Source organism: Proteiniclasticum ruminis (genome assembly GCF_900115135.1).
Taxonomy (GTDB): Bacteria; Bacillota; Clostridia; order Clostridiales; family Clostridiaceae; genus Proteiniclasticum; species Proteiniclasticum ruminis_A.
Map to the genome: position 1 here is coordinate 346,030 of NZ_FOVK01000001.1, position 230,686 is coordinate 576,715.

General features: G+C 42.5%; 220 protein-coding genes, 1 tRNA gene, 1 pseudogene, 2 riboswitches and 2 other annotated features (2 of these 226 running past the window's edge). Of the genes and pseudogenes, 55 read left to right on the forward strand and 167 right to left on the reverse strand.

The window, feature by feature from the left end:
* Both BM243_RS01570 and BM243_RS01575 read left to right on the forward strand, forming a co-directional pair.
* A protein-coding gene (locus tag BM243_RS01570; RefSeq protein ID WP_074909472.1) for an acyl-[acyl-carrier-protein] thioesterase crosses the window boundary here: on the forward strand, positions 1-719 show its 3' portion. 61 nt of this gene lie to the left of the window's left edge; the window shows 719 of its 780 coding nt (coding positions 62-780); its start codon lies off the left edge, out of view; it ends in the stop codon at positions 717-719.
* A complete protein-coding gene (locus BM243_RS01575; protein ID WP_207646155.1) occupies positions 701-1,339 on the forward strand; it encodes a YdcF family protein in 639 nt (212 codons plus the stop codon). Before BM243_RS01570 ends, BM243_RS01575 begins: the two co-directional genes overlap by 19 nt.
* A 62-nt stretch (positions 1,340-1,401) precedes the next feature.
* On the opposite strand, the gene BM243_RS01580 is transcribed toward BM243_RS01575, so the two are convergent.
* A complete protein-coding gene (locus tag BM243_RS01580; RefSeq protein ID WP_074909475.1) occupies positions 1,402-2,862 on the reverse strand; it encodes an aminotransferase class I/II-fold pyridoxal phosphate-dependent enzyme in 1,461 nt (486 codons plus the stop codon).
* A 278-nt stretch (positions 2,863-3,140) separates the two neighbouring features.
* On the opposite strand from BM243_RS01580, the gene BM243_RS01585 reads away from it, so the two are divergent.
* From BM243_RS01585 to BM243_RS01695, 22 genes are all read left to right on the forward strand, one after another.
* Positions 3,141-4,868: a phospho-sugar mutase gene (locus BM243_RS01585; protein ID WP_074909479.1), complete on the forward strand. Its 1,728-nt coding sequence runs from the start codon at positions 3,141-3,143 to the stop codon at positions 4,866-4,868.
* A gap of 50 nt (positions 4,869-4,918) precedes the next feature.
* Positions 4,919-6,004: a tetratricopeptide repeat protein gene (locus BM243_RS01590; protein ID WP_074909481.1), complete on the forward strand. Its 1,086-nt coding sequence runs from the start codon at positions 4,919-4,921 to the stop codon at positions 6,002-6,004.
* Positions 6,005-6,148: 144 nt separating this feature from the next.
* Positions 6,149-7,249 (forward strand): recombinase RecA, encoded by a 1,101-nt coding sequence (gene recA, locus BM243_RS01595; protein WP_074909484.1) that lies wholly within the window; start codon positions 6,149-6,151, stop codon positions 7,247-7,249.
* 306 nt (positions 7,250-7,555) lie between these two features.
* Complete coding sequence (gene rny / locus BM243_RS01600) at positions 7,556-9,112, forward strand: ribonuclease Y (protein ID WP_074909485.1); 1,557 nt, start codon at positions 7,556-7,558, stop codon at positions 9,110-9,112.
* A gap of 152 nt (positions 9,113-9,264) precedes the next feature.
* Positions 9,265-10,458 (forward strand): MFS transporter, encoded by a 1,194-nt coding sequence (locus BM243_RS01605; RefSeq protein ID WP_074910881.1) that lies wholly within the window; start codon positions 9,265-9,267, stop codon positions 10,456-10,458.
* A 233-nt stretch (positions 10,459-10,691) separates the two neighbouring features.
* Positions 10,692-11,522, forward strand: a complete 831-nt coding sequence (locus BM243_RS01610) for a PHP domain-containing protein (protein ID WP_074909488.1) — start codon at positions 10,692-10,694, stop codon at positions 11,520-11,522.
* 33 nt (positions 11,523-11,555) lie between these two features.
* Positions 11,556-12,749, forward strand: a complete 1,194-nt coding sequence (locus BM243_RS01615; RefSeq protein ID WP_074909491.1) for a pyridoxal phosphate-dependent aminotransferase — start codon at positions 11,556-11,558, stop codon at positions 12,747-12,749.
* 11 nt (positions 12,750-12,760) lie between these two features.
* Positions 12,761-13,219 (forward strand): PTS sugar transporter subunit IIA, encoded by a 459-nt coding sequence (locus BM243_RS01620; protein WP_074909493.1) that lies wholly within the window; start codon positions 12,761-12,763, stop codon positions 13,217-13,219.
* A gap of 71 nt (positions 13,220-13,290) precedes the next feature.
* Positions 13,291-13,551, forward strand: coding sequence for an HPr family phosphocarrier protein (locus BM243_RS01625; protein ID WP_031576178.1), 261 nt, complete (start codon positions 13,291-13,293; stop codon positions 13,549-13,551).
* A 153-nt stretch (positions 13,552-13,704) separates the two neighbouring features.
* On the forward strand, positions 13,705-14,610 hold the full coding sequence (locus tag BM243_RS01630) for an MBL fold metallo-hydrolase (protein WP_074909496.1): 906 nt from the start codon (positions 13,705-13,707) through the stop codon (positions 14,608-14,610).
* A 32-nt stretch (positions 14,611-14,642) separates the two neighbouring features.
* On the forward strand, positions 14,643-16,070 hold the full coding sequence (gene purB, locus BM243_RS01635; protein ID WP_074909498.1) for an adenylosuccinate lyase: 1,428 nt from the start codon (positions 14,643-14,645) through the stop codon (positions 16,068-16,070).
* 146 nt (positions 16,071-16,216) lie between these two features.
* Positions 16,217-16,978, forward strand: a complete 762-nt coding sequence (locus tag BM243_RS01640) for a hypothetical protein (RefSeq protein ID WP_074909502.1) — start codon at positions 16,217-16,219, stop codon at positions 16,976-16,978.
* A 178-nt stretch (positions 16,979-17,156) separates the two neighbouring features.
* Positions 17,157-17,753, forward strand: coding sequence for an alpha/beta hydrolase (locus BM243_RS01645; RefSeq protein ID WP_074909504.1), 597 nt, complete (start codon positions 17,157-17,159; stop codon positions 17,751-17,753).
* Positions 17,754-17,990: 237 nt separating this feature from the next.
* Positions 17,991-19,283: an NfeD family protein gene (locus BM243_RS01650; RefSeq protein WP_074909507.1), complete on the forward strand. Its 1,293-nt coding sequence runs from the start codon at positions 17,991-17,993 to the stop codon at positions 19,281-19,283.
* A 6-nt stretch (positions 19,284-19,289) separates the two neighbouring features.
* On the forward strand, positions 19,290-19,550 hold the full coding sequence (locus BM243_RS01655; RefSeq protein ID WP_074909509.1) for an NfeD family protein: 261 nt from the start codon (positions 19,290-19,292) through the stop codon (positions 19,548-19,550).
* A gap of 15 nt (positions 19,551-19,565) precedes the next feature.
* A complete protein-coding gene (gene floA / locus BM243_RS01660) occupies positions 19,566-20,561 on the forward strand; it encodes a flotillin-like protein FloA (protein WP_074909512.1) in 996 nt (331 codons plus the stop codon).
* A gap of 15 nt (positions 20,562-20,576) precedes the next feature.
* Positions 20,577-21,110 carry a hypothetical protein gene (locus BM243_RS01665; protein WP_074909514.1) on the forward strand — a complete coding sequence of 178 codons (534 nt, stop codon included), beginning with the start codon at positions 20,577-20,579 and terminating at the stop codon, positions 21,108-21,110.
* A gap of 132 nt (positions 21,111-21,242) precedes the next feature.
* Complete coding sequence (locus BM243_RS01670) at positions 21,243-21,656, forward strand: protease inhibitor I42 family protein (protein WP_074909517.1); 414 nt, start codon at positions 21,243-21,245, stop codon at positions 21,654-21,656.
* Between the two features lie 136 nt (positions 21,657-21,792).
* A complete protein-coding gene (locus tag BM243_RS01675) occupies positions 21,793-22,698 on the forward strand; it encodes a PstS family phosphate ABC transporter substrate-binding protein (RefSeq protein WP_074909519.1) in 906 nt (301 codons plus the stop codon).
* Positions 22,673-24,175 carry a DUF3298 domain-containing protein gene (locus BM243_RS01680; RefSeq protein ID WP_074909522.1) on the forward strand — a complete coding sequence of 501 codons (1,503 nt, stop codon included), beginning with the start codon at positions 22,673-22,675 and terminating at the stop codon, positions 24,173-24,175. Before BM243_RS01675 ends, BM243_RS01680 begins: the two co-directional genes overlap by 26 nt.
* A 13-nt stretch (positions 24,176-24,188) precedes the next feature.
* On the forward strand, positions 24,189-25,178 hold the full coding sequence (locus BM243_RS15365) for a DUF4829 domain-containing protein (RefSeq protein WP_242943492.1): 990 nt from the start codon (positions 24,189-24,191) through the stop codon (positions 25,176-25,178).
* Between the two features lie 623 nt (positions 25,179-25,801).
* A complete protein-coding gene (locus BM243_RS01695) occupies positions 25,802-26,791 on the forward strand; it encodes a tyrosine recombinase XerC (protein WP_074909527.1) in 990 nt (329 codons plus the stop codon).
* A 550-nt stretch (positions 26,792-27,341) separates the two neighbouring features.
* On the opposite strand, the gene BM243_RS01700 is transcribed toward BM243_RS01695, so the two are convergent.
* From BM243_RS01700 to deoD, 25 genes are all read right to left on the reverse strand, one after another.
* The gene (locus BM243_RS01700; protein WP_242943493.1) at positions 27,342-28,991 is read right to left on the reverse strand and encodes a complex I subunit 5 family protein; all 1,650 of its coding nucleotides are present in this window, start codon (positions 28,989-28,991) and stop codon (positions 27,342-27,344) included.
* A gap of 217 nt (positions 28,992-29,208) precedes the next feature.
* Entirely contained in the window at positions 29,209-30,864 is a 1,656-nt protein-coding gene (locus tag BM243_RS01705) for a complex I subunit 5 family protein (protein WP_242943494.1), read from the reverse strand.
* Between the two features lie 408 nt (positions 30,865-31,272).
* On the reverse strand, positions 31,273-32,769 hold the full coding sequence (locus BM243_RS01710) for a complex I subunit 5 family protein (RefSeq protein ID WP_074909534.1): 1,497 nt from the start codon (positions 32,767-32,769) through the stop codon (positions 31,273-31,275).
* Positions 32,762-33,139, reverse strand: coding sequence for a cation:proton antiporter subunit C (locus tag BM243_RS01715; protein WP_074909537.1), 378 nt, complete (start codon positions 33,137-33,139; stop codon positions 32,762-32,764). Before BM243_RS01715 ends, BM243_RS01710 begins: the two co-directional genes overlap by 8 nt.
* Positions 33,136-33,561 (reverse strand): MnhB domain-containing protein, encoded by a 426-nt coding sequence (locus tag BM243_RS15015; protein ID WP_083422543.1) that lies wholly within the window; start codon positions 33,559-33,561, stop codon positions 33,136-33,138. Before BM243_RS15015 ends, BM243_RS01715 begins: the two co-directional genes overlap by 4 nt.
* Positions 33,554-33,862 carry a hydrogen gas-evolving membrane-bound hydrogenase subunit E gene (gene mbhE, locus BM243_RS15020; protein ID WP_083422544.1) on the reverse strand — a complete coding sequence of 103 codons (309 nt, stop codon included), beginning with the start codon at positions 33,860-33,862 and terminating at the stop codon, positions 33,554-33,556. Before mbhE ends, BM243_RS15015 begins: the two co-directional genes overlap by 8 nt.
* On the reverse strand, positions 33,859-34,098 hold the full coding sequence (locus BM243_RS01725) for a hydrogenase subunit MbhD domain-containing protein (RefSeq protein WP_074909539.1): 240 nt from the start codon (positions 34,096-34,098) through the stop codon (positions 33,859-33,861). Before BM243_RS01725 ends, mbhE begins: the two co-directional genes overlap by 4 nt.
* A complete protein-coding gene (gene mnhG / locus BM243_RS01730) occupies positions 34,085-34,399 on the reverse strand; it encodes a monovalent cation/H(+) antiporter subunit G (protein ID WP_074909541.1) in 315 nt (104 codons plus the stop codon). Before mnhG ends, BM243_RS01725 begins: the two co-directional genes overlap by 14 nt.
* 12 nt (positions 34,400-34,411) lie before the next feature.
* Complete coding sequence (locus BM243_RS01735; RefSeq protein WP_074909543.1) at positions 34,412-34,678, reverse strand: MrpF/PhaF family protein; 267 nt, start codon at positions 34,676-34,678, stop codon at positions 34,412-34,414.
* Positions 34,675-35,184: a Na+/H+ antiporter subunit E gene (locus tag BM243_RS01740; protein ID WP_074909545.1), complete on the reverse strand. Its 510-nt coding sequence runs from the start codon at positions 35,182-35,184 to the stop codon at positions 34,675-34,677. Before BM243_RS01740 ends, BM243_RS01735 begins: the two co-directional genes overlap by 4 nt.
* 248 nt (positions 35,185-35,432) lie before the next feature.
* Positions 35,433-35,963 (reverse strand): cob(I)yrinic acid a,c-diamide adenosyltransferase, encoded by a 531-nt coding sequence (locus BM243_RS01745; protein WP_074909548.1) that lies wholly within the window; start codon positions 35,961-35,963, stop codon positions 35,433-35,435.
* Positions 35,960-36,757, reverse strand: coding sequence for an ABC transporter ATP-binding protein (locus BM243_RS01750; protein WP_074909550.1), 798 nt, complete (start codon positions 36,755-36,757; stop codon positions 35,960-35,962). Before BM243_RS01750 ends, BM243_RS01745 begins: the two co-directional genes overlap by 4 nt.
* Entirely contained in the window at positions 36,754-37,800 is a 1,047-nt protein-coding gene (locus BM243_RS01755; RefSeq protein ID WP_074909553.1) for a FecCD family ABC transporter permease, read from the reverse strand. The genes BM243_RS01750 and BM243_RS01755 overlap by 4 nt, the downstream gene beginning before the upstream one ends.
* Positions 37,801-37,809: 9 nt before the next feature.
* Entirely contained in the window at positions 37,810-38,778 is a 969-nt protein-coding gene (locus BM243_RS01760) for an ABC transporter substrate-binding protein (protein ID WP_074909556.1), read from the reverse strand.
* A gap of 32 nt (positions 38,779-38,810) precedes the next feature.
* Complete coding sequence (locus BM243_RS01765) at positions 38,811-39,863, reverse strand: pyridoxal phosphate-dependent aminotransferase (RefSeq protein ID WP_074909558.1); 1,053 nt, start codon at positions 39,861-39,863, stop codon at positions 38,811-38,813.
* Positions 39,856-40,839: an adenosylcobinamide-phosphate synthase CbiB gene (cbiB, locus tag BM243_RS01770; protein ID WP_083422545.1), complete on the reverse strand. Its 984-nt coding sequence runs from the start codon at positions 40,837-40,839 to the stop codon at positions 39,856-39,858. Before cbiB ends, BM243_RS01765 begins: the two co-directional genes overlap by 8 nt.
* Positions 40,808-42,307 (reverse strand): cobyric acid synthase, encoded by a 1,500-nt coding sequence (locus BM243_RS01775; protein WP_074909560.1) that lies wholly within the window; start codon positions 42,305-42,307, stop codon positions 40,808-40,810. The genes cbiB and BM243_RS01775 overlap by 32 nt, the downstream gene beginning before the upstream one ends.
* Before the next feature lie 47 nt (positions 42,308-42,354).
* Positions 42,355-43,092 (reverse strand): adenosylcobinamide-GDP ribazoletransferase, encoded by a 738-nt coding sequence (gene cobS, locus BM243_RS01780; RefSeq protein ID WP_177213435.1) that lies wholly within the window; start codon positions 43,090-43,092, stop codon positions 42,355-42,357.
* Positions 43,085-43,657, reverse strand: coding sequence for a bifunctional adenosylcobinamide kinase/adenosylcobinamide-phosphate guanylyltransferase (cobU, locus tag BM243_RS01785; protein ID WP_074909563.1), 573 nt, complete (start codon positions 43,655-43,657; stop codon positions 43,085-43,087). Before cobU ends, cobS begins: the two co-directional genes overlap by 8 nt.
* A 15-nt stretch (positions 43,658-43,672) precedes the next feature.
* Positions 43,673-44,410, reverse strand: a complete 738-nt coding sequence (locus BM243_RS01790; protein ID WP_083422547.1) for an AIR synthase related protein — start codon at positions 44,408-44,410, stop codon at positions 43,673-43,675.
* Positions 44,407-44,925 carry an ECF transporter S component gene (locus BM243_RS01795; RefSeq protein ID WP_074909569.1) on the reverse strand — a complete coding sequence of 173 codons (519 nt, stop codon included), beginning with the start codon at positions 44,923-44,925 and terminating at the stop codon, positions 44,407-44,409. Before BM243_RS01795 ends, BM243_RS01790 begins: the two co-directional genes overlap by 4 nt.
* Positions 44,903-46,285 (reverse strand): cobyrinic acid a,c-diamide synthase CobB, encoded by a 1,383-nt coding sequence (locus BM243_RS01800; protein WP_074909572.1) that lies wholly within the window; start codon positions 46,283-46,285, stop codon positions 44,903-44,905. The genes BM243_RS01795 and BM243_RS01800 overlap by 23 nt, the downstream gene beginning before the upstream one ends.
* Before the next feature lie 96 nt (positions 46,286-46,381).
* A riboswitch (cobalamin riboswitch) is annotated at positions 46,382-46,574 on the reverse strand.
* Positions 46,575-46,705: 131 nt separating this feature from the next.
* Positions 46,706-46,906: a helix-turn-helix domain-containing protein gene (locus tag BM243_RS01805; RefSeq protein WP_074909574.1), complete on the reverse strand. Its 201-nt coding sequence runs from the start codon at positions 46,904-46,906 to the stop codon at positions 46,706-46,708.
* A gap of 14 nt (positions 46,907-46,920) precedes the next feature.
* A complete protein-coding gene (locus BM243_RS01810; RefSeq protein ID WP_074909577.1) occupies positions 46,921-47,397 on the reverse strand; it encodes a DUF2975 domain-containing protein in 477 nt (158 codons plus the stop codon).
* A 162-nt stretch (positions 47,398-47,559) separates the two neighbouring features.
* On the reverse strand, positions 47,560-48,267 hold the full coding sequence (gene deoD, locus BM243_RS01815) for a purine-nucleoside phosphorylase (RefSeq protein ID WP_031576290.1): 708 nt from the start codon (positions 48,265-48,267) through the stop codon (positions 47,560-47,562).
* Positions 48,268-48,486: 219 nt separating this feature from the next.
* On the opposite strand from deoD, the gene lexA reads away from it, so the two are divergent.
* Positions 48,487-49,092 (forward strand): transcriptional repressor LexA, encoded by a 606-nt coding sequence (gene lexA, locus BM243_RS01820; protein ID WP_074909580.1) that lies wholly within the window; start codon positions 48,487-48,489, stop codon positions 49,090-49,092.
* Between the two features lie 44 nt (positions 49,093-49,136).
* On the opposite strand, the gene BM243_RS01825 is transcribed toward lexA, so the two are convergent.
* From BM243_RS01825 to miaB, 7 genes are all read right to left on the reverse strand, one after another.
* Positions 49,137-50,462, reverse strand: coding sequence for a hemolysin family protein (locus BM243_RS01825; RefSeq protein WP_074909583.1), 1,326 nt, complete (start codon positions 50,460-50,462; stop codon positions 49,137-49,139).
* A 94-nt stretch (positions 50,463-50,556) separates the two neighbouring features.
* Positions 50,557-51,843 carry a methionine gamma-lyase family protein gene (locus BM243_RS01830; RefSeq protein ID WP_074909585.1) on the reverse strand — a complete coding sequence of 429 codons (1,287 nt, stop codon included), beginning with the start codon at positions 51,841-51,843 and terminating at the stop codon, positions 50,557-50,559.
* A 132-nt stretch (positions 51,844-51,975) separates the two neighbouring features.
* Complete coding sequence (hfq, locus tag BM243_RS01835; RefSeq protein WP_074909588.1) at positions 51,976-52,209, reverse strand: RNA chaperone Hfq; 234 nt, start codon at positions 52,207-52,209, stop codon at positions 51,976-51,978.
* 77 nt (positions 52,210-52,286) lie between these two features.
* Positions 52,287-53,207: a tRNA (adenosine(37)-N6)-dimethylallyltransferase MiaA gene (miaA, locus tag BM243_RS01840; RefSeq protein ID WP_074909590.1), complete on the reverse strand. Its 921-nt coding sequence runs from the start codon at positions 53,205-53,207 to the stop codon at positions 52,287-52,289.
* Positions 53,204-55,045, reverse strand: a complete 1,842-nt coding sequence (gene mutL, locus BM243_RS01845) for a DNA mismatch repair endonuclease MutL (protein ID WP_074909592.1) — start codon at positions 55,043-55,045, stop codon at positions 53,204-53,206. The genes miaA and mutL overlap by 4 nt, the downstream gene beginning before the upstream one ends.
* Entirely contained in the window at positions 55,045-57,615 is a 2,571-nt protein-coding gene (gene mutS, locus BM243_RS01850; RefSeq protein ID WP_074909594.1) for a DNA mismatch repair protein MutS, read from the reverse strand. The genes mutL and mutS overlap by 1 nt, the downstream gene beginning before the upstream one ends.
* Positions 57,616-57,782: 167 nt before the next feature.
* Positions 57,783-59,132, reverse strand: coding sequence for a tRNA (N6-isopentenyl adenosine(37)-C2)-methylthiotransferase MiaB (gene miaB / locus BM243_RS01855; protein ID WP_074909595.1), 1,350 nt, complete (start codon positions 59,130-59,132; stop codon positions 57,783-57,785).
* Positions 59,133-59,391: 259 nt separating this feature from the next.
* On the opposite strand from miaB, the gene BM243_RS01860 reads away from it, so the two are divergent.
* Positions 59,392-60,576: an aminotransferase-like domain-containing protein gene (locus BM243_RS01860; protein ID WP_074909598.1), complete on the forward strand. Its 1,185-nt coding sequence runs from the start codon at positions 59,392-59,394 to the stop codon at positions 60,574-60,576.
* Between the two features lie 39 nt (positions 60,577-60,615).
* The gene (locus BM243_RS01865; RefSeq protein WP_074909601.1) at positions 60,616-61,806 is read left to right on the forward strand and encodes a pyridoxal phosphate-dependent aminotransferase; all 1,191 of its coding nucleotides are present in this window, start codon (positions 60,616-60,618) and stop codon (positions 61,804-61,806) included.
* Positions 61,807-61,834: 28 nt separating this feature from the next.
* On the opposite strand, the gene BM243_RS01870 is transcribed toward BM243_RS01865, so the two are convergent.
* The 8 genes and pseudogenes from BM243_RS01870 to BM243_RS01905 form a co-directional block, all read right to left on the reverse strand.
* Positions 61,835-62,719 (reverse strand): GNAT family N-acetyltransferase, encoded by an 885-nt coding sequence (locus tag BM243_RS01870; protein WP_074909603.1) that lies wholly within the window; start codon positions 62,717-62,719, stop codon positions 61,835-61,837.
* Between the two features lie 180 nt (positions 62,720-62,899).
* Entirely contained in the window at positions 62,900-63,439 is a 540-nt protein-coding gene (locus tag BM243_RS01875) for an ECF transporter S component (RefSeq protein WP_074909607.1), read from the reverse strand.
* A 106-nt stretch (positions 63,440-63,545) separates the two neighbouring features.
* Positions 63,546-65,476 (reverse strand): annotated as a pseudogene (locus tag BM243_RS15175) (bifunctional 4-hydroxy-3-methylbut-2-enyl diphosphate reductase/30S ribosomal protein S1).
* A 220-nt stretch (positions 65,477-65,696) separates the two neighbouring features.
* A complete protein-coding gene (gene aroH, locus BM243_RS01885) occupies positions 65,697-66,059 on the reverse strand; it encodes a chorismate mutase (protein ID WP_074909610.1) in 363 nt (120 codons plus the stop codon).
* Complete coding sequence (locus tag BM243_RS01890) at positions 66,056-67,264, reverse strand: BaiN/RdsA family NAD(P)/FAD-dependent oxidoreductase (RefSeq protein WP_074909613.1); 1,209 nt, start codon at positions 67,262-67,264, stop codon at positions 66,056-66,058. Before BM243_RS01890 ends, aroH begins: the two co-directional genes overlap by 4 nt.
* 97 nt (positions 67,265-67,361) lie before the next feature.
* Positions 67,362-68,729 carry an NADP-specific glutamate dehydrogenase gene (gene gdhA, locus BM243_RS01895; protein WP_083422548.1) on the reverse strand — a complete coding sequence of 456 codons (1,368 nt, stop codon included), beginning with the start codon at positions 68,727-68,729 and terminating at the stop codon, positions 67,362-67,364.
* A gap of 249 nt (positions 68,730-68,978) precedes the next feature.
* Positions 68,979-69,836: a MurR/RpiR family transcriptional regulator gene (locus BM243_RS01900; protein WP_031576322.1), complete on the reverse strand. Its 858-nt coding sequence runs from the start codon at positions 69,834-69,836 to the stop codon at positions 68,979-68,981.
* 346 nt (positions 69,837-70,182) lie between these two features.
* Entirely contained in the window at positions 70,183-71,994 is a 1,812-nt protein-coding gene (locus BM243_RS01905) for a heme NO-binding domain-containing protein (RefSeq protein WP_074909615.1), read from the reverse strand.
* Positions 71,995-72,168: 174 nt separating this feature from the next.
* On the opposite strand from BM243_RS01905, the gene BM243_RS01910 reads away from it, so the two are divergent.
* Positions 72,169-73,410: a hypothetical protein gene (locus BM243_RS01910; RefSeq protein ID WP_074909618.1), complete on the forward strand. Its 1,242-nt coding sequence runs from the start codon at positions 72,169-72,171 to the stop codon at positions 73,408-73,410.
* 54 nt (positions 73,411-73,464) lie between these two features.
* Here BM243_RS01910 and scpB read toward each other — a convergent pair whose 3' ends face one another.
* The 27 genes from scpB to BM243_RS02045 all read right to left on the reverse strand — a co-directional run bounded on the left by scpB (position 73,465) and on the right by BM243_RS02045 (position 95,779).
* Entirely contained in the window at positions 73,465-74,094 is a 630-nt protein-coding gene (gene scpB, locus BM243_RS01915; protein WP_083422550.1) for an SMC-Scp complex subunit ScpB, read from the reverse strand.
* Entirely contained in the window at positions 74,075-74,824 is a 750-nt protein-coding gene (locus tag BM243_RS01920) for a segregation and condensation protein A (RefSeq protein WP_074910893.1), read from the reverse strand. The genes scpB and BM243_RS01920 overlap by 20 nt, the downstream gene beginning before the upstream one ends.
* A gap of 114 nt (positions 74,825-74,938) precedes the next feature.
* The gene (locus BM243_RS01925; RefSeq protein ID WP_074909620.1) at positions 74,939-76,246 is read right to left on the reverse strand and encodes a pyrimidine-nucleoside phosphorylase; all 1,308 of its coding nucleotides are present in this window, start codon (positions 76,244-76,246) and stop codon (positions 74,939-74,941) included.
* 5 nt (positions 76,247-76,251) lie between these two features.
* Positions 76,252-77,067: a purine-nucleoside phosphorylase gene (locus BM243_RS01930; protein WP_074909623.1), complete on the reverse strand. Its 816-nt coding sequence runs from the start codon at positions 77,065-77,067 to the stop codon at positions 76,252-76,254.
* Positions 77,068-77,095: 28 nt separating this feature from the next.
* Positions 77,096-78,265, reverse strand: a complete 1,170-nt coding sequence (locus BM243_RS01935) for a phosphopentomutase (RefSeq protein ID WP_074909625.1) — start codon at positions 78,263-78,265, stop codon at positions 77,096-77,098.
* A gap of 13 nt (positions 78,266-78,278) precedes the next feature.
* Positions 78,279-79,157: a tyrosine-type recombinase/integrase gene (locus BM243_RS01940; RefSeq protein ID WP_074909628.1), complete on the reverse strand. Its 879-nt coding sequence runs from the start codon at positions 79,155-79,157 to the stop codon at positions 78,279-78,281.
* Positions 79,135-79,680 (reverse strand): NUDIX hydrolase, encoded by a 546-nt coding sequence (locus tag BM243_RS01945; RefSeq protein WP_074909630.1) that lies wholly within the window; start codon positions 79,678-79,680, stop codon positions 79,135-79,137. The genes BM243_RS01940 and BM243_RS01945 overlap by 23 nt, the downstream gene beginning before the upstream one ends.
* A 184-nt stretch (positions 79,681-79,864) precedes the next feature.
* Positions 79,865-80,665, reverse strand: a complete 801-nt coding sequence (spo0A, locus tag BM243_RS01950) for a sporulation transcription factor Spo0A (protein WP_074909633.1) — start codon at positions 80,663-80,665, stop codon at positions 79,865-79,867.
* Positions 80,666-80,731: 66 nt separating this feature from the next.
* Complete coding sequence (gene recN, locus BM243_RS01955) at positions 80,732-82,411, reverse strand: DNA repair protein RecN (RefSeq protein ID WP_074909636.1); 1,680 nt, start codon at positions 82,409-82,411, stop codon at positions 80,732-80,734.
* Position 82,412: 1 nt separating this feature from the next.
* Positions 82,413-82,865, reverse strand: a complete 453-nt coding sequence (locus BM243_RS01960; RefSeq protein WP_074909638.1) for an arginine repressor — start codon at positions 82,863-82,865, stop codon at positions 82,413-82,415.
* Complete coding sequence (locus tag BM243_RS01965) at positions 82,855-83,706, reverse strand: NAD(+)/NADH kinase (protein ID WP_074909641.1); 852 nt, start codon at positions 83,704-83,706, stop codon at positions 82,855-82,857. Before BM243_RS01965 ends, BM243_RS01960 begins: the two co-directional genes overlap by 11 nt.
* A gap of 22 nt (positions 83,707-83,728) precedes the next feature.
* Positions 83,729-84,532 carry a TlyA family RNA methyltransferase gene (locus tag BM243_RS01970; protein WP_074909643.1) on the reverse strand — a complete coding sequence of 268 codons (804 nt, stop codon included), beginning with the start codon at positions 84,530-84,532 and terminating at the stop codon, positions 83,729-83,731.
* Entirely contained in the window at positions 84,525-86,399 is a 1,875-nt protein-coding gene (gene dxs, locus BM243_RS01975; RefSeq protein ID WP_074909645.1) for a 1-deoxy-D-xylulose-5-phosphate synthase, read from the reverse strand. The genes BM243_RS01970 and dxs overlap by 8 nt, the downstream gene beginning before the upstream one ends.
* 13 nt (positions 86,400-86,412) lie before the next feature.
* Positions 86,413-87,270, reverse strand: coding sequence for a polyprenyl synthetase family protein (locus BM243_RS01980; RefSeq protein WP_074909648.1), 858 nt, complete (start codon positions 87,268-87,270; stop codon positions 86,413-86,415).
* A gap of 2 nt (positions 87,271-87,272) precedes the next feature.
* On the reverse strand, positions 87,273-87,479 hold the full coding sequence (xseB, locus tag BM243_RS01985; RefSeq protein ID WP_074909651.1) for an exodeoxyribonuclease VII small subunit: 207 nt from the start codon (positions 87,477-87,479) through the stop codon (positions 87,273-87,275).
* Entirely contained in the window at positions 87,454-88,671 is a 1,218-nt protein-coding gene (xseA, locus tag BM243_RS01990; protein ID WP_074909653.1) for an exodeoxyribonuclease VII large subunit, read from the reverse strand. The genes xseB and xseA overlap by 26 nt, the downstream gene beginning before the upstream one ends.
* A 21-nt stretch (positions 88,672-88,692) precedes the next feature.
* Entirely contained in the window at positions 88,693-89,544 is an 852-nt protein-coding gene (locus BM243_RS01995) for a bifunctional 5,10-methylenetetrahydrofolate dehydrogenase/5,10-methenyltetrahydrofolate cyclohydrolase (RefSeq protein WP_074909655.1), read from the reverse strand.
* 48 nt (positions 89,545-89,592) lie between these two features.
* Positions 89,593-90,009, reverse strand: a complete 417-nt coding sequence (gene nusB, locus BM243_RS02000; RefSeq protein WP_074909658.1) for a transcription antitermination factor NusB — start codon at positions 90,007-90,009, stop codon at positions 89,593-89,595.
* 80 nt (positions 90,010-90,089) lie between these two features.
* Positions 90,090-90,476 carry an Asp23/Gls24 family envelope stress response protein gene (locus BM243_RS02005; RefSeq protein ID WP_074909660.1) on the reverse strand — a complete coding sequence of 129 codons (387 nt, stop codon included), beginning with the start codon at positions 90,474-90,476 and terminating at the stop codon, positions 90,090-90,092.
* A 183-nt stretch (positions 90,477-90,659) separates the two neighbouring features.
* The gene (efp, locus tag BM243_RS02010; protein WP_074909664.1) at positions 90,660-91,217 is read right to left on the reverse strand and encodes an elongation factor P; all 558 of its coding nucleotides are present in this window, start codon (positions 91,215-91,217) and stop codon (positions 90,660-90,662) included.
* A 277-nt stretch (positions 91,218-91,494) separates the two neighbouring features.
* Positions 91,495-92,004 carry a shikimate kinase gene (locus tag BM243_RS02015; RefSeq protein WP_074909667.1) on the reverse strand — a complete coding sequence of 170 codons (510 nt, stop codon included), beginning with the start codon at positions 92,002-92,004 and terminating at the stop codon, positions 91,495-91,497.
* A gap of 1 nt (position 92,005) precedes the next feature.
* Positions 92,006-92,395 carry a hypothetical protein gene (locus BM243_RS02020; RefSeq protein ID WP_074909669.1) on the reverse strand — a complete coding sequence of 130 codons (390 nt, stop codon included), beginning with the start codon at positions 92,393-92,395 and terminating at the stop codon, positions 92,006-92,008.
* Positions 92,385-92,825, reverse strand: a complete 441-nt coding sequence (locus tag BM243_RS02025; protein ID WP_143093522.1) for a hypothetical protein — start codon at positions 92,823-92,825, stop codon at positions 92,385-92,387. The genes BM243_RS02020 and BM243_RS02025 overlap by 11 nt, the downstream gene beginning before the upstream one ends.
* Positions 92,788-93,102, reverse strand: coding sequence for a hypothetical protein (locus BM243_RS02030; RefSeq protein WP_143093523.1), 315 nt, complete (start codon positions 93,100-93,102; stop codon positions 92,788-92,790). Before BM243_RS02030 ends, BM243_RS02025 begins: the two co-directional genes overlap by 38 nt.
* Positions 93,103-93,554: 452 nt before the next feature.
* Positions 93,555-94,004, reverse strand: a complete 450-nt coding sequence (locus BM243_RS02035; RefSeq protein ID WP_074909677.1) for a PulJ/GspJ family protein — start codon at positions 94,002-94,004, stop codon at positions 93,555-93,557.
* Positions 93,991-94,965, reverse strand: a complete 975-nt coding sequence (locus tag BM243_RS02040; protein WP_074909680.1) for a type II secretion system F family protein — start codon at positions 94,963-94,965, stop codon at positions 93,991-93,993. The genes BM243_RS02035 and BM243_RS02040 overlap by 14 nt, the downstream gene beginning before the upstream one ends.
* The gene (locus BM243_RS02045) at positions 94,904-95,779 is read right to left on the reverse strand and encodes an ATPase, T2SS/T4P/T4SS family (RefSeq protein WP_074909682.1); all 876 of its coding nucleotides are present in this window, start codon (positions 95,777-95,779) and stop codon (positions 94,904-94,906) included. Before BM243_RS02045 ends, BM243_RS02040 begins: the two co-directional genes overlap by 62 nt.
* A 186-nt stretch (positions 95,780-95,965) precedes the next feature.
* Here BM243_RS02045 and BM243_RS02050 point away from each other — a divergent pair, with 186 nt between their 5' ends.
* Together BM243_RS02050 and BM243_RS02055 are read left to right on the forward strand one after the other, a co-directional pair.
* Complete coding sequence (locus tag BM243_RS02050) at positions 95,966-97,639, forward strand: Rqc2 family fibronectin-binding protein (protein WP_074909685.1); 1,674 nt, start codon at positions 95,966-95,968, stop codon at positions 97,637-97,639.
* 7 nt (positions 97,640-97,646) lie between these two features.
* The gene (locus BM243_RS02055) at positions 97,647-98,690 is read left to right on the forward strand and encodes a PTS sugar transporter subunit IIC (protein WP_431602428.1); all 1,044 of its coding nucleotides are present in this window, start codon (positions 97,647-97,649) and stop codon (positions 98,688-98,690) included.
* Positions 98,691-98,728: 38 nt separating this feature from the next.
* Here BM243_RS02055 and BM243_RS02060 read toward each other — a convergent pair whose 3' ends face one another.
* The 6 genes from BM243_RS02060 to BM243_RS02085 form a co-directional block, all read right to left on the reverse strand.
* Positions 98,729-99,097 carry an SdpI family protein gene (locus BM243_RS02060; protein ID WP_083422554.1) on the reverse strand — a complete coding sequence of 123 codons (369 nt, stop codon included), beginning with the start codon at positions 99,095-99,097 and terminating at the stop codon, positions 98,729-98,731.
* A complete protein-coding gene (locus BM243_RS02065; RefSeq protein ID WP_074909690.1) occupies positions 99,094-100,194 on the reverse strand; it encodes a M42 family metallopeptidase in 1,101 nt (366 codons plus the stop codon). The genes BM243_RS02060 and BM243_RS02065 overlap by 4 nt, the downstream gene beginning before the upstream one ends.
* Before the next feature lie 20 nt (positions 100,195-100,214).
* Positions 100,215-100,952, reverse strand: a complete 738-nt coding sequence (locus BM243_RS02070; RefSeq protein WP_074909693.1) for a DUF3784 domain-containing protein — start codon at positions 100,950-100,952, stop codon at positions 100,215-100,217.
* 250 nt (positions 100,953-101,202) lie between these two features.
* Entirely contained in the window at positions 101,203-101,559 is a 357-nt protein-coding gene (locus BM243_RS02075; protein WP_074909696.1) for a Spx/MgsR family RNA polymerase-binding regulatory protein, read from the reverse strand.
* Positions 101,550-104,591: an AAA family ATPase gene (locus BM243_RS02080; RefSeq protein WP_074909698.1), complete on the reverse strand. Its 3,042-nt coding sequence runs from the start codon at positions 104,589-104,591 to the stop codon at positions 101,550-101,552. The genes BM243_RS02075 and BM243_RS02080 overlap by 10 nt, the downstream gene beginning before the upstream one ends.
* Positions 104,588-105,739: an exonuclease SbcCD subunit D gene (locus BM243_RS02085; protein WP_074909701.1), complete on the reverse strand. Its 1,152-nt coding sequence runs from the start codon at positions 105,737-105,739 to the stop codon at positions 104,588-104,590. Before BM243_RS02085 ends, BM243_RS02080 begins: the two co-directional genes overlap by 4 nt.
* A gap of 263 nt (positions 105,740-106,002) precedes the next feature.
* On the opposite strand from BM243_RS02085, the gene BM243_RS02090 reads away from it, so the two are divergent.
* The 3 genes from BM243_RS02090 to BM243_RS02100 all read left to right on the forward strand — a co-directional run bounded on the left by BM243_RS02090 (position 106,003) and on the right by BM243_RS02100 (position 107,915).
* Complete coding sequence (locus BM243_RS02090; protein WP_074909705.1) at positions 106,003-106,506, forward strand: GNAT family N-acetyltransferase; 504 nt, start codon at positions 106,003-106,005, stop codon at positions 106,504-106,506.
* A gap of 133 nt (positions 106,507-106,639) precedes the next feature.
* A riboswitch (cobalamin riboswitch) is annotated at positions 106,640-106,820 on the forward strand.
* Positions 106,821-106,987: 167 nt separating this feature from the next.
* Entirely contained in the window at positions 106,988-107,380 is a 393-nt protein-coding gene (locus BM243_RS02095) for a DUF4430 domain-containing protein (RefSeq protein ID WP_074909707.1), read from the forward strand.
* Positions 107,340-107,915 carry a hypothetical protein gene (locus BM243_RS02100; protein WP_083422555.1) on the forward strand — a complete coding sequence of 192 codons (576 nt, stop codon included), beginning with the start codon at positions 107,340-107,342 and terminating at the stop codon, positions 107,913-107,915. Before BM243_RS02095 ends, BM243_RS02100 begins: the two co-directional genes overlap by 41 nt.
* A gap of 35 nt (positions 107,916-107,950) precedes the next feature.
* Here BM243_RS02100 and der read toward each other — a convergent pair whose 3' ends face one another.
* Together der and BM243_RS02110 are read right to left on the reverse strand one after the other, a co-directional pair.
* Complete coding sequence (gene der / locus BM243_RS02105; protein ID WP_074909710.1) at positions 107,951-109,270, reverse strand: ribosome biogenesis GTPase Der; 1,320 nt, start codon at positions 109,268-109,270, stop codon at positions 107,951-107,953.
* 139 nt (positions 109,271-109,409) lie between these two features.
* The gene (locus BM243_RS02110) at positions 109,410-113,216 is read right to left on the reverse strand and encodes a PAS domain S-box protein (RefSeq protein WP_074909713.1); all 3,807 of its coding nucleotides are present in this window, start codon (positions 113,214-113,216) and stop codon (positions 109,410-109,412) included.
* A gap of 204 nt (positions 113,217-113,420) precedes the next feature.
* Between BM243_RS02110 and BM243_RS02115 the strand changes: the two genes are divergently transcribed.
* On the forward strand, positions 113,421-114,683 hold the full coding sequence (locus tag BM243_RS02115) for a CapA family protein (protein WP_177213436.1): 1,263 nt from the start codon (positions 113,421-113,423) through the stop codon (positions 114,681-114,683).
* 41 nt (positions 114,684-114,724) lie between these two features.
* On the opposite strand, the gene phoU is transcribed toward BM243_RS02115, so the two are convergent.
* The 10 genes from phoU to BM243_RS02165 form a co-directional block, all read right to left on the reverse strand.
* Positions 114,725-115,378 (reverse strand): phosphate signaling complex protein PhoU, encoded by a 654-nt coding sequence (gene phoU, locus BM243_RS02120; protein WP_074909718.1) that lies wholly within the window; start codon positions 115,376-115,378, stop codon positions 114,725-114,727.
* A 13-nt stretch (positions 115,379-115,391) separates the two neighbouring features.
* Positions 115,392-116,156, reverse strand: coding sequence for a phosphate ABC transporter ATP-binding protein PstB (pstB, locus tag BM243_RS02125; RefSeq protein ID WP_074909721.1), 765 nt, complete (start codon positions 116,154-116,156; stop codon positions 115,392-115,394).
* Positions 116,157-116,173: 17 nt separating this feature from the next.
* Positions 116,174-117,106, reverse strand: a complete 933-nt coding sequence (pstA, locus tag BM243_RS02130; RefSeq protein ID WP_083422558.1) for a phosphate ABC transporter permease PstA — start codon at positions 117,104-117,106, stop codon at positions 116,174-116,176.
* Position 117,107: 1 nt separating this feature from the next.
* Positions 117,108-118,031 carry a phosphate ABC transporter permease subunit PstC gene (pstC, locus tag BM243_RS02135; protein WP_074909723.1) on the reverse strand — a complete coding sequence of 308 codons (924 nt, stop codon included), beginning with the start codon at positions 118,029-118,031 and terminating at the stop codon, positions 117,108-117,110.
* Between the two features lie 90 nt (positions 118,032-118,121).
* Positions 118,122-119,132 (reverse strand): PstS family phosphate ABC transporter substrate-binding protein, encoded by a 1,011-nt coding sequence (locus tag BM243_RS02140; RefSeq protein ID WP_074909725.1) that lies wholly within the window; start codon positions 119,130-119,132, stop codon positions 118,122-118,124.
* Between the two features lie 249 nt (positions 119,133-119,381).
* Positions 119,382-119,457, reverse strand: a tRNA-Met gene (locus BM243_RS02145).
* A gap of 115 nt (positions 119,458-119,572) precedes the next feature.
* Entirely contained in the window at positions 119,573-120,568 is a 996-nt protein-coding gene (locus tag BM243_RS02150; RefSeq protein WP_074909728.1) for an ABC transporter ATP-binding protein, read from the reverse strand.
* A 20-nt stretch (positions 120,569-120,588) separates the two neighbouring features.
* Positions 120,589-121,527 carry an ABC transporter permease subunit gene (locus BM243_RS02155; RefSeq protein WP_074909730.1) on the reverse strand — a complete coding sequence of 313 codons (939 nt, stop codon included), beginning with the start codon at positions 121,525-121,527 and terminating at the stop codon, positions 120,589-120,591.
* Positions 121,527-122,489, reverse strand: coding sequence for an ABC transporter ATP-binding protein (locus BM243_RS02160; protein WP_074909733.1), 963 nt, complete (start codon positions 122,487-122,489; stop codon positions 121,527-121,529). The genes BM243_RS02155 and BM243_RS02160 overlap by 1 nt, the downstream gene beginning before the upstream one ends.
* Complete coding sequence (locus BM243_RS02165; protein ID WP_074909734.1) at positions 122,486-125,005, reverse strand: ABC transporter permease; 2,520 nt, start codon at positions 125,003-125,005, stop codon at positions 122,486-122,488. Before BM243_RS02165 ends, BM243_RS02160 begins: the two co-directional genes overlap by 4 nt.
* Positions 125,006-125,213: 208 nt before the next feature.
* Between BM243_RS02165 and BM243_RS02170 the strand changes: the two genes are divergently transcribed.
* Positions 125,214-126,818, forward strand: a complete 1,605-nt coding sequence (locus tag BM243_RS02170) for an amidohydrolase (protein WP_074909737.1) — start codon at positions 125,214-125,216, stop codon at positions 126,816-126,818.
* Between the two features lie 48 nt (positions 126,819-126,866).
* Here BM243_RS02170 and BM243_RS02175 read toward each other — a convergent pair whose 3' ends face one another.
* The 7 genes from BM243_RS02175 to BM243_RS02205 form a co-directional block, all read right to left on the reverse strand.
* Positions 126,867-127,847, reverse strand: a complete 981-nt coding sequence (locus tag BM243_RS02175; RefSeq protein WP_074909741.1) for a helix-turn-helix transcriptional regulator — start codon at positions 127,845-127,847, stop codon at positions 126,867-126,869.
* A gap of 157 nt (positions 127,848-128,004) precedes the next feature.
* Positions 128,005-128,250, reverse strand: a complete 246-nt coding sequence (locus BM243_RS02180) for a hypothetical protein (RefSeq protein WP_207646156.1) — start codon at positions 128,248-128,250, stop codon at positions 128,005-128,007.
* Between the two features lie 2 nt (positions 128,251-128,252).
* Positions 128,253-129,269: an ATP-binding cassette domain-containing protein gene (locus BM243_RS02185; RefSeq protein ID WP_207646157.1), complete on the reverse strand. Its 1,017-nt coding sequence runs from the start codon at positions 129,267-129,269 to the stop codon at positions 128,253-128,255.
* A gap of 1 nt (position 129,270) precedes the next feature.
* Entirely contained in the window at positions 129,271-129,975 is a 705-nt protein-coding gene (locus BM243_RS02190) for a GTP-binding protein (protein WP_074909749.1), read from the reverse strand.
* Positions 129,972-131,177, reverse strand: a complete 1,206-nt coding sequence (locus tag BM243_RS02195) for an ABC transporter substrate-binding protein (protein WP_074909752.1) — start codon at positions 131,175-131,177, stop codon at positions 129,972-129,974. Before BM243_RS02195 ends, BM243_RS02190 begins: the two co-directional genes overlap by 4 nt.
* A 158-nt stretch (positions 131,178-131,335) precedes the next feature.
* Entirely contained in the window at positions 131,336-132,037 is a 702-nt protein-coding gene (locus BM243_RS02200; RefSeq protein WP_074909754.1) for a Crp/Fnr family transcriptional regulator, read from the reverse strand.
* Positions 132,027-133,220: a coenzyme F420-0:L-glutamate ligase gene (locus tag BM243_RS02205; RefSeq protein WP_074909758.1), complete on the reverse strand. Its 1,194-nt coding sequence runs from the start codon at positions 133,218-133,220 to the stop codon at positions 132,027-132,029. Before BM243_RS02205 ends, BM243_RS02200 begins: the two co-directional genes overlap by 11 nt.
* Before the next feature lie 194 nt (positions 133,221-133,414).
* Here BM243_RS02205 and BM243_RS02210 point away from each other — a divergent pair, with 194 nt between their 5' ends.
* Genes BM243_RS02210 through BM243_RS02220 form a run of 3 tightly spaced genes read left to right on the forward strand, consistent with a single transcriptional unit; the run spans position 133,415 to position 136,301 of the window.
* Complete coding sequence (locus BM243_RS02210) at positions 133,415-134,380, forward strand: alpha/beta hydrolase (protein ID WP_074909761.1); 966 nt, start codon at positions 133,415-133,417, stop codon at positions 134,378-134,380.
* Entirely contained in the window at positions 134,349-135,623 is a 1,275-nt protein-coding gene (locus BM243_RS02215; RefSeq protein WP_074909763.1) for a hypothetical protein, read from the forward strand. The genes BM243_RS02210 and BM243_RS02215 overlap by 32 nt, the downstream gene beginning before the upstream one ends.
* A 12-nt stretch (positions 135,624-135,635) precedes the next feature.
* Complete coding sequence (locus BM243_RS02220; RefSeq protein WP_074909766.1) at positions 135,636-136,301, forward strand: DUF6320 domain-containing protein; 666 nt, start codon at positions 135,636-135,638, stop codon at positions 136,299-136,301.
* 41 nt (positions 136,302-136,342) lie between these two features.
* Here BM243_RS02220 and BM243_RS02225 read toward each other — a convergent pair whose 3' ends face one another.
* From BM243_RS02225 to BM243_RS02230, 3 genes are all read right to left on the reverse strand, one after another.
* Entirely contained in the window at positions 136,343-137,188 is an 846-nt protein-coding gene (locus BM243_RS02225; RefSeq protein WP_074909768.1) for a PhzF family phenazine biosynthesis protein, read from the reverse strand.
* A 1-nt stretch (position 137,189) separates the two neighbouring features.
* On the reverse strand, positions 137,190-137,366 hold the full coding sequence (locus BM243_RS15180; RefSeq protein WP_177213437.1) for a hypothetical protein: 177 nt from the start codon (positions 137,364-137,366) through the stop codon (positions 137,190-137,192).
* Positions 137,367-137,448: 82 nt separating this feature from the next.
* A complete protein-coding gene (locus BM243_RS02230; RefSeq protein ID WP_074909771.1) occupies positions 137,449-137,673 on the reverse strand; it encodes a YdbC family protein in 225 nt (74 codons plus the stop codon).
* Positions 137,674-138,078: 405 nt separating this feature from the next.
* Here BM243_RS02230 and BM243_RS02235 point away from each other — a divergent pair, with 405 nt between their 5' ends.
* Positions 138,079-139,335, forward strand: coding sequence for a C40 family peptidase (locus BM243_RS02235; protein WP_074909773.1), 1,257 nt, complete (start codon positions 138,079-138,081; stop codon positions 139,333-139,335).
* Positions 139,336-139,384: 49 nt separating this feature from the next.
* On the opposite strand, the gene BM243_RS02240 is transcribed toward BM243_RS02235, so the two are convergent.
* On the reverse strand, positions 139,385-140,146 hold the full coding sequence (locus tag BM243_RS02240) for an EFR1 family ferrodoxin (protein ID WP_074909774.1): 762 nt from the start codon (positions 140,144-140,146) through the stop codon (positions 139,385-139,387).
* Positions 140,147-140,332: 186 nt separating this feature from the next.
* Positions 140,333-140,578: a binding site (T-box leader), on the forward strand.
* A gap of 94 nt (positions 140,579-140,672) precedes the next feature.
* Here BM243_RS02240 and BM243_RS02245 point away from each other — a divergent pair.
* Entirely contained in the window at positions 140,673-142,061 is a 1,389-nt protein-coding gene (locus tag BM243_RS02245; protein WP_074909777.1) for an L-cystine transporter, read from the forward strand.
* Between the two features lie 209 nt (positions 142,062-142,270).
* A complete protein-coding gene (gene dinB, locus BM243_RS02250) occupies positions 142,271-143,506 on the forward strand; it encodes a DNA polymerase IV (RefSeq protein ID WP_074909780.1) in 1,236 nt (411 codons plus the stop codon).
* Positions 143,507-143,545: 39 nt separating this feature from the next.
* On the opposite strand, the gene BM243_RS02255 is transcribed toward dinB, so the two are convergent.
* Positions 143,546-144,172 (reverse strand): fasciclin domain-containing protein, encoded by a 627-nt coding sequence (locus tag BM243_RS02255; protein ID WP_074909782.1) that lies wholly within the window; start codon positions 144,170-144,172, stop codon positions 143,546-143,548.
* 147 nt (positions 144,173-144,319) lie between these two features.
* Between BM243_RS02255 and BM243_RS02260 the strand changes: the two genes are divergently transcribed.
* From BM243_RS02260 to BM243_RS02270, 3 genes are all read left to right on the forward strand, one after another.
* Positions 144,320-145,126, forward strand: a complete 807-nt coding sequence (locus BM243_RS02260) for a class B sortase (protein WP_074909786.1) — start codon at positions 144,320-144,322, stop codon at positions 145,124-145,126.
* 155 nt (positions 145,127-145,281) lie between these two features.
* A complete protein-coding gene (locus BM243_RS02265; RefSeq protein WP_074909789.1) occupies positions 145,282-146,511 on the forward strand; it encodes an MFS transporter in 1,230 nt (409 codons plus the stop codon).
* Between the two features lie 277 nt (positions 146,512-146,788).
* Entirely contained in the window at positions 146,789-147,313 is a 525-nt protein-coding gene (locus BM243_RS02270) for a hypothetical protein (protein WP_074909792.1), read from the forward strand.
* A gap of 265 nt (positions 147,314-147,578) precedes the next feature.
* Here the strand turns inward: BM243_RS02270 and pnpS are convergent, their stop codons facing one another.
* The 7 genes from pnpS to BM243_RS02305 form a co-directional block, all read right to left on the reverse strand.
* Entirely contained in the window at positions 147,579-149,285 is a 1,707-nt protein-coding gene (gene pnpS, locus BM243_RS02275) for a two-component system histidine kinase PnpS (protein WP_074909795.1), read from the reverse strand.
* Positions 149,282-149,983, reverse strand: coding sequence for a response regulator transcription factor (locus tag BM243_RS02280; protein ID WP_083422560.1), 702 nt, complete (start codon positions 149,981-149,983; stop codon positions 149,282-149,284). The genes pnpS and BM243_RS02280 overlap by 4 nt, the downstream gene beginning before the upstream one ends.
* 264 nt (positions 149,984-150,247) lie before the next feature.
* A complete protein-coding gene (gene nrdR, locus BM243_RS02285) occupies positions 150,248-150,712 on the reverse strand; it encodes a transcriptional regulator NrdR (protein WP_074909798.1) in 465 nt (154 codons plus the stop codon).
* Between the two features lie 13 nt (positions 150,713-150,725).
* Entirely contained in the window at positions 150,726-151,826 is a 1,101-nt protein-coding gene (ftsZ, locus tag BM243_RS02290) for a cell division protein FtsZ (protein WP_074909800.1), read from the reverse strand.
* A 15-nt stretch (positions 151,827-151,841) separates the two neighbouring features.
* Positions 151,842-153,143 carry a cell division FtsA domain-containing protein gene (locus BM243_RS02295; RefSeq protein ID WP_074909803.1) on the reverse strand — a complete coding sequence of 434 codons (1,302 nt, stop codon included), beginning with the start codon at positions 153,141-153,143 and terminating at the stop codon, positions 151,842-151,844.
* Between the two features lie 110 nt (positions 153,144-153,253).
* Positions 153,254-154,129: a YitT family protein gene (locus BM243_RS02300; RefSeq protein WP_083422561.1), complete on the reverse strand. Its 876-nt coding sequence runs from the start codon at positions 154,127-154,129 to the stop codon at positions 153,254-153,256.
* Between the two features lie 171 nt (positions 154,130-154,300).
* A complete protein-coding gene (locus BM243_RS02305; protein WP_074909806.1) occupies positions 154,301-155,896 on the reverse strand; it encodes an ABC-F family ATP-binding cassette domain-containing protein in 1,596 nt (531 codons plus the stop codon).
* A gap of 258 nt (positions 155,897-156,154) precedes the next feature.
* On the opposite strand from BM243_RS02305, the gene BM243_RS02310 reads away from it, so the two are divergent.
* From BM243_RS02310 to BM243_RS02325, 4 genes are all read left to right on the forward strand, one after another.
* On the forward strand, positions 156,155-156,667 hold the full coding sequence (locus tag BM243_RS02310) for an NADH-quinone oxidoreductase subunit NuoE family protein (protein ID WP_074909810.1): 513 nt from the start codon (positions 156,155-156,157) through the stop codon (positions 156,665-156,667).
* Positions 156,660-158,522 carry an NADH-quinone oxidoreductase subunit NuoF gene (locus BM243_RS02315; protein WP_074909812.1) on the forward strand — a complete coding sequence of 621 codons (1,863 nt, stop codon included), beginning with the start codon at positions 156,660-156,662 and terminating at the stop codon, positions 158,520-158,522. The genes BM243_RS02310 and BM243_RS02315 overlap by 8 nt, the downstream gene beginning before the upstream one ends.
* A gap of 12 nt (positions 158,523-158,534) precedes the next feature.
* Entirely contained in the window at positions 158,535-160,289 is a 1,755-nt protein-coding gene (locus BM243_RS02320) for an NADH-dependent [FeFe] hydrogenase, group A6 (protein ID WP_074909815.1), read from the forward strand.
* A gap of 151 nt (positions 160,290-160,440) precedes the next feature.
* Positions 160,441-161,649 carry an FprA family A-type flavoprotein gene (locus BM243_RS02325; protein WP_074909817.1) on the forward strand — a complete coding sequence of 403 codons (1,209 nt, stop codon included), beginning with the start codon at positions 160,441-160,443 and terminating at the stop codon, positions 161,647-161,649.
* A 23-nt stretch (positions 161,650-161,672) separates the two neighbouring features.
* Here BM243_RS02325 and BM243_RS02330 read toward each other — a convergent pair whose 3' ends face one another.
* From BM243_RS02330 to alaS, 15 genes are all read right to left on the reverse strand, one after another.
* Positions 161,673-162,647, reverse strand: a complete 975-nt coding sequence (locus BM243_RS02330; RefSeq protein WP_074909820.1) for a type IV pilus twitching motility protein PilT — start codon at positions 162,645-162,647, stop codon at positions 161,673-161,675.
* Complete coding sequence (locus BM243_RS02335) at positions 162,620-163,381, reverse strand: shikimate dehydrogenase family protein (protein WP_074909824.1); 762 nt, start codon at positions 163,379-163,381, stop codon at positions 162,620-162,622. The genes BM243_RS02330 and BM243_RS02335 overlap by 28 nt, the downstream gene beginning before the upstream one ends.
* Before the next feature lie 89 nt (positions 163,382-163,470).
* Positions 163,471-164,148, reverse strand: a complete 678-nt coding sequence (gene udk / locus BM243_RS02340; protein ID WP_074909827.1) for a uridine kinase — start codon at positions 164,146-164,148, stop codon at positions 163,471-163,473.
* Positions 164,145-165,371, reverse strand: coding sequence for a peptidase U32 family protein (locus BM243_RS02345; RefSeq protein WP_074909829.1), 1,227 nt, complete (start codon positions 165,369-165,371; stop codon positions 164,145-164,147). The genes udk and BM243_RS02345 overlap by 4 nt, the downstream gene beginning before the upstream one ends.
* A gap of 2 nt (positions 165,372-165,373) precedes the next feature.
* Positions 165,374-166,006 (reverse strand): O-methyltransferase, encoded by a 633-nt coding sequence (locus tag BM243_RS02350; RefSeq protein ID WP_074909832.1) that lies wholly within the window; start codon positions 166,004-166,006, stop codon positions 165,374-165,376.
* A gap of 123 nt (positions 166,007-166,129) precedes the next feature.
* Positions 166,130-166,708 (reverse strand): 5-formyltetrahydrofolate cyclo-ligase, encoded by a 579-nt coding sequence (locus BM243_RS02355; RefSeq protein WP_074909836.1) that lies wholly within the window; start codon positions 166,706-166,708, stop codon positions 166,130-166,132.
* 81 nt (positions 166,709-166,789) lie between these two features.
* The gene (mltG, locus tag BM243_RS02360; protein WP_177213439.1) at positions 166,790-167,812 is read right to left on the reverse strand and encodes an endolytic transglycosylase MltG; all 1,023 of its coding nucleotides are present in this window, start codon (positions 167,810-167,812) and stop codon (positions 166,790-166,792) included.
* A 30-nt stretch (positions 167,813-167,842) separates the two neighbouring features.
* A complete protein-coding gene (gene typA / locus BM243_RS02365; protein ID WP_074909842.1) occupies positions 167,843-169,660 on the reverse strand; it encodes a translational GTPase TypA in 1,818 nt (605 codons plus the stop codon).
* 163 nt (positions 169,661-169,823) lie between these two features.
* Positions 169,824-170,171, reverse strand: coding sequence for a YlbF family regulator (locus tag BM243_RS02370; RefSeq protein ID WP_031572598.1), 348 nt, complete (start codon positions 170,169-170,171; stop codon positions 169,824-169,826).
* Between the two features lie 14 nt (positions 170,172-170,185).
* Positions 170,186-171,853 (reverse strand): ribonuclease J, encoded by a 1,668-nt coding sequence (locus BM243_RS02375; RefSeq protein ID WP_074909845.1) that lies wholly within the window; start codon positions 171,851-171,853, stop codon positions 170,186-170,188.
* Entirely contained in the window at positions 171,834-172,331 is a 498-nt protein-coding gene (locus BM243_RS02380; RefSeq protein WP_074909847.1) for a Fur family transcriptional regulator, read from the reverse strand. Before BM243_RS02380 ends, BM243_RS02375 begins: the two co-directional genes overlap by 20 nt.
* A 1-nt stretch (position 172,332) precedes the next feature.
* On the reverse strand, positions 172,333-172,602 hold the full coding sequence (locus tag BM243_RS02385) for a DUF1292 domain-containing protein (protein ID WP_031572607.1): 270 nt from the start codon (positions 172,600-172,602) through the stop codon (positions 172,333-172,335).
* Positions 172,603-172,619: 17 nt separating this feature from the next.
* Positions 172,620-173,039 (reverse strand): Holliday junction resolvase RuvX, encoded by a 420-nt coding sequence (gene ruvX, locus BM243_RS02390; RefSeq protein ID WP_074909850.1) that lies wholly within the window; start codon positions 173,037-173,039, stop codon positions 172,620-172,622.
* 141 nt (positions 173,040-173,180) lie between these two features.
* A complete protein-coding gene (locus BM243_RS02395) occupies positions 173,181-173,438 on the reverse strand; it encodes an IreB family regulatory phosphoprotein (RefSeq protein WP_031572612.1) in 258 nt (85 codons plus the stop codon).
* 94 nt (positions 173,439-173,532) lie between these two features.
* Complete coding sequence (gene alaS / locus BM243_RS02400; RefSeq protein WP_074909853.1) at positions 173,533-176,157, reverse strand: alanine--tRNA ligase; 2,625 nt, start codon at positions 176,155-176,157, stop codon at positions 173,533-173,535.
* 45 nt (positions 176,158-176,202) lie between these two features.
* Positions 176,203-176,377, reverse strand: a binding site (T-box leader).
* A 364-nt stretch (positions 176,378-176,741) separates the two neighbouring features.
* On the opposite strand from alaS, the gene BM243_RS02405 reads away from it, so the two are divergent.
* The gene (locus BM243_RS02405) at positions 176,742-177,419 is read left to right on the forward strand and encodes a general stress protein (protein WP_074909856.1); all 678 of its coding nucleotides are present in this window, start codon (positions 176,742-176,744) and stop codon (positions 177,417-177,419) included.
* A gap of 41 nt (positions 177,420-177,460) precedes the next feature.
* Here BM243_RS02405 and BM243_RS15185 read toward each other — a convergent pair whose 3' ends face one another.
* The 6 genes from BM243_RS15185 to BM243_RS02435 form a co-directional block, all read right to left on the reverse strand.
* A complete protein-coding gene (locus tag BM243_RS15185; RefSeq protein ID WP_177213440.1) occupies positions 177,461-177,631 on the reverse strand; it encodes a hypothetical protein in 171 nt (56 codons plus the stop codon).
* 1 nt (position 177,632) lies between these two features.
* A complete protein-coding gene (locus BM243_RS02415; RefSeq protein WP_074909861.1) occupies positions 177,633-178,820 on the reverse strand; it encodes a DUF2812 domain-containing protein in 1,188 nt (395 codons plus the stop codon).
* 124 nt (positions 178,821-178,944) lie between these two features.
* On the reverse strand, positions 178,945-180,024 hold the full coding sequence (gene mnmA / locus BM243_RS02420) for a tRNA 2-thiouridine(34) synthase MnmA (protein ID WP_074909864.1): 1,080 nt from the start codon (positions 180,022-180,024) through the stop codon (positions 178,945-178,947).
* A gap of 41 nt (positions 180,025-180,065) precedes the next feature.
* A complete protein-coding gene (locus BM243_RS02425; protein ID WP_074909867.1) occupies positions 180,066-181,223 on the reverse strand; it encodes a cysteine desulfurase family protein in 1,158 nt (385 codons plus the stop codon).
* Positions 181,213-181,665, reverse strand: a complete 453-nt coding sequence (locus BM243_RS02430) for an RrF2 family transcriptional regulator (RefSeq protein WP_074909869.1) — start codon at positions 181,663-181,665, stop codon at positions 181,213-181,215. The genes BM243_RS02425 and BM243_RS02430 overlap by 11 nt, the downstream gene beginning before the upstream one ends.
* Positions 181,666-181,736: 71 nt before the next feature.
* Positions 181,737-183,008 carry a replication-associated recombination protein A gene (locus tag BM243_RS02435; RefSeq protein WP_074909872.1) on the reverse strand — a complete coding sequence of 424 codons (1,272 nt, stop codon included), beginning with the start codon at positions 183,006-183,008 and terminating at the stop codon, positions 181,737-181,739.
* A gap of 192 nt (positions 183,009-183,200) precedes the next feature.
* Between BM243_RS02435 and BM243_RS02440 the strand changes: the two genes are divergently transcribed.
* Entirely contained in the window at positions 183,201-183,437 is a 237-nt protein-coding gene (locus BM243_RS02440) for a hypothetical protein (RefSeq protein ID WP_074909875.1), read from the forward strand.
* A 40-nt stretch (positions 183,438-183,477) separates the two neighbouring features.
* On the opposite strand, the gene BM243_RS02445 is transcribed toward BM243_RS02440, so the two are convergent.
* The 11 genes from BM243_RS02445 to glyA all read right to left on the reverse strand — a co-directional run bounded on the left by BM243_RS02445 (position 183,478) and on the right by glyA (position 195,499).
* Complete coding sequence (locus tag BM243_RS02445) at positions 183,478-185,925, reverse strand: beta-glucosidase family protein (protein WP_074909877.1); 2,448 nt, start codon at positions 185,923-185,925, stop codon at positions 183,478-183,480.
* Between the two features lie 20 nt (positions 185,926-185,945).
* Positions 185,946-186,701 carry a type I 3-dehydroquinate dehydratase gene (gene aroD / locus BM243_RS02450; protein ID WP_074909879.1) on the reverse strand — a complete coding sequence of 252 codons (756 nt, stop codon included), beginning with the start codon at positions 186,699-186,701 and terminating at the stop codon, positions 185,946-185,948.
* A complete protein-coding gene (locus tag BM243_RS15370; RefSeq protein ID WP_347499537.1) occupies positions 186,698-187,582 on the reverse strand; it encodes a histidine phosphatase family protein in 885 nt (294 codons plus the stop codon). The genes aroD and BM243_RS15370 overlap by 4 nt, the downstream gene beginning before the upstream one ends.
* Before the next feature lie 139 nt (positions 187,583-187,721).
* Complete coding sequence (locus BM243_RS02460) at positions 187,722-188,489, reverse strand: PHP domain-containing protein (protein WP_074909884.1); 768 nt, start codon at positions 188,487-188,489, stop codon at positions 187,722-187,724.
* Between the two features lie 18 nt (positions 188,490-188,507).
* A complete protein-coding gene (locus tag BM243_RS02465) occupies positions 188,508-189,017 on the reverse strand; it encodes a flavin reductase family protein (RefSeq protein ID WP_031572655.1) in 510 nt (169 codons plus the stop codon).
* A 171-nt stretch (positions 189,018-189,188) separates the two neighbouring features.
* Positions 189,189-189,623: a Fe-S cluster assembly sulfur transfer protein SufU gene (gene sufU, locus BM243_RS02470; RefSeq protein ID WP_074909887.1), complete on the reverse strand. Its 435-nt coding sequence runs from the start codon at positions 189,621-189,623 to the stop codon at positions 189,189-189,191.
* Entirely contained in the window at positions 189,610-190,833 is a 1,224-nt protein-coding gene (locus BM243_RS02475) for a cysteine desulfurase (RefSeq protein WP_074909890.1), read from the reverse strand. Before BM243_RS02475 ends, sufU begins: the two co-directional genes overlap by 14 nt.
* A gap of 1 nt (position 190,834) precedes the next feature.
* A complete protein-coding gene (gene sufD / locus BM243_RS02480; RefSeq protein WP_074909892.1) occupies positions 190,835-191,905 on the reverse strand; it encodes a Fe-S cluster assembly protein SufD in 1,071 nt (356 codons plus the stop codon).
* Between the two features lie 10 nt (positions 191,906-191,915).
* Positions 191,916-193,325: a Fe-S cluster assembly protein SufB gene (sufB, locus tag BM243_RS02485; protein WP_074909895.1), complete on the reverse strand. Its 1,410-nt coding sequence runs from the start codon at positions 193,323-193,325 to the stop codon at positions 191,916-191,918.
* Positions 193,298-194,077 carry a Fe-S cluster assembly ATPase SufC gene (gene sufC, locus BM243_RS02490; protein WP_074909898.1) on the reverse strand — a complete coding sequence of 260 codons (780 nt, stop codon included), beginning with the start codon at positions 194,075-194,077 and terminating at the stop codon, positions 193,298-193,300. Before sufC ends, sufB begins: the two co-directional genes overlap by 28 nt.
* A 189-nt stretch (positions 194,078-194,266) precedes the next feature.
* Positions 194,267-195,499 carry a serine hydroxymethyltransferase gene (gene glyA, locus BM243_RS02495; protein WP_074909900.1) on the reverse strand — a complete coding sequence of 411 codons (1,233 nt, stop codon included), beginning with the start codon at positions 195,497-195,499 and terminating at the stop codon, positions 194,267-194,269.
* Between the two features lie 287 nt (positions 195,500-195,786).
* Here glyA and BM243_RS02500 point away from each other — a divergent pair, with 287 nt between their 5' ends.
* From BM243_RS02500 to BM243_RS02510, 4 genes are read left to right on the forward strand one after another with little or no spacing between them, the layout of a single operon-like run.
* On the forward strand, positions 195,787-196,545 hold the full coding sequence (locus BM243_RS02500) for a threonine/serine exporter family protein (RefSeq protein ID WP_074909902.1): 759 nt from the start codon (positions 195,787-195,789) through the stop codon (positions 196,543-196,545).
* Position 196,546: 1 nt separating this feature from the next.
* The gene (locus BM243_RS02505) at positions 196,547-196,993 is read left to right on the forward strand and encodes a threonine/serine exporter family protein (RefSeq protein WP_074909905.1); all 447 of its coding nucleotides are present in this window, start codon (positions 196,547-196,549) and stop codon (positions 196,991-196,993) included.
* Positions 196,980-197,141, forward strand: coding sequence for a hypothetical protein (locus BM243_RS15190; protein WP_155953230.1), 162 nt, complete (start codon positions 196,980-196,982; stop codon positions 197,139-197,141). Before BM243_RS02505 ends, BM243_RS15190 begins: the two co-directional genes overlap by 14 nt.
* Positions 197,142-197,152: 11 nt before the next feature.
* Complete coding sequence (locus BM243_RS02510) at positions 197,153-197,872, forward strand: HAD family hydrolase (protein WP_177213441.1); 720 nt, start codon at positions 197,153-197,155, stop codon at positions 197,870-197,872.
* A gap of 53 nt (positions 197,873-197,925) precedes the next feature.
* Here the strand turns inward: BM243_RS02510 and BM243_RS02515 are convergent, their stop codons facing one another.
* The 4 genes from BM243_RS02515 to BM243_RS02530 all read right to left on the reverse strand — a co-directional run bounded on the left by BM243_RS02515 (position 197,926) and on the right by BM243_RS02530 (position 202,038).
* The gene (locus BM243_RS02515) at positions 197,926-198,189 is read right to left on the reverse strand and encodes a GlsB/YeaQ/YmgE family stress response membrane protein (protein ID WP_074909909.1); all 264 of its coding nucleotides are present in this window, start codon (positions 198,187-198,189) and stop codon (positions 197,926-197,928) included.
* An 18-nt stretch (positions 198,190-198,207) separates the two neighbouring features.
* A complete protein-coding gene (locus BM243_RS02520) occupies positions 198,208-198,471 on the reverse strand; it encodes a GlsB/YeaQ/YmgE family stress response membrane protein (protein WP_074909912.1) in 264 nt (87 codons plus the stop codon).
* A 300-nt stretch (positions 198,472-198,771) separates the two neighbouring features.
* Entirely contained in the window at positions 198,772-199,362 is a 591-nt protein-coding gene (pgsA, locus tag BM243_RS02525; protein ID WP_074909914.1) for a CDP-diacylglycerol--glycerol-3-phosphate 3-phosphatidyltransferase, read from the reverse strand.
* Positions 199,363-199,476: 114 nt separating this feature from the next.
* Positions 199,477-202,038, reverse strand: a complete 2,562-nt coding sequence (locus tag BM243_RS02530) for an FtsK/SpoIIIE family DNA translocase (RefSeq protein WP_143093525.1) — start codon at positions 202,036-202,038, stop codon at positions 199,477-199,479.
* Between the two features lie 164 nt (positions 202,039-202,202).
* On the opposite strand from BM243_RS02530, the gene BM243_RS02535 reads away from it, so the two are divergent.
* On the forward strand, positions 202,203-202,391 hold the full coding sequence (locus BM243_RS02535; protein WP_074909917.1) for a DUF6440 family protein: 189 nt from the start codon (positions 202,203-202,205) through the stop codon (positions 202,389-202,391).
* 36 nt (positions 202,392-202,427) lie between these two features.
* Here BM243_RS02535 and BM243_RS02540 read toward each other — a convergent pair whose 3' ends face one another.
* The 26 genes from BM243_RS02540 to BM243_RS02660 form a co-directional block, all read right to left on the reverse strand.
* Positions 202,428-204,548 (reverse strand): polyribonucleotide nucleotidyltransferase, encoded by a 2,121-nt coding sequence (locus BM243_RS02540; protein WP_074909920.1) that lies wholly within the window; start codon positions 204,546-204,548, stop codon positions 202,428-202,430.
* Positions 204,549-204,791: 243 nt separating this feature from the next.
* On the reverse strand, positions 204,792-205,055 hold the full coding sequence (gene rpsO, locus BM243_RS02545; RefSeq protein WP_074909923.1) for a 30S ribosomal protein S15: 264 nt from the start codon (positions 205,053-205,055) through the stop codon (positions 204,792-204,794).
* A 112-nt stretch (positions 205,056-205,167) separates the two neighbouring features.
* Complete coding sequence (locus tag BM243_RS02550; RefSeq protein WP_074909926.1) at positions 205,168-206,097, reverse strand: bifunctional riboflavin kinase/FAD synthetase; 930 nt, start codon at positions 206,095-206,097, stop codon at positions 205,168-205,170.
* An 8-nt stretch (positions 206,098-206,105) separates the two neighbouring features.
* Positions 206,106-206,969, reverse strand: coding sequence for a tRNA pseudouridine(55) synthase TruB (gene truB, locus BM243_RS02555; RefSeq protein ID WP_242943506.1), 864 nt, complete (start codon positions 206,967-206,969; stop codon positions 206,106-206,108).
* A gap of 5 nt (positions 206,970-206,974) precedes the next feature.
* Positions 206,975-207,934 (reverse strand): DHH family phosphoesterase, encoded by a 960-nt coding sequence (locus tag BM243_RS02560; protein ID WP_074909932.1) that lies wholly within the window; start codon positions 207,932-207,934, stop codon positions 206,975-206,977.
* Positions 207,935-207,936: 2 nt separating this feature from the next.
* Positions 207,937-208,293, reverse strand: a complete 357-nt coding sequence (gene rbfA, locus BM243_RS02565) for a 30S ribosome-binding factor RbfA (protein WP_074909934.1) — start codon at positions 208,291-208,293, stop codon at positions 207,937-207,939.
* Between the two features lie 35 nt (positions 208,294-208,328).
* Positions 208,329-210,428: a translation initiation factor IF-2 gene (infB, locus tag BM243_RS02570; RefSeq protein WP_074909938.1), complete on the reverse strand. Its 2,100-nt coding sequence runs from the start codon at positions 210,426-210,428 to the stop codon at positions 208,329-208,331.
* Between the two features lie 17 nt (positions 210,429-210,445).
* A complete protein-coding gene (locus BM243_RS02575) occupies positions 210,446-210,784 on the reverse strand; it encodes a ribosomal L7Ae/L30e/S12e/Gadd45 family protein (protein WP_074909942.1) in 339 nt (112 codons plus the stop codon).
* Complete coding sequence (gene rnpM, locus BM243_RS02580; RefSeq protein WP_074909944.1) at positions 210,753-211,019, reverse strand: RNase P modulator RnpM; 267 nt, start codon at positions 211,017-211,019, stop codon at positions 210,753-210,755. The genes BM243_RS02575 and rnpM overlap by 32 nt, the downstream gene beginning before the upstream one ends.
* Before the next feature lie 26 nt (positions 211,020-211,045).
* Positions 211,046-212,248 (reverse strand): transcription termination factor NusA, encoded by a 1,203-nt coding sequence (gene nusA / locus BM243_RS02585; RefSeq protein ID WP_074909946.1) that lies wholly within the window; start codon positions 212,246-212,248, stop codon positions 211,046-211,048.
* 19 nt (positions 212,249-212,267) lie between these two features.
* On the reverse strand, positions 212,268-212,720 hold the full coding sequence (gene rimP, locus BM243_RS02590; RefSeq protein WP_074909949.1) for a ribosome maturation factor RimP: 453 nt from the start codon (positions 212,718-212,720) through the stop codon (positions 212,268-212,270).
* Between the two features lie 180 nt (positions 212,721-212,900).
* Positions 212,901-217,166 (reverse strand): PolC-type DNA polymerase III, encoded by a 4,266-nt coding sequence (locus BM243_RS02595; protein WP_074909951.1) that lies wholly within the window; start codon positions 217,164-217,166, stop codon positions 212,901-212,903.
* Between the two features lie 26 nt (positions 217,167-217,192).
* Positions 217,193-218,242 carry a flavodoxin-dependent (E)-4-hydroxy-3-methylbut-2-enyl-diphosphate synthase gene (gene ispG, locus BM243_RS02600; protein ID WP_074910906.1) on the reverse strand — a complete coding sequence of 350 codons (1,050 nt, stop codon included), beginning with the start codon at positions 218,240-218,242 and terminating at the stop codon, positions 217,193-217,195.
* Between the two features lie 2 nt (positions 218,243-218,244).
* Positions 218,245-219,249 carry an RIP metalloprotease RseP gene (rseP, locus tag BM243_RS02605; protein WP_074909954.1) on the reverse strand — a complete coding sequence of 335 codons (1,005 nt, stop codon included), beginning with the start codon at positions 219,247-219,249 and terminating at the stop codon, positions 218,245-218,247.
* Between the two features lie 4 nt (positions 219,250-219,253).
* Entirely contained in the window at positions 219,254-220,408 is a 1,155-nt protein-coding gene (locus BM243_RS02610; protein ID WP_074909956.1) for a 1-deoxy-D-xylulose-5-phosphate reductoisomerase, read from the reverse strand.
* Between the two features lie 258 nt (positions 220,409-220,666).
* Positions 220,667-220,804: a hypothetical protein gene (locus BM243_RS15195; RefSeq protein ID WP_169738433.1), complete on the reverse strand. Its 138-nt coding sequence runs from the start codon at positions 220,802-220,804 to the stop codon at positions 220,667-220,669.
* A 205-nt stretch (positions 220,805-221,009) separates the two neighbouring features.
* The gene (locus tag BM243_RS02615) at positions 221,010-221,801 is read right to left on the reverse strand and encodes a phosphatidate cytidylyltransferase (RefSeq protein ID WP_074909959.1); all 792 of its coding nucleotides are present in this window, start codon (positions 221,799-221,801) and stop codon (positions 221,010-221,012) included.
* A complete protein-coding gene (locus tag BM243_RS02620) occupies positions 221,794-222,561 on the reverse strand; it encodes an isoprenyl transferase (protein WP_074909961.1) in 768 nt (255 codons plus the stop codon). The genes BM243_RS02615 and BM243_RS02620 overlap by 8 nt, the downstream gene beginning before the upstream one ends.
* A 24-nt stretch (positions 222,562-222,585) precedes the next feature.
* The gene (gene frr / locus BM243_RS02625; protein ID WP_074909964.1) at positions 222,586-223,137 is read right to left on the reverse strand and encodes a ribosome recycling factor; all 552 of its coding nucleotides are present in this window, start codon (positions 223,135-223,137) and stop codon (positions 222,586-222,588) included.
* 30 nt (positions 223,138-223,167) lie between these two features.
* Positions 223,168-223,884 (reverse strand): UMP kinase, encoded by a 717-nt coding sequence (gene pyrH, locus BM243_RS02630; protein WP_074909967.1) that lies wholly within the window; start codon positions 223,882-223,884, stop codon positions 223,168-223,170.
* A gap of 106 nt (positions 223,885-223,990) precedes the next feature.
* Complete coding sequence (tsf, locus tag BM243_RS02635; protein WP_074909970.1) at positions 223,991-224,902, reverse strand: translation elongation factor Ts; 912 nt, start codon at positions 224,900-224,902, stop codon at positions 223,991-223,993.
* A gap of 82 nt (positions 224,903-224,984) precedes the next feature.
* Positions 224,985-225,686 carry a 30S ribosomal protein S2 gene (rpsB, locus tag BM243_RS02640; protein ID WP_074909972.1) on the reverse strand — a complete coding sequence of 234 codons (702 nt, stop codon included), beginning with the start codon at positions 225,684-225,686 and terminating at the stop codon, positions 224,985-224,987.
* Positions 225,687-225,885: 199 nt separating this feature from the next.
* On the reverse strand, positions 225,886-226,659 hold the full coding sequence (gene codY / locus BM243_RS02645; protein ID WP_074909976.1) for a GTP-sensing pleiotropic transcriptional regulator CodY: 774 nt from the start codon (positions 226,657-226,659) through the stop codon (positions 225,886-225,888).
* 449 nt (positions 226,660-227,108) lie between these two features.
* A complete protein-coding gene (gene topA, locus BM243_RS02650) occupies positions 227,109-229,202 on the reverse strand; it encodes a type I DNA topoisomerase (RefSeq protein WP_074909978.1) in 2,094 nt (697 codons plus the stop codon).
* Between the two features lie 219 nt (positions 229,203-229,421).
* The gene (gene dprA / locus BM243_RS02655; protein ID WP_074909981.1) at positions 229,422-230,213 is read right to left on the reverse strand and encodes a DNA-processing protein DprA; all 792 of its coding nucleotides are present in this window, start codon (positions 230,211-230,213) and stop codon (positions 229,422-229,424) included.
* An 83-nt stretch (positions 230,214-230,296) separates the two neighbouring features.
* Positions 230,297-230,686, reverse strand: partial view of a ribonuclease HII gene (locus BM243_RS02660; protein WP_074909984.1) — the final stretch only. 405 nt of this gene lie beyond the right edge of the window; 390 of the gene's 795 nt are visible here — the last part of the coding sequence; the start codon falls outside the window, past its right edge — the gene reads right to left on this strand; the stop codon is at positions 230,297-230,299.

Genomic DNA, 230,686 nt, shown 5'->3' on the forward strand with positions numbered 1-230,686 from the left:
TGAAACTGGATGCTTTTCTGCAGATGCTCAATACAACCTCCATGTACCATACTGTAAGCCTTGGACTTGCACCGGACTACATGGAGAAAAGAGGAATGGTCTGGGTGCTTTACTCCTGGAACATCAAACTGTTCAAAGGGGACTATTACGCAAGAAAGCTCCAGTTCACGACTTTTGCGCTGTTTCATAAAGACATCTATTCCCACCGGTATTTTCTCGTAAAGGATGAAGAGGGGACCCTCGTGGGTTATGCTGTTTCTGTCTGGATTGTCATTGATTTTGAAAAGCGTAAAATGGTCAAGGTCCCAGAGGATGTGCAGAAGGTTTACTTCTCCCAATTTGATTCAGAACTTACAAAAGAGCAGGCTTATATTGTGGAGAGCCTCTCCACAGCTCCTTTAAAGAAAAGAAAGATACAGGACTACACCTACGAAAAAGAGATTGAACTGCGTTTCCATGATATTGACAGCAACGGTCATGTGAACAACACAGTCTATGTGGAATGGGCCATGGAGTCCCTAACCACCGATGAAGATGAAAGCTTTCTCCAGGATCATGTGGTGGAGGATCTCTCTATTGTGTACAAGAAAGAAAAGATGCCCGGGGGCAAAGTTCTCATCCGATGCCTGCTCGAAGACTCAAAAAGCTATCATGAGATCTATGACAAGGAAGGATGTCTGTTGACATTAGTGGAGTTCACATGGAAAAAGAGAAGCTGAGTAAAAGTACGTCTTCCAAAGCAATGAAAAAGATTCTTTTTCTGCTTCTTGCAGTTTTTATAGGCACCTTTCTTGTCATCGAAGGCTTCATCCTCTACTTTGCCCAGAAAGAGCCCCAGGAAGAACCTGATGTCCTGATTATCCTCGGTGCAAGACTTTACGGTACCATTCCTTCTCCCGCACTTCAGCATCGTCTGGACCGCGGTGCTGCCTATCTGAAAGGTCATCCCAATGCCCTGGTCATTGTGTCTGGAGGTCTGGGACGTGGGGAAGAAATGACAGAAGCATCTGCCATGAAGAAAGACCTCATGGCTCAAGGCATTCAGGAAGAACGCATTTTTGTGGAAGAGAACTCCTATAATACTTATGAGAACTTTCTCTACAGTATTCAGATCATGGAAGATGAAAATCTGGGACTTCAAAAAGAGGATCTTCTTTTCGGCATTGTCACCAATGACTTCCACATCTTCAGAAGCACCTTGACCGCCAAAGACTTCGGCATAAATGCAGTGGGCCTTCCAGCCAAAACGCCTCCCAGTATCATCCTGAAATCATACCTTCGAGAATATCTGAGCGTTCTGAAGTATCTGATTCTGGACCGTCCAAAAATCTTCCGCTGATTTCCTGGACCGCAAAAAAGCCTGCAGCACATCACATATGGATGTCTGCAGGCTTTTTTACTTTAACGCACTACTTTGATGTATTCTACTCGAGGATCCTCAGTACCCTGGACATAAAGTCCTGTTTTCTTCAGGTCCGAGACATAATTTACGATTTCTTCTGTGATGACTTCACCAGGGCACAGCACTGGAATGCCGGGGGGATAAGCCATTAGAAACTCTCCGGAAACTTCACCGACACTGTCTTCCAGGAGCATAGACTCTTTCTCCGCGTAAAAAGCTTCACGAGGAATGAGAACCTGCTTCGGAATGGAAGGAATATCGATGAAATCAGGTTTCACCTGATTCTTGTCCTTATATTCCTCGCTGATTTCCTGCAGCGCATGAATGAGCTTGTCCATGTTTTCCCTGGTATCACCAAAACTGCCCACCGCTAGGGTGTTGTAAAGATCTGAAAGCTCCATCTGGATATGGTATTTGTTCGCCAGGATCATATCCAGGTCGAATCCTGTGATGCCCAGGTCTCTGCAGGTGATACAGATCTTGGTGGGATCCACCGCAAACACACCTGGATTTCCAACCAGTTCCGGTCCGAAACAATAGAATCCCTCGATTTTGTTCACTTCTGCTCTTAAATAGTTGGCATTTTCAATGGCCTTTTCCAGAAGTTCTTCGCCCTCCAAGGCAATCTGCTTTCTGGATGTGTCCAGTGAAGCCAGAAGGATGTAGGAAGGGGAGGTGGTGTGCAGAAGGTTCATAATCTGCTGTACTCTAGCCGCGCTGACATACTTCGTTCTCACATGAAGAATGGACCCTTGGGTCATGGCTCCAATGATTTTATGAGTGCTCTGGGCACAGAGATCCGCGCCTGCTTCCATGGCGGACATGGGTAGCTTTTCTGAAAAAGCCAGATGGGGCCCATGGGCTTCATCCACAATGAGGGGAATATCATACTCATGGACAATTTCAGCAATTTTCTGAAGCTGTGTTGCTACACCATAATAGGTAGGATTGATGATGAGCACTGCTTTCGCATGGGGGTTTTCTTTCAGGGTTTTCTCCACAGTCTCTGGTGTAACACCTTGCGCAATCCCAAGTTTCTTATCCAGCTCAGGCTGCATATAGACAGGGATTGCACCACTGAGAATAATGCCTGCGGTAATGGACTTATGAACATTTCTTGGCACAATGATCGTATCTCCCGCTCCAACCACGGACATGATCATAGCCTGGATGGCGCCTGATGTGCCGTGAATAGAGAAGAAGGAGGCATCGGCACCATAAGCATCTGCAGCCAGTTCCTGCGCTTTTTTGATGGGTCCGGTGGGGTGATGGAGAGAATCCACCAGCTGAAACACCGTTACATCTATTTTAAAGGGATTTTCCCCAATGAACTTTTTAAAGCTCTTTTCAATTCCTTCGCCTTTTTTGTGACCCGGCACATGAAAAGGGACGGTTCCACGGTCTACATATTCCATAAGCGCATCAAAAAGAGGCGTTTCATTTTGGTTCAGCTTATACAACTTTACAGCCACCTTCTTTCACATTTCTCATCAGTTTCCCTGAAGTTCTTTTCCAAAAATAACTATTGAATAATAGCATAATTCTCATGGTATTACAATGAATTTTCACATTCTCCGTTACTTTCATTTTAGACTATTCTCCATGGATTTTCATCTATTGTGGCGAAAGTTCATTTCTTTTTTGAATTTCACCGGGGAATCAGATTAAACGGTGAATATTTCAGTGGTTTATTATATAATGTGAGTAGAATTGAGATGAACAAAGGAGGAATTTTACCATGTCTTATAAAGTAAAACTCAATGAATGGCTTGAAAGCGAATTTGTTTCCGAGGAGTTTAAAACTGAACTCCGGAGCATAGAAGATGAAAAAGAACTGGAGGACCGTTTCTATACAGAGCTTGAATTCGGCACCGCTGGCCTGAGAGGTGTCCTCGGCGCGGGTACCAACCGCATGAACATCCACACCGTTGGAAAAGCAGCAGAAGGTCTTGCACGGCATCTGGTGAAAAACGTAGAGAATCCATCCTGTGCCATTGCCTACGATTCCAGAATCAAATCGGACGAGTTTGCCATGGTTTCAGCCCAGATCCTTGCAGCTCATGGAGTGAAAGTTTATCTCTATGAAGCCCTGGCACCAGTACCGCTTCTGTCCTTTGCGGTAAGGCATTATAAAACCAGTGCGGGCATCGTCATCACAGCTTCCCACAATCCTCAGGCATACAACGGATTCAAAGTGTATGGCTCCTATGGAGGCCAGGTCACGGATGAAGAAGCGGACAAAATCCTGAAAGAAATGCATGCCATCGTGAAGTTTGAGGATGTATCTTCCATTTCTGAGAAGGAAGCCATTGAAAAGAACCTGCTGGTGTACATCGGTGAAGAGGTCATGAAGACGTACATGGAGTCCATCAAAACCTTAACCGTAAAAAAAGACATGGTGAAAGAACATGCAAAAGACTTAAAGATTATCTATACACCCATCCACGGTTCAGGAAACATCCCGGTGAGAAGGGTGCTGAAAGAACTGGGCTATACAGTCCATGTGGTGAAGGAGCAGGAGCTTCCTGACGGCACCTTCCCAACTGCTCCCTATCCGAATCCTGAAAATCCTCAGGTGTTTGAGCTGGCTCTGAAACTAGCAGAAGAAGTCCAGCCGGATATCATCTTTGGAACGGATCCGGACTGTGACCGTGTAGGTGTCATTGTCAAAGATAAGGATGGAACTGATCAGGTGCTTTCAGGCAATCAGATCGGTATGCTCATCACCTATTATCTTCTCAAAGCCATGAAAGAAGAGAATAAAGTACCGGACAACGGCGTTGTCATCAAGACCATTGTTTCCACTGAAAGCGTTCGGGCCATCACCAAAGATTTCGGCGTGGAGCTTCTGGATGTGCTTACAGGATTCAAATACATCGGTGAGAAAATCGAGGAGTATAAAGAAACCAAAGAAAAAACCTTCCTCTTTGGTTTTGAGGAGTCCTTCGGTTATCTGGCTGGCACCTTTGTAAGAGATAAAGATGCGGTAGTGGCTTCCATGATTCTCTGCGAAATTGCTACGTATTATAAGACAAAGGGTATGACCCTGTACGATGCACTGGTGGAAATCTACGAGAAATACGGTTTTTACCTGGAAGGCATCGAATCCTTCACTAGAACCGGAAAAGACGGTCAGGAACAGATCCGCAAATGTGTGGATTACTTCAGAAGCAGCACTATAGAGGAAGTGGGCGGTGTAAAAACCGTGTCCAAAGAAGACTACAAACTGAGGGAGAAAGTAAATCTTCTCACAGGAGAGAAGACAGCCATCACACTGCCATCTTCCAACGTCATCAAGTATACTCTGGAAGACGGTTCCTGGTTCGTGGTTCGTCCATCCGGCACCGAACCAAAGATGAAAGCCTATGTCGCAGTAAAGGGGCATTCCCTGGAAGACGCTAAAGAAAAAATGGAAACATTCAAAAAGAGAGTCGTGGCCATTGTTGAAAAAGGATTTGAAGCATAACATTCCAAAAAGCATTCATGATCCTTTCATCACGAGGAGGAAACCAACACGTGGAATATGTAAATCATCTGAAATCTAAGCTCTCAAAGCTTATATTTCTTGAAATCAACAAAGAAGTTCTTGCTGAGAACTTTAATATTCCGGAGCTGAGGAAGAGCAGGGAAGAACTGTTTCTTCCTCTTTCTCCGGAGTATATTGCAGAAAATATCAATGAAGATCTGACAAAGCATCTACCCTTTGGGGAGTTTGTCAAAGGGATGTATTATGTAGCAGGGGCTGATCCTTCTTTCAATCAGATTCCGGTTTACCGGGAGCTACTTGTTTCATTGCACCGGGAGACGGTGATCAAAGGTCTGGTGGCTAAGCTCATTGTAGAGGACAAACAGGAAGAGGGGCTCATCTATCTCCTGGGGCTTTTTACCATTCACGGTGAGAAAGATGTCCTTAAAAACCTTCTGGTTCTATTAGAAGAACTGTCTGTGAAAGAAAGCATGTATCAGCAGGCGCTTCTCCGGTATGCAGACATCGCTATCGAACAGGAGCTTCTTGAAGGGCATCTGTTTAAAGGTTCTGCTCTGAGATTTGCTGGAAACTTTTCCCAGTCGCTTTTCCACCTGAGAGAATATCTGAGACTTGGGGGAGAAGAGACAAAAGAGATCACAGACGAAATGGAGTTTCTCGATAGAAAAGCCCGCATCACTGAAGGGGAAGCCATCCTCTACGAGAATCCAGAGCGGTTTCTCGAACTTGTGCTGCCTCTTCTCAGCCTTGAAGAGGATAACCCTAAACTCCTTCTCATGATTGCCATCGCCTACAGAATGCTGGAAAACCACGATAAAGCCCTTTACTACCTGAATGATGCTTTGGCTGTGGACCAGACCTATGTGGATGTCCTCAATGAGATGGGCATCAATTATGCCGCCATCGGAAATTATAAGGAAGCCGTAAACTATTTCCATAAACTGTTTTCAGAAGTGAGAACCATTGAGATTCTCACAAACCTGATTATGTGCTATATCAATATGGGAGATCTGGAACAGGCGAAAAAACATATCGAAATTGGCGAACTCATCGACAGCGAAGATGAGATCCTCTTGGAAATAAAAAATTATATGCGAAAATTGGAACAGAATTAGCATAATAAATCTCCTGGACCGTATACTATTCTTATCCATGGATTTGGTTGACACACATTCTATTTTCCCGTATAATCATTTTATGAACGAATGTTCTGTTATGAATAGAACAAGTTAAAAATCAGCACATAAGGAGTGAATAATTTGGCTAATATCAATGCAGATAAAATGAAGGCGCTGGATGCCGCCATGTCCCAAATAGAGAAACAATTCGGAAAAGGTTCCGTAATGAAACTGGGAGCAGATTCCAAACTCAATCTGGACTCCATTCCAACGGGATGTCTTGGTCTGGATATCGCTTTAGGAATTGGTGGTATTCCAAAGGGCAGAATCATCGAAATTTATGGACCTGAGTCTTCAGGTAAAACCACAGTAGCACTCCATTGTATTGCTGAAGCACAGAAACTTGGGGGGATTGCGGCATTTATTGATGCAGAACACGCACTGGATCCTCAGTATGCCAGAAGACTTGGTGTAGATATCGACAATCTTCTTGTATCACAGCCAGATACTGGTGAGCAGGCCATGGAAATCGCAGAAGCTCTTGTCCGTTCCAATGCCGTGGACCTTGTCATCGTTGACTCCGTTGCAGCTCTGGTTCCTAGAGCAGAAATTGAAGGCGACATGGGAGACAGCCATATGGGACTTCAAGCAAGGCTCATGTCTCAAGCGCTCCGTAAACTTGCTGGAACCGTCAGCAAGACCAACTGCAGCATTCTCTTCATCAACCAGCTGAGAGAAAAGATCGGTGTTATGTTTGGTAACCCTGAAACCACACCTGGTGGACGTGCATTGAAATTCTACGCTTCTGTTAGAATGGATATCCGAAGAATCGACTCCATCAAAAACGGTGAAGATGTCATCGGAAACAGAACCCGAGTAAAAGTCATCAAGAACAAAGTGGCTGCACCATTTAAATCTGCTGAATTTGATATCATGTACAACGGCGGTATCTCCAGGGAAGGTAATGTCCTGGATGTGGGCGTGAAAGAGGAAATTGTGGACAAGTCCGGTGCCTGGTTCTCCTATGAGGGAGCAAGACTCGGACAGGGAAGAGAAAACAGCAAGACTTATCTTTCTGAAAATCCTTCACTGCTTCTTGAGATTGAAAACAAGATCCGAGCCAAGTACGAACTTCCACTGGTGAAAATCGAGGAGATCCTCGAAGCTAAAGAAACTGTAGAAGCCATCGATGAAGAAATCGTATTAGAAAAAGAATCCAAGAAAACAAAAAAAGGCGAATAACTTTCTGAAAAGCTCTTCCAAAAAAAGAAGAGCTTTTCTTATTTTTATCCATATCACAGATTTTATCCAGTCTGCAGCAAACCTCCTGGTATGAAAGGATAAACGGATTTAACTTAAAGACTTTAGGTGATTTTTGGTGAGGTGATAAACTCGTATAAAAAGAGCTGAATAGTTTGACACTTTATAAGGGATACGATACAATTAATTTGTATTGGTTTATCAATTATCACAGTGAGAATGATATGCACTTCCAAGCTTTCACATTTAGCTATAAAAAATGACTAAAAAAAGCAAGGGGGTGTAAATATGAGCACAGAGCAAATTGCTATCATTGTAACAGGTGTTGTTACTCTACTAGTAGTCGGTGCCATAATTTTATATTTATCTAATAGCAAACTGAAAACCGCCAAAGAAATTCTTGGCAACGCAGAAACAGACAGCAAGAGAATCCTTGAGGATTCGAAGAGAGATGCTGAAGCCTTAAAGAAAGAAGCTGCTTTGGAAGCAAAAGATGAAGCGTTCAAGCTGAAGTCTGAAGCGGAAAAAGAAGTCCGTGAACGTCGAAGTGAAGTCCAGAGACTTGAAAGAAGGACCATTCAAAAAGAAGAAGCCCTTGACAAGAAAATGGAACAGCTGGAAAAGAAAGAAGAGAATCTTGCCAAAAAAGTGCAGGATTTGACCTCAAAAGAAACGGAAGCGGAAGAACTGCTGTCCAAAAGAAGAGAAGAACTGGAACGAATCGCCAGTCTTTCCCAAGAGGACGCTAAGCAGCTTTTAATGTCTGAAGTCAGAGGCGAAGTTCAACGAGATCTCACCATGATGGTGAAGGAAATGGAGACAAAAGCCAAAGAAGAGGCAGACAAAAAGGCGCGCGAAATCATCACCACATCCATTCAGCGTTGTGCGGCAGATCATGTATCTGAAACTACTGTTCATGTAGTATCCCTGCCAAATGACGAAATGAAGGGTAGAATCATCGGTCGAGAAGGCCGAAACATCAGAACTCTGGAAACCCTTACCGGCGTAGACCTCATCATTGATGACACACCTGAAGCGGTAATCCTTTCAAGTTTTGATCCAATCCGTAGAGAAGTTGCAAAACTCACTCTGGAGAAACTGATTGTAGATGGAAGAATTCATCCTGCTAGAATCGAAGAGATGGTAGACAAATCCAAAAAGGATGTGGAAAACTCCATTAAAGAAGAAGGCGAACAGGCTTCCTTTGAAATTGGAATCCACGGAATCCATCCTGAACTGCTTAAACTGTTAGGCAGACTGAAGTTTAGAACAAGCTATGGTCAGAATGTACTGAAACACTCCATCGAAGTGGCAAACCTTGCAGGTCTGATGGCCTCAGAGCTTGGTTTGGATGTTACATTGGCCAAGAGAGCCGGACTCCTTCATGACATCGGCAAGGCCGTAGACCATGAAGTGGAAGGACCTCATGCACTGATAGGCGCAGACCTGGCGAAGAAGTATCATGAATCTGCACTGGTGGTGAATGCCATTGGCGCTCATCATGGCGATGTGGAGATGATGTCCATGGAAGCCGTGCTGGTACAGGCAGCTGATGCTATTTCCGCAGCAAGACCTGGTGCAAGACGCGAAACACTGGAAAACTACATCAAGAGACTGCAGAAACTGGAAGAAATTGCAAATTCTTACGAAGGCGTTGAGAAGTCATATGCAATTCAAGCTGGACGAGAGATTAGAATCATTGTTAAACCTGATGTGGTTGACGATGCTGGTGCCATGCTGATGGCAAGATCCATTGTGAAGAGAATCGAGGATGAAATGGAATATCCTGGACAGATCAAGATCAATGTCATCCGTGAGACCCGGTCCGTTGATTACGCAAAATAATCCAATATTTTTTGGATTCTAAATTTGAAAGTGAAGAAGAGCAAGACCTTGTGAAGGCTTGCTCTTTCTATTTGCCCGGATTCGGACACCTTGACCGAACTGGACATCCTTCCTATAATAAAAGAAGTTTACTGAAGAAAGTGAGATATTCCATGGCTACATTATTTCTTATCATGATCTATATTGCATTCATCGGGCTCGGACTCCCGGACTCTGTTCTTGGCGCTTCATGGCCCACCATTCATCTGGCCTTGAATGTGCCTCTGGAATATGCGGGCATTCTCTCCATGATGACTACCGCTGGGACCATCTGTTCCAGTTTTATGAGTGGCAGGGTCACCAGAAGATATGGCACAGGAAGAGTCACCACGGTCAGCGTGCTGATGACCGCCATTGCGCTTCTTGGTTTTTCCATGGCGCCCTCTTTCTATATGCTCCTGGTTCTGACTCTGCCACTAGGATTGGGTGCAGGTTCTGTAGACGCAGCGCTGAACGGCTATGTGTCCCTTCACTATGAGGCAAAGCATATGAGCTGGCTTCACAGTTTCTGGGGAGTAGGGGCCACCATAGGTCCTGTCATCATGTCCTTCTTTCTCCTGAAAAGCTCCGGATGGAGAAGCGGGTATCTTGTGATTTCCCTGCTTCAGATGGCCATCGTGGTACTGCTTTTTCTTTCCTTGCCCCTTTGGAAGAGGTTCAACCAGAAAGATGCCTCCAGCACCAGTGAAGTGACCCAAGCCACCGCACAAAGAGAAAAGAATGTATATAAAATCCCTGGAGTAAAACTCGCTATTGCAAGCTTTTTTGCGTACTGCGCAGTGGAGATGACCACAGGTCTATGGGGCGCGAGTTTTCTTGTGCAGATTCATAAACTCCAGAATGACATCGCCGCCAGATACATTTCTCTTTTTTTTGCCGGCATCACACTAGGACGGATGCTCACTGGTTTCATCACCTTGAAATACAGCTTTAAAACCATCATCAGAGCAGGTATATTCTCGATGTTTACGGGTATCCTGCTCATAAGCACTGGAATGCAGTTACTCTTCATTGCCGGCTTTCTTCTCATCGGACTTGGATGTGCTCCGGTCTTCCCCGGCATGATTCATGAGACTCCTGAAAGATTCGGAATAGTTCATGCCCAGACCATCATCGGGATTCAGATGGCCTTTGCCTATATGGGCAGCACCTTTTCTCCAGCGGTTTTCGGATTTTTAGCTGGAAGAGGCTACCTGACCTATTTCCCGCTTTATCTTTTTTGTTTTCTGGCTGTGCTCTTCTATACAACTGAAAAAATGAACGTTCTTACCAAAAGAAAGGTGCTGCATACTGATAAAACTGCTTAAGTCTGTCCCCACAACAAATACACTTTGAGTTCGCTTTCTCAGAGTGTATTTTATTTTTCTTGTAAATCAGAAGTTCTATTCCCAAAAAGAGAACTTCGTCTTGTAATCGGTATCAGATTCCAAAGAAATCCTATGTTTTTCTATGAGGCTATGAATTGCGTTTAATTTTAGGTCAAGGTCATTACAATTTCAAGAGAATATGTTAAATTTAATATAGAGAAAGAGGTGATGTAATGCTGAATGATTTACACATTCATACGACCTATTCTGATGGAGCATTTACACCTGATGAAATAATAAAAATGGCCAAAGAGAAGGGAATCCGCTATATTTCCCTCACAGACCATGACACCATGGGCGCTTACGGGAACTTCAACGATGCCCAGGAGGACCTCACCATCATCTCTGGTGTTGAGGTTTCCACCTACTATAAAGGGATGGAACTGCATATTCTGTCATATTTCCACAACCCGAAGGATGAACCACTGCTCGCGCTGCTGGACCGCTTTAAAAATGATCGGGTAGAACGGTACTACAAGATCTTAAGAAATCTTGAGAATCTTAAAATCCATCTGCCGGATGACGCTCCTCCCATGGACTCCTATGGACGGGCTCACATCGCAAAGCTGCTCATCGAGCATGGCTATGTCAAGAATATCAAAGAAGCTTTTCAGCTGTATCTCGATGTGGATAAAATTGCCTACGAGAAACGATTCAAGATCGATACCCGAGAAGCCCTTCGCGCCCTACGCAGTGCAGGGGGGATTCCTGTTCTTGCACACCCTGGAGAAAAACTTTATAACCTTCACTTTGAAACGCTCCTGAAGGAGCTTAAAGTCCATGGGCTTCTGGGACTAGAAGTTTATCACCCATCCCATAGGCGGGAACTGTCCAATAAGCTCTATGCGGTTGCAAGAAAGAACCATCTGGTCATTACCGGCGGCAGCGACTACCATGGGCAGCACGGTGGAAAATTCACCGGATCCAATGACAAGCTTGGACGTTATGGTCTTAATGACCATCTTCTTCAAAAGCTCCTCACATTTCATCAAAAGCTCAAATAAATCGTAATACAATCAGAAACAAGGGGGAAAGACATGATTTTTTCAAACAAAGCAAAAAGACTTGCACCATCCATCACATTGGCCATAACCGCCAAAGCGAAAGAGCTGAAAGCACAAGGCAAAGACATCGTCGGATTTGGGGCAGGCGAACCGGACTTCAATACACCGCAAAATATCATTGATGCCTGCAACAGGGCGCTGGAGGAAGGAAAAACCAAGTATGTGCCCGCTTCCGGGATCAATGAACTGAAAGACGCTGTCATTGAGAAGTTCAGAAGAGACAACGGACTCACCTACAAAAGGGAGCAAATCATCATCTCCACTGGCGGTAAGCAGTGCCTGGCCAACGCATTGACCGCACTACTAAACCCCATGGATGAAGTGCTCATCGCTAAGCCTTACTGGGTCAGTTATCCGGATCTTGTGCATCTGGCTGATGGGGTTCCTGTGATTGTCGAAACCTCAGAAGAGACAGACTATAAGTTCACAAGAGAGAATCTAACGAAGGCCCTGACTGAAAAGTCCAAGGTCATCATCATCAATTCTCCTAATAACCCCACTGGCACCATCTACTCCAAAGAGGAGCTACTGGATCTTTCAGAGTTCTGCAAAGAACATGATCTTTTCATCATTTCCGATGAAATCTATGAGCCTCTTATTTACGGGGGAGACAGTCATGTTTCCATCGCCACCTTAAGTGAGGATGCCTATGAAAGAACTTTAGTCGTCAATGCGCTTTCCAAAGCCTATGCCATGACAGGATGGAGACTTGGCTATGCAGCTGGACCCAAGGACCTCATTAAAATGATGTCCAATATCCAGAGCCATACCACATCAAACTCCACCTCTTTTGTGCAGTATGCGGCAGTGGAAGCTCTTAATGGAGATCAGAGTTTTATTCCTGAAATGAACGAGGAGTTCAAGAGAAGAAGAGACTATATGGTTTCACGAGCAGATAAAATCGAAGGCCTCCGGTACATCTACCCCAAAGGTGCGTTCTATCTGATGCTGGATATCAGAAGCTATCTCGGAAAAACTTATCGTGGTGAAATCCTCGAAGATTCCCTGCAGTTTGCTGATAAACTTCTGACAGATTATCTGGTGGCTTTGGTGCCTGGATCAGGATTCGGCTTAGAAGGGTTTGTGAGACTCTCCTATGCCATCAACACCGATGCCATCGGCAAGGGATTTGACCGTATTGAAGCATTCCTTTCTGAAATCCAATAGGAGGAGAAACCATGGGAACAAAATGTGAGCTCTATATGCCTGTAGCTGGAGAAATCATTCCGCTGGAGGAAGCCAACAGTTACCTGAAAGATGACATGCTGGGTGGTACTGGGGTCTGCATTATTCCGGATGGTGATTTATTCTGTGCTCCGGTTTCCGGTGAAGTGGTGTTGGTTTCAGAAAATCTCAATGCAGTGGCAATCAGCACCAAGGAACATTTGACAATCCTTATCCACCTGGGGCTTGATACCGCAAAACTGGAGGGTCGGGGATTTGCCACCTATGTGAAAACCGGAGATCAGGTCAGTGTGGGAGACAAGCTTCTCTATATGGACCGGGATTATGTGGAGCTGACGGCAAAGATCACCACACCCATCATCATCACCACACCAGAGAAAGTGAAACATCTTGACATCAACTATAAAGCATCTGGCGCATTTGTGAAGTTCGCAGAAATCTCTCTTTCATAATTGGTTGTTTTAGACTTAAAACATGATATAATAAACTTGTTTATTACAGTATTTGAATATGAGGTGATTAAATGGTTTCAAAAGACGTTGCAGTAAAGAACCCAACTGGATTGCATGCAAGACCAGCTACTTTGCTCGTTAAAAAGGCATCATCCTTTAAATCTGATGTGAGCGTAGAGTACAACGGCAAGAAGGCAAATGTAAAGAGCCTGATTGGTGTCCTTTCTCTAGGTGTAACAAAGGGTGCTACAATTACAGTTATTGCCAGTGGAGAAGATGAAGAAGTTGCTTGTGAAGAAGTAGCAAAGCTCATCGAAACATTGGAAGAGTAATTTGAACATGAGAAGAGCTAGGACTCCTGTAGTCCTAGTTTTCTTTTGCGTTTTTAAAACACAGACATTTTTCATTTTTTTATGAAAATCATTTGTGTTTTGGTGTATAATGAGACTGCTGATCCGATTCTATGAAATGGAAAGAGGGACTTTATGAAAAGCATACACGTGGCAGGCAACACTTACGTACTGGATTTTCCAGCTCTTCATCTGCCGTACTATAAAAAAAGCGAGACAGAGATTATTCTTCTGGATACCGGGCTCAAAAGAGAACATGAAGCTGTACTTCTAGGTTTCCTCGAAGAAGAAAACCTTACGGTTTCTGGCATCCTCTGTACCCACGCACATATTGACCATGTGGGAAATGCCGCCTGGCTGAAAGAAAAATATGGCTGTCCCATCGCCATGCCCAAAGTTGAGGCCGAAATTGTCTCTTCTTTACTGAACCTGAAGATTTTCTATGGAACCTACCCTATGAATAGAATCAGAGACCACTTCGGACATATGGTGATCAAAGCAGACCGATTCATTGAGGAAACGGAGACTGAAATTCTCTTTCAGGGTGTTCCTTTCTCCATCATCCACACACCAGGACACAGCGCAGGTCACATCGCCATCACTACTCCAGATGATGTGACCTACATCGGAGATGCGCTCATCAGTGAAGAAGTGATGAGAAGCTCAAAACTCCCTTATGCGCATATTCTGTCCAAAGATCTCATGAGTAAAATGAAGCTTTATCATTTGAGATCCAGCTGGTATATTCTGGCACACAAAGGGATCTACACCGACATCAAAGATCTCATCACAGACAATATCTACTTCTATAAAAACCGCGCTGAAGAGATCCTGAAAGTCATAGAAAAACCCATGACATTTGAAGACATCCTGAAATCCCTGTCCCGCTCCATGCGCATCAACATCTCCACTCCGTTCAAATACATCGTGGTGGAGAGGATGCTTCGCTGCTATATCGAATACTTGGAGGAAACCGGAAAAATCGCCCTCGTTCTAGAGGAGAATTTTCTGAAATACACCAAAATATCCCATCAACGTTAATGCCTTAAAGTAAGGCAACCCAAGGAGGAACCATGAGAGAAACCTACGAAAGTCCTTTAACCCGACGCTACGCTTCCAAAGAAATGAGCTATATTTTTTCCGATCTGAAAAAATTCAGAACCTGGCGAAAACTATGGATTGCCCTGGCAGAAGCGGAACAGAAGCTTGGTCTGTCTATCACGGATGAGCAGCTGGAAGACCTGAAAAAGCACCAGGAAGACATCAATTTCGAAGAAGCAGAAGCTAGAGAGAAAATCGTCCGTCATGATGTCATGAGCCATGTGCACGCTTATGGTCTGCAAGCGGTTTCCGCAAAAGGCATCATCCACCTCGGGGCCACCAGCTGTTATGTCGGTGATAACACCGATCTCATCCTCATGAAAGAAGGTCTTCTTCTCGTGGAGAAGAAAATTCTCCAGGTGCTTTCAAACTTGAAAACTTTCGCCCTTAGGTACAAAGATCTTCCAACCTTAGGATATACGCACTATCAGCCCGCTCAGATCACCACTGTAGGAAAAAGGGCAACCCTATGGATGCAGGATCTTCTGATGGACCTTCAGAATCTCCGCTTCACCATCGAAACCATGCAGTTTAGAGGCGTGAAGGGCACCACAGGGACCCAGGCAAGCTTCCTGAATCTCTTTGATGGAGATGAGGAGAAGGTGAAGGCGCTGGACCTTATGGTGACAGAAGCCTTCGGTTTCAATAAAAGCTTTATGGTCACAGGGCAGACGTATCCACGGAAACTGGACAGCATCATCCTCAACCGGCTCAGTGAAGTGGCACAAAGTGCCTACAAGTTCAGTAATGACTTGAGACTCCTGCAAAGCATGAAGGAGCTGGAAGAGCCTTTTGAGAAAAATCAAATTGGTTCCTCAGCCATGGCCTATAAGAGAAACCCCATGAGAAGCGAAAGAATCAGCGCCCTCGCCAGATACATCATCGTGGACGCATTAAACCCAGCCATTACTGCTTCCACACAGTGGTTTGAGAGAACACTGGATGATTCCGCCAATAAAAGAATCTCCGTAGCAGAAGCGTTTCTTGCTTTGGATGGTGTTTTGAATCTCTATATGAACATCTCAGAAAATCTGGTGGTGTATGAGAAAATCATTGAAAAGCATCTGTGGCAGGAGCTTCCATTCATGGCAACAGAGAACATCATCATGGAAGGCGTGAAGAAAGGGGGCGACCGTCAGGAGCTTCATGAACTTATCAGAACCCATTCCATGGCTGCATCCAGAAGAGTTAAGGAAGAGGGACTTGACAACGATCTTCTCGACAGAATTGGACAGGACAGCCGCTTCGGTCTTTCTGAGGAAGACCTGAAAAAGACTCTGAATCCATCAGACTATGTGGGAAGAGCTCCACAGCAGGTAGTAGAGTTTATTAGGGAAGAGGTGGACCCCGTCCTTGAAGCCCTTAAAGGCTCCAACATCCAGGCAACCATTGAAGTTTAGATCTGATTTTCCGAAAAATTTCTCTTCTCCTTCGCTTCTGGCTTGTTCTAGAGAAAAGTCATGGGTTTTTACAGGATTCTATGATAAACTTTATATGTAATTTATGATTTTCCAGTAGAATGACTTCATGGGAAGGAGGAAGCACCATGTTCAAAAAAACAATCCTATATGCTCTTATGATCCTGACTGTGGTGTCTTTCAGCGCTTGCAGATCAAGGGAGGAAAATCTTGAAAAACAGATGAGACCCATCCTAAACTTCACCTCCGATGTAGAGGATAACATCAGGTTTGTTAGAACCAAGGAATACGACGGTAGAACCGTGAGAGAGTACACCGACTCCAAATTCTTCTACGAGGTGACTGAAGACGGTCGTCTGATGACCATTTTTTTAAGAACAGCTCCCGCAACTACAGCAGCGACATTGGCCACCAAAGAAGAAATCCTTCTGAAGAGCAACGACAACCTGAGAAGACTGGATTATGATATCACAAAGTTCCAAACGGACATCCGATTCAATGATGGCCTGAAACAATACGAAAGCGTCTCACGGGAAAAGAAAGGGGATGCTTTCACCGGAAACAACATCTACATCCAGTACGCTGGTGATGGAACACTCATCAGTGTGTCCTTCAAGTACGAAAATCCAGATGTGCTGAACACCGTGGATAAAATCACACCAGACGAAGCAAAGGAGATCATCATCAATTACTTCTCCACCAACGCTTCCACTGAAAAATACGCACCTCTCCTGACTAAGGACCTCATCCGGTATGAAGTGGATGTATACAACAACAAAAAAGTATATAACCTCTATTTCAGTCTCCCCATTGAAGACACAGGAATTTTCGATTTCAGCTACGTGGTCAGCACAGAAACTGGGATTATACTCTATAGAAAAGAGCTCTAAGATGATCTTTAAGATCATCTTTTTTTGTTCCATAAACCCCGTTTTATATATTGAGTAAAATTAAATTTCATCATTGACTTATAGGAGAATACACCGTACACTAAGAAAAAAGAATGGAAAACATCACAATACCCATCTTGAATCCTATGTAGAATACCGATATTGGAGGAGAACACTAATGATACATTACTACCGAAAAGGAACTGCCCCACGCACCTTCGTGCTGTTTCACGGCACCGGCGGTACAGAGGAAGACCTTGTATCCATTGGCACCATGCTGGATCCAGAGGCCCATATCCTTTCTCTGCGTGGAGAAGTCAATGAAAACGGGATGAATCGTTTCTTCAAAAGAGTGGCAGAAGGAGTCTTTGATGAGGAAGATTTAAAGATGAGAGCTGAGAGAATCCTCAAAGAGATTGAAGAACTGCTTGCCCGGTACGAACTGAAAGATACGGCTCTTCATAGCGCTGGATACTCCAATGGCGCAAATATGATTGCTGGTATGCTTTATCTTCATGGAGATGTGTTTCAGAAGTCCATCCTCTTTCACCCGATGGTTCCTCTGAAATCTGGACCCGCTCTTTCATTGAACAGCGCTGAAGTATTTATTGGGGCAGGGATCAATGATCCCATCGTCCCCTACGAAAACACCACCCAGCTGATGCAGGAGCTCTCCAGGCAAGGTGCATTTGTGACGATGAAAACCTATGAAATGGGACACCGGCTTACCTTGGAAGAAGTAGAAGATGCGAAAGCGTGGTATTCCGCTCCATAAAACAGTACGCACCTGATGGAAATCAGGTGCGTTTTCTTGTTTTCCACGTTTTTCCCGTATCTTCAGAACCGGATGGAGCGGGCCATACTATAGATTATTGTCCATCGATATGTGTTAAAAAATATGAAAAAGATAGAAAATTCGCTATATTAGTGCTATAATTAAGGTGAAGCATTCATAAACGATACACCATAGCGTTAATAGGGATGCTGACGCTCACTAAAAGGAGGACTCTTCATGAAACAACTGTTCAAAACCATGATGCTGACCGTGCTTTTTGCGAGCTTTTTTCTTACTTCCGTCATGGCTCTCGATGTGTGGGAGATCCAATTCCGAGGAGAGGTATCCCCAAGCCAGTCTGTGTGGCTGGAAAAAGCATATGAGGAGGCTAGAGAAAATGGCGCTGAAGCTGTTTATCTCGTCCTGGATACTCTAGGCGGCCGGGTAGATTCCGCCCTGGAAATGTCCAAAACCATCTCTTCCATGGAAACCCTTGTACTCGTAGACGGCAGCGCTATTTCTGCTGGGGCGCTTCTTGCATTCAGCGGCAGCGAAATGTACATGGTAGGAGGAGCAACCATCGGAGGTGCGGAACCTCAGATAGGAGGAGAACGGGCGGATGAGAAGACGGTCTCTGTGTGGTCTGCTGAACTTGCAGCCCAGGCACAGAAAAACGGAAGAGACCCACAGATTGCAAGGGCTATGGCTGATGAAACCATCGCAATCGAAGGACTCGTGGAAAGCGGGAAACTCCTTACACTCACTGCTGAAGAAGCATTGAATACAGGAATGACGGATGGGGTGTACAAAGGCGAACAGGATTTCAGACAAGAGAAAAACCTGAACATCATTGGCTCCACCGGGAAAACCACCATAAATTATGTCACAGATTTTCTGACATCCGCAGCCATCAGCACACTGCTTCTCACCATCGGTATTGCAGGCCTGCTCATTGAGTTCTTTACACCAGGTTTCGGCATTCCAGGAGCCATAGGACTCGGAGCTCTTTCTCTGTACTTTGGCGGAGGTATCCTCTCAGGAGCTTCCGGGTGGGAAACTGTACTTCTTTTCATCGTTGGACTGGTCCTACTCATTCTGGAGGTATTTGTGATTCCCGGTTTTGGGGTCACTGGAATCCTTGGAATGCTTGCCATGTTCGGCAGCATCTTCCTTGCAACACCAGATCCAGCATCAGCCGTACAGTCTCTTGTGATTGCTCTCATTGGATCCATTGTGCTGGTAGCAGTCGTTCTCAGGTTCACACCCGGTAGAAGAGTATTCAAAAGACTGGTTCTGGAGACTTCAGAAACCAGAGCAAACGGCTATGTGGCAGCAAAACCAGGTCTACATCACCTCATCGGTAAAACCGGTACAGCAAAAACAGTATTAAGACCATCTGGCACTGCGGAGATTGAGGATCAGTTCATTGATGTGGTCACTTCCGGAGAATATATCGAGGAAGGAACCAGGATTCAAGTAATGGATGTTGAAGGTATGCGCGTCATTGTCAGAGAAGTGAAGAAGGAGTGATGGTGCATGCCTTTAAAGAAGTTTTTCAAAAAACTTGTGCTCAACATGGAAGAAACAAAAGACAACGGGTATGTGGCTGCGAAGCCAGGCCTGAATGATCTCACCGGAAAAACTGGAGTGGCAAAAACTACACTCCGGCCTGCAGGAACCGCCATCATTGATGGAGAGCCTGTGGATGTTGTAACCCTAGGAGAGTTCCTGGAAGCTGGAACCGCCATCGTAGTCACCAGTGTAGAAGGAATGCGTGTCATCGTAAAAGAACAATAAAGGAGTTGTGTAGAAATGCCTGAACTATTTGGACCTATCTTCATTTTTATCATCATTTTAGTCGCTTTGATTCTTCTTTTCACCATCATCCCTGTGGGATTATGGATCAGCGCTCTGGCAGCTGGTGTTAAAGTAGGATTCTTCAATCTCATCGGTATGAGACTGCGAAGAGTTGTCCCATCCAGGATTGTGAATCCTTGGATTAAGGGAGACAAAGCAGGACTGAACCTCAACGGAAACAAACTGGAAGCCCATTATCTCGCTGGTGGAAACGTGGACCGCGTGGTCAACGCACTCATCGCAGCTGAAAGAGCTCAGATTCCTCTGCAGTTTGAAAGAGCAGCAGCAATAGATCTTGCTGGTAGAGATGTTCTGGAAGCCGTTAAAATGTCTGTTAACCCTATTGTGATTGAAACTCCTTTTATCTCTGCCGTAGCTAAAAACGGTATAGAAGTAAAAGTTAAGGCTAGAGTTACGGTTCGTGCTAACCTGGACCGTCTTGTAGGTGGAGCTGGTCAGGAAACCATCATCGCAAGAGTTGGTGAAGGTATCGTTACCACAGTAGGTTCTGCAGAAGACCATAAGTCAGTACTTGAAAACCCTGATTCCATTTCATCTACCGTATTGAAAAAAGGTCTGGATTCCGGTACTGCATTTGAAATTCTTTCCATCGATATCGCTGACGTGGATATCGGAAGAAACATTGGTGCAAAACTTCAGGAAGATCAGGCGCAGGCGGACAAGAAAATCGCTCAAGCCAAGGCTGAAGAGAGAAGAGCCATGGCTGTGGCTCAGGAACAGGAAATGAGAGCTGAAGTACAGGCCATGAGAGCTAAAGTAGTAGAAGCTGAGGCTGAAGTACCAAAGGCACTTTCCGAAGCATTCAGACAAGGTCACCTTGGTGCCTTCGATTATTACAACATGAAAAATATCATGGCTGACACCAATATGAGAGACGCCATTTCTCAGACAGGAAAACAGCCACAGAAGGGCACACAGAAGGAAGACTAAGATAGGAGGTCTCCTATGGATTTTATCGTACTGCTGATTATTTTCGGGGTTATTTCCGCCCTGGGAAAAAGCAACAAAAAACAGATTCAGAATAAAAGACCGGGATCTTCCTTTCCACAGAACCTAAGACCTCAAACTCCTTCTCCCGGCTCCAGACCCCGCCAGACAACCTCTTCATCCCCAAAAGGCAGAGAATCGCTTCAGGACAGTCTGACAACGATATTCAATGCTCTTGCAGGGGAGGAGATTCTAAAATCTCCTGAAGAGAAGAAAAGAGACGAGGAGAGAGCCCGAAGAATAATAGAAGCCAAAAGATCCATGGATATGCCAGATTCTGCTGTTTCTAACACAGCCCCTGATATAAACACATCTACGGCTGATTTTATCTCCGAAATGGATCAAGAGGATATTGACGGTCTTCAGATCATCACATTGGATGACGAAGCATCTGCTGACTTCAGTGAGGAGTTTGAGCTGGATCTGTCCGATGCAAAGAAAGGAATCATCTGGAGTGAAATTCTGGAAAAACCATTGTCTCTAAGGAAGTAACTGAAACTTAAGAAAGCACCTCGAAATTTTGGGGTGCTTTTTTTCTAGGATAATTTCATCAATTTGTAGTCATTTAATTGAGTCTATGTGCTACAACTATGTTGTAATAGGAAGGAAAGGAAGTGAATCTCCATGAGATTCAAAAAAACACTTTGTTGTCTCGTGCTGGCAGTACCACTACTCACTTTATTTGGTTGCGCCGAGAATGTTTTGCCTGAAGAAGTCACCAAAGATGGGGCGCATCTGGAGATCATCCTGGAAGAGAACCCCACCACTGGGTACAGCTGGACAATGGATGATTATGATACGAGTTTACTGAAGCTAGAGAAGGACGAATACAGCGCATCCACCACCGAAGGTGCTGTTGGAAGCGGAGGAACGCACCTTTATCGCTTCACAGGACAGAAAGAAGGCAATATCACTTTAATATTCAGATATTATCGGAACTGGGAAGGTAAAGATACCGCCGTTGAAGTAAGAGAATACTCCATTACTGTAGCGGATGATGGTAAGATCCAATCTGTGGATGTGAAGAACAAAGAATAAGAAAATCACCATAAGCTGTCTTGTCATGAGACAGCTTTTTCTTTTCTTTTCCAAAATGTCATCTCCCAGTCCTCCAATAAAGCTACAATAGAATTGAGAATTTTTAGACGATCTTGATGAAGGGAGATGCCAACGGATGAAATTACATGGTAAGAGTCTATTCCTGCTCACTTTTGTCGTTGCTATCGGTATTTTCGCAGGAGGATGCAGCAAGGCTAGCTCACCCGTAAATAAACCCAGCTTCACACCAGAAACCTATCCCATTATTGATGGCTCCACTGTAACAATCCCACTTTCAGAGCACTTGGCAGCTTCCCTTATGAATCTCGATCTAGAAACAGCCCGGCAGTATGTGCTGCATAATAAAACCCATCAGGCCTATGTGAATCTTATTGAGAAAAAAGCTGACCTGATCTTCGTGACAAGTCCTTCCGTCGGAGAAATGGAGCTTGCAGAACAAGGAAATGTAGAACTTGAAGTCATCCCAATCGTCAGTGAAGCCTTTGTTTTTCTCACCGGAGCCGATAACCCTGTGACAAACCTCTCTCTAGAGGACATTCAACGTATTTACAAAGGTGAAATCACCAATTGGAAAGAGGTGGGTGGAGAGGATCTTCCGATTACAGCATACCAGCGACCAGTAGACTCAGGAAGTCAGACCGGATTTCTTGATCTTGTGATGAAAGAACAGCAGCCCATGGAGGCCCCCTCCACACTGGTCATCGCAGGAATGGGGGAGCTCATTGATACCGTAGCAGCCTATACCAACGAGCCCAGCGGGATTGGCTACTCCTATTATTACTATACCAGTGAAATGTGGGGGAACGAGAAAGTAAAACTCCTTTCTGTAGACGGCGTCGCACCAAGCAATACAACCATCAGCTCTCACGAATATCCCATTCACACTGCATACTACGCCGTGATACGAAAAGAGGAAGCAAAAGACTCTGATGTCAGAAAAATCATCTCATACATTCTTTCTGAGGACGGCCAGAACCTGATGGAGGAGGCTGGATATGTTAAAATCACAGAAAAGAAATAAACCCCTGAGTTTAGGATTAAAATATCTCACTGTGTTCACCTTGTGTTTTTCTGTATTTCTCTCCACAGCCTGTCAATCAGATACTGAAGAACCACAAGACTTGCCAGCCACCCCAGAACAAAACAGTATGTCAGAGACGCCCTATGAGTCTCCATTCAAAGAGGTTCATTCTCCAGTATACTTTGTCTACATGATTGAAAACCCACTAGTGACAGATACCGTGACAAAAGACTTGAAAGATGGCTTTGGCGAAACTTACGCACAAGTACGAGGATATAAAGACAAAGATCTCCAAAAAAGCATCAACGAGAAAATAAAGTCCTTTCATAACAGCAGAAAGCAGCTCACAATTCCACCTTATCGTGGCATTAAGAGGGTGATTACCGATGACTTTGAGCTGAAGGAACACTACATCAATACCTATCCAAGTTTCAACTTCAATAACCTTCTGTCTTTAGCCAGTAGCAGCAGTCTCTTATACAGCAATGGAGATCCAAGTAAAGATATCTATATAGACTTCACCGAGACTCTCACGTTAGATCTTGCCACTGGAGAAACACTGCATTTTGAAGATCTCTTTGTAAATGATGCCGACTATGAGACAGTCATTAACGATTATATCAAGAGATTTTTGGATCAAGAGTTCGCCTATGAGGAGTATCAGGAATGGTTCGGAAGCATTGAACTTGTTGCACCGTTTAAAGGAATCCAAGAAAACCCAAAATTTTTCCTTTCATATAATACTCTGGTTCTGCTTTTGGATCATGAGACCCCAGAGTTCAACACCCAATACAACACTCAATATCTGAATATCCCATACCTCGAACTAAAGGACATTTTGGCAATAGACGAACGTTTTTCTGCTGATGTCGACAATCTCTACTTGGACGAGAGCGCTCCAAACATCCTAATGATCAACAGTTACGATAAATACGTCACCGGCAAATCCTATCAGGAAAATAAAAATGGGGTAGGATACTATATAAATTACAGGTATCCTCCATCAATCCCCAAAAACATCGTGGATGATTTCATCACACACCTCGACCCAGATGAGATTCCCCCTGAAAATGTAAGAACTGTCTATAAAGAAGGGAGTATCGCATTCACCGGAGAGTATATTTCAGCTTCCATCGCTATGAACTACTCTGGTCCTGATGAACAATATGTCTTCCAGAACTTTTTCAGAGTCTATTCTCCTGAAGGGGAAATACTGACACTGGAACAGATATTCAAACCTGAATTCAATTACAAACCGATCATCATGAGTCTTCTGGAGGACACATTATCTTACGAACAGAAGAAATTTGATCCTAACGTGGATGAACTCTATGAGAGCCTTACATTCCGAATCTCTGGAGATGGGCTCTACTTTACAACAAAGCCCGTAAAGTCCAGTGAAAAGGAAAAATACCCTGTACAGTTCGGGCTTCCATTTAAAGAAATTGGTTTAGAACACCTCATATTTTTTGATTAGCAGGAGAAAACGCATGAAAAAACTACCAATCTTTGTATTGCTGATGACTGCAGTTCTAATGAGTATTTCCGGTTGCAGTATCACAACCCAAAATAAGTATACAGAAAGTATGCCAGAAACACCGAACACCATGCCGCCCAGCATATATGTAAATGGTTCGGTGTACACATCAACAGGAGAAGATCTTCCTATAGAAGTGGATCCATCCATCATCCAGAAAGTAACTCACGTCATTCCAGGGACCGAACTCCCATCCGAAGAGGGAACGATTAACTTTCCTTTGGATAACGGTTCCTACGCCTTGATAACGGATACAGAAGAGTATGTGGTCGTATCCATGGATCAGGAATGGCAGAAATTCACAAAAAGGGGTGATTACATACCAACTCCAGGGAAATACTTGATGAATGACGCTAGAATTCCAGGGGGCACCTGGATCTATCTGAGACCCGACGGAACTTTTGTCTTCATGAGAGATTTGGCTACATCCTATGTTCCACAAGGAACTTATAGAATCTCAGCCGACGAGCTTATATTAGATGTATCAAAAGAAGAATACTATATTTTTAAAATAGAAGGAGACACTTTGCTGCTCAAAGATGGGACACATATCAAGGAGTTGGTTCCTATCAACAGTCTTTTTCTGAGAAATGAGGTTGAGCATCTAATTGAAGGTGCTCCAATGAACTTCACAGAAAAAGAAATCAGAAATGGTATGAGTCTCATCGAAGAAACCTTCAGTTTTCCGGGTGCCACATTGAAGAAACTTTGGTACGAAGAAGAAAAGTCTACTGCACTCCGCGATTCCTATATGAAGTATGGAAGGGGTAAAATCAATGGTATCCGTCCCGAAAATGTCCTTGTAATTCTTTCTGAGTTCACTACAGATGAAACAGAAGAAAACTCTGTATTGAACCCAAACAGCACCTACACCGACTATCAGTGGATACTTATAAGAAGCAGCAAAGATGAATCTTGGCGCATCGATGATCAGGGGTATTAAATTAGAAACACCGAAAAAGAACTAGGGAGAGCACAACTCTTTCCTAGTTCTTTATCGTATTGCGTGATGGATTGAAGTGATAAGCTCTTTGGGCAAAACTTATCTTGAATACATAGTAGCATAAAAAGTAGAGGAAAAACCCCGAACTTCTTCGGGGTATTGACAATTTTTAACAATCCATCTGCCAATATACCACCACAAGAAAGAGATGAACGGACTATAACACAATAAAATCATATTGATCGAACATAAAACACACATTTAGCTTTGTGCAAAACCAAAACACCGATTGAATCAACAGGAATAATATAGAAAGCACAGATACCACTGCAAGCACATAATCGTATCAAACAAACATAAAGCAGCAAAAGCCCAACAGCACAGAAAACTTAAGCACATTGAAACACTCAAATGAACATCCTGGAGATCAATCAATAGTTCTGAACAATAACAGTGACGAAATATCGCAAAATAATCAGAAGAGGCGGTATATCTCTTTAAATAATTTATTTCGCGAAATGTTGATTTCGCGAATATAATGCGATATAATTAGAGTACGGAGGCGGATTTTATGGTTTTTGACCAAAATCACCCTTCTGAATACACAGTTAAGGATGGTATTTATGGATAACAACGCAGCTTCAAACTACGAAATTTACCCTGAACGAGTTCTGGATTTCCTCAATTACTCCAGCACCATCCGCGGCAAATCCGACAGCACCATTGAAGCCTATCGATACGACCTCGGCTTATTCTTTCGCTTTCTAAAAAAACATAGAAAACTTGTAAGCCCGGATATACCATTCGACGAGATCCTAATCCACGATGTCAATGATGATTTTTTGAAAAAAGTGTCCCTGTCAGAGATTTACGCCTTCTTATCATATATGGATAAACAGCGCCATAACAGCGCATATGCAAGAGCAAGAAAAACGGCCTGTATCAAAACTTTTTTTAAATACTTATCTGTTAAGGCCCGTATCATCGATAAAGATCCAACTTTAGAACTGGAAAGACCGAAAATCAAGAAAAGAAATCCAGTCTATCTTACTCTGGATGAAAGCAGAACATTACTTAGATCTATGGATAAAGAGAATATTAATTATAAAAGAGACTATTGTATCCTCACATTGTTTTTAAACTGTGGAATGCGACTGTCCGAACTGGTCAGCATCAGATTAAGCAAGATAAAAGATGATACACTCACCGTCATCGGTAAAGGAAACAAAGAACGTGTGGTTTATCTTAATCAAGCCAGCGTAAGCAGCATTCAGCAATATCTTTCAATTCGATCCAACATCGAAACAAAAGATGAATATAAAGATTATCTATTTCTGTCCACCCACAAAAGACCCATAAACAAGCGCACAGTAGAAGTATTGGTAAAAAAACATGTGCATACGGCAGGATTATTTGATGAAAAATATTCACCCCATAAACTTCGACATACCGCTGCAACACTAATGTACAAGCATGGTAAGGTCGATATCCGAAGCCTTCAGATGATTTTAGGACACGAAAACGTATCTACAACACAGATCTATACACACGTTGATAATGAGGCTTTGCGTGAAGCTGTAAAATTGAATCCTCTTGCTGAAGAAATTGATTAAAAGTAAGAAAAACTACAGAAAACACAATATGTATGGGTTAAATCTAGAAACTTAACCATACATATTGTGTTGTTTTATTTATTTTTTCTCTTATTTGAGTTTACATAATTATTTTAATGTAAAAATTGTGGATATTTCATCTTAATTCCACCCCCTTCTCCTCTCCTTTTCCTTCCTTCTTCACCAAGGAAATACGTGTTAGTATTATTTTTTTCACAACCCCCTCAATGGCCATGAATCTTTATTCTCACACTATAAAAACACCTTCGATTTTGTATATTAATTTGTATTTATATAAATATTTATTTATTCCAAATTTTCTATTAATCGAAAATAATAAATTTATGCGTCCTCTTCATAAATACACTATTATAATTTTCAGACTATTTTGCATCAAGAAAAACATGAAGGCATTGACAGATTTTAACAACCCTTGGTAACCTCGATTTTTTCCCCATTGGGACCAAGGATTTCCCCCACTGCGGTAATAAAATCAGGAAGACCCAGCCGGTTCAGTTAAAACTGTACCAGCTGGGTCTTCCTTTTTACACTATAGAAAACTAATTAGAAGGATAATCAGTAATAGGAGCATCACTCCATATATAAATACATCTGACGTAGTAATGATCTGTTCCAACTTTTTGAAAACAGAACGTATTTGTTCTCCAGATTTTTTATAAAGAGGTTGATAAAAATCACTCTCAGGATCCAACTGTTTCGGGAGATGAAAATGAAAGAGATTGAATTTTACACCTGCAACATAAATAATAAACCCGGAGGTATAGACAAGGATCATTGAGTTTAAATCCTTAGTATTGAAGAAATTCATAGACGTCAAATACTTATCGATAAAATATGGATCAAATTCCATCGCTCTAGCGCTAGGGATGATCGCATAATTCATTAAAAAATTCGGGAATACGCCAATAAAAACAACAAGAAGCGCTAAAACCAACATCCCTATGGTACCAATATTGTATTTTTCCTTCACATACTTATATTTTTCAGGCATTGGCCCAAGGAAAACATGAGAGTACAGTTTTATAAAAGAAGCAGTAGTACAAGCACTTACAAAGGTGAATAGATATTCCGCCCAACGAAACGCCGGATGCCCATACTCATATGCTTCGATAATAGCATGGTGTAGAATAGATTTGCTTGCAAAACCATTGAACAGCGGCATACCTGTAATTCCCAGTGCAGCAATTAAACCAACAGCTGCTGCAAACGGCATTTTCCTATAAAGCCCTCCCAATTTGTACATGTTCTTTTCTCTTGTTCTAAAGAACACAACACCAGCCACCATGAAAAGCAGCGCCTTAAAAATCCCATGATTGATCATATGGTAGACACTTCCAGCAAACCCCATGGCCCCATCAAATCCCAGGTACGCAGTGACACCAATCCCCATTATCACATATCCCATCTGACTGACACTGTGGTAAGCAAGCATTCTCACCATTTTCTCCTGTTCAAGAGCTGCAATCACACCGAAAATCATCGTTATGATTCCAATCCAGATTACCACTGCACCAATATCTTGAAGCGTCAGGAGAATCGTGGTCACATTCCCCTCTTGCTGTCCTTGTGTGCTGGTAAGTACTGAAACAATAAGTCTTAAAATTCCATAACCACCAATTTTCATCAGTATTCCTGAAGAAAGGGCATTCACCGATAGATGCGATTTAGGATACACCACCGGAACCCAGTGATGCAGAGGAACCATACCTGCTTTAATACCGAAACCGATGATAAAAAATACTGCAGACACATATTTTACTGCGCCAATCTCACCAAATTTTTCTCCTAACGTAATCCACTCATAATTTTGTGTATATGCTGAGAGAACCAGTATACCCGCGAGGATAGACAATCCGCCTGCAATTCCGAAGTAGATATAGATGCTTCCTGCTTCAATGACTTTTTGACCTCGTTCATGGACCATCAACGCAAAACTTGCAAATGTCATGATTTCAAAAAATAGAAAGAAGCTGAGCAGATCTCCTGCCATGAGCGTTCCAAGGGTTGCCATATATGTAATCATGAAAAACATATAAAAACTACGTTCCCGACCGCATCCTTTGATATCAACAGCTGTATACAGACTGACTGTAAAGAAAATAGCTGCTGCAAAAATCATAAAAATCAGACTCAGCATATCAATCCTAAAAACTACTCCATTTCCGAAGAGATCTGCCATTCTGTACTCAATGGGTCCATCAAGCACTTCTGAGAAGATGGACATCATAAAAATCAATGTTAACAGGATAACCCCTCGTACGGTCATTCTTCTTGCTCTTCTTCTCTTCCCTCCTAAAAGAGGAATGAGAAAGAGTTCAATGAGACTCACGATAAGAAGTATTGCCGGCAACCACAGCTGTACAGCCAGTCGAACTGCATTCACATAAATCCCCTCCTTAGGTAATCAGATACAAAATGATACCAAGAAGTACCAAAGCATAAATCACAACATCACTTTTTATGATAGACGTCTCTATTCCATGCAAAAATGTATTGGACATGGCGAGAGTCTTCTTCCGTATCCCTTTGTTCATAGCAAAATCTCCATCCATCCACCGTGGAAGATGAAGATGGAATAAATGGAAGCGGATTCCCAGGTAGAAGATTGCAATACCAATACCATAAACATAAACCATGGTAATCAGATCATGTGAATTGAAGAAATTCATATCCATCAGATATTTCTTGATAAAATCACTGCTGTAAGCATACCCTTGGGTTGCAGGAATAATAAACTGATCCATGACAAAGTTCGGGAAGAAACCAATCAGAACGATGAGAAGCGCCAATCCCCCCATCCCTAAACTCATCATGATACTTTCACCTTGGACTTTTTTATATTTCTCAGGCATTTTCCCGACAAAAACAAATCCAAAAAGTTTAATGAATGAGGTGACGGTTCCTGCACTGATCAGAGTGAACATCATTTCGGCATACCGGAACGAAGGATGTCCGTATTCGTAAGCTTCCACGATGGCGTGATGAAGAATCGATTTGCTTGCATACCCGTTAAAAAGAGGCATCCCTGTAATACCAAGGGCTGCAATAAGACAAACCAGCGCTGTAAACGGAAACTTTTTCCACATTCCACCAAGTTTATACATATCAAGCTCATGAGTTCTCAAGTAAATAACACCTGCTACCATAAATAGAAGAGCTTTAAACAGCGCATGATTGACCATATGATAGATTGCTCCAGAGAAGCCCATGGCCCCTTTGGGACCAAGATATGCTGCCACGCCAATTCCCATGATGATATATCCCATCTGACTTATACTATGATATGCCAGCATCTTCTTTATATTGCTTTGCTGTAGAGCCATAAAGACTCCTGCCGCCATGGTGAAGATCCCAATCCAGATAATGGCAGCACCAAGTTCTATGCTGAGGTCCCAAATGGGGCTCTCATACGAGACATAGGCTCCCTTAGCAGGCATGAAAAAGCTGGTCAGCACACGTAGAATTCCGAAAGCACCAATCTTGATCATAAGCCCTGACAATAATGCACTGGCTGGAGTTGGTGCAACTGGATGCGCCCTGGGAAGCCAAATATGTAGCGGAAGCATTCCTGCTTTGATCCCAAATCCAATCATAAACAGGCCCGCCATGAGATATTTCACATTTCCCAATGTACTGACTCTTGCCGCCAACGGAATAAAAGCCACCGTCCCTGTATTCACATAAAGGAGAATTATTCCAAGAAGAAGCGCCAAACCTCCGGCTACTCCCATATAAATGAAGATGTCTCCCGCGATCAGTGAATCCTTGGACTGATTATGCGCAACAAGGAAATAGGATGCAAAGGTCATCAGTTCAAAAAACAGGAACATGGTGATGAGATCTCCCGCCATGATTGTGCCAAGCACTCCTGCATAGGTGATACTCATCTGGAGAAAAAATCTGTTTCTATGTTTCTCTATCATCATGTAATCATGAGCATACATGCTAACAAGAACCCATAAAATCGATGATACCACAAGCATAATGAATCCTAGCATGTCCACTTTGAACCTGATTCCAAGCCCCAATGCTCTTGGGATCTCAAAACGCATCGTCCCATCCAGCACTTGCGGAAATAACGCCAAAATGAGAAAAAATGTCAAGACAGTCGTATAAACAATCGCCATATCTCTTGCATTCTCTCTTCTCCTGAAGAAGTACATTTCTACAGGCCCCCCAATGAGAGGAATTAGGATTATGATAAGAGGTAAACTCTTGAAGTTGTTTAAGGAATTTGAGATTCCATCTGCAAGATTTACCAGGAAAAGCATGACCCCGCTTACTTGATCCTTGTCTACATTTTTCGCAAACAGCAAAAAGGCAGCGAAAAGACTTCCCAGTAAAATATATACGATAATGCAGCTGATACAGTAAGAATCAAGTCTATTCCTCTTCTTACAGCCACAGTCCTTTTTCGGTTTATTTTCCCGTTTCAAATTTTCTTTCAACATAACCCTCCACTAGAGTCCCATCTGGATAAATGTGGGTACAGCTTTTTCGATGATGTCCATCACAAGATGTGGAAAAAGCCCTATCACAATACTTCCAAAAGCCACAAGGACCATTGATATCTTCATGGTTTTCGGAATTCCATCTCTATGCATTTCAAGGGGGACTCCAGGTCTTTCCCGAAGAAACGCAGAAATGACAATCGGCAGGTAATAAAGTGCGTTTAAGAAGCTGCTGAGCAATATGACAAGAAGAAGCCCTGGATGTCCTGCATCAAGAACTGCAAGACCCAAATACCATTTGCTCATAAATCCGCTGGTTCCTGGAATTCCAATCATGCCAAGCACACCAACACTAAAGACTGTCATGGAAATGGGCATCTCATAGCCGATTCCATCCAGGTTCTTGACATCACGTCGTCCTGTGAGATAAATGATGGAGCCGGCACTGAGAAACAGTGCCGATTTCATAAACGCATGGGAGATAACATGAAATAAGGCTGCAGAAAACCCCATGGGTGTTGCAAGAGCCAATCCAAGGAATATATACCCGATTTGTGCAACACTGGAATAAGCAAGTCTTCTTTTGATATCCCTTTGTGTCAGTGCAAAAACTGATCCCATGACCATACTCATGACTGCGAAAATTATGATGTAGTTGTTGACACCAATATTTACAGAGATTTCCTGCCCGATTACACGATACATCATTTTTGCAATGGCAAAAACGTAAGCTTTTACAACAAGTCCTGACAGAAGAGCGCTGGAGGGTGTGGGCGCACTGGAGTGGGCGTCTGGAAGCCAGTTGTGAAGGGGAAAAATGGCAGCCTTTATACCAAAACCAGTAAGGATAAATCCCATTGCCAGTAGAATATTTCTGGGGTATTGTTCCCATACCTCATTGATTTCTGTAAAAATCAATGTCATATTCAGATGTCCCGTGACCATATAAAGAAGTGCGAATCCCATAAGTATCGTTACCGATCCAATGGCACCCATCATCAGATATTTCATAGACGCCATCAGTGTGTCTTTCTTCTTTTTAATCGCGATCACCGCAACAGAAACAAGCGACAGGATTTCCATGAACACATACAGATTGAACATATCGTTGGTAAAAATCATGCCAATCATCGAAAACAGCATGAGAAAAACCAGTGTGTAGTAGCCATATCTCCTTGATGCTTCAATTTCATGATCAAGATCCTTCAAAGAATACATGATGATAAGAAGGCCTAAAAGAAGGACAATGAACGTCATTAAGGCTGAAAAGTCATCTATGAGAAACTGTATACCAATCCCTGCGTCATAATTGCCAAAAGTATAGCTGTATGCCCCTTCCCTATTCACTTTTAAAAGCTCCAGAAGAGAAAGCCCCAGCGCACCGCCAAGGACGCACATCATAAGAATATGGAACCATCTGCCATATGCTTTCTTAAAAAGAGGTATAGAAACCGCAAAAATAAGAAGAAGCACTAGGATATAAACCGGTAAATGAGGACTATTCATCAGATTCCACACTCCTTATCTTGATGATTTCATCCATTTCAATGGTTCCATAGGCTTCATGGATTTTTATCACGATACTTAAGGAAAATGCAGTGATACTGACAGCCACCACGATACCTGTAAGCATCAGCGCTGCAGGCAGGGGGTTCACGAAAAACCCATCCCCGCTTATAGACTCATATATTGGCGCAGCTGCTCCTTTTCTATACCCTATAGACACAAAGAACAGAAAGACTGACGTCTCCATAATATTAATTCCGATGATTTTCTTGATTAAATTGGAGTGGGTCAGAACAGTATATAATCCGATGACAAATAGAATCATCGCTCCAATATAGTTGATGTTTTCTATGATCATTTTAAAGTTCATGACTCTTCCTCCAACATCGTATGAAACAGTGTGACAATGGTGCTCATGACCTTCAGGCCAATGGCAAAAGTCACCACAGGTATCAATCCCGCACTCAGCACCTTACCAAAGGTGCCAATAGGGAACCCGGCCTCAATATTGGTCAGAAAAGTGTATCCGAGAAAAATACCAGATAAACCAACAAGAACATACACAAGAATTCCTCCTGTTTCGATCCTGGCCGAAATCTCATGAGGCATCCTCTCCTTTCCTTTTTCCAGACCAAAAGCTAAGGTATAGAGAACAATGCTTGCTGCATAAATTGCCCCTCCAGAAAACCCACCCCCTGGGGACAGATGGCCATGCAGGATGACATATAGTCCGTAAAGCTGGATAAATGGTAAGATCATTCTGGTTGTCAATTTGACAAATAAATCATCCATGATGCTCCTGATCCTCCTTCTTTCCTTTATGATGGGATATACCGATCATTGCACTGACAGCTGCTATTCCTGTAAAGAGCACTGTGGTCTCTCCAAGGGTATCAAATGCTCTGTAGTCTGTGATAATGGCTGCGATGATATTCTGCGCGCCGGTGTCTTGAGCACTTTCAGCAGTATAGTACTCAGAGATCTCGTTATAGGATGGATTCTTTTCCTCACCCAGCGGTGGGATCTCTGAAATACTGGAAAGAAGCACAAGAAGAAGTCCACCTAGGATGGCAAAAGTAAATATCTTTTTCATTTTTCCATCCTCCCGGTACGGCTGATCACCGCGACAAACAGTATTGTGGTAATTCCTGCACCTATGGCAGCCTCAGTCATTGCAACATCTGGCGCTCGAAGAAGAAGCCATAGTAATGACATCACCAGGCTGTATGCAGTGAAGATGATCACTGCACCTAGAAGATCTTTGGTTCTTTCCACTGCTATCGCTGATACGATGAGAAAAACAATGAGAATGACATTAAACAGTTCCATGATCATCCTCCTTCTGATTTCTCATTTTTTTATGATATGCAGCTTTCGCAATGATATGAGCAGCTACAGGATTCGTAATAAAAATGAATACAAGAATCAGTATAAGCTTGAGACTCACCGGATCCAGCCCTTTGTAGACGATAAGGGCCAGTAAGCCCAGTCCTGCGCCAAGGGTATCGCTTTTCGTAGTTGCATGCATTCTGCTGAATACATCAGGAAGCCTAATCAGGCCAACGGTGCCTACCATAAAAAAGAATAAACTGGATAATGTCAATAGAAGAATGATGATGTCCTTAATCATGCGATACACCTCCTAATATATTTTTCCTTTCTCGATATACTTTGAAACAGCGATGGTGGCAATGAACCCCATCATGGCATAAATAATCGCCACATCAATAAATGCATTTTGTTCCGTTAAAACAGCAATCACGGCAATCAGAACGGTCACTTTTGTGGAAATGACATTGATTGAAACCACGCGGTCGGCTGTGGTTGGGCCTGCATAAGCCCGATAAAGACATATCAATGCGAAGATGGATAGGATTATTGCGTATACAGTTAAAACCGTGGTACTCATGATTCCTCCCTTTCCAGCTCCAACACATGCCTTTCCAGTGTATTTCCTTCTAAACCTTCTGCAGCACTCCTGTTTATGGCATGAATGACAAAATCTCCATGGACTTCATCCACTGTCAGAGTGCCTGGAGTGAGTGTAATGAGATTCCCATAGAGCATCTTATGGAAATTTTTCTTAGGAGATGCTGGAACCTTAACAAACATAGGCTCGATGGGCATGTCCTTTTTCAGCACAATTTTTGCAACGGCAATATTGGCCTTCACTATTTCCACAAGAAGAACACCAATCACTCTGGCATACCTCAAGAGATACTTGAAAGTGAGAGGTCCGCCTTCGGTCTGATTAAAAAATAAATCCTTATTGAGAATAATCACAGCAAAGGCGGCAACACTTCCTATAAGGACAGACTCTACGGTTATCTTTCCGTCAATGACAACCCAGAAAAGGAGCAATAGAAGATACATAAACAAAGATTTTTTTAAAGTGATTTTATTTTTTGTTTCCATCCGACACCTCGCACCAATTGATAAAATCGAGCTAAACAACTCACTATACTAGTTACTTTATCGTAAAAGCGTATCATTTTCAATGAAATCAAGGATTCCCATATTAAACAATGATAGTTTGATAATTTAGTTCTAAAGTCTCAAACAATCTACTTATGAATCTTATTATTGTCTGTCATTATAGAAATGAAGTACTTTCGATGTTCTCGACAGAAAAAGACACCTGCACTGCAGATGTCTTTTGAACATTAATATTCTGTTCCTTCTCTGGATTGAATGCCCTGGTCGTAATAATGCCGTATTTTTCTCATTTCTGTTATAAGGCCTGCTTCCTTCGAAATCAGATCAGGAGCCTTACGCCCTGTCAACACGAGTTCCATCTGAAATGGCTTCTCCTGAAGAAGTGTCACTACTTTGGACTCCGGTATGATGCCCAGATACATGGCAGCCATGATTTCATCTAGAACCACGAGATCAAATCCTCCGTCCATAATCTGTTTATATAGGCTTTCCCATTCCTTTTCTGTTTCTTCGAGTAGGCTCTTCTGTTCTTCCGCAGTCAACGCATGGAAAAAGGTCCGTGCATTGGCAAGTTTCACGTGGGTAATCTGTGGTATCTTTCTCATCAGAAACTGCTCTCCAGTATCCTGACCTTTCAGAAACTGAACAAACAGCACCTTTCTGTCTCTGCCCGCTGCTCGCATGGATAACCCCAGCGCAGCGGTTGTCTTTCCTTTTCCCTCTCCAGTATAGATGTGAATCTGTCCTTTGCTATTCATTCTTCCTCTCTCCTTCTGCTGATCTTCGGTATCACATAGGGTTTGCCATTCAACGGATTCTCAATGATCAGACATTCTGTTTCATAAACTTCTCTTAGATTTTCTTCTGTGATGATGTCTTCTGGAACTCCTTTTACAAAAATTTCTCCTTTTTTCATGAGAATCAGTTCATCACTATAGGCAATAGCCAGATTGATGTCATGAAGAACAGAAATCACAGTGCTGTTATGACTTCTGCAATAGCTGTTCACCTGATCCAGGATCAGGACCTGATGCCGAAGATCCAGATGTGAGACAGGCTCATCCAAAAGCAGCAGTTCTGGTTCCTGAACCATGGCTCTTGCCACCACCACTCTTTGGAGTTCACCACCTGACAGTTCTTGCACTGATTTATGGCTGTATTGCCAGGTATTGGTAGCAATCATCGCCTCTTCTGCTTTTTTGTAGTCTAATGATGACTCATTTTCAAATCTTTTCAGGTAAGGAGCTCTACCGGACAGCACAAAGTCAAGGACTGGAAAATCTACAGACACATGGGTTTCTTGTGGAACTGTGGCGATTTTTCTCGCTAGATCCCGTACCTTCATCTGTCTTATCTCTTCTGGACCCAGCATCACTTTACCGCTTTGGGGTAGAAGCAGTTTCTGGATATGACGTAGTACTGTGGTCTTTCCGGATCCGTTCGGCCCCAATATACTATAAAAGCATCCTTTCTTGACATAAAAGGACAAGTCTTTCAGCACTTCCTCTTTTCCATAAGAAAATCGAAGAGAAGATACAGTTAACTCATTCATAGAAAGCCTCCACTTTTTTTGCTCCGATAAAGAAGCAAAATAAAATAAGGTGCACCAAATAGCGCTGTAATCGCCCCCACCGGTATTTCCATGGGCGCAAGGACAGTACGGGCCAGTGTATCCGAAAAAAGCATAAATAAAGCGCCAGCCAGCGCTGAAAAAGGAAGAAGTACCCGATGGTCGCCTCCTAGAACCATTCGCACACCATGGGGGACAATCAGCCCCACAAATCCAATGATTCCGCTGACCGAAACAATCACCGCCACCGTAAAGGAAGAGAGAATCAGAAGCCTTTTTTTCACTTTCTCCACATCTACCCCCAGGCTGTATGCCGTATCCTCACCCGAAATCATTAGATTCAGTTCCCGTCTGTACAGGTTTAAAAGAACTACGGACAATAGCACTAGGGGTCCTACGTAGATCAGGTCTGCCCATGAGGCCGATGCCACAGAACCCATGGTCCAAAAGATAATCTGATCCGCCTGGTCCCGGTGAAAAATCATCAGCATAGAAATCACTGCAGAAGACATCGCACTGATGGCAACCCCCGCTAAGATGAGCGGCAGAACTGGAATCTTATGACCTACTCTTGCGATATGGAATACCAAAAGAACCGCCGATAATGCGCCTATAAACGCCATGACCTGCACAGGCAGAACTCCGCCGGATAAAACGGTAATCCCTGCCGCAGCACCCAGCGCAGCCCCGGAAGACACCCCCATGATATAGGGGTCTGCCATGGGGTTTTTAAAGATCCCCTGAAAAGAAGCACCAACCACAGAAAGTCCTGTCCCAACCACTGCAGAAAGAAGAATTCTCGGGAGTCTGATCGAAAGAACAATCACACGGAACTTCTCTTCTGACCCTGTCCATGAAAAGAGATTTTTCATATAGGGAACTTCTCCCAGGAGTATTTTCAGGCTGTCCTTCATTGAGATTTCCGCCGCACCTACAGTGGTGGCCAGGACCATGGAGGCCATGAGGAGAAAGAGCATCCCGAAGAAAAGTCTTCTGTAGTGCTTTCTTTTCTCATAATATGCCATGGCTCCCCCCTACCTGAAGTCATCCTGGTGTATGGCCTTGGCCAGAGCCTCAAATCCATCCGCAAGTCTTGGGCCCTGCCTGTCAATAAGATTGCTGTCAATCTCCATCACTTTCTCTTCTTTCACTGCGGTCAGCTCCTTATATCCTTCTGTACTGATAAACCCGCTTTTCGTCTCATAGTATTTTGAAACAAGGATAATCTGAGGATCATGCTCCACTAGTTTTTCCAGACTGTAGCTCCATCCTTCCACATCATCGGCAACATTGATCCCTCCTGCCCTTTCAATCATCTCGCTGATGAAGGTGCCCTTTCCTGCAGTATAGTCCCCATACTCCCCGTAACCAACCACATAGTAGACCGATGGAGAGGAAAGCTCTTTGACCTTCTCTTCCACGGAAGAAACTTTTTCCTTCATGGAATCAACAATTTCTTCTGCTTTCGATTGCGCGTCCAGAACAGTCCCCATTTTCCCGATGACATCATAGACCCCTTCAAAGCTGTCGTTGGGATTGAGAACAAGAACTGTGATTCCCAGTTCTTCCAGTTTTTTCTGAGCCTCTTCTTTGAAGTGCGTAGAAGCAATGACAAGATCCGCTTCCAGTTCCGCGATTTTTTCAATATTTGGCTCCTGAAGAGTCCCAATGGATTCAATGCCGGAAACCTCTGATGGATAATCACAGTATTCTGTCCTGCCCACCAAAAGTTCTTCTACGCCCAATGCAAAAAAGGTTTCTGTGATGCTTGGCGCCAAAGACACCACATTCATGGGTTTTTCTGGGATGGTGACTTCATTTCCTGTACTGTCCGTAATAGTAAGAGGATATTCTGTATTCAGACTGTTTCCTGATGGCGTTTCCGTTTCCACACTTGGAATGGCAGGATCATTCTCCGCTTTCTTGCCACTGCAGCCGCTGAATACCAGCATCACAAGGAAAAGTGCCAGTATGAGGTTTGTTGTCTTACTTTTTTTATACATAAATATATTCACTCCGTTTCACTCAATGTCTTTTATGTTATGTCTTTTATTTTTTGCAGTGCTTTCATCAGCTTCAGATTGGATGACCTGTCTTTCACAGCTATTCTGAAGTGATGATCGCTGAGTCCGGTAAACCCATAGGGCAGCCTGATCAGAATCTGATCTTCCAGAAGGTTTCTCTGGATATCTTCTGCTGATGCGTATGAAGATTTCACCAGAATAAAATTGCAGTCACTTTCAATCCATGTGAGCCAAGGTACTGTAGAAAGCTCTCTATAAAGAAACGCTTTCTCATTCCGCAGCCAGGATGCTGTTTCCTGAAGATACCCTGTTTCCTTCAGTACCACCTGACCTGCAATGTCTGCAAAAGTATTGATATGCCAAGGCTCCTGCAGAGAATTCATTTTCTTTGCCAAAATCTCATTATATAAAATCCCATACCCCAGCCGCACTCCAGGTATGCCATAGATTTTGGTCAGGGCACGAAGAAAGAGTACGTTTTCCGGCTCCTCTCCCAGCAGAGAATGTCTCTTTTCTTCTTCCACAAAAGGAAGAAATGTTTCATCCAGCACCAGAAAACTCCCTGTTTCTTCCATCTTTTTAAGTATCCGCTCCAAATCAGACGCCTTCAGTGCCCTTCCAGTAGGATTGTTGGGATTGCAGAGAAACACCAGGGAACGGTCTTTCACCTCCTTAAGGAACTTCTCCATCTGAAGATTACCCAGACAGTCGTACAGTACAAGCTCCCGATATGGTATTTCATTTCTTATGCTGGCATTCCGGTACTCCGAAAAAGCAGGAGAGGGAATGAGAACCTCATGAGGTCTTACACTCTTTATTACACTGTGAATGAGATCCACAGCACCATTTCCCAAAAGAATGTTGGCTTTTCCCGATAAAAAGTGATGATCTGATATGGCTTTTTTCAGTTTTCTGTAGGCTGGATCCGGATAAGATGTCACCTCCCTCATTTGATCTATCCAGGCAATCCGCAGCTTCTCGGGTATACCCAGGGGATTGATGTTGGCACTAAAGTCTACCATCGGCGTCTCAAACCCATGGATGTTGCCTCCATGCTCATACATGTAATACCCACCTCCCCATGGCAGTCACCATGATAAACATCACCGCGCTCATCATATAGGCACGCTCCATCATCCTGACAGTCTTGACAATATCTGACGGTTCTGGCTCCTTTTCCGCTTCTCCCAAAGCCGGTTTATACAAAGGTTTCCCAAAGTACACCGCATTCCCTCCCAGGGAGATGCCAAGAACTCCTGCAGCGGCGGATTCTGGATGGCCTGCATTGGGGCTCTCATGACAGTTCTTGTACTTTTGATAGACCTCTATGGCTCTTTTTAAAGATCTCCCTTCAATGGGAGCGCTGAAGAGTATGAACCAGGCCGTCAGACGAGCCGGAATAAAGTTCAGCACATCATCAGTTTTTGCTGCACACCAGCCAAAATCGAAATACCGCTGATTCTTATAGCCCACCATGGAATCCATGGTGTTCACTGTCTTGTATAGCCACATGCCGCAGGGGCCAAAGAGAACACCAAAGAATAGTGGTGCTAGAATGCCATCAGATGTGTTCTCGGACACCGTTTCCACCGCAGCTTTAATGACTTCTTCCTCTGACATCACTTCTGTCTGTCTGGAAACAAGCATGGAGAGTCTTTTTCTTGCTTCCTTCAGCTGATTCTCAATGAGGGCACGATGCACATTGAGGCCTTCCTGTTTCAGTGTTCTTCCCGCCAGACCCGTCCATAGGAAATACACTGACAGAAGATAGTAAAGCCAGAAGGATACTTTGAAGGCCAGGGCCAGCATAGCGTACACAAAGAGTGTAACGGTGGTGGACCCAATGAGCACAAGAAGAATGCCCTTTCTCTTCCTCAGAGAAGGCGTGTCTTTCTCCCGGTAAAGGCTCCTCTCTAATAGGTGGATCAGTTTTCCGACACCCATGACCGGATGCCATAGACTCTTTGGATCGCCTGCTATTACATCCAGCACTACTGCGAAAAGCATGCTAGTCACGGGAGTATTCATCAAGAATCTCATAAATCGCCTCCATATCCAGCGTATTTCTTAGTGTATCCGCAAGATGCGTAAGCTCCTGGTCCATTTGCTCCCAATAGTCTTGGGGTGCATCGCTCCTATCCCTCAGCCCTTTACTCCTTCTGATGAGATTAAGAAGCTTCCTTGTAAATCCGCTGTTGTCAAAAATCCCATGGAGATACGTGCCCATGATTCTCTGACTTTCATGATAGTATCCTTCCTCTGTCATCACCCCATTTTCTCTGATTTTCAGGAAAGGCCTTTGCGTGTCTTTTTGAAAAGTGCTTCTGCCCATATGAATCTCATATCCCATCACTGGGGACTCCATTGGAATACTTTCTCCTTCCACAAGGGTGGTTTTTTTTCTCAGTTCCAGTATGGTCTTCATAGGAACAAGCCCCAATCCCTTGGATACCATAAGAGTAGACTCCACCTCATGAGGATCTTCCAAAGATTCCCCAAGCATCTGATAGCCGCCGCAGATTCCCATGAGAAAAGCACCTTCTTCATGAGCCTTCAGGATTTTTTCATCCATTCTTGCCATTCTTAGCACTTCAAGATCTTTTAGTGTATTCTTGCTGCCAGGAAGGATCACAAGATCCATCCCCTCCAGGGAATCTTCCGGTGATAAAAAATGTACTTGAACATCTTTATACATAAGAAGCGGCTGAACATCTGTATAGTTGGAAATATGGGGCAGCTTTATCACACCTACGGAGAGGTCCGCTTTACTTTTTCGTTCTGCTCTTGGATGCTCCATCAGACTGTCCTCTTCCGGGAGGTTCAAAGGAAGGTACGGAACCACCCCCAGCACTGGAATCCCCACAAGTTTTTCAATCTCATCAATGCCAGGTTTTAGCAGAGCTTTTGTACCTCTGAACTTATTAATGATGATTCCTTTGACATGCTTCCTCTCTTCTTCTGGCATCAGCATGACGGTGCCATAAATGGATGCAAAAGCTCCTCCCTTATCAATATCCGCCACAAGCAGCACCGGCGCATCTACCATTCTAGCCAGCCCCATATTCACAAAGTCATTCTTTCTCAGATTGATTTCTGCCGCACTGCCTGCTCCTTCAATCACGAGGGTATCATGCTCCTTCTCCAGCTCCCTGTAGGCCTGAAGAACCTTCAAAGAGAGCTCCTCTTTCATGGAAATGTAATTTTCGCCCCCCACCACGCCATAGACCTTGCCTAAGAGCACTACTTGAGAGCCTTCGCTTGAAGTGGGTTTTAGAAGCACAGGGTTCATTTTCACATCCGGTACCACTTTTGCTGCCACCGCCTGCAGAATCTGAGCTCTCCCCATCTCTAGTCCCTCCGGTGTTACCCCGGAATTAAGAGACATGTTCTGGGCTTTAAAAGGAGCAGGATTTCGCCCATCCTCCTTTAGTATCCGGCACAATCCTGCACATAGGGTACTTTTCCCCACCGAAGAGGCTGTCCCCACCAGCATGATTTTCTTACACATTTTCTTCCTCCTTCCTGTATTGAAACATCCTCACAAAGTATCCCCACCTAGCTTTCCATCAGCAGATAGACAAGGAGAAATAACACTTGGGAAACTTCTATAAACGCGCCTAACACATCTCCTGTCATTCCCCCCAGCCGTTTCTCCACAAAGCGCTTCATCAGAAAGATGAGGAAGCAGACGGCGAACCAGGAGATTCCTGCACTACTTCCCAACAGTGCTTGTGCATAGAGAAGCGCCGTTCCTGAAGTGATGAACAAGGACACCCTGGAGATCTTCCCGATATAAATGCCGCCGAAACCATGGGGTCTGGCATAGACACTTTTATAGGCCCCGAAGACCATCATGCTTCGTCCTATCACAGGAAGAAGGAGGACCAGCCTCAAGACCATCCCAGTTTCAAACTCCAACAGAAGTGCTGCCTTCAAAAACAGGTAGAAGAACAGACTCAGCGCTCCAAAAGTGCCCAGACGGCTGTCTTTCATGATCTCCAGCATGGTTTTTCGGTCCCTTCCAGAGAGCAGTCCATCGCAGGTATCCGCAAGACCATCCAGATGGATGCCTTTGGTCAGAAACGCATCCAGCATCAGAATGAAGAAGACTGCAGACATCGGGCGGAATAAACCCTGCATCAGAAAAAAGGCTCCTCCTTCCAGCAGTCCAATGACTCCACCAAGTACCGGTAAGAGCACAGCTGTTTTCGTAAATCTCTCCTGATCATAAGGGAGTTCCTTATGGATGGGGGTCACGGTAAAAAACTGAAGCATCAGAAGAATCTCATTCATCAACGGACTCCTTGATACATAGCGGAATGCCCGACACCAGAAGATACACATCATCAGACTCTCTTGCAAGATACTGGTTCACTCTGCCCTGAAGGTCCCGGAAAGCCCGGGCGAAGGCTGTTTCAGGCACCAGCCCTTGTCCCAGCTCATTGGTGACGAGGACACACTCAGCAGAGGATCCTCTGAAAAAGTCCAAAGTCTTCTTCAGGTCTTCAAGAATTTCCATTTCAGCCTTCATCCAGAACTCTTCCTCATAACAGTCTAGATTCAGATCACTTCGGATAAAAAGCAGATTGGTCAGGAGAACCGTGACACAGTCCAGCAGAATTCCGCCATAAAAACGTTCTCGCTCTGCAAGCCGCTGCGGTAAAGAAGAGAATGCCTCCAGAGTATCCCAGGAGGGGTTTCGTCCTTGCTGATGATGTCGGATCCTCACCTTCATCTCTTCATCCACGGGAACGGCTGTGGCAATGTAAAGAACCGGGTGGTTTTTTTTGAGAAGACTTTCCGCAAAAGTGCTTTTACCGCTCCTGGCTCCACCGGTGATTAATGTAATTTTCCCCATTTGTGCAGCTCCTTTCTAACAAAATACACCTAATACATGAACCGGAATGTTCAAGGTTTCCTGAAGATCTTTGAGGTGCTCTTTCCTCAGCGTCACCAGCAGGGCACATGCAGGTCCGCAGGATCGATGAAGTAGAGGCTCCATTCCTTCTGCCGGGAGAAGCTGGATCTTTGAAGCTCTTTCCACAAGCGCGATTTCATGCGCCATCCCTTTAGACCCTCCTGGCACCACTTCCCTGACATAAGGCAACTCTCGGAGAGACTTCACGTGATGGAGGGTGAGGGATTTTTCTTTTTCAGTCGTAAGGACCTCTTCTCCATACATCGCGTTACCCACCATAACCGCTAAATCCTCTGCCTCTGTTTTTTTCAGTGGCCAATACCTCTTTCTTATTCTTCCCACAATGGTAACGCCCAGGCCAGTGACTGAAACCCGGAAGTTTTCTTCTGTGCTGCCTGTGAGTGCGATAGAATGCCGGGGATCATATTCCTTCAGAAGAAACTCTATCCCACGAATCATTTCAGCCCCTGAGGGCTCCATCTCCACTGACAGTGTGTTGGATAGTAGAATTGGTTCTCCATAGACACAGAGAAGCTCCATCAGCGCAACTTTTGCAGTATGATAGCCCACAATAAAAGGTGATGTTCTGACCACATCATGAGGTTTATCCCCTATGCCTCCTGCACTGTCGCAGGATACCGCCAATAAGTAGTCTTCATGGACATCCACTAGAGTAAGGTCCCGCCATTTCATAAGCTCCCCTCCTTCAGATTCCTCTTTAGAAGAAGATTCCATAAGAGAACCGCCCCAAGAATGTTCACAGCCGAAGCTGCGCTAAGGGGAGCGAGCAGGCTGAAAAACATCCATTTCCCATGAAAGGGCAGGCCCATGAAGCTGGAAACCACCGAGAGAATCAGTAGGGATACTGGTCCATTGAGAAAAATCCCAGCAGCTGTTGCAAGGACTCGATGCCCATTTTGATACAGCACCCCGAACACTTGAACCGTCCCCATCATCAGAAGGGATATCAGGACATGAAGAGGGAAAGACAACGGAAACCCACTGAGAAGGGCAGTGAAGAAGTGTCCTAAAGCACCTACAGCACCTCCATAGAAAGGCCCAAGAAGGATTGCGCCCAGAAAAGCGGGAAGAGCATCCAGGGCGATGGTTCCCTGAAGCTTCAAAAAAGCCCCTAAGTAGGAAAGTGCAATAAGAAGACCTGCTAGCGCGATATGCTTAGGTGTATTAACGACAGATCGGGTTTTCATTCTGATTCCTCCATTTTCTTAAGTGTTCCACCATGGACTGTACTATCCCACTGCAGCTCCGTAAGTGGATATGCACATAAGAACCGTAGCAGTTATTTTTCTTCTGACCTGTACGATATATTTCATCCCGGCTGCCATAATGTTTTACGCATAAGAACTTCTGTTCTTTCTCTTCTTGACCGACCCACCGGGAATGATGAAACTCATGGCCCTTCATCTCATAAGAACCGATGCGGATGCTTGTGTAGCCGAACCGCTGCAGTGTATCTGTCATTTCACAGGCTCCTTCGAAAAAACCCACCATTTCATGGAAGGTCCCGTCCTTGTCTCTGATGCCCTCAGTCAGGTACATGTACCCACCACACTCGGCGAAAGCTGGCATTCCCTGTCCCAGCTTCCTACGGATTTCTTCCCGGAGGCTGCTGTTCTCCACAAGCTCCCGCAGATGAAGCTCTGGAAACCCACCTCCAAAATACAGACCATCCAACTGCTCTGGTAACCGCTTGTCTCTTAGAGGACTGAAGGGAATCAGCTGAACTCCTTTTTGTCTCAGCTGTTCCAGATTATCCTCGTAATAGAAGCTGAACGCTTCATCCTCTGCGATACCGAGCCTGAGCAGATCCTTCTTCTGTTTTTTCTCCTCTATGGGATGCTCTGCCTTGATAGAGTCCGGTTCTTTTTCGGTCAGATTCAGAAGATCTGTAAGGTTCAGATGCTTCTCCATAAAACGGCCCATGTTTCTGATCTTTTCGCTGATTCCACGCTCGTAAAGGGGATCAAGCTGAAGACCCAAGTGCCTGGACTGAAATTCCATGACAGGATCCTCTGGCAGGTATCCAAGACAGGGAACCCCCGTTTTCTCCACGATGCTGCTTTCGATGAGCTCATAATGCCGGGCAGAAGACACGCGGTTCAAGATAACCCCTCTGAGATTCACATCCTGATCAAACTCTTTTATGCCCAGTACCACCGCTGCCGCAGTTTTTGACATGGCCTTGGCATCCAGAACCAGAATCACCGGAATGGACAAGAGCTTCGCAACAGATGCGGTGCTTCCTTCCATGGACTTGATCCCGCTGCCGTCATAAAGACCCATGACGCCTTCCACCACAGAAACATCACTTCGTTCACTGGCTTTCTGGTATGCATTGTAAATGCCCTCTTTCCCCATCATAAAAAGATCCAGATTATGACTGACCTTTCCTGATGCCTTTTTCTGAAAAGACGGATCAATGTAATCCGGCCCAATCTTAAAGGGCTGTACGGAGAATCCCCGCTCTTTCAGTGCGGATAAAATCCCCATGGTTACCGCAGTTTTCCCAGAACTGCTTGAAATGGCAGCAATGACCATATGATGCATGCTTTTCCCTCCTTGCAAAAAAAAAAAATAACACACGGGAAATCCGTGTGTTTTCAGGCAAAATAAAAACGCACAAACTTCCCTCCGAAGCTCTCGCAGTATCCATACAACAAGGCAGGTCTCCTGACTTACAGATCTCTTTACTCTCTTCCCCTTCCCGGATCAAAGATCCAGTGGGTATTGAAGATTTCATCCCTGTACACAGTAGCGGGGGCTGTAGAGGAATCTAACCTCTTTCCCTTTTAAGCTTTTGCTGCTACACAAAAGCACCTCATGTATTATTCAGTTGATTGATTATGTCCAGTATAGAATATCACGATATGAAATGTCAAAGGAAAAATAGAAGAAAAAACTCATGATACTGCCATCCTCTTCCATATTTCCTTTAGACTCATGGCGTCTCATCCATATTTTTCATGATTATCTGTATTCCAATATATCTCCAGGTTGGCACTCCAGGGCTTTACAGATGGCTTCCAATGTGGAAAATCTGATGGCTTTGGCTTTTCCGGTTTTCAGATTGGAAACATTGGCTAAGGTGATCCCCACCTTTTCAGAAAGTTCCGTGACGCTCATTTTCCTTTTGGCAAGCATCACATCCAGATTCACAATAATTGGCATAGATTTCCCCCTCCTTACACAGTGAGATCATTTTCTTCTTTGATTTCCAGCGCTTTTCTCAGAAGCTCCTCCAAAATACCTGCAATAAGACCAATCATCATAGAGGCCAGCATGATCAGGATCCCCAAGAGGCCGATTCCTGGACTGAGATCCACAAGCTGCATCAGCACCAAAAACCCAATAAAATACATCACCGTAATGAGAAAAGCGGATCTTTTGATGTTCTTGAGATGATTCACAGACTTGAGTGAAAAAGCATCGTTGATTGCCACTCTTCTGCTGAGCTTCAGTCCTTCCACGATGGCAAAGAGAAATGGGAGTACCGTAAGATAAATGCCAAAAAGAAGCGGATATCTGAGATAGGCATACTCCGGTGCATCTTCCGCAAAAAATGCTGCGGTATCGGGAAGCCAGAAAACACAGAGAAGCAGGATGCATAAGGTGATAAACAATACACCAATCTGGAACAGGGGAATACTCATTCTTTTCATTTGGATACCTCACTTTTTCCTTTATGAACATATCTTATCACATTATTTATTGTTAATCAATAAATAATTATCGAATAAAAGAGAGGGATTTCTCCCTCTCCGATTCCGACTCAGCGTAGCTGACACTGCTTACATGTCAATAATATGAAAATCACCATGAGATTATGCCATGGCTACAGCAGTATCCAGTGCAATCTTCATCATTTCATTGAATGTCTCCTGTCTCTCCTGGGCTGTGGTCTCTTCACCTGTGATAAGGCTGTCAGAGACCGTAAGAAGGGTCAATGCATTCACACCAGCCAAAGCAGCCTCTGTGTATAGTGCAGCCGCTTCCATCTCAACTCCCAGTGTTCCAGCATCCATGAAAAGTTTTGTTGCACCTGTTGTATCATAAAAAATGTCAGAGCTTAATACATTGCCTACATGAACATCTATGCCTAGTCCTTTTGCACTCTCATGGGCCTTATAAAGAAGTTCAAAACTTGCAGTGGCAGCAAAGTCCATGCCTCTAAAACGGTTCTTGTTGATGGATGAGGTTGTGGATGCTGAGCTTGCAAGAATCACATCTCTGATCTTCACATGCTCCTGCATAGCGCCACAGCTGCCCACTCTCATAAGATTCTTTACCCCATACTCATGAATCAGTTCATGCACATAGATGGAGATGGATGGTATGCCCATTCCAGTACCCATGACAGATACTTCCACCCCTTTATATGTTCCAGTAAAACCAAGCATTCCCCGTACTTCGTTGAACTGTTTCGGATTCTCCAGGAATGTTTCTGCAATGTATTTTGCACGAAGCGGATCTCCTGGAAGCAGTATTGTTTTTGCGATATCGCCTTTTTTAGCACCAATATGTGTTGACATTGGTTTCCCTCCATATTTCCATATTTTTACAGAGAATACAGATTCAAGCTGCATCATCTGTAAGTATCCACTACTATTTTAACATGTTCAGAAGAAAAAAGTGAGTAGTACCAAAAAATCTTGATTCTCAAGGAATCAGAACACCCATTCAGGAACATTCGTTTGATTTCAAGCCTTTTCCATGCTATAATAGGCTTAAAATCAGTTTGGGGTGAACTTATGAAAAAAGGCCAAGAAAAAAAAGAAATGGTATATGAGTATCTACTTTCCTTTACAGAGGCTAAGGGATATCCACCATCTGTCCGAGAAATCTGCAGTGCGCTTGATATTAAGTCCACATCCTCTGTGCACTCCTATCTCAATCAGTTGGAGTCAGACGGCAAAATTGAGAGGGATCCAACAAAACCTCGTGCGTTGATGATACCTGAACTTATCAACAAGAGCATCGAAATGGTCCCAATCCCCATGGTGGGCAAGATTACCGCAGGAGAGCCCGTCCTTGCCGTTGAAAACGTTGAAGATTATTTCCAGATGCCGCTAAAATTTGTGAAGCACGATAACGACCTCTTCATTCTGAGGGTGGAGGGAGAAAGCATGATAGAAGCTGGAATCCACAATGGCGACTTTGCCATCATCGAGAAAGCCAGCAGCGCAAAAAACGGAGATATCGTAGTGGCAATGATCGGCAGTGACGCCACCATCAAGAGATATTTCAAAGAAAAAAATCATGTAAGGCTTCAGCCGGAAAACTCCAGCATGGCACCGATCATTGTCATGGAATGTGAAATCCTCGGCAAGTTGGTAGGCCTCTACAGAAAATATTAAAGTAAAACGCCTGGCAGAAATTATTCTGCCAGGCGTTTATTCAGTTATGATTCTTCATCAATATATCCTTTATCCAGTTTTTCCTGATTCATGATGACTTTCAGCACTTTGATTCTTTTTCCAGCCATTTGCTGTACTTTGAATTCATGCCCTTGGTAATAAACGGAATCTCCCTTTTTGGGGACACGTCCCAGTCTTTCAATGACATATCCACCAATGGAGTCCGCATTCTCGGATTCTATCTCAAAACCAAGACTGTCATTAAAATCATCAATGGAGACCAGAGCATCCACCAAATAGATATTGTCTGTGACTTTATTGATGTACTCGTCCATCACATCATGCTCATCATAAATGTTTCCGACAATCTCCTCCAGGATATCCTCGATGGTCACTATCCCTGAAAATCCACCGTACTCATCCAGCAGTATAGCCATTTGAGCATTGGCCACCTGCATTTCTTTAAAAAGATCATCAATATACTTGTTCTCCGGTGCAAAATAGGGCTTCCGCAGAATCTCTTCGATACTGCCGGGTTTTCCTTTATTGACCAGTTCACGGAATAAGTCTTTGATATAGAGAATGCCAATGACATTGTCCACTTCATCCAGATAGAAGGGGATTCTGGAGTAATTGCCGTTGGTGACCTTTGCAATGACATTATGGGTGGGCTCTGAGATCTCAATCATTTCCACTTCTGTTCTTGGCGTCATGATTTCTCGTGCAAGCTTATTGTCAAATTCAAAAATCCCATCCAGCATATCACGTTCAGTCTCATTGATGACCCCTTTCTCTTTTCCAACTTCAATGATGGAGCGTATCTCTTCCAGAGACACATTTTCCTCCAGCTTATCCGTATGAATCCCGAAAAGTCTCGCAAACAGGCTGGTAGAAAAAGAAAGAAGCATCACAAAAGGTTTGAGGATCATGGCGACAAAGCCGATGATTGGCACCATGGTCATGGCAATTTTCTCCGAGTTCTGAAGAGCGATGCGTTTTGGTAACAGTTCACCAAAAACCAGAGTGAAATATGCTAGAACAATTGTAATAAGAACAATTGCCACCTGCTGATTGATTCTGATGCTGATAGAAGCAAAGAGCATTGTCACTTCTTGTGCAATTCCTGTGGCCGCCTGGGCGGATGCCAGGAATCCGGCGAGGGTAATCCCAACTTGAATGGTCGAAAGAAAATCACTGGGTCTTTCGAGTATTTTCTGCAGCTTCAGCGCTCTGGGATTTCCTTTGTCCGCCTCCACGCCAATCCGGACCTTGTTGGCAGACACCATGGCCATTTCAGCCATCGCAAAAAAAGCATTGACAAATATAAGCAAAACAATGGTTAACAACTGGGGACCTAAATCACTTTCCATACATTCATTCTAGGCAGTAAGCCTATTCTCTTCTCCTTTTAATATAGATTTCTTGAAATAAACTGATTTCATTATAGCATAAGTTCTCGAGAATCTATAGGATTCTTGAGAGAGCAATGAGTACACCAATCTTTCCATGATCAAAACTCAGACCGCCCTGGAAATATGCTGTGTAGGGTTCTCTGATCGGAGCATCACAGGACAGCTCAATGGAAGCGCCCTGTATAAAGGCTCCTGCCGCCATGATGACCTGGTCTTTATACCCAGGCATGTCCCAAGGCTCGCAGCTTGCATTGGAGTCTATGGGGGCTCCATATTGGATTCCCTTGACAAAATCAATGAGCTTCTCCTTGTTTCTGAAGGTGATGGCCTGTACGATATCCGTTCGCTTCACTTCAGCTCTAGGATGCACTTCAAATCCTGCCAGTTCTAAAAGCTTTGCTGTATAGACTGCAGTTTTCAGAGCTTCCATGGAAATCTGAGGTGCAAGGAAAAGGCCCTGGAAGAATGTACGCATTACACCGAATGTTGATCCACATTCCCCTCCCAGTCCTGGCACAGTCAGTCTGTAAGAAGCCAAATCCACAAGTTCTGTTTTACCTGCAACATATCCGCCCGTAGGAGATATGCCCCCTCCCGCATTCTTGATGAGCGATCCGGCAACGATATCTGCTCCTACTTCAATGGGTTCACGTTCTTCAATGAACTCCCCATAACAGTTGTCCACAAAGATGATTACCTCTGGAAATTCCTTTCTGATCTCTCCAATGGCTTTACCAATCTCTTCGATGGTAAAACTGTTTCTGTCCGCATATCCTTTACTTCTCTGGATATGAAGCATCTTCACCGATGTATCTTTTTTCAGATACTCCAGGACTTGATCCACTTGAATGGCATTGTCCTTCAGTTCAATTTCCGCATACTGGACGCCAAAATCATAAAGTGAACCTGTATTTTCATCTTCTTCTGTCTGTCCGATGCCTATGACTCCATGAATGGTGTCATAGGGTCTGCCGGTGATCGCAAGAAGGGTGTCTCCAGGTCTCAATATGCCATAGAGCACGCAGGATATGGCATGGGTGCCACTGACAAACTGCGGTCTCACCAAAGCTTTCTCTGCTTTGAAAATCCTTGCATACACCAGATCCAGCGTATCTCTGCCGATATCCCCATATCCATATCCTGTGGTGTTTGTGAAATGATAATCGCTGATTTTCTCATCCTGAAATGCTTTGAGCACCTTAAACTGGTTATATTCCCGAATATCCTCATACTCTTTAAAGAGAGGCGTCACAGCTTCCATGGCCTTCTCATGAAGGTCAAGAGCCTTTTCACTGATGTTGTATTCTTTCATGAGATACTCTTTTGATTTATAATACATGGTTTACTTCCTTTCAATGTCCTACTATTTATACAATCAATTTATCATTATAGCACAAAGTCGCTGGCTTTCAAATGTTCCGGTTTCTTCGAAAAAAAAGCACCTGTCCCTAAAGACAGGTCTTTTCACGTTCTATTCTTCCTCATCCAGAATCAGGATGGGTTTCAGTGGTGTGATGGTGGTAACCGCATGTTTATAGACAAGCATCTGTTTGTCTTCGGTCTCCAGTACAATCACATAATTGTCAAATCCCCGTACCACGCCTTTCAGCTGAAATCCATTCACCAGATGGATGGTCACTGTCATTTTGGTTTTTCTTGCCCCATTTAAGAAAACATCCTGAAAATTATTGATGGCTTTGCTCACTGATACTCCCCCCACTTTATCTTTTTCATAGTTATTATATATGATTCTTTCATTATAATACAGTTTTTGAAAATGTACTACTCTCTTCCGGATTTTTCTAGAATCTCTATGATTTCTTCATCGGAATACTTGTCCTTTGACAGTTCTTCCGCATATTTCTCATTTCTGAACCATGTGAGCTGCCTTTTGGCATAATTTCTGGATCTCATTTTCACAAGATCCACCGCGCCCTCCAACGTAAGAATCCCATCCAGATAAGACAGGATTTCCTTGTATCCGATCCCTTGCATCGAAACATGGGAAGAGGTCAGTCCACTCTTCTGTAAACTTATCACCTCTTCCAAAAGGCCCTTTCTCATCATCACTTCTACTCTCTCATCAATGGCCTCATAAAGCTTCTGTCTGTCTTTATTGAGATAGAAGTAATGAATCTCATATTCCTTTCTCAATCCGCGGTCATCTTTGAAGCTGGAAAAAGGTCTTCCAGTGAGATGATATACCTCAAGAGCCCGCACAACACGTTTCACGTTATTGGGATGGATGGCGGTGGCAGCCTCCAAGTCCACTTTTTTCAACTTCTCATGAAGATAGAGAGGACCATTTTCCCTTGCTTCCTCTTCCAGTTCCTTCCTGAGTGCAGCATCACTGCCGCCTTCTGTGAAAGAAAGGTTCTTGATGACAGCATCAATATAGAGTCCTGTACCCCCTACAAGAATGGCAGGTTTGCCTCGTTTATGGATGTCTTGGATGGCTTCCTCGGCGAGATCTTTATAATCTGACACCGTGAACGCATCAAAAGGCGATACCACATCAATGAGGTGATGGGGCACTCTTTCCATTTCCTCTTTGGTGGCCTTCGCAGAGCCAATGTCCATCCCTTTATAGATCTGCATGGAATCACAGGATACAATCTCTCCTTGCAGCCTTTCAGCCACCTGAAGGGATATTTCTGTTTTTCCAACACCCGTGGGACCTGAAATGATTACTATTTTTCTCATACAATTCTCCTGAACATCTTTTGCATGTCTTTCTCCGTAAGTTTCACAAGGGTCGGTCTTCCATGAGGACAAGAGAAAGGTTCCTCGATGAACCGCAATGTTTCAATCAGATGCCGCATTTCTTCCATGGTAAGCTCCTCATATGCTTTAATCGAGGCTTTACAGGCTGCCGTTGCGATTCTTAAATACTTCACTTCCTCTTTGCTCCCTTTTCCCAGGTTTCTGATGTTATCCAGAATCTCATGGAAATACGGTGCCGCTTCTGTTTTTCCCAGAAAAATAGGCACCTCCCGGATGGCAACACTCCGGTCACCAAACTCTTCCAGCAGGAAACCAGCTTCCTTCAGAACTTCTTTGTTTTCAAGGTACAGCTGATAGTCATCCATGGAAAGATCAAGAATCTCGGGAATCAGAAGCCCCTGGGCAGCCACATGACCCTTTTTGATTTCTTCCATATATTTCTCAAAGTTTATTTTCTCATGGGCTGCATGCTGATCGAAGATGTACAGCTCATCCTGGATTTCTGTGAGAATATAGGTGGCTCTGAACTGTCCGATGATCCTTGGCATCGGGAATTTCGCGGTGGGGTTCACTGTATATTCTTCGCTGCGCACAACAGGAACATCCTCTGCCTTTAAAGCCTCATAGGGCTCCCTGATCAAAGAATCCTGCTGCCGTAATGTACTTTCTCTCCTCATGGCATCCAATGCTTTCCGATCTTCTTCGATTTTCATCACCCTTGGATCCTTTTTGAGATCTACCGGTATGTCTATGCGCACCGGCCCTGTCTCTGGCTGCCTCAGCTGCTCATACCTGTCAGGTTCTTCTTCCTGAATTTTAAAGGTTTCCTGAAGCCCTTCGCGAAGAGACTGATGTATGGTTCCGAAAACACTTTTGAACATATGGGCATCATCTTCAAACTTTATTTCTGCCTTCTGTGGATGAATATTCACATCGATGAGCTCAGGGAAGATTCCAATGTTAATGACAAAAAAAGGAAACCGGCTTACTGTGGCAAATGATTTGAATGCCTTTTCCGCCGCAGTGGTGATGACTTTAGACTGCACCAGCCTTTTATTGACAAAAATGGTCTCATGAGCCCTTGAACCTCTCGAGATTTCTTCATGTCCGATGAACCCGAAGATACTGAAGGAATCAAAATGATTCTCAAAGTAAAAAACATGATCATGGACTTTCTTGCTGTATACTTGCCGGATCACATCTTTCTGGTTCCCCGTACCGTAGGTTCTCAGCATCTCCTTCCCATCTACAACCAAAAAGAAAGAAATGGAAGGATGAGCCATAGAAATCTTTGAAACAATCTCGGAAATGATGGCTCCTTCTCTGGATGGGGTTTTCAAAAACTTCTTTCTTGCGGGCACATTGTAAAATAGATCCCTTATTTCCATGAGTGTTCCCTGGTCCATAGAAGAATACTTCTCATACCGAATCTCCCCACCTTCGATGAGGATTTCCCTGCCATCCTGCTCTTTGGTCTTGGACCTGGTGAGGATTTTCGATACAGAAGCTATGCTCGAGAGTGCTTCTCCACGAAACCCCATGGTGTGGATGGAAAACAGATCATCTGCTGTTCTGATTTTACTGGTAGCATGTGGAAGAAAGGCATTTCTAAGGTCCTCCTCCAATATGCCTTCCCCGTTATCTACAATCTTAATCAGTTCTTCTCCACCCGACTGAATCTCCACATAAATCTCCGTCGCACCGGCATCAATGGAGTTTTCCACCAGCTCTTTCACTACAGAAGCGGGTCGTTCCACCACTTCTCCTGCTGCGATTTTATTAAAAGTATCTTTAGTTAGAAGATTGATCTTCCCCATCAGTTCACGTCCTTTGCTTCCTGGTTCAGTTCATAAAGAATACGCTGTGCATCCAAGGGACTCATGGACAAAACATCGAGACTTCTCAGCTTTTCCAGCACCTGATCTTTCTCGAAATCAAATATCCCCATCTGAAGGATCCCGGGATCTTCTTTCACCTTCTGTGTAGCCTTTGTTGTCTTTTTCTCTTTTTTCTCCAGCTTTGCCAGAATCTCTTTCGCTCTTGCAAGAAGGTTCTTTGGAAGCCCCGCAAGCCTTGCCACTTCTATACCATAAGATTCATCCGCGCCTCCAGGCACAATCTTTCTGAGAAACGCGATGTTTTTTCCCACCTCTTTCACGAGTACGGAGTAGTTCCTGATGCCATAGAGTTCATCTTCCAAAGCTGTAAGTTCATGATAATGCGTGGCAAAAAGTGTTTTTGCTCCCTGAATCTCACTGAGAATGTGCTCAATGACGGCCCATGCGATGGAAAGTCCATCATATGTGCTGGTCCCTCTCCCCACTTCGTCCAGAATAATGAGGGAGCTTTCAGTAGCATGCAGGAGAATATCCGACACCTCACTCATCTCCACCATAAAGGTGGACTTTCCGCCTGCCAAATCGTCTGATGCGCCAATTCGCGTGAAGATCCGGTCACAGATGGGTAGACTCGCTTCTTTTGCAGGCACAAAAGACCCAATCTGTGCCATGAGACTCATCAGCGCCGTCTGTCTCATATAGGTGGACTTACCGGCCATATTCGGACCCGTGATGATGAGAAACCGTTCTTTGTCCCCATCCATATACAGGTCATTGGACACAAACTCCCCTTTTTTCATCATCTGCTCCACCACTGGATGTCGTCCTTCTAGGATTCTAATTTTCCCATCTTCATTGATCTGCGGTTTGACATAGCCATTATTTCGGGCCACTTTGGCCAGGCACTGATAACAATCCAGATCCGCAATGATTCTTGCCGTCTGCTTAAGACGCTCAATCTCATTTTCCACTTTTTCTCTGATGTCCTGAAATACCGTATACTCAAGATCTGCGAGCTTTTCTTCCGCCCCTAAAATCTTATCTTCAATGTCTTTCAGCTCCTGTGTGATGAATCTCTCCGCATTTGCCAAGGTCTGTTTTCTGATATAGCGGCCTTCCGGAATACTGCTGTAGTTGGATTTTGAAATTTCAATGTAATATCCAAACACCTTGTTGTATCCAACCTTCAGGCTTTTGATGCCTGTGAAATCACGTTCTTTCTGCTCCATTTCAGCAATGTATCTTTTTCCATTCTGTTTGAGATTCCGCAGCTCCTCAATCTCCTTATGATAACTGCTCTTGATGACACCACCCTCTTTTAAGGCAAGTGGGGCATCTTCTTCAATACTGTCTTCTAAAAGCTTATGAACATCTGAAAGCACGTCAAACTTTCTCGAAAGCCGTGAAAGTTCACCGTAATCCACCTGTTTCAGGAGGCTCTCCACCATAGGAAGCTTCCCAAGAGACCTCTTTAAGGTCACCATTTCTTTAGGATTCACGGACTTGAGCGCAATCTTGGAGACAATCCGTTCAATATCAAAAACACCTTTCAGTGCCTCTCTCATATCCTCCAACAGGTTCAGATTCTGATAAAATGCCTCCACAGCATCCAGACGCTTCACCACAAGCTCTTTGTTCAGTAGAGGAGCTTCGATCCATCTTCTCAGATTTCTCGAACCCATGGCGGTTTCTGTTTCATCTAGAACCCACAGAAGGCTTCCCTTCTTGCCTTTATCCACGATATTCTCTGTAAGTTCCAGGTTCCTTTTCGTATTGATATCTAACGCCATGGAATCTTCTGTGTTATAGATCTCCAAATGCGTGATATTGGTTAATGCAGTTTTCTGTGTTTCCTCCAGATATTGAAGCAAAAGAGCAGATGCGGAAGCTACCACACGATTGTATCCTCCGGATAAACTCTTGAAATAGTTCTGCACACTGCCTTTTTCCAAAGAATCATCGAGTTCTCTCAGATTCACCAGGACATTCCATTTTTTCTGAAGCTCTTCCCCCAGAGAAGCCTCTGTGACAATCACTTCCTTTGGTGTGAACTTGCTCATCTCATTGTGAAGCGAGGAAAGGTTTTGTGGAACATAGGTCCCTTGAAACTCTCCTGTGGAGAGATCGCAGAACGCTACCCCATACCACTCCTCATGAGATGTTACTGCCATCACATAATTATTTCTTTTATTGTCCACGAAATTTTCATCCAGAAGTGTTCCTGGGGTAACAATTCGGATCACATCTCTTTTGACAATTCCCTTGGCCTCTTTCGGATCCTCCACCTGCTCACAGATTCCAACTTTATATCCTTTCTGAATGAGTTTTCCAATATAGCCTGCTGCTGCGTGATAAGGAATCCCACACATGGGGGCTCGCTCTTCCAGACCACAGTCTCTACCTGTCAGGACTAGCTCCAGCTCCTTGGATGCAGTCTCTGCATCCTCAAAAAACATCTCATAGAAGTCTCCCAGTCTATAAAAAAGAATACAGTCCTTATACTGCTCTTTGATTGTAAAATACTGCTGCATCATTGGGGTCAAAGCCATTTTTTATTCCTCCGTTAAGAAAAAAGTCCGGTGTTTTTTCTGTATTTATCATCGAACCTGATTTGTATTTGCCAGTCTGTATACTTCATTATACTAAAAAGCCTTTGAAAAATATAATAAGAATCTGGAGAATTGACATATCCGTACCTTCTCCAGATTCTTACACCTTACTGAACCAGTTCTCCCATCAAACTGAAGGATCTAGCTTTGGTAATTTTCACTTGAACCAGTTTTCCCACAAGGACCTCATCTCCAGGGAAGTTTACCGTTTTTCCTGTCCGTGTTCTGCCCTGAAGGTATTCATCGTTGTTCTTGCTCTTTCCCTCCACCAGAATCTCAACCACCTGATCCTGGTAACTCTTGTTGATTTCTATGGAGTTCTTATTGACCGCCTCCACAAGCCGATTGAATCTTTCATGTTTCACATCTTCAGGCACCTGTTCTTTCATCCTGTCTGCAGGGGTATATTTTCTTCTGGAATAGATGAACGTATAGGCTGAGTCATATTTCACTTCTTCCACAAGCTTCAGTGTTTCCATAAAGTCTTCTTCGGTCTCTCCTGGGAATCCGATGATGATATCCGTAGTCAACGCAACTCCAGGAATGGCCTCTTTGATTTTCTTCACGATATCCAGATAATTTTCTCTTGTGTAGTTTCTGTTCATCCGTTTCAGCAGCGCAGTGGAACCGCTCTGCACCGGCAGATGAATCTGCTCTACCACTTTTTCACAGTCTCTCACCGCTTCAATGACATCCTCTTTCAGATCCTTGGGGTGTGGAGACATGAACCGGATTCTTTCTAGCCCCTCCACCTCATTGACCATTCTAAGCAGTTCAGAAAAAGTGACTTTTTCCTGCAGATTGTATCCATAGGAATTCACATTTTGACCCAAAAGGGTCACTTCTTTATATCCCTTGGATACAAGATCTCTGACTTCAGAAAGAATATCCTGAGGTTTTCTGGAACGCTCTCTTCCACGCACATAGGGAACCACGCAGAAAGTGCAGAAATTATCGCAGCCATACGTGATGGTCACAAACGCTTTTACACTTGAATCTCTTACAATCGGGATCCCTTCAACAATTTCTGTTTCTTTTTCGTAGATTTCACAAATCTGAGCATTCTCCGTTCTGGCTCTTTCCAGATACTCAGGGAACTTATGGGCATTATGGGTACCAAAGACAATATCCACATGCTTATACTTTCTTAAAATCTCTTCCGGCATTCCTTTTTGCTGCATCATACAACCGCAGACCGCAAGGATCATATCTGGATTCTCACGCTTCAGCGCTTTTAAAGCACCGATATTCCCATACACTTTCAGTTCTGCATTTTCACGCACTGCGCAGGTATTGAAAATGATCACATCCGCTTTATTTCTGAACATGGTGGACTCATACCCCATGCTTCGGAGCATTCCTGCAAGTTTCTCGGAATCTTCCTCATTCATCTGGCATCCCCAGGTTTCAATCAGGTATTTCTTGCTCAAATCTATATTCCCCTTTTCTATTTTCATACATCAAAAAGAACTTTTTCTTTCATAAGAATCGTTCTCTGCTTAACACAACAGTTCTATTATAGCTAAAATAGCAATTAAATAAAAGTAGTCTAGACATATCCCATGAATTCATAAATGGTCAACAAATCCAATAATAATTCGCTAAATTACATTAAATTGTAGCACGGTATGACTTTTTGTTAATATATTGTCATTATTGATTGGATTAGTGAAAACGTTTATACTGGTTCTGTAACAAAATTGGGGGGGTGTTGTGATGAACGTGGAATTTTCAGAAAGAGCAAACCGGATCAAAGCTTCAGAAATCAGGGAACTGCTGAAATTGACCGCACGACCAGAAATCATATCATTTGCAGGAGGACTTCCTGCTGCAGAGCTTTTTCCTTTGGAATCACTTGCTGAAATCAGTAAAGAGGTGATTCTTCAGGAAGGAAAAACAGCATTGCAGTATAGTACCACCGAGGGATTCAATGATTTAAGGGAAGTTATTCTAAAGCAAAGACTGGCAAAGGTGGGCATCTTTGCTACTTTAGATGAAATTTTCATCACATCCGGTTCTCAACAGGCACTGGATTTCACAGGAAAACTTCTCATCAATGAAGGCGATCAGGTAATTGTAGAGTCTCCCACCTATCTGGGTGCACTCAATGCTTTCTTGGCTTATGCTCCTTCCTATGTGGAGATTCCATTAGAAGAGGATGGCATGGATCTGGATTTGTTAGAAGAACATCTGAAAAGTGGATTAAAAGCGAAATTCCTGTATACCATACCAGATTTCCAGAATCCGTCCGGAATTACGATGTCTCTGGAAAAAAGAAAACGGCTTCTGAGCCTTGCAAACCAGTATGATCTCATTGTCATTGAAGATGCGCCATACGCGGAGCTTGTCCTTGAAGGAGATCAACTTCCTCCGCTAAAATCTATGGATACTGAAGGACGTGTTATTTATCTTGGCACCTTCTCCAAGACATTTACACCTGGACTTAGAATCGGCTGGGTTGTGGGACATCCAAAAATCATCCACAAATTTATACAGATCAAACAAGGTTCAGATCTTCAGACTTCGTCATTGGACCAAAGAATTGCGGCCCGGTATATGCTGCAGTATAATCTGGATGAGCACATTGAGCTGATCAAGAAGGTGTATAAAAATAGAAGAGATGTGATGATAAATGCAATGAGAGCATCCTTTCATAAAGACATCACTTTTACAGACTCAAAAGGCGGATTGTTCACTTGGGTGAGAGTAAAAGAGACCATGGATACGAAACTCATCATGGAGGAGGCATTGGCGAGAAATGTCGCTTTTGTGCCCGGTGCATCTTTTTTTGCCAGTGGAGACAAGAAAAATTATATGCGCCTCAATTATTCTTGCATGCCAGAGGAAATGATCGAAATTGGCATCAGAAGGCTGGCAGAAGTACTTAATAAATACTACTGATTCCTGTATAATAAATAAAAAAAGAATGGAGATCAAAACATGAACTTATCAAATAGAATCAACGAGATGAAGTTTTCTCCCATCCGTAAGCTATCCCCTTACGCTCAGGCAGCCCGCAAAAAGGGGCTGAAGGTTCTGGGTCTTAATATTGGACAGCCTGACATTGAAACTCCACCACAGTTTATGGAGACCATTAAGAAATATGATGAAAAGGTGCTTAAATATTCCGAATCCAGAGGTGAAGCCGTACTACTCGAATCATTTATCCGGTACTATAAAGATTATGGTATTGAATTTACAGAGGAGAACCTCATCATCACCAATGGAGGATCAGAAGCTCTTCAGTTTGCGCTGTTCTCTCTTCTGAACCCTGATGAGGAAGTGCTCATTCCAGAACCTTTCTACACCAACTACTCTTCCTTCACAGATATCGTAGGCTGCAAAGTTCGAGCGATTACAACCTACGGTGATGATGGATTCCATTTACCAAAGATGGAAACGATGGAAAGTCTCATTACAGAGAAAACAAGAGCCATCCTTATCTCAAGCCCATCCAATCCTACGGGTACCATATACACCAAAGAAGAAATCCGTATGCTTGCAGATCTTTGTTTAAAATATGATCTGTATCTCATTTCAGATGAGGTCTATCGAGAGTTTGTCTATGATGGTCTTGAAGTCCACTCACCAATGGATATTCCAGAAATTGAGGACCGCGTAGTGCTTATAGACTCTATCAGCAAGCGCTACAGTGCATGCGGTGCAAGAATTGGGCTTGTGGCTTCCCGAAACAAAGCCATCATCCAAGCTATGATGAAACTTGCTCAGTCAAGGCTTTGTGCCCCAACACTGGAACAGGTAGCAGCGGCTGCACTTTACGAAACTCCAAAGTCCTATTTCGAGGCCGTAAAAAAAGAGTATCAGGAACGAAGAGACATTCTTTTCGAAGGCATTTCCAAGATTCCTCAGGTAAAAGTCAAGAAACCGACAGGTGCCTTCTATATGATGATAGAGCTTCCCATCGACAACGCAGAAGACTTCTGTATGTGGATACTGGAAAAGTTCAGCTACAAAAACACTACCATTATGATGGCCCCTGCCGAAGGTTTCTATCTCACAAAAGGACTCGGTGTAAAAGAAGTGCGACTTTCCTACTGTATTAACCAGGAAGACCTCTCTCTTGCTGTGGAGATCTTAAAACTGGCTATTGAAGAATATAATAAAAAATAAAACAACAGACGGTCAAATTGACCGTCTGTTATTTTATGTAATATAACCATGTGCAAGTGCTCTTTTCTTCCTGAAAGCCTGAAGAAAGATAAAGCTCTTTGGCTCTGAAATTGTCCTCATTGACATCCAGATAAATCTCCTGAATATCAAGATCTTTTGCCCTAGACAGGATTGCATTGAGAAAATCTCTGGATCTTCCTTTTCCTCTATAGTCCGGTGCAATACCAAAGTTTACAAGAAAATAGCAGTCCTCCTGCCGATTGATCTGGCCATAGCCCACATATTGATCTTCTTCTACCAGAAAAAAACTGAGTTCAGGGATGTAGGTTCTCTTGGAGATTTCAAGAAGAACATCCGTAACGGACAACGGCACCCGATACTTGTTATCAAATATCTGATTCTGCAGTTCCACCCTGGCTTTCACATCTTCTATCTGAAATCTCTTTATTTCGACCTCCCGCGAAATTTGCGGCGGGGGATCCAGTTTTCTTTTCATCCTCAGAAGTCCTTTTCTGTATGTGAATCCCATCTGTGTCAATAGTATATGGTTTTCTTCATTGTCTATGGTGGTGTATTCAAACTGATGGATGTCCAAATGAAGGGGAAGAGATTCCAAAAAAGCATCCATTGCCTGAGCCAGCGGTTCTGTCTTTAACTCTGCAAACAACTTTAATGGAACAATACTTCTCATTTTCACATTATAATTTCTTGTTTCTGACCAGAGAATCATTACAGGATCGTCATGACAGCAGATGATTCTTGTTCCAGAACGGTACTGTATCTTATTGAATAAAGAACTCTTCATATATCTATCATAAAGATTCTCATTCAATTCATTGAACTCTCTGCATTTGAGCAGTTCTTTTTTATAATATTGAAGATCCTTGGCACGAAGTGGTAACGCTTTATACATACTTCAACTCCTTGCTTGTAAGAATTCTTTACTGAAGTATGATAATTATATCATAGCTTGTAAAACATATGCTATCATTCGACACACTTAATGTCATGGTAATCGAAGTAAGGTCATCTTCAGCAGCGCTCTCGCTGCAAAGGTAAGGCAAAGTTAAAGGAGATTTTTCGGATACTTTGTTTAAAATGCTGTGTGGAGTCTTACCTTAAGCATTTTATATAGAGCCACCGCAATGAATCCTCCAGCCATGGCCGTGAGAAGCTGAGGCACCCCCATGGCAACTGCAAGTTTTGCTTTTACTGGTTCTGGGATTCCAATGGCAAAGAGATCAATCAGCCGGGTAGCACTGACGAAAAGGAAAATGAACTTCAGTACACTCGCCAGCATAAATCCAATGAATTCTCCAGATTTCCGGTTCTTAAGCAGAGCAAAAATACAGCTGTAAAGAAGATTGCCTGCTGCAATAAAAGGAATGAATGGTGCCATGGGTGCTGCAAGAACACCAGAAAAAAATGCTAATACAGGTGTCAAAACGCCAATGAGAATTGCCCATTTTAACCCCGCAAAATATACCGTAAGAAGCAAAATAGCATTCACCATAGGCCCAACAAAAAATTGATTGATCTGTGGAATATTCTTACCCAAAATCTGAATAAGGACTGCTAAAGTCAAAAACAAAGCACTGAAAATCATGTTTCTGGTTTCTTTTTTTACGTTCATTTTCTTTCCTCCCATACCCTAATGATAACATTTTAACATGATTCAGGAAGAAAATCCTGCGAAACTAAAAAAACCCCGGAAAAACCGGGGTTTTGAGTTAGAAATCTTAAGATTCAATTGCCTTAATGCTTAAAGATACCTTCTTGTTTTCTTCTGAAGAATCAAGAATCTTTACCTTGATGGTTTCACCAATGGTCAGCACTTCTGAAGGAGATTCTACTCTCTGATGAGAAAGCTGTGAAATATGTGCAAGTCCATCCACGCCAGGTTCCAGCTCAATGAATGCACCAAAGTCTGTAAATCTGACAACCTTGCCTAATACGACGCTTCCTTCAGGGTACTTCTCTTCAATTCTTGTCCATGGATTTTCCTGAAGAGCCTTCAAGCTGAGTGAAAGTCTCTTCTTCTCGTTGTCAAGAGCGATGATCTTCACCTTCAGCTCATCTCCAACCTTCAGAACATCACTTGGCTTTCCAACTTTTCCGTAGGAAATTTCAGAAACATGAAGAAGTCCATCAACACCGTTTACGTTGACAAATGCACCGAAATCGGTAAGTCTCTCCACATGCCCTTCCAGTACCTGTCCTACTTCAAAGCTCTCCCAAGCACTTGCTTCCTGAGCAATTCTGTCTTCCTGAAGCTTCTTTCTTCTGGACGCAACCACTCTTGTTGTGCCTCTCTTTTCTTCAATCTCAATGACATTGACATCCAGATCCTGATCCTTGTAAACAGAAAGATCATTTACTGAGTGCAGTTCAAGATGTGAGGCAGGGATAAAGACTCTCTGTCCTAGGTAAGTAGCCACTACACCACCCTTAACAGCATCCTTCACCTTGACTTTGACAGTCTCATTGTTTTCGTGGGCTGCTCTAAGGTCTCTAATCGCTTCTTCTCTGTGCATTTCTACCATGGAAAGGATAAAGAAGGAATCATTTTCCTGTGGTCTTCTGATAACCTTAGCTTCAATTTCCTGACCAAGTTCAAGAACTTCTGTCAGATTTCCTTCAGAATCTACGGTAGCTTCTTCAATGACAAGCTTACCATCATGGCTGGCTCCTACAAGTGCTACTATAGCTTCTTTATCGTCTAGCTGGATGATTTTTCCTTTGATGATCTGGCCAATTCTCACTGGCTTGTCATAAAGATCCATCAGATCCTGCATTGACATTTCATTTTCATTGTTTTCGATGTTTTGATTATCCATCATAAGTTTTCCATTGCCTCCTTAATTATCCATTCTGGTGTGGATGCACCCGCAGTGATCCCTACTCTCACTGCATTTTTAATTTTTTCTTTGATTTCGTCCAATTCTCCTGCATTTTCAATATGGAAAGTCATTGGACAGTTTTTTTTGCATATTTCGTAGAGTTTTGTGGTATTAGAACTGGTATATCCTCCGATGACAATCATAGCATCCACTTCCTTGGAAATCTCTTCAGCAGACTTTTGTCTGTCCTCTGTTGCTTTGCAAATGGTATTGAAAGCAACAAACTCTTTGGCAGTTTCAGCAATATTTGTAATCAGCTTCACCCAGTTCGATTGTTTTTCCGTAGTTTGAGCAACTACGCAGATTTTACCTTTCATCGGAAAATCAATTTCTCCACTTTTAGTGATATAAGCACTGTTATTACAGTATCCGTTGATCCCGACGACTTCTGGATGGTGTTCATCGCCAAGAATTACAATCTTATACCCTTTATCATGGTGCAATTTGACTTTCTTCTGAATATTTATCACATAAGGGCAGGTCAGATCCACAATGGAAACCCCTTGCTCCTTAAGCTCATCATAGACCGCCATGGCAACGCCATGTGTTCTAATTATGACCGTATCTTCCTTCATCAGACTTGGAATGTCTTCCATTGAAATCTCATGAATTCCTTTATTTGCAAGTTTTTGTGTCACGTCCTTGTTATGAATCAATGGCCCCAGCGTGACTACTCTACCTTGAGGACTCACGAAATCAAAGGACTGCTTTACTGCACGTTCTACGCCAAAACAAAATCCAGAGTTATTGGCTCTAATAATTTCTCTCATTTTGCTCCTTTTATAATCACCGTACTCTTGACAATATGAATTATATCATAAATAGACAAGTGATAAAAAGTCTTTCAACATATATTCATAATTTTATTCGAAACTTGCGAATAAATTTCAACGTATCTAAACATTACCTTCCATATTATACTCTATTTCATGAAAATTAGCTACAAATTCTATAGAGTACAATGAGATTCTCTTTCATTTCTCCCATTGACTATACTCTGCCAGACCCTGTTAGATCCGGTCTTAAAGACTTCGCTTTCCGGAGATATACCGAAGTCCCTGGCGCTGACGCCTCATAATGTATCATGACTCGAATGCACAATCCTAAAGCCCCTTTTACATCCATTTCCTGAAAATGAAGGATTGGCACATCTGTGATGCCAAGTTCTTCTCTCAGGTATTTTCCGGGATATGCAGAACAAATATCTTTAGTTGCTGTAAAAAGAACCGAAACCATTTTTTCTGGTATCAGACTATTTTTCGCGATGAGTTCACGCATGAGTTCAACGGTCGCTTCCTTTATTTGTATCGGTGTATCGGTATCAATCGTAGTCGCACCTCTGATCGCAATCATAAGGAATCACCTGCCAGAAAACCTGTCGAGAAAGCAATTTGAAGGTTGAATCCACCCGTAACAGCATCCACATCGATCATTTCTCCTGCGAAAGAGAGATTGTCTATGACTTTTGATTTCATGGTACTTGGATCGATCTCCTTTGTCACCACACCACCCCTGGTGATAATGGCTTCATTTATGGATTTTGTTCCTACCACTGTCAGCGGGATATTTTTCAGCACCCTGACAAGATTCAGACGTTCCCCTTTTGTAATGCTGTTGCATTTCTTCTCCGGATCAATACCAGACTGTTCGACAATAAAAGGAATCAGTTTTGAGGGCAGTAAATCTGTCAATGCATTTCTGAAATCTTTGTTCTGATACTTCAGGAAATCTCTTTGAAGTCTCTGATCCAATGCACTCTCATGAAGTCCTGGTTTCAGATCAATCAGACCTTCCACATGACCCGGTTTATAAAAAGCGGATGCAGAAAGCACCAGAGGCCCACTGATTCCAAAATGAGTGAACAGCATTTCTCCAATATCCGTAAATACTTCTTTATTCTGCACCTTCAGCGTAAATCTTACATTCTTAAGGCTTAGCCCCTGAAGATCTTTCACGAAAGTTTCCTTTGTTACCAATGGAATCAGTGAAGGAGTCATTGGATACACGGAATGTCCCATGCTGGCGGATATATTCTGAAGGGTTCCATCTGATCCAGTACCAAAATAAGAACACCCGCCACCAGCGAAGACATACCAATCCCCAGTTATACTGCCTTTAGTTGTGACAAGCTTCAGAATTCTGTTCCTTTCCAGAATGACATCTTTTACCAAGGTATGGTACTGCACTTCCACCTGTTTTTTTAATAGTTCTCTCCGAAGCACGTCAATCACATCAGAGGATTTATCAGATTCCGGAAACACCCGATGGCCTCGCTCCACTTTCAGAACCAGCCCCCGTTCTCTAAAAAAATCCATCAGCTGTACATTGGTGTACGAATACAATGCGCTATAAAGAAACTCAGGGTTTCTAGGAATATTTTCAAAGAACTCAGAAATATCCTTTTCATTGGTAATATTGCATCTTCCTTTTCCAGTGATAAAAAGTTTTTTCCCGATTCTATCATTTCTTTCCAGCAAAATCACCTGATGACCATTTTCAGCAGCTCGAATGGATGCCATTACGCCTGCAGGGCCACCACCAACAACTATTACTCTCATATATTATCCTCACATATTCTTCCGTATTCCGGAATATCTTCATCCATTATGATAAAGAAAGGCTTGCAATAATGCAAGCCTTCTGAACTCTTCTATTTTAATACTGTCCTTGAGCAACCATTGCTTTTGCAACCTTGTCAAATCCTGCAATGTTCGCACCAGCAACCAGATTGTATCCGAAGCCGTAGAACTCTGCAGCTTCTTTTGCGTTCTTATGAATATTCTTCATAATCTGATGAAGCTTTGCATCCACTTCTTCTTCTGTCCAGGATAGTCTCATGCTGTTCTGTGACATTTCAAGAGCAGATACAGATACACCACCAGCATTGGCAGCCTTGGATGGACCAACTACAACTCCGCTGTTCAAGAAATGTGTAACAGCTTCGTTGGTGCATGGCATATTTGCGCCTTCACAAACATACTTGATTTTATTGTCTGTAATCATCTTTGCATGTTCAATGTGAATGTCATTCTGGGTTGCACAAGGCATTATAATATCTACTTTTCTGCCCCATGGCTTTTCACCAGCAAAGAATTCCACGCCGAACTTGTCCGCATAGTCTTTTACCTTGTCTCTACCTGAGTTTCTCATTTCAACCAGATAGTTGATTTTTTCTGGTGTGCTTACACCGTCTGGATCGTAAATATATCCATCTGGACCGGATAGTGTAACAACCTTAGCTCCGAGCTCTGTTGCTTTCATGCAAACGCCCCAAGTAACATTTCCAAAACCGGATGCGGCGATGGTTTTGCCTACCATTTTATCGCCCAGGTGTTCGAGAATCTCGTTACAGAAATATACGATACCGAATCCAGTAGCTTCTGGACGGATAAGTGATCCACCATATGGAATACCTTTCCCTGTGAAGACTCCATTTTCAAATGCTCCACGGATTCTTCTGTACATACCGAACAGATACCCGATTTCTCTAGCGCCTACTCCGATGTCTCCAGCTGGAACGTCCACATCTGGTCCAATATGTCTATAAAGCTCTGTCATGAAGCTCTGGCAGAATCTTAAAATTTCACTGTCTGATTTTCCTCTTGGGTCAAAGTCAGAACCACCCTTACCTCCACCAATTGGAAGTCCTGTCAGAGAGTTCTTTAATGTTTGCTCAAAAGCAAGGAATTTCATGATGGAGAGTGTTACAGATGGATGGAATCTGAGTCCGCCTTTGTATGGCCCAATCACACCATTAAACTGTACTCTATACCCTCTGTTGACCTGAACATGTCCATTGTCATCTTCCCAAGAGACTTTGAACATAATCATTCTTTCAGGTTCAACGAACCTTCCAAGAAGATTCATCTTCATATATTCCGGGAACTTGTCAAGAACAGGCTTCAGTGTAGGAAGAACTTCTTCTACAGTCTGAATAAACTCTGGTTCATGACCATTTTTCGCCTTTACATCATTAATGATCTTCTCAATGTACTCTGTTGAGCTAAGCATTGTACTTGCCATTTTTTTACCCCCAAATTTGTTTTCCGTAATAGTGGTGATTAGTCTTACATGTCTATTCTACAATGAAATCCACTGTTTTTCACCCGCTTACAAAAAGTTTATTAAGTTCTTATTAAAACCTTTACATCCTTATAGAACCAATTATTTTTTCATAAATTTCATTAAGAAAAAGATGAAAGGAAGGGATAAAATATAAAAATCCATACTTCGTTATTTGGATAACGAGTATGGATTTCGATTCTGGTTCGATTAATTGAAGATATCATGCTTCTTCCAAATTTCTTCCAGGGTGTTGAAAATCTCACCCACCTGGTCTTTTTTTCTCATACCAACTGACACAATCACAGCATTTATGACACTGAGAGGGGCCACAAGAGAGTCTACAAAGGATGCCATATTGCTTTGTGCAATGAGGCTATAGTCAGCACGTGCTGCCAAAGGTGACAGCAGACTGTCGGTGATGACGCTAACCTTTGCACCTCTGCTTTTCGCAAAATCCAGTGCTTCAATGGTTTTCTGGGAATATCTTGGAAACCCAATTCCGATGACAAGATCGTCTTTGTTGAGTTTAATCATCTGTTCAAAAATATCACTATACCCTTGATGGATAGAACGGACATTATCCAAAAACAAGTTCAGATAAAAAGCAAGGAAATTTGCCAGTGTGTTGGAACTTCTAAGGCCTATGATATAAATATTTCTTGCTTCAAAAATCGCATCAATGATCTGCTCAAAAGTCTGCTCATTGATCTTCTCCAGCGTAGCACGAATATTCTCCATATCCGCCTTCAGAACACCTTTCAGCGCATTTTCTGTATTGACTAGACTGTTCGTCAGCTCCAATCTCTGCACGGTGGTCAGCTTTACTTTCACGATATCCTGCAGCGATTTCTGTAGTTCTGGATATCCTTCATAACCGAGCTCATTTGCAAATCGTACGACAGTGGATTCGGAAACTCCTACACTTGCACCAAGCTTGGATGCCGTCATAAATGCTGCCTTGTCGTACTGTTTCAGTATAAATTCAGCGATCAGCTTCTGCCCCTTGCTCAGTTTTGCATATTTGCTCTGGATGACTCTCATCAGATCATCACGGTTGCCTTCCATAACTTATCCTCTCTTTCAAACATCCATTAACGGATCATCAGTGTTCATGGTTTCATCTCAATTATTTTCATTATATTCTGTTTCTCTATAGCAGTAAAGGAAATCCATGGCTGTTACAGCTCTTTTCCTGTTCTTTCTCCTGCTGATAAACAAATTAAACTTTCTTTAGACGCAAAGCAGTATATTATGATTGAACAAAAAGTATGGTTTAAGTTTACTATAACGCATCAACCATAATAAATATTATGTTAACAAATTCAATCACATACGCCTTACTTCATTCTGCTGCAATAAAAAAGCCCAGCGCATGACACTGAGCTTTCTTGACTTCATGACGTGATGGATTCTACAGCTTATATCTTTTCAGTTCATTTTTCAAGAACAGTACTACTTTCTCCAGCTCGTCTATGTTTTCCGTAAGTTTCGATATTTCACCCGCAAAACTTGTGACGTTGGCACTCATTTCCTGTGATGAAGCTGAATTTTCTTCAGCAATGGCCGCTAATTTATGCACATTATCAAAAACTCGGTTGATTTTTTCTGTTTCCATGGACAATTTGTTGGAGATTTCTGAGATGGATCCGGAAACTGCATGAATTCTCTTTGCTGCAGTCTTGCTTTCTGATGTGACATTTTCCATGGTTTTTGTTCCTGCATCCAGTTCTCCATACTGATCATTGACCTTGGATACCATGTCATTAACACCAAGTATAAACTCGTTCAGATTTGTATTGATGGTGCTGACAGCTTCTTTTGAGTCTTCTGCGAGCTTTCGGATCTCTTCCGCAACCACACTGAATCCACGTCCCATTTCTCCAGCCCGGGCAGCTTCTATGGATGCATTTAAAGCCAGAAGATTGGTCTGTTCTGCAATACTCTCTACTGTTCCAACAATGCTTATGATGTCTTTCACCTTTGTTCCAAGATCTTTCCCTGTTTCATTGACCTTCGAAAAGTTCTCCTTTACCAGGTTCATTTTCCCAGAAACCTTCTCCAGATCTTTAAATGACACTTCAATCTGCTCTACTGCATCTTCCAGAGATTTTTTCCCATTCAGCTCCTGTGTACTGATTTCATTGAGGATTTTTATATTCTCTGACAGTATACTGACTGATGCTTCTGTTTCTGTGGCCTGATGCTGTGCACCTTCTGCCACTTCTTCCACAGAGCTTGCAATGAGCTCAGAAACATCTCCAAGGTTTTTAGCAACCTTTGAGAACTTTCCAATAAAGGAATAAAGGTCATCCATACCCCCTCTATAGTAGGTGAATTCCTCTTTCAGATGTTCCTTTGCTTGTGAGAGATTCCCGAGGATTCCTTCAAACTGATCCGCTGTGATGACCTTAAGATCTTTGGACAAATCCAGCACTTTAATGGCTTCAATCTCTTCTTTAATATCCTTCACAGGTTTCAGAAGCAGATGATTCCCAATTGCCGATGAAACAAGAACCGTAAGTGGAATTCCTGCAAGAAGGACCAGATCTTGTGTTCCCTGTAAAGCAAATATTGCTGCAGCACTCACTAAAGCAGGAAGTATGGCAGATTTCAGGGGCAAGGATTTTATGACGCCAAAGGAAAGCACTCTAGAGAAGGGATATTTCTTCACTTTTTTCGGTGTCTTCTCAAAGGAGAGATGAATTTTGACTACATGAACCTCCCCTTCTTTGGTCTCTTCTAAAATCTCTGCATGGATCTTCTCACCAAAGTGATTTCCAACCCCTTCAATGAGTCCCATGAGGTAATGATGCAGACCTCTTGTGGATTTATAAACCATCAAAAAATTCTTCTCGTCAATGGGCTCTGGTATCAGTCTTGGTGGCTTTGCACCAGAAATCATTTTGGTCAGCTGTGCATGAACCGTGTCCATCATCATCAGGAATCCCATGGCTGAATTTGTCTCAAAATAGGAAGGAAACCATTCCCTAAAAGACTGAACGTTGTTCACCCCTAAAGTCCGATAGAGGTCTTCAATCTTCATCCCTTGCTTTTTCGCAAAATTTTCCATGATCCCTTTAATTTCCGCATCATTAATCTCCTCCAGCGGTGTAATGATTCTCTGAGGATTCCATCCTGCGGCTTTCAGAATTTCATTTTTCTGACTCTCTCCATACAGTCTCGTTAAAGTTGTCAGCCAGATGCTTACCAATGTCCCTTTCATTTCCTGTCTCCTCTTCATTAAGTTATAATACTGATACTGCTTCTATCGGCACTTTATTCAATTTATTAATATATACCATCAGATTCTCATTTTAATCATTTTTTCATGTCTATGGGGTATAAGTGGAATCATAAGAGCAACGCAGAGAAGAAAAACAGGAAAAGGAGAATGATGATGAACGCCATAACAAGGAATTTACCCATGGAGAAACTGCTCCATGATGCTATAGATACTTATCACAGTTGTGTTCCTTGGGAAGAATGGACACTTCCGAAAGTATCCATTCTTCAGAAGATGCTTCATGAACGTAAGCTTCGAAAACTTTTGGAAAAGACATTAAAAGAGCTTCCGGATTTGGATGAGACCTCACTCAGACAGATGAATAAAGAAGAGAAAGATGAGATGAGAGCAAAACTGAGAGAAACCGCAAAAATGCTGGATCAGGAAAAACTGCTCTATTCCACACCTTTCCTGATGGAGTTTATGAATCTTGGCTTTTTGGAAAGCACCGAAGAGTTTTTTGAGAGATCACAATCATTTGAACCAGAGTTTAAACCAGAAGATCTCTTTCAGGCTGTCCGTAATGTTTGGATTATGAACTGTCTTCAGCTGCTTTTTCATAATCCAGTCTGTCTGACATCCTCCATATTCTCTTACAGCCTTCTTTATCCCTATACGGATAATTATCTGGATGATCCGAATACTTCCAGTAAGGAGAAGTCCTCTTTCAATCACATGATATACCAAAAAATACTAGGGAATCCTGTTTCTGCTCCCACTCCTTACGAAGCTAAAGTATGCGCCCTTCTGGACAACATTGAAAAAGAGTTTCCAAGAGATGCGTATCCATCCGTGTATGAAAGCCTCTGGTATATACAGGACGCTCAGTCGAAAAGCATCCTTCAGTGCAATAAGGAAGTGCTCCCACAGGAGATTCTCCACCTAAGCTTTTACAAAGGAGGCGCCTCTGTACTGGCCGATGCGTGCCTTGTCAAAGGTAATCTCTCCCCCAATGAATCCACCTTTGCATTCGGCTATGGAACCTTTCTACAGTTGCTGGATGACTTGCAGGACAGGATGGATGATGCCTCGATGAATCACCAGACCCTGTACAGCGGGATCCCAGTTGAATCACACCTGGATGAATATATAGAAAAACTTCTCCGGTATATCGACTGCGTTCTGGGATCCTTTGAAACAGAAAGCAACCCGAAAGTTCCAATGAACGAAGTCATCAGGAGCTGTATGCGTATGATGGTGGAAAGTGTTGTTGGCAAGCATCCTTCCTATGTCTCAAAAAACTATTACAAGTCGCTTGAATCTTATTCATCTGTGAGACTTTCCTTTTATCCTGAAATGGAAAAGATTATGGAGAAGGCTCTTCGAAATAAAGAAACTCAAAACACAGGCTCATAAACCATTACGAAAACCCCTGAAGAAAATCACTATGATACATCTTCAGGGGTTTTACTATTCTTCTTCAAAAAGCTCTATGTCTTCTTTTTCCAGTTCTTTCTTCTTCTCATCCAGTGCGACAAACTTCTCCGGCAGTGGATGCTCCTCTTTGAGATCCTTAAGAGATGTGAACCCAAACTGAATCAGGAACTCATCGGTGGTCCCATAAAGTTTGGGTCTGCCCGGTGCATCTTTTCTGCCTACGACTTTAATGAGACCTTTTTCCTGCAGCTTCTGGAGCACATAATCACTGTTGACTCCTCTGATCTCGTCCACGTCCACTCGAGTTACCGGTTGCTTGAAAGCTATGATTGATAAACATTCAAGAGATCCTTTAGAGAGGCTCTGTCTCTCGTTAACCCCAAGTAGCTCCTTGAGATAAGGAGCATGGGCTTCTTTTGTACCAAGCTGCAGTTTGTTTTCCAGTGCAAGCAGCCGGATCCCTCTATGGTTTTCTTTCAGCTCCTTTTCATAAGCGGTTATGACCTTCTCCAAATCCTCCATCCGTATTTTCATGATCCGTACCAGATCTTTTTTCTTCACAGCATCACCTGCAGCAAATAATATACTCTCCAGGACACTGATAAAGTAGCTGATATCCATTGGGTCTTCCGTGCCAGTACTGTTAAAGAGATTCGCTTCCATGTTCTGCTCCTTTCTCTATGATGATTTCCGAGAAAACTTCTGATTGAGATACTCGGATCCGATGGTTTCTGGACAGCTCAAGAATCGCCAAGAAAAAGACAATACATTCGGATTTTGATTTTGTCTGAAATAGGAGTGTGGAAAAGTTGACTCTTCTGTTCTCATAGAGCAGCCGTTCCAGCTCTTCCATCTTATCCTCGATCTTGTATTCTTCTCGCTCCATGATTTTCGTTCTTAGGGCGCTTCGGTTCACCTTCTCTTTCTGTCTGTTCATCAGGCTCTTGTATGTGATATACAAATGATCAATGGTGACTCCCCGAAGCAGATCTTCCAAAGACACCTCATCACCAACGATGGTTTCAGCGCGTTTGGTGAAGATGAGAAGGTCCTCATCATAACGCTCACCAAGACTCTCCGCTAGGAGCTTGAAAGCTTCATACTCTTCGATTCGAAGAACCAGTTTCTCCTTCAGTTCCTCTTCATCCACTTCTTCCACATATTTGGGGAGCATCTCACGGCTCTTGATTTCAAGAAGTGTGGATGCAATGAGTAAAAACTCTGAGGCAATTTCCAGATCCAGCTCCTTCATACCTTGGAGATAAGCAAGATACTGGCTGGTGATTTCCGAAATACGGATTTCCTGTATTTTCATTTTGTTGATTTTCAGAAGATGAAGGAGCAAATCAAAAGGACCTTCAAAATTTGAAATCTGCAGCTGTAAACTTTCCATAAAATCCCCCAGACAGTTGAAATAAACCTCTTCTATTATACAGAAATTTCCCGTGAAAGGAAACGGGAGACTTCCTTCATGAAAGTCTCCCAATTTTTCCACCATTTTATCAAATTACGCCTCAGTGATAACATCCAAAATAAATGGAATATGTTCCGGTCTCTCATCTGCAATGTCATAGGCTTCCTGAGCCTTGTCGTAGGCATCCTGATAGTTTTCACGATTGGTCAGAAGGGTGCAGAGCACATCTCCTTCGGTTACCTCATCTCCTACCTTCTTATGCAATGTGATTCCCGCTGCATAATCGATGACATCTTCTTTGGTTTCTCTTCCTGCACCAAGAAGCATTGCCGAAGTGCCGATCTCTTCTGCCTTAATCTCATGCACAAACCCCTTCTTCTTTGCAATGACCGGCACACTGATCTTTGCTGTGGGAAGCAAGTCCGGATTCTCAATCTGAGAAACATTCCCTCCCTGTATCTTTACTAGTGTCTTCAGCATTTCCAAGGCTTTTCCGTTCTTCATATTCTCACGGATGGCTTTCTCAGCAACTTCAATGGAGTCAAAGGCTCCACCTAACACCGCCATATGACCTGCAATGGTCACACTGACATTCACAAGATCCTGCATACCTTCACCTTTCAGTGTTTTTATGGCTTCCCTGACTTCGTTGGCATTCCCCACTTCTTTACCCAGTGGCTCATTCATATTGGTGAGCACAGCCACAGTATCTCTTCCGAGACCTCTGCCGATTGAAACCATCGCTTTCGCTAATGCTCTGGCATCATCAAGGGTTTTCATAAATGCGCCATTTCCGACTTTCACATCAAGAACAATGGCATCAGAACCCGATGCGATCTTTTTGCTCATGATGGAGCTGGCAATGAGCGGAATACTGTCCACTGTAGCAGTAACATCACGAAGAGCATACAGTTTCTTGTCTGCTGGAGTAAGATCTCCAGTCTGTCCAACAATCGCCATTTTATTGGTGTTGACGTTCTCAATGAATTTCTCCATGGAAAGGCTGATGTCAAACCCCTCGATGCTCTCCAGTTTATCGATGGTTCCTCCAGTATGACCCAAGCCTCTTCCTGACATCTTAGCAACAGGAATGCCTAATGAAGCAACCAGTGGAATCACTACAAGACTTACTTTATCTCCCACTCCGCCTGTGGAGTGCTTATCAACCTTTACACCCTCAATAGCAGACAGATCAATCTGATCACCTGACTCCACCATGGCCATGGTCAGCATCCGGGTCTCTTCAGCATCCATCCCCTGGAAATAAATAGCCATAAGAAGTGCAGAAATCTGATAGTCCGGAATCGCGCCTTCGGTATATCCCTGAACAATGTAATAAATTTCTTCTTTGCTTAATCTCTTACCTTTTTTCTTCTTGTCAATCAAATCCAGCATATGCATATATTCTACATCTCCTCTATAACTCTAGAGATCAGTGTGGTGAAGCTTCCTCTCACTTTGGCGGAAACTTCAATGACCTCCTCATGATTGAGCGGCTGATCCAGAACGCCTGCTGCCATGTTTGTAATGCAGCTGACACCGAGCACTTTCATTCCTGAATAATTGGCCACGATGGCTTCTGGCACTGTAGACATACCAATGGCATCTGCGCCCAGTGTCCTGTAAGCTCTAATTTCTGCAGGAGTCTCGTAGCTGGGACCTGTATACATGGCATAAACTCCACGTTTCAGCTCAATATGTTCTTCTTTTCCGATTTTCTCCGCCAAGGCCATGAGATCTCTATTATAAACTTTAGACATATCAGCAAATCTCGGACCGAACTCTTCCATATTTCTACCCATGAGCGGATTGTTTCCAGTGAAATTCAGATGATCCTCGATGAGCATCAGATCTCCAGGTGTAAAACCTAGATTGACTCCACCACAAGCATTGGTAACTATCATGTGTTTAACCCCAAGTCGTCTCATGACGAACACAGGCAGTGTCACCTCTTTCATCGTGTATCCTTCATAATAATGGAAGCGGCCTTGCATCATGGCAACTTTTTTACCTTTGTAGTCTCCAAAGACAAACTGCCCAGCATGACCTTCAACGGTAGATACCAAAAAATCCGGAATGTCCTCGTATTTTACAACTGTTGGATTTTCAACATGCTCCGCCATAGATCCCAGTCCTGATCCCAGAATGACCAGCACATCGGGTGTATAGCTTATTTTACCCTTAAGGTAATTCACTATCGTATCAATTCTTTTTATATCCATCTAACTTTACTCCTATTCTTTAAATGTTCTATGCTTTGATTTCTGACCAGAAACTTTCTCCATAGAGGTCATTCTGTACTCCGAGATATTCAAGAACCGTCTTCCCGATATCTGAGAAAGTTCTTCTCACGCCAAGATTTGCGCCTGGTTTTACATTCTTGCCATATACAAGGATTGGAATATACTCTCTTGAATGGTCTGTGGAAGGTGTGGTTGGGTCGCACCCATGGTCTGCGGTTAGAATCAGAATATCATCCTCTGTCATGGTTTCCAAAATCTCTGGCAGTCTCTCATCAAATTCTCTGATGGCATTATAGTAGCCGACATAGTCATTTCTATGTCCGAACATCATGTCAAAGTCTACCAGATTCGTCCAAAGAAGACCTCCAAGATCTTCTTTCATGAACTTCAATGTTTCATCCACACCCTGCATGTTGTTCTTGGTATGAACCGAATGGGTGACCCCGATATTGTTGAAAACATCTGATATTTTACCTACGCACATAACATTCTGTCCGGCTTCCTTGACGTACTCCAGAATGGTCTTATTGAATGGGTCCAATGCAAAATCTTTTCTGTTTTCAGTTCTGGTATATACACCATCTTCTCCAACAAAAGGTCTGGCAATGACGCGTCCAACCTGCCAGTCTCCTACAAGCATTTCACGGGCAACTTCACAGTAACGGTACAGTTCATCCAATGGAATGACCCCTTCGTGGGCTGCAATCTGGAACACAGAGTCTGCAGATGTGTAGATGATGGGATAACCGGTCTTTACGTGTTCATCTCCCAGTCTTTCAATGATTTCCGTACCAGAAGCAACTACATTTCCCAAGGTTTTTCTGCCTATTTTGGACTCAAAGGCATCCATAATCTCTTTTGAGAATCCTTCTGGATAAGTATTCAGGGGTTTTTCTAAGATGACTCCGGACATTTCCCAGTGACCCGTAACGGTATCCTTTCCTACAGAAAGCTCTGCGGACTTTCCAAAAGCCCCTTCTGGTGTATCTATAACAGATACGCCCTTCAAAGGAGCGATGTTGCCAAGTCCTAGCTTCTCCAGATTAGGAATCTCCATGCCGCCGACCTGATCTGCGATATTGCCAAGCGTGTTGGAACCTACATCTCCATATTGATCCGCATCTGGCATCTCACCGATACCAACAGAATCCAGTACTACAAGTATTGCTCTTTTCATTTTTTCCTCCTTGCTATGCCCTTGGATGGGCATCCTCATAAACTTCTTTAAATTTTTTATTCTTCACAAGCTTCAAGTAAATAGTAGTTGCTTTTATATCATTATGCCCTAGCAGCAGAGAAAGTGTTGTGATATCCGCACCACCACTCAACATATGCACGGCATAAGAATGACGTAAGGTATTCAAGTTGATGCTTTCTGATAATCCAGAAATCCTCGCGTACTCTTTCAAGATTTTCCAAAGTCCTTGTCTTGTCATCTGGTCTCCTCGATGGGAGGGAAATAGAACTGATGCCCCGACCACTAGATCCACCCGCGATGATAAATACAGTTCAATGCTGTCCATGGCGAAAGACCCTAACGGAACCAATCGATCCTTGTTCTTTTTCCCCTTTACTGAGAGGTTCCCCCGGGTCATATCCAAGTCCCGATACCGGAGCTCAATAAGTTCAGATGCTTTGATTCCTGTGGCGTAAAGCACCTCCAATATAGCCTTATCCCGCTTTCCTTTCATGGTACTGATATCAGGGGCTGAAAGAATCTCTTCCACTTCTTCTACACTGATTGGTTCCGGAAGATTTCTTTTGATCTCAGGCAGTTCAAAATAAAGAATAGGTGCTTCCCTTACTTTGTTCTTTTTTCTCAGATATTTATAAAAATTACGGATAGAGACCAAATGACGGGCTATAGTGGCTCTGGACATATTCAAATCCAGCAGGTATCCAATGAAATTAGATACTTCAATTTCATTGAAGTCCTCAAAATTGAGTTCTGCTTCTTCCAGAAACGAAATAAGATGGATAAGGTCCCGTCTATAGGCATCTATTGTATTCTCAGACTTGTCTTTTGTTCTCAGTTCATCAATGTATTCACTCAGATAGTTTTGCTTCATACTGTTTTCCCAATGTATAACAAGCTACGGTTTTAAGATCCTTGATTTTTCCGGTCTCAATTCCATCTTGAAACTCCTCGTCTGTGAGTCGAACAAGGTCAATGAACTCATCATCGTCTCCACCGATTTTACCCAAGGTAAGACCTTCTGCTACGAACAGATGTATAAGTTCGTCGCTGTATCCTGGTGAGGTGGCAAAAGCCCCCAGACTTTTTAGTGTACTGCATTTATATCCTGTCTCTTCCTCTAGTTCTTTCAATGCATTTTCATAGGGAGTGAGATCCTTCTCCAGTTTACCTGCAGGAAGCTCCAAATAGGCTTCTTCCATAGGTTTTCTAAACTGCTTCACCAGAAGAATTCTGCCTTCTTCATCTCTAGCCAGTATACAGACTCCTCCAGGATGTCTGACGATTTCCCTGAAAGCGCTCTTCCCATCAATCAGTTCTACCTGATGGGTTTCAAGGGAAATAATTTTTCCGCTGTATAATTCCTCTTTTGAAATTGTGTCTTCTCGAAACAACATTTGTAACTCCTTATCTTCAGTGATAGAAAAAGACCCTGGGAGTTATCCGGGGTCTCAAAACGGTTGTCAGCAGTGTCTGCTGCACTTCTATTCTACTACAAAACGCTCATAATGATAAGTATCTCCAGGGAGCACCACGAAAATATTATGTAAAGTTATAATATTATTCACAATTACTGGAGCTTTATTCTTCAGCTTGTCCTTTTTCCAGTCGGAACTTGTCGCTGATCAGCGCAATAAATTCTGAATTCGTCGGTTTCCCTTTTTCGAAATTCACTGTAAATCCCTGGATCTTATTCAGATTCTCAAGCTGTCCCTTATTCCAGGATACCTCGATGGAATGTCTGATGGCACGTTCCACACGGGATGAAGTGGTATTGAACTTTGCAGCGATATTCGGATAAAGTTCTTTGGTCACTGCAGACAAGAGTTCTACATTGTCTATCACTTCAATGATGGCTTCTCTTAGATAGCTGTATCCTTTGATATGAGGCAGTATGCCTGCTTCCTGTAAAATGGAGGAAAGCTCCGTCGCAAGATCCTTTTTCTCCATACCATCTTCCTGAAAATCGGCGGATTTCATATCCTGTGATTTCATGATCCCGTCCTGGGATTCATGAAAATAACTTTTGATTCTTTTTTTGATTTGCTTCAGGTCAATCCCTTTCACCATGTAATAATCCGCTCCAAGGGTAATGGCGGTATTTGTGACTTTATCATGGGAGATGGCGGAATAGACAATGATGACAGGTCTGTCTTCCATATTCTTCAAGGATTCCAAAACACCAAGCCCGTCAAGCTCAGGCATGATGATATCCAAAAGAAGCACGTCAGGCTTTTTCTGCTGCATGATTTCCAATGTTTCTATACCATTTTTCGCAACCCCTACCACAAGTAGTTCCGGGTCATTACTTAAGAACTCATTCAGTAGAGCACTCATATCCGCATTGTCATCTGCTATGAGTATTTTAATCAATTTTTTCATAGTTCACCTCTTTAATCCTTGAGATTCGTGTATTCTAAACAAATTATACTTCACAACGCATCGTTTTCAAAGAAAATACTTTTTCTTCAGTATTTCTGTTTTATCGATGGTGTCTTCTGCATTTTTGAGCTGTGGATCTGATATTTTAGAACCGCCAATCATTTTTGCAAGCTCCATGGTTTTTCCCTGAAGATTCAGTTTTTCCACTCTGGTGAATGTTCTCTTCTTTTCTTCATGTTTGGACACCACCAGATGATGATCCGAAAACGCTGCAATCTGAGGAAGATGTGTTACACAGAAGACCTGGAATCTCTTGGACAATGAATACATTTTTTCTCCAACGGCCTCTGCGATTCGACCGCTGATTCCCGTGTCAATTTCATCAAAAATAACAGATGGAGTCTTATCCTTCTCCATAAATGCAACTTTCATGGCCAGCATGATTCTTGAGAGTTCTCCTCCGGAAACAATCTTTTCCAGTGCTTTCTTGGGTTCACCAATATTGGTGGAAATGAGAAAACTCACATCGTCGGTTCCATACTCATGGATTTCCTCTGTCTCCACAACGGAAACGGCGAACTCCGCCTTTTCCAGTCCAATGAACTTCAGTTCCTCATTGATCTTTTTTGAGAGAGCTTTCCCTCCTGTGAGCCTTTTGTCATGGAGTTCTTTTCCAGCCATATAAAGCATTTTTTTCTGTGCATCGATCTCTTTACGGGTTTTGAGAATAATCTCATCCGCATCTTTCAGTTCCTCATATTCCTGTCTGATTTTCTCATAATGCCGAAGAACCTCTTCGATGGTTTCTCCATATTTCTTTTTATAAGTGCTGTATACATATAATCTTTCATTGATTGTATTAAGTTCATCCTGATCATAATAAACGATTTCACGGAATCCAGCGATATCACGGTACGCTTCCTGTAATGAATAATAGGCATTTTCCAGATTGTCCAAGGGAGCTACTGCTTTTTCAAAATGCTTCACAATGCTCTTGAGGCTCTGTATTGCTGAGGTCAGGGATTCCAGCACACCATTCTCATTATCCATCAGTTCATAGGCTTTCGTAAGACCCGTTGAGATCTTTTCTGCATGGCTGAGCATGGAAAACTTTTCCATCAGCTCTTTCTCTTCATGAAGATTGAGCTTTCCTTTTTCCAGGTCTTCAATCTGAAACTTCAGATAATCCATGAGTTTTTCTCTGTCTCTGCTTCCCATGAGCTTTGAAAGCCTGTCCTTTAGTCCCTGCAGTTTATGAAACTCGTCCAAATACCTTCTATACACAGGTTCTTTTTCCAGATCAATAAAACTGTCCAGATAGGACAGATGTTTTGACACATCGAGTAGATTCTGATTGTTGTGCTGACCATGAATGTCCAAAAGTTCTTTTCCAACCTCTTTCAGAACACTTAGAAGAACCGTTTTCCCATTGATTTTCGCTAGATTTCTGCCTTGCATGAATGTCTCTCTGGAAAACACCACCAAGTCATCATAAGGTATCTCCTGGGCTTCAAGAAGCTCCTTCATCCCGTCATCCAGGGTGAATACAGCCTCGACAAATGTCCTGTCCGAACCCGTCCTAATAAATTCTTTACTGAATTTTTCACCAAGCACAAAATTGATCGAATCAATGAGAATGGACTTTCCTGCTCCGGTCTCTCCCGTAAGAATGGTGAATCCTTCCTCAAAATTCAATTCCAGATGATCAATGAGCGCAAAATTCTCCACTGTTATTCGTAAGAGCATGTTATCTCCCCACCAGTTCAGAGATCTTCTTTACTATTTCAACAGCCATCTCATTGGATCTGACCAGCATGAAAATCGTATTATCTCCCGCAATTGTACCCGCGATCTCCGCAAGATCCAGCTGATCTATCGCTTCTGCTGCTGTGGATGCAGCTGCAGTTATGGTTCTCACCACTACAATCTTATCGATATTCTCTACAGAAATGATTGTGTGGGACAACAGTGTCACAAGTTTTGAGATGGCGTCCTTGCTCTCTTCTTTATTTGCCACATATTTATATCTTCCCGTGGCGCTGAGCACCTTGATCAGCTGAAGGTTTTTGATGTCTCTTGATACCGTGGCTTGGGTCACATGAAACCCTTCCCCCCTGAGTTCCTTTGCCAGCTCCTCCTGGGTTTCAATCTCTTTTCTGGAGATGATCTCCAAGATTTTGCTTCGTCTGTCAATTTTCAATATCGTTCCCCCCTTGTGTATTTATGGCTTTATATAATAATTTTTGTCTTAAAACATGAAAGTAATCATAGCCATCCAGCCTGAGTATTTTGCAGGAGGAAGCAGCTTTTTGGATTCGAATGACAGAATCCCCAGTGATCCTGAGATTCACCTGTCCATCCATGGACAGGAAGTATTCTTCATTGCTTTTACCAATCTTGAGTGTCACAACTTGTTTACTCGATAGAACCAAATCCCGAATACCAAAACTATGCGGACAGATTGCTGTGACTCCTATGGCTTCTACTGTTGGATACATGATGGATCCGCCAGCAGAAAGATTATATGCGGTGGAACCTGTTGGCGTTGTCAGAATGATACCATCTCCTCTGTAACTGTTGGAGAAGTCCTCATCTACATGAAGCTCAAAGTGAATGATATTTCCTAATGCACCTTTATGCACCACAGCATCATTCAATGCCACAAAACTTCTGCGCTCTCCACTTTCCATTCGCAGTGTAGCCTCCAGCATCATTCGGTCCTCAATGGAATACTTGCTTTCTTCAATCTGGAGCAGACTGGATTTCAGTTCATTTAGCTCTGTCCCGGTTAAAAACCCAAGATTCCCGATGTTCACCCCAAATAGAGGAAGATCTTTTCCATAGGCCAGTCTTGCAGCAGACAGAAACGTACCGTCTCCACCAAGAACCAAAAGAAGATCCAACCCCAAAGGAAGGTGATTCTCTGTCACAGAAAATACCTCTATTTGAGGCAGTGTGTCCCGTATGATATTTTTTGTTTCCTCAAGGTACTTCCCCTCAGGATCTTTTTCCTCATTGCTGTAGATACCAATCTTTTGCATGTAAGTCCCCCTACCCTAGAATTTACAGAGTATGTGCTCTTTCAACCAGACTTTCTACGTACGAAGGTGAGATTCCTTCTCCTCCCCGATCCTTTTTACCAAAATAGATGAGAAACTCAATATTTCCTTCCGGGCCTCTAATAGGTGAAAAATCCAGCCCATATACATAGAGCCCCTGTTCTTTCACAAAATCAAGAATGGCCGTTAGTACTTCCATATGCGTTGATTTTTTCTTGATGACGCCTTTTTTCTCCACTTTATCTCTTCCAGCTTCAAACTGAGGCTTAATCAGCGCTACCATTTCTCCTGATTCTGTCATAAGTTCCATTGCTTTGGGAATGATTTTTGTGATGGAGATGAAGGACACATCTGTTGCTGAAAAATCAATCCAGTCCTCAATTTCTTCCCTAGTGGCGTATCTGAAATTCAGTCTCTCAAGACATACCACTCGCTCATCCGTTCTAAGCTTCCAGGCAAACTGCCCGTAGCCCACATCAACGGAGTACACTTTTTTCGCTCCATTTTGAAGCATCACATCCGTGAATCCTCCTGTAGAAGCGCCAATATCAAGGCAGGTCTTCTCATTTATATCAATGCTGAAGACTTCCAAAGCCTTTGCCAGTTTATATCCGCCCCTGGAAACGTAGGGCATCTTCGTGCCCCGGTCTTCAATATTTGCAGTTCTCAATATTTTGGTGCCTGGCTTATCCGACTTCTGATCGTCCACATATATTTTGCCTGCCATGATCTGTGCTCTTGCTTTTTCCCGGCTTTCATAAAAGCCCAGCTCAACAAGCAGCACGTCCAGTCTCTCTTTATCACTCATTTTTTTCTCCTGTAAATGCAAGAATTCTATTAGACAGCTCCTCATATCCTAATCCATGTACTTCATACAGCTTCTCTACACTGCCCTGTTCCACAAACTGATCTCTGAATCCAAAGGTAAGTACATTTCCAGCCATAAAATGTCCCATGGCACTTTCAAGGATCATGGATCCAAATCCACCATGAACCATGTTGTCCTCCATCGTAATGATTTTATAGCCCTTGTCCAGATGGCTCCTGATGAGTTCATGATCTACAGGTTTAATGAACACACCATTCACAACTCCATAAAAGACTCCTTGTTCCTCCAGTTTTTCAGAAAGGATCATTGCTCTTGCAACCATCTTGCCTGTAGCATAAATAAACCCGTCTCTGCCTTCTTTGAGCACCTCAAACTTTCCTGGCTCAAAATTTTTCAGAGGTGGAAGATCTATCCCTTTCTCATCGCCTCCCCTTGGATAACGAATGGCCAGAGGGCCATTAAATGTTTCCGAAAAGTAGAGGATCTGCCGCAGCTCTTCCATAGACTTGGGAGCCATAATCGTCAGATTGGGCACTGGTGTCAAGAAAGACAGATCAAGGATTCCCTGATGAGTCTCCCCATCATCTCCTACCAATCCAGCACGGTCAATACATAGCGTTACTGGCAGTTTCTGAAGACACACATCATGAATCACCTGATCGTAGGCTCTCTGAAGAAAAGTGGAGTAGAGCGCAACATACGGCTTCATCCCACCGACCGCAAGACCTGCTGACAAGGTGACTGCATGCTGCTCTGCAATGCCCACATCAAACAACCTATTGGGATAGAGATCCCTGAATCCTCCAAGGCCGGTTCCGTCAGGCATCGCTGCCACCACAGCTACAATTCTCTTATTATTTCTGGCCATTTCGACCAATGTGTTTCCGAACATTTTAGAGTAATTGAGACTTGCCGAATCCTTTGCTTTTCCATTTTCTTTATTGAAAGGTGGTGTGCCATGGAACTTATCCGGTCTTTGCTCGCTGGAATGGTATCCTTTTCCCTTTTTCGTCAGCACATGAACCAGTTTGGGACCTTTAATCTCTTTTGCGATCTTCAGAAGTTTCGACACTTCTCTGATATTATGTCCGTCCACTGGTCCGAGATACGTGAGTCCCATATTCTCAAACAGCATATCGGGGAGAAGCATCGATTTAATGCCCTCCTTCACTTTATCCATAGAGCGGTTGATGCTCTTTCCAAGAGGCATTTTTTCAACAATGACCTGCACCTCTTTTTTCGCACGTTCGTAGTTTGGAAAAGCCCTGAGCTGACTGAGATACGTGCTGATACCACCAACATTGGGAGAGATACTCATCTGATTGTCATTGAGCACAACGATGAGATCTGTCTTCTTGTCTCCCACATCATTCAGCGCTTCCAAGGCCATTCCACCAGTTAGCGCACCATCTCCGATGACGGCTACCACTTGGAAATCCTCTTGCATCAGGTCTCTGGCTCTTGCGATACCCAAGGCCGCACTGACAGATGTGGAGGAATGTCCTGTATCAAATACATCGTACTTGCTCTCTTCCCTTTTGGGAAATCCGCTGAGGCCTCCAAACTGTCTAAGACTATGAAACTCACCTTTTCTTCCGGTGAGGATTTTATGCACATAACTCTGATGTCCTACATCATAGATGATTTTATCTTTTTCCAGATCAAACACATTGAACAGACTGATTGTGAGTTCAACTACCCCTAGATTGGGCGCAAGATGCCCACCGGTCTTCGAAACGGATTCCACTAAAAATGTTCTGATTTCATGGGAAAGGTCGCGTAGTTCTTCCAGAGTTAATTTTTTAATGTCTTCCGGTCCAGTATACCTGTCATCCAGTATACCCATATACTTACCCCTCCTAATAGGTTCTCTCCATGAGGCTCTTTGTGAGTTCCTCCAGCTTAGTCGTATCACGGCGAAGTTTTGAAAGCGCGGCAAGGCATGCCTCAGTGGCTTCTTTTGCCATATCTCTACTTTTATCCACGCCAAACAGTCCCACATATGTGGTTTTATTGGACTTCTCATCTTTTCCGACTGATTTCCCTAACACCTCTCTGGTTGAAGTCACATCAAGAATGTCATCCTGAATCTGAAAGGCCAGTCCTAGGTTTCCCGCATACTCTTCCAGAAGTTTTATTTCTTCTGCCTTAGCACCTGCATAGACTGCAGGTGCGCAAACCGCCGCTGTAATCAGTGCACCGGTCTTTTTATGGTGACAGAGCCTCAGTTCATCGAAGGTGGCGGGGTGTGTTTCGTGATGAAGATCCATTACTTGACCTAAGATCATGCCATTTCTTCCTGAACACCTGGAAATATAAAGGGCAGCCCTTGCGCCCGGCTCCCCGTGTACTGCATAGCACTCCAAAAGCACCGTGAAGGCTTCATTGAGCAGCGCATCTCCTGCAAGAATTGCATTCGCTTCTCCAAACACTTTATGACTGGTCAGCTTCCCCCTTCGGTAGTCATCGTTGTCCATGGCAGGCAAATCATCATGAATCAGAGAATAAGTATGGATCATTTCCATGGCTAGTGCCATGGGAATGAGATCCTCTTTGCTCTTTCCAAACAGTTCTCCTGTGAGAAGACAAAGAACCGGACGGAGTCTTTTCCCTCCTATGGACATACTGTATGTCATGGCTTTTGTTATTGTATTATCCGGCAACCGCCTGAAATAATTCAGAATCTCTGTATCCATCAGATTCTTCAGTTCTATCATCTTCAAAACTCCGTTTCTTCATCACTTTGTATCATTTTGACTTTGGCTTCTGCCTTTTCTAGAATCTGCAGCAGTTCCTTGGTCAGAGAAACACCTTCTTCGTATTTCTTCATCGATTCCTCAACAGAAAGCTCCCCGCTTTCCAGTTCATTGAGTACTTCTTCCAGCTGTTCAGTCAGCTCTTTATAATTTTTCACTTTCTTCGCCATATACACGAACCTCCATCTTGACTTCCCCATCTTTCATCTTCACCGTAAGTGCTTTCAATGTTTTCAGCTCTGCTACGCTTCGAATGAGATGGTTCTTCTGATCAAATATCAATGCATACCCTTTATCCAGGATATTAAGAGGATTATGGGCTTGGAGCAGACTATAGAAAGACTCCAGTCTTTCCCGCTCTCGTCCCATCCTCTGCATAATTATACCATCTAAACGGTTTCTTTTCTGTTCTATATCCAAATAACTGTTCGCAAGAATTGTGTTTGGATGACTTTTCTGAAGCCGTCCCTGAAATGAACTGAATACCGTTTTTTCGTGACGGATCCTGGACAAATATGCCATCTCAAGTCTTGCGCGTCTTTCCTTCAAAGAACGTAGAGCTTCCGAAAGAGATGGAATGACAATTTCAGCAGCCTGGGATGGTGTAGCTCCACGATAATCCGCAACAAAATCTGCAATGGTAAAATCCACTTCATGACCGATTCCTGTAACAACTGGAATCTTGGAAGCGGCAATTGCATAGGCAAGGGTTAAATCATTAAAGCAAGAAAGATCTTCAAAAGAACCTCCTCCTCTTGCCAGAATGATCACATCCACATCTTTTCTCTTGTTCACTGCTTGAAGCGTTTCCAGCAGTGCTCCTCTTGCGGCATCTCCTTGCACAAGCGTTGGGAAAATCAGAAGCTCCACAGTGCTGTTTCTTCTTCTTGATACATTGATGATGTCCTGCACTGCTGCTCCGGTGCCAGATGTGATCACCGCAACTTTCTCGGGATACGCAGGCAGCCCTTTTTTTATTTCAGCACGAAAAAGCCCCTCTTTCTGGAGCTTTTCTTTGTTTTCCTCAAATTCTTGGTAAATTTCACCCAGACCTATCTCTTCCAGTTTATTCACGTAGAGCTGATACGTCCCTTCCTTCGCATAAACGCTGACGCGTCCGCTGAGAAGCGCTTTCATCCCGTCTTTTGGATGTTTCTTCATTGATGAAGCATCTTGACGGAACATCACACAGTTCACCTTTGCATGCTCATCTTTGAGCGAAAAATACAGATGTCCAGAACTGTGTGCTTTAAAATTGGATATCTCACCGAGGACGGTGAGATTGTTTAAGATAAAATCATGATCAAAATTTCTTTTGATATAGGCGTTGAGATCTGTCACACTCATGGTTTTCAGTTTCATCGCATCCTCCATGGAGACATCTTATTTCCGGAAACTTTCATCATATAGATCCAGCAGAGTTCTTATCAGAATGGTAGTCGTAAGTGTACCTACGCCTCCAGGAACTTTCGTAGCATATGCCGCCTTCTGTAGAACACTCTCCAGATCACAGTCCCCCACAATCTTGCCGTCAAGCTCTGAAGTCCCTACATCAATCACGGTAGCACCTTCAGACACATACTTCTCATCGATCATCAGAGGTCTTCCCATGGCACTGATGAGAATTTCACCAGACCTTGCCATCATCGGCAGATTGCTGGTTCTGCTGTGACATACCGTAACGGTCATATGTTCCCGAAGCAGTAGCTGTATCAGTGGCTTTCCCACAATATTGCTGCGTCCAATGATCACTGCATGCTTACCTTTGAGCTCTCCATGAATATTCTTCAGTATTTCTACCACACTGGAAGGCGTGCATGGTGCTACCCCTCCTGATGTAGAAGCCAATAATCCGATGTTGATGGGATTGACGCCATCCACATCCTTGTCTTTACTGATGCTTTCAGCTACACGTTCTTCATTGATGTGCTTCGGCAGCGGAAAAAGAACCATAATCCCATGTACCTTGTCATCACCATTGAGCTCGCCAATCATCGAAAGAAGGTCTTCCTCTGATGTATCCTCAGCCAATGTGATCTTCAGCATTGTTCCGCCTAATGCTTCCAGGTTTTTTTTCTGCATTTCGAGATAATAGACTGAACCAGGATCTTCTCCCACAAGGACCGTTGCGAGAGTAGGCACTGGTTTGCCTTCTGCTTTATAGGTCAAGATACGACTCTTCAGTTTTTCTTTCTCTGTTTTTGCTATCGCTGAAACATTAATAATCTCTGCCATCTGTCCCTCCTGGATCGAAAAATCTTCTGCAACCTTATTATGAACTTACTACTCTTGACCTTTCTCCTGATGTGCGATTTTGTCCAGCACTCCATTGATAAAAGCTCCAGAGGTTTCATCTGAATACTTTTTAGCGATCTCTACCGCCTCAAAAATCGATACATTCTCCGGGATACCCTGCATAAAGAGAATTTCATAAGTGCTCAACCTCAGTATACTTAAGTTGATTTTAGAAACTCTCTGAATCTTCCAGTTCACCAGATACTTTTCTATGATTGAATCCAACTGTTCTTTTTTGTCATTTACACCGTTGAGTACTTCTTCCAAATACTTCAGATCTGTATCTTCACGCAGGTCCTCATGGTTGTCTTCAAAATAATCATCCACAAGCTCCTCAATGTTCTTCTCATTCATGGTGCTTTGATACAATAGTTCCATAGCGATTTCACGTGTTCTCTTTCTCATACGCTTTTATAGGGCTTAAGCCCCCTCCTCATTTTCTCATAGTACTTCAAAAAACCCTCTGGATTTCAGAGGGTTTTCTTTTATTTTTCCTTTGTCTTCTGATCGTTTTCTTTCACAAATATGTTGTTCACATAAACATTCACTGCAGAAACCTTTAATCCTGTGATGGTTTCAACAGTTTCTTTCACGTTGGACTGTGCCTTCTTTACAACCTCAGGAATTCTGAATCCATACTCAATGCTCACAACCATATCGATGATGGCATCCTGTTCACCTACAGTGACTTTAACTCCTTTGGTCACATTTCTTTTTCCTGTCACCACTTGAGTAATCCCACCAGTTAGGGTTGGATGAAGTCCCTGAATTCCTTCTATTTCACTGGCAGCAATCCCTGCAATGACCCCAACTACATCTTCGGAAATCTTTACTACCCCATAGCCTTGGTTCTTCTTTGTATTTTCGCTCATTTATTTTCCTCCTCGGTCCTGTAGGTCTATTTGGATTAATTATATCAAATTGAACTTTTATAAGCAATTGAATCGCTAAATCCAAAAGTGGGAAACATGCCCTATTACGTCTCTGATGCCGCCTAAAAAAAGGACCTGGTATAAACCAGATCCAAAATCCCAGCTCCATATTGTGCTTTAGACTTAAACTCTTTCCATGTACTCGCCTGTACGAGTATCTACACGGATGGAGTCTCCTTCATTGATGAAGAAAGGAACCATAACCATTGCTCCTGTTTCCACTGTTGCTGGCTTAAGAGCATTCGTTGCTGTATTGCCTTTGACTCCTGGCTCTGTCTCTGTAATCTGCAGCTCCACGAAGTTTGGCGCTTCGACAGAGAATGCTTCTCCCTTGTAGAACTTGATTACAGCGAAGTTGTTTTCTTTCAGGAACTTAATGGCTTCTTCAACCTTTTCAAAGTTCAGCGGAATCTGCTCAAAGGTCTCCTGATCCATGAAATAGTACAGTTCTCCATCATTGTAAAGATACTGCATTTCCTTTCTTTCAATAACCGCTTCCTGCAGTTTAGTGGAAGGGTTGAATGTGGTTTCTGTCATACCACCTAGTATTACGTTTCTCAGCTTTGTACGAACAAATGCTGCACCTTTGCCAGGCTTTACGTGTAGAAAGTCGATTACGACAAACACATTGCCTTCATGTTCGAATGTTGTACCTTTTCTTAAATCACTTGCTGAAATCATTTCTTTTACCTCCAAATTCTATCCTAAACCTAGGAACTGCCAGGCAGAGCCTGGTTTTATTTCACACAGAAGGGCAAAAACAAAGTCTTCGCCTTCTGACAAAATATCAATTACTCTTCTGGAAATTACCAATGATATTTTATCAGATTGACTGAAGTTATGCAATAAATATCGCTTTTGACAGATTTTAGTGATATTTAAAGAAAGGCTTAGAACAACGAAAATATCAGAATATCATACAAAAAACTAGATTATTTAAGGTGAACCCCAATGGACTCTACTTCGTCCACTCATTTCTCAAAACCTCATAAAGATTCTGGATCTGAGTTCCAATCTGAGTTTTTCCATCAGTATGAACATGATAGGATGCCTTCAAATATTCAGGTTCTCGTTTTTCCAGCATAGACTTCACTTCCTCATAAGTTCTGGATAGGGGTCTTGTCCGATCATTTCTGAGTCTCTTCCAGAGAGTGTCTGCTGAACATGACAAGTAAACCGTGATGCCAGAGGTGTTCAGTTTTGACATATTTTCATTAAATATCGGTAGTCCACCGCCTGTGGAGACCACAACATTCTTTAAGTTCATAATTCCGCTCAGAAGTTCCAGTTCAAGAACTCTCAGCCTTTTCTCCCCATCCTCTTCAATGATCTGCTCTGGTGTTCTACCGTAAGCTCTTTTAATCTCTTCGTCTGTATCAAGAAAGTCCAATTCCATTTTTTTTGCAAGTTCTTTCCCTATTGTGGTTTTACCGCACCCAGGCATACCTACCAAGAATATTGGTCTCATATTATACTCCCTTGTTGATCAGCTGAATCTCTTCATCCTGCACCTTCAACTCTACCCTTCTCAGATATCTCAGTACCGTGTCTTCTACAATCAGCACATGCACCGTACCTTCATTATATCCTTCATCGTAATAAATAGAATAGACCCCAACTTTTTCTTTCCTCCCTTTTTTCATATGAACCAGGAAATCGCTTCCCACATATCTCTCATTAATGATGGTCTCAATGAGTTCCAGTTCCTGAAGAAACTTCTGGATACGGACATCAACACTGTAGAGGCCTTTCTCAATATACATATGACTTCGCAGAAGTCTGTGATTTCTGATGGAGAACCCTCCCGCAAGGATCAGCAGAAGTACTGCCGTAATGATGCTTCCTCGTTTACTTTGCAAGATAAAACCCCCGTTCGTAAGAAACGCCTGGAAAATAAAGCCTGATAAACACGATATCCCCTATTTTTCTCATCCTGACATCGACGACACCATGACATATTTCTTGAACCTGCCCCCCTTCAAACACAAAAAGGAGCCTTGAATCCCGCTTTGTCAGCACTATTTTATTCCCGGGCACATAGACACTTTTTTCAATCTGAAGGGTATTGCCAGACAATGCAGTCGCTTCCACATTGTTGTATAACCCAGTTTTCAGAACTTCAAAGGCATGGTATGCGTAATCTGTATACTTTAAAAACTGTAGCAGCTCTTTATAGTCTTCCACTGAAAAAATATACACCCTCATTGCAAGAATTACAGCCATAAGGCTGAACATCATATAGGCTAAAAAGTCACTCAGTGCCGTCCCCCGTTTGATTCCTGAATTCATACCTTTGTCTTTCCTTCCCTCCATAGTAGCCCACAATCTCCACTCTCTCAGTGTCTTTCTGAAATTCAATAACAAACTCTCCCTGCGGCTTTTCTGATACTTCATATTCTTCAAGACTCCCATAGGAAACCCCCTCGTCAACCATCAGTCCACCACTCAAGAGAAGCAGATAATACCCTTCCAGTTTATAGTCAAAATCAAGAAGAGCCTCCATCTCCATCTGCTTTACTTTAAGAACTGCGCGTTCCTCGGTGAATGTCAGTCCTACCATCAGCACAAGAAATACACCGCCCAACATAAACAGATGGATTCTTCCACATTTACTAGTTTTGATCCGCCTCACTGTTGTCAATAACTTATAAAACTCTATAACACTCCCTGATCAACAAATCTGATGGTCTACATTCCCATGAACTATAGAGGTCTTGGTGTTCTCTGTCCTTTTTGTTTTCTGGTGAAAGAGATTACTTCATCAATTGGCTGTTTTCTTGAAGCAATCTGATCTGATGTTCGAGTTTTATAAGATTACTTGTTTTGACAAACGTACTCCCTTCATATTTTTTGGTATTTGCAAGATACCCTGCGCTGCAATCTGCGCAGCCTTTTTTCAAGCTTCTTCGTAGCGTTTATAGAATTGACTTTACTTACATCCTTCTATACCCTGTCAAAGACTCTATATTATAAGAAATCAACTGGACTTGTGCTACTATTCTTCTGCCCTGATGTTTTCTAAGGATTTCTGACATCTAAAGTCATAGTGCCCAGATGAATCATCAGAGACTGCTGCTGTTTCCCATTTTCATAGAACGACACTTTTCCGCTGATGGCCGAAATTCCATAATACTTGAAAGTAAAGCTTGTATTGGCCATGGCATCCGGATAGGAGTACCCATAAAAAAACACTTCACTTCCTGGTGCCATATAGGTTCTCTTTTCGATCTGCTGCAAATGGTTGATATGAAGCAGATACCCTTTTCGGGCTCCCAGCTTTCTGGATTTCATAGTTTCTTGAGCAGTTCTCAGTTCTTCATTCAATGCCCCCATATAAATCACCGCGGATTCTTCCCGGCTCCCGGTAACTCCTTTTGGCACTTGAGTACCACCAATGAGTAAAATGGAGGAGAAAAGCCCCAATGCTATGAGCATTTCAAAAATCGTACTGCCTCTACAGTTTCTCATAAGCCTCCATCATGGGCATCATGACAGCCATGGACAACAGGAAGAGCAAAGCACCAAGAATAAAAATAGACAAAGGCTCCAATAATGCGGTTCTTCTCCTTAAGTATTCTTCAAAGAACGTTTTTCTTACAAGGAGATACGCTTGAAGTGACTCTTCCAAGTTACCAGTTTCCTCCGAGATCTGAACATATCTTACCAGCAGTTTCGAATACCCTCCTTCCTGCAGACTTTCAGTAAGGGACTTTCCTTCTTTGATGGCTTCTCTAATCTTCAGACAGGACCTCCCGCCCTCATCAAGAAGGTGAAGCGCTTCCATGAGATCTATACCACCCTTAATAAGCTGGTACAGCTCATTGATGAATGTCATTTCGTCATGTTCCACCCACTTCTTCCCAAACACAAGATAGCGAAGAACCTTTTTTCTCTGAAGCACTTTAACAGCAGCATAAATAAGAATAAAGGATGCAGCACTAAGCACCGGCATTGGAACACTTAATTGAAACATATAGAGGCTCGATAGGAGCATATTTTCAACTTCAAGGGTACTCAGCATTTCCTTCAGTGGAGGCAGAATATAATAGAGCGCACCAATAAAAAATACAACCGTCGCTGCCAGAAGCAGTGCCGGATAGATAAGAATTCCAATGATTTTTTCTTTAAACATCCGTTCTTCTTTCAAGGATTGTGCTATCCGTTCAAAAGCACCCGCCAAGTCTCCCGTTTCTTCCGCCAATTTCACGAGATGGATTTCTCTTGTTTTAAAGAGATTCATTGTCCCCATGGCCTCTGAAAGAGACCACCCCACAAGAAGCTGCTCAGAAAGTGCTTCTTCTTGTGGATTTTCAGAGAGCTTCAGAACCTCTGTCAGACTGATTCCGTTCTTTAAATAATGACTTTTTTCATAGAAGAACAGTTCCTTGTTGAAGTATGGTTTCTTCCGGATTGGTCTCCAGTTTTCCATAAGCTTTTTTCCCTCCTCTCTCAAATACGAGTTTCTGATAAAATACGGTGGATAGAAGCATGGTGAGCTCATCCTTCTGGAGACCAAACTCCTTCAACTTCTCATAAGCGCTTTTATAACTGAATGCATGAATAGTAGAGATTACCGGGTGTCCTGTGAGCGCTGCTCGAAGAGCCATCCTCGCCGTCTCCTCATTTCTGATCTCACCGATGGCAATATAGTCCGGATCCTGCCTGAGAGCAGCAAAAACTGCCCGTTCATAGGTAAATCCAGAAAGCGAGTTGATCTGGCACTGAACAAGATCCTCCACATAGTTCTCTACAGGGTCTTCAATGGTGAGCACCTTAAACTTTAGATCCGTGAGTTCCTTCAGCAGTCCATAAAATGTTGTAGTTTTCCCCATGCCCGTTTCCCCTGCAATCAGATGGATTCCTCTGAGGCTCTCTATTCGCTTCAAGAGTCTCTCACAAAGAGGAATAGACAATCCTGTAGCAAACAGACTTCTGAACCTTCTATCAAATTTACGGATGACCAGGGATTCACCATAGACAGACTTCAAAAAGCTGACACGGAAGCTTTGATCCTGATATTCAAAAGCACCGTCCTGAGGCAGTCTTTTTTCTGAGATGTTAAGACGTCCCAGGACTTTTATTTTCTGTACAAGCAGTGCATACACCTCCAAAGAGTACCTATGGATTACTTCGATTCCTCCTTCTTCCCGGAAACACAAAAGAACATGATCCTTCTTTGGCAGAAAATGAATATCACTGATCTGTCTGTCTTTGCTGCTATCTAGAATCTCCTCTAGATTCATTAAACCACCTCCAAGTAGCCATACTCTCTTCTTCTCATCGGACTATATTATAAGAATCGAAACAGAAATTATTCATATTTGGTGTCTGTCTGAAAATAAGTTATAATATAGGTTGATTGCACACACTCTGCCTTAGGTAAGGCAAAAGGAGGAAACACGGAAGCTCACTTCCGTGAGAATGGTACTATGGCTTTAGACGGTTTATATTTCTCATCAATTGTAAAGGAACTGCAAGATACTCTTCAGGATGCGAAAGTAAATAAAATATCCCAGCCTGAACAGGACACAGTAATTCTGCAGATGCGGGGGAAAGAAGGCACAAAAAAACTTCTTCTGACTTCCAACAGCTCCTATGCAAGAATACACTTTACAGATATACAAAGAGAAAATCCGATGCAAGCCCCGCTTTTTCTCATGGTTCTGAGAAAACATCTCGTGGGCTCAAAGCTCACAAAAGTGGAACAAGTGGATGGAGACAGACTGATCAACCTTCATTTTCTAGGGTATGATGAGTTTGGCGAAGACCAGGCATTCACCTTGTCCATTGAAATGATGGGAAAACACTCCAACATTCTCCTTATCAGAGACCAGGAAGGAACCATTGTGGACTGCATCAAACATGTATCCTCAATGAAAAACTCCTATCGAACTCTACTGCCAGGAAAAAAATACGTGGCACCGCCTTCCTCTGGAAAATTGAATCCTTCAAATTATAGAATGGAGGAGCTTCGGGAGAAGTTATCTCTTGTATCATTTGGAGAAAACTTCTTCAGTACTGTGTTTGCAGGAGTGTCCAAAAAGACCTCCCATGATCTTTACCATCTCTATCGGGAAGACGAACCTCTCACTTTTATTATGGAAATCTTAGAGAGGATCCTCTCTAGTGACCGGTTCTATATCCTGAAATCGGAAAAAGGTTTTGAAGATGTAACCAGCTATCCCTTTAAGGAAACATATCTGGAATACAGCTCTCCATCCCTGGCATTGGAAACCTTCGTCCAAGAGAAAGACACAAAAGACCGGATGCGTTCAAAAACATCCGATCTTCAGAAAATCCTTGTGAATAATCTCGCCCGAGTACGTAAGAAAATTGAAGTGCTCGATAAATCCATGGAAGATTCCCTGGATAAAGAGGACTTCAAAATTAGAGGTGAGATTCTTTCAGCCAATGTATACGCATTGAAAGATGGTATGAATGAAGCTGTTCTGGATAATTACTATACCGGAGAAAAGATCAGCATCAAACTGAATCCTTCTAAAACCATCAGCCAGAACATTGAGCAGTATTACAATAAATACAACAAAAAGAAACGAGCGGAAGTTATGGCAAAGGGTCAGAAGATACTGGCTCTAGAGGAAGAAGATTACTTGATGTCTATTCTTTTGTCACTGGAAAATCTGGAGACAGAAGATGAGATTCAGGACATCCGAAAAGAATTGATGGCTGCAGGATATCTCAGATTTAAAAAGAGCACATCCAAGAAAGAAAAACAGTCGAAACCTCTTCACTTCAAATCCAGTGAAGGTATTGATATCTTTGTGGGTAAAAATAACGCACAAAATGACTACCTCACCATAAAATTCGCAAACCGGCATGATACATGGTTACACACCAAAAATATTCCTGGTTCCCATGTCATCATCCGGAGTGATCATTTTAACGAAGAAACATTGCTGGAGGCAGCAAATCTAGCAGCTTATTACAGTAAAGCCTCCAAATCCACCAAGGTTCCCGTAGATTATACCCTGGTGAAAAACATCAAAAAACCGTCTGGCGCAAAACCAGGGATGGTCATATACGCAACGAACAAAACCTTGTATGTGGATCCGGAGGCACCAAGAATTCTGAGACAAGAATAACTTTGAGGTGTTTAATTTGAAACAAAAAGGTAAAGAAAAAAGCAAAATAACAACCTATGCCATTAAAGTGTTGAATGGTATGGCACAGGGACTCTTTGCATCCCTGCTCATCGGACTGATCATCAAACAGATTGGTACGCTAACAGGTTTGGACATACTGGTGACTTTCGGAAGTGCCGCCCAGGTTCTTATGGGACCTGCCATAGGTGCGGCTGTGGCCTATAGCGTTGGAGCTCCACCCCTTGGCATTTTTGCCTCAGTAGCCGTAGGCGCCATAGGTGCTGGCACTTTCACCCTAGTAGATGGACAAACTGTCGCACGGATCGGTGAACCAGTTGGAGCTCTTGTTGCTTCTCTCATCGCAGCTGAGCTCACAAAGCTTCTGAAAGGCAAAACAAAAGTGGATATCGTCATCCTGCCTCTGGCAGCAATTGTCATTGGTGGTCTAACGGGTGCTTACATCGCTCCTTTCATTACTGCCTTTATGACCTTTGTGGGCGACTTCATCAATAAAGCCACAGAACTTCAGCCTGTCCCCATGGGCATCATCGTCTCAACGGTCATGGGTGTCGTGCTTACTCTCCCCATCAGCTCCGCTGCGCTCTCTGTTTCACTGGGCCTATCAGGCATCGCTGCTGGGGCTTCTACTGTAGGATGCGCAACTCAAATGGTGGGATTTGCAGTGGCTTCTTTCCGAGAAAACGGATTTGGTGGACTTCTTTCCCAAGGGCTAGGAACATCCATGCTTCAGATTCCCAATATCATCAAAAACCCCAGAATTTGGATTCCTCCAACACTGGCTTCTGCCATATTAGGTCCTGTAGCCAGTGCAGTCTTTAAAATGGAAGGTTCTAAGCTTGGAGCAGGAATGGGAACATCAGGACTTGTCGGCCAGTTTGATGCAATCAGTGTCATGGGTTCAAGCTCGAGAACACTCTTTTTGATCCTTCTGATGCACATCATACTGCCTGCTCTTCTGACTCTTCTTATTTCAGAGATTATGAGAAAAAAGGGGTATATCAAGCCTGGAGATATGAAACTGAATGTATGATAAAAAGCTGGCCAATGGCCAGCTTTTTTCGATGGTCTTTATTCTTTTTTTGATCCGTCCCGATTGAAATTCCGGCTAATTTCCCATTCTGTCAAAGGAATCACGCCTAATAGAAGTATCAGCTGTGCATAAATAAGATACACTGAAAAACGTTCAAGAACTCCAAAACGTTCAAACAGAAAAATCAGTAGAATAGAAGCGGCTGTGCCTACCGCGCCAAGTTTCAGCCAAATCCCGCCTGCTGTCTTATGAGCGAACATCCAGACTTCTTGGTTTTTTGTGGATCTTGGTGTTCGATACCCATATACAGAGTTGATATTTTTGGGTGGATGCTTGATGAAAATCCATCCAAAAATCAGCATAGTGCCCATGAGAAGGCCTGTCGTGCCCAGACTGAATGCCATCATAACTTATCACTCTTAAAAAGGTCTGATTTATAAAGCACCCTTACCTTCTCCGAATCTAAGGACTTTATGACTTCCACCGCCAAATTTACTGCTGCGTCAATGTCATCTTCCGCTGCATAGGAATAATGTGTATGAACATATCTTGAAGGTATCCCTAGCACCAGGACCGGAACGGCCTTTTCGGAGAGATGAATCTTTCCTGCATTGGTTCCTCCACCTCTTCTTACTGCGCTCTGAAAAGGAATATCTTTCTCTTTCGCTATTTCTGTGGCAAGGTTAATGAACCCCCGATGGCTGATATAGCTCTGATCCAGATGCCTGATCTGTACACCTTTCTTCAGCACTCCCTGGGCTTCAAAAGCGTCATAATACATATCATCAGCAGGAGAACCTTCGAAAACAAAAGCCATATCAGGTTTCACCACTTGAGCTGTGACCTGGGCTCCCCGGGTCCCGATTTCTTCCTGTGAAGCCAAAGCACCTACCACATCCACTGGTAGATCCAGCCCTTCAAGCCTGCGCAGTGTCTCAAGAACTGCGTAACAGCCAATCCGATTATCAAAAGCTTTCCCCAAGAGAATCCCTGTTTTTTCTTCTCGGCGGAACTGTACATCAGGGACCACCGGATCCCCCGCAGAAATCCCAAACAGCTCAGTCACTTCCTCACGGCTGGTACAGCCCACATCAATGCGCAGTCCCTCAAGGGTCAGTTCAGATGACGCTTTCTCCTTAGGGGACATAAAATGAGGCGGTTTGGATACAACAATTCCCTTGATGTATTCTCCCCGGCTGTTCTTGATGACCATGCTGTGGGCGGGCAGATTACTCGGTACCCATCCGCCTAAAGGAACAATGGAAATGAGACCTTTCGAATCTACAAACTGAACCATGAACCCAACTTCATCCAGATGGGCGTCCAGCATCAGCACTGGTTTATTTCCGTCATGAGCTGACCTTCTGATATATACATTGTTCATGGCATCAACTTCCACTTGGAACTGAGAGAGTTCTTCACGTACAGATACAATCACATCCTCCTCAAATCCTCCAGGACCGAAGGCATTGGATAACTTTTCAAGTGCTTCCATATTTTTCATCTTCTTCTCCCCCCCCCCTTTTACTCTACTTTACTCTTTAAAAACTCATAAAAATCGGATGTTTTGCTCTTCTCCGGTAGATTCATCACAAATCTTCTCTTGGAGGTTTCAATGTATATATAAGGCGGTTTGGACTTGTCCAGAAAAAGCTTCACTGCGCCATACTCCCTGGTATTGAAATGCCCCCTCAGTTTTGGTCCTACCGCAGAACCATTGGTTCTCATCGTGATCGCAGGCAGATGCTCCAAGAGCTCCACAGTCACTATTTCTTCATAGGGAACCTCTTCTCCATACATTCCCTTGATTTCAAAGGAGTCTTCAAATTGAACCACAGTGGTGGGTCTTGTGGAATAAAACATCACAGCCCCCACAAAAATCACAGTAATCCCTGTAATGATTCCTACAATTACCAACTGTTTCTTGCCATCTTTCTTCAGTTTCCCCTCTTCATCAACCATGTTGCCATCATATTTCTGAATCTTCACAAGCAGTACGATTGTAGAGATGACGAAAAAAACAATGACGGGAGTCATAAGGTTCTTAACATCCAATGCAGTAAGAACTCCTGCTAAATAAGCGATGAAACCATTAAGATAACTGTATAATCCCATATATCTTGCAATGGCTTCCACATTTACATTCTTCTTTTTTTCCTTGGAGTAAGTATTGTACCCTGATATTAAAAAATAAGCCTTACCCTTATGAACTAAAAGCCCCATGCCGATGATGATGGTGCCCAGCAAAAAATAGAACCACATTTCAATTCCTCCCAGTACTCCTGATTTTCTGTTTATTTATGTCCATTGTACCACTTTATCTCTACAGGTAGAAAAGTGTACCCTACACAGATTTTACTGCTTCAAACACACTTTAACGTAATGAGGCATGAATCCCCCAACGGGAGATTACAACACTTTATTCCTGTTCGATCAAAACTCAGTTCTGAAGATGAACTTAAAAAGGTTCTTTCTTCTTTGATCCTGATTCATTTCAGTTCATGAGAAGTGTTTATTCTTTTAGAAGCTTTTCCGTCCATTCCTGCTCTTCGAAACCAATAAGCACTACATCCTCTTTACGAAGCACCGGCCTTTTCACAAGCATAGGATGTTCCGAAAGAAGCTTAAGAATCTCTTCATCAGAATAGGTTTTTACTTTTTCCTTCATCTCCAGCTCCCGGTAGACTAGTCCACTGGTATTGAGCAGCTTTTTGATGGGCAGGCCGCATTTTCTGTACACATCGCGCAGTTCTTCCACGCTCAGTGGCCTTGAGACAATCTCCCGATACTCGTAGTCCAGATTATTTGCCATGAGAAACTTTTTAGCTTTCATACAGGTTCCGCATTTTGCATAACATACTAATTCCATTTGGTGCCTCCAGTTATTTTTATTGCACTTCCATTTCCTGGCGTAGTTCTCACTTCAATCTTGCCAGGTATTCTGTCTTTCAGTTCCGTTACATGGGAGATAATCCCCACAATTCTTCCACTGACGTTCAATTCCATCAGGCAGCTTAATGCGTTCTCCAGAGAATCTTGGTCTAAGGATCCAAATCCTTCATCAATAAAGATGGTCTCAAGATTTACGGATCCTTTATGACTCTCAATAAAATCTGAGAGTCCAAGTGCCAGAGATAAGGATGCCTTGAAACTTTCACCGCCAGACAGAGACTGCACATCTCTTTCTCTTCCAGAATACTCATCAAACACATTCAGTCCAAGGCCTATTTTCTCTCGTCTGCTTTCTGTCTCATTTCGTCTTTTCAGCTGATATCTTCCTTCAGACATTTTTCTCAGACGTGCATTTGCTCTAAGCAGAATTCCTTCAAAGTAGTAACTTTGAACAAAGGTCTCGAAATTCATTCCTAAGTATGCTGTATCATAAAGATCCTGATAAAGCGCCAACACCTTTTTATTCTCCAGATATTCATCATACAGTCTTCCCAGTCGCTCATGGGCTCTGGTCAATCCGTGAAGCAGAATGGACTTGGCCTCCACCTGATCCTGCAGAACCTTCTGTTCTTGCAGCAGATTCTGCAAGATCTTTTGTATTGGTTCAAGACTTTTGAACTGAAGGGTTTCGCCCCGATCCTTCAGTACATCAAATACCCCTTTTGATTTATTGTAGGCCTGATAGAACTCCTGAATCTCCTGATCCATGGTATCCATCTGAGATACCTGATCCCGATAAGCGTTATAAACTTCAACAGAAAGTGCCTCCTGCTGAAGTCTCTCCAGAAGATGCTGTTTCAGTTCAGCATATTTGGCTCTGCTTTGTTCAAGAGTTTCTCGAAGTGTGCTCTCTTTGCCTTTAAGGTTTTCTTCATATTGCCTTGATTTATCGTAGGCATTCTTTGCTTCAAGTGCACTATTATAAAGCGACTGAACTCTCTTTTCTATCTCTTCCGCTTTACTTATGAGTCCCAAGGGTTCCTTTGGTACTCCACTTTCCAGAAGACCTCTTTGTTCACCAGAAAGATCCAGGAGAGCACTTCTGCTTTTTTCATACTGCTCTGCGACGTTGTCTTTATTCTGAAGCTCCTGCTGAAGTGACTTAATAAGATCCTTCAGCGCCAAATCTTTTGTAGATAACCCGTTCACCTTGTTTAAGCATTCTGCCAGCCTTTTTTCTCCCAGCATAAACTTCTGCTTTTCTTCCTGTCCGATCTTGAATGTCATCGCAGCGTTCACCGTTTCAATCTTCAGTTCTTGACGGAGCTCCTCCACCTCTTCATGAAGGTCATGGATATTCGCTTTCAGATTTTTGATGCTGGCATGAAGCTCCGATAGTCTTCTCTCTACTCGTTTTTTCTCTTCTTCTGCTTTTAAAAATCTTTCTTCATCAAAACCCTGAATTTCTTTAAAGCCCAGTGGATGATCCAAGGAACCACAGACCGGACATGGTACATCGTCTTGTAAATTCTGCCGGAGTATCAGTGCGAAATGTCCGCTTTTTTTTCTGCTTTCCTCTGCAAGGTTCGATTCTTTCTGCTCAAGCTCCTTTTCAGTCAGATGAAGCTCCCGGTCTACTTGGATGAGATTGCTTTGAAGCAGCTCCATCTTCTCCATCTTCTTGAAAAGGTTCCCCAGTTCCTTCAAATAATTCTGCTGTTCTTTTTGACTGCTCTTCAGTTTTTCAGCTTCAAGATTTGATTCAGCAAGTCCTTTTCTGACTTGCTCTTCCTCTTCCAGCATCTGTTTCAGCTGTTGTTCTTTTTTGCTGTAATGATTCATCTGCTCTTTAAGCTTATTCAATTCAGCATCAAAGACTGAAATTTTCTGGGATACTTCTTTGAGTCTTCTAGATTTGTCCACAAGATCTAAAATCCGGGTACGAGTCTCCTTCAGGTTATCTACTTCTTCTGCATTTCTGTTGGCGTCTTGCAGGCTTCTTTCCTGACGGACCAGCTGTTCTGAGATTTTTCTCAGTTCCAGAAGAAGCCTCTGATTTTCCCCTTCCTTTCCTTGAATCTCTTTGATCAAACTCTCCATCTGAGTTTCGATGTGGGTGATTCCTGAAATTTTCCGAAGCAGCTTCAGTTCCTGTTCTTTTTTATCATAAACTCTCTTCTGGGAACGAAGCTCTTCATGCCGCTTCTTTGCAACCAGATAATTTTCAAGCTCTTCGTTCTCTTTTTGTCCTAAGAGAAGCTCCTGTTCTATCAGTTTGACTTCCTGATCTTTACTGGCTTTCTCTGTTTTTAAGGCATTCAGTTCTTTTTGCTCTTTTTCCAGTGCCTCATTCAAGACATCTTTGCCCAGCTCGATGTCTCTATTTTCAACTTGAGCTTCTCGTAAAATCTCAGAAAATCTCGTCACCAGATCTTTTTCAACACCTTTTTTCTCATCAAACCGCTCTTTGATAAGAAGCTGGATCTTTTCATACTGTTCTGTGGCAAAGAGCTTTTTTAGTATTTCTGACTTGTCTTTTGTTCCTGCTGTTAGGAACTCCCGAAACTCTCCCTGAGGGATCATCACAATTTTCTTGAACTGATCCAGGTTTAGTCCAATAATGCTTTCAATCTCCTGATTGACTTCTTTGATTTTCACCAAAGCTTCGGCATCATCATCCATCTTCGTAAAATAAGCCTTATTAAGGCCTCGTGCATTCTCAATTCTCTTCACGAAATATTGTCTTCCTCGCACTTCAAAAAGCAGTGAAACTTCCATTTCATCCTTCTCATCTGCGAGCTGACTTCTGAAACACTTGGCTTTGGTTCTAACTTCCCCGCTGCCTTCTCCATATAACGCATAGCAGACCGCATCAAAAATGGAAGTTTTCCCAGCCCCCGTTGGACCCGTAATAAGGAAAATCTTATCTTCATACAGCAGTTTGAAATTCACCGTGGTCTCTTCTTTGAAACCAAGGAAATTCTTCATTTTCAGTTCCAGTGGTTTCATCCCTTCTCACCTCTTTCCAGCGAAATGAGAATCTCCTTAAAGAGCTCTGCAGCGTTCTCATCCATATCCCGTTCATTCTTGAGTTTGTAGAAATCCCGGAACAGTGCTGTCACATCATTTTGCTGAATCATAGAAAATTCAGCCTGCTCATTAAATAAATTCTCTTCTTCTCTCTTTTTTCTCAGTTCCAGTATATTAGGGAATTTAGTTCGTAGACGCATCATCGGATCAAGAATCTCTTCCTGATCTTTCAAAAACACTCTGATGTAATCCTCCGGATTTCCCTCATACTGCAGGTTCATAAGTTCTGTGAAATGCCCTTCCAAAGTGACCACATCTCTTTTGGTGTAGATCGGGATTTCTGATACCTCTACGGCTCCTTCAGCAGAAAGTGTAATCAGGCTCACACTCTTATTGTGATTTTCTTCAGAAAAAGAGTATTTCATCGGAGAACCTGAGTAACGGATCCTGCCTCTTTCCACCCATTGTGCCTTATGCAGATGTCCAAGAGCAACGTAGTGAAACCCTTCAAAGACACTGGATTTTATATAGTCATGTCCGCCCACAGATAGAAGTCTCTCGGAGTCAGACTCTTCCATCTCATCCTTAGCACTTCCAGCCACAAAGCCATGGTAGACAAGGACTTTCCTATTTGAATTCACCTTTCTGCTTTCTTTGAAAATCCGCTCATAGACCATGGAATCATCCTTAAAACTCTCCAGTTCATATATATTTTTCAGAATGGATGTATCACGGTATGGAAAGAGATAGAACTCCACTGGGCCAAACTCATCCTTCAGTGTGATGCATCGTAACGGTCTTCTGACCGTATTTTCAACAATGAGTCCTTTGTCCTCCAGCAGGCTGCTTAAAAAACCAACCCGCTCATGAGAGTCATGATTCCCTGTGATCACCAGATTTTTCTTCCCCAGCTTGACCAGTTCTGTAAGAAAAAAATCATTCAGTTTCACAGCATCTTCCCGAGGTATCGACCTGTCGTACAGATCCCCGGCAATGAGCACAACATCCGGATTCTGTTCTTTAATAATCCTCAGAATATCCTGAAGCATTTCCCGCTGGTCCTCAAGAAGAGATACTCCATTGAAATAGCGGCCAATATGTAAATCCGCTATGTGAAGTATTTTCATAAAATACAACTCCTTCCATAGTTACAGAACTCATCTGCTTCTCAAAACACATCTTTGATATAAAGATGTTTTATTGCTAGCCAGATTCTATTAGAGATATTTTAACATAATTTCTTGCTTCTATTAAAGACTTCTGAATTTTTCTACGTTCACCTTATTACGGGCTCCTGATTCACTTCCCCATGAAAATACGTCTCTAAATTATCTGATAAGTCTGTTCATTCCTTAGTTTTGGTGTAAAATAATCTTAGGAGGTGTCATTTATGCCCAAACGAGTTCGTATGAGTTTAAGGCTTTCAAAGACAGATTATGAGTTTCCTCATGAAATCCTATCGGCTGAGCGGCAGTATCTTGAGGAGATTGCTTCCTGTGCCCTGGATGCTTACCAGGACACCGTTGACTATGAAGGTGAAGACCTGGCGCAAACAATCGAAGAAGTCCAGCGCGTTTATGCAGGATTCTATGGACCACTTATGACTGAAGCCTCCTTTATATACCGGGAGGATGAAACGGTCTATGCAGGACTTCTGACCTGTCTTTATCGTGGAGAACCTACGATCACCTATACCTTCACGCGAAAGTCCAGACAGAGGATGGGCTACGCTACACAGCTGATTGGTCTTGCTTGTCAAAGACTATATGAACTTGGCTATCACTCTCTGTTTCTGTATGTCACCATGGAAAATGTCGACGCTTTACGACTCTATGAATCACTAGGCTTCCAGGAAGTTCCCCTGACTACTCTTTCTGAGATCAATATCGATTGAACCCTTACAGTATATTAGATCCTTTTTTATGGTTTCTCAACAGGTTCATCGTAGAAAAGAAATCATCCCTTCATCTAGAACTTTTCACGTTATGTGATATAATAAGCTTATAAGAATCCATTTTAAGAAAATTTAATATTTTAATGATATAGGTTGCAAAGTCTGCGCTTTGCACGAAGAGGGAAACAGGAAAAGCCTGTGCGGTCCCGCCGCCGTAAGACTCTTAAGAATTCCTACGCCACTGGAGATGATCTGGGAAGGTGAATTCTTTTACATAGTCAAGCCGGAAGACCTGCCTATATTGTTTTAGACTCCCCTCACGGGTCATGAGGTGTCACTTTAGCTTTGCTGGCTGATCTCCAGCAAATGCTTTTACGCACCTTCAAGGGTGCTTTTTATTTTCCCCTTGTACACCTTTTAAGGTTTTTCTTAAAGTGATTCTTAGATTATAATGTACGGTTTCGTACACAAGGAGGAAAACATGAACAAAAAACTCGTAGCCGTTCTCGTCATCATTCTTCTAGCAGTTGGTGGTTTTGGTCTTTCAAAGCTTCTCTTTCCTAAAGGAGAGGAAGGCACAAAAGAAGTCACCATAAACATTATTGTTGCCAATGAAAATATTGACTATACAAAGTCTTTCAAAACTGACGCCCTTTATGTAGAAGAGCTTCTTAACGAGAATACAGAGGAACTGAAAGTTGAAACAGAAGATACACAGTACGGTCCAATGCTTGTAGGACTTCTTGACTACAAAGCGGATGCCACGAAAGAGTTCTACAGCATTAAAATCAATGGGGAAGATGCCATGGTTGGCATAAAGGAAATACCAGTAAATGATGGAGATGAATACACCTTTGAAGTTCAAGGTTTCTAATCTCAGTGTCCATGACATTGTTCTCATCCCTCTGCTCAGCGCTTCGCTGACCGCAGGAAAGATGGCTCTTTCCTTTATCCCCAATGTTGAAATCGTGACGCTGCTGTTTATGGTCTACGCCTCAGTTTTTGGCTTTAAAAAGACCTTTCTGGTTTCCATTATCTTCTCAACCATCGAGATTTTCTTATATGGACTCCAGACATGGCTCATTGGATACTATATCCTGTGGCCGCTGCTGATCTTTCTCAGTGCAATGTTATACAAAAAAACACAGTCTGAGTGGCCGTTCGCTTTTCTAGCTCTGACTTTCGGACTTTGTTTTGGTCTTTTCTTTGCCATGATTGAATCGATTTTTTATGGATTCTCCTATGGTATCGTCTATTGGCTGAGAGGTATTCCCTTTGATGTGGTCCATGGTGCCTCTAACTTCGTTCTTGGCATTTTTCTCTACAGACCACTAGAACATCTGCTTTCCCATCTTCGGGACAAGTATGCTTTTCAGCATGCCATACAGAACAGCTGCAAAACACAATAAAAAAACGCCAAGTCCCAGCGGGCTTGGCGTTTTTTTTATGAATCCTTTTTCTTTTCCCTGTATTCGATTTTTAATCCGGTACCTGTGAAATCAAAGGCATCTCTCAGTTGGTTCTCGATATATCTGGAATAGGAGAAATGAAGTGCTGATTCATCATTGATGAAGAACACAAATGTAGGTGGCTTTACGCCTGTTTGTGTCCCATAAAACACTTTTAGTCTCTTGGTTCCAATCATAGGCGGCTCTTTCTGAAGAAGAGCTTTGCCAATGACATCATTAAGGACCCCTGTAGCAATTTTTTTGTTGTAATTATCATAGCACATCTTGATCATCTGGAGCACTTTATGGGTTCTTTGCCCAGTCAGTGCAGAAATGAACAGGAACGGCGCATACTGCATGAACTTCAAGCTCATCTTATAGTCATTCATGTACTTATCCATGGTCTTGTCATCTTTTTCGATGAGATCCCACTTATTGACAATGACCATGATGGCCTTTTTCATGTCATGGGCATATCCGATGATTTTTTCATCCTGATCGGCAATGCCTTCCTCTGCATCAATCATCAAAACGACCACATCAGCCCTTTCAATGGCTGTAAGGGTTCTAACCACTGAATATCTTTCAATCTCTTCTTTCACCTTAGACTTTCTTCGGAGACCAGCCGTATCCACCAGGATGAACTTTCCTTCCTTCGTATCCAGAAAACTGTCTACAGCATCTCTGGTAGTACCAGCAATATCTGTAACAATGGATCTCTCTTCTCCAAGAAGTTTGTTGATGAGAGAGGATTTTCCCACATTAGGTCGTCCTACAAATGCGACCCGTATGAAATCATCATCCTCTTCTTTTTCATAGTCTTTGAAGTGACTGACCACTTCATCCAAAAGATCTCCTAAGCCAAGACCTTGTCCTGCCGAAATGGCAATGGGATTTCCAATACCAAGATTGTAGAACTCATATGCATTGGCTTCATCTTTCAGATTGTCCACTTTGTTCACTGCAAGGACAATTGGTTTCTGGCTGATTCTGAGCATTGTAGCTACTTCATTATCTGAATCCGTTAGTCCTTGTTTTCCATCCACTACAAAAATAATCACATCTGCAGTATCAATGGCGATTTGTGCTTGTCTTTTCATCTGAGCCAGAATGATATCATCACTCTTAGGCTCAATTCCACCTGTATCAATTAATTTAAACTCATGATGCAGCCAGTCTGCATCTGCATAAATCCGATCTCTTGTTACTCCAGGTGTGTCGTCTACGATGGCAATTCTATGACCTGCCAGTTTATTGAATAAGGTCGATTTACCAACATTCGGTCTCCCGACGATGGCTACGATGGGTTTTGCCATTTACTTCACCTCTTTTTTTCTAACTTTGCATTTCTGTACATCTAATCATATTACCCTAAGTATTTTGTCATGTCAAACAAAAGCTGGATTCTCTGCTTCCGACTCCTTATCTTCCTCGTCCAAAGGGTTCACTCACCGGTCAGTGCTTTTCTATCTTCAGCACCTGCCCGAGAAAAATTTCGACGATCTGAGGATCAAACTGAGTCCCTGCATGGGCTCTGAGTTCTTCGGCAGCTTCTTTTAAGCTCCTCTTCTTACTGTATGTTCTTTCATGTGTCATGGCTTCAAAGGCATCTGCAATGTTCAGGATTCTTGAATGGAGAGGAATTTCTTGGCCTTTGAGGCCTTCAGGATATCCCTTCCCATCGAAACGCTCATGATGATATAAAACATCTTCCGCCAGATATCCGTACTCTTCAACAGATTTGATGATTTGATAACTGGTTTCTGCATGTTTTTTAACCACTTCATATTCCTCATAAGACAAAGGTCCTGCTTTTAGAAGGATTTCTTTGGGAACGTTGATTTTTCCGATATCATGGAGTTTTCCTGCAGTAAACAGTCTTTCTTGAGCCTCTTTACTCATCCCCATGGCTTCACCGATGCTTTTCGCAATCAACGCCACATGATAAAGATGTTCTTTCTCTTTTGGGAACTTTTCTCCTATCCTTGCAAGAATGGTCTCAATCATTTTATTTTTCATGATCTTCCCGTATTTCAATTTTTCACGATACATGTTATTGTCCGACACCTTGACAACTTCCTGTATATTTTGATGTTTCAGTGTTTTGGTCGCGATGCCTATTGCTAGAGAAATCTGAACTGGACCCACTTCACAGGCATCTGCCTCTTTCAAAATCTTTGTTTTCACATCCTCCGCTTCTTTCATGGAAGTCTTAGGCATCAGCACCATGAACTCATCTCCCCCCATTCTGGAAAGGACGTCCCCTTCTCTCAGATGCGATTTCATGATATCTGCCGATTTCATCAGGAGAAGATCACCCAAGTCATGTCCGAAGGCATCATTTGTAAGCTTCAGCCCGTTGAGATCCATCACCATAACAGATAAGGGAAGGTTCCTGTTTAAATCTATTCTTTTCAGCATATCTTCCGCAAATCGCCTGTTGTATAGACCTGTGAGCACATCATGATAGCTTAAGTATTCTGTCTGTTTCTGTTTTTCAATTTTGGGCGTAATATCGCGAAAAACCGTGACAATTCCAGTAATTCCCTGATCACTGCCCTTGATGGGGGAAATGTTCTCTTCAACGGGCAGTTTTCTTCCATCTTTGGCCAGGAGCAGCCGGTCATTGGATTCACCACCGCGATAGTATATTCTGTTTTCTGAGAAGCTGCTGTGCACAGCATCATAGTCCTCATAAATGACTTTATAGATTTCATCAATGGGTCTTCCTAAGGCTTCTTCCATTTTCCAGCCAGTCATTTCTTGCGCTGCTGTATTCATAAGAAGCACCTTATTGGTCTCATCTGTTGCAATCACTCCATCTCCAACGGAAAGCAGTGTTGTCCGGAAGAGCTCTTTTTCAATATAGAGATTCTCCTGCAGCTTTTTCTTTTCTGTCACATCTCTGGCTGCCGCATAGATGAGATTGTCTATATATTGTGCTTTCCACTCCAGCATCACATAGCTCTCATCGGCTCGGCGAAACCGCAAGGTAAAGCTTCCTTCTTTCTTGTCCTCAATCATCTGGCTGATGGATTCTTTCAGAAGGTCCAGATCTTCGGGGTGAACAAACTGCAACGCATTTTGACCGCGGATATGTTTCACTTTAAATCCAAGGAACTTTTCCCATGCATCATTCACCTTTAGGAAAACGCCTCTAGAATCTGTAATGCAGAAGAAATCCAGATTCACTCTGAAGAATCTTTCTAACTCATCCTTCTGTTCCAGTATTTTCAGGTTCGCTTTTTTCACTTCTGTTGTATCCCGGGCAATACCAGTAAATCCTATGACAATTCCAGCTTCATCCAGGATTGGCACTGCATTGGTGGTAAACCAGTGGTAGGAACCATCCTTGTGCAGCAGTCTGTAATCCGCTGTCTCCATCCGCTTTCCTGTATGCTCGATGTGCCGGAAAAATTTCTGTATCCGATGAAGGTCATCCTTATGCACATAAGGTTCGAAGGACTGTCCCAGAGCCTCTTTAATGGAATGTCCAAGCACCTTCTCCCAGGCAGCCGATATAAACAGTAGAATACCATTCTTATCCAGTCTGTACACAATATCATAACTGCTTTCCACAAGGAGCCTGTAATTGTCTTCTCTTTGCTTCACTTCCATTTCCAGAAGTTTCGCTTCCGTGATATCAATATGTGTTCCAAACATCTGAAGCGGTTTCCCGTCTTCAGTCCAACGGACAACTTTTCCTTTATCCAGGACCCATACCCAATGGCCGTCTTTATGTCTCATTCTGCATTCCATGGAATAGTACTCTTTTTCACGGTAAAAAAGAGATTGGACAATTTCGTCAGAGCGTTCAAGATCATCAGGATGAACAAGACTTGCCCAAGTATCGTCTGTAATTGGTTCCAGTTCTTTCAGCGTATATCCGACAATCTCTGCCCATCGCTCATTATATATGTTTTCACCCGTCTGAATGTTCCATTCCCACGTACCTGCTCTGGTCGCTTCAATGATGTCCAGATATTTTTCTTTTTCTTGGAGAAAATGAGCACGCATGGTTTCAGACTCCGTAATGTCCACATGAAATCCTGAAATGGTGATTGGGTTTCCAAGACGGTCCCGGACCAGATGTCCTCTTGTCATAAACCATTTCCAATGGCCATCTCTATGCTGCATGCGGTAAATCGGACTATAGCTTTGGATTTCACCGGACAAATACGCTTCAAGCAGTTTCTCATTCTCTTCGCGCTCTTCAGGATGCCAGCGGTCTTTCCAATCTTCAATCTGTTCGCTGAGCTCCTCATATTGAAACCCCATGATTTCGGCCCATTTTCTGGAAAAGATGATGGAGTTGCTTCTAATATCCCATTCCCAAGTGGCAACACCTATGGCGTTGATGCCAAATTTATATTTATAAAACTGCTCTCTGAAAAAATGATACTCCCGTTTTGTTTTGATATAAGACTTCAACTGAGAAAGGCATAGATTCCAGAGAATCTGCTGATGTGTCTGAAACTCTTTTTGTGAAATCAGTACCGCACCAAATGGTTCTTCTCCGTCCCCCACTATCATGCAATATAGGTCTATGCCCTCAGCAAGGCTTTTTCGTATCTCCATCGGAATCAGTTCAAGTAGAGAGTTCCCTCTGATGCAGGGGAAACAGTCATAGTGATTCACAGTCTCTTTCTGACCCTTTTCTCTCCAGACTGGAAGTGTGAACCAGAAGATTTCCTCTTCTTTGCCAAAGGGAACATCCCCTTTCCATGGCATAAATCCGAACTTCTCTTTCTTCTTGTCATAGGGGCACCAGTATGCAGCAGTGGCTCCAGCCATCTCCCCAATGAGAGGAATGGCCTTATGTTCTGTAGAAATGGTTAGACTGGGATCTTCTTGAAAGTCATACAGAGAAAGCAGCTGATTCACTTTTACCATTGGAGTCTGATACTGTTCCTCTGGACGAAAAAGACAATAAAACCAGTCTCCCTTCATGCCAGTGGATGGAACTCTTTTCACGGTGACAATCACAGGAGTTTCATCTTTTCCAATCCCGATGAAATGAAGTGAGCTCTCACTTCTCTTTACCTGCAAAAGCATTTGAATGAAACGGGAAAAATCCTCCACCCGAAAAACACCATTCAGGGGGAAGTGCGCATCTTGATCTTCTTCTATTACAAATTTATCTCTGAACGCTTTGTTTGAGAAATGCACTTTTCCTTCACAATCCAAAATACAAATCCGATCAGATGAAAGTTCCAGCATATCAAAACAAAACTGATTCCCGATAGACTCCAGCACGCCCATATCATTTCTCCTCAATCCATAAAAATATGCAGCCATAGGTCCTATATTGTAAAAACACTCCTCTTATTATATCGTATGACAAAGGCTATCACAATGCTGTGAAGTTGATAAAATTATGGATTTGAAGGCTTTTCAGCTTTTCACCAGGGTATCTTCTCCTGTATAATTGATAGGACACATCGTTATGAATAAAGGATGCACAGAATGCAAAAATATAAAACGTACTTACTCTCAACATCCATTCTCATCTCCCTAATGATCTTGGCTTCTCACTCGTTAGGAAAGATTGCTATGAAAGAAACCACTGCTGCCTCTCCCCCTTCATCTGAAGTGAAAAAAGAGGCTTATCCTTCAAACCATGGCCATATGGGCTCACAAACGCTTCTTATTACGGCAGTAGGTGATATTATGGTTCATGAAAGTCAATGGCATTCTCAAAAAACACCGGAGAACTCCTATGACTTCACCAATAACTTCACACACATCTCTCCATATATTAAAGCATCTGACTTGGCATTTGCCAATTTTGAGAGCACCATCCTTCAGGGAATCCCCTTAAGCTCCTATCCAGTTTTCAACTCTCCTCCAGAGATCCTTGCCGCCATGAAAGAAGCAGGTTTCACTCACATCAGCACTGCAAACAACCATTCTATGGATACGGGATACAAAGGAATCCAGGGCACACTGAACGCTATGTATGAACAGGGTCTCATTCCCTTGGGTACTTATGAAACAGGAAAGAAAAAGAGTTTTCACATCGAAACCGTTCAAGGGATCAAACTTGGCATCGCTTCCTATGCCACCGGTTATTTTTCAGGAAATACCGTAACAGTCAACAGCATCCAATCCAATGGACTGGAAAGGAACATCAACTTCATCCATATGACGGATCCCCATGAGGCTTTTCTCAGAATCAGAGAGGATCTCCTTATGATGAAAGATGCCTCCGTGGAAGCCATCATTCTTCTGCTTCATTGGGGAACAGAATATGCCTCTTATCCCAGCAGTTTTCAGAAAACACTGGCCAGACTCTTGATCGATGAAGGCGTGCATCTCATCATCGGCTCTCACCCCCATCTCCTTCAGGAAATGGAAGTAGTAACATCTTCTGATGGTCATCACGAAGGTCTGGTCTTATACTCCCTAGGCAACTTCCTTTCCAATCAGAGAGAGGAGATTTTGGGCATCCCTGGAACAGAAGAGGGTGCCATCGCCAGGGTTCTTCTTGAAAAAAACGCAGAAGGCCTGGTGAAAATAAAGGAAGGCACAATTCTGCCTACCTGGGTGCACAGAAGAGAGGTTTCTCCAGATAAAAAGATCTATACCTATGAGATCCTTCCCTTGCTTGCGAGTCCAGAAGAAACAGCGGAAAAGTATCATGCACCTCTTACCACCATCAGAAAAAGGCACCATAGCATTCATAATACCTTTCCCGCAAATCAGCTCTTCTTCTCTGAAAACAATTAAAAATTGGCAGCGCACTGGCTGCCAATTTTTCAGTTTCTATTCTAATTCAGCTCTCTAAACTGGCCTGTGACGATATACACGGTCCATTCACAGATATTCGTTGCATGGTCCCCATTTCTCTCAAGGTATTTCAGTACAAACTGAAGCTCTCCAGCCAATCGTAGAAGGGTTGGATCATTTTGGGCTTTATCATAGAGTTTTCCAATGGACTCTGTTGTCAAACGGTCAATCTCATCATCCATCTTTGTCAGTTCCTGTGCCTTTTCATGGTCTTTGGCCACAAAAGAATCCAACGACTCTGAGATGAACTTCATGACAAGTCTCGAGATTTCGATGAGATCCTCATTGATCACATCCATCAGAATATCTTTGTTTTTCAGGGTAATCTCTGCGATATCCTTCGCATGATCCCCCATACGTTCCAGATCTGTAACAATTTTGATGACAGTGAAAATATTACGAAGATCCGAAGCCACCGGTCCTTGGGTTGCGATAAGACGGATGGCCTCATCCTCAATGGATCTCATAAGGTCATTAATCTGGACATCTTCTCTGATCAGGAGTTCTGCGAGCTTCATATCTTTTTCAGTTAAGGCTCTGATCGCTCTTTTGATCTGCGTTTCCACTAAGAAACCCATCCGAAGGAGATTGTTGTTCATATGGCTGATGGTAAGTTCAATATTGCTTAGTGTCATTTTATTTACTCCTTTAACCAAATCTTCCGGTGATATAATCATCTGTACGCTTGTCACGAGGGTTCGTGAACAGATTCTTCGTACCCCCATACTCAATCATCTCTCCCATCAGGAAAAAAGCGGTACGGTCTGATATTCTTGCCGCTTGCTGCATAGAATGCGTCACAATGACGATGGTGTAATCATTTTTCAAATCTTCCATAAGTTCTTCAATCTTTGCAGTTGCAATCGGATCCAGCGCCGATGTCGGCTCATCCATGAGAATCACATCCGGCTGCACAGCCAATGCTCTAGCTATACATAGCCTCTGCTGCTGACCGCCGGAGAGCCCATAGGCATTGTCGTGGAGTCTGTCTTTCACTTCATTCCATAGCGCTGCGCCTTTTAGACTCTTTTCGGCAATCTCCATGAGCAGATTCTTATCTTTCAGCCCATGAATCTTAGGCGCATAAAGAACATTTTCCAGAATCGACTTCGGAAAGGGATTCGGTTTTTGAAACACCATACCAACCTGGGTTCTCAGCTCCTCGACTCGGATTTCCTTATCGAAAATATCTTTCCCGTGGTATAGAATCTGACCTTCAGTTCTAACAATCGGAATGTTTTCCACCATCCGGTTCAATGTCTTGATAAAAGTGGATTTTCCGCATCCGGACGGTCCGATGATGGCTGTCACTTCATTCTTGTATATATCGAGATTGATCTTCTTCAGTGCCTGGTCCTTGCCATACCACAGGTCAAGATTCTTCACCTCAAAGACAGTATCTTTGTTTTCCATGATTCGTATGCCTCCTGCTAAAATTTCTTTTCAAAGCGATTTCTGATATAGATGGCAATGGAGTTCATAAAGAACAGGACCAGCAGAAGAACCACTATTGTTGCAGCTGCCAGATTCGCATATTCTGGTGTAAGAACGGTATCCAATGTCCAATAATAAATCTGTATGGGCAGCGTGGTGAAATCATCCATGACACTTCCCGGAACTTTCATGATCAGAGTGGGAATCCCCAGCACCACCAGCGGAGCTGTTTCTCCAATGGCACGGGATATACCTAGGATAAAGCCCGTAAGCATTCCTGGAAGGGCAACAGGAATGACCACTTTACTTACTGTTGTCCATTTGTCTGCCCCCAGTGCATAGGAGGCTTCCCGTAAGTATCCTGGCACAGCTTTCAGGGACTCCTGGGCTGAAACCACCACAATAGGAAGTACCAGCAGTGACATCGTCAGACCTCCTGCCAGAATACTGCCACCCAATCCCAATAGCCTTGAAAAAACAGCAAGCCCTAACAGTCCGAATATGACAGAGGGAACGCTAGCCAGGTTGCTGAGATTGATATTGATGAAATGTTTCAGCTTTCCTGGCTTGGCATACTCTTCCAAATAAATGGCTGTGGAAACACCAAGCACAAAGGTCACAGGAACAACAATCATCATCATATAGACTGTTCCGATAATTGCGCCATAAATTCCTGCTTTTTCAGGGAAGATTGAAAGGTTTCCAGTAATAAAATCCCAGTCAAGCCACCCTCTTGCATCTTTGAAAATATCTAGTAAAAGAAATACCAAAACCAGTAGAGCGGATACCACAAGCATACCGAAGAGCCTCTTCAGGGTTTCGCTGAGCCGCACCCGCCTTTTGATCTGAGCAGGATTTGCTTTAAACACTCTTTTTACAGGTGATGCATTTTTTTGAGCATCCAGTTTTGCTGTTTTATTGATTTCCATGCTAATATGCCTCCCTGTATTTCTTTGAGATATAATGTGCCAGCTGGTTCATCCCCATGGTAAATACAAACAGAAGAAGTCCAACAGCATATAAGCTGTAATACCCTGTGGTCCCACTGGCCGCATCTCCGCTGGTAAACTCCACGATATAGCTTGTCATAGTTTGCATGGATCTTGTGATGTCGAGTGTAAATGCTTTAGAGCTTCCACTGGCTATGGTCACAATCATTGTTTCACCGATGGCTCGGGATATTCCTAATACAATGGAAGATAGAATCCCTGAAATGGCAGCTGGAATCACCACTTTAAAAGCTACTTCCAGCTTTGTGGACCCCAAGCCCAAGGCCCCTTCTTTCATGATTTCAGGAACAGCATTCATGGCATCCTCAGAAAGTGAAGCGACCATGGGAATAATCATGATCCCCATGACAATACCAGGACTCAGCGCATTCTTTGCTTCCAGTGAAGGAATAAGATTCATAAGAAGAGGTGTGACAAAAGAATATGCAAAAAACCCGTATACTATGGTCGGAATACCTGCCAGAACCTCCAGCATAGGTTTGACCACTTTTCTTACCCTTTGAGAAGCAAACTGGCTCAGATAGATTGCGGCGGCAAGACCTACTGGCACTGCGACCATCATCGCAATCAATGATGTGGTGATGGTTCCAACAAAAAGTGGAATAAACCCGAACCTCGGATTTTTATTGAGTGGTGCAAGGTCCGTACTGAAAACCTCACTGATGGGGACTGCACTGAAAAATCGGAATGCATCCGTGATTAAAGTGATTACAATACCAAAGGTCGTGAACACAGAAATAAGTGCCATAGTCAGGAGAAAAGCTGGAACAATTTTATCCATGACATAATTCTTCTCTTTGATTTTTTTCTGTATCAGTTCCCGTACTTTAGTTTCTTTTTCCATAGGATTTTATCTCCTCATTGCGAACTTTTGAACGCAAGCATAAGATGAGAGGTATGCTCTCATCTTAATACTCGACATCTGTTTGTTTTTCTATTTTAGACCTTCAAGGATGGTTTTGTATTCTGCATGCTTTTCAGCTGGAATTGGTGCGAAACCATTGTCTCCCGCGAGCTTTGAAGCTCCTTCTTCTGAAATAACATACAGTGCATAATCAAGAATCGCTGGATTTTCTTTTGCTTTGTCCAGATCAAGATAGGTATAAACAAGTCTTGTGAAACCTGCATACTCAAGGTCTGAACCGATGGTGTCTAGAGTTGGTGCCACAGCTCCATTTCCGAAGTCTACCTTTACTGCGGTCAGTTTGTCCGTATTTGAAGCATAATATCCATATCCAAAGAACGCTATGGCATTCTTATCTTTTGACACAAGATCCACAAGAGTGGAGTATTCCTGCTGCAGGTTCACGTTGGATACCATATCCTGCTCATCTAAAATCACCTCGTAGAAGAACTCGTATGTACCGTGGTTCTCATTGGGGCCAAAGAACTTGATTTCTTCTTTAGGCCATTCAGCTCTGATATCAGACCACAGCACCTTGTCATCAGATTTATACTTTCCTGAAACATACATATTCACGATTTCTTCTTGTGTCATCTCTGTAGCCCAAGTATTTTCCTTGTTGATGACCATGGTCAGCCCATCATATGCTAGTTCAATCTCAAGGACATTTTCTCCCATCTTCTTACCTGCAGCTTCAAGCTCCTGAACTTCAGTATCCTTAATCTTTCGTGAAGCATCTGCAAAATCAAGTTCTCCTGCAATGAACTTTTTTAGCCCTGCGCTGGATCCTGCTCTTCCTACCTGCACACTTACACCAGACTGCTCATTGACCATATAATTCTCTGCGATATTGGCCATCAAGGGATATACAGTTCCGGAACCATCTATAACGACTGAACCTTCCAGTTCATCATCTGCTGGTGTTTCCGTTCCAGGGGTTTCTGTTCCAGGGGTTTCTGGTGTCTCCTCTTTCGCACCGCAAGCAGCAAACATGGCTACCACAGTTAAGGATGTAATAATTCCCATTAATTTTTTGTTCATTTTCTTCCTCCTAAGTAATATCTTACTTTTTATCAGGCATCTACTTCATACCTTACATTTTCAATTATAGGAGGCTTGTGTTTCGGATTGTTTGACTCCATGTTATGCTCTTGTTAAAAGCAACGTGAAACCTGTGCAGGCTCTTCTCTTATTCTGATGGCCCATTTTCTGAATGATCCATCGTATTCTGTTTATATGAAACAAAAAAAAACTGTAAGATTATCTTCTGATAATCTTACAGTTTTTAAATGGTAGCGGGGGCAGGACTTGAACCTGCGACCTTCGGGTTATGAGCCCGACGAGCTGCCAACTGCTCCACCCCGCGATAGGGTTCTTGAAAATGTCTTTTCCTTAAGAACATATTCATTATACCCCGCTCCCCCGGTTCTGTCAACCTTTTCCAGGGATCAATCTTTTTCGTTGCTTCTGAAACCCTTGATTTAAGCCTTTTTGATCAATGGAATCCCTTCTTGGACAAGGAAACATCGGACAAAATGATTCGGTGACACCTCGACTAATTCTGGCAACTGACTATGGCATTTGTCTATTGCATACGGACATCTGCTTGAAAATCTGCAGCCTTTGGGGAAATCGGAAGGATGCGGAACATATCCTTCAATGGCCTGCAGTTTTTCTTTCGGATTCCCTTGACCCGGCATACACTCCATAAGCCCGATGGTATATGGATTCATTGGATTCATAAAAATTTCTGTAGACGCAGCTTTTTCCATGACTTTTCCACAGTACATGACACAGACATCATGGGCCATATCCTTAACCACACCAAGATCATGTGTGTTCAGGATCATCGCCATTTTCTGCTCCTTCTGGAGCTTTTTAAGAAGGTCCAGGATCTCAGCCTGGATGGTGACATCCAGTGCCGTGGTTGGCTCATCTGCGATAAGAATCTTTGGGTTGCATGCAATGGCCATAGCAATCATGATGCGTTGTCTCATACCACCACTGAACTTACTTGGAAGATCCATAAATCTTTCCTGAGCATCAGAAATCCCCACATCTTCCATGAGCTGCAGTGTCTTTTTTCGATTCTCCTTCTTATTCCCCTTTTTATGGATCAGCAAAGCTTCTTCGATTTGTTTTCCCACGGGGATGAGGGGATTTAATGTAGACATGGGATCCTGATAGATCATAGCAATCTCATTCCCTCTGATTTTCTGCATATCTCTTTCTTTCAGCTTCAACAAATCCCGAGGTACAGAATCTCCATATAAGGCTTCCCCTTGAAGCACTTTTCCAGGTTTATCCACCAACCCCATGATGCTGAGAACTAAGACGCTCTTACCGCTTCCTGATTCACCGATCATCGCCAAGGTTTTGTTCTCTTCTAAGGTAAAACTCACATCATCCACCGCTGGAAGCTCTTCCCCATCAAGATAAAAATACGTCTTGATATTGTTCACTGTCAATAATGCCATCTTCTTCTCTCCTCTCACATTTATGAATCTTTACTTTTAATCAGCAAATCTTTCAGCAGATTGAACATAAAAAGGATTGCAAAATAGAGGACGGCCATCACCGTCATGAAATAACTGAATGCAATCCCTCCCATGATGGGGTCTATTCTCTGAGAAGTGTAGAAGTTTATCATTTCATACCCTATCCCACGATAATAGAACAATCTCTCTACAATAATAAGACTAGAGAAAAAAAGAGCAAGAATTGTTGGAAACACGGAGAGTATTTCATAGAATATACTTTTCAGCAGATGGTTTTTAATGATTCTCATCCGCGAGCATCCTTTTCCTCTTGCGGCCAGGACATAAGGCTTGGAAAACCCTTCTTCTATTGCTGTCGCAGTCGTTCTGGCGATATACGCTGTGGGCAAGATTGATATGGCTAGGATCGGATAAATGGCATTATACCAGTACTGATCTCCTTTGAACTCGATGGGGCCAATACCAAGAAAAGTGATCCCATTCTTAAAAAGGTATAGGGCCAGCACCTGAACAAGACCAATGGATAGAATATCAGGAATCGAAAGCGGTATCAGTGATTGAAGCATTTTAAAAGTCCCGGTCTGGTCATTCTTTCTGCTGTCCAGAATCCCTTTCGGTACACCGATTACCACCGAAAGAAGAATTCCAAAAAACAGCACAATGCCGCTTTTCCTGGCAGAGCGTTGAAAGATTTCTGCTACCGTTTCTCCCAGGATATCCACATCTCTGATTTCCCCTGTGAACACCATTCTGAAATTATTGCTGATCGACTCATAGATCTGGCTCCATGGCATATTAGGACGATAGCTTCCTTTCTCATAGAATATGTCGAAGTTCATGGGTATTCCTGTAAGAATGACAATGCTGACAATAATAAAGAACAGGAGAAGAACATTTCCCAGTATCGTCTTTATCAGTTTCTTCTGTGCTAGATTCATCAGACTCCCTCCTTATCCACAAGATGGCAAGAAACCATTCTGTCTTTATATTCTTTCAGGATGGGGATTTCATTTCTGCAGATGTCCATGGCGAAGGGGCATCTCGTATGAAAAGAGCATCCAGAAGGCATCCGGATCGCACTTGGGATCTCTCCTTTTAGTCTTCTCCGCTTAATTTGAGCCTCTTCTCCCTGCCCCGGAACTGCTGCTAACAGAGCTTTGGTATAAGGGTGCATAGGATTTTCAAAAATCCCTTCTGCGTCTCCCATCTCAACGATTTTACCCAGATACATGACAGCGACGCGGTCACTGACATGTTTGATCACGTGAAGATCGTGTGCTATGAACAAATAGGAAATACCAAGTTCCTTCTGAAGATCCATGGTAAGGTTGAGTATTTGAGACTGAACCGAAACATCCAGTGCAGAAACAGGTTCATCGCAAACGATGAATCGGGGTTTTGTTGCCAAAGCTCTGGCGATTCCGATTCTTTGTCTTTGGCCACCACTGAATTCATGAGGAAATTTTCTTGCAGATGCATGGTCCAGGCCAACCATGTGGAGCAGTCGATGAACTTCTTTCTTATACTCCAGAGGTGGCACAATCTTGTGGATCTGCAGTGGCTGCATCAGAATATCCTCCACTGTCATTTTGTAATCCAAAGCAGAATAAGGATTTTGAAAAACAATCTGGAGTTCTTTTCGAAGCTTTCTAAAGTCTCTGTCTGATATGGTACTGATGTCTTTGCCTTCCAGAAGGATCTTTCCGGAAGTGGGCTCTAAAAGCCTCAGAATGAGCCTTCCAGTCGTGGATTTTCCGCTGCCGGATTCCCCCACAAGACCAAGGGTCTCCTGATCTCCAATGGAGAAACTGACACCATTCACAGCATGAACATACTCTTCCTGTCCCAGCAAACCACTTTTCACAACAAACTGCTTGCTCAGATTTTTCACTTCAATCATTTTGCCACCTCCAACTTCAGTTCTGAGGACTCTCCATTTTCCATGAGCTCTTCATTCATGGTCAGATTATCCAGCATGACCTGACCAATTCTGTTCAGTAATAACACGTTCAGTTTTTCTCTCTGATCCATTTCAGTCCCCATCCCTTTAGGCTGGGATGATCCTATCCCCACAGAGAAGAATCCGTTTAGCCTCATGTCCAGAACGGACCGGGTCACCATATCATACACCCCGAGACTGGAACTGGTGCTGGTGTCATAAAAGATGCTCTGAAAACGTCTGTACGGAATCTTCATATCTGTCATAAGATTTTCCATTCTCCTGCCAATCTTATAGGAAGGTTTTCTTCCGCCTTGGGCAGGAAAGGACACAATATTCAGGGTGTCTGTATCTTCCATGCCAGGGTAGTTCAGCTCATAGTAATAGTAGCCGCCTGAGACAACGAGATCGATGGTCTTCAGCAGTTCCCGATGAAAGTACTCAGATCCTTCTTCATTGGTGTTTTTCTTGATCTCATACTGGTTGTCCCAGAAAACAAAAGAAACCGACTTGGAGAGAGGTTTTTCCAGTTCTGCCGTCTGCTTTGCCAGCGTCAGCAGAGCTGCTGCAGGAGCTGCGCTTTGGGGTGAAATTACACCAGTTTCATAAACTCCATCATAGGATCCTCCGATGACGATGGTCTCTCCAGGCTTTTCCTTTGAAAAGCCTGATCCTGGCAGAAAACCCTGGATGATCCTGCCACTATGTGCTGGAAGTTCTGGATGTGAAAATGTGATTTCAGCCTCTGCATATCCCGCATAAAGATCTTCTCTCATTTCATCAAATGGAATAATGGTTGTCGTTTTATGAAGATAAGCATTAGAAATGGAGCTGTACTCATCCAAAAGCATAAACTGCACCATAAACTCTCTCTTTTCTCCTTCTCCAAAGGAATTTGGACCTCTCATTTTTTCCACGCTGAAAGGAGACCCTGTAGAAGAGAGCAGCTCCCTGATATAGTGCTCCTTGATGGGGAAAACACTTTTTTCAGAAGAAACCTTCCCTAGATTCTCAAGTGTAGAAGCAGTCCCCCTATAGTGAAACTCTCCTTCTGCTGTTCTTAAAAGCTCCTCTCTCGCTATGGTAAATATGGTGAAATCCTCATGGAGCTTATACGTTTTACGCGTCCCATTCTCAAAAGTCAATGAGATGGTTCCTTGCTGCACAGTCATAGGAGCCATCACCTTCAATGTTTCAGGGGAAGGTTCCCCATCATAAAAGGGGATTTCTGTCACTTCTGTTTGATAACCAAGACTGTTCAGTTCAGATAGAATATACTCACCTGCCTGGTATCCCCCTTCCGTACCACTGGCTCTTCCCTTATATCTCACATCCGAAAGAGCATCCAGATGACTCAATGCTCCATCGATATCATAATCAACGATACTTTGATATCTGGGCATAAAGAGGTACAGGAGAACGAATGCAAAAACACCTGCTTTAAGTAGCACAGGTTTGTAGTATTTCCGGATGTCTCTGATCTGCAAATAAAAAAGCTTAGGAGACAAAGAAGCGATTCCTTTCCGGATTGTGCTGATTACCCTTGATGTTCTCTTCTGAAATTCGAGTCGAAGACCTTCCCCCAGAAGATTGATGCCCATGATGGCTACAGCGAAAAACAGCACCGGGAAAAGGGAGACCCACCACACTTCCTCAAAGCGCATCACATCATTGGTGATCCTTGACAGCATTCCACCCCATTCCGGTTCAAGACCCATGCGGTAGTTTGCCCGAAAAGCCATGGCCCCAACTTCTCGTGTCGTACCTACAAATACATATAAGACAGCCAGCTGCGCCACAAGAAAGAGACCCATGGCCATTTCCTTGAAAAACTGACTGGCGCCATGAGGAATCAGATGAGGCAGCACATTCTGAAAGATAATCTGGGTTTTTGTTTTGCCAATTGCCAGCTCACCTTCAATAAAATCTTCGGCCATAATTCGTTTGGTCACATCTTCTATAATACCTGCAAGTTTAGACCATCCCACCAGGGCGAGAACAACAGCAAAGGCTACAATGGACTTTTCCATCTGCATTCTATAGAAATAGTTGAAATTCAGCACAATATAGCTGAAAATAAGCATAGGCACAGCACTGAAAAAGGTGTTGAAAAAACCAATGATTCGGGACAGGGTTTTTCTGCCCATCCCCGCGAAAATACCAATGGGCAATGCAATGATCATACGGAAAAGAGCGATGAAAAATCCCAGCCGCATGGTATTTCTCGTACCATACACCAGTCTAGCAAAAATATCCCGCCCAGCATCATCTGTACCCATGAGATTAATCGTATTCGGCCTCATGGGATTAACAGACAGCTCCTCCACAATTTCTCCATCTTTTTCATATTCAATATATCTTGGCGGTTCTTCATGAATCGGATCACGATCCGTGAAAACTTCCGGAAAATAAGACAATGCAAGCAAGACCATGAGAATTACGCTTCCAATCAGGAGAGGAAAATTGACTCTTTTCATTTATGCCTCCGGTATACAAAAGTATATGTTTTTATAGCTAATCATAATTTTAGAATCAGTATACCATAGCCTACCCATCTATATAAGGGAAAAAAGCACAAATTGAGCGGAATGAATACAGATTTCACCAAATTCACCCAAAGAAGTTTGCCATTCTGAAAATTTTTGCCACTCATAGCCCATAAAACCACAAAAAGGAGAATACAGAATGAAACTGCTTATTAAGAACGGTAAAATTTATCAGGAACGTGACACCTTTACAGATGCGATCTACATCGAAAATGGAGTGATTACTTCAACTGGAAGAGAAGCCTTAAACCATGAGCATGCTCTTAGACTTGAAGAAATCCTGGACGTTCAGGGTAAAACCGTAGTCCCAGGCTTCAACGATGCCCACTTGCATTTCTATCAAGCAGGTCTAGCTCTGGAGACCGTACAGCTCCATGGCTCGTCTTCCATTGAGGAACTGGTTTTAAGAGGGAGATCTTATCTTCTTGGCAGACCTGATTTTCAAGGCACTTTAAGAGGCCGCGGGTTTCATCAGGACCTGTTCAAGGAAAAAAGGTTACCGACAAAAAAAGATCTGGACCGGATCAGCACTGACTTTCCCATTGTATTTACCAGAACCTGCTCCCATTTAGCGGTGATTAACAGCAAGGCCCTCTCGTTTCTAGAAGAAAAGAATCTCCTTCATCCAGTAGAAGGGGGGTCCATCATCCTTGGTCCGGACGGACAGCCTAATGGAATATTTCAAGAAAATGCCATTGCTCTATTGGAACACCTCTATGAAGAACCTACGGTGGAGGCGGTACTGCGCACATTGAAAAATACAGCTCATATTGCCCACAGTTACGGCCTGACCTCATTGCAGGTCAATGATATCTGGGGTGACAGCAAAGAATCTGAAATCATTGAAAAAGCGTATATGGAATTTTCCAAAGAAAGAGCCTTGCGGATTTATCATCAGATTTACATAAAAAGTCCTGAGGATTTCATGAAGCGAATCCAAGATGGATTCAAAAAGACAGATTCTCCCTTCAACCGTTATGGAGCACTGAAGCTTTTTGCAGATGGTTCTCTTGGCGCACGAACTGCATTTCTTCGTAAGCCCTATGAAGATGATCCCTCGACCCAAGGTATGATGACCTTACCAAAGGATATCCTGCTTGAGTTTCTTCAGTTATGCGAGAAGAATAAGATCCAGGCGGTGATCCACGTCATAGGTGATGGTGCACTTGAGATGGTGCTCAGCTGTTTCGAAAAAACTGCAGCTCCGGGTAATCCGCTGAGACACGGACTGATCCATGTACAGATAACGGACGAGGCTCTTCTAAAGAAGATTCAATCCCTCCATCTCTGTGTATATGCACAGCCCATATTCCTTCATAGTGATCATAGGACCGTTGCACTTCGCGTAGGAAAGGATCTTGCAGATACTTCCTATGCCTTTGGTACCATGGAAAAACTCAATATCAAAGTCGCTTACAGTTCAGATGCGCCCATCGAAAGATTCCATGTGATGGAAAATCTATACTGTGCAGTCACACGGAAAGATCTGCAAGGCAATCCTCCGGAAGGATTCAACAAGAGAGAAGCTGTTGACCGCTGTCAAGCTTTAGACAACATTACAGTCTCAAGTGCCTATATGAGTTTTGAAGAAGGTAAAAAAGGAAGACTGAAGGAAGGCTATGTGGCAGATCTTGTGGTGCTTGAAGACCCATACTTCGATGTGCCTGATGAAAAAATCAAGGATGTCCGTGTTTTCATGACCATGGTGGATGGCACAGTGGTCTATTCAAAAGAATCCCATTAAAAGAAGCAAGCATATTATAATGATATGCTTGCTTCTTTACTTGGTTCTTTAATACTGGTTCAAAATATTCTGCAGAAAACCTATGAACTGTTCCTTCACCTCTTGGGGAGATTGTATCTTTACCTTCTCCCCATACTGAGCAATCCATGAAAAAAATGTGCTGCTGATTTTCACCTGACAGGACACAGCAAAATGATCGGAATCAATTGCCCTGAGTGAAATGCCGGCCCCAAATCTGTCCAGCACCTGGTTGACAAGTTCTTTGTGAAAAGTGAGTTCTACCCTTTCATCTTCTCCACCGAACATGCTGAAAGTTTTTTTTGCATACTCCGCCACATCAAAACTCTGACCTTCGCAAAGAGCTCCTCGAGGCTCATCAACAATTTCTACCAGATTCATTCTGTCTACCCGATAGTGCACAAAATTGTTGTACTTCTCATAATAAGCAATGAGATAATAGTTCTCATCATCCCAAAGCAGGGAGTAAGGACTGATATAATAAAAATTCCCATCTTTTCGGAAAGACTTCTCTTTCTCCATGGTATAGTCAAAATATTGGAAACGTACCTTTTTCTTCTGAGCGATGGCTTCATGCAGTGTATCCACACTGTAATAGATCTGCTCATTTATAGATTTAGGTCTGTTTGCAACAAAAACCTGTCTCTGTAGAGACAATCCTTCATGCCTGCTAGCCAGCTTTTTCAGTTTTTCAATGAGTTCATTGCTCTTTTTAGTTGTTAGAAATCTTGCGCTTTGTATGGCATCCACCAGTAGCTTTAGTTCTGCAAGTTCAAAGTCTCTTGAACCCACGTAATACTTTGTATGTTTATCTTTCACCTTCTGAATATCGAGACCATAACTACTTAGTGTTTCCAGATCTGAATATATGGATTTCCTCTCAGAGGTTATACCATACCGCTCCAGCTCAGTAATCAGCTCCTGAACACCAAGACAGTGCTTTTCATCTGTTTCATCCAGCAGAATTCTCATCAAATACAATATTTTAAGTTTCTGACTTCCCTGGCTCATTTTGTCCCCCCATCCTAAATAATATCCGTATCTTCTTATATTCTACCACTATTTCTCTTGATTCTCACTGGTTCTATTAGATTCCTTAATACGACTGCCAGACAACAATAAAAAAGCTTCCCCAGACAATGCTGGAAAAGCATTTTTGAACTTCATTTTAGTAGCCAATCCCTGCAGGCATTACGTTTGCAGCATCAAAAGCATGACATGGTGTTACACCATATACCATGCCGCAATGGGGACATTGATCCTCAAAGGTTTCCATCTCAAATTCCTTGCCGCACTCCACACATGAAATCTGAAGCGCCATCGGAATCATCTGCTCAGCAAATCCCATGAACCTCACTTTTGCTACAACCTCCGCTCCATTTGTAAATGAGCCGTTACATCCATCATGCATCATTTCTATATCTCTCCTTCTTTGTATATTTTTGTTAGTGTCTCACCATTTCTCAATCGGTTCCGCATCTGCTGGATCACCTGATCCATTTTCTCTAGTTCAACCAGCAAACTTTTTTCTTCCTGGTCTGTCTCAATGATCTGATGGATCCCTCCATTCTTTATGACGACTCTTTTATCTGCCATCAGCGCAAGACTGGGATCATGGGTTGCCATGAGGACAATCTTCTCTTCACTGACCAGAAGCTTCAGCGCTTTTTTTCTGTCAATCCCAGCATTTTCAATCTCGTCAATGAGAACAATCGGAGATTTGCTTAATATCGCTGTATCTGCAATCATCAGTGCCCTGGACTGTCCTCCGCTTAAGCCTGTAACAGGAGTGCTGAGCTGAAATTTCTCTCCTGCCAGTTCATTGGCAGCATTCAGTATTTTTGAGATCATCTCTTCCACATTCTCTACCATCCTGCTTTCTGCATGGAGAGTCAGAAATTCTTCCACCGTAAGGTCCATGACAAAATTCATATTCTGTGACAGCTGGGCCACTCTCTTGTTGCTGGTGCTGAACCGCTTAGATGGATCAAGAAGCTCTCCGTTGATCTGTACACTGCGTCCTGTGGGCGTATCTTTATTCGCTGCCCACTCTATATCTGCCAGAAGTCTGCTTTTCCCTGAACCTGTGGGGCCAACAATGGAGACAATCTCACTTTTTTCTATCGTTAACTTTTCAAAGTTCTCTTTTTCCCCATGCTTATTGAATCCAGGCAGAATGGTGATGCTGTTTACCTCATTTTCCTTCACACCTAAAAAAACACTCATCTGATCAATATACTGCGTAAGGTCTTCTATTAATTTTTCTGGACTCATGGCCCATTCTTCCAGCTCAGCTTCAGGGATTCTCTCCAAGAATTCCGAAAATGAACTGTCTTCGAATCCACTCACCGAAAGCTTATTCAGTTCAAAATAACTGGATGCAAACGGATACTTAGCCAGGAGATCCGATATGCGTATTTCTTCATATCTCATTTTATCCCTCATTTTTATCACCAAATTTCATTTTCCGCACATTTCCCAGCTGAAATGCTTCTCCAATTCTAGTCTCTCCAAGGCAATAGGAGCACAGTGCCGATGGCATCGGATACCTCAGATTCATTCCTTTGACACTGGAAATATTTCTGTATTCTTCATAAAGCAATGTGCTGAGCTCAAAAGCCCCCTGCCCAGTAAGACCATTCACAAACATAGTCACTGCTTGAGGATTGACTGAATGGACTCTGGAGGCAAAAACTTCACGTTCTGCTTGAGAAACGATATCTCCTTTTGTGATGACAATAATATCAGCAAGCTTCAGCATAGGTCCGATTTTTTTCGGTGTATTGATCCCAGAAAGGTTGTCAATGACACAGATGGAAAGCACATCCTTGATATAGGGGGAGCAGCGGTTGCAAAGTCCAGCACTTTCTGTCACGAGAACAGATAAGTTCTTTTCAATGCCCCATTTCACTGCCTCTTCTATGTTGCTTACAAAATAATGATCTGGACATAAGGATCCGGACAAACCTTTCATCACCGGGATTTTAGCCTTTTCATATAAAGCATCATCATCCGTATACAGGCAGTCGAATTTTACTACCCCCACCGGAAGCTCTCTTTTTTTCATCGCTTCCAGCGTTTTGATGATCACAGATGTTTTCCCTGAAGAGGGCGGTCCTGAAAAAGTAATCAGATTCATTCTACTTCACCTCTCATAGCTTTCTGAAAGATTTCTTCGCACCTTCTTATAAGAAGTGTCAGATCATATTTTTCAATGAACTCCCACCCGATCCATTGATATCTGTTCTCTTCAGAAATCCGATTATCCACTTCTGGATTCACACTTGGAAACCGTCCATTATGGGAAAGCAGTTCTCCCACTTCTTTCGAAAGAAGGTAATCCACAATGGGCTGAAGTTCCTTTTTTCTCTCCTTCTTGGTGAGCAGGAAAATGGGACTGATGATGGCTCCATCCTCTGGCCAAACCGCCACCATGGGCCCTCCATCTTTTACCATTTTGGTAAAGAAATACGGCATGATGGTTACAGAGGGTCTTTCCATGAGTTTCATGTGGGATTTAACCATTTCGGCTGGGTGCATGCTCTTTTGCATATTTCTCCCCAATTGAGCAATCCCTGCTTCGCCATGACTTTTATAGATATTCAGAAGAATCGCATTAAAAAGGTCAAAATCGCTCACAGGAAGACTGATGCTGTTTTTAAACTCGTCTGATAAGATATCGTCCCAGCTTCTGGGTACCTTCCTGTTCCCCAGCTCTTTTGTATTCACAAGAAAAACTGCTGGCACAACACCAATCATCGAATACTGCTTGCGGGGGTCTTTCAGCCTGATGTCCTCCTGATCAAAGTCTCGATGAAGACCGCTGAATGAGGTGAGATCTTCAAAGAAATTCTCTTCTCTGAATCTGCCAAACCTGCTTTTATCAAAAAACATATCAAATCCAGCTGAAATAAATAGATCCGGAAGCTCCTCTCCGGACTTGTTCTCCAGACTCTCTGAAAGCCATCCGATCCCCATGGAGGCAGCCTTCAGGTCATAGTCCAAGTGGAATGGAAAATCCCTCTCGCTCAGCCACTCCTCAAAATTCTCCAATAATGGAACACGAACTGGGCAGGGTAAAACACCAGCCATTTTCACTTTTATCCTAGTACTCTGATCTTCTTCTGTCTCACGTTCTCCCAGCATTTCAGTAAAGGCATCCAGCGAGATGCCTTTGGTCTTTAAAGCATCAGAGATTGTTATCACCTTTCCAAAAAGTGCTCGTTGCTTTTCATCATTGAGATTCGTGAAACCTAGCGAAAGAAGCAGTGCTAGGGCTCCTTCAATTTCTTCAGTTACAGTATATAGACTCATACGATGATCAATATATTTTTTTGCCATCTTCACATTCTCCTACATTTTTCTTCACACACAAGAGCAATTGTACCATGGGGCTTCCCCCTAATTCCGTAACATATGTTACGTGATATCTTTCTTTTAAAGTGTTCCAAGACAAAAAAAGAAAGAACCCTGACGAAATCAAGGCTCTTTGTTGTATACTATTCCATTTCAGCAAGCTGATCGCTGATATAAAACTTATTTCTCGAAAAATCTATCAGCCTGTCCTGTTTCATATTCGTCAGCTCCCTGGAGAGCGCAGGTCTTGACACCTGAAGATACTCCGCAAGCTCTTCCCGGTTCATTGGAAGAATCAGGGGATTCTGCTTTTGAGATTTCCGTTCTATCTGAAACAGACGAATCAGCTTGCGTCTCAGGGATCGCATCGATAAAATCTCAAGTTTCTGGTTCAGTTTCAGTGCTTTTCTGGATATGAGCTTCACCATATTGATCTGAAAAACCGCTGATGCTCCTGATGAATCGTTAAGATGCAGAAGCTGGGGGCGGGGAAGAATCAGTACTGACGAAGGTTCTTCGGCCATTACGCTTGCCGTCCAGTGTTCTCCTGTGTATACTGCAACTTCTCCAAATATATCCCCGGGATTTAACACCGCCATCCGATGTCTTTCTCCTGCAGCATTCTCTTTAAAGACCGATGCCATCCCATTGAGCAGAACTCCTATGCCCGAAATCATCTCCCCTTCCCTTCCAATGAATTCGCCCTTGTCAAAAGAAGCATAATACCCATGGACCGATGAGATAAACTGGAGCACTTCATTTTCTGACATTCCATGAAAAATTGGAAGCCTCATGAGAAAATCTGAAGACACCTCACGATGGAGCTTTTTTCTGCTATTTGGCATAGCTGTCAAAATACCCTTGGATGAGAATGATCGGTGTACCCTTATCTCCACTTCCTGAAGTCAGATCGCTTAAAGAACCCAAGAGATCTGTAAGTCTTCTTGGAGTGGTTCCTTCGGCAGTCATATCTCCAGTGAGATCTTCACCTTTTTTCTCGATATAGGCTCTTATGGCATCTTCCAGCTCACGGCCTTTCAAATGTGAGAATTCATTATCTGCAATGTATTTCAGTTTGATCTCATTGGGCTGACCTACAAGTCCAGAAGTATAAGCTGGAGAAACCACCGGATCTGCCAGCTCCCATATCCCGCCAACAGGATCTTTGAACGCACCATCTCCATACACCATCACTTCAATATTTTTCCCTGTTTTCTCCAGAAATTTGTCATGAATTCGATCCACCACACTCTGGCAGTCCCTTGGGAAAAGCTTTAAAGTTTCATCGGTTGCTTTATTGCTTCCAAGAAGTCCATAATCTTCATTATATCCACTTCCATTTCTTGATGCATTGAGGATTTCTGCAAGGCTGCAGATGGTCTTTGCTCCCGCTTTCTCCAAAAGACGACGGGTTCTCTTTCGTGTATGTATATCACAGTGAAGTACATGGGGGGTGTAAGGCAGCACCGCTTTAGGATGATTTGCCAGTAAAACTTCCACTTCGCATCCTTCACTCAAAATAACATTTTTGTAAAAATCAATATAGTCGATACCGGTAAATGGATGCTTTTCATAGCCAAACAGCTCTCTGAATCTCTCTTCAGTCAGTACATCCTCATAAGGATCAATATTTTTTTCATCCAGCTGATCAAATGTAACGAGCCCATTTCCCACCTCATCAGAAGGATAGCTGAGCATAAGCACAATTTTCTTTGCACCTCTGGCAATTCCTTTCAAACACAGGGAAAAGCGGTTTCTGCTCAGTATGGGGAAAATTACCCCGATGGCGTCCGCATCTTTAAACTTCTCTTTTACGTCCGCTGCAATGTCATCCACAGAGGCATAATTCCCCTGTGCCCTGGCAACTACTGCTTCTGTAACTGATACGATATCCTGGTTCTCCAACTGGATCCCTGAGCTTTCCACTGCCTTCAAAACAGAATCCACGACAATCTCTGTGATATCATCCCCTTTTTTGATAATAGGTGCTCTAATACCACGTGAAGTAGTTCCAATGAGTCTTTCCATAATATTTCCTCCGTTTGTTCTCTTACTTTCAATTACTTTACAATCTATTATACCTTTCTCGAACGACATATATCAACTTTCATTTTCTGTTCGTCTTATAAAAAGGTGTTCAATTGTATTTTAAGAAATTCTTTCGTAATCCGGCCTCTCTCATGTATACTTGAAGTAAATCACATAACGAGGGAGAAATACATATGAAACCTCTGAAGAAGATCACATTAAAAGCGCTTTCAAGCATAGATCTGAACATCAAAAAGAATTATCGCCTCTATAGAAAAGTTCAACGGATCATTACAACTCCACTTAAGCCGGATTATGAAACTCTGGATGAAAAAATCATGGTAGGAGAACGAGAAATTCCTGTTCGTGTCTTCAGCCCTCCAGGCATTGAGATGAACAAGGTGCTGATTTTCTTTCATGGAGGAGGTTGGGTCACGGGAGATATCGACACCTACACCCCCATATGCAGCGCTCTGGCTGATTCGTGCAGACAGACCGTTATCTCCGTAGATTACAGACTGGCTCCGGAATATCCATTCCCTAAAGGTCTCATTGACTGTTATCTCGCAACAAAAGCCATCTTCCTGGAAGCAGACAAACTAGGCATCCATCCTGATGATATTACTTTGGTTGGAGACAGTGCCGGTGGGAATCTTGCAGCGGCCGTATCTATTCTAGCGGCAAAAAAGAATGAATTCTTCCCAAAGAGACAAATCCTCATCTATCCTGCCACCTACCATGACCACTCATCAGCTTCTCCCTTTGCTTCCGTGACAGAAAATGGAGAAGATTATATTCTCACGGCGCGGAGAATTGAGGACTACATGGATTTATATGTACCCGTGAAGAAAGAGCGCCTCAATCCTTTTGTGGCTCCACTGCTCTCAGAAAACCTCAATGATCAGCCAAGCACCCTTCTCATCACGGCAGAGTTTGATCCACTTCGGGATGAGGGGGACGCTTATGGAATGAAGCTCATAGAATTTGGCAACTCCGTTAGAACTTTCTGTATTAAGGGAGCCATTCATGGCTTTCTTGGAAACCCACTGGCGATAGAAGAGATTAAGAAAACACATGAACTTATTAAAATTTTTTTGAATGAACCGCTTCAGGAAGGTCGTGTTAAAGATGAAAGAACAGAAGAAATACAAATGGAGTAGGCTGGATAATGCCTCCAAAATATTCCCTTCCACCATGAATGCACGGGATACTAAGGTATTCAGACTCAGCTGCTTTTTAAAAGATGAGGTGGATAAAAACATACTGGAGGAAGCCATTGAGCCAACGCTTCAGAGTTTTCCCATCTACCGGTCCGTTTTAAGACGCGGTGTATTCTGGTACTACCTGGAAGAAAGTGATCTGATGCCTGTGGTGGAGGAAGAGCACCTGTCCCTTTGTGCCCCCCTCTATCTGAAAGAATCAAGAGATCTGCTCTTTAGAGTACTGTATTATAAAAACAGAATCAGTGTGGAAATATTTCATGCACTCAGTGACGGAGCAGGTGCCATATGGTTCTTTGAAACTCTGCTGTTCCATTATCTAACAAAGCGATATGCTGATTTCTTCACCGAAGACTTTCTCACGCTCCTTCCCAAAGCCGCCATCAGTGAGAAGATGGATGACAGCTTTGAAAAAACCTACGATAAAACCTCTGCTGTCAAAGGAGAGAAACAAAATACAAAGAAAAGAAACAAGGTTTACCGTTTCAAAGGAACCAAAGTAGAAGAAAATAGAACAAAACTCATTGAAGGTACGATGTCCACAAAAAGAATCCTGGAACTGGCCCACGACTACAACACCACCATGACCATATTTCTTACCTCTCTCTACTTTTATGTCATTTTACAGGAGAGGCCAAAGAAAATGAGTCATCATGAAATCGTACTTCAGGTTCCCGTAAACCTGCGGCCATTTTTTACATCCAGCACAGCACGCAACTTTTTTGCGGCAATGAATATCACCCTTGAACCTAAAGAGACTGAATGGACTTTGGAAGACATTATTAAAACCGTAGAGCTCCAGTTCCAACGGGAAATGAGTCTTTCTCATATTAAAGAACATGTGGATCACCTGATGGCATTGGAGAAAAACCCCTTGGCAAGACTCATCCCTCTCCCATTGAAAGATCTGACCCTGAAGATTGCCAACGCAATAAAAGACAGAGCCATCACCTCATCCATATCGAATGTGGGACGCATTTCAATGCATAAGGAGTTTCGACCCTTCATCGATAAGTTCAGTGTCTACGTCAGCGCCAGAAGACCTCAAATTGTGCTCTGTTCCTATGAAGATCAACTGGTCATCAGCTTCACATCCCCGTTCCATGATACAGAGCTTCAACGGCTTTTCTTTTCATTTCTTACCGACAAGGGTATTGATGTTATCATATCCGGAAACTTATAGGAGGATACTTTAATGCAGTACTGTACTCATTGTAAAGTCCAATTGCTTGAAACCAGAAAACATTGTCCTCTATGTGGCAATAGCTTGAAAATAGAACCGGATCAGAATATAAGTGAATCCTTCCCGAAGATTGATTCTTACATCAAAGGGACAGGCAAACTGAAACTTCTTCTTTTTTTATCGGTAGTCATTATTATCTTGAGTTTCACGGTTTATTCCTTCTTCCCCACCGAGTTGAACTATCCGCTCCTCATCACTTTAGGCATGGGCAGCTTGTGGCTTGATATGATTTTCCTTGTGAAAAGAAGATTTCACATCCCCAAAAAAATAGTATGGCAAGTGTTTATTTTGGCAGTGCTTTCTTTATTTTGGGATTGGAATACCGGGTGGCGTGGCTGGTCAATTACTTATTTCATACCATTTCTTTATATTATCGCTTTGCTTCTCATGTACGCCATTGCTGTGATCATGAAACTGAACAGCCGGGATTATATCACTTACGCCTTTATGTCGGCCTTATTCGGTATACTGCCTGTCCTATTCATCATGTTTGAATGGGTTACAGTAACATACCCTTCCATTTTAAGCATCGCGTTCAGCAGTACCATCCTGTCAGCAATATTTATCCTTCAATGGGACAGTATTAAACTGGAATTCCAAAAAAGAATGCACATTTAGCTTGGAGAAAAGCCGGGATCCTTTGATCCCGGCTTGCTTTTTTAGTCAAGTGAAATGATGTCAGAGACCACTCCGCCAACAAAGACTTTAGTGTGTATTCCATCATCTTTCAAAAGTATTTCAATCTCTGAAGGTCTCTCCATGAACATGCCTTGAAAGAATGTTCTCATAGTCTCCGAGCATTTGGGGAGTATGCCATACTTGTATAAGTACACAGCAAGAGCACCACTGGCTGTCCCTGTAGCTGATTCCTCCTGTATGCCAAGTAATGGTGCGAAGTTTCTCATGTGCACGGAACCATCTGCTCCATAAGAAAATACATGGTATCCTGCCATATCTGCTTTGGAAGAAACATCAGCGATTTTTTTGAAATCAGGTCGTAACGCACGAAGAATTCCAAGACTCTTGACGCCTACGATGAGATCTTTCAATCCTGTTGATACAATTTGAGGAGAAGGCTGTTCCAAAAGACTGTCCACCTCTATGCCCAAAGAATCTGATATTAGATGTCTGTCCATGGTCTCGAAGAAGTTTGGTTCATCCATTTCCAGCATGATTTTATCAGGATGAACCATGACTGTAAGGAGCCCTGCTGCAGTTTCTATCTGATGCACCCCATCTGAAACCATTTTCAGGTGTTTCATTAAACCAATAGATGCAATGGTAGCATGTCCACAAAGCCTTACTTCTTCCACTGGTGTGAAGTATCTGATTTTACACAAAGCATCTTCAGAGGCCATGATAAACGCAGTCTCTGAACAGTTCAGTTCTTCGGCCATTCGTTGCATCTCAGAATCCGTCAAAAGGTCTCCATGCAATACAACGCCCGCCGGATTCCCTCCACCTGGAGTCTTGGAAAATGCGTTCACAGTATACTTGCGCATCATCTCATTTCTCCTTATGTGCTCTGCGTTTGATACCATCAATGATAATAAGAGTCAGTGCAAAAAGGAGAAGTGGAACCGCAACGATGCCGGGGATCGTCACGATCAGATTTTCGACTATCAGATACCCCACTAAAATAATGCTTCCCACAATAAAATACGGACTGAATTTTACTCTCATTTTATCCTCCTATTCATCAATCTGAGTACTATACTAATACTACTTCAAGGAGAGCTTATTGAAAAGTAAAACCCTCACGATATCATGTCAGATCATAATTATTCAAAGACTCTTTCAGCTTCAGCACCTCATCCTTCGTCAACGTGATTCCTTTTTTCATTTTTTCATGACTTGGATCCCATTCTCTAATGTCAACTTTTGCTGGCCTATCATTCCAGCTCACTAAATTCACTTCTTTTGTCCAGCCCTTGTTGGAAACAGATAGTTCCCCAATACTTCTGATGATTTCAAACCTCAGTTCATCCATGCTCTCACCTCCTTTATTGATACCATTATTCACCATCGGTATTAAATGTATTCACAAGAACGGGAAATTTTCACCTCTATGGACTGTATTTTTCTGATAGGAAGACATCAGACTCCAGATACTTGACCTAAGTGTGAAGTTGTAAACGTAAAATTCATATCATAGCGTTACTGTTGAGTAGTTTTATTCTTCTAAAGTTGAACAATCCAACGTAAAAAGTAAATTGTATTAATAATTTGATAGATGAGATTCAATAATCAACTCGGAAATTATCAAATCGACATTAAACCAACGCTTAAAACAGATATATGGAAAAAATTTACAATTCTTCATAACTTCCTTACAAGTTAGACCTATAATAGGCTCTGTAATTAATTTGTAATGTTTGAATGTTAGGAGAACACAATGAAGAATATTAAGTTGAAAGTCATTGCGGCAGTTATCGCTAGCTCCACAATTTTCGGAGTAACCATTCCTGTAAATGCCACACCTGTTTCAAGTGATCTGGAACAGAATGTGCAGATACAACAAGAAGAGTACAAAGAGATTGAAAACAAAATCAATACTTTGCATATGGAGATTTCAGTGATTTTAGATGAAATTACTGACATTATGGTGAAAATAGAAGACAACGACGCGAAAATCACCGAAGTGGAAGCAAAAAAAGCGGAAACAGAAGCGAGAATCCGTGAGACTGAATCAGATCTTCATATGAAGATTGAAGAATATGGCGAAAGACTCAGGGCTATGTATAAACAAGGCAATTCAGGTATGATCAGTGCAATTCTCGGGGCCGAGAGCCTTGCTGACTTCATCGCCCGCGCTGAAGCAATCATTCAGTTTGCCAAAATTGACCGACAGCTTCTCGATGAGATTGAAGAAATGAAGGCTGCACTTGAGAATGAAAAAAGTGCACTTCAGCAGAATATAGACGATCTTCAGGTATTGAAGGCTGCCAATGAGAAAGATATGGCTGAAGCTGAATTAAAGAAAAGCGAAGCCGATGAAAAACTTGCACAGCTTGAAGAAGAGGAACGCAAAGTTGCCGGGGATCTCAGTAATCTGGAAACCATGCTGATCTCCACAAGCAAGTCCATTGTCGATGATTCCTCAAGCAGTGATGACCAGCTAAATGCTGCAATCACAGAACTGCGTAACATCCGTTCTAGAATTATCACAGACAAAGCAGACGAAGAAGTTGTCCGTTATATCGAAAAAGCAAAAGCAATTCTTAAAGAGAGAAAGCTCGCGCGTGAAAGAGCACAAGCTTCTTCCAACGCTGGATACACAGGATCAGCTTCTGTTTCCTCCAGTGCAATTGTCAACAAGGCCTACCAGTATCTTGGTGTGAGATATGTCTGGGGTGGAACCACTCCAAGTGGTTTTGATTGTTCCGGTTTCATTCAGTATGTTTACCGTTCACAGGGTGTAAGTCTTCCAAGAACATCAAGAGCACAGGCCACATCTGGAAAGTATGTCAGCATTGCAAATGCGCAACCTGGTGATATTCTTTATTTCGGCCAGTCCTCTGTGACGCATGTAGGTATCTATATCGGTAATGGAAAAATGATCCATTCTCCAAGACCCGGGAAATCCGTGGAAATTGTAAGTATCTCTTGGCATGTGAACAATTATCGAATCAAAGGTGCTAGAAGAATCTAATTTAGTCCATAAAAATAGACTGCAGATGCAGTCTATTTTTGCTTTATCTTTATTCTACAATGCTGGGGTGAACATATCTTCTTCTTTTCTTTGTAGCATCACCATATTGAATTGATTCAGCTGGACACCTATTGATACATGCAACACAATGAACACACTGATCCAGAACCCATACCGGTCTTCCATCGACCATTTTGATAGCCTGTGCTGGACATATTTCCTCACATAGATTACAGGAAATACATCGATCGTCTGCAAAGAATTTTTTGGTCTTTCTCCCTCGTAAATAAATAGGATAGACCGTACCCGTAAGCAGCTGGTCAAAGTGGGAAGATTTACGATCTGAAGCGCCTCTAACTATTATAGATTTGATGATTTTATCTATACGTTCCTCCGCTCTCTTATTGATGCTCTTTCTGTCTTCCTCATCGGATAAATCATAACCCATGATAAAATTATCCACCATAGGTATTGTAAAAAAAGCTTCCGTTTCCAAACCTTGATCCAGTAGGATCTTATCTGCATATTTATCCGCTCCACCACTGTTGCTGCCACATGTCATGATCACATATACATATGGATGTTCATTGCCATAGATCTTGAGTTTACTCATGAATTCCTCAACAATTGTAGGTGGTCCATAATAATATACTGGAAACACAAAACCAATCTTCTCTTGGTCTTTCACTTCAAAGGTGAACTGCTCATCTATACGGCTTCTTGCCATATCAATCACCTTCTCATTTATTGCTCCCCCAATTTTCTCTGCCGTATATCTGGAATTTCCGGTTCCGCTAAAATAAAAAATCATATAACACCCCTCCTCAACAAATTCATCTTATCAGTTTTCCTAGAAGAATCCTAGTCTATCAATGAACTTCAATTAATCCGATAGATTTTGATAAATTAAGTAGCGCAAAATTTATTCAGAAAAAGCATTGACAAAAAATAACCCTTCCTTTATGATAAATGTGTATTGAATGTAGAGTAAAATAATCGGAATACAATGATGAGAAGAGTACGTTCTAAAGGAAACTTTCAGAGAGAAAATCCCTTGGCTGTGAGGATTTTCAGTGGATCTGGAACCGAAGTGCATCTCTGAGTACTGAATCGAAGTAATAGTAGACTTCAGCGGGAATGCCCGTTACAGCATTAGGGTATGTTTGTACCCAAAGATAATGAGTTATCCCTTCTTTTGGGGGTTAACAGAGTGGAACCGTGGAAGTATACTTTCGCCTCTGTAATTGGGGGCGGAAGTTTTTTTATCCTTAAAATTCTGCTTTTCTCCATATGTGATCGATTTAAACCTGCATTCACGAAAATAAAGGAGGAATATCATGAACACTTTATACACAGTACTTGTTCTCGCAGTAGCAGCACTTATTCTCTATGGACTTTCCTACATGCAGAAAAAGCATATGTCCTTTACCAAAAGAGTCCTAGCAGCTCTTGCCGCAGGAATTTTATTCGGTGCAGCCCTTCAGCTGATCTTTGGTACAGGTTCAGAAGTTATTACCACTTCAAACACATGGATCAACATCATCGGCTCAGGTTACGTCAGACTTCTCAATATGATCGTCATCCCTCTGGTGTTTGTGGCAATCACCACATCCATCGTAAATCAGGATGCTTCTGCACTGAAAAAGAGCGCATCGAGTATTATCATCGTCCTGATTCTTACGACAGCTATTTCTGCAGGGTTAGGTGCTGGGATTGCAGGAATTTTCGGGCTTGACTCCAGTGAACTCATTGCAGGGCAGGCTGAGACCGCAAGAGGAGAAGCTCTAGAGAGTACTCTCACAGAGTTCCAGTCAAAGACCATCCCTGAACAAATCACAGAAATCATCCCTAGAAATGTATTCTATGCAATGACTGGGCAAGGTTCTTCCGCTACTCTTTCTGTAGTATTCTTCGCTGCTTTCCTCGGAATTGCCACCATAGGCATACGAAAAAAGAAGCCGGAAAGCGCTGAAGCATTTAAGAACTTTCTTAATATGCTCCATGACATTGTGATGCGTATGGTTACGATGGTGCTTCGGCTCACTCCATTTGGTGTATTCGCACTGCTCAGCAGATTCGTTTCCACTTCGAACTATGCTGAAATATCAAGACTCTTTGAGTTTGTAGTGGCTTCCTATATCGCAATCATTTTAATGTTCCTTGTCCATTTACTGATTCTCATGCTGTTTAAACTCAGTCCAGTGAAGTTCCTTAAAAAAGCCAGTGTCCCACTGTCTTTCGCTTTCTCTTCCAGGTCAAGTGCTGGAACTCTACCTCTGAATGTTGAGACTCAGGTGGAGAAACTCGGTGTTTCCACAGGGATTGCCAATCTGTCCGCATCACTGGGTACCAGCATTGGACAAAACGGATGTGCTGGAATCTATCCAGCTATGCTGGCAGTAATGATTGCTGTTGGAACTGGAGTACCGATGGATCTCAGCTTTTTTGTAAGACTCATCCTCATAACTGCAATCAGTTCTTTTGGAATTGCAGGCGTAGGTGGAGGTGCAACCTTCGCAGCTCTTACAGTTCTCTCTTCAATGGGACTGCCAGTAGGTCTCGTAGGACTTCTGATCGCCATAGAGCCACTCATCGATATGGCAAGAACCGCATTAAATGTATCTGGTTCTATGGTTGCTGGACTCGTTACCGCAAAGAGGCTAAATGAGCTTGACATGGATACATACAATAAAGACTTTTCAGATTCTGAAGAAGTGTCCGCATAACAAGAATAAAGCTTTTAAAGAGGAAGTCTCGAAAATGACTTCCTCTTTTTTATTCTAGTTTCCTTCCTCTTTTAAATGATGCTGAAAGTTAGCTTTTCCGCACTTAATTGAAGTTACTCAAAACAGCATCACCCATGAGCTTACAGTTCATTTTTAATAAGAGAAACAGGTTCCGTTCATGTTATACTAGATATATCGAGGTGAATTACATGAACAATATTATTTTTCTGGTGGACATGAACGCCTTCTTCATCAGCTGCGAAATGATACGATATGAACATCTGAAAGGAACACCAAGCGCAGTAGCTGGTGATCCGAAGAAGCGGACCGGAATCATTCTAGCTGCTAATTATGAAGCCAGAGCTTTGGGCATTAGAACTGCCATGTCACTTCATGAAGCGCTGAAAATCTGTCCTTCACTTCAGACCGTTCCTCCAGATCATTCTTATTATGAGCAGATGTCTGGTAAAGTAATGGAGCTTCTGCAAAGATATACCCCACTTGTAGAACAGAACAGTATCGATGAAGCCTGGCTTGATATGACTGGTTCACTTCGTCATTTTGGTTCTCCCATGGAAGCAGCCGCCCAAATTATGAATCAAATCCGGGATGAATTGGATCTTTGGTGCTCCATCGGAATCTCCAGCAATAAATTTCTTTCGAAAATGGCCTCTGAAATGAAGAAACCTCTAGGTATCACGGAGCTGTACCCTCATGACATAAAAACACGATTATGGCCTCTGCCAGTTGGTTCCATGTATGGCATTGGAGAGAAAACTGCGGCACTGCTTCATGACGAGCAAATTTGGACCATTGGAGATCTTGCTCAGTATGGGAAAGAAAAGCTGATGCAGAAATTTGGTAAGTCTGGATATATGATGCATCTCCATGCGAATGGAATAGATCGAGATCCCGTTAAAGTACGCACCAGAGATGATCTTAAATCTATAGGAAAATCAGTCACTTTACCTTCTAATGTACACGTGTTTTCTGATGCATCAAAAGTCCTGATGAGGCTCTCGGATGAAGTCTCAGCACGTGCTCGAGTTTTAGATAAAAAAGGACATACAGTCCAGATCATACTAAAATATCCAAACTTTAAATCGATAACAAGACAAATGCAGATTCCATCTACGAATCTCTCAAAATATATCTACGAAACTGGAGTACAGCTGCTCAAACAAGTATGGAACCCCGCTCAACCAGTGCGGTTAATCGGCATTTCTCTCATGGACTTCGATGATGAAAACATCATCGAACAGCTTACTCTATTCGACACAGTATCCGAAAGCAATTCAGGATTGATAGAGCTTCAACGTGATGAAAACCTGCAAAGTGTACTCGATCGCCTCCATGCTAAATTTGGAGAGAACTTGGTGATTCGGGCTTCTGTTCTCAGTAAGCCTATAACAGATAATACTTCTACGCACAATAAAGAGCCCTGATCTTCATCAGGGCTCTTCTTTCAAAAGGAGCTTTTTACTTTATGCTTCTTTCTTCTTGAATAACACCAGGGCTCCTCCAGCTGTCAATGCTGCTGTGAAGAAGAATGGAATCGCTACAGGAAGACCTGTCTGTGGTGCTTCGGTTTCTTCCATATCTACTTCCTGAAGTGTAAAGTTGGATGGAACAAGTACTGTATCAATAACATGGATTACTCCATTTGAAGCTTCAATGTCAGCTGATGTAACGGTGGAATCATTGATTTTTACTCCAGAGCTCAGATCCACGGTGATTTCCTCTCCGTTCACTGTAGCAGCTTTCATACCGTCTGTTAAATCAGTAGACATTACCTTTCCAGCAACTACGTGGTAGGTCAGGACTTTTGCAAGATCTGGCTGAGCAAGCAGTTCCTCTGCAGATATATCAAGAGCTCCCAGGAGCTTTTCAAAGGCTGCGTTGGTTGGTGCAAATACGGTAAAAGGTCCTTCTCCTTGAAGTGTTTCAACAAGTTCAGCTTTCTGAAGCGCAGCGACCAGTATACTAAAGTCAGGATTTCCAACAGCAATGTCAACAATATCATCTGTAGGTGCAGTAGCAAAAACAGGAATACTAAATACCATCATCATAACCGCAACGAGCATTGAGACTTTTTTCAACATTTTTTTCATTTTTTTGACCTCCTGATAAATTTTGTTTAATTTAATTTGATTTAATTTGTTTGTACCGTTATAATAACACTACAAAGATTCATGGTCCATAAAACCAATCGGATTTCCTCATAAAATCACAATGTGTGTTTAAAAATATAACGGGAGGTGATTATCACGAAACGTAAATATATTGCACAAGTACTGATCTTACTTGCATTAACACAAGGCTACCTGGGCTTCAGGCAGTGGAAAGAAGGTCAAAAACTGGATGAGGCACACTCAGTATATAGTGAGCTGGAAGCAGCACCTCAAGATCCCTACCAAATGGAATACACACCGCCAATGACGAGCTCTCCAGTTGAAGCTCCCTCCGCCTCAGATGATTCCACGCCTGAATATGTATTCTCATACAAAGCGAATCCAGCATCAGAATTCCTGAAAAAGAATTCCGATTATGTAGGGCATATAAACTTACCTGGAACAAAGATCAATTACCCCATAGTGAAAGCACAGGACAACGAATACTATCTAAACCGTAATTTTTTTCGGGAAAAAGATATCCTTGGCAGTATTTTCATGGATTACAGGAACATCGGAATGCATCTTGATAAACACACAATCATCTATGGGCATTACACTGAGCAAGGCTATATGTTTGGTGACTTGGATAAATATTTAGATAAAGAGTACCTTCTAGAGAATCAGATTATTGAGTTCTCAACACCACAAGGTGTGAAGTTTTATAAAATCTTTTCTGTCCATATTTCTCCAAAAATTAATTCCTATTTAGATACAACTTTTAAGAAAATCACATTTAGTGATTTTGTGAATAATTTAAGTGATATTTCTCTCGTGGAAGGACTGGTAAAACCCGACGCTTCCAAGCAGCTTCTTACCCTCGGAACATGCAACTACGCGATAAAAGATGGCAGATTGTTCATTCACGCCATAGAAATAGACCCACCTAAGTAAACCGCTCATTACAAGAGCGGTTTCTTTTTATATTTAGTTAATTGCACCTGCTACTTCCACTCATCTCTACCTATTTGTACAGATATTTGGTAAGATATATGTACTGTTCAGAACCTCTGATAGTATAAAATTATTCAACAGGTGGTACTTAAAATATGAAATATATCAGCAAAGCAACATCCTCTTCTAAAATAACTGCAAAGTACTCTTTTATTCACGGCAGCTATTGGATGGCATTTGGCGCTACTTATAATTTTGTGACAGTTTATCTTCTAGCAAAAAATTACTCAAGCTCCGCCATCGGTATCATTATGGCGATCACAAACATTCTATCCGCAATACTGCAGCCCATAGTTGCATCTTACGCAGATCAGGAGAAGAAATACACCTTAAAATCACTCATGCTGATTTTCCTCTCTTTATCCACCTCTTTTTCGATGCTGCTGTACTTCACAAAGGCGTCTTATTCCATCAATGCATTTGTATATTTTTTACTGCTTCTTTCTATGCTCACAGTTCATCCCCTTCTCAATGGTTTGGGTATGAAATATATTGAAAAGGGCTATGGCATTAACTTTGGTTTATCTAGAAGCATGGGCTCTCTCACCTACGCCGTCATGTCAGTTGTCCTGGGCAACCTTGTAGACAAAAACGGGCCTGGGCTGCTCCCACTCTACTACTTCCTACTGTTTTTCATCACAACTGCTGCAACAGTTCTATTTCTTCGCAGTTATCCATACCCAAGTGATGAACCCACAGAAGAGCCAAAGAACCAAAGTATAAAACAATCCTTGTCTCTCATTGAGTTTTCAAAGATGTACTCTGGTTTCTCCTTATATCTAATAGGGGTCATATTCATCTTCATTTGCTTTAATATCATCAACATTTATATGATACGCATCATTGAATCCGTAGGAGGCAGCGAAAAAAATATGGGTACCGCATTCGCCATTGCCGCCATCGTTGAGCTTCCCTTCATGCTTACATTCTCCAGCCTACTTCGAAGATTCAAGATTGAGACGTTACTCATGGTTTCAGCTTGGGCTTTCACCGCAAAAGTACTGCTTACTTTCTTTGCAGAATCATTGCTCGTCATATATATAGCACAAGGGTTCCAGATGTTTTCATACGCTCTTTTCATTCCTGGATCCATTTACTATGTGACAACAGCACTACATAAAAGCCATATGCTCAAAGGACAGGCATATACGACATCTGCAACAACTGTCGGTGCTGTCCTTGGCAGTCTCATCGGCGGCTATCTTCTGTCTTTTACCTCCATCAAAACAATGCTTGCGGTAGGGTTTATGGTCTCCATCATCGGAACATTCCTTATGATCCTAGGCATAAGGAATTGCAGCAAATGTAGTCGCGACAAAAACTGATGTAACGTCTATGATGCACAAATAACTGTATCTGTAATAGACTGAGAAGAACTGTTCTGTTTTCACCAGAATGAACTTGATTTATTCAACCTAAGTGCTATGATGTGTATTGAGATATCGGTAACAATACTATTGGATTCGTAATATACCATTAACCAAAACCCATTGATTAATGGCATCTTTTAATGATTCGATAAGTTGTTTTCCATTTATCTCAATTCATCAGAAGCGTCCTTTGGGACCGCTGAAATTCTATAGCTCAAAGGAGAGTTACATCATGAAAAAAACACTTACACTCGTAATGGCTGCCGCACTTTCTGTTCTATTCGTAGTTGGTTGTGCCGCTGAGAAAGAAACACCAGAGACCCCTGCTGAAACTCCAGTTGAAACACCAGCTGAAACTCCAGAAGAACCTGCTGAGGAAAAAATCTCAATCAATTCTATGCTGGAAAAAAGAGAACTTACAGCTGAAGAAATGACCTCTCTGGAAAAAGTGGTATCTCTGATGAGATCTGTTGAAGATACTGTACAAGTATCTGTATTCAACATGACCGAAGTAGACGGTGGATTCAATATTGAGTTTGTTCTGAAGAACAACTTCAAAGAGAAGACAGTTGTTGAAAAGGATACTATAATTGTAATCACTACACAGGAAGACGAAGTGATCGAAATTCCAGTTCCTGCAGACGTTGAAATTGAAGCAAACGGTGGAGCAATATTCGAAGCTGAAGTACTTACCGACAAACTTACCGCTAGAAAAGATATCTACTTCATCGAATTTAAAGCAGAAGACGCTGAATAATCCACTTTCATCAGGTCATTAGAAAAACAGTGTATGTTCGTCATACACTGTTTTTTTGCGGAAAAATCTATGAACTTGAACATCATCCGCTAAAAGAGAGGATACTCCCCCCTCTTTACTACTGCTCCCATCCAATTCTTCAAAGGAGCACGAAGTATTCTTGTAGGCTAAAAGATTAAGACCAGATATAGATTCATTAAAGAAATCTATATCTGGTCTTTGTCCTATAAAAAAATGCTGTGTGAGACTTTATGTTCCGTAATATTTACTCCTCATCATAACTCTCTTTATACATTGGAAGATACACCACAAACTGAGTCCCTTTTCCAATCTCCGAAGAAACTTCAATGGTTCCTCCCATAGAGAGCACGATATGCTTCACTATGGCAAGTCCTAAACCTGTCCCCCCCATAGCTCTGTCCCTTGCTTTGTCAACTCTATAGAACCGCTCAAATATACGATTCAGATGTTTCTCAGGAATTCCGATCCCTGTATCAGACACCACAACTTTGATCAAGGTGTCCTCCCTCTCTATCCTGATTTGCACCTCGCCATTCTCCCTGGTGTACTTAATCGCATTATCAACCAAATTCAGCAGCAGCTGGTTGTATAGATCTACATCTCCCAACATGAAAAGAGGCTCTTTCTGTGTTAGGGACAGCGTTATATTCTTCGCTTCGGCTTTTGGATTCAACAGATGATACACTTTTTCACTTTCATAAGAAATATCAATCTCTTCGTTCTTTAAAGATTTCACCTGTTCGATACTAGAGAGGGTCAGTATGTCATTGATCAATCTAGTCAATCGCTCGCTTTCATCGTTGATGATATCTAGAAACTTGTTACGTGTGCTCTCATCTTTAACAAACTTCAAGGTTTCTGAAAAGCCCTTTATAGACGTCAAAGGCGTTTTGAGTTCATGTGACACATTAGCAACAAACTGGCTTCTCATTTTCTCTAGCTTCTTTAAATCTGTAATATCTTCAAGCACAACTACTGTTCCGACAAGAGACCCTCTTTCCCCCAGAATCTCAGCGGACTTGATTCTGATATCCTTTCTAATAGGTTCTTCAATCTGCACTTCGAGAATATCCTCTTCATCATTCAGCATGAAGATCAGCTCTCGAAGTTCCTTGATCTCATATACACCTTTTCCGATGACATTGTCGGAGATGCCAAAAAGCTGCTTACAGAATGGATTGATCATGATGATCTTGTCCGCATTATCATAGGCAAATACACCCGAGTTCATACTTTTCAATATCGCTTCCAACCGGTTCTGTTTCTCTTCATTTTCGATAAATGTGGTTTCAAGCCTCTCTGCCATGTTATTGAAATTCATGCCAAGCTTACCTAGCTCAGCATCACTTCTCACCCGAACTCTCCTTGTATACTCACCATTGGCGATTCTATCTGTAGCAAAAGTCATCTCTTGGATTGGCTCAAGCAAGTAGTCTGCTATTTTTCTCGAAATCAGATAAGATACCAAAATTACAAAAGCAAATGTACCTAACATGTATTTTACAAATCCCCCGCCTAAGTTCAATGAACCCGCCTCTGTAGAACTTCGTAAAATTTTCCCATCCGAGAGCCTTGTCGCATAATAAACCATCTGTGTATTCAAAGTCTTTGAAATTCTGATATCAGATCCCTGACCACTCTCCATGGCTTCCTGGACCTCTAGTCTATCCAGATGGTTCTCTAACCCTCTTTTCCCAGAAGAATCAAATAAAACATCCCCATTCTTGTCGATGAGGGTCACTCTGATGGAATCCATGACACTCACAAGCAAAGATGTGTTGTTGATCCGATCCACTTCCATGTAATTGATGAGAAGTTCATTGTTGGTTTTGAGCTTCTCTTTCACTAGATTTATTTTCTCAAGGCTTGATATCAGCAGAAAGGATGAGGTCAGGAAAAACATCGCCACAATAATCCCAGCAAGAAACGAAACTATGATTCTTCTGCTCATGATTCAAGATCATTGAAACGGTATCCGATACCTCGTACCGTCTCGATATAGACAGGATTCTTATCATCATCTTCCAGCTTCTGTCTTAAATGCCTGATATGCACATCGACGGTCCGCGTCTCCCCCACATACTCATAACCCCATATTTTATCCAGCAGCACATCACGTTTCATAACTTTACCGCGATTTTTCACAAGGATATCCAGGAGCTCATACTCTTTTAAAGTCAGCTCTACTTTTTGATTGTTCTTTGTCACCTGATGTTTATCATAATCAATCACAACATCGGAAAAAGAATACACTGCTGATTCCTCAGCTTCCGAAGCACTTCTTCTGAGGACAGCTTTTATCCTAGCCATAAGCTCCCTTACTGAGAATGGTTTTGTAATATAATCATCAGCCCCCAGTTCTAGACCTAAGATCTTGTCGATCTCTTCAGATTTAGCCGTGAGCATTATAATAGGGATACCTTTGGTCTGATCTGAACTTCTCAAGTTTTTACAAACTTCAAGCCCATCCATGAGCGGTAGCATCACATCCAGCAGGATTATTGTTGGTTTCTCTGTTTTGGCCAAGGTAAGTCCGTCGACCCCATTATAAGCTTCTGCGGTCTCATAACCAGCATTCTCCAAATTATACCGGATCAGCTCCACAATATGCTCCTCATCATCAATGATAAGTATTTTCTCTTTCATCATAACTCTACATACACCTCTCGATTCATCACAATCAATATTCTACTCTTATTTAACCATAAAGAAACATTTAGAACAATTGAAACGCAATCAATTAACCTGAAGTTAACGGTTCTGTCAGAATAATCTCAGATAGCCATTTCCATCATCAAGGTTCTTTAAAGATCTTTTTCTTCCTCAAGTTTCCTTTATCTGATCCCCCGACCTACTGTAACCCTAAAAAAGCTGCATGGGTTACTCTCCATACAGCTTTTTCTTAACCATTTTTTATCTCTTCTGATCTTTGCCCATAAGATTATTGATTTCAGTAAGAAACGTGTTGATGTCCTTAAACTGCCGATAAACAGAAGCAAACCTGACATAGGCAACTTCATCCACGTCTTTGAGACGATCCATCACCATCTCTCCGATTTCTGTAGAAGAAATCTCTGAGATCATACTATTGGAAATATTTCTCTCAATATCAGATGCGATCTCCTCAATCTGAAATCGCGATACAGGACGCTTCTGACATGCCCGAATGAGGCCCACAATGATTTTATTCTTGTCAAAGTTCTCTCTGCTGTTGTCCCGCTTCACAACCAGTATCGGAATATCCTCCACTTTTTCATAGGTGGTATATCTTTTCCCGCAGGAAAGACACTCCCGCCTTCTACGAATCGCAGAATTATCTTCAATGGACCGGGAATCAATGACCTTGCTTTCAGAAAAAGCACAAAAAGGACATTTCATGAGCTACACCTCATTACTTATTATATCTGTTGCGAAGGAACGCAGGGATTTCCAGTTGGTCATCCTGATTCTCGTCTGCCTGCTTTGGCTCTTCAGCTCTCTCTCTTCTTGGTGCATCCTTCGGCTCTACTCTTTTTTCTTCCGCTTTATTGTATACTTTGACTTCATCAAATCCCGTTGCGATCACTGTAATCTTGATTTCGTCTTTCAGCTTTGTGTCAATAACGGCTCCAAAGATGATATTCGCTTCCTGATCTGCAGCCTCTGTAACAATCTCAGCCGCTTCATTGATTTCAGCTAGAGACAGATCCTCTCCTCCAGTCACATTAAGGAGAATACCCGTTGCACCATCAATTTTTGTTTCCAGCAGTGGTGATGAAATCGCTTGTTTCACAGCTTCCACAGCTTTGTTCTCACCTTTGCCGTATCCTACTCCCATATGAGCAAGACCCTTATTCAGCATGATGGTTCTCACATCATTAAAATCAAGATTTACCAGACCATTTTCAGTAATAAGGTCCGTGATACCTTGAACACCTTGTCTTAAAACATCATCTGCTTTATTGAATGCTTCCTTGAATGTAGTTCTTTTATCAACAATCATAAGAAGTCTTTCATTGGGGATTGTCACCAATGAATCCACTTTTTCTCTCAATTTCTCAATGCCTATTTCGGCATTCTTCATTCGGGTTTTCCCTTCAAAATTAAAAGGCTTTGTCACAACACCTACTGTAAGAATCCCCATGGATCTTGCAATATCAGCGACTACAGGTGTTGCACCTGTTCCTGTTCCTCCACCCATACCAGCAGTTATGAAAACCATATCCGCACCTTTCAGTGCTGCCATAATTTCTTCTTTGGACTCTTCTGCAGCTTTTTCACCGATCTCCGGATTTGCTCCTGCCCCCAATCCCTTGGTAAGTTTCTCACCAATCTGGATTTTATGGGTTGCATTGGACTGCATCAAGGCTTGCTTGTCTGTATTAATGGATATAAAATCCACCTCTCCCAAACCTTCATTGATCATTCTATTCACAGCGTTGTTGCCACCGCCGCCACATCCTACTACTTTAATCTCTGCTGGGCCTTGAATTTGAAAATCAAAATCTAACACGATTTCTCCCCCTCATTACTTTATAATCTTATTTTTAAGGCTAACGAACCAGTCGCGTATCCGTTGAAAGATACTGCTGTCCTCATAATCATCTAAATACTCATCCTCATCGTCTGAGTTCATATTTTTCACATCAACATTCTCTTCGCCAAACTTCATCTGGTATTTCTTGAAAAAATCCTCGTCTGAAGTTGAAGTTGAAACTTCTTCAAGCTGTTGCTCTTCCAGGCGGATCATTTCATCAATGGCTCCTTTGCAGTGAATTGCACTGAGCAGATGATAAGCCAGACCGCTTGATTGGATTGTGAGAACACTGTCATCCCTTATTATATCAGAAGTAATGAAGTTTGTGGACAGATTGAGTGCAGATTTATACATTTTATTGATTGAATTAAAACCGCACAAACCGCCTCCATGAACGACCACTTTTTTCACTTCTCCAGTCTCTTGATGTTTCATCACGAACTTTTCCACAAAGCTCATAATTTCTTCGATTCTGGCCTTTATGATATCTTCAATCATCTGGTAATCATTGTCTTCTTTGGCAAGAGTTCCGCGAGCATAAGACTTCTTCAGTTCTTCTGCTTCCAACAGAGATATTTTAAGCACAATGGCCAAATCTCTTGTGATATTCTTGCCACCAAGCTGAACTGAAGACACATCGACAATCTTATGATTTCTGACATAGACTGCTCTTGTGGTATGAGCGCCAGAATCCACGATAACAGCACCCTTCTGCCAGTCACCTCTAGACAGCAGGATACTTCCTGCACCTACCGTTGACAACCCAGTGCCTGCAATCTTGATCTTTGCCAGAGCTAGAGCATCGTATAACTTTTCAACATATGTTTTTGGTGCAGTGGCAAGCTGTCCGGTAAAATCAAAGTTGCTGCCACGAACCCCCAAAGGATTCCCATATATCGTCTCATCCACGTAATACTTTGAAATCACCATATCAACGATTTCATCTTCACCACCAATGGATACTTTCTGGGCAGAATCCATGGCAATATCCAGTTCTCTCTGAGTTACTGCATCTCCAAACAATTCAGCATGTCCTGACGTCTCATGGAATTTAAGGTGTTCCGGCTGAACACACAAAAAGACCGATGTAATGTTTCTGGAAATTTTACCTTCAAGTTTCTGAATTACTTTTTTAACAGCACTTCCCAATGCTTTTACATCCACTATTTCATTTTTATCCATACCTTGGGATTCCACCAGCGCACTGACCATAAATGTCTCATCCGTGGTGGAAAGTGCCGATGCTTTAATATAATGAGATCCGATATCAAGTCCTATAACAAAATGATCCATTTGCACGCATGCATACCTCCCGCATAATATATGATTTTATTATACATTCTATTTTGACAGAAATGAAACGAAATCTGAAATTTATATACAAATTCACAGAATTTAAGAAATTATCCACCAAAACTGCTATCCGATGTGGAGCTGGATACTTCAGTCACCATATTTACTGAAATAAACGCTTTAGGATCTACTTTTCGGATGAATATTTTAAGCTTGATAAAATCTCTCCTGGTCAGTACTGTAAGTATAATTTCTGTATCTCTGCCAGTGAAGCCTCCCTTCCCCATGAGAAGAGTTGCACCTTTTTTCATATCATTGATGATATAATGCATCACAGCATTTCTATGCTCGGTAATGATCATCACTTCTCTTCTATAGGTAATTCCATCAATGACTTTATTGATGATCTCACCAGTCAAATAGACAGAGAGAAGTTGAAAAAGGCCAATTTCAACACCAAAAACAACCATGGCAAATATAGTAACCAGAATGTCCGTACCCACAATGCAGTTTACTTGGTCCAAAAATGTATATTTGGACACAATGCGGCCTATAAGACTTGTCCCGCCGATGGAAGCATTTCTGTTGAGGATAAATCCCACCCCTACACCCATAAGTGCACTGCCAAAGATTGTAGCCAGCATTAAATCATCTGTGAGAGGACCAAAAGGAAAATACTTTTCCATAATATACACTACAAATGAAAGTCCGAAGGAAGAAATCAGTGTTTTTGCCCCAAAACTTGTTCCCAATAAAAGAAATGCTGCAACAAACAAAGATCCATTGATCACTAGCATCAGCAGTCCCGTATTAACTCCGGTCAAGTGGTTGATGACAAGTGCAATCCCTTGAGCTCCTCCGGCTGCAAGTCTGTTTGGTGTGAAAATATATACCATGGATGCTGCCGTTAAAATAATCCCAATAAAAATCAATAGATAATCTTTCACCAGTTGTTTGTTTATACTGCTCATATTTTTGTTTTTCAAGGTACACCTCAATCAATCTATTTTGTTCATCTTCTATTAATATAACGCTTTTTTGTAAACATTTCCATGGTTCTTCCTATTTTCACAGTAAACACGCGAAACATAAAAAGGAAGGTATGAACACTCAACCTAGTTGGAGATTCATGCCTTCCTATTTTATACTGTCTAAGATTATAAACTGCTGTTTTCTCTCATTTCCAGATACTCATCAAACGTACACATTTTATCGAAGAAACTGTCTGGAGTTACTTCAATAACTCGATTGGCCACAGTTTCATTAAACTGATGGTCATGGCTTGAGAACAGTAGAACGCCTTTAAAATCGATAAGCCCGTTATTCACAGCTGTTATGGATTCCAGGTCAAGATGGTTTGTTGGCTGGTCAATAATCAGAAGATTGGCAGTGGAAAGCATCAGCTTCGAAAGCATACATCGTACTCTTTCTCCACCAGAAAGCACTTTCGCTTCCTTAAGAGCTTCTTCTCCCGAGAAGAGCATCCGGCCTAAAAAGCCTCTCAAATAGCTTTCACTTTTCTCCTCAGAATACTGTCTCATCCAATCCACAAGATTCAACTCAACATCATTGAAATACTGGCTATTGTCACGAGGGAAGTATCCTTTAGTGATGGTTACTCCGTATTTAAAACTGCCTGCGTCCGGCTCTAGCTCACCGGAGAGAATCTTGAACAGGGTGCTCACAGAAATATCATTCCCAGTGAATGCGATTTTATCTTCTCTGCCTACGACAAAAGATACGTTATCCAGTACTTTTACCCCATCAATGGACTTGCTGAGGTTTTCAACGATGAGGATGTCATTGCCCACTTCACGCTCAGGCTTGAACCCGACAAAAGGATATCTTCTATTTGAAATAGCGATATCATCTAGCGTAATCTTATCAAGAAGCTTCTTTCTCGATGTTGCCTGCCTGGATTTGGAAGCATTGGCAGAGAACCGGCTGATAAAATTCTGAAGATCTCTGATTTTTTCTTCCTTCTTTTTATTCTGGTCTTTAATAAGCTGCGACATCAGCTGACTGGACTCATACCAGAAATCGTAGTTCCCCATATAAATTCTGATTTTACCATAATCCACATCACAAATATGTGTGCAAATCATATTGAGGAAATGTCTGTCATGGGACACAACAATAACTGTTCCTTCGAAATCTGCCAGATAGTTCTCCAGCCAGTTGATGGAATGAAGATCCAAATCATTGGTAGGCTCATCGAGGATCAGCACATCCGGTTTCCCGAATAGAGCTTGAGCAAGAAGAACTTTCACCTTATCTTTAGATTCCAGTTCACTCAATAATCTTTCATGCTTATCTGTTCCTAACCCAAGACCCAACAGCAAAGATGCGGCTTCCGCTTCCGCCTCCCATCCATTCAGCTCTGCAAACTCCCCTTCCAGAATAGACGCTCTCATTCCGTCTTCATCTGTGAAGTCTTCCTTCATATAGATTGCATCTTTCTCTTTCATGATAGCATATAGACGTTCATTTCCCCGGACGACAGTATCGATGACTCTCTCTGCATCAAACTTGAAATGATCCTGCTTGAGGACAGACATCCTCATATCCTTTCCTAAGGAGACTTCTCCTGTATTAGGTTCCAGTTCTCCTGAGAGAATTCTCAAGAAAGTGGATTTACCTGCTCCGTTTGCTCCAATGACACCATAACAGTTTCCAGGTGTGAACTTGATATTCACATCATCAAATAGTTTTCTACCACCAAAACGTAGACTTACATTATTTACATTCAACATTTATTTCACTCACTCCATTGTCATAATTACTCACACAAATAATTATTATAACATGAATCATCATCATTAGACAGGTACATCATAAAAATATTATTGAATCTCAGAGGAAATGCTTCTTTAGACACTTGAAATATTAGATCCCTTGATTTATTGAAATCACAAAAAATTCTGTAAATTATTTGTGATTTAATTGACAATCGGTATGTTAATTGCTACAACTAAGATAATACTGTATCTCTTTTTTTTGGAGGTGTGAATATGAATACACATCAGATTCTAACTGATACCCCTGACTTTCCTGAGGACAAAATCAAGCAGCTTCATGAGTATATCGACAGCATTGAAGACCGTGAGCATCTGCTCATCCATATTCTGCATAAAGCGCAAGAAATTTTCGGATACCTTCCCCCTGAACTGCAGTTGCATATTGCTCGTACCCTCAACATTCCTGCTTCGAAGGTATTCGGCGTTGTCAGTTTTTACTCCTACTTCACACAAGAAAAACGAGGCAAACACACCATCAGTGTCTGTATGGGAACTGCCTGTTTCGTCAAAGGATCCGCAAAGATGAGAGACGAACTGGGCAGCATGCTTCAAACAGATTCTCACGGAACCACCAAAGACGGACAATTCACTGTAAAAGAAATCCGATGTATAGGCGCTTGTGGCTTAGCTCCCGCACTGATGGTCGATCAGAAGGTCTATGGTCATATCAATCATGACAATATCCAGACCATTCTGCAGCTGTATAAGGAGGATCCCCATGACTGAAAAGAGAGATGATCTCAAAAAAATCCGCGACTCCTTCTCCTCTATCAGGTCACTCCGTGAAACCGGCAGCAACAGGGACACACGTATAGAGCTCCTCGTAGGACTTGCTACCTGCGGTATTGCAGCAGGGGGCATGGAGGTATATAAAGCGCTTGAGAAAGAAATTGCCGAACAATCTCTATCGAACGTACATCTGGTAAAAGTAGGCTGTATTGGTTCTTGCTACTGCGAACCTACGGTTCAGGTAAATATCCCAGGACAGCCTCCGGTCTACTACGGCTACGTGGATCCGGATTTGGCCCTGAGGATTGTAAGAGAACACTTGCAAGAGGGCACCCCTCTTGAATCGAATATCATTCCCATGACTTTCAGCAGAACCGATCCCCTTGGCGCAAAACGAAGGCAGCTGAGAATCGCCCTAAGAAACTGCGGTATTATTGATCCGGAAAAGATTGAAGAATATATAGCTTTTGACGGTTATGAAGCCTTATCCAAAGTACTGATGGATTACACCCCACTGGAAGTGATCGCCATTCTCAAAGAAAGCGGTTTAAGAGGTAGGGGCGGCGGCGGATTTCCGACAGGTCTCAAGTGGCAAGCTACTGCCCAGGCTGAAGGTCCAGAGAAATACATGATCTGCAATGCAGATGAAGGGGACCCAGGTGCCTACATGGACCGCTCCCTTCTGGAAGGCGATCCCCATAGTGTTCTGGAAGGCCTCATCATCGGAGGATACGCTACAGGGGCTACCCATGGCATCATCTATATCCGGGCAGAGTATCCACTTGCCATAGAGCGGCTCACCACCGCGATTGACCAAGCACGCAGCTGGGGGATCTTAGGTCAGCACATTTTTGGAAGCAGCTTTGATTTTGATATAGAAATCAGATTGGGTGCAGGTGCTTTTGTCTGCGGAGAGGAAACCGCACTCATTCATTCAGTGGAAGGAAAACGGGGAGAACCTACAAAAAAACCACCCTACCCTTCAGAAGAAGGCTATCTGAAAAAGCCTACCACCGTCAATAATGTTGAGACACTCGCCAATGTTCCTGAAATCATATTAAAAGGAGCTCCCTGGTTTTCAAGAATTGGCGTTGGCCAGAGCAAAGGAACCAAAGTTTTTGCTTTGGTAGGAAAAGTCCGTCATGTAGGTTTGGTGGAGGTTCCCATGGGTACAACCCTGCGGGAGATCATCTATGATATAGGTGGTGGAATTCCCGACGGAAAAGCATTTAAAGCCGTCCAGACAGGCGGTCCTTCTGGTGGAGTATTATCAGTCGACCATCTGGATACGCCCATTGATTATGAGAGCCTGCGTTCTCTTGGAACCATGATGGGATCAGGGGGAATGATTGTCATGGACGAGGACAACTGTATGGTGGATATCGCAAAATTCTATCTACAGTTCACTATGGAAGAATCCTGTGGTAAATGCACACCTTGCAGAATAGGCACGAAGCGCCTCTTCGAAATGCTGGACAGCATCACAAAAGGCAAAGGCAGCAGCCATACTCTGGACCAGCTGCAGCTTTTAGGACAGAACATCAAAAACTCAGCTCTGTGCGGACTGGGTCAGAGCGCACCAAACCCTGTTTTAAGTACCATGAGGTATTTTGAAGAGGAATATCGGATACATGTAGAGGACAAAAAATGTCCCACCGGCATTTGCAAAGAGCTCTTTAAATACAGCGTCATTGCTGATCAGTGCGTCGGATGTACCGCCTGCCGAAGAGTGTGTCCTGTTGGCTGTATCACAGGCCATCCTAAAAAAGTACATTTTATTGATCTAAATCTGTGTATCTCCTGTGGTGCGTGTTATGATGCCTGCAAGTTCCATGCGATAAAAAGGGCTTAGGTGATGATATCAATGAACAACAGTAATGAAAAAATCCATTTGAAAATCAATGGCACCGATATAGCGGTCGACAAAGGAACTACGATTCATGAAGCGGCTAAATTAGTGAATGCAGATATTCCAACCCTTTGTCATCTGAATCTGGAAGGTTTTGGCATGATCAATAAAACAGCTTCCTGCAGAGTGTGTATGGTAGAGGTTCTAGGCCGACAGGCACTGGCACCCTCTTGTTCTGAAACTGTCACGGAAGGGATGGAAGTCATTACCGATTCTTTAAAAGCAGTTTCAGCGAGAAGAATCAATCTGGAACTACTGCTGTCCAATCACCCCATGGAATGTCTTACCTGCAGAAAAAATCTTCAATGTGATCTTCAGGCTCTTGCAAAAAAACTTGGTATTTACGATATCCCGTTTACAGGGGAAAAAATGAACCGTCCCATCGACAAAAGCTCCTATGCCCTTGTCAAAAATCCGGACAAATGCATCATGTGCAGACGCTGTGAGACCATGTGCAACGAGGTGCAAACCTGCGGAATCTTATCCGCAAACAAACGCGGCTTTGATGCATTTGTAGGTCCAGCATTTAATCTTGATATGATTGACACTTCCTGTACCTTCTGTGGTCAGTGTGTTGCTGTGTGTCCCACAGGAGCCCTGTCAGAGGTGAACAACATGCATAAAGTCTGGGCGGCTTTGCTGAAAAAAGAAAAGCATGTTGTCGTTCAGGTGGCCCCTGCTGTTCGTGTAGCCATTGGTGAAATGTTCGGAATGGAACCAGGGGTCATCACCACAGGTCAGCTTGCAACTGCCTTTAGAAGAATGGGCTTTAATGGTGTTTTTGATACCGACTGGGCCGCAGACCTGACCATTATTGAAGAAGCTTCAGAGCTCCTTCATCGTCTGGAACATGGCGGAAAGCTTCCCATCCTGACCAGCTGCTGTCCTGCTTGGGTCCGCTTCTTTGAATATCAGTTCCCAGAGCTTCTTGATATTCCTTCCACTTGCAAATCTCCTCAAATTATGATGGGTACAATGATCAAAACATACTATGCGGAGAAAATGGGCATTTCACCAGAAGACATCATCGTGGTCAGTGTTATGCCCTGTATTGCAAAGAAAGCAGAAGTTCAACGTGATGAACTGAAACTAGGCGAGCTGAAGGATGTGGACTGGGTCATCACAACCAGGGAGCTTGGATATATGCTGAAAGAAGCGGGCATTGATTTTTCCACTCTGCCTGAAGGAGAGTTTGATCAGATTCTCGGAGAGAGCACCGGAGCTTCTGTTATTTTTGGTGCCACTGGCGGAGTAATTGAAGCTGCTCTTCGAACTGCTTATGAATGGATCACTGGAGAAGAACTTATAGAAGTTGATTTTCAGCAGCTGAGAGGACTGGATGGCATACGCCAGGCTACCGTGATGATCAAGGATCAGGAGCTTCACATCGGCATCGCCCATGGACTTGGAAATGCAAGGAAAATGCTTGAGGGTATATCCAGAGGAGATCTTCACTTCCACGCCATTGAAATTATGGCTTGTCCGGGTGGTTGTATTGGCGGCGGTGGACAGCCCTATCACCATGGAGATATTCATGTCATAGAAAAGAGGCAGCAGGCAATTTATAAGGAAGATGCCGGGAAGGTTAAGAGAAAGTCCCACGAGAATGAGATGGTGATGAAGCTGTATCGTGAGTACATCGGAGAGCCCTATGGAGAAAAAGCACACGAACTTCTTCACACAAGCTACACCCCCAGGAAGATGATTTAGTAAAACCATTTCATCGATTGCATGCAATTTATTTTCTTGGACCTATTGAGATATCTCTCACAATGCGTTATCATATTCTATGGAAGAAGATTTCTATGATGATTTCATGGAGTTCAATAATAAATGAAAAAGGCCATAGGAGGAACGAATTTTGTATAATGTAAGAGAAATTTCCCCAAATATCTACTGGGTTGGTGGAAATGACAGAAGACTGGAACAGTTTGAAAACCTATTCCCATTAGCCAATGGTGTATCCTATAACTCTTATCTCATCTTGGATGAGAAGACAGCACTCATCGACACTGTCGATGATGCAATTACAGACCAGTACTTGGAAAACATCACCCATTTAATGAATGGACGTGAACTGGATTACCTGATCATCAACCATATGGAACCAGACCACTGTGGCAATATCGAGAACATCGTAAAAATGTACCCAAATGTAAAAGTTGTTGGAAATACTAAGTCATTTACTCTCTTCCATCAGTTCTACAATATGGATATCACCGCTAACCAGATGATTGTGAAAGAGGGCGACGAACTGAGCCTTGGAACACATAACCTGAAGTTTGTTTTTGCACCAATGGTCCATTGGCCAGAAGTCATGATGAACTTGGAGACCACTAAAGGAATTTTGTTTGCCGCTGACGCATTCGGTACCTTTGGTGCATTAGCCGGTAATCTCTTCGACGATGAGATTGACTATGCAAATCTCTATATCGATGAAGCCAGAAGATACTATTCCAACATTGTAGGAAAATTCGGTGCACAAGTTCAGTCCGTATTTAAGAAAATTGCTGGACAGGAAATCAACATGATCTGTTCTCTGCATGGTCCCATCTTCAGAAGTGATATCAGTCTGATCCTTGACCTTTATGATAAGTGGTCGAAGTATGAAGCCGAAAAAGACGGTGTTGTCATTTTCTACGGTTCCATGTACGGCAATACAGCAAACACCGCAGATGCACTCGCCAATAAACTGGCTCAAAGAGGTGTCACTGATATTCGTGTATATGATGTTTCAAAAACACATCCATCCTATATCATCAGCGACATATTCAAATACAGTCATTTAGTGGCTGCAGCGCCCACCTATAATATGGGACTATATTATCCTATGGATAATCTGCTGCATGAAATGGCTGCACTGGGTGTAAAAAACAGAAAAGTGGCTCTCATTGGAAACCACAGCTGGGCCAGTGCCGCTCTGAAGATCATGACCGAAAGGTTCGCTTCCATGAAAAACATGGAAATCATCGGAGATTCTCTGGATATCAAATCCAGACTAAAGGATGGCGAAGAGCAGAAACTGGATGATCTGGCAGATGCTATTGCAAGTTCAGTACTAAAGAAATAAAGCTAAAAACAAGGATGAACCTGCTAGGATTCATCCTTGTTTTTATGTTTGAATCTTTTCATGCCCTGCTTCTCGCCAAGCAGAAGCAAATTGTCAATCTGATGGAAACGTCCTTCACGAATGGTATTCTCCATAGACGTGCTATTGATGAAAAGCTCGTAATCAAGTTCGGTCTGGCTTTCTGAATAAATGAGTTTTTGGGACAAAATAAAGTTCAGATTCTGGGACAATTGAAATCGCACAAACTCTTTTTCCTGTTCCTGAAACATAGACAGCATCCTTGTTAAGGTCCTTGCAGCCCCCATGGAATGGATGCTGCCAATGATGCCATGTCCTGCTTCCGCTGCTGAAATCGCAGCTTTCAGTGCCCCCAGCGTTCTAATCTCTCCAATCATGAGAAAGTCCGGACTTTGCCTCAATGCATCATGGATACCTCTTTCAAAACCAGCAAAATCTGTGCCCAGCTCTCGCTGAGTCAGCTCCCCCTTTAGTCCGCTATAAGAAAACTCCACTGGATCTTCCAAAGTGATCATATGGACTTTTTCTTTCATAAGAATATCTTGTGCGATGGACGCCAAAGAAGTAGACTTGCCTGACCCTGTTTTCCCTACAATGAGTGAAAGCCCTCTTTTGTTCAACACTCTTTTTGAAAGATGTTCCGGTAACCCAAGTTCTGTTAAAGAAGGGATCTCATTTTTTATGACTCTGATTACAGCACATTTTTTTCCCATGGAAGAGAAGAAGTTTGCACGGTATCTTCCGTTTTCTTCAAATCCAACGTCCATACCGGAAGTTCCTCCCCCGATATATTCCTGGACATAACCCGCCGGCTGCATCAGTGTGAAAAACCGTGACATCTGAGCTTTCGAAACACTTACTTCTGATTCCATGAGCTTTCCTTTAATGCGATAGACCGCTCTTTGTTCTTCCTTCATAACAATATCAGAAGCACCAAGGCCTCTGGCTTCATTTAAAATATATTGAATGCATCGATCCATAATTCCTGACTCTTTCTAGCCTGATTGTAAAGCATACTCTCGCCATTCACCACCTGAAGACCAACACTGCTGCCAAAACGCAGAAAAGAAGAGTGCATCGGTTCATAATTTAAGTCATACAATATGGTATTTTCACTGTACTGCTTGATTTCTATGGGCATTTCATCCTGCTGGATATTTCCAAGCTTTGTGGCATTGATCACCAGTGAAAATGGTCTGACATCAGATACCGCATCCAGAGGTCTGATGGATAATGCTTTTGGAAACTCCTTCCGTCTGGTCTCCGATCTGAAGGCCATATGGATCCTTGCATCCAATTTCACCAATGCTGTATATACAGCTTTCGCAGCGCCACCGCTGCCGAGGATCAGCACATCTTTTCCCTTCACACTGATTCTATTGTCCTCTAGTGACTGCATGAATCCGAACACATCTGTATTATAGCCAATTCTCCACCCATTTTTGATGACTACAGTGTTCACCGCGCCACATTCCAACGCAGTACTATCCAGTTCATGCAGATACCCAATGATCTCTTCTTTATAAGGAATCGTGACATTAAATCCGATGATCTCATTTTTCGTCAGATCGTCAATGAACTTCTGAATGTGTTCTCGCGGAAGATCAAAAAGTTCATAAGAAATCATCAGCCGTTTTTTTTCGAATAACCTCTGATGGATCTCGGGAGATTTCGAATAGGATATTCTTCTTCCAAGTAAGCCTGTTTTTCTCAAATGTATGCTCCTTTCTTTTGTTCTTAACTCTATTATAAGGACTGTAACTGAAAATAAACAAAAGGGAGCACCGCTCCCTTGTTAATTTTCTATGAATCAGATTTTAGTATTTCCTGAACATGGCTGAATGAGGGTTCATCCTGAGGTTGTTCGGTCAGGTGCTGCTTTATGGTTGAAACCAGAATATCAATTGCTACTCTGTTCTTGCCACCTTCCGGTACAATAAGATCTGCATATCTTTTGGTTGGTTCGATGAACTGCAGGTGCATCGGACGCACAACGCTGAGATACTGCTCAATGACCGATTCGAGTGTTCTTCCTCTGTCCCTGATATCTCTCGTGAGTCTTCTTAGGATTCGGATATCCGCATCTGTGTCCACGTAGATTTTAATATCAAACAAATCCCGTAATTTTTCGTCTTCCAAGATAAGAATTCCTTCTACGATGATAATATCCTTAGGCTCTTCTTTGATCGTTTCTTTTTTTCTGTTATGTACGGTGAAGTCATAGATTGGCATTTCAATGGCTTCCCCTCTCAGAAGGGTTTCTAAATGCTCTATCAAAAGCGGTGTATCGAATGCGTGAGGATGATCATAATTTGTTTTTGTTCTTTCATCGAATGTCAAATGACTCTGATCTTTGTAATAGGAGTCCTGCATGATGATTGCAATACTCTCCTTCTTGAAGTTCCTGTAAATGGACTTTGCTACTGTACTTTTACCAGATCCCGTTCCTCCGGTAATACCAATGAGTATCGGTTTTTTCATTCTACATCATCCTTCTCTATTATCAGTATATCATTTGGTTGAAGACTCACTTCTGAGTAAGCACTGAAATCCATTGCCGCTTTGTTCGCCACATCTATTTGATTTCCTTCCTCATCCATGAACTCTGTGATTACAGTTTCTATTATATCATCAGATGGTCTCATTATCTTGATTTTATCACCTGGGAACAATCTGTTTTTCTGACCAATGAGATATCTTCCCTGACCAAGATCCTCTTTGACAATCCCCACAAGTTCATGGGTTCTCACATAAGAACTGGAGCCGTAAACTTGGGAATTTCCTCGGCCAAAGTAGAAACCTGTATAGTACTCCCTGTGACTCACCATACTGAGAATATCCATCCATTTCTTATCATATTGGTACGCTTCCGGGTTTTCCACATACGCATCAATGGCAGCTCGGTAAGCCTTCACGATGGCGGCCACATAGAATTCCGACTTCATACGTCCTTCAATCTTCAAAGACTGCAGACCTGATTGAATCAGTTCCGGAATGTGCTCAATCATACACATGTCCTTGGAGTTCATAATATACGTGCCCCGTTCATCTTCTGTAATCTCCATCAGTTCACCTGGACGCTTTTCTTCCATCAGATAGTATTTATACCTGCAGGGCTGAGCACATGCTCCTCTATTCGCATCACGGCCGGTCATATAGTTGGATAACAGACAACGTCCTGAATAGGCCATACACATGGAACCATGGACAAAGGCCTCAAGCTCCAGCTCTTCCGGAATATTCTCCCGTATCGCATGAATTTCTTTCATGGTCAGCTCTCTTGCAAGAATAATACGCTGAACACCCATCTTGTGCCAGAAAATAGCTGATCTGGAGTTCACATTGTTCGCCTGTGTGGACAAATGAAGTTCCATATTGGGAACCACTTCTCTTGCGGTCATAATAATCCCAGGATCAGATACAATGAGTGCATCCACACCCAGCTCTTCCAGACTAACCAGATACTCCTCAAGACCTTTCATGTCACTTTCATGGGGAAACACATTGATGGTCACATAGACCTTCTTCCCACGGTCATGAGCATACTTCAATCCTTCTGTCATTTCTTCATTGGTGAAGTTGTCTGAAAATGCACGAAGATTTAATCTTGCTCCTCCCATAAATACCGCATCAGCACCATAGTCGATTGCAGTTTTCAGTTTGCTGAGATTGCCCGCAGGGGCTAATAGTTCCGGTTTAAACATTTTTATTTTTTCCTCCTGATTAACAACATTCCATCGCTGATACTGAGCAGCGAGACAACAAGGTCTTCTCTTTCATGGACATATCGGATAAAATCCTTCAGATTCACGATATTGGTCCTATGTTTTCGAGCCACTTCTTCTTCTGCCACCAGTCCCTTATAAAGGACATTGTCACAGAGAATCATGCCATCTTCCGACAGTCTTGGCAGTGATAAGTCCAAATATTCCCTGTAATGAGACTTACCGGCATCCATGAAGATAAAGTCATACACCTGATCACTTTTTCCTAAAAAACCAGCACAATCATCCAGAACAACCTGAATCCTATCCTCATACCCTTTCTTTTTTATGTTTTCCAAAGCGAGGTCCCGCATGGATTCATCTCTTTCCACAGAAGTAATCTGACCTTCTCCATGCATAGCCATCACGAGAGCCGAATAACCAATGGCTGTTCCAAGCTCAAGAATGGTCTGTGGTTTATTTGAAGCAATCATAAACCCCAAAAACCTTGCTGCATCTTTCATCACAATGGGTACATAATTCTCTTTTGCGTAAAACTCTAAATCTTGCAGCTCCTGAATACCACCAAAACTCTCGATGTACTCAGTAACTTTTTTATGGACAATTCCACTCATCTTCTCACCTGCACCTGATACTTTGTTCGCTAAAATTTCCTATACCATTATATAAGATTTGACAATACTTATCAAACCTTTGCTTGCTCTTCATTATCACTCAGCAGGATCTTCAACACTTTACTACAGATTGCTGTATCCTTTTTCTGTAAGTATGCCATGCACTTTTTCATCAAAGACATCCCAGGGAAGTGCATCTTCTTCCATTTCCGAGAATGCTACAAGAATCCGCTTGAATCTCCCTCGAGGCAGAAATCTGTCATAGAACCCACCACCATATCCTAATCGGAATCCATCTTTTGTGAATGCGACACATGGAACAAAGGCAATGTCTATTTTCCCTGGATCCATCTGATAGGTAAGATCTTTTGGTTCTAGAATCCCATGAAGACCTGGTGAAAGATCTTCCATGGAGTCAATCTCACACGCTTCCATATGGCCTAAGGATACGGTCTTCGGCACCAGAACTCTCTTGCCTTTTGCCAGTGCATCCTGAATGATCCGTGTGGTATTCACTTCTGTTTCCTGTCCCACATATATGAATATTGTCCCTGCAAGTAAATAATCCTTCTGTTTTTTCAGCACTTCTAGAATTTCTTTGGATGCCGATTCCCTGTACCTGGAATCCAGATTGCGCTGTTTGCCAATCAGCTTGCTTCTGAGCTCTTTTTTCTGAAGCTTCACTTCTTCGTTGATCATCATTATCTTCCACTTCCTTCATTCTCTTTTCGAAAAAGAAACCCCCAATCCTAAGGATTAGAGGTTTCATCTTTGTGTAAAGAACTAGTTCCCCTGAAACTCTCTTTTCTTCTGGAGGAACTCATTGTAATCGCTGGTGAAAAAATGCTGCCTGATACTTGGATCCAACACATAATAAAGATATTCTGTGATTTCAGGATTGATTGCAGCTTTTATCGCTGCAGCACCAGGGCTTGCGATGGGACCGATGGGAAGCGCCCGAACATAGTAAGTGTTATAGGGAGACTCCACCTTCAGGTCCTCTAATGTCACCTTGTCCTTCGCGTTCAGACCAAGCGCATATACCACCGTAGCATCCAGCTGAAGCTTGTCTCCTTTGGATAATCTGTTATAGATTACCGAAGCGACTCTAGGCATCTCTTCAACACTGGCTGCTTCTCTCTCAATCATAGAAGCGATTGTAATCAGTTCATTCCACTCGGAAGTAGGAAGATCCTCTCCGGTTTCTTTCAGCACTGCATACATTCTGTTGACAAATGCTTTATACATGGTATCCACCACAAAGCTTGGCGTCTGACCTTTTCTGAACTTATAGGTTGCTGGTGCAAGATATCCTTCCAGCACATAATGCCTTTCATCCGTATTTTCCAGCCAGCTTGGCACGATATAATTTTTTACTGCCTGGATAAATGCCTCTTTGGAAAACAGTCCCTTTTCTTCAAAGGCTTCTCCCATTCTTTCAATGGTGAATCCTTCCGGAATGGCTACTGTAACCTCATAAATATCCTCTCCTTCATTCAGTTCCTGAATGATTTCATGGAGAGAACCCTGAGCATTAATTTTGAACGTTCCTGGCTTCAGCGCTGTCTCAATAGGATTGAATCTGAAATAGACTCTGGTCAAAAGAAGATTTCTGAGTAGGCCTTCATTATCCAGACGAGTCAGCACTCTACTGAAGTTATCGTTGGGTTCCACATTGACTTCAATGATCTCTTCATTCGTGTTCAGTGGTTTTTCTCCCACACTGTTGTAATAAGCATATCCCACAAGGCCTGTCCCTGCAAGAATCAGTACAAAGAAAAGCAAAATGAATAAAAACTTTTTCAAGATAGTCCCCCCTGCTCTAGATTGTTCGTATTATTTATTACGCGCTGCACGCTTTCTCTGTGTATGGTCCAGATATTTCTTGCGGAGTCTGATGTTCAGTGGTGTCACTTCTACAATTTCGTCTTCAGCGGCAAACTCCAGATAGTTTTCCAGTGTCATTTTCTTCACTGGCACAAGCTTAAGTGCATCATCTGCACCAGAGCTTCTTGTATTGGTCAGCTGCTTTTTCTTGCAGACATTCACGTCGATATCTTCCGCTCTAGAGCACTCACCACAAACCATACCTGCATAAACTGGAGTACCAGCTTCAATAAAGAGTGTTCCTCTTTCTTGTGCATTGTACAGTCCATAGGTGATTGCATCTCCTGTTTCAAATACTACCAGAGATCCACGGCTTCTGCCAGGCATTTCACCCTTAACTTTGTCGTATCCCTGGAATACATGGTTCATGATTCCATTTCCTCTGGTATCTGTCATGAATTCATTTCTAAAACCAATCAGTCCTCTAGCAGGAATCACAAACTCCAGTCTGGTATATCCATTGACAGCAGATGTCATGTTGACCATTTCCGCTTTTCTTGGTCCGAGTTTTTCCATGACAGTACCCATGAACTCTTCTGGTACATCGATGGTTAAGAATTCCATAGGCTCCATAAGAACCCCATCAATTTCCTTGTTGATTACTCTAGGCTTGGAAACCTGAACTTCATATCCTTCTCTTCTCATGGTTTCAATCAGAATGGATAGATGCAGTTCTCCTCTTCCTGATACTTCAAAGGTGTCAGGCGTAAGCTCTGTAACACGAAGAGAAACGTTGGTTTCAAGTTCTTTCATCAGTCTGTCTCTGAGATGTCTTGATGTGATGAATTTTCCGTCTTGTCCAGCGAAAGGTGAATCATTGACCATAAAGTTCATGGATAGAGTTGGTTCATCAATGTGAACAAATGGCAATGCTTCAGGTGCATTGGCGTCTGTTACGGTATCTCCGATATGAACATCACCAATTCCTGAAATAGCTACGATATCTCCAATAGCCGCTTCATCTGTATCTACTCTTTTCAGTCCATCATAAAGATAAAGATTGGAAATGGTTGTTTTTTTGATATTTCCCTCAATATCTATAACAGCAATGGCCTGATTTCTCTTGGCAATACCTCTGGTGATCTTTCCAATGGCAATCTTACCAACGAAATTATTATGGTCCAGTGTTGTAATCAGCATCTGGAAAGGTCCAGCTATATCGCCTTCTGGTGGCTTCACATATTCAATGATCTTTTCGAGGAGTGGAATCATATCAACCATCTCATCACTTGGATCATCTCCAGCATATCCGTCTCTTGCAGAAGCATAGATGATGGGGAAGTCACACTGCTCATCAGTAGCTCCAAGCTCTACAAACAGGTCAAATACCTCATCGATGACTTCTTCTGGTCTGGCGTCCTTCTTGTCAATCTTATTGACAACAACCATAGGGCTTAATCCGGCTTCTAAGGCTTTCTTCAGTACAAACTTTGTCTGTGGCATAGCTCCTTCATTGGAATCAACCACAAGCAGTACTGAATCCACCATCATGAGGACTCGTTCCACTTCACCACCAAAATCCGCATGACCTGGTGTGTCAACAATATTAATTCTATACCCTTTGTAATGAATTGAAGTGTTCTTGGATAATATGGTAATTCCTCGTTCTCTTTCGAGGTCATTGGAATCCATAACTCTTTCTTCCACTTTCTCATTGGCTCTAAATGTATTGGATTGTCTCAGCATCGCATCCACCAGGGTAGTCTTACCATGGTCAACGTGAGCTATGATGGCGATATTTCGCACATTTTCTCTTTTATATGACATCTTATTCCTCCAGTTTCTATATCTAACAAGTTATTATAGCACAAAATCCTTGAGTATGTAGGATTTCTTCCATGGAGATCCAGATGTAACCGATTAAACTTCTGATTTTTTTCTTAAAGAAAAAGCAGCGAGCTTTTATTCTCACTGCTTCTTAAGACTTATTCTACTTGCCAGCACCAATGACATCCACACCTACAGCATCATTGATGATTTTCATCATATCTTCAAAAAGAATAGAAAATCTCACTTCCGCCTGCAGATATTCATTGATATCAGGATTGGTCTGGATAACAGATGCAAAGTTCTGCATCTTTTCTGTGGTTTCATCCGTGACTTTCCCGGTTTCCATGGATTCTGTATAGGCTGCAATTTGGATTTTTCTGAAATCCTCCAGCATTTTTGATTTGGTCTCATCCGCTTGAATTTTTAACGCAGCCTCCCGAAATGCCACCACATCCGGATGGATTTTTAGTTCTGCTGCCAGTTCATTGAACTTGTCATAAATATTCAACGTCTGTTCCTCCTTTATACTTCCATGATGATTGGCAGAATCATCGGTCTTCTCATGGTCTTTTCATACAGATGATTCTTCAGTGTGTCTTTGATAATATTCTTTAATACATTCCAGTCCGTAATCTGTTTGTCTTCACATTCATAAAGCGCTTGCGCCACAACTTTTCTGGAACTTTCCATCAGTGCTTCCGCTTCTTTCACATAGACAAATCCTCTTGTAATGATATCTGGACCTGCTACGACTGAAGCGCTCTCCTTATCCATGGTCACCACAACGGTGATAATGCCATCTTCAGAAAGATGCTTTCGGTCTCTCAGCACAATACGTCCAACATCACCAACGCCTAATCCGTCGATAAGAACGTGTCCAGAGTTCACTGTTCCAGTCTTCTTAATACCTCTACGATGTACTTCAATGACATCACCGTTTTCTGGAAGCACGATACTGGATGGATTCATCCCCATTTTAATAGCAAGATCCCTGTGTTCTTTCAGCATTCTAAATTCTCCATGCAGCGGTACCAGATGTTTGGGTCTGGTCAGTGTATGAATGAGCTTGATTTCTTCCTTGCATGCATGCCCCGAGACATGGATGGATTCAAGCTTACCATATACTACTTCTGCGCCTAGTTTGGACAATCTGTCTATGGTTCTGAAAATCGGTTTCTCATTTCCTGGAATTGGCGATGATGAGAATACTACCGTATCACCAGGTTTTACCTGAATTTTTCTATGCATGTTATTAGCCATTCTGGAAAGTGCAGCCATGGGTTCACCCTGACTTCCAGTTGTGATAATCAGCACCTGATTGTCAGGATACTTCTTAATGTCATCAATTGAAATAAGATGCTTCTCATCCACACTAAGATAGCCAAGATCCAATGCGATGGGGATGATATTTTCCATAGAACGTCCTGATACAGCGATCTTTCTTCCCTGAGCTACTCCAGCTTCGATAATCTGCTGAATTCTATGTACATTGGATGCAAAGGTAGAAATAATAATTCTGCCTCGTACTCCGTGGAATATTCTCTTGAAACTCTCGCCTACACTGGACTCGGAAATAGTATATCCTTCTCTTTCCACATTCGTTGAATCACACAGCAGTGCAAGCACCCCGCGCTTTCCAAGTTCTGCGAATCTTTGCAGATCAATAACTTCTCCATCCACAGGAGTGAAATCCACTTTAAAGTCTCCTGTATGGATGACTGCTCCAAGCGGAGTATGGATAGCCAGTGCGCAGGAATCTGCGATGGAGTGATTCACTTTAATGAACTCCACTGACATCTTCTCCAGCTTGATTGTATCCTTAGCCTTCACAATATTCACGGTGACCACGTCTTGAATTCTGTGTTCGGTAAGTTTCAGATTGATCAGTGCTGCCGTAAGCTTTGTCGCGTAAACAGGAACGTTCACCTGTTTCAGCACATAAGGAAGTGCACCAATATGGTCTTCATGACCATGGGTGATAAAAATCCCCTTGATTCTATCCTTATTTTTCACCAGATAGCTTACATCTGGGATTACTACGTCAATACCAAGCATGTCATCATCCGGGAATTTAAGACCACTGTCCACCACGATAATTTCATCCTTGTACTCTACGACTGTCATATTTTTGCCGATTTCATTGGTTCCGCCAAGAGGTATAATTTTCACATTATCCTTCTCTTTTGTCATATTTAGTTTCCTCCTTAAATGTTTCCTCTTTAGCGCACTCATTACAAATACCGTAAAATTTTAAGCTATGATCGAGAACTTTGAAATTGTACTTCTTGCCAATTTCTTCCTCGATGGGATCCAGGAGGTCGTCCATAAACTCCAGAACTTGGCTGCACTTAATGCACACCAGATGATGATGCGTATGATGCTCATCCTCTCTTGTCAGCTCGTATCTCGCAGTTCCATCTTTCAAGTCCAATCTTGTGACAAGATTTTCCTCGTGCATGAGCACTATGGTTCTGTAGACAGTTGCTAGACCAATTTCCGGCCTTTTCTTTTTTACGATGTCAAAGATCTCTTCCACTGTTAAATGCATTCCCACACTGTCAAGAATTGTATCCACAATCGCCTGTCTTTGGGGAGTCAGCTTATAACCGCTCTTTTTGAGCTTGTTTATTATTCTTTGAATATCCTCACTGGTACATGTTGGAGTCATATCAGTTCAGCCCGTCTTCGTCAAAAATAACACTGTACGCTTCTTCAATCATTGCGATTTCAACGTCATCATCAACTGTCTCAAAGAATTCATTGCCTTCTTCGTCGTATACAACTTTCAGGGCAGTGAATACAGGCTCCTCCTCATCACTTTCTACTGGAGATACAATGAAATACTCTACATCTTCAATTTCAAGTCTTGTTACTACCTCAACCTCGACTTCATTTCCTTCATCATCTGTCAGTACAATTAAGTCTGTCATATCTTCCATAATTTTCACCTCTTTGTTTATTTTGTGCTGCTTAATTTATCTAAATAACCTTGAAGTATATAAGTGGCTGCGATTTTATCGACCAACCCTTTTCTCTTCTTTCTGGACATATCCGCTTCGAGCATGGCTCTTGTTGCAGCCATGGTGGTCAACCGCTCGTCCCAGAATACCACTGTGAGGCCAAATTCTCTTTCCAGAACAGCACCGAACTCCATGGCTTTTTCCGCCTGTGGTCCGATGGTCCCATTCATATTCTTTGGTAACCCCACAATAATTTCCTGAATTTCATAAGAATCAAAGATCTCGTGTAGATTTTCCAAATCCTTCTCCAGAGACTTTCTTCTTACCGTAGTTATGCCCTGAGCTGTATAGTTGAGTGGATCGCTCACTGCGACTCCAATGGTCCTATCGCCCACATCCAGTCCTATATACCTCATCAATTCATTTAAATCCTTTCATTTGTGACACAATATTATTGTATCAAACTTTCTTTAAAAAACCTTTAGGTTTTATCGTACCATTCTTACACAACTTGAGCATAAAAGCAATAGGGATACCATTCTCAGGTATCCCCCCTACTATTTAATGTTCAAATAGGACTTTAGAACCTCTTCGAGGATTTCATCCCGCTCGAGCTTCCTGACAAGAGCTCTCGCACCATTATAGTTGGTGATATAGGTTGGATCACCCGAGATGATGTATCCTACCAGCTGATTCACTGGATTGTATCCCTTTTCGTTCAGTGCATTGTACACTTCTTCAAGAATCGCTTTGGTAAGATCTTTCTTGTCTTTCTCAAAGTCAAATTGCATGGTGTGATCTTTATTGTTCATAATACTGCTGCAAATGCAGCTTCACCCCCCTTAAAAATAGTACGTCACTATCTACATTATAAGGGATTCTTTTGAAATTGTATAGACAACTTAGAAATTAAACCATAGATTGAAGCAGTTCAGAAACTTTTCCCAAGGCTTCTTCCAGCTTTTCTGGGTTTTTCCCGCCTGCTTGTGCCATATCGGGTCTTCCACCTCCGCCACCGCCAGCAATGGCCGCAACGTCTTTAATGAGTTTCCCAGCATGAAGGCCTTTCTTGACCAAGTCCTTTGAAATCATCACGGAGAAGCTTACTTTTTCCTCTCCTTTGGTACCTAGCACAACAACGCCGGACTGCAGTTTGTCCAGCACCTTTTCTGTAATTTCACGGAGTTCTGACGCTTCCACCTGGAATACTTCACCACGGACAAGATTCATTCCCTCAAGAACCTCTTTCTGAGCTAGAAGATCATCCACAAAAGATAGGGACTGTACTTTACGTATTTCATCCAGCTCCTTCTGAAGAGTTTTTTCTTCCTGAAGATGCTGTGCCACTTTCTGTACAATATCATTCTTCGTTGCTTTCACCAGTTCCTGGACTTCATCGAGCATTCTTTCTCTCTCGTTCATCAGTCTGATGGCATTGAATCCTGTAACCGCTTCTATTCTTCTTACGCCAGAAGCAATTCCAGCTTCTGAGGTGATTCTGAACAGTCCAATTTCTCCCGAGTTCTTCACATGGGTACCACCACAAAGTTCTTTTGAGAATTCACCCACGGAAAGCACTCGGACCTCTTCACCATATTTTTCATCAAAAAGGGCCATGGCTCCTGATGACTTTGCTTCGCTCATGGACATGACTTCAGTGATCACCGGAGTTGCCATAAGCACTTCACTGTTTACAATATCTTCCACTTTTTTCAGCTCATCTTTCGTCATGGGCTGGAAATGATTGAAGTCAAATCTGAGCTTGTCTGGAAGCACAATGGAGCCAGCCTGATTTACATGATTTCCTAGCACCATCTTTAGGGCTTTATGCAGCAGATGTGTTGCAGTATGGTTTCTTTCTGTACTCTTTCTAACATTTGCTTCTACAGTAAAAAGTGCTGCCCCAGGTGAAAGTGTTCCTTTTTTCACCACTACTTTATGCACTGTATTACCATTTTTGCTCTTTCTGGTGTCCAGCACCAATGCTTCAAACACATCAGAGGAGATCACACCTACATCGCCAACCTGACCTCCCATCTCTGCATAGAATGGCGTTCTGTCAGATACAACATATCCTTCCTGACCTTCTTCAAGAGTTTCTCTTAAAGCCTCATCATCATATACGCGTAAAATCTCTGCTTCTTCAGTAAGGCTGCCATATCCAGTGAAAGCTGTCACTACTTCTTCCTGCAGCACATCCACTCCTGTATTTTCAGACCCCATATAAGAGCTTTCTCCACGCGCTGCTCTCGCACGCTGTCTCTGGCTTTCCATTTCCTTTTTGAACGCTTCTTTATCAAGCTTGATTCCTTTCTCATCCAGAATTTCTTCTGTGAGTTCCAATGGGAATCCGTAGGTATCATAAAGCTTGAATGCATGCTCTCCACTGAACACATCACCTTCCGTCTCATTCAAGAAGGAGATCAGAAGCTCCATCCCAGCATCAAGTGTCTCATGGAACTTCTTTTCTTCCAAGTCCACGATTTTTTCGATGTATTCGCGCCTTTCCAGTAAATCAGGATAGGCTTCACCATAACTGGCCATCACAGCATCCACGATTCTATTCAGGAACTGCTTCTCATGACCTAGAACGCGTCCGTGACGAGCGGCTCTTCGAAGCAGCCTTCTTAGCACATATCCTCTTCCTTCATTAGAAGGAAGCACACCATCCCCGATAAGAAATGCAATGCTCTTACTGTGATCTGCGATGATTCTCATGGAAACATCCGCTTCCTTGCTCTCCCCATAGGCTCTGCCCGTGACTTCTGATACTCTTCCAAGAATATTCTTCAGAATATCTATCTCAAAAATAGAGTCTACTCCTTGCATGATGGTCGCCATTCTTTCAAGTCCCATCCCTGTATCAATGTTGGGATTTGCCAAAGGATGATATACACCATTCTCATCTTTATCAAATTGTGTGAAAACAAGGTTCCAGAACTCCGTCATCTCATCCCGGTCTGAAGCGGCAACAAATTCCTCGCTGGTGGTAATCTTGTCAGTTCCTTTATAATAATGGATTTCTGAACATGGACCACAGGGACCAACACCGATTTCCCAGAAATTATCTTCTTTTCCTAATCTGAAAATATGAGTTGGATCAATGTCTGTTTTTTCTTTCCAAAGATCAAAGGCTTCATCGTCTTCCAGGTATACTGTGGCATACAGCTTAGATTTATCGATTTTGAGCTCTTCTGTCACAAACTCCCACGCCCATGGAATGATCTCATTCTTGAAATAATCTCCAAATGAAAAGTTTCCGAGCATTTCAAAAAATGTGGCATGACGCTTTGTTCTGCCCACGTTGTCAATATCTCCGGTTCTGATACATTTCTGGCATGTCGCCACTCTTTTGGATGGGGGAACTTTAACCCCTGTAAAGTAAGGTTTCAGCGGAGCCATACCCGCATTGATGAGAAGCAATGATTTGTCGTCTTTTGGGACCAGCGGGAAGCTGTCCATAACAAGATGCGCCTTCTCATTGAAGAATGTTAGATATTTTTTTCTGATTTCGTTGGTCGTCATTTTTTCCATAATAACCCTCCATATTTTTTTGCAATAAAAAAAGCCTTCATCCCTCCAAGGGACGAAAGCTGCACTTCCGCGGTACCACCCTAGTTATGAATGCATGCATTCATCACTTTCACACCATAGCTCCAAGGCAGCTTCATCCGAATATCCCAAAGACTTTCACCAGCCGTCTTCTCTCTACATGGTTCTATTCCGGAGTACTCCTCCTCTTCAACGCCATCTATTTTGTTTTCATCTTCAAATTATACGGAGGAAACAAATCCTTGTCAAGGCAGTCTTTCTCTCCTCCAGAATAAAGCCATAATTTCATAAAACTATCAATACTACCGAACTGCTCCACATAAATCATGATTCGGTAAGGAGCGTTGCTAATATCAAATACCTTCATACTTTTTTTATCAACACGGCTGTTACAGTCTATTCTCACCTTTCATAAAGAACAAACTAGTCTAGCCATTCTATGAACCTCTTCAGAGTTTATTATAGGAACGTTTCAAGGGCATTCAAAAAGTTGACATGGTTTGTTCGTAGACACGAACTATACTAGACCCATACCTAGAACAAATCAAACTATCAGGAGGTAACACATGAAAAAACTCATAGGAATATTCAAATCAGAAGAGCTTGCTCTTAATACCATCGAAAGTCTGAAAAATGCAGGATATGCACCAGAAGAAATTTCGGTGATCACAAAAGATGAAATAAAGTATGATGCTCTGAAAAACCGTATTGACGATGCAGTCATAGAAAACCCCGATGACAGCGGTCTTGCTGCAGGTGCAGCAACAGGTGGAGCAATCGGTGGATTCGGAGGACTGCTATTAGGCCTTGGCGCTCTAGCCATCCCTGGCGCTGGCCCCATCATTGCTGCTGGGCCAATTGTAGGAGCCATCACGGGTGCTCTTGCTGGTGGCGCTGTTGGAGGCGTTGCAGGTGCTCTCATGGATGCCGGTGTCTCTGAAGTTGAAGCAAAGGAATATGAGGACCATCTGAATGCTGGCGATATTCTTATTCTAGTAGACGAAGACGACAATAGACGAGAAGCAGTTTATGACAGCTACTACAGAAACGAAAGCCTGAACCGCGAAAAGTTTCAGCGTGAAGCAACTGGACCATATGATCCACAAGTCAAAGACCCTGTTTATCCTGAAAACAAAGATCACATCGTCCATGAACATACCCTAGATGTAGAGGAAAATAATCCCTATGAAGCTGAAAAACCCTATGAACTGGACAGAAACCTTCGTGATACCGACCAGTTCTAAGTTTATATAGAGTAAAAAGCTCAGGCACACTGAGCTTTTTCTTATTTCTTTTTGCTTTTTCTTTTCGGCTTCCAGCCGCCGGAGAGCTGAAGCCACAGAATCATAATCAGCATGATAGCAAATATCAGGAACGTGTCATTTGTAAAAACAAAATAGTAAAAAAGAACAACGGCAAGGAATAACAGCACGATCCCTAAAGTTCTCTGTTTCATTTTATAGTCCACCCTTTCCATATTCTTCTTTTTCCAAGGTTTTCAGATCCTCCTGAAACGCTTCGAAGTATGAGGCGCTGTATTCAACACTCCAGAAATCCATTGGGGTCCTCATATAAATAAGGTGTTCCTCAAAAGCATAAAAGGAATACACCATTTCATGTGTCTTCAGATAAAGAACCCTCACACCATCAATATCCTGTGAGGATATTGAACCCTTCTCAGTTTTTTGGATACCCTCCACCAGCTCTTTCTGAAAGCTTTCTCTTATATCTTCTGTTATTCCACGATAATACTCCACTGAGAATTCGTTATATCTATAATACTCATAAGACAAATAGGATGAATACAACTGTTTATTCAAAAGCAAACTGCTTCTTGTCCAGACATAAGGACTTCTTCCATCATTTTCCTCAGAATGCTGCGCATGATAATAATCCTCTGTGAGCTGCAGTACCTGCATTGGATAACCCTGCTGCTGCTCTACTGTATATGCACCATCCTTGCTCAAATCTCCCCAAAGTACCTGATAAAGAAAAATAAGCAGAAAGAGCATGATCAGAGCATCCCCAGCAAACCCAAGGACTTTTATCACAGAAGAAGTCTCTCCATTCTCCTTCCTTTCTTCAGAAGGCTTTACGAACTCTTTCAGTTTTAGATATGCTAGAATTTTAAATGAATTAGATAGTATAAATATCAACAGAATCACTATATGAAACCAGGTGAAGTTTATATAAAACCATAATAGAGGTTCCTCAAATCTGAAAGCATTGATCATATCGCTTAAAACGATTAGAAGCGATAACGGTAATTGAAGAAGCAGTGATTTCTTATCGCTTCTCAGCTTCTCTTGGAGTTTATGGGTGATATCCTCAGGCTGATGATTAAATTCACTTGTTTCCTTTTCCGCATAAAAGACATGAAAAAAATCCGGTAGTGTCCCTGCATACTGCCACCCCCGCTGTTTTCGTGTCTCTATAATTTCTTCAGGAGGTTTGCTGCGATCCTTAACCGTTGGTTCCAGATGATACTTGATGGACGATCCCCGTTCCACTTCCAGAAACACCGGGAAATTTGATTTCATCTTTTTTAGGATGTATCCGTCCTCAGCTTTCTCCTCCAGCCAGTTTTTAATATTTGCCATGTCATAGGATGCATAGGGCAGCCAGAATCTTTTAGTACTACTCATATCCCATCTCCTCTATATATCTTATTTTCTAAATATATTTCTATATTTCTATCATAATTCAAAAACAACAACAGGGTCAACAGGGGCATTAAAAAAGAGATGCGTTTTCACACATCTCCCTTCTTTAATCTTCCACTTCATAAATGGTGCCGCCACCTAGAACAAGATTGTCTTCATAGAACACAACTGCCTGTCCTTTGGTCATGGCTCTCTGCTTCTCCTCAAAGACTACTTTTACCCTGTTGCCTTCTAATGGATAGATGGTACAAACAGCAGGTTTCGCAGAATACCGGATCTTCGCGGTTGCTTTATATGGTTCTCTGATCTGTTCTGTAGAAACCCAATTCACCTGGTCTGCCACAAGGGTGCTCTTAAAGAGTGCCGACTCATCCGTCAGAACGATCTCATGACTATCCTTGTTGATAGAAGAGATGAATACCGGTCTCCCGATAGAGAGTCCCAAGCCTTTTCTCTGACCGATGGTATAATATGCGATTCCTTTATGCTGCCCAAGAACATTTCCATCAGGATCCACAAAATTTCCTGGAACCCTAAGTTCAGGTTTCTTTTCATAAATATATCGCCCATGATTATTGTCATCAATGAAGCAGATTTCCTGTGAGTCTTTTTTATTATGAACGCCAAGATCCATTTCTTTTGCGATCTCACGGATTCTGGTCTTGCGGTATTCACCGCAAGGCATCAGTGTTTTCCTCAGCTGCTCCTGAGTTAGATTATAGAGAGCATAAGTCTGATCTTTCGTGTCATCCTCCGCTTTCTCAATGACCATACGTCCATCTTTTTCATAGATCTTTGCATAATGTCCCGTCGCCACATAATCTGCACCTAAGGTTTCAGCTCTATGGAGAAGCTCATCAAACTTGATATATTTGTTGCAGGCGATACACGGATTAGGCGTTCGGCCATCAATGTATTCTTCCATGAAATAATCAATGACTTTCTCACGGAACACTTCTTTAAAATTCATCACATAGAAAGGAATTTCCAGTGTATCCGCTACCATTCTTGCATCGTCCACAGCAGAAAGGGAGCAGCATCCTCCTTCCCTTTCCTTAAATCCGTTGTCATCCTGCCAAACCTGCATGGTGACACCAATGACCTCATAACCCTGTTCTCTTAAAAGATATGCCGCAACAGCAGAATCTACTCCGCCTGACATACCAAGTACTACTCTTTTTTTCATTTCTTCACCTTTTTTCTTACTTTAACACACACGAACAAGGATCATCTCCGACTTAGCTTTCGGAGCCTCATCACCGTTTCACGGATTTTCTCCACCGCGTCTTGAATTTCATCTTCTGTATTGTATTTTGATACTGAAAGTCTCAGACTTCCATGAATATACTCCTGTGGCACATTGATTGCCTGAAGTACATGAGACGCATCAATGGCTCCTGATGTACAGGCACTGCCCGAGGATGCAAGGATTCCAGCCAAGTCCAGATTGAGAAGCAGACTCTCCCCATCCACACCTTTAAATGAAACATTCACATTATTGGGAAGTCTGCCGGATTTATCCGGACCATTCAGTTTTGTATCCTCAATGAGAAGAAGATCATCCAGAAGCAGATCCCGCAATTTCTTCAGTTTCTCGTTTTTCTCATCCATTTCGGCCACGAGAATTTCTAAAGCCTTCCCCATACCAACAATCCCTGCCACATTTTCCGTGCCTGAACGTCTTCCCCGTTCCTGATTGCCGCCATGAATCAGATTCTCAAAAACAATACCGCTTCGGGCATAGAGAAACCCTGTCCCTTTTGGTCCATGAAACTTATGAGCGGAAGCCGATAAAAAATCAATATGCATCTCTTCCACATCAATGTTCATAGCCCCAATGGCCTGTACAGCATCTGTATGGAAGATGATCCCCTTCTCTTTGCAGAGACAGCCGATTTCTTTTAAGGGCATCATGGTGCCTATCTCATTATTCGCTGCCATGATGCTTACAAGAATTGTTTCGCTCCCCATGGCATCCTTGAGGCTCAGTAAATCAATCGCACCTTCCTCATTGACATCAAGATATGTAACACGCGCACCCATCTTTTCCAGAAACTCTAGGGTATGGAGCGTTGCATGATGCTCTGATTTTACCGAAATAATATGATTTCCTTTATCTCTTTGTGAAAAAAAGACGCCTTTTAAAGCCCAGTTGATGGCTTCTGTACCACCAGATGTGAAATAGATGTCCTTCGGCTTTGCATGAATGATCTTAGCAGCAATATCCCTGGTTCTTTTCATGGCGGACTTGTTCTCTCTTGCGAAAGAGTACACTGAAGACGGATTTCCATAATGCTCTGAAAAGTATGGCGACATGGCACGGAAGACTTCCGTATCCATTTTCGTTGTTGCTGCATTGTCCAGATAGATTTGTCTACTGCTCATGAATGAAAATCCTTTCGTTGATTGGGGTTGCCTGCATGGACTTATAGTCGTTCAGCATGTCCTGAAGTGTGATGCCCGCCATGACAGAATTGATGGAATCTCTGATTTTTCTCCAGAGCACTCTTGTTGCACAAATATCCAGATAATCACACTCATCATTGGTGAGACACTCAGAAATCTCCACCGGTCCCTCCAGCACATCCATGATTTCCAGGATCGTGATGTCTTTAGGCAGTTTATTGAGGATATAGCCACCTTGAGCACCTCGTACACTCTTCACAAGTTTTGCTCTTCTTAAAGGCGCGAAAAGCTGCTCCAGATAATACTCAGAAATCCCCTGGCGTTCTGAGATGCTTTTAATTGATGTTGGCAATTCACCATAATGAACCGCTAGATCCATCATCGCTTTTACTCCGTATCTTCCTTTTGTTGAAAGTTTCAATGTTACACCTCCAAGGCTTATCATCCATAAATTGTATCAATTCCGACTAAAAGTGTCAACTTTTTAAAAGATCACTTTTCCTCCTTGATCTGCTTCCAATATACCCTTGTAGCTTCTTCGTATTTATTGGCTCCAGGCTCATAAAACTGCTTATGACGCAGTTCTTTTGGCAAATACTCCTGCTTCACATAGTTATTCTTAAATGCATGAGGATACTTGTATTTCTGCATTCTTCCCATGGCTTTGGCGCCTTCATAATGTCCATCCCTCAAATGAGCTGGAATTTCCAGGGAAGTTGCGGACTCCAGTGCTCGATTGGCAGCATCCACAGCAGTCACGACGGAATTGGACTTTGGTGAAGTAGCAAGGAGCACGACTGCTTGTGCCAGTGGAATCCGAGCCTCCGGAAGACCCAGCACAAGAGCTGCATCTGTACAGGCCTTCACAATGGCAATCGCCTGAGGATTCGCAAGGCCAATATCTTCTGCTGCAATGACAAGAAGTCTTCGGTTTACAGAAATCAGATCTCCACCTTTCAGAAGCATTGCAAGGTACAGCAGCGCTGCATTCTCATCACTGCCCCGAATAGATTTCTGAAATGCACTGAGAAGATCGTAATGCTCATCTCCGTCCAAATCAAAGTTGATCATCTTCCGCTGGAGAATTCTCTCGGCATCTTCTTCTGTTATCTGAAGCACTTTCTGATTCAACCGCTCTTTGGCCAGGAAAAGAAGTTCAAGATTATTCAGTCCTTTCCTCATGTCTCCACCTGAAAGGCTCGCTAGAGCTCTTAAAACACCTTCAGAGACCTCTATCGATTCCACCTTATGGTTTTCCTTGTAAAACGAAACCGCTCTCTCAAGACCTTCTATGATCTCCTGAAAGGATAGCGGTTTAAACTCCACTATAATAGACCTGCTCACAAGCGCTTTAAAAACTGCGAAATGAGGATTTTCTGTAGTCGAACCAATTAGAATCACTCTACCGCTTTCCATGTAATCCAGAAGAATCTGCTGATTTCTCCGGTTGAAAAGATGAATTTCATCAATATACAACAAAAGACCTTTTTGGCCCATAAACATATTCAGCTCTTCAAGAGCGTTTTTCACATCTTTCAGGGAATCCGTTGAAGCATTCAGCGCAATGAACTTCCTGTCTGTCAGATCAGCAAGGAGTCTTGCAACGGTCGTTTTTCCTATTCCAGGAGGACCGTAAAAAATCATATTCATCAACGTATTGCTCTTCACCATACTGGTCAGAAGTTTTCCTTCTCCAATCAGGTGACTCTGGCCCAATACTTCCCCTAAGGTTTTTGGTCTCAAAAGACTGGCTAAAGGTTCCATAAAAATACTCACCACCTCATCAGATTATACCATGTTTCTTTAATAATGGACTTCATCACCAGTGGAAAACAGTGCTATAATAAAGCAAGAAACCTTTGCAGTAAAGTATCATTCCTGCCATGAGGCAAGAACAAGAAAGAAAGGATGAATGACCATAGCTTCACTATGCGATCATTCTGTAAGGAGATCCACATGGATACCAAATTTTATGTAGCGCTGCTGGTAGGTCTATTGATCTATATCGGTGCTGTTTCAGGGTTATACCTGGTCTACAAACCTAATTTTGATCATCAGAAAAAAAAGAGAAAAGAAATGAAGGAAGCGCGTAGAAAAGCTCTTGAACTTGCTAAAGAGGCAAAGAAGTTTAAAGAAGAGCATCCGGAACCTGGAAGTGAAAGCACTATACCTCCAGATCAGCCCAAAGAGTAAAAACAGTCATCGTCCATTCTCTGGCGATGACTGTTTTTTTTTATGGATGATCAATTGGAGCCTTTCTTTTTAAAGCCGACTGGAGCCCTCTCAGAAAGCGCCCATTGGCAACATGCACCAAAGTTTCTCCCAGATGCTTCGTCATTTTATCCGGAGCCACAAGAGATAACCTTTTGATTGGAGTCTGCATAAACATCGCATGCATTACACGGTACGCATCCTCATTGTCACTGTTGACCCCTGAAGCCTTCCGTAGCACTCCTTCCAGTTTTCTTATGAGATACTTCATCTGAGGGACATCTTTCATCTCTTCCAGTGTATGGTTGACGGTAAAGGGCTTGCTAGGTCCTGTTACAGGAAGTTTTCTCCCAATAAGCATCTCAAACTGTTCAGGTTCTGGCACACCTCTCACATCTAAATAGAAGTCAGGTGCTTTGAAGGTATCTAAAACAGAACTTTTTAGTTCAAGCGAAGCACTTAATGGAAGTTCCTGAGAAGAGCTCCCGATATAAAGGATATACTCACCGCCATAAAGGACCTCTTCCTTCAGATTCAGGTCAAATTCCTTGAACTCATCTTCATGGAGAACCATCACGATTTCTTTCTCTTCCCCAGGTTCCAGTTTGATCTTGCAGAAGGCTTTCAGGGCTTTTTCAACCCTGTAGGATGGACTTCCTTTCCTCGCAAGATACAGCTGACAGACCTCTTTACCAGCCCTGTCCCCTGTATTCTTCACATAAAAACGCACTTCAACTGCCTTGTTTTCGTTAAAATCAATGCTAGACTGATTCATGGATAATCTGGAAAAACTGAATGTTGTATAGGACAAACCATATCCAAACGGAAACTGAACCCTCCTATTGGCTTTATCAAAGTACCGGTACCCTACATAAATACCTTCAAGATAAGGAGCATGGTAAGGGTCCTTCCCATAGTATGGTGAGGTGATGTGGTCTTCATACTGGAGAGGATATGTTTCAGGAAGCTTCCCTGAAGGGTTGTGGCGTCCCAATAAAAGATCAGTCACGGCTTCTCCTCCAGCTTGCCCTGGAAGATAGGCATGCAGTAAAGAAGAAATATCATCCAGCCAAGGCAATTCCACAGGGGAACCCCCAAAAAGAACTACCACCACATGGTCTGACTTCGCTGCAATGGATCGGATCAGTGCGTTCTGGTTTTCAGGCAGCCTCATATGCTTACGGTCAAATCCTTCTGACTCATAGGAGTCTGGCAATCCTGCTGCGATAATCACCACATCATCTTTCTCGAGTGTTTGGAGCAGTTCTTCCGTTTCATCAAGAATCTCATCTGATTCAAGGGAGTACCCTTCAAAAAACTCCATCTTGAGCGAATCTTTCTCGAGGCTTTCCAGAAGAGACGTGACCTTATAGGGATTGATATGGGAGCTTCCTGCTCCTTGATACCTTGGATACTTTGCAAGTGCACCCACCAGATAGATCGTTCTGTCCACATTTTCAGAAATAGGAAGGGTTTTTCTATCATTTTTAAGAAGAATCATAGACTCCATGGCGATTTTTTTTGCGAGGCCATGGTGTTTCTCAATATCAACAGAGGATTTTCCAACTGGACCAACAGACTCCAGCGCCTTTTGTCTTTCTTCCGATACAGTCGAAATGAGCTGAAGAATTCTGATGACAGCTTTATCAAGATACGCTTCTGGAAGCCTTCCGTCTTTGATGGCTTCTTCCACTTCCTCGTCAAAATATCCTGAACTTCCTGGCATTTCCAGATCAAGTCCTGCCATCATTGAAGAGATCTTATCATTCATTGCTCCCCAGTCCGTCATAAGAAGACCTTGAAACCCATATTTATTCCTCAGCACCTCTTCCATAAGCCACTTGTTCTCACTAGCATAAATGCCATCCACCAGGTTATAGGATCCCATTACTGTCATAGGCTTCGCAGTTTTCAGTGGAATCTCAAAGGCCTTCAGATAGATGTCAAACTTCGCTTTCTCATCGGTGATACTGTCAGACTTCATCCGGTTCTGTTCTTGACTGTTTAAAGCGAAGTGTTTAAGACTTGTCCCCACCCCCATAGACTGCACACCTTTGATCCACCCTGAGGCCATTTTTCCAGCAAGCAAAGGGTCCTCAGAAAAATACTCAAAATTTCTCCCACAAAGCGGATTCCTTTTTATATTCACGCCAGGACCAAGCACCACCTGCACATTCTGACAAAGCGCTTCAAATCCGATGGCCTGTCCCATTTCAAACAGAAGCTCTTCATCGAAGGAAGCTGCCGATAAACAGGCTGGGGGAAAACAAGTGGAAGGGTTGCTTTCATTGATGCCCAGGTGGTCCTGTCCCTCCTCCTGGTGCCTCAGTCCATGAGGACCATCACACACTGTAATCTTGGGAATGCCAAGCGCTTCAAACCCCTTCAGCCTCCACGTGTCAAATCCGCTGGTGATACTGATTTTTTCTTGTAAAGTCATTTTCTGCAGAAGATCATGGATTGTACTCATTTTATTCTCCTTTGCTGATTCTATAAAAGCTTTTTCAGATCTGTTATTGAAAGCTGCCCTGGTGCAGATTTTTCTCCCACATAGGCATAAGTGACCGCACTGGAAAAGTCTTTCCTGTTGTATCGGGTTTCCGACCCTAACTCTCCCATACCAATAAGAATATGAGGTACTCCAGATTCTTCTCTAAGCCTTGCTGATAGTTCTTTTAAGAGGTTCATATCCTCTTTTCCTACAACCATCACAGCAATCTTCGTAATATCTGCGCCTTCTTCCGTCATCTTCTGAGCCATTTGAATCAGCGTATTCTGATCTGGTGCTCCAATAAAATCATGATACGAAAGAATGAGTAGTTTTCTCCTTGACTTCAAGGACCTTATCAAAGGCTCGTAGGAGAACACCTTCTCATTATCTGTTAGTAGTGAAGACAGCTCAATATCCATGAGATCCAGCAGCCCCGTCTCAGAGGCGCTGAGCCGTAACCGATAAAGTTCTTCTTCTGTAAGACTCCATGCGCCCCCTTCACTCTCTTTTCTTAAGGTGAAAATCAGCGGGGTACGGGAGTGGCTGTTTCGAATCAACTTCAGCCCTACTTTAATGTTCTCTTCTGTGAGGTTTTCTTTTAGATAATCCGCTCGCCACTCAATGACAGCAGGCTCATTAATTGTCAGGTCATGAAGATCCTTCTTCAGACTTTGAATCGTTCCAGATGTCAACGTTGCACATATATGAAAACTTCCGTCTTCAAGCACGATGTTGCCGCACGATCTTCTCTTCATGGGTTTTCCACACTTCTTTGGGCAAAGTCATCCACATTATAAAGAGCATCAAAGATCAAGCCTTTTTCCCCTTTTCGGAATCTCATCAGTGAGCAGTTATAGACTTCCAGCGTAAAGAAATGCTCTTCTTCGTACTGAAAAATTTCCGAAAAAATAGTCTTCATGGTGCCGCCATGACACACTGCTAGTATCTTCTCACCGTCTTCATAAGAATCCATAAGCTCCGTAAGAAATGAGCGTACTCTAGTCTGGAACTCCAGATGGCTTTCTCCACCTCCGGGCTTATAATGAAGCCAGTCTTCATTCCACTCTTTAAAGAGATTCGGATACTCTTTATGGATGTGCCTGAACTCAAGTCCTTCCAAGTCTCCCAAATGTCTTTCGTCAAGACGGCTGTCCCTGAATGCATCTCCTACAGAAAAGCCCATACTCTCTAATGTTTCATGGGTTCTTTTCAAAGAGGAAACAATGATGCGGTCCGGATAATATCCCATGGAGTTCAAAATCTCTCCCGCTTTTTTCGCCTGAATTCTCCCTTTATCAGTGAGTCCATAATCACTGGAGCCATACATCAGTTCCAACAGATTCGCTTCAGTGAGTATCCTCTCTTCATCACCATCCAAGCTGTCGATGACGCTGCGTATCATATCCTGGTGAAACTCATCGTGCATTTTCTTTGCTTCGATTCCTTTTTCGGTCAGCTCCACAAGAACCACTCTTTTATCTTCCTCAGTCCTTTTTCGGATCACATAACCTTTCTTGATCAGCTTATCGATCCCCGTGGTCAGTGTTCCCATGGTAATATTCAGATCCTTTGCCACCTCTGACATGGTTCTAGGACGGTCATCTCCCACCGCATGGATGGTATGCATTTCAGTCATGGTCAAATCACTCCCATTATCTCGGAGAGACTTTTCCTCGATCTCAAGAATATCATGAAAAAGATCCACCAATAACTCATTTAAGACAATTTTGCTTTGTTTGATGAGAATCACCTTCTTCTTCCGGTATTTGCAAATTCTAGTCCGTTATCCGCTTCCTTCTCTTATAATAACAAATCTTTAGTCCAATATCATCCAATAGTTGCTGAGCTTCCTCAAAGTTTCTCCCGATATCTTCTGCCGAATGTGCATCAGAAGCCAAGGTGACAAAACGCCCGCCGCACTCATAATACCCTTTATAAACACTTCTGAAGGAGTCAAGGACATCTCCTGTCAATGGACGCTTCAGATTCATCTCCAAAGTTACGTCCTGTTGGACCATGGTTTGGAAGAGTACTTTGAACTCTTCTGGATAGTCCTCATACTTCAGCTCTTTATAGGGTGAATACCTTGTGGGATAATCAAAATGCGCAAAAGAGTTGATAAAGGAATTCTCCTCTATCATGTCTTTTGCATAAAGCAGATACTCCTTATAAAACGTGCGTTCTTCCACTGTTCTCAGATACTTTCGGGAAGAGAGATTGAACCCCTTCATGGTATGAAGAGACCCAATAATCATATCAAACTCGTAAGAGTCTGCAATCTTTTTGAGCTCTCCCGTATAGCGTTGATCCAGGCCCATTTCAATCCCCATGAGATAGCGGTCGCTTCTGTGTTTTTCATACGCTGAGAAATACTCATCCACATTAAAGTCAATGGGAAATCCGCCGACTTCCTCATAGTTCAGGTCTTTATGTTCAGTTGTAATAATGCCCAGATTTTTCTTTTCTGAAGCTTCCAGAAGTCTTTCAATTTTCTCATTGGAATCAAAAGAAAACTCTGTGTGCATATGTGTATCAAAAATCATTTATACTCATCCTTTGATTTATAGATCATCTTTTGTGTAGGAAGAAACAATTTCTCCATAGAATATCTCATGATAGTCCCCATCCATGTAGCTTGTGGTATCAACATCCCCACGAAGAAGCTTTGGATCCACCTTATGATTGTAGATAATTTTACACTCATAGAAGATATTTGCTTCCTTTACTACAGGAGTCTCCATTGTTTTTGCTTTGTACTGTGTAATGTTTGCGATGGACCATTTATCCGTATCTCTACCTGAAACTGTACCAACTGCATTCAGGGCTTTCTTCATTGTGGAAGTAGTAGGTATCGATACTGTAAACTCAGTGTTGTCCTGAAGCAAGGTATGATTATGTCTTGAGCTTCTTACAAGAATCGTGAAAACAGGACGACCCCATTCAAAACCTATGTTGCCCCAGCTGATGGTGCTCACATTGATTTCATCTCCCTTTTTTACTGTAAGGAACGCGCCTTGCCTATGCAGATACTTGATGCTCTTATCCAAATAACGGATGAATTCAACTGCCATAACTAAAAACCTCCAAATATATCAATTCTTCTTTCATTATACCTTATCCCCAAATCAATTGGGTAAAATATATAATTATTAATAAAAAATCTACAATTATGGCTGGAATCAGCCATTCTTCTGTCGCATATATAAAAATGAACCAGCCAAAACCTTCGACTGGTCCACAGATCAATTCTTGTGTTCTATTGCTTCCTTTAGCGTGTGCCAAGCTAATACGGCACATTTCACACGGGCAGGAAGATTGGAAATGCCTTGCAGTATGGATGCCTCATCCAGCACATCTTCCAGATAATCCAAATCCTGGATTTCTCTTTTGATCATAGCAAGGAAAATTCGGATAAGTTCCATGGCTTCTTCCACCGTTTTTCCGGTGAGAAGATCTGTCATCATGGATGCAGAAGCCTGACTGATGGAGCAGCCATGCCCATTATAGGCAAGATCAACAATAATGCCATTTTCAATCTTTGCCTCTACTGTAATGTCATCACCACAGCTGGGATTGTGTCCCCGCTCTTTGTGCGTATATCCTTCGATTTCCCGTCTGTTTTTGGTTTCCTTATTGTGTTCCAGAATTACTTCTGTATAAAGATTACTTAGATCCATATCCCATCACCCTCCTTACTTCATCCAGTTTATCCACGAAAACATCTATTTCCTCTTTCGTATTGTAAAAAGCAAAGCTGGCTCTGGAACAGGAAAACACCTTCAAGTAACGAAGAAGTGGCTGTGCACAGTGATGGCCTGCACGGACACCAACGCCATAATGGTCCAGTATCATCGACACATCATGAGGATGAACTCCATCTACCACAAAGCTCACTACAGCACCCCGGTCTTCCATGTCGGGAGGGCCTACGATCTTGATGTAGGGCAGTGCTTTAAGTTTCTGAAGCGCATATGAGGTAAGCTCCATCTCTCTTTCGTGAATCACCGGATAGGTCACTTCTCTAATATAGTCTATGGCAGCACCAAGTGATACAATACCTTCCACTCCTTGAGTACCTGCCTCAAATTTATATGGCAGTTCATTGAAAGAAGTCTCTTGTTCGTATACATACTCGATCATGTCCCCTCCAAAAAGAAAAGGCTCCATGTTCTCTAAGATTTCTTCTTTCCCGTAAAGTACGCCCACCCCCATAAGACTGTACATCTTATGGCCTGAGAACACATAGAAATCGCAATCCAGCTCCTGAAGATCCACAGGCATATGAGGTACCGCCTGAGCTCCGTCTATGAGCACTTTCGCTTCCACTTCATGAGCTTTTCTGATGATTTCTTTCACCGGGAAAATGCTGCCAAGAACATTGGACATATGGGTACATGCTACTATTTTGGTTGTCTCATCAATTTTATGAAGTTCTTCCAGTGGAAGTCTGCCTTGGTCATCCACATACATAAACCGCAGTTCTGCCCCAGTTTTTTTTGCTATCTGCTGCCATGTAACAAGATTGGCATGATGCTCCGCTATGGTGATAACAATACTGTCACCTTTTTGCACTTCATTGAGCGCATAGCTGTAAGCCACCAGATTGATGGCTTCTGTCGCATTTTTTGTAAAGATGATTTCCTTGGTGGAGCGGGCGTTCAAAAACTCTCGCACCTTTTCTCGTACAGATTCAAATGCCTCTGTTGCTCTTAAACTCAAGGTATGGGAACCCCGGTGGGGATTCCCATTCTCTTCCTTGTCATATTTCATAACGGCCTCTAAGACTTTAAGGGGTCTTTGAGATGTGGCAGCGCTGTCCAAATAGATCAGCTTCTGACCACGGACTTCCTCATTAAGAATCGGAAAATCTTCTCTAAAATTTTTCAACTTACTCACCTGTCAATTCATTTTCCACAGCATTCAGAACGATGTCTTTGATGGATTCTACAGGAATAAGATCGATGATCGGTCTGATATGAGACTCGATGATGATCTTCTTTGCTTCGGCTTCGCTCATTCCTCTGGACATAATATAGAATAACTTTTCTTCATCAATTTGTCCATTGGAAGCTGCGTGATTTCCGATAACATCGTCTTCACGACATAATAGAAGCGGAATCGCATAAGATTTAACTTTAGGGCTGAGAAGTATTGTGAACTCTTCCTCATTCCCTTCAGAATGGGTGGAACCGTTCTTGAAATCCAGTGTTCCTCTAAAGGCTTTCTTTGCTCGGTCCTTCAGTGCACCTTTAAAAATCATGTCAGAGTTTGTTCTCTTGCCAAAATGGTTCATATGATGGGAAAGATCGAGTATTCTCTCTCCAAAACCAAGATATACACTCTTCACATGTCCTTCTGCCTCATCGCCTTTAAGGTCTGTCATATAATTCACAACAGCTTCCTTGCCACCGATTTCCACAGAAATATAGTTTACCTTACCAGACTTCTCCACTGTTGAGAATCTGGACTCCAGGTGTCTTGAATGGGAATTCAGTCGCTGAATCTTGATGAGATTCAGTTCAGCCCCTTCTGCCACGCTGATTTTATTTAGAATGTTAGAATATGTCACACTTTCATCTGAAGAATAATCCATGACGAGATTCATTTTTGCACCCTTCTCCAGAACAATAACGTTCTTTTCAATGAGTGTGTTGTTTTCCTCCGTCAGAACATGAGTGATATGCATTTCCTTTGTTTCATCTTCACCAACATGAATGAACACCCCTGCATTATGGCTGTCTTCAGCCATGGCCACCATATCAAGATTTACACCCTTGAAGTCCGGTGAAAGAGGCAGATCTTCATTGGTCAACGGAGAATAAGAATCCCCCAGTATTGACTTGTATTCATAGGCTTTCTCCCGTTCCACTTCTACTGGATTCAGGAGCAGCTCATTGGCTTTAACCCATCTGAAAGACAGTCTGGGCAGTACATTATATGTTTCTTTCATTACGCTCATCAATCCACCTCTATCCTATCGTTCCTTCTAGTTCCAGTGTAATCAGATTGTTCATTTCTACTGCATATTCCAAAGGAAGCTCCTTGGAAATAGGCTCTACAAATCCTCTTACAATCATGGCCTTTGCTTCTTCTTCAGAGATTCCTCTCGTCATCAGATAGAAAATGGCTTCTTCAGAGATTCTTCCGATCTTTGCTTCATGTCCCAGATCCACATCATCATTCTGGATGTCAATGACAGGAATGGTGTCTGATCTGGAAATATTATCCAGCATGAGTGATTCACAGGTAACCGTAGACTTTGATCCATGAGCATTAGGCGCAACTCTTAGAAGTCCTCTGTAAATGGCCTGTCCGCCTGATTTTGAGATGGACTTAGAGTTTACTGTAGACGTGGTGTAAGGCGCTGCATGAACAACCTTGGAGCCTGTATCAAGAAGCTGGCCCTTTCCTGCGAAAGTAACTCCTGTGAACTCAGCTCTAGCACGTTCTCCTCTTAGAATACTCATAGGATAAAGCATGGACACTTTGGATCCGAATGATCCGGATACCCATTCGATGGTTCCGTCCTTATCCACAACAGATCGCTTGGTATTGAGATTGTACATATTTTTAGACCAGTTCTCAATGGTGGAGTAACGTAAAGTAGCTCCTTCTTTCACATAAAGCTCTACTGCACCCGCGTGAAGATTGTTTACAGAATACTTCGGTGCTGAACATCCTTCAATAAAATGACAGTACGCATTCTTTTCCACAATGATCAGTGTATGTTCAAACTGTCCTGCCCCTGGAGCGTTCAGTCTGAAATAGGACTGAAGCGGAATATCCAGCTTCACACCTTCTGGAACATACACAAAAGAACCACCAGACCAAACAGCGCCATGCAGAGCTGCAAACTTGTGGTCTGTGTTTGGTATGAGCTTCATGAAGTACTCTTTTACAATGTCTTCATACTCTTTCAATGCGGTTTCAATATCGGTATATACGACACCCTGTTTTACGAGTTCTTCCTTGATGGAATGATATACCACTTCAGAATCGTACTGAGCTCCTACACCTGCAAGTGATTTTCTTTCGGCTTCCGGGATTCCTAGACGCTCAAAGGTATCCTTGATTTCCTGTGGAACATCTTCCCAGGAACTGTTCAGATTCGTTTTTGGCTTCACATATGTGACGATATTTTCAATATCAAGATCCGATATATCCGGTGCCCATGTTGGCACATCCAGCTTGTGATAGATCTTCAAAGATTCCAGTCTGTAGTTCAGCATCCATTCCGGCTCGTTTTTCTTGGCGGAAATTTCTCGGATGATGTCCTCTGTGAGGCCTGACTGAGCTTTATATTCATAATTAAAATCATTCTTTATATCATAAACGCCTCTGTCCAGATCTTCTATATAAGTTTTATTTCTTTTTTCCATTCTGTCTCACCTTTCGCTTCCCTGTACTTGACATATCCATTCTTCTCGATTTCTTTAGCAAGGGATATATCACCAGTCTCTACGATTCTTCCATCCACCATGACATGGACCACATCCGGATTCAGATAGTCCAGAATATTGTTGTGGTGTGTAATGATGAGGATGGCATTGTCTGCACTCTTAAAATCGATCACACCTTTGGATACGATTCTAACAGCATCCACGTCAAGACCTGAATCTGTTTCATCTAGAATAGCCAGCTTAGGATTTAGAATTCTCATCTGAAGAATTTCATTCTTCTTCTTTTCCCCGCCTGAGTAACCCATATTGAGGTATCTCTGTGCGTAGGAACGATCAATATCCAGCTGAGACATTTTTTCCTTCAGCTCTTTCTTGAACTGAATGGCTTTAACATTCTCGCCAGTAATCTGAGATTTGGCTGCTCTCAAAAAGTTTTCTACGGTAATTCCAGGTATTTCCTGAGGTGCCTGGAAAGACAGGAAGATTCCCTTTTTTGCTCTTTCATCAACAGCATCTTCGGTGATGTCCTCATTCTCAAACATGATGCTGCCTTCCGTCACTTCATACTTAGGGCTGCCCATGATTACGTTTGCCAATGTGGATTTTCCAGCACCATTGGGTCCCATTATGACATGAACTTCTCCTTTGTTGACTACAAGGTCAAGACCTTTTAAGATTTCTTTTTCATTCACTTGGCTTTTAAGACCAGTAATTCTTAACATTTCTGACATTCTAACTCTCCTTCAATTCTGAGCATTTTTATCTGATATTACCTGTTTTCCATTTTAACCTCTTCAGCAAAGTTCGTCAACCTTAGAAACCCATTTCTTTATAAAAATATCATTGATAAAAAAATGAAAAAGCCTAAAATACAAGGATTTCAGACTTTTTGCGATTACACAATTAAATTTTATGATCTATTAGTACAGAGGATGCTTTTTGCACAAATCTGCTACTTTTTCTTTAATTGAACTCAGGTCTTCTTCTCGATGCATGATGGCATAATCCATGTACTCCACCATCTGTCTGATTTCTGCTTCCTTGAATCCTCGAGTCGTCACTGCAGCGCAACCCATTCTTAACCCGGAGGTCACAAATGGACTTCTCGTCTCAAAGGGAATGGTGTTTTTGTTTGTTGTGATTCCAATGGAGTCCAGAAGCTTCTCTGCATCCTTGCCCGTGATGTCTTTATTGTTAAGATCCACAAGTACCAGGTGGTTGTCTGTCCCACCGGATACAAGTCTGTACCCTTTTGCAGTGAGACTTTCAGCAAGTGTTTGTGTATTCTTAAGAACCTGGGACATATAGGCTTTAAAATCTGCTCCCATAGCTTCTTTAAAACACACTGCTTTTGCTGCAATCACGTGCTCCAGCGGTCCGCCCTGCATTCCTGGAAAAACAGACTTATCTACAGCTTTTGCATATTTTTCTTTACATAAAATTGCTCCACCTCTTGGACCTCGCAGTGTTTTATGCGTTGTAGTTGTCACAAAATCCGCATAAGGCACAGGACTCATATGATGGCCTGTTGCGATGAGGCCTGCGATGTGCGCCATATCCACCATAAAATAAGCTTCAACTTCTCTTGCAATTTTTTCGATTCTTTCAAAGTCAATCGCTCTTGGGTAAGCAGAAGCTCCCGCAACAATCATCTTTGGCTTTTCTCTCAAAGCAAGCTCTCTTAATGCATCATAGTCAATTCTCTCATCATTCTGGTCCACACCATAGGAAACAAACTCATAAAGCTTCCCTGAAAAGTTCACAGGGCTTCCATGGGTCAGGTGCCCACCGTGGGAAAGGTCCATTCCCAGTATTTTATCCCCTGGTTCTAGAACCGCCATATATACTGCCATATTTGCCTGGCTTCCTGAATGAGGCTGCACATTTGCATGCTCCGCCTGAAACAGCTCTTTCATTCTCTCAATGGCCAAGGTTTCAATCTTATCCACCACATGACATCCGCCGTAATATCTCTTATTCGGATATCCCTCTGCATACTTGTTGGTCAGTGCTGTTCCCATAGCTTCCATCACAGCTTTTGATGTGAAATTCTCTGAAGCGATGAGCTCAATGTTGTACTCCTGTCTCTGTTCTTCCTCTTCGATGAGTTCGAAGATTTCTGCATCCTGATCTTTTAAATACCTGCTGTTCATTTCTACCCCCTGGAATGATATTAATTTAAATTGAATGACTCATACGGTTTAATCATATCAATCCATGCTCTTTTTGTATATTGAAAATCCACTGAAAAACACGAATTACGAAGATGACAGCATTCGCCCCATATATGTAATGGTTTTCTTATCAATTATTTCAAAAACACATCACATTTTCACTGGAACTTGGCTTAGGATCTGATTCCTATAGAGAATTACCATCTTTTGTTTGAATTCGCATGACGTTCCATTATAATAGAAGAAGACTAAAGAGGTGGATATGAATGGACAATCAAAGATTAATCAAACTTGCCACAATGGCAGGGCAGATCATTTTAGAATCCGGTGGTGAAATCTACAGAGTAGAAGAAACAATCCGCATGATTCTAAAGTCTTATAATAAAGCGGATGCGGAGAGCTTTGTGACACCTACGGGCATCATGGTATCACTTACAGAAGAAGATGGAACCATTGTATCTCTCATACGCCGCGTTCAAAAAAGCAATATTGATCTAGAAAAAGTTGCGTTGGTGAATTCTCTCTCAAGAGAGCTTATGGAAACACAGCTCCCTCTGGATTCCCTTGAAAAAAGACTGCAGGAAATCTCAGACAAGAAACCTTATAGCATTTTCTTCCAGCTGGTCATGGCCGCCATGTGCGGGTTCTCTTTTACCGTCCTATTTGGTGGAACATTCATCGATGCTCTCATTGCGCTGGTCATCGGAATCTGTGTCCGGCTTCTGCAGCTGGGAACAAGAGAAATAAAACTAAATGGAATTTTCATCAATATCATTGGTGGAGCGCTTGTGGCCCTTCTTGTTCATCTGTTCACGAGAACCATACCTCTTTCTCCCAATGAAGATATTATCACCATCGGATCCATCATGCTTCTGGTCCCTGGAATTGCCTTCACAAACGCAATCCGAGATATCCTCATGGGCGACTATCTCTCTGGTGTCTCTAAAGGAATGGAAGCATTCCTCATCGCAGTAGGTATTGCCATAGGAGCCGGAACCGTACTGGCCCTTCTGGGAGGTGTGTAGTATGATGATTGAAATCATCATGGCTTATATGGCATCTCTCAGCTTCGCCTACATCTTCAATCTCAACAGAAGAACTGCTTTCCTCTCAGCTTTTGGGGGATCACTTGGCTGGCTCTTTTACAGCATATCACTCAGCTACTTCAGTGATCCGAATGTAGCCTTCTTCTTCGGAGCGGTGGCCTTTACCTATTATGGTGAGCTCATGGCCCGAAAAATGAGAACACCTGTAACCAGTTATATCACACCAGGACTTATCCCCCTGGTTCCGGGAAGCGGGCTTTACCATACGATGCTCAAATCCCTGGAAGGAGACTATAACGGTGCTCTCAGAGAGGGGATTACGACGCTCATGGCTTCCGGCGCGCTAGCGATTGGAATTCTAATGGTTTTCACACTGATGAAAATTTACTATCTGTTCAAGCGGAGGATCATAGATGAAAAGAACTAAACTCGTTTATGTCAACAAGAATGAAGACATAGAAAAAAAGGTCCAGGAAACCTTAAATAAGTATCACATCAAAAAAGAGCAGGTGATTGAAATCTGCTATTCAGAAAAAGACAGCAATAAAAATGCCCTGATTGTCTATAATGCTTAGGAGGACCCATATTGAAAAAAATAAACACAATCTTATTTGATTTGGACGGTACCCTGCTGTCCATTGATATGAAGGAATTTGAAGAAATCTATTATACCAGCTTATCTAACACTTTCAAGTCCATCATCGCACCTGATAAGTTCATGGCCATGCTTTACAGCTCAGTGAAAGCCATGGTGAAAAATAAGGAAAAGCGTACCAATGAAGAAGTATTTATGAGTGCCATGAAAGAACATGTCGGAGAGGAACTGCCAGCTTTCCAAAAGCACTTCATCCGTTATTACGAGAATGATTTTTCTGTGCTGAGAAATGCGGTGAACAAGAACACTGATATGCTGGAGGCGCTGGAAATTCTGAAAGAAAAAGGATACGAGCTTGTCATTGCTACCAATCCTCTCTTTCCAAAGTTTGCGATAGATCAGAGAATCCAATGGGCAGACCTCGTTCATGAAGATTTTTCACATATCACTTACTTTGAAGACTGCCATTACTGCAAACCCAACGTCGAATACTACAGTGAGATTCTGGAAACCATTGGCAAGAATCCACAGGAATGCTTGATGGTTGGAAACGATGCTGAAGAAGATCTTGCTGCAAGCACTCTGGGCATAAAGACGTATCTCATCACAAACCATCTTCTCAATCGGAAGAACCTTGAGTACACTGCGGACCATGAGGGCACCTATAAGGATTTCCTCGTGTTTGCAGAATCAATGCCTGTTGTTTCATAAACTTTTGAGCATATGAGAAAGGAGCGGAAATCCCGCTCCTATTTTTGTTTACTTTATCTTTTGCTGACTATGCCAATGATCCAAAGCAGAATCAGTGCGCCCGCTACGGATACGATGAAGCTCCAGATATTAAGTCCCGTTGCAGGTCCAAGGCCTAGAAGACCTGCGACCCATCCACCGATAAATGCACCGATGACACCCACAATGATGTTTGCAAGGATTCCCATCTTAGCATCTTTTCCGGCAATCATGCTGGCAATCCATCCCGATACTCCACCTAATATAATCCATACGATGATATTTGATACTTCTGGCATAAATTTTACCTCCTTAAGCTATCTCTTGTTCACTAGACCGATGATCCACAGTAGAATCAGTGCTCCTATGACAGATACAATAAAACTCCAGATATTGAGTCCTGTTGCTGGTCCAAGACCTAAAAGCCCAGCGACCCATCCACCAATAAATGCTCCGATGATACCGACAATAATATTAGCGAGAATACCCATCTTGGCATCCTTCCCAGCAATCATGCTGGCAATCCAACCTGATATTCCACCAAGTATCAGCCATACTATAATATTTGTTACTTCTGGCATGTTATAATACCTCCTTAGATAAATGGTTTTGATCACTTCTTGTAATCTTGAGGTTATTATAGCTTTACCGAAAGTGCGGCGTCAACGATTCTAAACTAGTGTTTTCAACTGTTTTCACAATGTTCCATGTTCCTGTAATTCTATGCCTATCCATTCATAATTTTAAAAAAACCGACATGGAAACATTACATCTTTTTCACCGTATGGCTATAAGGTGTACATAAGTATTACTTCCTTTATTGAGTCAAAACTCGAAGCAATAAAAAAACGGCCACACTTCTGTGACCGTAAATCCACCTGCTACTTATTGGTGTCAATGTATACCCATCCATTTTTAAAGTAATCCAACCCTGACATGATTGTGAAGAACACCGCAACATACATTGCCACTGGCGGGAAAATACTGAAGAATGAACCCAAGAAAGGTACCGACTTGAAAAGTTCAATCAGATACTCCTCATGAGTTGAAATCAGCTGTATCAGCATGGATACAATCGCAATAATCTGAGTGGTAGTTTTGATTTTCCCCCAAATACTCGCTGCAATAACAACGCCTTCATTCGCTGCGATGGTTCTTAATCCTGATACTGCAAACTCTCTTGAAATAACAACAACTGCGACCCATGCACCGATTAGATTATACTCAACAAGTGCAATCAGTGCAGATGTGACAAGAAGTTTGTCGGCCAAAGGATCCATGAATTTCCCAAAATTGGTGATGAGATTATCTCGCCTTGCAATCTTGCCATCCAAATGGTCAGTGTAGGCAGCCACAACGAAAATCACAGTGGCTAAGGTAAAATTAAATGGAATTGCTTTTACTGATACTAAGACTAAAAAAACAGGTACTAAAATCATTCTAAATAATGTCAGCTTATTTGGTAAATTCATATTATCCACTCCAACCTCGTATTGTCTTCATTCTTCTTTGTATTACTGATAAGTTTATACCAAAAACTTTAATTCTAGCTATATCATCTCATATTCTAATGCATTTCACAAGAACTACTCATCCCGCAACTGATACTCTGACATAAGAACCTGTCTTGGTTTTGACCCGTCCCGCTGTGAGATCACACCTCGTTCCTCCAGCTGGTCCATAATTCTAGCAGCTCTGTTATATCCAATTCTCATTTTTCGCTGTAAAAAGGATGTTGAAGCTTGCTGGTTCTCAACCACAACCTTAACCGCTTCCTGATAAAGCTCGTCTCCTTCTTCACTGTCCTCTTGGTCGCTTCTCCCTTTTTCTATATGTTCCATAATTTCCTGGTCATAGAGAAGCTGATCTTTCTGAACCTTGATTCTGGATACGATTGCTTCAACCTCTTCTTCCGAGATGAATGCCCCCTGTATTCTCTTAGGCTTTTGTTCGCCCACGGGATAATAGAGCATATCTCCTTTTCCTAGAAGCTTTTCCGCTCCTCCAGAGTCAAGAATCGTTCTGGAGTCAATAGCACTGGATACAGCAAACGAAATCCTCGATGGGATGTTCGCTTTAATCACCCCTGTAATAACATCCACGGATGGCCTTTGTGTGGCAATCACCAGATGCATACCGGCAGCTCTAGCCATTTGGGCGAGTCTTGCAATATAGTCTTCCACTTCATTGGCGGAAACCATCATAAGATCTGCGAGCTCATCTACTATCACGACAATGTAAGGGAGGCTCTGCAGTTCTTTATTCTTCTTTGCTAGCTCATTGAATCCCTCAATATTACGGACTCCATATTCGGCGAAGGACTGATATCTCCTCGTCATTTCATTTACAGCCCAGTTTAGAGCTCCAGCGGCTTTCTTCGGATCTGTCACAACGGGAATAAGAAGATGAGGAATGCCATTATAAACATTGAGCTCAACCACTTTTGGATCCACCATAAGGAGCCTTACATGTTCAGGATCGTACTTATAAAGAATCGAGATGATTAGAGAATTGATGCAAACACTTTTGCCTGATCCGGTAGCTCCCGCAATCAGCACATGGGGCATTTTAGATAAGTCACCGATAATGGCCTCCCCGGATATATCCTTCCCCAAAGCCACCGAAATTTTACTTGTGCTTCGTTGAAACTTCGAGTCTTCAATAACTTCTCTTAAATAAACTGCCGTGGTCTCCTTATTCGGAATCTCAATACCAACTGCAGCCTTTCCTGGAATAGGCGCCTCGATACGCACACCTCTAGCAGCAAGGGCTAAAGCAATATCGTCTGATAAGTTCACGATTCGAGAAACTTTTACCCCTGCTTTGGGTTGAAGTTCATATCTTGTAACGGATGGACCTTTTGAAACATGGATCACTCTTGCTTCTACGCCAAAAGACATCAGGGTGTCTTCCAGTTTTTTTGCATTCTCCAAAATTTCATCCCGGTCTTCATTCGCCAGCATGCCTTTAATGTTCTGTTTCAAGAGAGCAATTTCAGGAAACTCATAAGCAGGCTTCTCAAGTTCCTCAAGTCCCATCTGTTCTCCTTCAATTTCTTCAAGAGGAGGCGTCCGCTTCCTTTTTTCTGTGGTGATCTTAGGCTCTTCCAGTGGCTCCTTCTGATCCGCGCCTTCATTCAGGTGCTCTTTTGATTTCTCAGATGACATTTCTACAGTGATTTCTGATGAGGTGTCAGGCGTGTCAGATTTCTCTACCAGGAGTTCCTTTGACAGATCATCTTCCTTTAGAACCGTCTTGACCATGCCTTCAGAATCTTCCACATCCAGATGGACAAAGGGCGACTTGGTCTCCTGATCCACTGTGCTCGTCCTGAGTTCTTCGTTGCCGTTCATCATTTCCAGTATCTTCAGCTTCTCTTCAACGATTTTCTCCTCATTTTTCAATTCCTGTTTCTGTTCTAGCTTTTGAGCTCTGTACCTCTTTTTTTCTTCTCTTCTGATTTCCATTTTTCCTTTGGCAGTCATTCTCTGCTCATTGGTTCTTCTTAGAAAATCATAAATGGTGGTATTGAAAACCAGCACCAGTGCAACAACATAAAGACATCCCGCTACAATATAGGTGCCAAATGGTCCAATCAGCCTGTAAAGAGGAACTGCAAGAATCAGGCCAAAAATTCCACCATGATTCACATCATCAATATTCATAAGATTCTTAAGGGTCACCAGGAACCCTTCACGATGTACAGACTCCATTCTATTCAGTGAAAGGAGCATTGCAGTGACTACCGCTAAAAGGAGCACTCCATATGTTTTCTTATTAGAGAACAATTGAGGCTTTCTAAGAATCAGTGATGATCCCATGAGCAGCACTAAGAGAGGAAACACGTAAGCCATGGCCCCTAAAGTAGATACCAGCATATCCCGTATGGTTTCCCCCAATATCCCAACGCTTGTTGACAGCATAGAAATCAACGAAAAAATCCCGACACCAAGGAGTCCAAGCCCTATGAGCTCATGGTAAAAATCTTTTCGCTTATCATCAGCCGTTTTACGGCTTCCTTTTCTCTGAGTTGCTCTCTTCGTCTTGGATGCTGTAGTTTTTCTGACAGTTCCAGTTCTTTTAGCCGATCCATTTGTACTTTTCTTTCTGACAGAAGCAGTCTTCTGTTCTGTGGTTGTTTCTTTCAAAAAAACTACCTCCGTAATCCCTGTAAATTCGATATCATCTATATTCTATCACAATCGTCTCTTTATTTGAAATCAAGAAACGTTGAAAATCAAACAATTGTTTTTTTCTTCTACAACACTGTGATATACTTTCTAAAAAAGGACAGAATAAGGAGGAATATAGTGTGAAAGTAGACGATCGGTTCATCAAGACCTTCAGCCAAGGTAAACTGAATGTGATGGAAATCTGGGTAGATAAGGAAACAGGTGTCAACTATCTTTATCATGCCGCAGGATACGGTGCGGGGTTAACCGTTCTCCTGGACCAGAATGGAAAACCTGTGATTACTCCTGCCCATACTCTCCCGTACTAAAAGGGACAGGCATTTAGCCTGTCCCTTTTTCTTATGTTATTCTTCTTCTTTTGCTGCTTTTTCTTTCTTTTCCATTTCAATAAGAGCATCTCTTCTTGAAAGATTGATTCTGCCTTGCTGGTCAATCTCTGTAACTTTAACCAGAATTTCGTCCCCAATCTCTACAACATCTTCCACTTTCTCCACTCTCTTCATATCAAGTTTTGAAATATGGCAAAGCCCTTCTTTGTTTGGAAGAATCTCGATGAATGCCCCGAATGGCATAATCTTGATTACTTTACCTAAGTATATCTCACCAGGAACTACTTCCTTCACGATACCTTCAATGATTGCAACGGCCTTTTTCACCATTTCGATGTCTGGACCACCAACAAATACCTTTCCGGTATCATCGATATCGATCTTCACGCCGGTTTCAGCAATGATCTTATTGATCACCTTACCACCGCTTCCGATGACGTCTCTGATCTTATCTGGATTAATCTGAAGTGTAGTGATCTTTGGTGCATATTTTGAAACTTCTGGTCTTGGTTCTACAATGGCACTCTCCATCACTTCAAGAATTTCAAATCTTGCAGTTTTTGCATCCCTGATGGATTTCTCAATACATGCAGGAGAAAGACCAGCGATCTTTGTATCTACCTGGATGGCAGTGATGCCCTTTGATGTTCCAGCAACCTTGAAATCCATATCTCCGAAGAAATCTTCCACACCTTGAATATCTGTTACGATTTCTTCCATGGAAAGATCATCTGTTGTAAACAGACCCATAGCGATACCTGCAGCAGGTCTCATTAGTGGAACACCAGCGTCAAGAAGTGCCAAGGTGGATGCACATACAGATGCCTGTGATGTGGAACCATTGGATGATAGAACTTCGGAAACAACACGGATGGTGTATGGGAACTCTTCTTCATTTGGTATCAGCGGCTCCAGTGCCTTTTCAGCAAGGGCTCCATGTCCAATTTCTCTTCTTCCAGGTCCTCTCATTGGTCTTGTTTCACCAACAGAGTAGGATGGGAAGTTATAGTGATGGATGTATCTCTTGCTTTCTTCTTCACTGACTCCATCAAGTATCTGGATATCACCGATGGCACCTAATGTAGTTACAGCCATAACCTGTGTTGAACCTCTTGAGAAAATTCCTGAACCATGGGTTCTTGGGAGAACTGCAACTTCTGCTGCCAATGGACGAATTTCATCAAATGCTCTTCCATCAATTCTCTTATGTTCCAGAATCGCCATATCGCGCACAGTTTCCTTCTGAAGAAGATACAGTGTTTCAGATATATCGCTCTTTCCTTCTGGATATTTCTCATTAAATGCTTCTGCAACCTTAGTTTTGACTTCGTCAATCTTCTTGCTTCTTTCATCCTTGTCTACCATGTGCATTGCTTCAGCAATGAGATCTTTCGCAAAAGCTCTTACTTCCTGTTCAAGATCCTGATTCAGTGTATAAAGCACAGGAACTTTCTTTTCTTTTCCATATGCAGCAGTGATTTCCTTCTGCATTTCAATGATCGGCTGACATGCTTTGAATCCAAAGTCGATGGCTGCAATCATGGTGTCCTCATCAATTTCCTTCGCCCCAGCCTCAATCATCATGACACGGTCTTCTGTGGCACAGACGGTTAAGCTCAGTAAGCTTTCTTCTCTTTCTTTAGATGTTGGATTCAGTATAAACTCCCCATCCACAAGTCCTACCATCACAGCAGCCAAAGGTGTTGTGTATGGAACTGAAGAAATCAGAAGGGCAAAGGCTGCACCATTAATCGCAAGTATTTCCGGCAAGTTGTCGTTTTCTACTGAAAGAACTGAACAGACAACCTGTACATCATTTCTGTATCCCTTTGGGAACAACGGACGCAGTGGTCTGTCAATGGCTCTGCCTGAAAGAATCGCTTTTTCTGTAGGTCTTCCTTCTCTTTTGATAAAACCGCCAGGAATTTTTCCTACGGCATACATTTTCTCTTCATAATCCACTGCCAATGGGAAAAAATCGATACCGTCTCTTGGCTTTTCAGAAGCATTGGCGTTGACCATAACCACTGTTTCACCATAATTCATGAAGATTGCCGCATCAGACAGCATTCCTCTCTCTCCAAATTCAATACCGAAATTTCTTCCAGCTACTTGGATTTCTTTTTTAATTTGCATGAATTCATCTCCTTTTCTTTGCCCAAAGAGCTGAAGAAAAGCACTAAAGATTTCGATCCGATAGATTTTTTAAAAATCAAAAAATCAACTCTGTTGTATTCTTTGATTTTTAAAAAACATCAGATATTCTTCTCTAATATGCTTCTCCGGCTCATTGTGGCGTGTTCACTTAATGTAAAGCTTTAAGACCAGTATATACTAAAAGCCTGCTTTAGAAAAGCAGGCTCAGAGCACATTTTTTAATTATCTTCTGATTCCAAGCTTAGCAATGATATCTCTGTATCTTTCAATATCTTCAGCCATCAGATAGTTCAGAAGACCTCTTCTTTGACCTACCATCATCAGAAGACCTCTTCTGGAATGGTGATCCTTCTTATGGAACTTCAGATGCCCTGTCAAAGAGTTAATTCTCTCTGTAAGCAGTGCGATCTGCACTTCTGGTGAACCAGTATCCCCTTCATGTCTTGCGTGTGTCTGGATGATTTCAAGCTTTCTTGCCTTATCCATTTTGCTGTACCTCCTAAATATTATCCCCTATGACCACGTAAAAAGATAGCAACCCTAATCACGTAGTTCATGGTTCGTTAGGTATTATACCATATCAGAACCTATACTTCAATTACAATAATGTAGAAAGCTCCTGATTTCTTGCATACTCCTCATCTTTCTTAAGCTGGTCCACCAGTTCATCTAAACCTGCATACTTTTCTTCATCCCGCATATACTCTACAAAATAGAGCTTCACTTCTTCTCCGTAAATCTCGCGGTCAAAGTCGAGAATATGAGTTTCGATACTTAAGGTCTTTCCATCCACAGTAGGATTATATCCTACTGAAGTGATGCTTTTATGCAAAGTTCCTTCCAGCATGAGGTTTGTATAATACACACCTGTCTTGGGAATTACATATTTGGTGTCATAACTCATATTCGCTGTTGGGAAACCAATTTTCCGTCCCAGTTTTTTCCCACCGATCACAGTACCTCTTAGCATAAACGGTTCAAAGAGAAGCTCATTTGCCTCTTTGATCTGTCCTTTCAAAATGAGGTTCCTGATTCTTGTGCTGCTGATGATGTCATCATTACTCAGAGCAGCATCCATGACAAAGAGCTTAAATCCGTATCGTTCAGACATTTCTCTTAATGTATCAACATTCCCTTTGTTCTGGTATCCATATTTATAGTTGAATCCTACAACGAATCCTTTTGCATTAAAGTCATGAATGAGACTCAGAATAAACTCTTCTGCTTCTGTCTGCATATATTCCATGGTGAAGGAGACAAAAATTGTCGCATCCACCCCCTTAGCCTTTAACAAGTGGATCTTCTGCTGATTATCCATAAGAAGCTTTGGTGCAAGCTCCGGTTTTGCTACGGTCAAAGGATGGTTCTTGAAAGTATAGACTGCACTCTTAAGTCCATCAGCCATAGCCTCATCCACCACTTTATGGATCAGTGTCATATGACCTTTATGCAGTCCATCAAAACTGCCCAAAGCAATATACGTTCCTTCTTTGAACTCCCCTTTGATATTTTCGTCTATCACAATCATTTTTAACCTCACATCAGATTCAGTTTCAAATAGAGGATATCTTCCGTCCGTTCAAGGATTCCAAGTAGCTTGCCTTGACCATCCAATCCCTTATAGAGTCCTGCCTTTACCTCAGAAACCAATCTTTGATCTTTTACTTTCACACCATTGACTATAAGATTCAAGAAAGCATCTGGAACGACAAATGCAGGAAAGTTCTTCAGAACCCCCTCCATCTCGATCAGATATTTCTCGACACCCTCCTGTTCAAGCTGGTTCAGGGTAGCTGATGCTTCTTTCTGAAATTCCCCTGTAGCTTCACGTATAAGCCCCGTCATAATCGCGCCGGAACCAAGCATTCGGCCCAGATCATCAATGATGCTTCTTACGTAAGTTCCCTTAGAGCACCCGAGCAGAAATGACCCTTCACCAGAATGGTCACAATACTCAATCAGGTGTATTTTTGACACATGAATCTCACGTGCTTCGCGGGGAATCTCTTTCCCATCTCTTGCAAGTTCGTATAATCTTTTGCCTTGCACTTTAAGCGCTGAGTACATGGGTGGAATCTGTTTTGTAGTGCCTAGAAAACTCTGAAGCATCTCATCAACATTTTCCCGCTTTGGAAGAGGTGCTCCTGTTTCCTGAACTTCTCCAAAAGCATCCAGTGTATCTGATATTTTGCCAAACTGAAACGAAGCGCGGTATATCTTTTCTCCGTCCATAATGTAATCCACAAGCTTTGTTGCTCTGCCAATACATACTGGAAGAACTCCTTCGGCCTCCGGATCAAGAGTTCCAGTATGACCAACCTTTTTGATTCCCGTGATGCGCTTCACTGAAGCCACCACCTGGAAAGAGGTCATACCTCTTTCTTTATAAATATTGATCACACCATTCAAGAGGTCATCATCCTTTCAATCTCATCAAGCATGCGAATTTTCGCATGCATGAGATCTTCTGCTTCTATGTTGCACCCCGCTGCACGGACGTGCCCACCGCCACCAAATACAGCACATAAAGCGCTGGCATCCAGATACTCTTTTGTTCTCACACTAACTCGGAAAAACCCTTCTGCTTCTTTGAAAAGAATCGACACTTCAGCTTCTTTCGGTTCCAGTCCATAATTGACAATGTCCCCAGTATCCCGATCCGATATGGATAACACATTAAAGTCATTGGCTTCCAGATTCATCATGGACACTCTGCCCTCAAAATGACTCTCAAGGGTCATCAGTGCACGCCCCAACAGCTTTACCTGTTTGAAAGGTGAAGTGGCAAAGAGCATCCGTTGAATCTTAGAGAAATTGACGCCGGTCTCCAATAACTTTGATGTGATGCGCAGCGTTTTCGATGTTGTGCTTGGAAACCTGAAGCTTCCGGTATCCATGACAATCCCGGTATATAGACATTCCGCCATGGCTTCAGTCACAGGAACACCCAGTTCCTCCAGGAGTTCATATACTATTTCCGCTGTAGAGGCTGATTTACTGTCCACATAATTGAGATCCCCATACATTTCATTCGAAACGTGGTGGTCCAGATTTATTTTGAATATCTCTGAAAACCCATCCCTTTCCATGGAAAGACGGTCTTTGTTGCCACAATCAAGACATAGCAGCAACGTCCGATCCTCTTTCAATGTGTTCAACTCTCCATACTCCGCATAAAGGGGAAGATAGGATAGAACTTCTGGTCCTGGTTCTTTTGAGAGCACATCTACATCTTTGCCGATGCTTCTCAGTCCTAAGGTCAACCCTAAGGTACTGCCCACAGCATCTCCATCAGGAGATGCATGGGCAACTACAGCGATTTTATTGAATTCGAGAATTTTTTTCGCAATATCCCGCAATATCATACTCAGTTTCCTTTTTGCTCATTGGCTTTCCGAATCAGCTCATCTATATGCATCCCTTTATCAATGGTGTCATCCATCACAAAAATCAGTTCAGGCACATAGCGTAGCTGAATTCTCTTTCCCACTTCTCTACGGATAAATCCTGCAGAGTTTTTAAGCCCCAGAAATGATTCTTCTTTTTGCTGCTCTGTTCCAAAAATGCTCGCATATACTTTTGCATATCTCAAATCTGATGTGACTTCCACATCTGTAATGGTAATCATGGCGGTAATCCGGGGATCTTTCAGTCCATTCATGATGATGGCAGAAATCTCTTTCTTCATCTCTTCGTTGATTCTTCCCGTTCTGTATTTTGCCATACTTTCACCTCATTTCTTACTATCTAACATAGTTCTTACAGTTCTTTACGTACAATAGACTCCATCACATAAGCTTCTATGATATCGCCTTCCTTGATTTCGTTAAACTTTTCAATAGAAAGTCCGCATTCAAATCCTGCCAGAACTTCCTTCGCATCATCTTTGAATCTCTTGAGAGAAGCAAGTTTTCCTTCATGTATGATTACACCATCTCTTAGAAGTCTGATCTCAGAGTTTCTTGTGATTTTCCCATTCAACACATAGCATCCGGCAATGGTACCAATGGCAGATACTTTATATGTCTGTCGGATTTCTACACGGCCTTGGACAACTTCTTTGATCTCTGGTGCAAGCATACCGATCATAGCAGCCTTGATGTCATCTACTGCGTGGTAAATGACTCTATAGGTCTTCACATAAACTTTTTCCTTTTCTGCAAGAACCTGCGCATTATTGTCAGGTCTGACATTGAACCCGATGACCACTGCATTGGATGCTGCCGCCAGGGATATATCTGTCTCTGTGACTGCACCAACACCACCATGAATTACACGCACCTTGATCTCATCGGTGGAAAGCTTCTCCAGTGTGCCCTTCAACGCTTCAATGGAACCCTGCACGTCCGCCTTGATGATGATTGGAAGCTCTTTGATCTTCCCTTCCTTCACCTGGCTGTACAGATCTTCCAGAGACACTCTCATCGTACTCTGCTGGAGGCTCTTTTCCTTGATCTTTCTTGCTTCAGCCATACCTCTGGCTGTCTTCTCATCTTTAACTTCATGGAACTTGTCTCCTGCCTGAGGCACTTCTGAAAGCCCAAGAATTTCTACAGGTATGGATGGTCCAGCACTCTTGATTTTCTTCCCCTTGTCATCAAACATCGCACGGATTCTTCCATAGGTGCTTCCTACAAGAATGGAATCCCCAACATTGAGGGTACCTTTTTGTACAAGAAGTGTTGCTACAGGTCCACGACCCTTATCAAGCTCTGATTCAATCACTGTTCCTGCCGCTCTTCTGTTAGAGTCTGCTTTAAGCTCCTCAACTTCAGCTGTCAAAAGAACCATTTCTAGAAGATCATCGATTCCCATTCTCTGCTTTGCAGAAACTGGCACACAGATGGTGTCTCCACCCCATTCTTCTGCCACAAGACCATACTCAGTAAGTTCCTGCTTCACTTTATCAATGTTTGCACCCTCAACATCAATCTTGTTGATGGCAACAATCATTGGAACATTCGCTGCCTTACAGTGGTTTATCGCTTCTGCGGTTTGAGGCATGATACCGTCATCCGCTGCCACAACCAGGATAACAATATCTGTTACTTGCGCTCCTCTTGCTCTCATGGCTGTGAAAGCTTCATGGCCTGGAGTATCCAGGAATGTAATCTTTTCACCATTGATGGTGATGGTGTACGCACCGATATGCTGTGTAATACCACCCGCTTCGCTTTCCGTTACTTTCGCCTTACGGATTGCATCGAGAAGTGATGTCTTACCATGGTCAACGTGACCCATTACAGTAACAATCGGAGGTCTTTTTTCCAGATTCACATCCAGCAGATCTTCTTCTTTTTCATCTGATATTCCTGATGCATCATCCTTGCTCTTCACAATATCGATTTCCAGACGTTTTGCAGCCTTTTCAGCTGTCTCAAAATCGATTTCCTGATTGATACCAGCCATAATTCCAGTGAAAATCAGTGCCTTTATAACTTCTGCCACTGGCTTCCCGAGTTTATCAGCAAATTCCTTGACCGTGATAAATTCTCCGATTTCAACCTTCATATTCGCCAGAGCCGCTTCTTCCGCCTCAAGCTGTTCCTGTGCCAGTTCTCTTCTTGTTTTCTTCTTCTTCTTTGCGAGGTTTACAACTTCTTCTTCAAGAATCTCCTCATATTCATCCACGATACTCTTCGTAACTTTACCTTCAGTATCCATGGAATCTTCCTTAACCGCATCCTTATTTCCCTCTGAATCCCCCAAAAGTTCCTTGATGAGTGCAGCATCTTCTTCTTCCACAACACTCATATGATTCTTAACCTCTATTCCAAATTCATCCTTTAATAACGCGATCAACTCTTTACTTGATATTTCTAGTTCCTTTGCAAGCTCATACACTCTGATTTTTGACAATAGGACCACCTCCGTTTTTATTCTTCAATTCCTTTGCTGTTGTAATGTTCTTTGAGTTTTCTTGCCATGTTCCGGTCAGAAACTCCTACAACTGCAATTCCTTCATAACCCAATGCATATCCTAATTCATCAGGAGTGAAATCCTCAATATAAGGCACTTTATACTTTTCACAGTAACCTTTGAACTTATCCTTCGTATTCTCAGAAGCACCTTTGGACAAGATCAGAAGATACAACTTTCTCATCTTGATGGCTTCCTCGTTCTTGTTGTATCCCAAGATCAAATTCCCGGACTTTCTTGTCAGTCCCAGGAAGGACAGCATTTTATCCAACTTCCACCGCCTTCCGAAGATCATCGTAGATCTCCTGGCTGATCGTGGTTTCCAAGTTTCGAGACAGTCTTTTGGTCTTAAAGGCCTTTTCCAGACAATCTGTACTCTTGCAAACATATGCACCTCTGCCGGGCTTTTTTCCAACCAAATCCAGAGAAATCTCTCCGTCTTTGTTCTTTACCACACGAATCAGTTCCTTTTTAGGTTTCATCTCCATGCAGCCGGTGCACATTCTCATTGGTATTTTTTTCACCTTCACGTAAAACACCTCTCTTTCCAGTTTAATTAAGCTTCTGAATCTTCCTCTTGGATGTCAGTATCCTCGATAAGTTCAGCTGCAGTTTCAGCTTCTTCAGCGACAGCGTCCTCTAGAGCTTCTTCTGTTCTTATCACATCTTCTTCCAGTTCCGCTTTCTCTAGAAGTTCCTGCTCATACTGCTTCTTGCTCTTGATGTCAATTTTCCATCCAGTAAGTTTTGCCGCAAGCCTTACGTTCTGACCTTCTTTACCAATGGCCAGAGACAGCTGGTTGTCTTCCACCACTACCTTGCAGGCGTTTCCTTCATTCATGATGATAACATCCAGAACTTTAGCAGGGCTTAAAGCATTGGCAATGAACTCTTTAGGGTCCTTGGACCACTTGATGATGTCGATTTTTTCGTTTCTCAGTTCATTCACGATGTTCTGTACTCTTGTTCCTCTTGGCCCAACACAAGCACCCATTGGCTCCACTTCTGAATCATTTGAATACACGGCAATCTTTGTTCTTGAACCAGCTTCTCTGGAAATGGCCTTGATTTCTACAATTCCTTCATAGATTTCAGGTACTTCCTTTTCAAAAAGCCTTTTGACCAGCCCAGGATGGGTTCTGGATACAGAAATCATCGGCCCCTTGGGATTCTGCTTCACTTCCACAATATACAGCAGAATCTTGTCATTGAACTGATAGTTCTCTCCAGGAATCTGTTCCTGAGGTGTCAAAACTGTTTCTGTCTTTCCAAGATCGATATAGATGTTCCCCTTGTCTTTTCTCTGAACAGTTCCCATGATCACATCAAATTCTTTTTCATGATACTGATTATAAAGAATGCTTCTTTCTGCTTCTTTTATTCTCTGGGTGACAATCTGCTTTGCAGACTGCGCTGCCACACGCGCAAAATTAGCAGGAGTCACTTCATTCTCCACCACATCCAGCAGTTCATATCTAGGATCGATTTCTTTTGCTTCTTCCAGAGAAATCTCATCTTGAGGATCCATCACCTCTTCTACAATTCTTCTCAAAGAGAACACCTTGATTTCTCCGGTCTCTCTGTCGATGTTGACTCTCACGTTCTGGGATCCGGAATTTACATAATTCTTCTTATATGCTGCAATCATCGCATCTTCCAGTGTCTCAAAAAGCATCTCCTCACTGATTCCCTTTTCCTCTGCGATGGCTTTTAATGCCAGAATAACTTCATCTTTCTTTTTCACAGTTGCCTTTGCCATTTTATCCTCCTTAAAATTTTTACAAATCTACTTCAATATTGATACTGCGAAGATTTTCAAATGTAACTTCCAATGACTTTTTGTCTTTTTCAACAAGAAGTCCTCCACTCTGAACTTCCTTCAGGACGCCAATGAACTTCTTGGAACCGTCCACAGGTTTCTTAGTCTTTATCTGAACTTTTTCTCCCACAGCTGCTTCCATATGAGCTTTGGTGAATAACGTCCTGAAAACACCTGGTGATGAAACTTCCAGATTGTAATCTTCAGAAATCGGATCCTTCTCATCCAGAATGTCACTGATCCTTCTGGATACGGTCTCACAGTCCGCAAGCGCAATTCCGTTCTCATGTTCAATATAGAATCGAAGAATGTTCATTCCGTCCTCATGGACATATTCCATGTGATACATACCATATCCCAAAGCTTCAATTTCTTTCTGGAATAGCGGTTCCAGTTCCTTCCATTTTTCCATGGTCTCACCCCATTATAATTATTTGACAATTTTGTTTTGTGTTTAAGTTTTTCCCTAATGAAAAACGCAACTAGATTACAGTTGCGCCACACAAAACGAAAGAGCGGGTTTTGCCCACTCTTCTAGTTCAAAGTTATTCTTCTTATAAAGAATAACATAGTATTTGGAGAAATTCAACCCCTACAGATTGAAGAGAGAGAGCTGGTTTGTTTCATCCATCCCCTCAAGAGCGCCACAATTTGACAGTGTTTCAATGACTGTTTTAGAAATCTTGCAGCGTAATCGGAGATCTTCCTTAGAGATGAAAGGACTTCTCTGAGCTTCTTCATAAATGGACGTGGCCGCATTCACACCCACACCCACGAGACAGCTCAGTGGCGGTCTGATCTCACCATCTTCGATGAGAAACTTAGAGCCATGAGACAGGTAAAGATCCACTGGCTTGAACTTCAACCCTCTCTTATACATCTCATAAACAATCTCTAGTATCGTGATCATATTTTTTTCTTTTGCTGAAATATTGTTTCCAAGCTCGTAGTATTCTTCCAGTTGTTTCTTCACAGCCACTTCGCCTTTCAATATCAGCTCTCCATCAAAGTCCGATGCTCTGGTGGAATAATAGGCCGCATAATAAGCCAGTGGATAGTAGACTTTAAAATAAGCGATACGCATAGCCATCATGACATAAGCCACCGCATGGCCCTTTGGAAACATATATTTGATTTTTTTACAGGATTCGATATACCATTCAGGTACGCTGTTCTCTCTCATGATGACTTCGTCCTCATCTTTGAGTCCTTTGCCTTTTCGCACACTCTCCATGATGGTGAATGCACGTTTTGCAGGCAGCCCTTTATAAATCAAATACACCATAATATCATCACGCGTACTGATACATTCGCTCAGCGTTGTGAATCCTTCTTTGATATAGTACTGGGCATTGTTCAGCCACACATCTGTACCATGTGAAAGTCCTGATATTCTGACAAGGTCCGCAAAAGATTTAGGACTGGTATCCAGAAGCATACCTCGGACAAACTTCGTCCCAAATTCCGGAAGACCTAAAGATCCCACAGGAATCCCCAGTTCCTCTTCTGTTACCCCCAGGGCTTTTGTAGAAGTGAACAGTGAGATGACTTTCTCATCATTGAGGGGCAGAGATTTGGGATCTATACCAGTCAGGTCCTGAAGCATTCTCAGCATGGTTGGATCATCATGTCCAAGGATATCAAGCTTCAAAAGCCTTCCTGAAATGGAATGGTAATCGAAATGGGTCGTTGTGATATCTGATGACTGATCATCTGCCGGCCTCTGAACCGGGGTAAAATTATGGACATCATTGTCTCTGGGCACTACCATAATACCTCCAGGATGCTGCCCTGTAGTTCTTTTTACCCCTACAAGACCTAGGGAAAGCCGCTCGACTTCCGCCGTGGGAAGATGCATTTCACGCTCCTCCAGATACTTTTTAACATAGGCATACGCGGTCTTATCCGCTACCGTGCCGATGGTGCCTGCTTTAAACACATAACCTTCCCCAAAGAGCTCTTCTGTGTATTTATGCACCACAGCCTGATACTCTCCCGAGAAGTTCAGATCGATATCAGGTTCTTTATCTCCTTCAAACCCAAGGAAGGTCTCAAAAGGAATATCATGTCCATCCCGAACATAAGGGGATCCACATTCCGGACAGTCTTTCAACGGCAAATCCGCACCACTTGAAATGCTTCCATCCAGAAAGAACTCATTATGTCTGCAGGATGGACAGCGGTAATGGGGTGGAAGGCCGTTCACTTCCGTGATTCCGGTAAAAGTAGCAACTAGAGAAGATCCCACAGAACCTCTCGATCCTACCAGGTATCCATCAGAAAGGGACTTGGCAACCAGTTTATGCGCAATAAGATAAAGAACAGCATACCCGTTGCTGATGATGGAGTTCAGCTCCTTTGTCACACGTTTTTCCACCACTTCAGGCAGGACATCCCCGTAGAGTTTATGAGCTTCCTTCATGGTCATTTCTCGGATTTCCTCATCCGCACCATCAATTTTAGGTGGGAATGTTCCTTTGGGGATGGGAAGAAAGTCCTCAATGCTGTCCGCGATGAGATTTGTATTTTTCACAACAATCTCATAGGCTTTGTCGCGGCCAAGATAGGAGAAAGAATCCAGCATCTCATCTGTGCTTCTGAAATACAGATCAAGATCATCATTCTGATTGTTGTATCCTTGAGATGCCAGGAGGATTTTCCGATAAAACTTATCCTCTTTATTCAAATAGTGGACATCTCCAGTGGCCACCACAATTTTACCTTGAGATTCACCAAGAGAGATCAGCTTTCTATTTAGGTCTCTTAATCCCTCTATATCTTGAATACGGCCGTCCTTTAGAAGATCCAGATTATTATCCACAGGCTGTACTTCGATATAATCATAGTACGAGGCCATGGTCAGAATCTCATCCTCTGTTCGTCCTTCCATGATATAACGTACAAGCTCTGAATTGATACAGGCGGATCCCAATAAAAGACCCTCCCTCTTTTGTTCCAGAACACTTTTTCTGATTCTAGGCTTCATGTGGAACGACTTCAGATGTGACTCCGTCACCATTTCATAAAGATGCTTAAGACCAGTAAGATTCTTAACGAGAATTGTTGTGTGATACATCGGCAGTTTTTTATAATCCATCTCTTTTTTACTCCGCTCATTCAGTTCCCTGAAGGAATGGATGCCCATGGTTTCCATTTTTTCCATGGACTTTTGAAGAATCCGGTGCGTAGTCTTTGCATCATCCACCGCTCTATGATGAGACCCCATATCTATCCCCAGATGTTTTGAAATGACATCCAGCCGGTGTCTTTTCAGATCAGGGTAGAGGAATCTCGCCATGGGTACTGTATCCATGATAGGATTATGGATGCTTCGGCCTAAATCCGCCAGGTTTTTACGAATGAATCCCACATCAAAGTAGGCATTATGGGCAACCAACGTCGCATTTCTGATGAACTCCTCAAACTGAAGAATTACCTCTCCAATGAGTGGAGCATCTTTTACCATGGCGTCAGTGATTCCTGTCAGTTCGGTGATTTTTAATGGAATAGAACGTTCTGGATTGATGAAGGCCGAGAACTCATCAATGACTTCACCATCTCTTACCTTCACTGCACCGATTTCGATGATCCTATCATTCACAGAGGAAAATCCTGTGGTTTCGATATCGAATATCACAAGATCCTTTAATGTCTCATCTATATTTTCAATGATGTTCATCTCGTCATTGACAACATAGGCTTCCATACCATAGATTGCTTTGACCCCTGTAGATTTCGCCTGATCCATAGCTTCAGGATAGGCCTGAACAACTCCGTGATCCGTAATGGCCACAGCACGGTGTCCAAAATCTTTGGCTAGTGAAAAGACAGATTTCGCTGATGCTAAGGCATCCATACTGCTCATATTGGTATGCAGATGAAGCTCTACTCTTTTTTCTGCTGCCGTATCTTTTCTCTTTACTTTTTCCATTTTATAGATATCGCGTGCAATCATTGTCAGCTCTTTCGAGTACATATCCAGTGTGACGTTTCCTTTAAAGCGGAACACCTGACCTGCCTTAATTGGAAGTTCTTCTCCCTCTTTCAGGAATACTTTCACTGCAATGGAGCTGGACAAATCCGTGACATACAGCACAAGAAGGGTTTTCCCATTTCTCAGCTTCTTCTCATCTGTTTTGAAAACCTCGCCATCTATAACACAGATTCCAGCATTGTCATCCAGTTCTTTGATTCTGACACTTGGTTCTTTAATTGCTTTTCCAAAGATAACATTCTCATCTTGAGATTTCTTTTGTCCTTTTACAGGTTCATCCGAGGATGCTTTTCTGGAAGGCATCACCATTTTGGGAGCCTCCATCTTATGCTCTCCGCTGACTTGTGAATCCTGTCTTGCCGCCTGAAGTTCTTTACTCACATCAAGTTCTTTTCTTTCAGGAGTTAGAGCGACATTCAGCACTGTTTCCGCATGGACACTCTGTCCATAGTATTGGGAAATCAGTGTTTCAATATGTTTAACTGCATCGTGGCTTCTAAAATTCGTAATGAGGACTGGACTGTAATGTTGGATTTTCAGATGTCCCTCTTCCAGATGGACGTCTGCATCTTTTAAAAAATTATACCGAAGCGGTTCTGACAGAAAAATCCCCATGAGAACATCCTGGATATTCTCGTGGGTGAGCTGATCCAGGATATTGACAATCAGGGTATCACTTTCCTGTCCTGTCACATTCTTCAGGAAATTACCGATGGGTACTTTCACTTTAGGGTCCAGGACCCGGAACGATTTCAGAAAAACTCTGAACTGATTTTGTTTTTTGAGATACTCTACTTTAAGCACGTCCTGAATTTTATATGCAGAGAGTGAGGACTCTTTGCTGAGCAGGTGATTAATTTCCAATCAAAGCCCTCCTCCTTTCCTGATCTTTACAGTTTGTCAATTTCTTCCAATAGAGCTTCTACAAGCTCCTCTTCTTTCACTCTTCGTATGATGAGGCCCTTCTTGAATATCAATCCCATGCCGTTTCCTCCAGCAATACCGATATCCGCTTCCCTGGCTTCACCAGGTCCATTGACCACACATCCCATGACTGCGACTTTAATGTTCTTCTTGCTGTCTTTTAAAGCGTCTTCTACCTGGTTCGCAATCCCGATCAGATCAATTTGAGTCCTTCCGCAAGTCGGACAGGACACAAACTCAATTCCATCTTTCAGATGCCCTAGAGATTTCAGAATCTCTCTTCCAACTTTGATCTCATCAATGCTGTCTCCCGTTAAGGATACTCTTATGGTATCTCCAATGCCTTCGGACAGAAGACCTCCGATGCCCACAGAGCTTTTGATGGTCCCTCTCCAAGGTGTGCCAGCCTCTGTTACACCCAGGTGAAGAGGGTAATCCACTTCTTTAGAAAGCAAACGGTAACTGTTCATCATGGTCATGACATCAGATGACTTAATCGAGATGATGGTGTCATAAAAGTTGGCATCCTCCAGAAGCTCCACATGACGCAGCGCACTTTCCACCAGGGCTTCAGGTGTCACATGACCATACTTCTCCAGTAGATCTTTCTCCAAGGAACCTGAGTTCACACCGACTCGGATGGGAATTCCCTTATCTTTACAGACTTCAGCCAGAAGACGCACTTTATCCTTCCCACCAATGTTCCCTGGATTGATTCTCAGTTTTGAGATTCCATTTTCAATGCTCTTCAGGGCCAAACGGTAATCAAAGTGAATATCCGCTACAACAGGAATTGGCAGCTGTCTTGTAATCTCTTTCAGTGCTTCCGCCGCCTCCAGATCTGGAACAGCCACTCGGATGATATCGCATCCTGCAACCATCAACGCTCTAGCCTGGTCTAAAGTAGCTTCAACATTTCTTGTATCGGTGTTTGTCATGGACTGCACGCTGATCTTGCTGTCTCCACCTACATACATATTTTTAATTTTGATTTTTCTCGTTGGTCGACGTTCAATCATCAGAAGCCTCCTGGTAAAAAGATATCCTTAAATGTAATCAGCAGCATGAAACTCATGAGTATTGCAAAACCGATGGTGTTCCATACCCCGACGAACTTATCTGGAATTTTCCTTCTGCTGACCAGTTCCACTAGAAGAATCAGGATCCATCCTCCATCCAGTGCTGGAAATGGAATGAGATTCAGAACCGCCAGGTTGATGCTGAGAAATGCAGCAAAGGATGCCAGATTCCATAGAGAAATACTTGCAACTTCTGTGGAGATCTTGAATATTGTGACTGGTCCACCAAAATCATTGATGGAAGCTCGCCCTGTAAATAACACCTTTAATGAGAATATTGTTTGAGCAATCAATGATCTGCCTTGATTGAACGCTGCACCAATGCTTTCAAAAACACCTGGATCAGTTTCTGAAATCGGTACAACTCCTACCAAAGCTCTTCCTTCAGACTCCATTGGCGTAAGTTTCTTTACGACCCTTCCATTTGCCGTCTCAAGCTCTAAAGTGACTTCCTGTAAACCGTTATAAGCAATATAGGTGGAAACATCCTGAAATGTGTAAGCCTTTTCTCCATTGACACCGACAATTTTGTCACCTGTCATGATTCCAGCTTCCTCAGCGGGAGAGCCAGGAATTACTTCTGAAATCACATTACTGGAATACCCGTTGAAAATCACGATGACAAAGAGAACCAAAACAGCCATGATGATATTCATGATGGGTCCTGCTGCAATAATGCTGATTTTCCTGAGAGGGCTCTTGGAGAAGAACGAACCTTCGCCTTCCTCATCTGCAGTCTCACCGTACATTTTCACAGAGCCACCAATGGGCAGCACTTTTAAAGAATACAATGTATTCTTTCCTTGCTTCTTGAAGATCCTGGGACCCATACCTACAGAAAACTCTTCCACGGTAACGCCATTGAGTCTGGCAACGATAAAATGACCGAATTCGTGCCCAAGGACCAGAAGACCAAAGGCAAATATTGATAATACTAAATACATGATCTCACCTCTTCATTTTGTTTCGGACAAACGTTTTAACTTCATCATGAGCAGAAATCACTTTCTCGAGCGAGATCTCACCCAGATTCCTATAGGCATCCATCGCCTGTTCCACTACTTCTACAATTTCCTGGTATTGTATCTGGTTCTCCAGGAATAACGCAACCGCTTCTTCATTGGCACTGTTCATTACTGCGGTCTGAAGACCTCCTCTTTTACCAGCTGTATATGCCAAGTCCAGCGCTCTGAAGGTCTCCCTGTCCGGAGCTTCAAAGGTCAGCTTTGATATTTCTAAAAGGTTCAAGGATTTTGCCACGGGACGCGTTCTGTGGGGATAATTGAGTGCATACTGTATGGGCAGTCTCATATCAGGCGCCCCAAGCTGAGCAATGATACTGTTGTCCACAAACTCCACCATGGAATGAATGATGCTTTCAGGATGCACCAGTACCTCTATCTGATTATAGTCCACATCAAACAGCCATTTAGCCTCGATGACCTCGAGTCCTTTATTCATAAGGGTCGAGGAGTCAATGGTTATTTTCGCTCCCATCACCCAGTTTGGATGTTTTAAAGCCATCTCGCGAGTGACGGTTTTTAAAAACGTCTGATCTTTCCCTCTAAATGGGCCACCAGAAGCAGTGAGGATAATCTTTTGTATTTCTTCATGTTTTGATCCCTGAAGACTCTGAAAAACTGCAGAGTGTTCAGAATCCACCGGTAGAATACGCACGTTATGCTTCTTTGCTAGAGGCATAACAAGTTCTCCCGCAGCTACAAGTGTTTCTTTATTTGCAAGTGCAATGTTCTTTCCATTCTCAATGGCCGCTATGGTTGGCTTAAGGCCCACCATTCCCACAAGTGAAGTCACGACAGTATCTGTATCTGGAAGTGTCGCGATGTGGATGAGACCCTCAGAGCCAAAGGAGGTTTCTCCCCGAAATCCGATAGATTTCAACAGCTCTTCCGCTTCCACCTTTATTGATTCATCTGTCACTGCCACAGCAGATGGATGGAACTCTTCAATAATGTCTTTCAACACCGAAAGGTTTCTATGTACTGTAACCCCCGAGAGTACAATGCCTTTTTCTTTTCTCAGGACATCCAGCGTTTGCGTTCCTACGGATCCGGATGCGCCTACAATCGCAATATTCTTCAAATGGGATAACCCCTTTCTTTTTCTAATCTGGTTGCACTTTATTATACTAGAGAATTATTAAGAAATTCCTACAAAAAAATGATACTTCAGTTCAGCTCACCTAGAAACTGACTTCAGATGCTCTATTATTCTAACACAAATCTTCACTACACTCCATGAAGATACTCTGAACGGCAGAACGTTCTATCCTTCCAGTTCAAAAAATCAAAAAAGCCCGAAGATAACTTCGGACTCTTTACACGTCATACAAAAATGTCATTACTTGGTTCTTTTCAGCAGAAGGGTCAGAATATAGTTGTTCAGCGAACGGTTTTCCTTTTCGGCTTCCTTCAACAGTTCTTCCTTCAGTTCTACAGGTAATGTAAACAGTATCTTGGTTTTAGGCTCTTTTTTCATAAGCTCCCTCCTCTTTGTACATATGACAAATTTACTGTTGTATATACTATACCTCTTGCCTCGGGACAATACAATATATATTATTTAAAATTCTTATGAACATCTTTAATTTTTTGGTATCAAAATGAAAAAGAGCCATGCCAAAGGAATGACTCTTTTTTATACAAGGATGCACAGCCATGAAACAACGGCATCACGTCACATTCTATAAAACATACGTTGTATAGACATACACAATGAGGGCAACAAATAAGATAGAATCAAACCTGTCAAGCACTCCACCATGTCCAGGAATCAGCTTAGGATAATCCTTCTCCCCTGCATACCGTTTGATTGCAGATGCTGCCAAATCTCCAATTTGTCCAAAAAACGCACCAACAAGGCCGATGAATGCAAAATGAACAATATTTGCACCAGATTCTGCTGAAATAAAATATCCGAGAATCAAAGCTCCAATGGTTCCTCCAAGTAAACCACCAACCGCTCCTTCTACAGTCTTTTTGGGGCTCACACGCTCATTGAGCTTATGTTTCCCAAACAGTCTTCCAGAATAGTAGGCCAAAGTGTCACAGACCCACGAGATTACAAAAACTAGAGGTACATAGAACATCCCTTGTTCTTTATCGCCCAGCAAAATCAGAAAACTGAACAAAACTCCAGTATACACAAATCCTGAGACAGTGATCCCAACATCTGTGATGTTTATCTTTTCATCAAAGACCATGTAGATAAATAAAAGCGCCGTCATAAGGGCCACTAGAACCCCCACATGTGCCAGCGGATCAGAAACAAACAGCACCACCGCATAATAGGAGATCAGTGCACCGTATCCTATAAGGGATACCGGATTATGACCTTTCTTCCGGACTACATGAAAATACTCAAACAGTCCACGGAAAGACAGAAAAAGCACAGCAGCTTTTAAATACCATCCTCCTAAAAAAATCAGAAGTAGAAATGGAGCCAGAATCAGCGCTCCTATATATCGATTATTCACCCTTTACTCCCCCAAATCGGCGGTCTCGTTTCTGATAATCTGAAATCGCCTGTCTCAGATGTGCTTCAGTGAAATCCGGCCAAAAAATCTGATTGAACCATAGTTCGCTGTATGCGCCCTGATAGAGCAGAAAATTAGACAGCCTGAGTTCTCCACTGGGTCTTATGATCAGTTCCGGGTCTGGCTGTCCTTTTGTATACAAAAACTCTTTGAAAGACTCCTCTGAGAGGTCTTCCATGGAAAATCTATGCTCTTCCACAGCCACAACGAGCTCTCTGATGCCGTGAAGGATCTCCTCACGGCCACCATAGTTTAAGGCGAGATTCATCTGTACCCCAGTATTATTTTTCGTTAGTTCCCAAGCTTCTTTCAGCGCTTCCTGAGCTTTCAAGGGAAGCCTGTCTGTATTCCCTACATAGTTCACCACGACGTTGTTATCATGAAGCTCTTTCAGCTCATTTTTCAAATATTCGATAAGAAGAGACATCAGGGCATTCACTTCATCTTTTGGCCGTTTCCAGTTTTCAGTGGAAAAAGCATAGAGGGTCAGGAACCTGACCCCTAAGCGATTGCATTCTTTTAGTATTCTTCTTATTGTCTCTACTCCCGCCTTGTGACCCATGGTTCTTGGCAGATTTCTCTTCTTCGCCCACCGGCCATTGCCATCCATAATAATGCCAATATGCTTCGGGATTCTCTCCATATCCAGTACTGCATCGATTGCTTCCACTGTACCTGTCTTTTTAAAAATACTAAACATGTCTTACCTTCTTTCAAATGGAAACTATACAGTCATGATCTCTTTTTCTTTATTCTGCAGAATCTTGTCTACTTTCTTGATGTACTCATCCACTTTTTTCTGAACGTCTTCTTCGCCCTTCTTCACTTCATCTTCAGAGACTTCTTTTTTCATTCCCTTGATCTTTTCAATGACATCTCTTCTAATGGATCTGATGGCAATCTTTGCCTCTTCTCCTTTTTTATGTACCACCTTTACCAGATTCTTTCTGGTTTCTTCTGTCAGTTCAGGCACAATTAGACGAATGACTGATCCGTCATTATTCGGATTGATGTTCAGCTCTGACATATTAATGGCTTTTTCAATGGCCTTCAAAGCAGATTTTTCCCAAGGTGTAATCATAAGCACTCTTGGTTCTGGCGCTGAAATATTTCCCACCTGGCTGATTGGTACCATGCTTCCATAATACTCAACTTCGATCCGGTCCAGCATGGTAGGATTGGCCCGCCCAGCTTTTAATGTGGCAAGTTCAGCCTCCAGATTACTGATGGATTTCCCCATCTTTTCTTCCATGGTTTTCATTAAATCTTTAAACATAGTCGATCCTCCTATTATTTATTATTCAGCTTATTCATTACAGTCGATAATAGTACCATTGGCTTCACCCATTATGGCTTTTAGAATATTGCCTTCACCGTCAAGACCAAAGACAATGATTGGAATTTCGTTGTCTTTGCACAGTGTAATTGCTGTTATATCCATGACTTTCAGATCTTTTTCAATGACATCCCGGTATGTTAACTGTTCAAACTTAACTGCTTCCGGATAAATATTGGGATCCATATCATAAACTCCGTCCACTTTCTTAGCAAGCAGGATACACTCTGCATCAATCTCCGCTGCACGAAGTGCTGCTGCTGTATCTGTTGTGAAGTAGGGGTTCCCTGAACCTGCCGCAAAAATTACGACTCGGCCTTTTTCCAGGTGCCTGACAGCACGCCTTCTGATGAAAGGCTCCGCAATTTCACGCATTTCAATGGCAGACTGCACTCTTGTTTCAATACCGAGGTCTTCTAATGAGTTCTGCAATGCAAGTGCATTGATACAAGTGGCAAGCATTCCCATATTGTCCGCTGTCACCCGGTCCATTCCACTTCCTTCGCGTCCTCTCCAAATGTTTCCTGCACCAATGACTGCTCCCACTTCAACGCCCATGTCCACAAGACCTTTGATTTCTTCGGCAATTCTCTTGGCTACAGTAAAATCTATGCCAAATCCATTTTTACCAGCCAATGATTCGCCAGATAGTTTCAGCATGACTCTTTTGTATTTCGGTTCACTCATAATAACCTCCGTATATTGCATTATAGTACCATTCTAACAATTATTTCAAAAAAAGAGAACACCAAGGTGTTCTCTTTTTCGTTCTTTCGAATCCTTGTTTTGCTTTTTACTTGTTTTGTCCCATCTGAGCAGCTACTTCAGCAGCAAAATCTACTTCTTCTTTTTCGATTCCTTCGCCCTTCTCAAATCTTACAAACTTTACAAGCTTGATGTTTCCATACTTCTTGGACTCTTCCTTAACAAATGCCTCAATGGAGAGATCAGGGTTCTTAACGAACATCTGATTCACAAGACATACTTCCTTAAAGAACTTGTTGATTCTTCCATCAACCATCTTATCAACAATCTTTTCTGGCTTGCCTTCGTTCAGAGCCTGCACACGATAGATTTCTCTTTCTCTTTCAATGGTATCTGCATCTACAGAAGAGTTATCAAGGAACTGAGGATTCAGCGCAGCCACATGCATTGCTACATCCTTTGCCACAGCAGAAACTTCCTGTGTAGCATTTTCAGCATCAACCTGAACCAGAACACCAATCTTTCCACCCATATGAATGTAAGAGGATACAAGCCCTGCTGGAGCTTCCATCTTCTCATATCTTCTCAGGTTCATGTTCTCACCAAGCTTAGCAATGAGAGCAGTGATTGCATCTTGGATGGTAGCTTCGCCGTATGGAAGTGCTTTTACAGCATCCAGACTGTCCACGTTGTTTTCAGCTACAGCCTTGGCAATATCATTGGCAAGAGCTACAAAAGCTTCGTTAGCGGAAACGAAGTCTGTTTCACAGTTCAGTTCTATAATAGAAGCATTCTTCAGATCATCGGATACATATGTTGCAATGACACCTTCAGCAGCAACTCTTCCAGACTTCTTAGCAGCGGAAGCAAGCCCCTTTTCTCTCAGGATATCAATAGCCTTTTCTAAATCTCCTTCAGCCTGGGTCAGAGCCTTCTTACAGTCCATCATACCAGCGCCGGTCTTTTCTCTTAATTCTTTAACAGCTTGTGCACTAATCACAGTTTATTCCTCCTAAAATTCATTTCAAACATTGGTCACTCTATAAGAAAAGGTAAATGGAAAACCACCTACCTTTTACTTTTTACTCTGCTATTTCTTCACCCTGTCTAGCTTCAAGAATGGCATCTCCCAGTCTTGCTGTAATCAGCTTAACCGCTCTGATGGCATCATCGTTTCCAGGAATGATATAATCAATTTCGTCTGGATCGCAGTTTGTATCAACAATAGCAACGATTGGAATATTCAGCGCTTTTGCTTCTGCAATTGCAATTCTTTCTTTTCTTGGGTCAACGATGAAGATTGCTCCGATGTTGTTGACATCAAGATTCTTGATACCGCCAAGGTTTCTTTCTAGTTTTTCAAGCTCGTTCATAAGAGCTGCAACTTCCTTCTTTGGAAGAACGTCGAAAGTACCATCTTCCTGCATAGCACGGATTTCTTCCATTCTAGCAATTCTCTTCTTGATGGTACCGAAGTTTGTCAGCATACCGCCAAGCCATCTGTTGTTTACAAAGTGCATGTTTGCTCTGATTGCTTCTTCCTGAATTGCTTCCTGAGCCTGCTTCTTTGTTCCAACAAAAAGAATATCCTTACCTTCAGCTGCGACTTCTCTGATGAAATCATACGCTACGTCGATAAGCTTCACAGTTTTCTGAAGATCGATGATATAGATCCCGTTTCTCTCTGTGAAAATGTATGGAGCCATCTTAGGGTTCCATCTTCTGGTCTGGTGACCAAAGTGAACACCAGCTTCTAAAAGCTGTTTCATTGAAATTACTGCCATTTTTTTTACCTCCTGGTTTTTAACCTTCCATCCACTTCATTTTTCAGAGAAACCCTTCCGGGCAACCTCTCTGAAATCAGTGCATGTGATTATTTTTATCCTAAAGTAGTATACCACAAGCTTCTTTCAGAAGCAACAAAAACCAGTTTAAAACTGGTTTTTGTCTGAAAATCATCATTTCATCATAACATCAATGGGATTATTTACGGATATCCAGTTTTTCAAGAAGTTTATCATTTAGAATTGTGATTCTGGTTCCTTTCATTCCTAGAGATCTGGATTTGATTACACCAGCACTTTCCAGCTTTCTCAGCGCGTTGACAATAACAGACCTAGTGATTCCAACTTTGTCCGCAATTCTGGAAGCAACAAGAAGTCCCTCATCTCCATCCAGTTCTCTGAAAATATGATTCACAGCTTCCTTCTCACTGTAAGAGAGCGTCTGAATCGCCAAATCCACCACATCATTCTTCCTCTGGTCTTCTTCGCTTTCCAGCTGTTTTGATCTGAGGATTTCAAGACCAATGATTGTTGCGGAATACTCAGCAAGAACGATGTCCTCGTCTGTATATTCCCCTTCAAGAGATACAAGAATCAGTGTACCTAAGCGCTCACGGTTTCCGTTGATTGGCACGATGGTCGTAATCTTATCCTTGCCTTCGTATTCCTTCTCGATGTTCAGTACATACCGCTCATCTGCACTTAGATTCACCAATGTTTCACCGATTTTGAGAAGTGTATCATTATAATCATCACTGTATTTCATTTCTTCCAATACAGATGAATATTCTTCTTTTGTTGTGAATGGATATGTGAACTTATGACCTAAGATCTTACCTCTTCGGCTGACCACATACACATCGGAATGGAGCTCCTCGCTTAAGATTTCGCAGATATCATCAAAAACAACAGGTTCTGTTCCTGATTTTTGAAGGATCTTATTGAGTTTTCTAGTCTTATTTAATAATGACATCGTTCTCCCCCTTACTCCTATGTTAATATTGTGAATATTTTGAATTGTTACCGGTCCATCAAGATGATATCATAAATTAAAGGATTATTCAATAATTTTGCACAATTCAAAATCCTTTTTTTCTTTACACAACCATTTATAAAAATAATTTAATTTTTGATTTCCCGATGAATATATAATAATTTCCAGTCTATACCTTACTCGATCATCTGATTGATTCGGTAATAAACCCAAAACCCCTCGAAATTCAGGTGATTTTCTACTGCCCTATGAATTATATAAACATTTCTACGAAACCGAAGAACAGCATCCTAAAATAAATTCACAAATTTTCAAAAAAACACAGACTTATAAAGTATATACTCTTTTTCAACCGAAAGCAATGAAAAAAAGGGAAAGGCGCTCGGATGCATCTTTCCCTTTCTCTTGCGGATACGGTGAAGACTTCATTAATCTTCTTCGTTCGCTTTTTCAACTTTTTTCTTATAGCCGCATCCTTCCGCTTCACAAGCCAAGTAGGTCCCATCTTTCTTGGAATACTTCTTGTAAAGAAGGCCATTACACTGAGGACACGTTTCTTTCACGGGTTCATACCAGCTGACATAATTACATTCAGGATATCTGGAACACCCAAAGAACTTCTTTCCTTTTCTGGATTTTCTCTGCAGAACATCCCCTTCATGGCAGAGGGGACATTTAACATCCAGTTTCTCTACGATGGCTTTCGTGTTTTTACAGTCCGGATACCCAGAACACGCCAGAAATTTCCCAAATCTTCCATTCTTAATGACAAAATGTTTCCCGCACTTATCACAGATTTCATCAGAAACCTCGTCCTCAATGGTGATCTTGGAAACGGAGCTCTCTGCATGATCAATATCTTTTTTCAGTGGAGTATAGAAACTCCCAACAACCTCTTTCCATGTTTCCTTGCCTTCTTCAATCAGATCCAGTCTGGATTCCATATCAGCAGTGAACTCCACATCTACGATATCTTTAAAGTAAGAGCTCATGAGATCATTGACGATTTTCCCCAAATCTGTAGGTAGGAGACTCTTTTTATCTCTTTCCACATAAAGTCTGTTCAGAAGCGTTGAGATTGTAGGTGCATATGTGGAAGGCCGACCAATTCCAAGTTCTTCTAATGTCTTTACAAAACTAGCTTCCGTATACCGCGCTGGAGGCTGTGTAAAGTGCTGATTGAGTTTAATTTCCTTGCTGTGAAGAACTTCATTCTCATCAAGTTCTGGTATTGCGGTATTCTCCTCTTCTTCTTCACTTTGGTAATCATAAAGCTTCATAAAACCATCAAAAGCCACTGAAGAACCACTGGCTCTAAACTTATAATCTCCATTAAGAACTTCCAGAGATATGGTATTCAGTTTGCAGCTGGCCATCTGACTGGCTACAAATCTTTCCCAAATAAGCTTGTAGAGCTTGTACTCTTCAGATTTGAGACTATCTTTCACCTGTTCTGGTGTTAGATGCACATTGGAGGGTCTGATGGCTTCATGAGCATCCTGTGCATTCTTTTTCCCTTTATACACCCTTGGCGTAGTGGGGTAGTAGTCCTTGCCAAAGTTCGTTTCAATGAACTCTTTTGCCGCAGCCTGAGCTTCATCCGATACTCTGGTGGAATCTGTTCTCATATAGGTGATAAGACCGACAGATCCATGTCCCTTCACTTCCATACCTTCATAAAGCTTCTGAGCAATACTCATGGTCCTTCGGGTTTGATAATTCAGCCTTTTAGATGCTTCCTGCTGAAGGGTTGACGTAATAAAAGGCGCCAATGGATTCTTAAGTTTAGTGCTCTTCTTGATACTGGAAACCACAAAAGACCCGCTCTTCAGATCCTTTTCAATCTTTTTTGCCTCTTTCTCCGTCTCAATTTCTACTTTCTTATTCTTATACTGAGTAAGTTTTGTGCGAATGGTCTTCTTTCCCTTTAGGAGTTCAGACTCAATGCTCCAATACTCTTTAGAGACAAACTGCTCAATTTCCTTTTCTCTATCACAGATGAGTTTTAGCGCAACAGACTGTACTCTTCCTGCACTGAGTCCCCATTTGACATTTCTCCATAGAATGGGACTGATTTCATAACCCACAAGCCTATCCACAACCCGTCTCGCCTGTTGGGCATCAAAAACCTTTTGGTTGATGGGCCTTGCATTCTTGATGGATTTCTTCACCGCATCCTTCGTGATCTCATTGAATTCAATTCGGATGTTCTCTTCTGGATTGAGCTTCAGTATTTGAGCAAGGTGGAAACTTATGGCTTCTCCTTCACGGTCGGGGTCAGTTGCAAGATAGACTTTATCTGCTTTTTTGGCTTCTTTTCTGAGCTTAGCGAGAAGGTCCCCCTTGCCCCTGATGGTGATGTATTTGGGCTCAAAATTATCCTCCACATTTACGCCAAGCTGGCTTTTAGGAAGATCTCGAATATGTCCCATGGATGCCTCTACAGTATATCCCGCTCCCAAATATTTCTTGATGGTTTTTGCTTTAGCTGGTGACTCAACGATTACTAATTTCTGACTCATACATTCTCCCTTAAAGGTATATTAAAACACTATATTAATGGAATATCAAAGTTTTTGATTCATATTCCAATTATTCACCTTACTGGTGAACTTTGTGAATTAATTCCATATTCTATACCATGAAATTTGAAATGTCAAAAGAATATTTATCTAAATATCATGAGTACCTTCGTAAACCCTTCATAAACCAGACTCATCCTCGTGGCTCCCATCAGGATTCTACCTGCCTTTGTGGCGTTTTCTGAAGTCCTCAGAAAAATCCCTACTATTATATAGTATACCGGCTCCCAGTTCTATGAGATGGTTACACCCCTGTCCCCATGGGGATAAAGCTTCGTGGGGCACTGCATGGACATCTCTATTGATCTCCACGCCATAGGTCGCTGTATGTAAAGAACCACTTTTCATTGAAGCTTCTGTGACAACTATAGCATCCGATAGCGCTGCAATGATTCTGTTTCTCATTGGAAATGTCCATTTTTCTGGTTTAAAACTAGGAGGATATTCAGACAGCATCAGTCCGCAACTTGAAACCCTTTTAAAAAGTTCTGCATTTTCTTTCGGATAGTCCACCCCAAGGCCACAGCCCAAAACACATACGGTGCTGTTTCCAGCCTGAAGAGCTGCTCTGTGGGCTGTTGTATCAATCCCTCTAGCTCCGCCACTGATTATTGAGATATTATAAAGAGAAAGTTCGTTTACGATGTTCCTAGTCATCTTCACACCATAGGAAGAAGGAGTTCTAGATCCTACAACTGATACAGCGGCATCTTTCAGCAGCTTCTTCTCTCCCCGATAATAAAGCAGTAACGGTGGATTCGATAAATCATATAGCTTGTCTGGATAATCTTCATCTCCGATGAGTAGAAACGCCTCAGTCCCAGTATGTATCGCTCCAGAAGATACCGAATCTCCAAACATCATTTTTCTTTTCTCCACATAAGTGCCGAAGGAAAACGCTGCAAAGAGCCGCTGCTTCCTAGGCAGAGACTTATAAAGTTCACGTTCCACAATAAAACCTCCACATTGATATAGTAGCAAGTACTTCTATTATCAGGGAGGTTCGATGTTTTATTCAGTTTACTTACGCACGGTCATTTCAGGATATTAGAAAGGAAGGAGATTCTATGGATAGGCGTTGCCCCAATCTCCTGCAACGCTTCCAAATGATCTTTGCTTCCATAACCAGCATTATGTTCAAATCCATACTGCGGATAGTATAAGGCATAATTTTCCATCAGCCTGTCCCGATGCACCTTGGCAATGATGGATGCGCAGGCAATCGAGGCGCTGATTGTATCCCCTTTCACAAGAGCAATATTCTCCCCCAGATAGTCCTTGATTTTATAGCCATCTGAAAGAACCAGCTCTGGAGTCACTGTTAAGGTGCGAACTGCTCCACGAAAGACTTCATGATTGCAGTATGAGATCCCAAGGCGGTCAATATCAAGATTGCTCATTTCATAAACACTGTAAGATAACGC

What these genes read in the sequence shown, in the direction of transcription:
- BM243_RS02255 (WP_074909782.1), bottom strand. Translation starts at nt 144,172, where the DNA reads ATGAAAAAAATGTTGAAAAAAGTCTCAATGCTCGTTGCGGTTATGATG.
- mnhG (WP_074909541.1), bottom strand. Translation starts at nt 34,399, where the DNA reads ATGATTAAGGACATCATCATTCTTCTATTGACATTATCCAGTTTATTC.
- pstC (WP_074909723.1), bottom strand. Translation starts at nt 118,031, where the DNA reads ATGGAAAAAGAAACTAAAGTACGGGAACTGATACAGAAAAAAATCAAA.
- BM243_RS01755 (WP_074909553.1), bottom strand. Translation starts at nt 37,800, where the DNA reads ATGGCATATTATGAGAAAAGAAAGCACTACAGAAGACTTTTCTTCGGG.
- BM243_RS01810 (WP_074909577.1), bottom strand. Translation starts at nt 47,397, where the DNA reads ATGAAAAGAATGAGTATTCCCCTGTTCCAGATTGGTGTATTGTTTATC.
- BM243_RS02160 (WP_074909733.1), bottom strand. Translation starts at nt 122,489, where the DNA reads ATGATTGAAGTGAAAAATCTGAGCAAGCAGTTTGTTGTGAAAAGTGGT.
- recN (WP_074909636.1), bottom strand. Translation starts at nt 82,411, where the DNA reads ATGCTCTTACGAATAACAGTGGAGAATTTTGCGCTCATTGATCATCTG.
- BM243_RS01680 (WP_074909522.1), top strand. Translation starts at nt 22,673, where the DNA reads ATGTTAAAATCACAGAAAAGAAATAAACCCCTGAGTTTAGGATTAAAA.
- BM243_RS02315 (WP_074909812.1), top strand. Translation starts at nt 156,660, where the DNA reads ATGACTGAAAAGAGAGATGATCTCAAAAAAATCCGCGACTCCTTCTCC.
- udk (WP_074909827.1), bottom strand. Translation starts at nt 164,148, where the DNA reads ATGAAAAAACCGATACTCATTGGTATTACCGGAGGAACGGGATCTGGT.
- pyrH (WP_074909967.1), bottom strand. Translation starts at nt 223,884, where the DNA reads ATGAGTGAACCGAAATACAAAAGAGTCATGCTGAAACTATCTGGCGAA.
- BM243_RS01760 (WP_074909556.1), bottom strand. Translation starts at nt 38,778, where the DNA reads ATGTATAAAAAAAGTAAGACAACAAACCTCATACTGGCACTTTTCCTT.
- dinB (WP_074909780.1), top strand. Translation starts at nt 142,271, where the DNA reads ATGAACAATATTATTTTTCTGGTGGACATGAACGCCTTCTTCATCAGC.
- BM243_RS15190 (WP_155953230.1), top strand. Translation starts at nt 196,980, where the DNA reads ATGAAAAGAACTAAACTCGTTTATGTCAACAAGAATGAAGACATAGAA.
- BM243_RS02060 (WP_083422554.1), bottom strand. Translation starts at nt 99,097, where the DNA reads ATGATGGCATTCAGTCTGGGCACGACAGGCCTTCTCATGGGCACTATG.
- BM243_RS02345 (WP_074909829.1), bottom strand. Translation starts at nt 165,371, where the DNA reads ATGTTTAAACCGGAACTATTAGCCCCTGCGGGCAATCTCAGCAAACTG.
- BM243_RS15015 (WP_083422543.1), bottom strand. Translation starts at nt 33,561, where the DNA reads ATGGATGATTTATTTGTCAAATTGACAACCAGAATGATCTTACCATTT.
- BM243_RS02265 (WP_074909789.1), top strand. Translation starts at nt 145,282, where the DNA reads ATGAAATATATCAGCAAAGCAACATCCTCTTCTAAAATAACTGCAAAG.
- xseB (WP_074909651.1), bottom strand. Translation starts at nt 87,479, where the DNA reads ATGGCGAAGAAAGTGAAAAATTATAAAGAGCTGACTGAACAGCTGGAA.
- BM243_RS01980 (WP_074909648.1), bottom strand. Translation starts at nt 87,270, where the DNA reads ATGATAGAACTGAAGAATCTGATGGATACAGAGATTCTGAATTATTTC.
- BM243_RS01610 (WP_074909488.1), top strand. Translation starts at nt 10,692, where the DNA reads ATGCTGAATGATTTACACATTCATACGACCTATTCTGATGGAGCATTT.
- BM243_RS01735 (WP_074909543.1), bottom strand. Translation starts at nt 34,678, where the DNA reads ATGAGTACCACGGTTTTAACTGTATACGCAATAATCCTATCCATCTTC.
- der (WP_074909710.1), bottom strand. Translation starts at nt 109,270, where the DNA reads ATGGCAAAACCCATCGTAGCCATCGTCGGGAGACCGAATGTTGGTAAA.
- BM243_RS02015 (WP_074909667.1), bottom strand. Translation starts at nt 92,004, where the DNA reads ATGAGACCAATATTCTTGGTAGGTATGCCTGGGTGCGGTAAAACCACA.
- BM243_RS02620 (WP_074909961.1), bottom strand. Translation starts at nt 222,561, where the DNA reads ATGTTTAGTATTTTTAAAAAGACAGGTACAGTGGAAGCAATCGATGCA.
- BM243_RS01640 (WP_074909502.1), top strand. Translation starts at nt 16,217, where the DNA reads ATGTTCAAAAAAACAATCCTATATGCTCTTATGATCCTGACTGTGGTG.
- BM243_RS01875 (WP_074909607.1), bottom strand. Translation starts at nt 63,439, where the DNA reads ATGAACGTAAAAAAAGAAACCAGAAACATGATTTTCAGTGCTTTGTTT.
- BM243_RS02155 (WP_074909730.1), bottom strand. Translation starts at nt 121,527, where the DNA reads ATGAATCTAGCACAGAAGAAACTGATAAAGACGATACTGGGAAATGTT.
- lexA (WP_074909580.1), top strand. Translation starts at nt 48,487, where the DNA reads ATGAAAAAAGGCCAAGAAAAAAAAGAAATGGTATATGAGTATCTACTT.
- deoD (WP_031576290.1), bottom strand. Translation starts at nt 48,267, where the DNA reads ATGTCAACACATATTGGTGCTAAAAAAGGCGATATCGCAAAAACAATA.
- BM243_RS02115 (WP_177213436.1), top strand. Translation starts at nt 113,421, where the DNA reads ATGCAAAAATATAAAACGTACTTACTCTCAACATCCATTCTCATCTCC.
- BM243_RS02185 (WP_207646157.1), bottom strand. Translation starts at nt 129,269, where the DNA reads ATGAGATATGAAGAAATACGCATATCGGATCTCCTGGCTAAGTATCCG.
- BM243_RS01900 (WP_031576322.1), bottom strand. Translation starts at nt 69,836, where the DNA reads ATGGAAGGCAACCGTGATGATCTGATGAGAGTCATCCAGAGCAAATAT.
- BM243_RS02520 (WP_074909912.1), bottom strand. Translation starts at nt 198,471, where the DNA reads ATGCCAGAAGTAACAAATATTATAGTATGGCTGATACTTGGTGGAATA.
- BM243_RS02435 (WP_074909872.1), bottom strand. Translation starts at nt 183,008, where the DNA reads ATGGAACCTTTAGCCAGTCTTTTGAGACCAAAAACCTTAGGGGAAGTA.
- BM243_RS01775 (WP_074909560.1), bottom strand. Translation starts at nt 42,307, where the DNA reads ATGTGTAAGAAAATCATGCTGGTGGGGACAGCCTCTTCGGTGGGGAAA.
- BM243_RS02280 (WP_083422560.1), bottom strand. Translation starts at nt 149,983, where the DNA reads ATGATGAAAGAGAAAATACTTATCATTGATGATGAGGAGCATATTGTG.
- BM243_RS02100 (WP_083422555.1), top strand. Translation starts at nt 107,340, where the DNA reads ATGATGGAGATGAATACACCTTTGAAGTTCAAGGTTTCTAATCTCAGT.
- rbfA (WP_074909934.1), bottom strand. Translation starts at nt 208,293, where the DNA reads ATGGCAAAATACAGAACGGGAAGAATCAACGAAGAGATGAAGAAAGAG.
- BM243_RS02025 (WP_143093522.1), bottom strand. Translation starts at nt 92,825, where the DNA reads ATGAATTCAGGAATCAAACGGGGGACGGCACTGAGTGACTTTTTAGCC.
- BM243_RS01705 (WP_242943494.1), bottom strand. Translation starts at nt 30,864, where the DNA reads ATGCGTTTTGAGATCCCAAGAGCATTGGGGCTTGGAATCAGGTTCAAA.
- miaA (WP_074909590.1), bottom strand. Translation starts at nt 53,207, where the DNA reads ATGAGAAAAATAGTAATCATTTCAGGTCCCACGGGTGTTGGAAAAACA.
- BM243_RS02240 (WP_074909774.1), bottom strand. Translation starts at nt 140,146, where the DNA reads ATGATTTTTTATTTTAGCGGAACCGGAAATTCCAGATATACGGCAGAG.
- BM243_RS02550 (WP_074909926.1), bottom strand. Translation starts at nt 206,097, where the DNA reads ATGATTGTGATAGACGAAAATATCAAAGGGGAGTTCAAAGAAGGAACG.
- pgsA (WP_074909914.1), bottom strand. Translation starts at nt 199,362, where the DNA reads ATGAATTTACCAAATAAGCTGACATTATTTAGAATGATTTTAGTACCT.
- dxs (WP_074909645.1), bottom strand. Translation starts at nt 86,399, where the DNA reads ATGGGTATACTGGATGACAGGTATACTGGACCGGAAGACATTAAAAAA.
- scpB (WP_083422550.1), bottom strand. Translation starts at nt 74,094, where the DNA reads ATGGAAGCGAATCTCTTTAACAGTACTGGCACGGAAGACCCAATGGAT.
- BM243_RS01630 (WP_074909496.1), top strand. Translation starts at nt 13,705, where the DNA reads ATGAAAAGCATACACGTGGCAGGCAACACTTACGTACTGGATTTTCCA.
- BM243_RS01925 (WP_074909620.1), bottom strand. Translation starts at nt 76,246, where the DNA reads ATGCATATGCTGGATTTGATTGACAAGAAGAAAAAAGGTAAGAGATTA.
- miaB (WP_074909595.1), bottom strand. Translation starts at nt 59,132, where the DNA reads ATGAAAATAGAAAAGGGGAATATAGATTTGAGCAAGAAATACCTGATT.
- BM243_RS02375 (WP_074909845.1), bottom strand. Translation starts at nt 171,853, where the DNA reads ATGACAAAAGAGAAGGATAATGTGAAAATTATACCTCTTGGCGGAACC.
- rseP (WP_074909954.1), bottom strand. Translation starts at nt 219,249, where the DNA reads ATGTATTTAGTATTATCAATATTTGCCTTTGGTCTTCTGGTCCTTGGG.
- BM243_RS01745 (WP_074909548.1), bottom strand. Translation starts at nt 35,963, where the DNA reads ATGAATAGCAAAGGACAGATTCACATCTATACTGGAGAGGGAAAAGGA.
- BM243_RS02505 (WP_074909905.1), top strand. Translation starts at nt 196,547, where the DNA reads ATGATGATTGAAATCATCATGGCTTATATGGCATCTCTCAGCTTCGCC.
- BM243_RS02150 (WP_074909728.1), bottom strand. Translation starts at nt 120,568, where the DNA reads ATGGCATTATTGACAGTGAACAATATCAAGACGTATTTTTATCTTGAT.
- BM243_RS01910 (WP_074909618.1), top strand. Translation starts at nt 72,169, where the DNA reads ATGAACGCCATAACAAGGAATTTACCCATGGAGAAACTGCTCCATGAT.
- BM243_RS01805 (WP_074909574.1), bottom strand. Translation starts at nt 46,906, where the DNA reads ATGCCAATTATTGTGAATCTGGATGTGATGCTTGCCAAAAGGAAAATG.
- BM243_RS02305 (WP_074909806.1), bottom strand. Translation starts at nt 155,896, where the DNA reads ATGTTGAATGTAAATAATGTAAGTCTACGTTTTGGTGGTAGAAAACTA.
- nusA (WP_074909946.1), bottom strand. Translation starts at nt 212,248, where the DNA reads ATGGCAAAGGCAACTGTGAAAAAGAAAGATGAAGTTATTCTGGCATTA.
- topA (WP_074909978.1), bottom strand. Translation starts at nt 229,202, where the DNA reads ATGAGTCAGAAATTAGTAATCGTTGAGTCACCAGCTAAAGCAAAAACC.
- BM243_RS01740 (WP_074909545.1), bottom strand. Translation starts at nt 35,184, where the DNA reads ATGGAAACAAAAAATAAAATCACTTTAAAAAAATCTTTGTTTATGTAT.
- BM243_RS01825 (WP_074909583.1), bottom strand. Translation starts at nt 50,462, where the DNA reads ATGGAAAGTGATTTAGGTCCCCAGTTGTTAACCATTGTTTTGCTTATA.
- cobS (WP_177213435.1), bottom strand. Translation starts at nt 43,092, where the DNA reads ATGAATGAGATTCTTCTGATGCTTCAGTTTTTTACCGTGACCCCCATC.
- BM243_RS02460 (WP_074909884.1), bottom strand. Translation starts at nt 188,489, where the DNA reads ATGATTTTTGATACACATATGCACACAGAGTTTTCTTTTGATTCCAAT.
- mutL (WP_074909592.1), bottom strand. Translation starts at nt 55,045, where the DNA reads ATGGGGAAGATCAATCTTCTAACTAAAGATACTTTTAATAAAATCGCA.
- BM243_RS01710 (WP_074909534.1), bottom strand. Translation starts at nt 32,769, where the DNA reads ATGAATAGTCCTCATTTACCGGTTTATATCCTAGTGCTTCTTCTTATT.
- alaS (WP_074909853.1), bottom strand. Translation starts at nt 176,157, where the DNA reads ATGGAAAAAATGACGACCAACGAAATCAGAAAAAAATATCTAACATTC.
- BM243_RS01670 (WP_074909517.1), top strand. Translation starts at nt 21,243, where the DNA reads ATGAGATTCAAAAAAACACTTTGTTGTCTCGTGCTGGCAGTACCACTA.
- mnmA (WP_074909864.1), bottom strand. Translation starts at nt 180,024, where the DNA reads ATGAAAAAAAGAGTAGTACTTGGTATGTCAGGCGGAGTAGATTCTGCT.
- BM243_RS01930 (WP_074909623.1), bottom strand. Translation starts at nt 77,067, where the DNA reads ATGGATATAAAAAGAATTGATACGATAGTGAATTACCTTAAGGGTAAA.
- BM243_RS02180 (WP_207646156.1), bottom strand. Translation starts at nt 128,250, where the DNA reads ATGATGCATGATGGATGTAACGGCTCATTTACAAATGGAGCGGAGGTT.
- BM243_RS02245 (WP_074909777.1), top strand. Translation starts at nt 140,673, where the DNA reads ATGAACACTTTATACACAGTACTTGTTCTCGCAGTAGCAGCACTTATT.
- BM243_RS02170 (WP_074909737.1), top strand. Translation starts at nt 125,214, where the DNA reads ATGAAACTGCTTATTAAGAACGGTAAAATTTATCAGGAACGTGACACC.
- BM243_RS02235 (WP_074909773.1), top strand. Translation starts at nt 138,079, where the DNA reads ATGAAGAATATTAAGTTGAAAGTCATTGCGGCAGTTATCGCTAGCTCC.
- BM243_RS02500 (WP_074909902.1), top strand. Translation starts at nt 195,787, where the DNA reads ATGGACAATCAAAGATTAATCAAACTTGCCACAATGGCAGGGCAGATC.
- typA (WP_074909842.1), bottom strand. Translation starts at nt 169,660, where the DNA reads ATGTCATATAAAAGAGAAAATGTGCGAAATATCGCCATCATAGCTCAC.
- pnpS (WP_074909795.1), bottom strand. Translation starts at nt 149,285, where the DNA reads ATGAGCAGAAGAATCATAGTTTCGTTTCTTGCTGGGATTATTGTGGCG.
- aroH (WP_074909610.1), bottom strand. Translation starts at nt 66,059, where the DNA reads ATGATTGCGATCAGAGGTGCGACTACGATTGATACCGATACACCGATA.
- BM243_RS02205 (WP_074909758.1), bottom strand. Translation starts at nt 133,220, where the DNA reads ATGGAAAGACTCATTGGAACTACTTCACGTGGTATTAGAGCACCTATT.
- BM243_RS01935 (WP_074909625.1), bottom strand. Translation starts at nt 78,265, where the DNA reads ATGAAAAGAGCAATACTTGTAGTACTGGATTCTGTTGGTATCGGTGAG.
- BM243_RS15365 (WP_242943492.1), top strand. Translation starts at nt 24,189, where the DNA reads ATGAAAAAACTACCAATCTTTGTATTGCTGATGACTGCAGTTCTAATG.
- BM243_RS01625 (WP_031576178.1), top strand. Translation starts at nt 13,291, where the DNA reads ATGGTTTCAAAAGACGTTGCAGTAAAGAACCCAACTGGATTGCATGCA.
- glyA (WP_074909900.1), bottom strand. Translation starts at nt 195,499, where the DNA reads ATGAACAGCAGGTATTTAAAAGATCAGGATGCAGAAATCTTCGAACTC.
- BM243_RS01945 (WP_074909630.1), bottom strand. Translation starts at nt 79,680, where the DNA reads ATGTTGTTTCGAGAAGACACAATTTCAAAAGAGGAATTATACAGCGGA.
- BM243_RS01905 (WP_074909615.1), bottom strand. Translation starts at nt 71,994, where the DNA reads ATGAAAGGGACATTGGTAAGCATCTGGCTGACAACTTTAACGAGACTG.
- BM243_RS01965 (WP_074909641.1), bottom strand. Translation starts at nt 83,706, where the DNA reads ATGCAAAAGATTGGTATCTACAGCAATGAGGAAAAAGATCCTGAGGGG.
- BM243_RS02165 (WP_074909734.1), bottom strand. Translation starts at nt 125,005, where the DNA reads ATGAAAAGAGTCAATTTTCCTCTCCTGATTGGAAGCGTAATTCTCATG.
- BM243_RS02215 (WP_074909763.1), top strand. Translation starts at nt 134,349, where the DNA reads ATGAAAGAACAGAAGAAATACAAATGGAGTAGGCTGGATAATGCCTCC.
- BM243_RS01790 (WP_083422547.1), bottom strand. Translation starts at nt 44,410, where the DNA reads ATGAAATGGCGGGACCTTACTCTAGTGGATGTCCATGAAGACTACTTA.
- BM243_RS02560 (WP_074909932.1), bottom strand. Translation starts at nt 207,934, where the DNA reads ATGATATTGCGGGATATTGCGAAAAAAATTCTCGAATTCAATAAAATC.
- purB (WP_074909498.1), top strand. Translation starts at nt 14,643, where the DNA reads ATGAGAGAAACCTACGAAAGTCCTTTAACCCGACGCTACGCTTCCAAA.
- BM243_RS02140 (WP_074909725.1), bottom strand. Translation starts at nt 119,132, where the DNA reads ATGAACAAAAAATTAATGGGAATTATTACATCCTTAACTGTGGTAGCC.
- rimP (WP_074909949.1), bottom strand. Translation starts at nt 212,720, where the DNA reads ATGGAAAAATGGAAGGAACTGGAACCGCTATTCCAGAAAGAAATTGAA.
- BM243_RS02090 (WP_074909705.1), top strand. Translation starts at nt 106,003, where the DNA reads ATGCCCAAACGAGTTCGTATGAGTTTAAGGCTTTCAAAGACAGATTAT.
- pstB (WP_074909721.1), bottom strand. Translation starts at nt 116,156, where the DNA reads ATGGAAAACAAAGATACTGTCTTTGAGGTGAAGAATCTTGACCTGTGG.
- BM243_RS02465 (WP_031572655.1), bottom strand. Translation starts at nt 189,017, where the DNA reads ATGGCAGTTGAATTCATCCGTTATTTGGATAAGAGCATCAAGTATCTG.
- BM243_RS02445 (WP_074909877.1), bottom strand. Translation starts at nt 185,925, where the DNA reads ATGAGTACAATCCATGATCTTCTGCAGAAAATGACTTTACAAGAAAAA.
- BM243_RS02075 (WP_074909696.1), bottom strand. Translation starts at nt 101,559, where the DNA reads ATGGAATTAGTATGTTATGCAAAATGCGGAACCTGTATGAAAGCTAAA.
- mbhE (WP_083422544.1), bottom strand. Translation starts at nt 33,862, where the DNA reads ATGAAAAAGATATTTACTTTTGCCATCCTAGGTGGACTTCTTCTTGTG.
- BM243_RS02190 (WP_074909749.1), bottom strand. Translation starts at nt 129,975, where the DNA reads ATGAATCTGATTACTTTTTCAGGACCGCCCTCTTCAGGGAAAACATCT.
- BM243_RS01995 (WP_074909655.1), bottom strand. Translation starts at nt 89,544, where the DNA reads ATGGCAGAGATTATTAATGTTTCAGCGATAGCAAAAACAGAGAAAGAA.
- BM243_RS01700 (WP_242943493.1), bottom strand. Translation starts at nt 28,991, where the DNA reads ATGGCAGATCTCTTCGGAAATGGAGTAGTTTTTAGGATTGATATGCTG.
- BM243_RS02540 (WP_074909920.1), bottom strand. Translation starts at nt 204,548, where the DNA reads ATGCAAATTAAAAAAGAAATCCAAGTAGCTGGAAGAAATTTCGGTATT.
- BM243_RS02230 (WP_074909771.1), bottom strand. Translation starts at nt 137,673, where the DNA reads ATGGATGAACTGAGGTTTGAAATCATCAGAAGTATTGGGGAACTATCT.
- BM243_RS01970 (WP_074909643.1), bottom strand. Translation starts at nt 84,532, where the DNA reads ATGAGTGATAAAGAGAGACTGGACGTGCTGCTTGTTGAGCTGGGCTTT.
- mutS (WP_074909594.1), bottom strand. Translation starts at nt 57,615, where the DNA reads ATGGCTTTGACCCCAATGATGCAGCAGTATTTTACAATCAAAGAGCAG.
- BM243_RS01665 (WP_074909514.1), top strand. Translation starts at nt 20,577, where the DNA reads ATGGATTTTATCGTACTGCTGATTATTTTCGGGGTTATTTCCGCCCTG.
- BM243_RS02425 (WP_074909867.1), bottom strand. Translation starts at nt 181,223, where the DNA reads ATGAGCAGTAGACAAATCTATCTGGACAATGCAGCAACAACGAAAATG.
- ruvX (WP_074909850.1), bottom strand. Translation starts at nt 173,039, where the DNA reads ATGAGGTATATAGGACTGGATGTGGGCGATAGGACCATTGGAGTCGCA.
- BM243_RS02295 (WP_074909803.1), bottom strand. Translation starts at nt 153,143, where the DNA reads ATGGATCATTTTGTTATAGGACTTGATATCGGATCTCATTATATTAAA.
- BM243_RS01695 (WP_074909527.1), top strand. Translation starts at nt 25,802, where the DNA reads ATGGATAACAACGCAGCTTCAAACTACGAAATTTACCCTGAACGAGTT.
- BM243_RS01585 (WP_074909479.1), top strand. Translation starts at nt 3,141, where the DNA reads ATGTCTTATAAAGTAAAACTCAATGAATGGCTTGAAAGCGAATTTGTT.
- BM243_RS02350 (WP_074909832.1), bottom strand. Translation starts at nt 166,006, where the DNA reads ATGAGTGGAATTGTCCATAAAAAAGTTACTGAGTACATCGAGAGTTTT.
- rpsO (WP_074909923.1), bottom strand. Translation starts at nt 205,055, where the DNA reads ATGGATAAGGCAAGAAAGCTTGAAATCATCCAGACACACGCAAGACAT.
- cbiB (WP_083422545.1), bottom strand. Translation starts at nt 40,839, where the DNA reads ATGAGATTCTTGATGAATACTCCCGTGACTAGCATGCTTTTCGCAGTA.
- BM243_RS02515 (WP_074909909.1), bottom strand. Translation starts at nt 198,189, where the DNA reads ATGCCAGAAGTATCAAATATCATCGTATGGATTATATTAGGTGGAGTA.
- codY (WP_074909976.1), bottom strand. Translation starts at nt 226,659, where the DNA reads ATGTCATTATTAAATAAGACTAGAAAACTCAATAAGATCCTTCAAAAA.
- BM243_RS02355 (WP_074909836.1), bottom strand. Translation starts at nt 166,708, where the DNA reads ATGATGATCAACGAAGAAGTGAAGCTTCAGAAAAAAGAGCTCAGAAGC.
- BM243_RS01620 (WP_074909493.1), top strand. Translation starts at nt 12,761, where the DNA reads ATGGGAACAAAATGTGAGCTCTATATGCCTGTAGCTGGAGAAATCATT.
- BM243_RS02440 (WP_074909875.1), top strand. Translation starts at nt 183,201, where the DNA reads ATGGATACCAAATTTTATGTAGCGCTGCTGGTAGGTCTATTGATCTAT.
- BM243_RS02385 (WP_031572607.1), bottom strand. Translation starts at nt 172,602, where the DNA reads ATGGAAGATATGACAGACTTAATTGTACTGACAGATGATGAAGGAAAT.
- BM243_RS01870 (WP_074909603.1), bottom strand. Translation starts at nt 62,719, where the DNA reads ATGTATAAAGCGTTACCACTTCGTGCCAAGGATCTTCAATATTATAAA.
- BM243_RS01715 (WP_074909537.1), bottom strand. Translation starts at nt 33,139, where the DNA reads ATGAACTTTAAAATGATCATAGAAAACATCAACTATATTGGAGCGATG.
- BM243_RS01655 (WP_074909509.1), top strand. Translation starts at nt 19,290, where the DNA reads ATGCCTTTAAAGAAGTTTTTCAAAAAACTTGTGCTCAACATGGAAGAA.
- BM243_RS02225 (WP_074909768.1), bottom strand. Translation starts at nt 137,188, where the DNA reads ATGATGCGCAAGTATACTGTGAACGCATTTTCCAAGACTCCAGGTGGA.
- BM243_RS01940 (WP_074909628.1), bottom strand. Translation starts at nt 79,157, where the DNA reads ATGAAGCAAAACTATCTGAGTGAATACATTGATGAACTGAGAACAAAA.
- BM243_RS01920 (WP_074910893.1), bottom strand. Translation starts at nt 74,824, where the DNA reads ATGGAAAGTTTACAGCTGCAGATTTCAAATTTTGAAGGTCCTTTTGAT.
- BM243_RS02210 (WP_074909761.1), top strand. Translation starts at nt 133,415, where the DNA reads ATGAAACCTCTGAAGAAGATCACATTAAAAGCGCTTTCAAGCATAGAT.
- BM243_RS02050 (WP_074909685.1), top strand. Translation starts at nt 95,966, where the DNA reads ATGGCTTTAGACGGTTTATATTTCTCATCAATTGTAAAGGAACTGCAA.
- BM243_RS02040 (WP_074909680.1), bottom strand. Translation starts at nt 94,965, where the DNA reads ATGGAAAACTGGAGACCAATCCGGAAGAAACCATACTTCAACAAGGAA.
- BM243_RS01575 (WP_207646155.1), top strand. Translation starts at nt 701, where the DNA reads ATGGAAAAAGAGAAGCTGAGTAAAAGTACGTCTTCCAAAGCAATGAAA.
- BM243_RS02005 (WP_074909660.1), bottom strand. Translation starts at nt 90,476, where the DNA reads ATGAGCGAAAATACAAAGAAGAACCAAGGCTATGGGGTAGTAAAGATT.
- BM243_RS02380 (WP_074909847.1), bottom strand. Translation starts at nt 172,331, where the DNA reads ATGACTCCAACATGTACCAGTGAGGATATTCAAAGAATAATAAACAAG.
- BM243_RS01750 (WP_074909550.1), bottom strand. Translation starts at nt 36,757, where the DNA reads ATGAATGAGTTAACTGTATCTTCTCTTCGATTTTCTTATGGAAAAGAG.
- BM243_RS01800 (WP_074909572.1), bottom strand. Translation starts at nt 46,285, where the DNA reads ATGCATCATATGGTCATTGCTGCCATTTCAAGCAGTTCTGGGAAAACT.
- BM243_RS02085 (WP_074909701.1), bottom strand. Translation starts at nt 105,739, where the DNA reads ATGAAAATACTTCACATAGCGGATTTACATATTGGCCGCTATTTCAAT.
- BM243_RS01795 (WP_074909569.1), bottom strand. Translation starts at nt 44,925, where the DNA reads ATGAAAACCCGATCTGTCGTTAATACACCTAAGCATATCGCGCTAGCA.
- xseA (WP_074909653.1), bottom strand. Translation starts at nt 88,671, where the DNA reads ATGAAACTGAAAACCATGAGTGTGACAGATCTCAACGCCTATATCAAA.
- BM243_RS02080 (WP_074909698.1), bottom strand. Translation starts at nt 104,591, where the DNA reads ATGAAACCACTGGAACTGAAAATGAAGAATTTCCTTGGTTTCAAAGAA.
- BM243_RS15370 (WP_347499537.1), bottom strand. Translation starts at nt 187,582, where the DNA reads ATGACTGAAATGCATACCATCCATGCGGTGGGAGATGACCGTCCTAGA.
- sufD (WP_074909892.1), bottom strand. Translation starts at nt 191,905, where the DNA reads ATGAGCGTAATGAAAGAAACATATAATGTACTGCCCAGACTGTCTTTC.
- rny (WP_074909485.1), top strand. Translation starts at nt 7,556, where the DNA reads ATGAGCACAGAGCAAATTGCTATCATTGTAACAGGTGTTGTTACTCTA.
- BM243_RS15180 (WP_177213437.1), bottom strand. Translation starts at nt 137,366, where the DNA reads ATGAGAGTAAAATTCAGTCCGTATTTTATTGTGGGAAGCATTATTTTA.
- floA (WP_074909512.1), top strand. Translation starts at nt 19,566, where the DNA reads ATGCCTGAACTATTTGGACCTATCTTCATTTTTATCATCATTTTAGTC.
- BM243_RS02200 (WP_074909754.1), bottom strand. Translation starts at nt 132,037, where the DNA reads ATGCCAAATAGCAGAAAAAAGCTCCATCGTGAGGTGTCTTCAGATTTT.
- BM243_RS02045 (WP_074909682.1), bottom strand. Translation starts at nt 95,779, where the DNA reads ATGAATCTAGAGGAGATTCTAGATAGCAGCAAAGACAGACAGATCAGT.
- BM243_RS01865 (WP_074909601.1), top strand. Translation starts at nt 60,616, where the DNA reads ATGAACTTATCAAATAGAATCAACGAGATGAAGTTTTCTCCCATCCGT.
- BM243_RS01890 (WP_074909613.1), bottom strand. Translation starts at nt 67,264, where the DNA reads ATGAGAGTAATAGTTGTTGGTGGTGGCCCTGCAGGCGTAATGGCATCC.
- BM243_RS01605 (WP_074910881.1), top strand. Translation starts at nt 9,265, where the DNA reads ATGGCTACATTATTTCTTATCATGATCTATATTGCATTCATCGGGCTC.
- BM243_RS02310 (WP_074909810.1), top strand. Translation starts at nt 156,155, where the DNA reads ATGAATACACATCAGATTCTAACTGATACCCCTGACTTTCCTGAGGAC.
- BM243_RS01830 (WP_074909585.1), bottom strand. Translation starts at nt 51,843, where the DNA reads ATGTATTATAAATCAAAAGAGTATCTCATGAAAGAATACAACATCAGT.
- BM243_RS02220 (WP_074909766.1), top strand. Translation starts at nt 135,636, where the DNA reads ATGCAGTACTGTACTCATTGTAAAGTCCAATTGCTTGAAACCAGAAAA.
- BM243_RS02095 (WP_074909707.1), top strand. Translation starts at nt 106,988, where the DNA reads ATGAACAAAAAACTCGTAGCCGTTCTCGTCATCATTCTTCTAGCAGTT.
- rpsB (WP_074909972.1), bottom strand. Translation starts at nt 225,686, where the DNA reads ATGGCAGTAATTTCAATGAAACAGCTTTTAGAAGCTGGTGTTCACTTT.
- BM243_RS01765 (WP_074909558.1), bottom strand. Translation starts at nt 39,863, where the DNA reads ATGTATGAGCATGGAGGCAACATCCATGGGTTTGAGACGCCGATGGTA.
- BM243_RS02575 (WP_074909942.1), bottom strand. Translation starts at nt 210,784, where the DNA reads ATGATCTTCGGAAGGCGGTGGAAGTTGGATAAAATGCTGTCCTTCCTG.
- nrdR (WP_074909798.1), bottom strand. Translation starts at nt 150,712, where the DNA reads ATGAAATGTCCTTTTTGTGCTTTTTCTGAAAGCAAGGTCATTGATTCC.
- BM243_RS15185 (WP_177213440.1), bottom strand. Translation starts at nt 177,631, where the DNA reads ATGAAACAGAGAACTTTAGGGATCGTGCTGTTATTCCTTGCCGTTGTT.
- BM243_RS02195 (WP_074909752.1), bottom strand. Translation starts at nt 131,177, where the DNA reads ATGGCAAAAAAATATATTGATCATCGTATGAGTCTATATACTGTAACT.
- sufB (WP_074909895.1), bottom strand. Translation starts at nt 193,325, where the DNA reads ATGGAAAAAAGAAATAAAACTTATATAGAAGATCTGGACAGAGGCGTT.
- pstA (WP_083422558.1), bottom strand. Translation starts at nt 117,106, where the DNA reads ATGGAAATCAATAAAACAGCAAAACTGGATGCTCAAAAAAATGCATCA.
- BM243_RS01675 (WP_074909519.1), top strand. Translation starts at nt 21,793, where the DNA reads ATGAAATTACATGGTAAGAGTCTATTCCTGCTCACTTTTGTCGTTGCT.
- BM243_RS02070 (WP_074909693.1), bottom strand. Translation starts at nt 100,952, where the DNA reads ATGTGGTTCTATTTTTTGCTGGGCACCATCATCATCGGCATGGGGCTT.
- BM243_RS02330 (WP_074909820.1), bottom strand. Translation starts at nt 162,647, where the DNA reads ATGGATCGATGCATTCAATATATTTTAAATGAAGCCAGAGGCCTTGGT.
- aroD (WP_074909879.1), bottom strand. Translation starts at nt 186,701, where the DNA reads ATGAAGAGAAGATCGTGCGGCAACATCGTGCTTGAAGACGGAAGTTTT.
- BM243_RS01615 (WP_074909491.1), top strand. Translation starts at nt 11,556, where the DNA reads ATGATTTTTTCAAACAAAGCAAAAAGACTTGCACCATCCATCACATTG.
- BM243_RS02175 (WP_074909741.1), bottom strand. Translation starts at nt 127,847, where the DNA reads ATGAGCCAGGGAAGTCAGAAACTTAAAATATTGTATTTGATGAGAATT.
- BM243_RS02270 (WP_074909792.1), top strand. Translation starts at nt 146,789, where the DNA reads ATGAAAAAAACACTTACACTCGTAATGGCTGCCGCACTTTCTGTTCTA.
- nusB (WP_074909658.1), bottom strand. Translation starts at nt 90,009, where the DNA reads ATGAGAAAGAGAACACGTGAAATCGCTATGGAACTATTGTATCAAAGC.
- BM243_RS15195 (WP_169738433.1), bottom strand. Translation starts at nt 220,804, where the DNA reads ATGAAAAAAGAGCCTAAAACCAAGATACTGTTTACATTACCTGTAGAA.
- spo0A (WP_074909633.1), bottom strand. Translation starts at nt 80,665, where the DNA reads ATGAAAAAATTGATTAAAATACTCATAGCAGATGACAATGCGGATATG.
- frr (WP_074909964.1), bottom strand. Translation starts at nt 223,137, where the DNA reads ATGTTTAAAGATTTAATGAAAACCATGGAAGAAAAGATGGGGAAATCC.
- efp (WP_074909664.1), bottom strand. Translation starts at nt 91,217, where the DNA reads ATGATTTCAGCAAGTGATTTAAGAAAAGGTACAACATTCGAACATGAA.
- BM243_RS02110 (WP_074909713.1), bottom strand. Translation starts at nt 113,216, where the DNA reads ATGGGCGTGCTGGAGTCTATCGGGAATCAGTTTTGTTTTGATATGCTG.
- BM243_RS01645 (WP_074909504.1), top strand. Translation starts at nt 17,157, where the DNA reads ATGATACATTACTACCGAAAAGGAACTGCCCCACGCACCTTCGTGCTG.
- sufC (WP_074909898.1), bottom strand. Translation starts at nt 194,077, where the DNA reads ATGTCAGAAATGTTAAGAATTACTGGTCTTAAAAGCCAAGTGAATGAA.
- BM243_RS02320 (WP_074909815.1), top strand. Translation starts at nt 158,535, where the DNA reads ATGAACAACAGTAATGAAAAAATCCATTTGAAAATCAATGGCACCGAT.
- phoU (WP_074909718.1), bottom strand. Translation starts at nt 115,378, where the DNA reads ATGACACTAAGCAATATTGAACTTACCATCAGCCATATGAACAACAAT.
- BM243_RS01725 (WP_074909539.1), bottom strand. Translation starts at nt 34,098, where the DNA reads ATGGAACTGTTTAATGTCATTCTCATTGTTTTTCTCATCGTATCAGCG.
- cobU (WP_074909563.1), bottom strand. Translation starts at nt 43,657, where the DNA reads ATGGGGAAAATTACATTAATCACCGGTGGAGCCAGGAGCGGTAAAAGC.
- BM243_RS01860 (WP_074909598.1), top strand. Translation starts at nt 59,392, where the DNA reads ATGAACGTGGAATTTTCAGAAAGAGCAAACCGGATCAAAGCTTCAGAA.
- sufU (WP_074909887.1), bottom strand. Translation starts at nt 189,623, where the DNA reads ATGGATCTAAGTAATCTTTATACAGAAGTAATTCTGGAACACAATAAG.
- gdhA (WP_083422548.1), bottom strand. Translation starts at nt 68,729, where the DNA reads ATGGCAAGTACAATGCTTAGCTCAACAGAGTACATTGAGAAGATCATT.
- BM243_RS02065 (WP_074909690.1), bottom strand. Translation starts at nt 100,194, where the DNA reads ATGAAAAATATGGAAGCACTTGAAAAGTTATCCAATGCCTTCGGTCCT.
- BM243_RS02035 (WP_074909677.1), bottom strand. Translation starts at nt 94,004, where the DNA reads ATGAGAAACTGTAGAGGCAGTACGATTTTTGAAATGCTCATAGCATTG.
- BM243_RS02415 (WP_074909861.1), bottom strand. Translation starts at nt 178,820, where the DNA reads ATGAGTAGTACTAAAAGATTCTGGCTGCCCTATGCATCCTATGACATG.
- BM243_RS02405 (WP_074909856.1), top strand. Translation starts at nt 176,742, where the DNA reads ATGAAAAAACTCATAGGAATATTCAAATCAGAAGAGCTTGCTCTTAAT.
- BM243_RS01650 (WP_074909507.1), top strand. Translation starts at nt 17,991, where the DNA reads ATGAAACAACTGTTCAAAACCATGATGCTGACCGTGCTTTTTGCGAGC.